The sequence below is a fragment of the Rhodococcus sp. IEGM 1307 genome, assembly GCF_030056915.1.
Taxonomy (GTDB): Bacteria; Actinomycetota; Actinomycetes; order Mycobacteriales; family Mycobacteriaceae; genus Rhodococcus_F; species Rhodococcus_F opacus_D.
This window is the reverse complement of the sequence record NZ_JASHKW010000015.1, coordinates 1-222,566: the sequence shown is the minus strand read 5'-3', so window position 1 is coordinate 222,566 and position 222,566 is coordinate 1. Positions and strand designations below refer to the sequence as shown.

Here is a 222,566-nt window from a genome sequence, read left to right as displayed (position 1 = left end):
TTCTCGATGAGTCAACGAATCAGACTTCGCGGGCATCTTGACATGAGGCAACAGGGGCCCCCGCCAGTCGAAAGAAGGAAGCCGAATCCACCCTGACAGGACAGTCGCGGGAACACTGGGATAACAGCTTCTTCATCCTCACGTAGAGGATCAGACCCTCGGCGGTGTCTCCTAATCGATTGGCGCAGAGACAAACCAGTGACAGAATCATCGTTTTCCAGTTGCCGGATCGGCCCATCCAATGAAGTCGCAAAGTCTGATTTCGCTGTACTAGGCCAAAACGGGCATATTGGTTTTGAAAATAAAAGTAGTACAACAATATACGACTCGTCGTCGCAGTTGAGGCACGCGCACTTCAATCGTCGGTGTCGATCTTCTATGGGTATGTGACGCGGGTCGGGAGTCGCCGACCACGGAGGAAACAGGGGTATGTTGATCGGGTGGGCCCACTCGCAGTAGGTGCATGTAGGAGACCGATGTCGTACGGGACCGGTCGCTGATGCGCGTGCCGTCGACCGTACGTTCCTCGATCTGGGTGCCGCTGGTCGCGATCGCGGTCCTCCTCCTCGCGGGATGCGGCGCCTCGGCTCCCACCACCTCGACGCCCTCAGCGGGACCTGCCGTAGACCTGCCGGCACTGGTCCGGCAGGTGGAGGCCTCGGTCGTCACCGTGCTCACCGAGTCTGGTGTGGGCAGCGGCATCGTCTACAAGACCGACGGCACCGTCGTCACCAACGCCCACGTGGTCGAGGGTGCCCGGCAGGTGAGTGTGGCCTTCGCGGACGGGCAACAGGTGTCCGCGAACGTGCGGGCCGTCGATCGTGTGACCGACGTCGCGGTCCTTCAAGCGGACCGCAAGGATCTGACTGCGGCGACGTTCGAGACAGCGTTGCCAGAGGTCGGCGCGCTCGCCGTAGTCGTGGGCAGTCCGCTGGGGTTCGAGGCCACGGTCACCTCGGGCATCATCTCAGGATTGCACCGTCAGATCCCCGGGTCGGCTTCCACCGGGGCGCCGCTGGTCGACTTGATCCAGACCGACGCCGCGATCTCGCCGGGTAACTCCGGGGGTGCCCTGATCGACGGACAAGGGCGGGTCGTGGGGATGAGCCAGGCCTACATTCCCCCGTCGGCGGGTGCGGTGGCTCTGGGCTTCGCCATCCCCGCGGCGAATGTCGTCGATGTCGCGGACCAGCTGCTTGCCTCCGGAACCGCCCAGCATGCGTACATCGGCATTCAACCCGGCACGCTGACCCCGCAGATCGCCGAACAACTGGCAGTCGACCGCACCAGCGGTGTCGTCGTCCTCGAGGTCGTCCCGCTCGGTCCGGCAGCGACCGCGGGTATCCAGCCCGGCGATGTCATCACCGCGGTCAACGGCCACGACACCGAGTCGGCGGAGGACTTCATCGCGGCGATCCGTGCCGTCGACCCCGGCGATCGAGTCGAACTGACCGTGCTCCGCGGCGGCGAGACCCAGCAGATTTCGGTTACCGTGACAGACCGCCCCGCCAGCTGACGACGATTCCAAGAGCGACCGACACGGGCGTGGACAGGATCTGTGTTGCGGCTCGGCACGTTGCGTTGGCTAGCCGGTTGTAGTCGTGTCGACGGTGCGTCCTCGGACGCTCGTGGTGTCTGCCGGACAGAGGCAGCGGCAATCCGCGGCGGCGATGTGGTGGACTCGCACGCACTGGCTGGAGTTTGGGGGCAGACCGAGCGGGTACGCGAAGGCGTGAACGAGCATCTGCGGGGAGGGCAATCCAGTTCGGCCGGTGAGCAGGTCTCGGTGCTGTTCATCGCGGATCCGGGCACGCCTGCGGCTCTCGCGGAACGTATCGCGGAGTACCTGCCGCAACGCCTGCAGAGCAGTGATCGCCCCGAGCGTCGGTGGACGACGTGCGTGCGCCGAAAACCGTACCTGCCCGACGAGCAAGCAGACTTCGCTGATGTCATCGACACAGTCGATCCGTCCTCCGAAGAGGAGGACATCGTCGTGTACCTCACCGATCTGCCGCGACGCGAGGACACCCTGCCCGTGGTGGCCGACGTCAGCGCCGACCACAAATTCGCGCTCATCTCCGTCGCCGGGGTGGGCGGCGTCAACATCGAGCGCCGCGTCCGCACTGTCACCGAACTCGCGATCGCCCGCATCCTCGGGGAACCGGAACTTACGCCGCCGGGCGCGGCGCGACGGTTTCCGTGTGTGCAGATGGAGGACAGTATCCGGTACTTCGCGCCCTCGGGGCTGCGGCGGCTGCGGCTGCTGTCGGGGATGGTGCGAGCGAACCGGCCGTGGCGGCTGGTCACCGGACTGTCGAAGGTGCTCGTCGGCGCGTTCGCCACGGGTGCGATCGCACTGGCCACCGACACGATCTGGTTGTTCGCCGACACGATGGGTCCATGGCGTATGAGTGCGGCGACGGTCCTGTCGATCGTGGCGATGGTTCTGTGGCTGATCCTCGATCACGAACTGTGGGAGCGGCCGAAGTCGCCGACGGAACGCGATCGTTCGGTGCTGTACAACACCGCGACCGTGGCCACCCTGGTCATCGGCGTCGTCATCCTCCACGTGGCCCTGTTCTGCCTGCTGCTGTTCACCACGTGCCTCGCTCTTCCCCCGGAACTGCTGTCCCCCGTTCTCGGGCGCGCGGTGAACTTCTCCGACTACCTCACGCTCACCTGGCTGCTGGCGTCCATCGCCACCATCGGTGGGGCGCTCGGGTCGGGTCTCGAGGACGACGCCGCCGTCAAGGAGGCGGCGTACGGGTTCCGGCAGCGGCAGCGCATCGAGGAGACCCAGAGTCAGTCGAACGAGGCGTGATGATCGCGGCCTACGAACCCGCGACCCAACTCGCGAACGCTGACGAAGTTTGCGATATACCGTCGACCGATCCATCACCGGAATCGATCGCCTTTTAAACTCAATCGGCGAGGGCGCCCGACGGCCGGCCTTGGCGCGTCCGGTGACCGATCGCCTTACGGGATAGCGACCGGGATGCGGATTCCGGCAAGTTCGTGAGAATCATGCACTTACACGACGTTGAGAACACCGAGCGTTCTTTGACCCAGGTGAGCATGGTGGTCGCGGAGGATGTCCCGAGTTCCGTGGAGTTTGGTGGGGCCCGGTGACGGATCAGGCTGCGCTCGCCTCGTCGTTGTGCACCAAGATTCGACAGGTTGGGCGGACTCGCGTGTCTCGGTTCGGGTCCGCGTGGGTGATGTCGGTTCTGTCGAGCTTGCGGGCGGGCTGTTTCCAGTCGGTGGTTCAGAGCTTGTCGGCGAGCACGTCGAGGTTGCTGATTTCGGGCGGCGCAGCGAAGAGTTCGTCGGCGCGTTCACCGAGGGCCTTGCCGACCGGCCCATTGAGATGTGTTTCACGGGCGGCCTCGTCGGGGAATGCGTCGATGATGCCGAACGTCGAGGGACCGAACCGTACCGCCAACCAAGGCTTCGTGCCGGGCTCCTGCTCGACGAGCGGCAGCGCCGATCGGAGGAATTCCTCGACCGCGTTTTCCTTGCCGGGTTTGGCTTCGAGTCGGACCAGCAGCGCCTTGGTGGCCATGTCGGGTCTCCTGTTCGAGGTGGTGGACATGGTCCAGCATCACACCATCGACCGGTAAAGGGAAGAAGCCCGCGAGCCCACAAATCAAGGAAACCGATCTCACCCCTAGTAATCGTGGAGCCGGAAGAGGAGACTCCATGGTGGACGGAATGCGACGCCTGGAATGCACCCGCTGTTGTCGGCTGTGACGCGAAACATGGTGGCGCGCAAAAGTTTTGGTTTTGCTTTCAGTTCCGTTCGCTGTCGCGTCTGCCCCAGCAGCACGATTCATTCGGTCGCTCACACGTAACCGCCTGTGGCCGCCGGGCCGGGATCCACCGGAAAACGCAGCATCAGGGAGTCGAGATGAAAGCGCTTGTGTACGACGGGCCACGTGAGGTTCATGTGAAGGATGTGCCCGATGCGAGGATTGAGCAGCCGACCGATGTGCTGGTAAAGATCACCAGCACCAACATTTGCGGGTCGGATCTCCACATGTATGAGGGCCGCACCGATCTGGAGCCCGGGATGGTCCTCGGTCACGAAAACTTGGGGATCGTCGCCGAGGTGGGCAATGCGGTGGTCAAGGTCTCACCCGGGGATCGGGTGTGCCTGCCGTTCAACATCGGCTGCGGTTTCTGCCGAAACTGCGAGGAAGGATTGACCGCGTTCTGCCTGACGGTGCACCCGGATCCGAAGATGGCCGGCGCCGCATACGGGTTCGCCGGGATGGGCCCGTTCTGGGGCGGGCAGGCGGAGTATCTGCGGGTGCCGTTCGGCGACTTCAACTGTCTGCGGCTGCCCGAGGATGCCCAGGACAAGGAAACCGACTACGTGATGCTCTCCGACATCTTTCCCACCGGCTGGCACTGCACCCGCCTCGCGGACATGCAGCCCGGCGATTCGATGGTGGTGTACGGGGCCGGGCCGGTCGGGTTGATGGCGGCGTATTCGGCGATGATCCAGGGCGCGAGCAAGGTGATGATCGTCGACCGGCATCCGGACCGGCTCAAGCTCGCCGAGGAGATCGGCGTCATTCCGATCGACGATTCGAAGGGCGACCCGGTCGAGCAGGTCCTGGAACAGACCCGCGGGCAGGGTGCCGACAAGGGTTGTGAGTGCGTCGGGTATCAGGCGCACGACCCGCAGGGTCACGAGGACGCCGCGATGACGATGAACCGGCTCGTCGACTCGGTGCGCTTCACCGGCCACATCGGGGTGGTCGGCATCTTCCTGCCCCAGGACCGAAACGGCCCCGACGAACTCGAACGCCACGGCAAGATCGCCTTCGACATGGGCAAATTCTGGTTCAAGGGGCAGAAGGTCGGAACCGGGCAGGCCAACGTCAAGCACTACAACCGGCAGCTGCGCGACCTGATCCACCAGGGCCGTGCCAAGCCGTCCTGGATCGTCTCCCACGAACTGCCACTGGCCGAGGCCGAGTCCGGCTACCAGCATTTCGATGCCCGCGACGACGGATGGACCAAGGTCGTAATGCATCCGTGAGGCGGCCCGGACCGAGAGGAGCACAACGATGGCAATGACACTGCAGGGCAAGCGGATCGCGATACTTGCTGCCGACGGGGTCGAAAGAGTCGAACTCGAGCGACCCCGCGACGCGGTGCACCAAGCCGGTGGGCACACGGAGCTGCTGTCGCCGAAGACCGGCGAAATCCAGGCACGCAACAACGACCTCGACGCGGCCGGCACGTTCACCGTAGATCGGGCCGTGTCCGATGTTTCGGTCGACGACTATGATGCCTTGCTGCTGCCGGGCGGCACGGTGAACCCGGACAAGCTGCGAATCGAGGAGGCGGCGGTGTCGTTCGTGCGCGACTTCGTCGGCTCGGGAAAGCCGGTCGGGGTAATCTGCCACGGTCCCTGGACCCTCGTCGAGGCCGGTGTGGCCAAAGGCAGAACGCTCACCTCATACCCGAGTTTGCGGACCGACCTGCGCAACGCCGGGGCCGACGTCGTCGACGAAGAGGTCGCGATCGACGGGAACCTGATCTCGAGCCGCTCGCCCGACGACCTCCCCGCCTTCTGTCAGGCCATCGTCGCGCAGTTCGCGAAGCCCCGGGCGGGTGCGTCATGACAGTGAACCAGACTTCGGTGTCCCTCGACGATGCGCAGCGGGTGATCGCCGCCGGGCAGGCCAAAGCTGACGAGATCGAGTCGCCGTCGAACATTGCGGTGGTCGATGCCGGCGGCAACTTCGTGGCCCACGTGCGGATGGACGGTGCCTGGATCGCCAGCATCGACATCTCGATCAGCAAGGCGTTCACCGCGCGGGCGCTGGACATCTCGACCGAGGACCTCGCGGCCGACGCGGGTCCGGGCGGGCAGTTCTACGGGATACACGTGTCCAACGGTGGGCGCATCATGATCTTCACTGGCGGTGTGCCGCTGCGGCACAACGGCCAGGTCGTCGGGGCGGTCGGCGTCAGCGGCGGCACCGGGGAGCAGGACAAGACCGTCGCCGAGGCGGCCGTGGCGGCGCTGTGAGCAGTGACCTGCGTCGTCAGGGAACTGCGTCGACAGGGCAACGTCGACAGGGCGACGTCGCGGATGTGAGCGTCGAAGCGGTCGGAAAGGTGGCGCACTGCTGGTGCGGATCACCCCCGAGAAGGTGTACGGAGAACATCACCGGTGAAGAGCAACGGGCGATGATCATGACCACTGGTCGACGATGACGGTCGACGACGGCAACGCCGCCGGGGGATCCGCCGGCCGCGAGCCCGACACCGACGGATCGCAGGAGTCTGATAGGCGGTCGGTGGGCAACCTGGAGTTGTTCTTCGACCTCACCTTCGTGTACGCGATGTCGCAGGTCACACACCTGATGCTCAGTGACATCTCCTGGCAGGGTTTCGGCCGGGGTGTGCTCGCGTTGCTCGCCCTGTGGTGGGCGTGGGTGTGCTACGCCTGGCTGACCAACACATTCGAAACGGCGCGGGTGACGCACACGACTTTGATCATCGTCGCGATGGCGGCGATGCTCATCGCTGCGATCGCACTGCCGACCGCATTCACCACCGGGGCCCTCGTTTTCGGGCTCGCATTGCTCGCCGTCCGCCTCATCAACGTCGGTATTTTCCTCGCCGCGTCATCCCGAGACGAGGATGGATTGGCGTCGGCGATCCGCCGACTGGCGCCGGGCCTGCTCGTCGGGCCGGCCGTGATCGTTGCCGCTGCTTTTGTGGCCTCCCCCTACCGTGAGTTGCTGTGGGTCGCGGCGGCGGCGGTCGACTTCGGCAGTCCCCTGATAGCGGGAATCAGCGGACTTCGGGTCGTACCTTCGTATTTCATCGAGCGCCACGGTTCGGTCATCATCATCGCGCTGGGCGAGACGATCATCGCGCTGGGGGCGGGGGCAACCGAAAACCTGCGCCGTCCCGCTGTTCTCGGCGCTGTGGTTCTCGGGGTGCTGATCTCGGCCACCCTGTGGTGGACCTACTTCGGCCTCACTGCCGGCGCCGAAGAACGGATGCGGCGAACACCCAGTGTCGATCGGGTACGGTTGGCGCGCGACGCCTACAGCTACCTGCACCTTCCGCTCGTCGCGGGGATCGTCTTCTTCGCCCTCGGGGCACGGGTTTCGGTGGAACACATCGACGAGCCGCTGGCGCCGCTGGCCGCCCTCGCCCTCACCGGTGGGGTGGCACTGTTCTACGCCGCCGAGGTGGCCTACCGATGGCGTGACCATCATCAGCTCACCGTCGATCGGCTCCTCACCGCCGTCGCGGCCCTCCTAGTTTTTCCGGTGGCGATTTCCGTCCCCGCCGTCTTGACGCTGACCGTTCTTACCGCGATCGGAGTCCTGCGACTCGCATGGGAGCTGTGGCGGCGCCCGCAGATAGGCACCGGCATAGCGGGAGCCGTACGGTGAGAACGACTCCGCTGACGTAGTACGGGCATTCCGCGTATCCCGGATGATCCCGAGCTCGCGCCGGCCGACCCTCTCGTCTGGCATTCGACGCGCACGAGGTGCTCGAGGCCGCTGGGAAGAACTGTCCGGACGACGAGCGGATGCTGTGGCAAGGCCTGGACCAGCTCATGGTCGGCATCACCCACGTCCGGCGCGGCAATGTGGAGGGCGCGATCGCCCTGCTTCGCCGGGCATCGGCCGTCCTGCCCACTACGAACTGGCCGCGCCGTACGCCATCGACGTCGCAGGTTTGGTCGATAGCCGCCGCGCTGACGGCCCTGAAATGTCGCCACCCGTCGCTGCTCTCGGCTGGTGGGTCGACGCGGCCGCGGTAGACGAGTATCAGCGATGCGCCGGGGGAACCGTAGACGGAATACAAGAACTCGATCACCACGGGAGCGCCGATCTCGTCGCTGGCCGCACCCGACAAGGTCACGTCACATAGGCCTTCGGCTGGATGCTCGGACCGCGCGAGCAGCCTGCTCCATCTCCTCGGACTCGGTCCTCGCTCACCTCTCTATTGTGTCCGCGGCTCAGTCCGATGTGTGGTAGATCCGCTACTTCGAGTCCGACAGATTTCCTCGGCGATCGGGCCCACCAGGTCCCAGATCGCCTCGCCTCGCCTCGCCTTCGCGGACGAGCCCCGGAAGATCCACCGTCCTAGAGTCGCATCGAGCCGGACTCCAGGTACCGCTGGTGGAACGAGAACGCCTCCCCGAGCAGGTGCGGCGTCTGGCCGGCTCCCACAGTTGCCGTCGCCCGCTCGACGTAGTCGGTGAGCAGCGGCCGGAATTCCGGATGCGCGCAGCGCTCGATGATCACTCGTGCCCGACGACGCGGCGACAACCCCCGCAAGTCGGCAAGGCCCTGCTCGGTGACCAGTACCTGGGTGTCGTGCTCGGTGTGGTCGACGTGCGGGGTCATCGGGACGATCGACGAGATCGCCCCGTTCTTCGCTGTGGACGGGCTGAGGAACATCGACAGGTACCCGTTGCGCGCGAAGTCCCCGGATCCGCCGATGCCGTTCATGATCTTGGTGCCCATCACGTGCGTCGAATTGACGTTCCCGTAGACGTCGGCCTCCAGCATCCCGTTCATCGCGATGATTCCCAATCGGCGGACCACCTCGGGGTGGTTGCTGATTTCTTGCGGACGGAGCCGGATGTGCTGCCGGTAGAAGTCGATGTTGGAGGTCAACTCCTCGATCCCCGCCTCCGAGAGTGCCAGCGCGGTAGCCGACGCGAACCGGACGGTGCCGTGCTTGATCAAGTGCAGCATCCCGTCCTGGATGACCTCGGAATAGCAGGTCAAACCCCGATACGGGCCGCGATCGAGGCCGCCGAGTACGGCATTGGCCACGTTTCCGACGCCAGCCTGCAGTGGCAGCAGGGTGTTCTCCGGGAGCCGGCCACGCCTCACCTCGTGGTCGAAGAAGTCCAGCACGTGGGCAGCGATCGCCTCGCTGACCGCATCGGGAGCGGTCAGCGCGCTCGCACTGTCGGGGGCATTTGTTTCCACCACCGCAACAACCTTGGCCGGGTCTACCCGGTAATGCGGTTGCCCGATGCGGTCCTCGACGTCTGTGAGTTCGATCGGCCGGCGGTGCGGGGGCAGAGCTGTGCCGTAGTAGATGTCGTGGATACCGTCCATCGCGTCCGGGACCCACGAGTTGACCTCGAGAATGACTTTCTCCGCGACGTCGAGCCACGTCTTGTTGTTTCCGACCGACGCGGAGGGGATCAGCTCGCCGGTCTCGGTGATGCCGGAAACCTCGACGACCGCGACGTTTACCACGCCGTAATAGCCCTCCCACACCTGCTGGGCCACGTGTGAGAGGTGGATGTCGACGTAATCCATCCGCCCCTGGTTGATCTTCTGACGCGCCGTGGATTCCGCCTGGTAGGGCATCCGCAGGGCGATTCCGTCGATCTCAGTGAGCATCCTCTCGGTCTCCGTCGACACGGACGCCCCGGTCAGCAGGTCGATGGTGAAATTCGCGCCGGCCGCGCGGGCGGCGTGAATCCGGTCGGCCAAGGCCGGGATGACCGCCTTGGGTGTCCCGGCACTGGCGAAACCGCTGACAGCAACGGTGTCACCCGGACCGATGGCCTTCACCGCTTCCTCCGCCGACGTCACCTTCTGCTGGAACGCCGAGTGTCGAATCCGGCTCGACTGCACCGGGGATGCGGGATCACTGATCTGGAGGCTCACGGCGGCCAGTGTAGGAGTGGACGACGTGACGCGACCACCCCGAAAGATCTTGATGTTCACCGGATCACATCCGGTGTTCACCACTGTCCCCCGTCCTCGACCGTTCGTCGCGGCGGACCCGCCGCTCGTCGGCTCCGCGAGGTCGCCCGCCGAATCGCGCCCGAATGCGCGTCGAATCGTGATCCTGGTCACTGCCCGGGCGCTTCCGTGAGCGGGCCGGGCGATCATGACGCCGACAGGTCTCGATTCCTGCTGCCGACGGCGGTGGTCCTCGTTACGACCTGGCCGGCGATTGGGCTGGAACATGCCACGACGTACTGGGAACTCCCTCCCTACTCGTTGGACCGCGGCGGCCGTTCAAGTAGTCTTCGATCAGCATCTGATTGACATATTCGGGACAGCGGCCCGGCCCATGGTGCTTCTGAATTGCCCTCCAGAGCTGGCGACCGCCACATATCTCCAAGGTGTTCTCGGAACGTCTTCCCCTGGCCGGTAAGGTATTTGATTCGGACATTTATAAATCCCTGTTTCGTATGACGTTGCGCAGCCTCGGTGATTTTGATTCTCGATCCATGCCGCGGGCAATGGGAACAGGGCGATATGTTGGTGCGTGGGCAATGTTTTTTTGCTGTGGCTCATGAGCTTGTCCACGCTATCCTGCATCGAGCCGAATTTCTCGAGCTGTTTGGACGGCTCCACGGCCTCGATATGACGGCCGGTTGTCGATCGGAGAAACCCTCCGGGAGATGGCCGTTCAAAGGCTTTCAGATCCACTAATACGTCGGGAGCTGATTTGTGGCCTGAAAGGCGACTGCGGAACAGATGCACAGGTGGGCCCCATACATCGTTGCACTGGCACACGGACAGCGGGGCGCGCCGTGATCGACTCGCACCCACTGACTGGGGTTTGGGGGCAGACCGAGCGGGTACGCGAAGGCGGTGAAGGCGAACGAGCATTTGCAGGAAGGGCGCTCCGGTGCCGCGGGTGAGCAGGCCTCGGTGCTGTTCATCGCGGATCCGGGCAAACCTGCGGCTGTTGCCGAACGCATTGCGGAGTGCCTGCCGGAACGCCTGCGCAGCTCTGACCGGGTCGGGCGCCGGTGGACGACGTGCGTACGCCGCAAACCGTACCTGCCCGACGAGCAAGCAGACTTCGCTGATGTCATCGACACAGTCGATCCGTCCTCCGAAGCGGAAGACATCGTCGTGTACCTCACCGATCTGCCGCGACGCGTGGACACCCTGCCCGTGGTGGCCGAAGTCAGCGCCGACCACAAATTCGCGCTCATCTCCGTCGCCGGAGTGGGCGGCGTCAACATCGAGCGCCGCGTCCGCACCGTCACCGAACTCGCGATCGCCCGCATCCTCGGGGAACCGGAACTCAAGCCCCCCGGCGGGGCGCGACGGTTCCCGTCTGCGCAGATTGAGGACGGCATCCGGTACTTCGCGCCCGCGGGACTGCGGCGACTGCGACTGCTGTCGGGGATGGTGCGAGCGAACCGGCCGTGGCGACTGGTCACCGGACTGTCGAAGGTGCTCGTCGGCGCGTTCGCCACGGGTGCGATCGCGCTGGCCACCAGCACGATCTGGTTGTTCGCCGACACGATGGGCCCATGGCGTATGAGTGCGGCGACGGTCCTGTCGATCGTGGCGATGATTCTGTGGCTGATCCTCGATCACGAACTGTGGGAGCGGCCGAAGTCGCCGACCGAGCGCGGTCGTTCGGTGCTGTACAACACCGCGACCGTGGTCACCCTGGTCATCGGCGTCGTGGTGCTGCACGTGGCGCTGTTCTGCCTGCTGCTGTTCACCGCGTGTCTCACTCTTCCCCCGGAACTGTTGTCCCGTGTTCTCGGGCACGGGGTGAACTTCTTCGATTACCTGACGCTCACCTGGTTGCTGGCGTCCATCGCGACCATCGGTGGGGCGCTCGGGTCGGGTCTCGAGGACGACGCCGCCGTCAAGGAGGCGGCGTACGGGGTCCGGCAGCGGCAGCGCTTCGAGGAGACGCGGAGGCGGTCGAACGAGGCGCGATGATCGCGGGCCTGCGAAGGGTGCAACCCAACTCGACAGCGCCGACGAGGTATCGATCGCTCTTGGCTGGGAGGGGTGGGCACCGGGGGCCGTCGGGGCTCGGTACCTGGTGGCCGCGGTGGTCTGACCCCGCAGTGGATCCGGCGGTGTCAGTCCACGTATCCGATGTCGGCGCTGAGAGCGGCCGCGGCGGCGAGTATGCAGGGAACGGCCTGTTCCCGGAACCGCGCGGGAGTGTTGCGTGCGGACGACGTGGAGCACGCGATCACGCCGACCACTGTGCCGCCGGCGTCGCGGACGGGGGCGGCCAATGAGATCAGCCCCTTTTCGAGCTCCTCGGACGTCAGGGCGTACCCCTGCTCGCGGACCTTGGCGAGTTCCCGTTCGAGTTCGGCTGCTGTGCTGATGGTTTCGGGTTCAATTGTCTGGAATGTGGACTCGGCTACCACCCGCTCGACGATTTCGGCAGGAGCCCAGGCGAGGAGCGCGTGGCCGATGGACGTGGCGTATGCGGGGACGCGGGTGCCGACGGAGACGTTGATGCTCAGAACCGGCGGACGGGGACTCGTGCGGCGTACACGACGTCGGCGCCGTCGAGGACGCCGAGTGAGGCGGACTCCTGGGTCTTCTCGGTGACCTCGAGCAGCCGGGGCACCGCGGCCTCGATCAGCGGGTGCGACTGCGAGTAGTGCTGTCCGATGCTGAGCACCCGAGGAGCGAGCAACCACCGGCCTCCCGATCTGGCGACGTACCCCAGCTTCTGCAGGGTGTGCAGGATCCGTTGGACCGTCGAACGGGGCAGTCCCGTTTCGGTGGCGAGTTCGGTGAGCGTCGGGTTCGGGCGCTGGGCGTCGAAGGCCAGCAGCACTGCGAAACCGCGCTCGATACTCTGGATGTAGTCGCGATCGCGCTCAGGCATGTTTCGTTCCGATTCGGTGTCGAGAGTGGACGACACCGGTGCACCGACTGGGCGAACGCCTCCTCCCGGTTGGGCTGCGACCGCAGCCACCAGCGCCAGATCGCCGACGGTGAGCTCTCCGATTCGGGGGATCGCAGCCGCTGGGAGTCGCGATTCGTTGGACACGTCCGCGCAGCACTACCGCGGGAATCGTTGGGCGCCAGGGCGTGCCTGGTGCTCGAGTTCCGAGAGTGATTGTCCGCCATGGTGGTTGCGGACTACGCCGGTGAACACCACGACTGCTCCGAACTCGGGTCAGGCCACCGCTGCGCCTACGAGACTCGGGGCGAGCGGTTCGGAGGAGAGCCGTGCCAGGATTTCGGTTGCCATGTGGTCCTCCAGGGTTATCGGTGGGTGCACCCGAATGGTTGTGCATTACAGTGTGGTCGACCAGGTCCACGACATCAGGGCTGAGCGGCCCGTGCGTGGTCACGACGATACCTCAGTGCCGCATGGCCTCCGCGATCGCGGGGAATTGTCCGGTCGAGCACAACGTCGATCTACTCGCGGCGCTGCGCCGGGACGGATCGTCGGGTGCGCCGACGTGCTGGGAGATGCGAGGACGGGAGAAACGATGACGACAGTGGACGTGGGAATTCCCGTGCTGCGCACCGGGCGTTCGTGGATGGAGGGCAGGCCCGACGTCTCGAACTTGGTCGATCGCTTCGGGCGGACCGCCCGTGATCTGCGGGTGTCGCTCACCGAAAAATGCTCTCTGCGCTGCAGATATTGCATGCCGGAGGAGGGCCTGCCGCCGATTGCTCCGGAGAACCTCCTCACGGCGGCCGAGATCGTGCGGTTGGTGGAGATCTCGGTGCATCACCTCGGGGTTCGTGAGGTTCGCTTCACCGGGGGAGAACCATTGATGCGACGCGACCTCGAGGAGATTATTGCCGGATGCGCCGAACGGGTGCCCGGAGTGCCCCTGTCGATGACCACCAATGCGGTGGGGCTCGAACACCGAGCCGCAGCGCTGGCGCGTGCCGGCCTGACGCGTGTCAATGTGTCCCTCGATTCCGTTCATCGCGCGCATTTCGCTGCGTTGACCAGGCGCGATCGGCTGCCGTCGGTACTGGCCGGTATTCGTGTCGCACAGCACGCAGGTTTGGCGCCGCTGAAGGTGAACGCGGTGCTGATGCGCGAAACCCTGCCAGGGGCCGTGGACCTGCTGCAGTGGTGCCTTGATCAGGGGTGTGCGCTGCGGTTCATCGAGCAGATGCCGCTCGATGCGGATCGGCAATGGGCGCGGGAGAACATGGTCGACGCGGCGGAGCTGCTCGCGGTGCTGGGGACCCGATTCGACCTGAAAGAGATTGGCAGGGAGGAGCCGTCGGCTCCGGCCGAGGAGTGGTTGGTCGATGGTGGCCCGGCGACGGTGGGGATCATCGCCTCGGTGACCCGCTCCTTCTGCGGGGATTGCGATCGTACCCGTCTCACGGCCGAGGGCACCGTACGGTCCTGCCTGTTCAGCGACCATGAGGTCGACCTGCGTGGTGCGTTGCGCTCCGGAGCCGACGACGAGGAACTGGCACAACTGTGGCGCGGGGCGATGTGGAATAAATGGGCAGGTCACGGCGTTGACGCGGCGGGTTTCGTGCCGCCGGAGCGCAGCATGGGGGCTATCGGTGGGTAGTGACGCGATGGGGGCCACCGTCGAGGTGCGTTATTTCGCGGCGGCGGGATGCAGAAAAGAGACACTGTCGTTGGCCACAACGCGACCCTGAGACTCTTACGGTCGGCGCTGTTCGGCAGGCACGCGCCGGAGCGGGGGCGAATCCTCGACGTGGCCGCCTTCCTGCTCGGGGCCGACTTTACTCGAGACCTAGAGCTGCCGGTCGGCTCACGGGTGGATGCGCTGCCCCCGTTCGTCGGCGGGTAGGCGCCGAACAGCGCACCGGGATTCGGTCCCGCTCGTTCCACAACGCACAGGGCGGCAGTTCCAAGGTGACGCCCGCCCGGCATCACAGGTCCGTCGACGCGAACTCGTACCGGCATTCGCCCGCACACCACGGTGCTGATCGGTCGAAATAGCTTATTCACCAGCCATTTCGGTTCGAACCGAAGTGCGATCGCCGTGATCGCACCGAACGACTTCCGGTACCAGTCCTCGTGGAGGATCCCGGCCACACCTCCTGCATGGATGCACCGTCGCTGACGGAGAAATCGAGTCCGGCGGGGGTTGCCGACCCCACGACGGCGCTTCCCGTGTGAGACCTGTGACCCTTGACACCATCTGGAATGGACTATACGGTTCAGCCCATCCAAATCATACGGTCTGCTTCGGATGGTGTAGCGCCTGGCCGGACACACTTGACCTCTCCGGAAGGGGCAACTGAGCATGTCGCAACACGACGACACGACATCAGGACCCACAGAATTCGAACACAAAGCTCCCAAGGCGCCGCTCGCCGCGGCGTTCGCCTCGGTGGCAGGCTGGGCCTTCGACCTGTTCGACCTGTTCCTGCTGCTCTACGTGGCAGGCCCGGTCGGGCGCCAGATCTTTCCCGCACACAGTGAAACACTCAGCCTGGCAGCGGTATTCGCCTCGTTTGCGGTCAGTGTGCTCATGCGCCCGGCGGGGGCGGCAATCTTCGGCGAACTGGCGGACCGAAAAGGCCGCAAGGCCATCATGGTCACGGTCTTCGCCGGCGTGGGTCTCTCGACCGCAGCCATGGGACTGGTCCCCACCTACGTCACGATCGGGCTGGCCGCGCCGATCATCTTCCTGGTCCTCCGCATCATCCAGGGCCTGTTCGTCGGCGGTGTCACCGCGACGACCCACACGCTCGGCACCGAGAGCGTCGCCCCACGGTGGCGTGGCTTGATGAGCGGCCTCGTCGGCGGGGGCGGCGCCGGCCTCGGCGCGGCGCTGGCGAGCATCGTCTTCATCGTGGTCAGCACGATCTTCGTCGGGGAGGCGTTCGATGATCTCGGCTGGCGCTTCATGTTCTTCAGTGGCCTCCTCGGCGCTCTACTGAGCTTGTTCGTGCTGACCAAGGTCGAGGAGTCACCGCTGTGGGTGGCCGAACAGGCTCGCGCCAAGGCCCGCGCCAAGGCCGACCCAAACGCCGTGCAGGCGAAACGGATGCGTTTTCGAGACCTCGCGACAGGTCGCTACCGGAAAATTCTCTTCATCAACATCGCGGTGACGGCGGGCGCGGGCGCACAGTACTACCTGACTTCGGGTTTCCTGCCCACCCTGCTCGATTCGGTAGTCCAGATGCCGGCCAGCGGCCGAGGAACCGTGCTACTGGTGTCGAGTCTGGTCGTGGTGGTCTCGGCCACTGCAGCAGGTGAATTGAGCGAACGGATTGGGCGCCGCAAGACCATGCTCGTGCTCGGCGCCGTGAACCTCGTTGCGCTGCCGCTGATCACCCTGGCACTGGTGAAGGTGGATCCGACGAGCACCGGCTCGGTGCTGTTGCTGGCGTGCCTGCTCGCGATGCTGGCCAATGCCGCCTACGCACCGGTGATGGTGTTTCTCAACGAGCGATACCCGACGGCGCTCCGTTCGCGGGGAACGGCGGTCTCGTGGAACACCGGGTTCATGCTCGGTGGACTGACACCCACCTTCGTCAACCTGCTCAGCCCCACCATCGGCGAGGTGCCGGGCCGGCTGGCGATCTTCCTCGTCGGCGCGGTGGTGGTGTTCCTGATCGCGGTGGCAGTGAGCCCCGAGACCCGCGGCAACCTGGACCGTCCCGAAACCACCGAGGACCCCGCTGAAGACTACGCACAGGACAGCCTGCGTGGTCAGCAGAAACCGACTGACATCCGAGCCTCTGAAGGGACCCCCTCATGACCCTGCCCACCACTGACCTCGCCGATCGCGTCATCCTCCTGACCGGTGTCACCGGTGACATCGGTCAGGCCTACCTGAAGTCGTTCACGGCCGCCGGCGCACAAGTGGTCGCTGCCGACATCCCTGCGCTCGAGGACGACGGTCAGCGCCTCGCGCAGGAGGCGAACCAGTCCGGGCCGGGTCGCGCCGTTTTCGCCGGTTGCGACATCACGGACGAGATCGCCGTCCAACGGACGGTCGAGACCGCAATCAAGGAATTCGGTGGCCTGCACAGCGTGGTCAACAATGCCGCGATCTACCGCACACTGGGCGGCAAGCAACCGCTCACCGAGCTGTCCACGGCCGAATGGGATCTCGTGTTGCGTGTCAACGTGATCGGCACCTGGCAGGTCATCAAGGCCACAGCCCCCTACCTGGCGGCAAGCGGCGACGGACGCATCGTCAACATTTCATCGGTGGTCGGCCGCAACGGTGCCCCGGGGTTCGCGCATTACGTCGCGTCCAAGGCCGCGGTTGAAGGACTGACCCGTTCGGCTGCACGGGAACTCGGGGTCGACGGCACAACCGTCAACACCGTCGCTCCTGGACTCGTCGACGACGCCGCCACTCGTGCGCTCAACTCGGACGACTACCTCGCGACCGCGGCGGGTGCGCGCGCGATTCCCCGCGCCATGACCCCCGGCGACCTAGTTGGCGCGGTGATGTGGCTGGCCGGTCCGTCCTCCGGGTTTGTCACCGGCCAGACCCTCATCGTCGACGGCGGCGGGGTCTTCGTATGACAACGACCCCCGATCTTTCTCCTGTTGATCCGAGTACGCTCGAACCGCTTCCTCCGGTCGCGGCCGCGACGACGAGTGAGATCGACAGCGCGGCCCGGGCCGCGGCGGCGGCAATGACCGGGAGTTGGCCGCGCGATCACCGTCGCCGTGCGGAGGTGCTGCACGCGTGGGCCGACCTGATCGGGGCGGAGTCCGACGACTTGGTCGCCGATCTGGTCCGCGAAACCGGCAAGACCCGCAACGAGGCACGGATCGAGATCGCCGGCGGCATCGATGCGCTGCGGTTCAATTCCGGGTTGGCGCGGCTGCCGCTGGGACGTGCGGGCTCGCTCCACGACGGCAGCGAGGCGCACCTGGTGCGCGAGCCGGTCGGTCCGACGGTGTTCATCACGCCGTGGAACTGGCCGGTGCTGTTGCTGCTGCGCGATCTGGCGCCGGCGTTTGCGGTGGGTGTGACCGCGCTGGTCAAGCCCGCACCCCAGACGGTGCACATCACCGAGCGCATTCTCGCGCTCGGCTACCGGGCCGGTGTTCCGGCCGACGTATTGCACTGCTTACCCGGCGGGGCCGAAGTGGGCACCGCGCTGGTGCGGCACCCCGCCACCACCGCCGTCGCGATCACAGGGTCGACCGCGGCCGGGCAGGCCGTGATGCGCGAGGCCGCCGAGACGATGACCCGGCCGCTGCTCGAACTCGGCGGCAAGGCGTCGATGCTCGTCCTCCCGGACGGCGACCTCGAGACCGCGCTGGAGGCGGCGAGCCGCGCTGCGATCGTGACGAGCGGACAAATGTGTATGGCCTGTACGCGGGTGCTCGTGCACCAGGACCAGCTCGCCGCCGCGGAAAAGTTGTTGCACGACGCGTTCGCCGCGATGACACCGGGCGACCCACGCGGCGCCGAAACTGCGTTGGGGCCCTTGATCTCGGCCGCGGCGATGGAGAAGGTGACTGGTTACCTCGATCTGGCCAGGCGGGACGCCCGCCTCGTCACCGGCGGCGATCCCGTACACCCGGATGGCCTGCGCGGTCACTTCCTCACTCCCGCTCTGGTCGCAGACGTCGAGGTCGACTCGCCGCTGGTGCAGGAGGACATCTTCGGGCCCGTGTTGACGCTCGAGTCCTACGACACCGAGGAGGGGGCGGTGGAGCTGTCCAACGCCACCCCGTTCGGGTTGGCGGCGTCGGTGTGGACGCGTGATGTGTCGCGCGCGATGTCGTGTGCCCGACAGCTCAGGGCGGGCACGGTGTGGGTCAACGGCTACAACCGGTCCTACGGCGAGATGCCCTCGGGCGGTGTTCGGATGTCTGGCCTCGGGCGCACGCGCGGCGTCGAGGGGCTCGAACAATTCACCGAGCTCAAGCACATTCACCTGTCGATCTCATAGAACCCGGCGACACCGTTAAGGAGTTTTACCATGAGCTGCGACCAGACCGAAAAACCCACCACCGGCGAGGCGCTGGTGTTTGATCCGCACTCGCCAGAGCTCACCCCCGATCGCGCTTACGAGCTCTACTCGGATCTGCGCGCCACCTGCCCGGTGGCACGCGGAGAGAAGTACGGCGGCTACTGGGCGCTCTCGCGGTACGACGACGTGAAGGCCGCGGCGATGGACCACAAGCGGTTCTCCTCGACCGGGGGAGTGTATGTCCCTGCGGTGTCGGAGCACCGATTTCCGCCGATCGACTTCGACCCGCCCGAGCACGCGAAGTTCCGCAAGTTGATCGCGCCCCTGACGAGCTCGGCCGCGGCCAAGCAGATGGAGCCGGCGATCCAGGCCACCGTGAACCGTCTTATCGACTCGTTCATCGACACCGGTCGCGCCGAGTTGGTCGAGCAGATGTCGATCCCGTTGCCGCTCGACGTGATCACCCAGCTGTACGGCCTTCATCCCGGGCAGGCCAACGACATCCGTGAATACTCCCTCGAGTTCCTCGAGCACGCCTCGGACTCTCGGGGGCAGGCCGTGGTCAGCCGGGTCTGCGACTACTGGATGAAGGTGTTCGACGAGCGCCGCCAGAACCCCGGTGACGACTTCATCTCGGAGCTGCTGAAGATCAACTTCGACCTCGACGTGCCGGACGAGATGCTCGCCAACATGATGTTCATCCTCACCTACGCGGGTCACGACTCGACGGCACTCGGTCTGGGCAACACGCTGCTCTACCTGGCTGAGCACCCGGAAGTACACGCGCACCTACTCGAGGATGAGAGTCGCATCCCGGTCGCGATCGATGAGATCCTGCGATTTCACGCACCGCTGCACTGGTTCCCGCGGGTAGCGACCGAGGATGTGCCGATCGCCGACGGGGTGGTCAGGGCCGGAGAACGGATCATGCTGCTGTTCGGTTCCGCCAACCGCGACACCGAGGTCTTCCCCGACGCCGCCGAGATCGTGCTCGACCGCACACCCAACCGGCACTTGTCGTTCGGGGCCGGTATCCACAGCTGCCCGGGCATGCCGTTGGCCAAGGCCGAGATCAGGATCGCGGTGACCACGATGCTTCGGCGTCTGCCCGGCTTCCACATCGACGGCGAGGTCGAGCGCACCTCACCACTCGAGGGCGGTGGCCGTCATCTCGGCGTGCGACAGCTACCCGTGACCTGGTAACCGGAAAGGAACGACACCATGCGAATCACCATCGACCCCGACAAGTGCTGCGGCTACGGCGACTGCGTCCTCGCGGCGCCAGACATCTTCGAGCTCGGCACGGACAACGTCGCCCATGTGCTCGACGCGGAACCCGGCCCGGGGCTCCGGGACGCTGCTGTGGAGGCGGCGGCGGCCTGCCCGGTCGCCGCGATCGAAATCGGATGATTGTGAGGCCGCTGCGCAAGGTCGCGGTCGTCGGCAGCTCGCTCGCAGGCATCCATGCGGCGGAGTCCCTGCGTAAGCAGGGCTTCGAGGGCACGATCACGATGATCGGTGACGAACAGCACCTGCCCTACGATCGTCCACCGCTCTCCAAACAACTTCTCAGCGGGAGCTGGCATCCGACCCGCACCCAGCTGCGAAACGACGACACCATCGCCGGCCTCGATCTGGACTGGCGCCGCGGTCATGCGGCCGTCGGACTCGATCCCCGGCGGCGGCAGGTGCACCTGGCCGATGGAAGTGCCGTCGAATACGACGCGGCGATCGTTGCGACGGGGACGACGCCACGGCGCGTGGCCAATCCGCGTGAATTGTCCGGCATCCGCACGCTGCGCACGCTCGACGACGCGCTCGCCATCCGAGCCGTGCTCGACGACGAGCCGCGGCTCGTCGTCGTGGGTGGTGGATTCATCGGCGCCGAGGTTGCTGCCGAGGCACGTCGGCGCGGGCTTACCGTAACCATGATCGAGGCGTTGCCGGTGCCCCTGTCCCGCGGTCTCGGAATCCGGATGGGTGGGCTCTGCGCCGACCTGCACACCCGACACGGTGTGGAGCTGCGGTGCGGCGTGAGCGTGCGCGGATTCGAGGGCCGCGGCACGCTCGAGCGCGTATTGCTCAGCGACGGGACCGCGGTGGACGCGGATCTGGCCGTCGTCGGGATAGGTGCGGTACCGGCAACGGGCTGGTTGAAAACGTCCGGACTCGAGATCGACAACGGTGTAGTTTGCGACTCCTTCTGTCGGGCAAGCGCACCCGGCGTATACGCCGCGGGAGACGTCGCCCGCTGGCACCACCCGTTGTTCGGCGAATCGATCCGCCTCGAGCACTGGACCAACGCGCGGGAGCAGGCGATCGCCGCCGCTGCGACCGTGATGGCCGATCACAATGGCGGTCGCGAGCCGAACCCCTACGCGCCGGTGCCGTACGTGTGGTCCGACCAGTACGGCAAGCGAATACAGGTGGCCGGTCGCGCGAGCGCCCAACCCGACGAGGTGGCGGTGGTGCACCACGATCCGGCGGCGGGGTCGACCGTTGCGCTTTACCGATCCGGTGATCGGCTCGGTGGCGTGCTGGCGATCGACGCGCCGCGGCGACTGCTCCCGTACCGCCGGATGATCGCCGACGGGGTCAGTTGGCAGGACGCTCTCGCGGCAGCTTGAAACACCGATCGGCTCGACGAGAATGCCGGCCGGACGACAGGCAAATACACGGCCACCAGTCCGATTCATGAATAGCTGGTGCGGTTCACCACTGTGGACCACGATCTGGAGGAGACCCGGATGGAATCAACGTGGTTGGTCATCGTCATCGTCCTTGGATACATGGCGATCCTGGCGGCCGTCAGCTACCTGGCGCGGCGATCGTCTCGGACCTCCGCAAGTTTTGCGAACGGCGGCAAGGCATTCCCTGCAATCCTCATCGGATTCCTGCTCGCGTCCGAGTTCATCGGTACCTCGGCGAGCATCGGCACCGCACAGGAGGCCTACTCGGTCGGCATTTCGGCGGCGTGGAACATCGTCGCCCTCGGCCTCGGTTTCATCCTGTTCTCGTTCCTTCTCGCCCACCGATTCAACGCACTCGGTGAGGTGACCATCTCCGGTGCCCTGGCCCGGGTCTACGGCGAACGGGTCCGCACCGCAACCTCGGTGATCATGGTGTGCGCTCTGATGATCGTCGCGGTGGCCGTGTACGCCAGCGGCGGCGCGATTCTGTCCAATCTGTTGGACATCGACAAGGCCCTCGCCATCGCCCTTGTCGGGGTGCTGGCCACGATCTACGTGAGCATCGGCGGCATGAGGTCGGTCGTGTACACCAACTTCATCCATGCGATCGTCAAGCTGGCCGGAATCATCCTGCTCGCCGTCATCGGCACTCATCGGGTCGGTGGCGTCGGCGAACTGCGAGCCGCTCTGCCCTCGGATATGTTCGCCATCGCCGGAGTCGGCTGGGCGCAGATCTTCGCCTGGTTGATCGCGGGTATCGGCGCCATCTTCGCCACCCAGTATGTTGTGCAGGCCATCACCACCGTCGACGAGCCCATCAAGGCGCGGCGGGCCGGCCTCTACTCCACACTGATCTTGATCCCGTACGGCTTTTTCGCCGCCGTAGTCGGCATGTGCAGCGCCGTCCTCTACCCGCAGATCGCCTCGATCGGCGCCCTCCCCGCCCTGGCCGTCGACATTCATCCCGTCCTCGCCGGCTTCGTCGTCTCCGGGATGGCCGGAGCCATGTTCGGCACGATCGCCGCGTTGACAATCGGGTGTTCGACCCTGCTCCTCAAGGACTTCTACCAGCCGTACTTCAACCGTGACCGAGTCGAGCGCAAGAACCTCCGCTTCATCCAGGCCGCGACCATCGTCACCGGCATCATCCCGATCGCACTGGCTCTCATCGCCTCCGACGTCCTCACCATCACGTTCCTCGCGAAGTCTCTGCGCGCCTCGCTGGCGGTTCTCGTCCTGCTGATGTTCTTCACACCCACCTACGGCACCCGGACCGGCGCACTCTTGTCGATCATCGCATCGCTCGTCACGACCATCGGCTGGTTCCTGGCCGGCAACCCGTTCGGCATCGACAACGCCTACGTGGCCATCGCCACCCCGATCGTCATCATGACCATCTGCCATGTGCTCAAACGCGCTGACAGCGATCCCAAGTCCCAGGCTTCGCGGAGTCCCGGCAACGAGGTGACCGTAGCCGGCGCAGGGGCGAATCGAGAGACCGTGTAAACGCCTTCGCCACTCCGCGACCGTGTGAAACATGAAGTGAGGAAACAGATGACATCGACCCCACTGCCCGTCGGCGCTTCGTTGCGCGGCTGGCTCGACCACCTCCAGAGAAGCGGACGGCTGACCCTGACCAACCCGGACGTCGACCTGCGGTTTGGTGTCGCGGGTGTCGCCAACCGCCTCGACGGCATCAGTGCATCGGTGTTCCCCGCTCCGGGCGGCCACCCCGTGCCGATCGTGTCCGGACTTCTGTCACAGCGCAGTTGGATGGCCGAGGCCGCCGGCGTCGAGCAGTCCGAATTGATCACTCGCTTCGAAGACGCCTGCCTCAACCCGGTGCCGTCGGAAGAGACGAGCCACGCCCCGTGCCAGCAACTCGTCCACCACGACGTCGACCTCGAAAAGCAATTGCCCATCCCGACACACAACGAGCACGATCACGGCGCCTACATCACGGCGGGGCTGCTGATCGCACGCCGTCCCGACACCGGCGTCCAGAACGTTTCGATCCACCGGCTGCAAGTGAGCGGACCCAATCGGCTCGGTGCACTTCTGCTGCCGCGGCATACACTCGCGTTCTTCGCGGAGCAGGAGCGGGAGGGCGCCGACCTCGACATCGCGATCGTTGTCGGCGTGGACCCCTTGACCCTGATGGCGTCGCAGGCGATCGTTCCCATCGACCACGACGAACTGGAGATCTCCGGGGCCTTGCGGGGCGCTCCGCTTACGGTGACGAAATGCGTGACGAACAGTGTGCGCGTTCCCGCGGAGGCGGAATTCGTCCTCGAAGGCCGCCTTCTGTCGAATGTCCGGGAATTCGAGGGTCCGTTCGGAGAGTTTCCGCAGTACTACGGAGAGCGGGCCGAGCGGCACGTGATCGAGATCGATGCGCTGACACAGCGAGAGTCTCCTCTGTACCACACCATCGTGGGTGGTGGCCTCGAACATCTTCTGCTCGGCGGGATTCCCCGCGAGGCGTCGTTTCTTTCGCACCTGAAGCGCAGTTTTCCGTGCGTACGGGACGTTCACCTGTCGCGTGGCGGAACCTGCCGGTATCACCTCTACGTCCAGCTGGAGACCCCCAAACCCGGTGAGGCGAAGAACGTCATCCTCGGTGCATTTGCCACCCACTACGACATCAAGCACGTCACGGTCGTGGACATCGATGTCGACGTACACGACCCGACCGAGGTGGAATGGGCGGTGGCGACCCGGTTCCAGGCCGATCGCGACCTCGTCGTCGTCGCGGGTTCCCAGGGCTCGAAACTCGACCCTTCCACCGCAGACGGTTTCGGCACCAAGATGGGGCTGGACGCCACCGTCCCGACCGACGCACCCGAGATGCGCTTCACTCGGATCCGGGTGCCCGGTCAGCAGGAGATCCACCTCGACGAGGTCGCCGCTCCCGCACCGGGCGACTGGCACGAACGTGCCACGAGACCCCGTTGACCAGCCACGGCGGCCCTGACCCCGACATCGACGGAAGGATTCACATGACCCTGCCTGATCTCACGCCGCGTCTGATTGTCGGCATGTCCGGAGCGTCCGGCGCGGTGTACGGCGTGCGGATCCTCGAGCAGCTGCGGGAGACGCCGATCGAGACGCATCTGGTTGTCAGCAAGGCTGCCCGGCGAACGCTGGCGGAGGAGACCAACCTCGAGGTCGGTGACCTCGAAGCGCTCGCCGACGTCGTGCACCCCAACCAGAACATCGGGGCAACTATCGCGAGCGGCTCGTTCCGGACGATGGGCATGATCGTGGCCCCGTGCTCCATCAAATCCATGTCGGAGATTGCCTCGGGCATGACCTCGACACTGCTGGCGCGGGCGGCTGATGTGGTACTCAAGGAACGCCGCAAGCTGGTCTTGATGGTTCGCGAGACACCCCTGCACCGCAACCACCTGAGGACCATGGCCGACCTCAGCGAACTCGGTGCGATCATCGCCCCGCCGGTGCCGGCCTTCTACACGAAACCGGCCTCGCTCGACGATCTGGTGGACCACACCGTCGGCCGGGCCCTCGACCTGTTCGAAATCGAGACCGGGTTGATCACACGCTGGAGCGGAACCTCGAAGCGGCCGGTGCAGCCCCACCGGTAACGCGGGCGCCTCGATCGACGCGCGACCTGCTGTCCAGGTCGCCTGCCCGAGGTGCGCGTCACGAGGGGGAATCGCTTGACGCACAACACATTACAGACGCGCTAACTGCGCTCCTTCTCCAGCTGTTCCCAGAAGTGCAGTGCGGCCTCTTCCATTGCGAGTCCGAGCCGGAGGGGGACCATCCGGTCGGCGACGTCCTCTCGGTCGCCGAACCTGGTTTGCATGTCTTCGTAGACCGCGACCCGATCCCGGTGCTGGGCAATCTGCTCTCGGGCGAGGTTCACGATGTCGTCTTGTGTGGCGAACTCCCCGAAGAAGAGTTTCAGCTCCGCCACATCGCGTACCTGTAGGGGCTCCTCGGTGGGTTCGGCGAGCCAGTGACGTATCGCGGCCATTCCGGCCTCGGTGACCGTGTAGGTCTGCCGTCGGCGCCCCGCTTCCTCGCTCTGTACGTCGAGCAGGCCCAGGTCGACGAGCCGCTTCGGTTCGGAGTAGAGCTGGGCGTGGGGGAAGGGCCAGAAGTAGCCCACCGAATTGCTGCACGCGCGCTTGAGTTCGTAGGAGGTGGTCGGGCCGCGCATCGCGACCAGGCCCAGCACGACGTATGACGTCGGCGTCAGTTTCACCGTTGACATAGTCCTAAGCATATCGTAACGTTCCCACCGTATTAAGCAGATGATCCAAATGAGACGGTCGGGAGCGAAGAGATGGACCTTGCGACAGCGTTCCGCTGGACGACGGAGCGGTACCCGCATCGTCGTGCGGTCGGTGGCCCCGCCCCGATGACGTACGCCGAGTGGGATGCCCGCACCGACCGGGTCGCCCGGGCGTTGCACGAGCTGGGTGCGACGGAGGGCAGCCGGGCGATTTTCCTGCTGGGGGGCGGCGAACCGTTGGCGACGCTGCACCTGGCCGCGCAGAAGGCGCGGGTCACCTCGTTGCCCCTGTCCACCAGGTTCGGCGCAGAGGAGCTGGCGTACTGCATCGGCGATTGCAGTCCCGCGCTGATCGCGGTCGACGAGGCCACCCACGACTTGGTCACCCGGGCCTTGGAGCAGGTAGACGAGCCGCCGGTGGTGGTCTGGGCCGGCAACTCACAGAACGCGCCCGCAGGAATCGCCTCGGTGCAGCGCACGGCTGGGCGAGCACCGGGCATCGCGCCGCCGGTGACTCCGACCGACGATGACATCAGCGTCATGCTCTACACGTCGGGTACCACCGGGCGACCCAAGGGGGTGCCCCGCACCCATCGCGCCGAGCACCATGCCGCGCTCGCCCATTTGATCCAGACCGGCCACGGGCCGGGTGACGTGACCCTCGGCGTGATGCCGCTGTTCCACACGATGGGCCTGCGCAGCCTCCTCGCGAGCGTGCTTGCCGCGGGAACCTGGGTGCCGCAGACAAACTTCGTAGCCGAGGAATCGCTTGACCTGATAACCCGTGAGAAGGTCGGTGCGCTCTATCTGGTGCCGACCATCTATTGGTCGTTGCTGCAGACCGGGCGCCTGGGCGAGGCGTCCTCGATCCGCAAGCTCGCCTACGCCGGCGCGTCGATGACACCGACCCTGGCACAGGGCCTTTCCGGCCTGCTCCATCCGGAGCGGTTCGTGAACCACTTCGGAAGCACCGAGATCTACACGTTCACGATCGGGCCCGACGGGGCGGCCAAGCCGGGTTGCGCGGGCAGGGCAGGAGTCTTCTCGCGGGTCCGTCTCGTCGACCCACGCGCCGACGCCTCCCCGGACCAGATCGTCGCCGATGGGGAGCAGGGACAGGTTGCCGTCTCCATGAAGAGTCCTGAGGCGTTCGCCGGGTACTGGCACCGTCCCGATGCCGACCACAAGTCGATCCGGGAGGGATGGTACTTCACCGGAGACCTGGCCACGACTGACGAGGACGGCGACCTGTGGGTCGCGGGACGCGTGGACGACATGATCAACTCCGGCGGCGAGAACATCTATCCCGACGAGATCGCCGACGCCCTGGCTGCGAGCCCCGATCTCGACGAGGTGGTCGTCGCCGGTACCCCCCACGACAAATGGGGACAGGCCGTCACCGCATACGTGGTCGGCTCCTCCGGTGCCACCCCCGCCGAGACACTCGCCGAGGTCGCCCGATTTGCGCGGGAGGAGTCCGGTCTCCCGTCGCTCAAGCGACCCAAGCGCTTCGTGGTGGTCGACCAGATCCCCAAGTCAGCCGTCGGCAAGATCCTCCGCCGCCAGCTCACCGCCGGCAATTTCACCGTGCTCGCCGACTCAGACGAAGGAACCTCGAAATGACCACCTTGGCACGTATCGAGGACGCGGCCCTTCTCACCGGTCAGGGCCGGTTCCTCGACGACCTCGACCCCCTCCCCGGCACCCTGGTGGCGACGGTGGTCCGCAGCCCGCACGCTCATGCCCGGATCCGCTCGGTCAACTTCGATCGGGCCCGCCGCTGCCCCGGTGTTGCCGCCGTGATCGGTCCCGAGGAGGTCCTGGCAACGCTGAAGCCGTTCCCGCTCTCGGTCACGGCGCCCACGCCCTATTACGCCACGGCCACCGACAAGGCCCGCTTCGTCGGGGAACCCGTCGCCGTCGTGGTGGCCACCGACCGGTACCTCGCCGAGGACGCCGCGGAGCTCGTCGACATCGAGTACGAACCACTGCCGGCCGTGGTGCGCACCGACAAGGCACTCGAGCCCGATGCGCCGTTGCTGCACGACCAAGCGGACAGCAACGTGGCCACCGACCGCACCTTCACCTTCGGCGATGTAGAGGGGACGTTCGCGGCTGCCGCACACATCGTCACTCGCAGCTACTCCTTCCCCCGATACTCCTCCACCCCGATGGAGTGCTATTCGGTCGTCGCCGACTGGCGCGACGGCGCCGACGGACCCGAGGTGACCGCGCACGCGAACTTCCACGGGCCGTTCTCCATGGCACCCGTGGTGGCAGGGTCACTCGGTATTCCCACCTCGTCGCTGCGGTTGATCGTCCCCGCCGACATCGGCGGCAGCTTCGGGATCAAGTCGGCGATCTACCCGTACATCGCGTTGATGGCGCTGGCCAGCAAGCACGCCGGCCGTCCGGTGCGGTGGACCGAGGACCGCCTCGAGCACCAGATCGCCAGCTCCTCCGGATCCGACCGGCTGATGACATTCGAGGCCGCAGTCGACGACGACGGCGTGATCGGCGCGCTGCGAGTCGACCTGATCGACAATGTCGGCGCGTACCTGCGGCCGCCGGAGCCGAGCACGTTGTACCGCTGCTTCGGCAACATCACCGGCGCGTACAGGATCGAGACCGTCGCTATCCGTGCTCGTGCGGTGGTCACCAACAAGGCGCCCACCGGGCTGAACCGCGGCTTCGGCGGCCAGCAACTGTACTTCGGGCTCGAGCGGCTGATGGACGACATCGCAGTGTCGCGGGGCATCGACCCGGCCGACATACGTCGCCGCAACATGGTCACCGCCGACGCGTTCCCGTACGCGACACCGAGCGGCGGTATCTATGACTCCGGCGACTACCACCGGGCGCTCGAGCTGGCGCTCGACAACGCCGGCTACGAACGCCTCCGCAAGGAGCAGCGCGTCGCCCGGGAGAACGGGGAGTGGATGGGAATCGGGATCGCCACGATCGTCGACCCGTCCGCCACGAACATCGGCTACGTCGGCCTCGCCACCCCGGTGAAGGACCGGACCGCCAAACGAGGCAAGTCCGGGTCGACCGAACATGTCCGGATCAGCGTCGACCCCCAGGGCATCGTGACCGTGCTGCTCGGCACCGTCCCCCAGGGGCAGGGACATGCGACCGTGGCCCGTGACATCGTCGCCCAGCACCTCGGACTTCCGGTCGAGCAGGTCCGCCCGCGCGTGGAGATGGACACCGCCAGCACACCGTGGACGATCAGCTCCGGCAGTTACTCCTCTCGGTTCGCGCCCCTGTTGACCAGCGCCCTCCTCGAGGCGGCCGATCGGATCGCCGACATCATCCGGGTGGCCGGTTCGGTGCTCCTGCAGGTGGATCCGGCGTCGGTCGAGCTCGCCGACGGTACGGTCCGCGTCGTCGACGACCACGAGCAGTCCGTGGCGTTCCGGCACGCGGCGGGCCTGGTGCACTGGGATCCGGGCTCGTTGCCGGACGGCTTCTCGGCCCGGCTCTACGAGGAGGCGGCGTTTACTCCCCCACAGTCGAAGGCCGCATCGCGTACCGACCAGATCAACTCCAGTCTCTGCTACGGATTCGTCGCCGAGGTCGTTGTCATCCGGATCGACAAGGAGACGCTGAAAATCACCATCGAAGACGTCTCGAGCGTGCACGACGCGGGCACGATCCTCAATCAGACGCTGCTCGACGGCCAGGTGCACGGCGCGCTCGCACAAGCACTCGGCGGAGCGATGTTCGAGGAGATGACGTACTCGGACTCGGGACAGCCGACCGCGGGCACCTTCATGGATTACCTGTGCCCGACCTCGGCGGAGGCGTGCTTCCCGCTCACCAGCGACCACCTCGAGACACCGTCACCACTGACCAGGCTCGGCGCCAAGGGTTGCGGCGAGGGCAGCTCGATGAGCCTTCCCGTCGCGATCGCCAACGCGGTGGCCGACGCACTCGCACCGGACGGCGTGGACATCACGTCACTACCGCTGCACGGAAATGTCCTACACCAACTGCTCCACACCACGAAGGGAAACTGACATGCCACTCACCGGAGGCGAAATCCGGCTCGAACGCAGCCACGAGGGCCGCGTCGCCAACCTCACCCTCGACCACGGTCGCTACAACATCATCACGATGGAAACACGTCGAGTGATGGCCGAACGCTTTGCCGAGATCGACGCCGACAAGAACGTCCAGGTCGTCGTGATCCGCGCCGAGGGGGAGCACTTCACCTCAGGCGGCGACATCGCCGGCTTCCTCGAGGTCGACCCGGTCGACCTCACCGACCTCGGCCAGGACATCACGGCACCGTCCCGCAGCCCCAAGCCGGTCATCGTCGCCATCGACGGGTACTGCTTCGGCGTCGGACTCGAGCTCGCACTGTCCGCGGACATCCGGATCGCCACCGACCGATCCCGCTTCGCCCTGCCCGAGATGAAGCTCGGCATGATCCCGGGCAGCGGCGGCACCCAGCGGTTGGCGCGACTGATCGGCCTGTCCCGTGCAAAGTTCCACATCCTCACGGGCAAGCGGATTACCGGTCAGCAGGCGCTCGACTGGGGCCTGACCTCCCACAACTGCGCGGACGCCGAAGAGCTCGAAAAGACGGTCGACAAGGTCGTCACCGTGTTGCTCGGTTACTCGCCGATCGCCCTGCGCACGGCCAAGGAGGTCCTCGACCGGGGAGTCGACGCACCGCTCTACACCGGTATCGAACTCGAGCGGAAGGCGTACTCGATGCTGCGCGCCAGCGAGGACTTCGCCGAGGGCGTCGCGGCTTTCGGTGAGAAGCGTGTGCCGAAGTTCGTGGGTCGGTGATCAGGTAATGAAGGCCGCCCCATTCGCCTACGTGCGTCCCGGAACAATCGACGATACCTTCGCCGAACTCGGTCGCGAGGGCGCCAAGGTGCTGGCCGGTGGCCAGTCACTCGTGCCGGTTCTCGCGATGCGCATGGGGCGTCCATCCACCCTTGTCGACATCAACGCCGTCCCCGAGCTGAATACACTCTCGCGCAGCAACGGGTCGATCCGCGTCGGTGCCACTGTGCGCCAACGCCGGTTGCAGAACGACGACCTCTCCGCTCTGGTCCCGCTGCTCCGCCTGGCGCTGCCCTGGATCGGGCACCGGGAGATCCGTAGCCGCGGCACCGTATGTGGCAGTATCGCCCACGCCGACCCGTCAGCCGAGCTTCCCGCCGCCGCCTCCTGCCTCGATGCCACGATGGTGCTGACCTGTGCCCGGGGGCGCCGAGAGGTGCGAGCCTCCGACTTCTTCACCGGCGCGATGTCGACGGTGATCGAGCCCGACGAACTGCTGACCGAGGTACTCTTCCCGGTGGCAGTTTCGGGGGAGGGGTTCGGCTTCGGTGAGTTCGCCCGCCGGCACGGCGATTTCGCTCTCGCGGGTGTCGCAGCCCGCGTCCGAACGGTCGGCAGCGCCACCGATGCCCGGATCACCTGCTTCGGCATCGCCGACCACCCCGTCACCGCCGACATCTCCGCCCCACTCCGGATTGCGCTCGAGCAGGTCGGCTCGTCACCCACCGAGTCAGACCTGCGTCGGGCGCTGGCCGTACAGGCGGACGACATCGCCGCCGACGTCGTGGACACCGGCGGGGATGCCCACGCCAGCGCGGCGTACCGGCGCCAGCTCATCGCCGGACTCCTCTCCCGAGAGGTCAGCCGGGCTTACCTGAAATCCATCCGCTCCGCATCGGAGGTGGCATCGTCATGAATCTGCCCAACGCCTACGCCCGTACCGAGGCCGATCAAACGGTCGAAGTGAGCATGACCATTAACGGCAGCGCGGTGACCATGTCGCTGCCGGCTCGGGTCACCCTCTCCGATGCACTGCGCGACCACCTCGGCTTGACCGGCACCCACGTCGGCTGTGAGCACGGCATTTGCGGCATGTGCACGGTCCTCGTCGACGGCGAGGCGGCCCGGGCCTGTCTGCTCTTCGCCGTACAGCTCGACGGCGCGGAGATCACCACCGTCGAAGGCCTCGGCCGACCCGACGACCTGCACCCCCTGCAGGAGTCGTTCGGACGCCATCACGGTCTCCAATGTGGTTTCTGCACGCCGGGCTTCCTGATGAGTTCCTACGACCTGCTCGAGCACCAGCCGGACGTGAAACGGGAGGACTTGCCCGTCGAGCTGTCCGGAGTCCTGTGCCGTTGCACCGGCTACCGCAACATCATCGACGCCGTCGACGACGTCGCCGAGGCACACCGCGGCAACGGCATCCCCGCACCAGGCAACTGCGGCCACCGCACCCTGGTTGGGCGATCACCGGCCGGCTACTCGGGTGCGGCCGGCACCCCGGACGACTCCGCAGCCGCACCGGACCACGAGCCACGACCCGAGGAGATTGCATTGCCCTCCGGTGAGCCCACCATCGAGGTCGATGTCACCAAGGAGCTCACCTCGAGTCCGGAAGATGTCGCCAGGGTGTTCGCCGATGTGCGCCTCCTCGCCCGCTGCCTGCCCGGCGCCGAGCTCACCGACGAGCTCGGCGACAACTGGTACCGCGGTCGCGCCCGAATCGCGCTCGGTCCCGTGCGGCTGTCCTTCAACGGGATCGCGCACATCCTCGACCAATCCGCCGACCGGATCGCCATGAACGCCCAGGGAAAGGACACCGGTGGCGGCGGCGCCCAGGCCGCCATCGTGATGACCGCACAGCCGTCCGCCACCGGCACCACACTGCAGGCCGAGGCGAGCGTCTTCCTCACCGGCCGCATCGCCGGATTCGGCCGCTCGCTCGCCGGCGATGTGAGCCGCCGCATGTTCGAAGACTTCGCGCGCGCCGTCGACCAGGTAGCGGCAGGGGCCGAACCCGACGTCGCCTCGCAGCCACCGAGCGCCGTCGCCATCCTCGTCACCGCACTGGCCGACCGGGCCCGAGCATTCATGAAGCGGATCAGACACCGCACCAGGCCCAATCGAAAGGCACGGCGCCGCGGCGACGGCTAGAACAGCTCGCGGCGAAAGCCGATACCGGCAACGACATCCGACTCGAGAGAGGGGATCGCCATGCAGGACCTGCTGGCACAGGTGGCACGACATTGGGAGGCAGGCGAATCCACCGCGATGGCGACGGTCGTGCAGACCTGGCATTCGGCGCCTCAACAGCCTGGAGCGGCATTGCTCGTCGGTCCGGAGGGGATCACTGGAAGCGTCTCCGGTGGTTGCGTCGAGGGCGCCGTCTACGAGCTGGCGCAGGACGTCCTCGCCGACGGAATACCGCAGTTGGTCCGCTACGGCGTCGCCGACGAGGAGGCCTTCGAAGTCGGCCTCACCTGCGGCGGCGTTCTCGATGTCTTCGTGGAACGGATCGACGCGCAGACCTTCCCTGCGCTGAGCACTGTCACGTCCTCGGTGCGCTCGCTCCAGCCGGTGGCCGTCGCCACCGTCATTCGTCATCCCGATCCGAGCAGGGTGGGATCACGGATAGTGCTGGACCCGTCCTCGGTGCACGGCACACTGAATTCGGCCCGCGCCGATCGGGCCATCGCCGAGGACGGTCGCGGGCTACTGGCCCACGGCACGAGTTCCGTTCTGCACTATGGACCGGACGGTGAACGGCTCGGTAGCGGTATGGATGTGTTCGTCCGGTCCTTTGCCCCTCCACCACGGATGGTCGTCTTCGGAGCGATCGACTTCGCCGCGGCGGCCGCTCGGATGGGGTCATTCCTCGGATATCGCGTCACCGTGTGCGATGCCCGTCCCCTGTTCGCGACGCCCGCCCGCTTCCCGGATGCGGACGAGGTCGTCGTCGACTGGCCGCATCGATATATCGCTGCGGAACGCCGGGCCGGTCGAATCGACAACCGAACCGTCCTGATCGTCCTCACCCATGACGAGAAGTTCGATACACCGCTGCTGCGCCTCGTGCTCGATGACGGCTGGGGCGATCGACAACCGGCCTATATCGGGGCGATGGGCTCTCGGCGGACACACGACCAGCGAGTGAAGAATCTTCGGGAGGCAGGACTGGCACCGCAACAAATTGGGCGCCTCCGTTCACCGATCGGATTGAACCTGGGATCGCGCACACCCGAGGAAACAGCTGTCTCCATCGCCGCCGAAATCATCGCCGCACAGTGCGGCGGTGACGGTCAGCCGCTGTCCACGACTACCGGCAGAATTCATTCGACCACCTCGCGAACCCGTCGGGCGATCACTGTCTCGGCCTGAACTCGCCGCGGGAACCGGACCCTTTTCGAACGGCCCGGCTGGAAGTCTTCTCAGTTACCCAAGGTCGGCGTCCGGTGAATGCGCTTGCACCTGAGCTCATCTGCCCCTCGGTCACCGTCGTGATCGTAGATCGAACCAACCTTTTGAAAGGACCGTACATTGAGGCTCGTAATCCTCGGCCCGCCCGGTGCCGGGAAGGGAACACAGGCAAGCCTACTATCGAAGAAACGCGGGTTTCCCCACATCTCCACCGGCGATCTCTTCCGCGCCAACATCGGCAGAGGCACCAGTCTGGGAACAGAAGTCAAGAAGTATCTTGACGCCGGCGACCTTGTGCCGCCGGCGCTCACCATCGACATGGTTCGGAGCCGACTGTCCGAGCCGGACGCTGCGACCGGCTTCTTCCTCGACGGGTTCCCGCGGTCGACGATGCAGGCAGATGCACTCCGGGACATTCTCGCCGAGCGTGGTGAGAAGCTCGACGCCGTCCTGCAGTTCAGGATCGACACGGAGGTCGCGGTCGAGCGCATGCTCGGGCGCGGCCGAGCTGACGATACGGAGGACATCATCCGCAACCGCCTTCACGTGTACCGCGAGGACACGCTCCCTCTCTTGGAGTACTACGCCGATCTACTGCTGACCGTGGACGCTGTCGGTGAGGTCGATGACGTCAACGAACGAGCACTGAAGACGTTGCTCGCCTGAGGAAATCTCCGGAGTTGCGTCCAGGGGTGGTGCCTCTCCGAGTCACAAGAAGTAGTCGTTTCGATCCTGGAGGGTCCGGGACGTGACTGTTCCGAAGTGCCGGTGTGGCGGGCGTGTCAGCCGACAGCGCAGGAGGTGAGAGCAGCACCCTGATGTCCTCCGCCGCGAGCTCGCGCAGCCGGAGCGATACTTCTACCTCGGCCCGAGCCCCACGTTGGTGCGCCCACGGTGGCGGCCCTCCCGAGGTGATCAGGGCCGATTTCGGGATGGGCACCAGCGTTCTGTCGGGCACTGGTCGCGCATCTCGACGTCGCCGCGCCGGCACCGCTGCGGCCGCTGCTGGTCGAGCGAATGACCACCGTCGCTCGTCGAAGGTTCTGGCTGGGCACCTGACCGTGAAGAGACCGTCCGGATTGATTGTGAAGGATGTTGTTCGCGAAAGGGGTTACCGCGGTGACAGGTCCGCCGCACACATACCCGTGAGTGAGATGAGTGACACCGATCCGATGACTTGTACATCCGCTCGTGCGCCGAGCCTTGGATCCGCACACGTAGCTCCCGCAGACGACGGAGAGTGCGGGGTTGGTGGCGGTCGTTGGCTTCCTCGACGCGCACGAGCGGCGTAGCGGTGACCGGGTCGAGCCGCGGTTTCTCCTCGTGGGTGCGGACGAGCACGACCAGGAGGAGTTGCCGGCGGAGGTGCAAGCGGCCCTAAGGCAGGTCGCCGCATTGCAGGCGGGGTGACGGTGGCACCGAGGGCGAAGATGCTGACGACGCAGCAGGCCGCGGATCTTCTCGGGGTGAGCCGACTGACGTGCGCCGGTTGATCGATGTGGTGGAGTTGTCGGCGGAGAGGGGCGGCACCCGGCACGGCACCGGTTGCTGTTGCGGGATGTGCTCGAGTATCAGCAGCAGCGCCGGGCCCGTCAGGACGAGGCGTTCGCGCAGACCACGGTGCCGATCGACGACGAGGACGAGCCGGCGGTGGTCGCGGAGCAGTTGAAGATCGCGCGGAAGGCGGTCGCGGAGCGGCGACGAGCTTGCAGCGGCGGCATGGCTCGGACCGGGCCGAGCCACCTCGCTGGCCCGCCGATCCGGCACAGCGTGTGAGTGTGTCCTGGTTCAGGGGAAGCCTGTTCTTGTCAATCAACTATAATTGACTCGTGGCGAATCCAAATGAGCCGAACGGCCATCAAGTCCGATCCGAGCGCTCGACGCGCCTGCTCATCCGTGCGGCCGGCGATCTCGTGGTCGAGTGCGGATATCAGATGATGACATTGGCCGCTGTTGGTGAACGGGCCGGTTATAGCCGGAGTCTCGCGACGGCCAGATTTGGATCGAAGCCCAAACTCCTCGAAGTGCTCGTCGACGAGATTGAAGAGCACTGGAGTCTCGATACGGAGTTGTCGGACACGGACGGGCTGCACGGGCTCGAGACTCTACGGGTCCTACTCACAAAGATCCGGGATGCCTATGAACGCGACCCATGGTCACTGGCGGTTATGTACGCCCTGATGTTCGAGGCGCTCAGGCCGGTCCCGGACCTACGCGCGAGGTTCGAAAATTTCCACCGCGATTTCCGGTCTCAACTTGCATCGATTATCAGGACCGGAATCGAGGACGGTTCGATCGAGCCGGGAGTAGACCCTGAGCAGCAAGCAACGGCGATCATCGCGCACCTGCGCGGAGTCGGTTACTTGTGGCAGCTCGATCCTGAGGGCACCGACCCGATCGCCTTACTCACGCTTTTCATTGAGCAGTGCATGCAGCATCTCGGCCGCGGTCGTCGACGGAAGACACCGTCGAGCACAGGGCAGCGGAAGACACCGTCGAGCGCAGGACAGCGGAAGACACCGTCGAGCACGGGGCAGCGGAAGACACCGTCGAGCACGGGGCAGCGGAAGACACCGTCGAGCGCAGGACAGCGGAAGACACCGTCGAGCGCAGGACAGCGGAAAAACCGTCCAGCGTAGGAGGTCGGGGATGGCGGACTGATCAAACTGGTCACGACGGAGTGGCCTTCCCTCGGCGCGGCTGCGTCGCCTCCTGGATATTGGGCTCGGCTTTCCCGGGTGCCTGTCAATAGCCGCCCAGCCAGCCAGCGAGACGGCCAATACTCGGTCCACGTTGCTTGTCAACGGGGGTATTGGCCCTGAAGAATTTGGTCAGCGTGCCGACGTACCGGGCGCATGCATCGGTTCCTCCGTAGACGATCGACCGAGGCCGCCCAAGCCCGAGCCTGGTCCAGGTCCGTAAATGCACCACATCTGGTAGCGGTGGTATAGGCTACTGCGCCTTTTCAAAGGACAAGCTCCTCGGAACGCAACGACCTCGGAACCGCGCACCGGACACCCGTGACCGAGGTCGCCTGACGACCCTCGATCCACAGCATTTGGTTATCTCTCGTCGCCAGGGTGACCCGCCTCGTCGTGATGTCGGGCTCGTTCGGTGTCGAGGCGGCTGGTGCAGATCGCATTGAGTTCTGAGATCACACTCATATCGAGATCTGTGGGGCTTCGGAGAATCCTGAGCAGTCGCATGAAGTACTGCATGGGGGAGAGGCCGAAGTTTACGTAGATTTCCTCGTTGGAACCACCGCCGTATTGTTGCCATTGGAGCGCGAAACTGAGCATTCGCGTCTTTTCGGTGGGTCGAACGTTGTTCGTGCCGGGCATATTGTGTGTTCTCCCTACGTGGCCGGCGGGGTTCGTCCGATACGAGAACTAGACGGACGGTGCTGCTTTCGGCCCCGGTTGTTCGGCGACGAACCGGCGGCCACATGCTGTCGGCCCCAGTGTTAGGTGTGGATAACGGATTAGTGCGCTCAGGAGCGCTTGCGATAGACGATCCTCCAGGGTTCTCGATCGTGATGGTGCGGCGATAGCGCAGCGCCTCGTGTCGCGATCGAGAGGCCACCCACTGCGAGTCCGAGGACGAAGAGCGCACTGATCAAGTCTTCGCTGGACAGAAATTATGGCAGACCAGCGCTCCACTCAGGGATGAGATCCTAGCGCGGCTGGACCACATGTCCGTTCGCATGGTCAAGGTGCTCCCTCGATGAGAGTGCGTATCGCGCGTCTACTGAGCGAAGTGGATGACGCCGCGGATGTTGCGCCCGCGACGCATGTCGTCGAAGCCTTGATTGATCTGGTCGAGGGTGTAGGTGGCGGTGACCAGATCGTCGAGGATGAGCTTGCCGGCGCGGTACATGTCCAGCAGCATCGGCATCGCCTGCCGGGGCGACTTCATGCCGTACAGGGCGCCCTGGATGCGCTTCTGCGGCAGTGCCAGAGCGTTAGCGTTGAGACCTGGGATGACCGCCTCCTCGGATTCGCGGCCGATGCCCGTCACTACCAGGGTGCCGGCTTTGCGGACGGCCTCGTAACTCTCGCCGAGAAGGGCGTTGGTCACCACGCCCGGACAGAGAATCACGACATCCGCGCCCTGGCCGTTGGTCAGGTGCAAGATGCGCTCCATCGAGGCGGTGATGGAGTCATGTGACTCGGTCGCACCAAACTCGAGGGCCCATCGCTTCTTCTGCGCGACGGGATCCGCGGCGATAATGTGTGCTGCGCCGGCCGCGCGTGCGCCCTGAACCGCGTTCATTCCGATGCCACCGACTCCGACGACGAGAACCGTGTCCCCCGGCCTCACGGCACCCGCCTCCGAAGCGGACCCGAAACCGGTTTGGACACCACATGCCACAAGGCAGGCGATCTCGCGTGCAATATCCTTCTCGATCTTGATCACGGACTGCTGGTCGAAGACCTGGAACTCGGCAAAGGTGCCGAGTAACCCTGCCGTTCCGATGTCCCGGCCGTCGGAGGTGTGCATGCGGAAGGTTCCATCGAGCTGATGTCCCTGCATGATGAGCGCCCCACGGTCGCACAGATTCTGCATTCCGCTGGCGCACCAACGGCATTGGCCGCACGCCGGGATGAAGGATGTCAGCACGTGGTCGCCGATCTCGAGCCCCTTCACTTCCGGTCCCACTTCCCTGACGATGCCGGCACCCTCGTGTCCTGCCACGATCGGCAGATGGGTGGCCGGCATATCGCCCGTAGCGATGTGGTCGTCGCTGTGACACAAGCCGGTCGCCACCATTTCGACGAGGATCTCGCCTTCGTGCGGAGCATCGAGCAGTACCTCCTCGACACTCCATGAGCCGGGTGATTCGTGCAGCACGGCTGCGCGTGTCCTCATAAGCTTGGGCCTCCCGTGGGCGTAGATGGACGGCGGCTGGGACTCCCATTCGCGCGTCGATATTGCTCGGAGCCAGCGGCACTGGCGAGATGCTGCCTACCCCAACCTCCTTGGGGGGTGATTCCAGCCGTGGGTATCAGTGTGTCGGAAGTTTATAGATTGTCAAGCAACTATGATTTACGCGGCATGTTCGTCGAGCTGAGGGCGTAGCTGGGGCACGCCTAGATGCCTGAAGTGGGCAGTTGACATTAATTGCTAGTTGAATAACAATAAAACTGCCTTCCGCCGCCCTAGTAGGTAGGTCGCACCCGCTCATCTCGGGCGAGCGCCTTCGAGGATGCTGGGTGCCGAGGTCACGCAACCCGAACTGCCGGTCGAGAGGAAACAAATCTGATGATCCCCGAGATTCGCCCCCGTCGTACTGCTCTTTATGTACCAGGCAACAATGTTCGCGCGCTGGATAAAGCTGCCGGTCTGGCTGCCGACGTACTGATTCTCGATCTCGAAGACGCGGTGAACGATGACGTCAAGGTCGCTTCACGCGAGCGGGTGTGCGCAGCGGTCGACTCGGGCGTGTATCAACCGAGAGAAATCGTGGTGCGAATCAATGGTATAGGGTCCGAATGGCACCGGAGCGATGTCGCCGCAGTGGCGCAGACCGAGGCCGACGGGATCCTCGTGCCGAAGGTCGAGTCGGCCGAGGAGGTTCGAATGCTGGTCGCCGATCTCGAAGCGGCAGGCGCATCACCCAGGTTGAAGCTGTGGGTCATGATCGAGACGCCGGTGGCCTTCCTACGAGCCGAAGAGATCGCTGCGGCCAGCGACCGCCTTGCCGTTCTCGTCGTCGGTACGAATGACTTGATCAACGACTTGCATGCGATCAGCCGCCCCGGTCGCGCACCGGTGTCGACTGCGTTGTCTCTTGCTGTATTGGGTGCGCGGGCGGCAGGTAAAGTGATCTTGGACGGTGTTTTCAACGACATCGGCGACAAGGTGGGCTTTGCGGCCGAATCTCAACAGGGCCGCGATATGGGGTTCGATGGTAAGACCGTCGTTCATCCCTCCCAGATCGAGCCGTCGAACGACGTATTCGGACCCTCCGCGGCGGAAGTCGAGCATGCACACGTGGTGGTGTCGGCATACGAACAGGCACTGGCCGCAGGCGAAAGTGTCATTGTCGTGGATGGGAAGATGATCGAGAGCTTGCACGTACGCGATGCTCAGCGAATTCTTGTGCTCGATGTGGCAATCCGCGATCTGAGCGATCCGAGTCTCGCTCGAACGTGAACCACGGCTACCGGTCCAGGTTGGGGAGGCGGCGGTAATTGCGCAGTAGACGGAGTGTCGACTGCGGCCGAGGACCGGGGGGTGCGGGTGCTCGGGCAAAGGATCCAACGCCGACCGCATGATCGGAACACGGGTCACCGGAATGTTCGCGGCGGGGACAATCGCCGACCTCGCCCGGACGTGACGCGGGCGAATGGGGACACTGTTCACCACCACCGCCGTCACCATTCGCGGCACAGTCGTCTCGGTGGCGGGGGAGTTGCATCCTGTTCGGAATCGGTCGCAAGGGCCAGTCCCGTCTTCGTATCTGGGCGATGCGGGTTTCGTCAGGCGCGCGGACCCTGGTCGATCGCTCGATCGCTCGACCGCCGGGCGCCGGTGGCCTCGACCTTCAATTCAGCGCCCCGCGCCGGGACGATCGAACGGTCCTCGGCAGTCGTCCGGTCGAGCACCCACGGAAGTCCTCGGCGGCGTCGTGGGAGCTGATTGATTCGGCTGCTCTGATTCCGTGACTGATAGATCGGATTCTCTGTGCTGCAGTACGCCGTATCGGCGATGATCTAAGGTCATGGGCTTCTCGGTGGTGACGGCGCTCGTGGGTGACAGGGCTTCGAAACGGTGAATCATCATCCAAGACACGCCGTGCAGGACCATGGCAAGGGTCACCCTCGTGTCCGCCTATTGGCGGAAGTTGATTCGAAGGGTGACCCTTGTGCCTCTTGCCACCGCTGAAATTAACGGATGCAGTTGACAACTTCATGGCGCCGCGTCCGTCAAACTGCGCTGACGGTGTCTCGATCTGTTGAGGACTGTGTCCGGTCGGATGAATTTGTCGAACCGCGGGGTCCGGTCAGGCCGAAAATGAGGATGGCTAGTGCCCCGAGGGCCAAGGCCCCCGCGCCGGCGATCGTCGCCCAGAAGTAGCTGCCCGTCGAATCCCGGATAAAGCTGAATACGTAGGGATATGACACGCCTGCTATCCCGCTGAACGCCAGTGCGGTTGCGTACAACGACCCGAAATTGGTGCGGCCATATTCTTTCAAGAGGAAATACGCACCGAAGTCTGCCTCTGCCCCGGAACTTGCTGCAACCAACATGACTCCGATCGCAGTTATGGCAATTGGGACGGAGCCGGCGACAGTCATCGAAAGGGCGCCTAGAGCGGCGACGAGCAGAATCGTGACAGCTACTGCTACCTTGTGCTTGGGGAAGATGTCGAGCAACGCACCGCCGCCTAGACGGCCGATGACCATACCGACGCTGAACAGGGTTGTCACGGTTGTTGCTACCGCCAGGCTTACGCCCCCATCGAGGAGCATCGGCTGTAGGTTTGCGATGAACGCCGTTGTTGCCGCTGTCACCGCGACAATGCTGGACGAGAATACCCAGTATCGAGGCGTGCGGAGTACCGCCTTCACGCTGAGGGGTGTGGACAGGTCCGCCGCGGACTCCGATCCGCGACTGACGGGGACGTCTTCTCCATCATGAGGCCGCTCTTTTATTCCAAAGAGCACAGCCGGCATCGAAATCAGCAGCGCGAAACCCGCAAGAATCAAATACCCTGCCTGCCAGCCGATGTTATAAATCGCGAGCGTCACGAGCGGTATTGCGAGCAGTGGTGTAACAGCCGAACCCACGCCGACCAGGCCGAAGGCTTTTCCTGCGCCCTTATCGAACCAGGAGGCCACCGCGCGATTGAACGGGACCATATATGCAAATGACCCGACGATGCCGATTGCTACGGCCAACCCATAGAAGGTGAATTTATTGATGGGCAACGTCGCGAAAAGCACCAGCATGACGATGTACGGGACGAGGCCGGTCACGATGGTGCGACGGGCGCCCCACTGGTCTGCTATACGTCCCGCAAGCGGCCCGCAGGCCGTCAACAGCAAGATGGCTATCGGCGAGACCAGGACTTCACTTGTGCTCCACCCTGTTGCTTGCATGGTGGGTTTGACGAATACGCTCGCGGTGAGGACGAAAAGTACTGCTGCGGATCCGTATCCGATAGCACTGAATAGGACTGTTCGTCCTCCTCTTCTCCATTCCGTACTCTCGCGGTCATCATCGGCAACGGTTTTCTTGACTGGGGACATGATCAACGACCAATCGTTAGTGGAAGCGCAATGGTTCAGGTCTGCTATCTACGTTTCAGGGCACCACTCCATTTGCCTGGCGCTTCGGCCGGATCGGCTGCGCGTGTCTTCGTGTGGGGGTCTTTTGTTCGCACGCGGGCGTCATGGTGCTTCCCGTCGCGGGATTCCTGTGCGTGACGGCGTGGACGTGACGCTCTCCTCGACGTTATGTGCGTCACAACATTGTTTGCCGATCAGTTAGGATTGTCAAGGTGTTCCGTCACGCCAACGGGAGCGGTGTGGGGGGCTCGAATATCAAGTTGCCAAACAGTTCTCGCTGATTCGGAGGTAGTTTCTCTTCGTTGTGGTGACGATGGGGATCATGCTGTGGTGCGTGCTGCGCAGCGATCGATCGGCTGTGTATCGGCCAAGCGGGTTTGGTGCACAACGCTTTACATGAGAGCGTGCGACAACCTGCCCACCGAATTACCGAGGGGTTCGAGTGTGCGGCGACAACGCGACCGCCAAGGGTCCGACAGTCTCCGCGTCGGCCAGATTTGAAACTTCGGTCACGATGCGATGGGCAGCGTCAGCGCCGAGAGCCGGATCGACGAGCGAGTGGAATTTTGCGACCAACGAGTCCCAGCGTCCGCCCAGCCGATCCGCGGGAACAGGCCGATTGACGTCGACCTCGACGGCCTGTTCGCGACCCTCAACGTCGGTGAGCCGGACGACGGTGGATCGGCTCTCGTCGCTGCGGGCCTTGACGGTGACGCGGTTACGAAGGGTGACGACACGAGGGTCGGTCAACGTGGCGGGCGAGAAGGCTTGCTCGCTCAGGTCGCCGGTCGCAAGCGCCATGGCGGTAGTGAATCGCAAGCTGAACTTGCCCTCGAGTGGCGTTGTCGGCTCGTCGATATTGCACACACTCAGGTGGCCGCTCGGGACCAGGAGTTCGATGGTCTCGACCTGCTCCGGCCGCACCCCGGCGTCTCGGAGCGCCAGTGCGCCCTCAATCGCCGAGTGCGTGAGGTAACACGCCGCGTGGTACTTGAACAGAACCTCCGAAATGGCGAATCCCGTCCAGTCCCATGCCGCCGGCGTACCAGTCGCGTCCGATTGGGTGTCGAGGAAGCCCTGGCTTGTCCCGAGGACGTCCGGGTGCGCGGTCAGCCCGCGGGCGGCGAGCGTTGCGGCCCGCATACCGTTCTCCGCCGCCGCGCCGACCTGCAGCGGCTTCGTCATGGAGCCGAACATGGACTTGAGGCCGGCGGCTCGCGCACCCGCGATGCCGAACGCATGGGACCACTCGCCGGTATCGAGCCCGAGGGCGTGCGCGACCGCCGCCGCCGCACCGAAGGTGCCGACGGTGGCGGTCGCGTGGAAACCGCGAGCGTAGTGGGAGGGTTTCATCAGTTGGCCGACGAGGGCCTCGGTTTCGAAACCGGCGACGAAGGCCTCGATGAAGGCACGACCGCTGAGGGCGCTGTTCTCGGCTGTCGCCAACAGCGCGGGCAGCAGCGGCGCAGAGGGATGGCCGTCCATCCGAGAAACGACATCGTCGAAATCGATGGCATGTGCTGCGGTGCCGTTGACCAGAGCAGCCTGGCTGCGAGAGACCCGCTCGCCGGTACCCCACAGCGTTGCCAGCGGCCGACCGCCCTCCTCGAGCGCCTCGGCCCTAACGTGTATGGTCGCAGGCTCGTGGATACCGCCGATCGCGACCCCGAGTGTGTCGAGAATGCAATGGCGAGCGCCGGCGACGATGTCGTCGGAGAGATGTCCGATGGTCCGGACCCTCGAGATGACCTCGTCAGTCAGGGTCGTCATAGGGCAGTGGACTGGGAAGCTCGACGCCGCATCAATGTCGACCGCTCGCCCTGGAAGACGACGTCGCCATTCTGGTTGCGCCCCCAGTGGCGGAACACGACTGTGCCCGGCGCGTCGGGTGCATCGCCCGGAGTGACTGACTGGACTTCGGTGAAGGCGCTGATCGTGTCGCCGTGGTGGACGGGTGCGCGAAACCGTAGTTGAGACCAGCCGAGCTCGGCGACGGCGTGCTCGGCCGTGTCCTGGGAGGCCAGTCCGTACACCAGGGACGCCGTTGCGAGGCCGAACACGAGGCGCTCGTCACCCATCGGCGACCCCTTCAAAAAATGATCGTTGAAATGCGCTTGCGCCGTGTTCATCACCTGTTTCGCCGGCCCGCTGCCCTCGAGCTCGCCGACGGTCGCCGCGCGTGAGTGCCGCATTTTCTGGCCGGGCCGGAAGTCCTCGAACCAGCCGTGGGCGCCGAGTATCGCGCTGTCCGCGTCGTGGTGCTCAGTCATGGCTTTCGTCTCCCTTTGTCGCCGACACCGACCGGTCCTGATGAGTCGCGGTCCATTCGGCGAGGACGGCGTCGGGTTTCTGCTCGCCCAACTTGGGGCCGCGGCCCCGGACCGATGCCGGTGTCGAGCTGAACTTGAGTGGGCTGCCGGCGATCGTCACCGGCGTGGTGGACCCGGGCTGCTCGACCTCGACCAGCATCTTCCGGGTCCGAACGTGTTCGTCGGCGAAGATGTCGGCTGCGGTGTTGACTGGTCCGATCGGAACGCGACCGCCGAGTGCGGCGACCACGTCCGCGGTCGGCCGTTCGGCGAGCCACTCGCCGAGGATCTTTCGTACCGCGACGACGTTGACCACGCGGGCGGTGTTGTCGGCGAACTGGGGGTCGTCGGCGAGTTCCGGGCATCCCATGGTTTTGGTGAGGATTCGCCAGTGCTTGTCGCTGGGTGCGGCGACGGCGATCCATCCGTCCTGCGTCGGCATGATGTCGAACGGTGCCAACAAGGGATGTCCGTTGCCCATGGGCTTCGGGTTTTCTCCGAGGTAGGAGTGCTGGTAGACGATGCGCTCGCAGAGGGCGAGGACGGCGTCATACATCGCGATATCCAGGAATTGCCCCTCGCCGGTATGTTCTGCATGCCGGACGGCCGCCACGACGCCCAGGGCGAGCAGCGTGCCGGGAAAGATGTCCCCGATTCCCGGTCCGGCCTTGAGCGGCGCACCGTCCACGAGGCCGGTGATTCCGGCGAAGCCGCCCATGGCCTGTGCGACGACATCGAACGCCGGCCACGAGTCGTAAATGCTCTCACCGGAGCGGGCGTCGCCGAATCCGCGCAGCGCCCCGTAGACGATCCGGGGATTCACCTCGGCGAGGGCCTCGTATCCCAGACCCATCCGCTCCATGACGCCGGAGGAGAAGTTTTCGACGACCACATCGGCGACCCGAACCAGGTCGCGGAACCGCTCCGCTCCCTCGCTGCTCTTCAAATCGAGAACGATGCTGCGCTTCCCGCGGTTGACGGACTGGAAGTATCCGCCTAGTGCTTGTGCGGGATCGTCCTCTTCACGGAACGGTCCTACGCCTCGTGTCCGGTCACCGGTCAGCGGCTCGACTTTGACGACGTCGGCACCGAGGTCGGCGAGCAGCATCGTCGTGAACGGGCCGGCGAGCATCGAGGTGAGGTCGAGTACCTTGATCCCGCGCAGTGGACCGGTCGCGGGGGCAGTCATGCGACACCGCATTGCCGGGCCCGCTCCAGGACCGCAACGAAGATCCGAGTGGTCGCGGCGTCGATCATCATGCCCTCGAACGCTGCAGCGCCGAGTCCGGCTTGTTCGGCTTCTTCGACGGCGCGTACGGCCGCTGTGGCACGTTTGATTTCGGTGGGGGTGGGTGCGAACACCTGGTTCGCGATGGCGATCTGGCTGGGGTGAATGGCCCATTTGCCGACGCTGCCGAGGGTTGCGGCCCATGTGGCTTCGCGCTCGTAGCCGTCGGGGTTGGAGATCGCGCCGTAGGGGCCGTCGACGGCGTCGAGCCCATGGGCACGTGCGGCGCCGATCATGCGGTTGCGGGCGTAGTGCCACACGTCGCCGGGGTAGCCGTAGACGCCCTCGGCGGCGGCTCCGATGTGACCGAGCCGGATGCCTTGACTGGCGGACAGGTCGCCGACGCCGAGGATGAGGGCCTCGAGACGAGGGGAGCAGGCAGCGATCTCCTCGACGCGTGAGAGGGCCTCGGTCTCCTCGATGAGGACCTCGAGTTTGATCCGACCGACCTCGAGGCCGAGATGGGTCTCGAGTTGCGTCAGAAGGTCTTCGACGAACCAGACATCTCGGGGACCGAAGACCTTCGGGATGATGATGACGTCGAGATTGTTGCCGGCTGCGGTGACGATGTCGACGATGTCGCCGTGGCACCAGGGGGTGCTGACGGGATTGATGCGGACGGCGCGGGTTTTGGAACCCCAGTCGAGGGTGGTGAGACCTTCGATGATGTTCTGCCGCGACTCGATCTTCTTGGCGGCAACGACAGAATCCTCCAGGTCGAGGAAAACGAGGTCGGCGTCGCTCGCAGCGGCTTTGGCGATCATCTTGGGGCTGTGTCCGGGAGTGGACAGTTCGCTGCGGCGGAGTCGGCTAGTGGGCATGGTTTTCTCCTGCTTTCGAAGTCGGTGTTGTTGTCGGTGGCTTGGCGCGGGAGGCAACGAGGTTGGTGCGGACGAACTCCACGACGGGCTGGCCGTGCTGGTTCGTCGCGGTCGTGTGCCAGGTAACGATGCCGACGCCAGGCTTGCTGGCGGACGTGCGCATTCTCAACACCCGCGAACTCGCCGTGATGGTGTCACCCGGATACACGGGACTGCCGAAGACGCAGTCGTCGATACCGAGAAACGGGCCTCCACTCTCGCTGAGATCTTCCACGGACAGCCCGACCGCAGTGCACAGCACAAGCATCGGGTTCAGGACCGTGTCGGGATGACCCTGCGCCCGAGCATATTCGACGTTCAGATGAACCGGCAGCCACGCGCAGGTCGCGGTCGAAAATGACACGTTGTCGGCCTGGGTCAGTGTCCTTCCCCAGTGGTGGGTCATCGACCGACCCACCTCGAAATCCTCGTACTTGTTTCCCTTGGGTACGAGCGGGAAGGAATCGAAGTCGGGGTCGCCCACGTCGTGCGATGTGCGCGAGTCTGCCGACTCACCGGCGACGGTGGAAGACGGACCGGAAGTCCCGTTGAATGTCGAGTACATGGGTCAATCATGACGTGAAATTGAAGTTTGTCAACGAACAAGTTTTCTGCGGATCGAGTCCGGTCAGATAGTGGCGGCCTGGTGGGCGCGTGGCGAATGATGCAGCAGGGGCGAGTGGGACGGCCCAGGAAAAAGAATAGTTTGCTGATCAGTTATTTCTGTTATCGTCGTCGGAGTGGCGCCGATCACGCGGCCCATCGGGCACGGCAACCCGTGCACAGGAGAGGAGCTTGGTTTCGTGAAGTTGGATGCGTGTGTGGTCGGCGTGGGAACGAGCGAGTCCATCGGCAGACCGAGGCGAAGTGCCTTGCACCTGGAGTTCGAGTCGTTCCGAGCCGCGTTGGCGGATGCGAATCTGAAGAAGTCGGATATCACGGGCATGGTCACCAATTGGGGCACCCCGCGTGGCGTGGACTACGACGAGTTCGCCGTGGCCGCCGGCCTGGACCTGACGTGGGTTTCGCAGCTGTGGACCCATGGCCGGTGGGCGGCCACGGCGGTCCAGCAGGCAGCCATGGCAGTGACGATGGGGCTGGCGGACGTGGTTGCCGTGATCAACAGTGCCGTCACGGCGACGGGGTATGCCCTCGAACTGCCTCCGATGAGTTCACCGCTCGGCGGCGTCGATGAGTCGTTCCGAGACGGAGGCGGGCCCTACGGCAACTGGACACTCCACGGCTCGCCCGGAGCCGGGGCCGGCGCCGCGCTGGTCATCGAGCAGTACATGGATCGGTACGGTGCGACATCTGCGGACATGGCGGCAATTCCCGTCACCATGCGCGCTTTCGGCCACCTCAACCCCATGGCCGTACGGCGCGAGGAACCACTCACGGTCGAGCAGTATCTGGAGGAGCCCGAGCTCATGGGCCATATGCGGTCCTCCGATATGTGTCTCGCGGTCGACGGCGCTACATGTCTGCTGGTGACCTCGACGCAGCGGGCGCGGGAGTTGGGTCGACCCATCGTGCATATCGCAGGGATGCAGGGGGTTCCGGCCACTCGGAACAGCTACGACTTCTTTTCCCGGCCGGGCATGGGATCAGGAGTGAGCCCGCGCTACGACTACGTGGCCCCGAAAACCTTCCCCGTGCTGGAGATGGCGGGTGTGGGACGCGACGACCTTGACGGCTTCTTCACCTACGACCCTTTCTCCCCCCTGGTGTTGATGGCGTTGGAGCGGTGGGGCTTCTGCGCAGCGGGCGAGGCCGCCGCGTATTGCCGCGACCAGGGCATCGGACTGGACTCGCCGCTCCCCATGAACACGCACGGCGGGAGCCTGGCGGAGGGGCACCTGTACGGCTACGGGCACATGATCGAAATGGTCCGCCAGCTTCGCGGTGAGGCCGGGAAGCGTCAGATCGACGATGCGAAGTCACTGCTGTGGGGCACTCCGTGGGGCGACGCCCTGGTCCTGACGAACGAGAAGGTGGCCTGACATGGCGGCAAGCCAGAGAAAAGGTGAAGTGGTTGAATTGGAGCGCGTGGACGCTGCACCGGGCCCTGCCCAGCACCAGCACCCCGACAACGCGGGTTTCTGGGAGTCTCTTCACGATGGGCACCTGTCCCTCCAGCGATGTGGCGAGTGCGAAACGTTGCGTTTCCCGATCGCAACGCACTGCTACGAGTGCCTGAGCGGTGAATATGTCTGGGAGTCAATCGATCCGCACGGAACTGTGGATGTGGCGATCCGTATTCACGAAGCCGCCGCAGAGCTTCCCGCGAGCGGCGCCAGCCTCCCCGAGCCGTGGCGAAGCATAGCGCCGTACCTGACGGGAGCGGTCGACATGAAAGCCGGAGTGCGCCTGCCCGGTCGGATCATCTGCACCTGCGGCGAAGCGCTGACGCGCGGTACGCCCGTGCGCGCGGTACTGCTGCCGGCATCCGGCGGAGCGACCGTCTACGGGTTTGCTCACACCTGCGTCGGAACGGAGAAGTAAGTGGACAAGAAGGTAATAGTCGTCGGCGGCGCGAGCGGCGTAGGAGCGGCCTGTGTGCGTTCCCTCGCGAAGGAGGGCGCCTCCGTGGTCTCGCTTGACCGTTCGGAGGAACAAGGCCTCGGCGTCGCCGAACAGGCGGGACAACGTTTCCTCACGTGCGACGTCACCGATCGGGATCAGGTCTTCTCGGTGATCGACGAGGCGGCCGATCTTTTGGGTGGGGTGGACTCCCTGGTTCACGCCGCGGGGATCCTGCTGCAGGGTCCGGCCGAAGATGTCAACGACGAGGACTGGGCCCGCGTCATGGACATCAATGCGCGGGGGCCGATGCTGACGAACCAGGCAGCGCTGCCGCACCTGAAGAAGGGCGACAGAAGCAGCATCGCCAATTTCGCGTCCTCCTCAGCGCTGACCGCATATCCGAACGGCGCGGCCTACGCGGCGTCCAAGGGCGCCGTGACGGCGTGGACTCGGACGATCGCCGTCGAATGGGCTCGATACGGCATCCGGGCCAACGTCATTCACCCGTCGGCGAGGACTGCGATGCTCGAGGATCATCTCGCAAAGATGAACGACGAGGAACTTGCTGCGTACAAGGAGCTGCTTCTGCAGAAGGTGCCGCTCGGTGGTGAGTTCGGGGATCCGGATCGAGACATCGCGCCGGTCATCACGTTCCTGGTCAGCGACGGCGCTCGGTTCATGACGGGGCAGAACATCGCCGTGAACGGCGGCTACTACATCTAGAGCGGAATCCATTTCCTCGGAACGCAGGTGCAATCCCTGCGGCTGACAAAATACTAGTTGGTTGAACACTTATTAAATGTTATGATTCAGGTCACGCCGGCGCCGACTTACTCCGCCATCTGGGCGGACGCCGCCCGGATGGCGGACCCTCTGCGGATTGCGCCCATGACTGCATCGAACTGACAAGGAGAACTGATGGACGTCAAAGAGGTGCCGAATCAGGCACCAGGAGGTTTCTCGATCGGAATTGACGTCGGGGGAACCTTCACCGACCTCGCCTGTGGCAACGGGCAGTCGCTGTGGCGCGCCAAATCGCCGACCGACCGAAACAACTTCGGACGGGGAGTGCTCGGAGCTTGTCAGCTCGTCGCTGATCAAGTCGGCCTCGATCTCGAAACATTTCTCGGGAGGGTCGAACGCTTCGGACTGGGTACGACCGCAGTGACAAACGCGCTCGTCGAGAAGCACGGCGTCAGAGCCGGACTGCTCACCACGGCCGGTTTCGAGGACACCATTTCCATGGCCCGCTCGCGGCGTGTCTCGGAGGAGGGATTCCTCGTTCCGCCATGGAGCCCCATCGATCGATCGGCTGTCGTCGGTGTCGACGAACGCGTCGACCGCGACGGAAAGGTGCTGCAGGCCGTCGATATCGCGGCGGTTCGTTCGGCAGTGGCAAACCTGATCGAGACGCACCAGATCGAGGCGCTCGCCGTCTCGTTCCTCTGGTCTTTCAAGAACGACGAGAACGAACTGGCCGTGGTCGAGTTCGTGCGGCAAGAGTTTCCCGACCTGCCCGTCTTCAGCGGCGTCGAGTTGCACCCCAGTATCCGCGAGTACGAGCGCACCCTGGTTGCGGCCGTGAATGCGGTCCTGTCTACCGCTCTCGACGGTATCGAGGCCCTCGCGCAGGAGCTCGCCGACACCGGCCTTCGAGTTCCGCTGCTGCTGCTCCAGACCAGCGGTGGAACCGTCACCCTCGCCGAGGCACGCCGCTCGCCGGTGATCCTGGTGGCGTCGGGCCCGGCTGCCGGCGTCATGGCTGCGGCCGAGGTGTGCTCGGACGAGGGGATTTCCGACGCGATCTGCGGCGACATGGGCGGTACGAGCTTCGACTTGGCGGTCATCGCCGATTCGCTCCCGCAGCGGTCCGAGCGAGGCGAGCTGCACGGGATGATCCTTGCTCAGCCGCGAATCGACACGCTCTCGATCGGCTCCGGCGGCGGCTCCATTGCCTGGGTCGACGCGCGCGGACTGCTGCGCGTGGGGCCGCGCTCCGCCCGGGCGTGGCCCGGACCGGCCTGCTACGGCAACGGCGGGACGGATGCAACGATCACCGACGCCCTGGTGGTCCTCGGCTACATCGACCCGGCCAGCTTCGTAGGCGGCACGCTTGACCGAGAAGCCTCCGTGCGGGTGTGTGCCACGCTGGGCGAGTCTCTCGGCCTCTCGGCCGAGGAGGCCGCGTGGGGAATTCGCGAGATTGCGCTCGCCGAGATGACCAAAGCGACTCGCCTGCACGCGGGCGCGAGTGGGCTCGACCCGCGCACCCTCACCCTGATCTCCTACGGCGGCAGCGGCGGACTGTTCACGGCGAGCATCGCGGCCGAGGCGAACATCCCCCGCGTTGTCGTGCCCCCCGCTGCGTCGGTGCTGTCCGCCTTCGGGGCGGCATCGGCCGACGTGCGGCGGCAACGGATCAAGTCGGCTGACGTGCTGCTCGATCGGGCCGACGCGGGCGCGATCGGAGCCGATCTCGAGCGGCTCGGCTCCGAGGTGGCACGGGCGGTCGGTAACGATGGGGTCCCTGAGCAGGACCTGACTGTGAACTACGACGTCGGGGTTCGTTTCTTCAGGCAGACGTCCGAGGTGTCGATTGCGCTGCAGACACCGGTCTTCGATGCCGAAGCAATCCGTGCGGCCTTCCTCGAACAGTACGCAGCCCGCTACGGGGTGGGTGCCGTCGGTCAGAAGGCGCAGCTGGAGGTGACGTTCCTCCGCGCAGTCGCCATCGGCCGGCTTCCCCGGGCGACGTTCGCGATCGACACGTCCACGCGCACAGGGGGTGTGGTCGAACCGTCTTCCCACCGGGCCGTGTATCTGACCCGGGCCGGCAGTGAGCAGGTTCCGTGCTACCGGACCCCCGACCTGGTCCCCGGAGACCGCATCGACGGGCCGGCTCTGGCCGACGACGTCGACACCACCGTCTTCGTCCCCCGCGGCGCCACGCTGGTGGTCGGCGAGCGCCGCTCTCTCCGATTGGATGTGAATTCCGATGCAGCTTGACAATATTGCGGTCGAGGTTCTGCGACACCAGTTCGAAGCGTTCTGTGGCGAGGGCGCCGCGACGATCAAACGCACTGCGGTGAGCCCGCTCGTGGTCGAGGGGGGTGACTACTCGTGCACCCTTCTCGACGCCAAGGGGAACTTGGTGACAGGTGGCGGTCATATCGCCTACCACTTCTACGCGGCGACCAATGCGATCGCGGGTGTGTTCATTGAGCACGGTGACGACATCCAGGACGGCGATGTCTTCCTGGCGAACGACCCGCACCGGGGCGGTGGCCTGCACGCGCAGGACATCTTCGTCATGAAGCCGGTGTTCGCCAGGAAGGTCTTGGTGGGGTGGTTCGCAAATTCGTCGCATCTGGTGGACGTGGGCGGTATGCAGCCGGGGTCGTTCGCTCCCGAAGCGACCGACTGCTTCCAAGAGGCGATCCGACTGCCCGCAGTGAAGATCATGAGGGCCGGCGTCGACCAGCGGGACCTCTGGAACATCTTGCTCAACAACGTCCGCATGGCCCACCTGGTCGAGATGGACATCCGTGGCCTGATGGCGGGCGTCGATGTCGGTGCTGCCAAGCTCCGGGAACTCGCTGAGCGGATCGGCCCGGACGCCTTGCAGAACGGGTTCGACGAGCTCAACCGACGGACCGAGGAAGCTGTCCGCGCCGAGATCGCATTGCTCGAGGACGGCGTCTACCGGTCCACGAGTTGGACCGAGTGGAACGAAGAGAAGTTTCGGGTCCCCTGCACGACCACCGTCGACGGCGATTCGATTCGCTTCGACTTCTCCGGGGCGGCACCACAGACGCAGCACTTCTTCAACACGAAGGAGTACATCGTCAAGGGCAAGATCGGCGTCGAGTTGCAGCGTCTGATCGGGCAGGACCTGCCCCTCAACCAGGGGTACTACGACGCGATTGCGGTGTACTGCCCGGTGGGCAGCATGCTCAACTGCACTCATCCAGCACCCGTCGGGGCTGCGCATCTCGCGGCGTCGCACGACGCCAGCGAGGCCGCGTTGCGCACTTTCCATCAGGCGGTGGCGGCTTCGCCCGACAGCGTCAGCCGTCCCTTCCTGTCCAGTTCGCAGACGATGTCCGGGAACTGCGTGGTCACTTTCTCGGGTAGGGGTCTGTCCGGCGCGACGGACTCGTGGATCATGATCGACGGCACCGCCCTCGGTTCGCCGGCCGGCAACGATCGCGACGGCACGGACTTCAACTTCTACCTGGTGGGGCGTCAGGCGGCCATTCAGACGAACGATGTGGAAGTCACCGAGTCCTGGTACCCGCTTCGCTTCAACTACCGGCGTCGGTCGTGTGACGCGTCGGGTGCGGGTCAGTTCCGCGGGGGACGCGGCGTCGACTTCGAATTCACCGTTGACGGCTCTCCGCTGTTGACCGGCAACAGCATCGGAGGGCACGGGCAGATTCCGATGCCCGGGTCGGCCGGCGCCGACCCGGGTCGGCCGAATGCGATCGAACTGCGTGACCCCGATGGCGGGTCGACGCCGATCGGGGTTCTGGCCCAGGGATTCACTCTCCCCGAAGGACACAGCTACGCCATTCGGGCTGCGGGCGGCGGGGGCTGGGGCGATCCTCTCGATCGTGATGTGGCAGCCGTGCTCGCCGATTTCGAGGACGGCCTCATTACCGCTGAGGACGCGAGTGATGTATACGGCGTTGATGTCTCCGACGGCACCACGACGAGCCGGAGCGAGTTGCTGCAGCAGCGTCTCGAGCGCGCCGACCCGGCTTTGATCGAACCGGTTCAGGTCGAGGTGAGCGAGACCGACTCGAGTCGAGCGTTGCCGATTGCGTCCGGTGTCGAGCAGCGCGGCGGGTTCGCGGTGAGCGTTCGCTCGGGTGCGGTCCTCGCGCAGGCCCCCGGACATTGGACCGATGGGTGCCCGGTTCTGGTCGAGCAGTTGGCCGGCGGGGTGGAGACGCGCAGATACCTCGATCCCGGCACCGGGCACGTCCTGCACACCGAGGTGGCGGTGACCGGTGAGCCCAGGACCTTCGAGTCCAGCCCCGCGCGTTGGTCCGCGTGGACGGGTGAACGGATCGGCTGAGCGGCGACGAGCAGCACCGATGAGGTGGTGCCGGGAATCTTTCCCGGCACCGCCTTTTTCGTTCCCAGTGACCTGAAGACCGAACTCGCGCAGATGACCAGGCCACCGTTCGGTGGCCTGGTCTTCGAGCAGGGGTCCTACATCGGGAGGGTGTCGCTACTTTCCGCGTGCGCCGCGATGCTTCGTAGAGCCACCTCGGCGAGGTGTTCGCTCTCCTCGCCCAGCAGTAATCGATCGACCTTGGCGCGTCGCCAATACAGGTGCGCGTCGTGTTCCCAGGTGAAACCGAGCCCTCCGAGCACATGAACGAGCGTCTCGCACGCCGTCTCGAAGCTCGGGGCGCAGTATGCCTTCGCAGCAGACGAGGCAATCGGAAGCTGCTCCGGGGCGTTGTCGGCTGCCCACGCCGCCCACCACACGAGGGAGCGCAGTTGATTGACGGCGACCCAGTCGTCCACCAGGCGATGCTTGATCGCTTGGAACGAACCGATCTGCCGACCGAATGCCGTGCGGTCTCTGGCGTGCTCGATGCCGAGCTCGACCACACGCTCCGCGGCGCCCAGACCTTCGGCAGCAAGAACGACACAGGCGACCTGCCGGGCGCGGTCCCACAGGGCACGTGCGTCCCGGCGAATCACCTCAGACGACGTCAACGTGACGTAACCGAGACCGCGGGTGGCGTCGATCGGGTCGCCGGGCCTGACCTCACCGCTACCCAGGACGAGGTCATCGCCGTTCAGTGCGAGGAAGTGCGAGGCGCCGATAACATCCATCGACGGGCTGTCCCCGGTGAGCGAGCCGTCGAGCACCGCGAGGGCCAGAGTTCCGTCGCTCAGCGCCTGGAGCCGGTCCGTGTCCCCTTCCAGGAGTACAGCACATCGGGCCGCGGTGGCGAGGGAAGGCCCGGCAAGTTGGCGGCCGGCCTGTTCGGCGACGATGGCCATGTCGAGCAGGCTGGCGCCTACACCGCCCGCCTCTTCGGGGATGGTGAGCGAGGAGAATCCCAGCTCGGCGAGAACCTCACGGCCGGGCACGATCCCGCCCGCGGTATCGAGGCTCTTGCGCGCGTATTCGGGTCCGGCCTGATCGGCAAAGAAAGAGCGCGCGTGGTCGGCGAAGTTCCGCTGGTCGTCATTGATGTCGAACTCCATGAGTTCCCTACCTGCTCTCGGATGCTGTGGGCTTGGGCGCGCGGTCCGACGGGAGCCCGAGGACTCGCTCGCCGAGAATGTTGCGGAGGATCTCGTCGGCTCCGCCGGCCAGGGCGACGCCAGGGGTGGATGCCGCCGAATTCGCCCAGCGCCAGTCTCCGTCCCGCGAGCGCGCCAGGACGGCGTCGTCGCCGAGCAGGCGTTGGCCGAGGTCCGCGGTGGCGTGCGCGACGCGAACCGCCGTGAGCTTTCCCGCGCTGGCCTCGGGTCCCGGGCGCTTACCGCGTTCCATGCTCGTCTGCATCCGGTATCCCGTGTAGCGGGCCGCGAGCGAATCGACCAGCACCTTCCCGAGCTCGTGTGTGGCCAGCACACGCTGGTTCGCAGCGAGCCGCGGAAGCCGTTCCGCGGCATGTGCGATCAAGGCATCACTCCGGACACCGAGTTCGCCGCCGCCCCCGCCGACTGCCATTCGCTCGTTCATCAGTGTGGTCAGGGCGACCTGCCATCCATCGTTGACGTCGCCGAGACGCTCGGAGTCGTCGATGACGACGTCGTCGAGGAAGACCTCATTGAAGCTCTGGTGCCCGTTCATCTGCCGCAGGGGTCGGACCGTGACGCCGGGTGCGTGCATATCGATCACGAACATCGTCAGTCCGCGATGCTTGGAGGCGTCAGGATCGGTGCGACACAGCACAATCCCGTACCGGCAGTGCTGTGCAAGTGTGGTCCACACCTTCTGTCCCTGCACGTGCCAGCCGTCGTCGTGGCGCACGGCCCGGGTGCGCAGTGCGGCGAGATCGCTGCCGCTGCTGGGCTCGCTGAAGAGCTGGCACCACAAATCGTCTCCGCGAAGCAGCCTCCGGATGTAGCGTTGCTTCTGGTCCTCGCTTCCGTGGCCCAATACCGTGGGTCCGCACATTCCGAGGCCGACGTGTCCGATCGGTCCCGCGATCCGTGCGCGGTGCAGCTCCTCGTTGACGACGGCCTGTTGGGCGTTCGTTCCGGCGCCGCCACCGTATTCCGTCGGCCAGGTCAAGCCGATCATCCCGGCGTCGAACAAGGTGGCCTGGGTCCGGCGGAGGGCTTGAACCCGGTCCGTGCCGGGCTCTTCCAGATAGGGGCCGTCTGCGTGCTCGAGTTCGTCCGCATGCTCGTCGAGGAACTGGCGCGTCTTACCCCGCAGGTGTGCTTGGTCGGGAGTGTCGTCGAAGTCCATGGGTGGCCTCTCGTTGGTTGGGCGTGGGCGAATGGCCGACCGCGGCGTCTGTGGCGACACCTCAGCCACGCCGGGCCGGGCGTCAACAAAAAATAGTCGGTGAACAAATCTTAGCGGAAGGAGTGTCTGGGGAGAAGACAATCCTTGTTGGTTGACAAATTAAGGTTATGAGGCATGCTGTTGTTATGAGCATCACTCGTTCGGAGTCAATCCCACCACCTCAGGGTCTCGTGAAGGCATACGGTCAGTGGATCGACGGCGCGGAGCGGTACACGCCCGGGGGCAAGCGCCTCACCACCAACTCCCGATGGACAGGTGGCGCAGTTGCCGAGATCGCCGCTGGGGGTCGCGCCGACGTCGAGGCGGCTGTCTCTGCCGCATCCGCTGCAGCAACCGGTTGGCGTGAACTCAAGTCGGGGGAGCGCGGCCGGTTGATGGCCGACATCGCTCACGGGATCCGCGCCGAACGGGAGCTCCTTGCCGAACTCGAGGGCGCCGAGGCCGGTAAGCCCGGTCCACAGGCATCGCGCGAAGTCGATTCCGCCGCAGATTATTTCGACTTCTACGCGGGGCTCGCCAACATCCCTTCGGGTGAGGTGATCGACCTCGGACCGGGTCGGCACGGCTACACGACCAACGAGCCGTACGGCGTCATCGGCGTGATCACCCCCTGGAACGCGCCGCTCAATCAAGCGGCCAGAGCGATTGCTCCAGCGATCCTCGCAGGGAACACAGCGGTGGTGAAGCCGTCCGAATTTACTTCCGCGACCACCCTCGAGCTTGCCCGCATCGCCACCGAAGCCGGCCTCCCCAACGGTGTTCTGAACGTCGTGACGGGCACCGGCGCGGCGGTGGGCCAACCACTGATCGAGCACGCAGACGTGCGGAAGGTGGCCTTCACCGGCTCGGTGCAGACCGGCCGTGCCATCGGACGGACAGCGGCGGACCGAGTGCTGCCGCTCACCCTCGAACTGGGTGGAAAGTCCGCGAATATTGTTTTCTCGGACGCGAACCTGCGGGCAGCCGCGGAAGGCGCGGTACGTGCCTTCACCGGCAATGCGGGTCAGATCTGCAGTGCCGGCACTCGCCTTCTCGTGGCCGACGAAATCTACGACGAATTCGTCTCTCTCCTTCTCGATCAGGTGCGCACGGTGAAGCCGGGTGAGTCCTATGGACACATCGTCACGGAGGAACAATTCACCAAGGTGCAGAAGTACTTCGACGTGGCCAAAGCGGACGGCGCGACCCTCGCGGCCGGCGGTGCCGCGACCGGAGACGGCTGGTTGATCGAGCCGACCGTCTACACCGACGTCACCAACCAGATGACGATCGCGCGTGAGGAAGTGTTCGGGCCTGTCCTGACCGTTCTCAGGTTCGGCACCGAGGACGAGGCTGTCGCGATCGCCAACGATTCCGAATTCGGACTCGCGGCGGGCGTGTGGACCGGAGACGTCGCGCGGGCCCACCGTGTCTCTGCCCGTCTCGAGGCCGGGCAGGTCTATGTGAACGACTGGGTCGCCGGCCTCGTCGAGGGACCGTTCGGCGGAGTCAAGAACAGTGGATACGGCAGGGAGAAGGGCATGGAAGCACTACGTCATTACACTCAGACCAAGTTCGTGGTGGTGAAGCTGTGAGCGACCGCTTCCCCATCCTCGAGCCCGAATACCTTGTGCTCCAGGCCCGTGCCCGCGACTTGGCCGATCGTTGCCTTCCACACGCCGATCGCGCGGACGAATCCGACTCCGTCGACGCCGAAGTGCTCGCCCTACTCAAGGACAGCGGCCTCGCGGCCGTGCAGGTCCCAGCCAAGTACGGCGGCGAGTTCGAGTCTCCCGACTCCCTAGCTGTGACGGTCGTCCGGGAACAACTCGCAGCGGCCTCGAGCCACGTCGACTCTCTCTTCGCCATGCAGGGCATCGGCAGCTATGCGATCGCCGTCGGCGGGACCGACGAGATCCGCGAGCAGTGGCTTCCGCGGGTGGCGCGTATGGAGGCGATCGCCGCGCTGGCTCTGACCGAACCCGAAGTCGGATCGGACCTCAAATCGCTGTCCACCACAATCGCCGAAGACGGCCACGACGTGATCATCCGTGGAACAAAGAGTTTCATCACCAACGGGGGCGACGCCGACTACTACTGCGTTCTGGGCAAGGAAGATGTCAACGGCAGGTCCGGGTATTCCCTGGTGCTCGTGCCCGCGAACACTTCCGGTGTCAGAACCAGTCGTCCTTACCAGATCATGGCCCCCCACGTCCTGGGTGACATCGAGTTCGACAATGTCCGTGTTCCCAACACCCATCGCCTCGGTGAGCCCGGTAGGGGATTCGCGCTCGTACTGGCCACCCTGGCCACCTTCCGAGTTTCGGTCGCCGGCGCCGCCCTCGGCACCGCGCAGGCAGCGCTCGACGACGCCCTCGCGCACACCACGACCCGGAAACAATTCGACAGCCCGTTGGCGCGTCTCGGCCCGATTCCTCAGATGCTGGCGATGTCCTGGACCGAGATCGAGATGGCGCGGGCGTTCACGTACCAGGTCGCCCGCGCCGCCGCCTCCGATCCACGCGGCAGCCTGGACCTGTCGTCGATGGCGAAGATCGGCGCGACGGAGGTTACCGGTCGTGTCGTCGACCGCAGCGTGCAGATGATGGGCCGATTCGGTCTGGTCCGCGGATCCCGCATCGAACGCCTCTATCGAGCGGCCCGGCCGATGCGGGTGTACGAGGGCGCGACCGAAGTACTGCTCGACTCGTTGTCCAAGCAGCTTATCAAGGAGCACTCCCGATGATCATTGACGCACACTGTCACGTCTGGCCGGACGAGATCGCCCGCAAAGTGCTCGCCGACCGGCCCGTCGGCCTGGACCCGGTCCACGACGGCACCCTCGACGGGCTACGACGCACGATGGACAACGCCGGCATCGACATGGCAATGACTCTCGCGGTGGCAAATGCCGGTCGAACCGTCTGGCGCACAAACGAGTTCGTGGGGCGAGTCGACCGCTCCCGTTTCTTGCCGTTCGGTACGGTTCACCCCGATCTCTCGGTCGAGGACAACCTCGCCGCTCTCCGTGAGAACGGCATCATGGGCGTCAAGCTCCACCCGCTCTTCCAATCGGTCGCCTTTAGTGACACAAGGACGCGTGAGATCCTCACTGCCCTGGCCGAGAACGACGTCCCGGTGATCGCGCACGTCGGCTCCGGAGGTACCGAAGAGCAGAACGACCGGGGAGCGCCGCGCGATCTCAACGCGATGATGAAGCACATCCCCGGACTCCGGCTGATCGCCGCGCACTATGGCGGTTACCAAGTGCTGGATGAGGCCGAGCAGTGGTCGGTGGGGACCGGGGTGTACCTCGAGACCTCGTGGCCACCGAGCATGGGCACCCTCCCCGTCGAACGGATCAGGCGGATCATTCGAGAGCACGGCGCCGATCGCGTCGTGTACGGCTCGGACTGGCCGATGACCGACCCCGCGACGGAAATCGCGGCCATTCGTGCACTCGGTCTGAGCGCCGACGAGGAACGCGGCGTCCTGGGCGGCAACCTTGCCCGCCTGCTGCGACTGGAATTGCCGGCGAACACCTGACTCCTCGAACGCTGTTTCAGGAGAGGGCTACCCGGCCTGCACACCATTTACGACGCGATGTCGAACGGCGAAACCCGGCTCGACGCCGCCCCACGACTACCAGGAAGCTGACCATGACCTCCATCGACACCGCCGCAGAGGAGCCGGTGCTCGTCTCCGACGACCGCGGCGTGCGCATCATTACGTTGAATCGGCCCGCTGCGCGCAATGCGGTCAACCTCGAGATGGCCACCGCGATCGACGCGGCGCTCACCGAGTTCGACGAGCGCCGCGACCTCACGGTTGCCGTCCTGGCGGCGAACGGGCCGACTTTCTGCGCGGGCATGGACCTGAAAGGGTTTCTGCGCGGGGAGCGGCCGATCACACCGAGGCGAGGATTTGCGGGACTAGTACAGGAGCCCCCACGCAAGCCCCTCATCGCCGCGGTCGACGGTCCCGCGGTCGCGGGTGGCTTCGAAATCGTTCTGGCCTGCGACATGATCATCGCCGCGGAAAGTGCGTTCTTCGCTTTGCCCGAGGTGAAGCGGGGCCTCGTCGCCGCCGGAGGCGGCCTGCTGCGGCTGCCCGGGCGGCTGCCCTATCCATTGGCGATGGAGTTGGCACTCACCGGCAAAAATATGTCGGCACGCGAGGCCGCCGAGCGCGGCCTGGTCAACAGGATCGTCGAGCCCGGCACGGCGGTGGCCGCCGCGCTCGAACTCGCAACGGAGATTGCCGCCTGCGGTCCGCTGGCGGTCGCGGCGACCAAGCAGATCATCCAAGACAGCCCGAGCTGGCCAGCAGCCGAAGCGTTCGCACGGCAATCCGAGCTGACCGCGCCCGTGCGGTCGTCGGCAGACGCCATCGAGGGTGCGCGTGCCTTCACTGAGAAGCGTGTACCGGTGTGGACAGGCGCATGACACGCGGCGGTACGTGCGAATCAGAGAGGACGAAGATATGGATTTGGACCTGACAGGCCGTGGGGTCATTGTGACCGGGGCGAGCAAGGGGCTGGGCCGGGCTGCGGCCCGGACATTGGCGGCCGAGGGCGCGTATGTGCTCGCCGTGGCGAGGACAGAGGCGAGCTTGAACGAGTTGGCGGCGGAGCAATTCGCCGGCAAGATCGAGCCGCAGGTGTGCGATATGCGCGACCGGGAACAAGTGGCCGGTCTCGCGAAGATCGCGGTCGAGCGGCTGGGGCGTCTCGACGCGGTCGTCAACAACGCAGGCATCGCGCCCGCAGCTGACTTTCTCGAGATGGATATGTCGGTCTTCGATGAGGTCATGGAGGTCAACGTGACATCGTTGGCCGTCCTCTCGCAGGCCGCCGCGCGCCATTTCGTCGACTCGGGTTCTGGTGGCCGGATCATCAACGTGGTCTCGACATCGGGAATTCTCGGCAAGGCCACACTCGCCGCGTATTCGGCGTCGAAGGGTGCCGCTATCCAGATGACGAAGGCCCTCGCCGCCGAATGGGCTCGGCACGACATCCAGGTCAACGCCATTGCTCCCGGCGCCTTCGCCACCGAAGCGCAGTCGTATGTCACCGGCAACCCGGACGTTCTGGCGAAGAGAGTGCGTAAGATCCCGGCGCGTCGTATGGCCGAGCCCGACGAGATCGGACCCCTGGTCTGCTATCTCGCGTCGGAGAGTTCGAAGTTCGTGTCCGGCGCCGTCTACGTAATCGACGGCGGCGAGACTGCAAAGCAGTGACGTTCGGCCTCGACGTCTTGCGTCGAGGTAATGGCCGAGTTCCATTAGGGCAAAATAGTTGTTGGCTAACAGACAATAATTCTTGGGAGTGACCATGCGAGATGCGGTAATCGTTGATGCCGTCCGTACACCTATCGGCAAGCGGAAGGGAGCGTTGGCGGACATCCACCCCGCGGTCATCTCCGCAACGGTCCTGCAAGCACTGACCGAGCGCAACAACATCGACCCGAAAATCGTCGACGACGTTGTGTGGGGCTGTGTGAGCCAGGTGTCCGAGCAGGCGAGCAACGTCGGCCGAAACGCGGTGCTCACCGCGGGCTGGCCCGAGACCGTCCCGGCGACATCCGTCAACCGTGCGTGCGGATCAAGCCAGCAGGCCGTCAGCTTCGCGGCTGCTGGAATCATCGCCGGCTTCTACGACTTCGCCGTGGCCGGCGGGGTCGAATCGATGACCCGAGTGCCGATGGGAAGTGCCGCCCAGGACGGTCAGCCGGCGCCCACCACTCTGCTGGAGCGCTACGGTGTCCAGGGCTTCAACCAGGGCATCGGTGCCGAGATGATCGCGGAGCGCTGGGGAATGTCCCGCGCAGCGCTCGACGAGTACTCGCTGCGGTCACACCGGCTGGCGGCCGAGGCAACCGACGCGGGGGCATTCGCCTCACAGCTGGTACCGCTCGGCGGCCTCGACGCGGACGAGGGCATTCGCCGGGGCGGGACACTCGAGAAGCTCGCCACCCTGCCGACCCCCTTCAAGGAGGACGGAGTGATCTCGGCGGGAAACGCCTCACAGATTTCGGACGGCGCCGGCGCCCTGCTCCTGACGTCGTCGGAGGTTGCCGGCAGCAACGGCCTCACACCGATCGCGCGTATTCACACCGCGGTCGTGGCAGGTGACGATCCCGTGATCATGCTGACAGCCCCGATCCGGGCGACGGAACTGGCACTGAAGAAGTCCGGACTGTCGATCGACGAGATCGGTGTGTTCGAAGTCAACGAGGCGTTCGCGTCGGTCCCGCTGGCGTGGCTGGCCGAGACCGGAGCGAAGGAAGATCGGCTCAATCCTCTCGGCGGAGCCATCGCCGTCGGGCACCCGCTCGGAGGATCCGGTGCCATCCTGATGACCCGCCTCATGAATCACATGCGAGACAACGGTATTCGATATGGTCTCCAGACCATGTGTGAGGCCGGCGGCCTGGCCAACGCGACGATCCTCGAGCTGCTCTAGTCAACGAACCCACCCACGTTCGTTGAGCCCCAAAGATTTCGAAGAACAAGGAGAAGAACAATGCAGGTAAACGGATCCGTTTTCGCTATAACGGGCGGAGCGTCCGGCCTCGGGCTCGCCACTGCGAAGCGACTGCTCGACGGCGGCGCAAAGGTGGCACTCATCGACCTCCCCAATTCGGACGGCGAAACGCTGGCAAAGGAACTCGGTGACAACGCTCTTTTCGCAGCTGGAGACGTAACCGACGAGGTCTCGTTCGGCGATGCACTGGATGCAGCCGAGACTCTGGGGCCGCTCCGCGGACTGGTGCACTGCGCCGGCAGTGGTCGCCGGGTCCGAATCCTGGACAAGGAGGGCAACCCTGGGTCCCTCGCCGACTACGAGTTCGTCATCAAGCTCAACCTGATCGGCAGCTTCAACGCGCTCCGTCTGGCGGCCGCACGGATGGCCAAGCACGAGGCGATCGACGGCGAGCGCGGCGCGATCATCATGACGGCGTCCGTCGCGGCCTTCGAAGGCCAGATCGGTCAGATCAACTACTCCGCAGCGAAGGCAGGAGTCGTCGGCATGACGATCACCGGTGCACGCGATCTCGCCAGCAAGAACATTCGCGTGTGCACCATCGCCCCCGGCATCGTGGACACGCCGCTGCTGGGTCGGCTGCGCGAGGACATCCGTGACGGACTGGCGGCCAGCGTTCCCAATCCGTCCCGGCTCGGGTTGCCCGAAGAGTACGCTCACCTGGCTCTGAGCATTCTGGAGAACGGTTACCTCAACGGCGAGACGATCCGCCTCGACGGTGCTCTCCGCATGGCACCGCGCTAGGCATCGCACATGGCTGACTTGGAGTACACCGTCGAAGGCGGCGTGGGGACGATTCTGCTCAATCGCCCCCACGCGAAGAACGCCTTCACACTCGAGATGATCGACGCCTGGGCGGCTGCGCTCCGGTCGGCGCGCACGGATCCGGATGTACGGGTCGTCGTGGTCACCGGCGCCGGGGGAGCATTCTGCTCAGGTATCGACCTGTCGGTGCTCGACGCCGTCGGTGCCGAACCGATGGCCTTAAAGACCATGCTGACCGAAGGAGTCCACCTGGTCGCCCGCGCCGCGGACGATCTGACCAAGCCTCTCATCGCTGCCGTGAACGGTGCCGCGGTGGGAGCCGGGCTGGATATGGCACTCATGTGCGATATTCGTATCCTCGCGGAGTCGGCCCGGCTGTCGGAGGCATACATCCGCGTCGGACTCGTACCAGGCGACGGCGGGTGCTACTACCTGCCGCGCCTGGTCGGCATGTCCAAAGCGCTCGAACTGTTGTGGACCGGCGACTTCGTGGACGCGGCCGAGGCCTTGCGAATCGGTCTGGCAAACGCCGTTCATCCCGACGACGAGTTCACCGACGGTTATCGGCGCTTCGCGGACAGACTCGCCGCACAACCACCGATCAACATCGCGATGATCAAACGAGCCGCCCAGCAATCCGTCCATTCCGATCTGCGGACCGCGCTCGATCTGATTTCCTCCCACCTGGCCGTCGTGCACGGGACGAGGGACTCTGCCGAGGCGCGCGCCGCGTTCGCCGAGCGGCGCACCCCCACGTTCGAAGGCAGATGATTCCGATGAACACAACGGAACCGGTAACACTCGACGCATCCGACGGCGTCACAACCATCACGCTGAACCGGCCCGAACGCAAGAACGCGATCGATACCGAGATGTGGCACACGCTCAGCGAGATGCTGCGGGAAATTCGCAACGACCCGGACACGCGTGTCGTGGTCCTGCAAGGCTCGGGCGACGCCTTCTGTGCGGGCGCAGATGTCGCCAAGAGCAAACATCAGGAGCATCCGATCCCGCGGCTGCGCCGTATCGGCGACGTAGCATCGTCGCTGTTCGAATTGCCAATGCCCGTTATCGCCAAGGTGGACGGGGTGGCAGCCGGTGCCGGGGCCAACATGGCGTTGGCCTGCGATCTCGTCGTCGCATCCAGCAGGGCGCGGTTCAGTCAGATCTTCGTGAAGCGGGGGCTCTCCCTCGACTTCGGTGGATCCTGGCTGCTCCCGCGAATCGTCGGGTTGCAGCAGGCGAAGCGCCTTGCGATGCTCGCCGAGGTGATCGACGTCGACGAGGCATACCGCCTGGGAATGGTGACCTGGGTTCGCCCGCCCGAAGAATTGGACGGCTTCGTCGCCGACCTCGCTGGACAGCTGGCAGCACTGCCTCCGATCGCCATGGCGCAGACCAAGAGCCTGCTCAACGAGGGCGTCGGGATCGACCTACCCGCCGCGATTCGGAACGAGGCCGCTGCACAGGCGGTCAATTTTGCCACCGACGACGCACCTGCCGCGTTTCGGTCGTTCCTCGACAGATCCGACCCACCGAGCTATACGGGCCGATGGTCCGTGCGGTGAGCGACACCCGCCACGCCCTGGAAGGGTACCGATGGAGTTCCTGAACCTTGCCGCCGTAAGAGAGCCCGAGCGGCTCGTCGAGTTGCGGCACCGAGTACGCGCATTTCTAGCCGACGAAACCTCGTCGGGTCGAATCACCCCACACAGCGACCAGTGGCTCGCCGGCTGGGACCCGGGTTTCAGCCGCCGGCTCGCCGAGCAGGGTTGGATCGGGATGGCCTTTCCGGCCAAGTACGGCGGGTCTGCCCAGGGCGCGCTGGCTCGTTTCGTCGTCACCGAGGAACTGCTGGCGGCAGGTGCACCGGTCGCTGCGCACTGGATCGCGGACCGTCAGTCGGGGCAGGCTCTCCTGTCATTCGGGTCCGAGGAGCAACGACAGGCGTTCCTGCCCGTCATCGCGCGGGGCGAGTGCTATTTCGCGATCGGCATGAGCGAGCCGGACACCGGGTCGGATCTTGCCTCGGTGCGGACCCGCGGAGCCCGAGTGGATGGTGGCTGGAAGGTCTCAGGCACGAAGATCTGGACCAGTGGAGCGCATCATGCGCACGCGATGATCGCGTTGATCCGCACCGAGCCGCTCGGCGAGAAGCGCCACGCGGGGCTGACACAGGTCATCGTTGAGCTCCCTGATCCGAGCGTCGAAGTGCGACCGATCAAGCTGCTGACCGGAGAGCATCACTTCAACGAGGTCGTCTTCCACGACACCTTCGTGCCGGATTCGCGCGTCCTGGGCGAGCCGGGGGCGGGGTGGAAGCAAGTAACCAGTGAGCTCGCCTTCGAGCGAAGCGGTCCCGAGCGCATCCTGTCGACGTTCCCACTCCTCGTCGAGGCTCTCCGCGAGTCGAATCGGCAAGGGGAGACGGTGGATCGCGTTCGCTTGGGGGAGCTGATCTCGCGTCTGTGGGCCCTCCGACAGATGTCACTCGCGGTCGCCGGGCGACTCGAGCAAGGGGACGATCCGGCGGTCGCCGCGGCCATGGTCAAAGACCTCGGGACCACCCTCGAGGGGGACCTCATCGACAGTGTGCGGATGATGGTTGGCATCGAGCCGGACCCGGCCGCGTTGAGCCGATTGCCGCGGATGCTCGCGGAGGCGTTGCTGCACAGTCCCGGATTCACTCTGCGCGGCGGTACGAACGAAATTCTGCGCGGGGTCGTAGCGAAAGCGGTGAATGTGTCATGAGTGAGATCATCGAGGCACTGACGGAGGCGGTCGAGGACGCGTGTGTCCGGCATCCGTCGTCGGCGGATACGAACTGGAACGCCGCACTGTGGTCGGCACTCGATCAGATCGGCATCACCCTGTTGTCGATCGACGAGGAGGAGGGCGGCTCGGGGGGTGACGTCTCCGCTGCCGCCGCTGTCCTGGAGGTCCTCGGAGAGTATTGCGCCGAGGTCCCCTTCGTGGAGACCGCGCTGCAGGGGGCATGGCTTCTCGCCTCCTGTCGTGCCGAGATCCCGGCCGGCCCGATGACTGCTGCGGTCGCAGGATCCGGCGTAACTCTGGCGGAGGAATCCGGCGCGTGGACGATCGACGGCGAGCTGACCCGAGTTCCGTGGGCTCGGATCGCAGAACACCTGGTGGTCTTGGCGGGGCGACACGTAGTGCTCCTCGGCCGCAACGACTTCGAGATCGAGGCCGGCACCAACGTGGCGGGGGAGCCGCGCGACCGGGTGACGATGCGCCGTGTGTCACTCCCGGCGAGCAGCGTCCATTCCGTTCCTGAAGACTCCGATGTGACCGAGGAGCTCTTCGTCGCACGTGGCGCCGTGGGTCGTATGGCGATGTCCTCAGGAGCGTCCCGCAGGGCACTTCGGATGTCGCTGGCGTACGCCTCGGAGCGAACACAGTTCGGGCGGCCCCTGGGTGCCTTCCAATCCGTGCAACACCAGATTGCGAGGATGGCCGGCGAGGTCATGCTCTGCAAGACGGTCTCCAAATTCTCGGCGATGGCGCTGGACGAGAAGGAGCCATCGTGGCAGTTCGAGGTCGCCGCGGCGCAGGTTTCCACGGGAGAAGCCGCGGGCACCGTTGCGAAAATCGCACACCAGGTTCATGGAGCGATCGGGTTCACCGAGGAGCACGATCTCCGGTTGTGCACCACCCGGATCTGGAGTTGGCGAGACGAATTCGGGGGCGCACGCCGGCGAGCCGAAGAAGTGGGAGCCCGCGCGCTGGACGCCGGCGCAGCCGGTCTCTGGCCATTGCTCGCTGGAAAATAATGATCGCTGTGCGCGTCGGGTGAACCCGTCGTGACGAAACAGAACCTCCGCTCCGATCCCGGAGCGGAGGTTCTGTATTCGGGCAGGGAACGCTCAGGTGGCGTTCGCCTGGCTCCAATCCTCGAGCACGGTCGCCGCATCGATGGCGTGGGTCGGCATGGGCCGGGGAGCACCCGGTTCGGTTCGTGAGAATCGGGGGGCGGCGACGGGCTGAACGATGCCGTTCAATTCCTGCACGATGCCGCGCTGAACCATGTGATCGTGACGAGCGGCCTCGTCGAAGGAAAGCACGGGTGTCACACATGCATCGATCGAAGCGAAGGCGTCGATCCAGTGCTGGCGTGGCCGGGCGCCGAAGGCCGTGGTGAGTCGCTCGCGTATCGCAGGCCACCCGGATCGGTCGTGCTGGTCCGGAAGGTCCTCTCCCTCCAAGCCAACGGTTTCCAGCAGCCGCTGGTAGAACTGAGGTTCCACCGCCCCCACCGCCATGTAGCCGCCGTCGGCGCATTCGTAGGTGTCGTAGAAGGGTGCCCCGCCGTCCAAGAAGTTGGTGCCGCGTTCGGCGTTCCATGCGCCACCGCCGTACATCGACCACAGCATGTGCGCGAGGCTGCTGGCCCCGTCGATCATGGCGGCGTCGATGACTTGGCCCGACCCGGATCTCTCGCGCTCCCACAACGCCGCCAGAACACCGACCAAAAGAAACATGGAGCCGCCACCGTAGTCGCCGATGAGGTTGAGCGGCGGCACCGGTCGTTCGCCGGTGCGGCCGACGCTGTTGAGGATGCCGGCGATCGAGAGATAATTGATGTCGTGCCCGGCCGCCTGCGCCAGCGGCCCGCTCTGCCCCCACCCGGTCATCCGGCCGTATACGAGGCGGGGGTTCACCTCGAGGCAGGCGTCGGGTCCGAGACCGAGACGTTCGGCTACACCGGGGCGATATCCCTCGATCAGTATGTCCGAGTGCTGCACCAACTCGAGGACGGTCGCGCGATCGGTAGCCGATTTGAGGTCGGCGGTAACGATCCGCCGACCGCGCAACTGCTCGTTGCGACCGTTTGTGCCCAGCCCGAACGGCGCGTCGGGACGCTCCACCCGGACCACGTCGGCACCCAGATCGGCAAGGATCATTCCAGCGTGCGGGCCTGGGCCGATGCTGGCCAGCTCGACCACTCGGATTCCTACCAGCGGTCCTGTCATGGGATGCCTCATTCCGCCCGCAGACGAAAACACGTCGCAGGTCGTTCGTATGCGTATTGAGTCCGATGTGTGCAAATGCGATGCGATCAGATAGTCAGGCCGGGCGGCGCTCCGGTCCGCCGCCGGCCGGCTCTGCGGCGAGATTGCTCATCACCTGATCGATGAAGGTGGTGAGCACGGCACCGGAATCGATTCCAGCTGTCTCCAGCTTCCACAGGTAGCCCACCCCGCGCAGTTGCGCGACGATCATCGCGGCCTGTTCATCGGGGTCGATGCCTTTGCGGATGGAACCGTCGTGCAACCCGTTCTTGATGTAGGCGGCGATCCGAGACCGCTGGTTTCGATGAAAGTCGATGAATCGCTCGCGCAATTCGGGGACCGGCCCCACCGCCTCGAAGATCAGGGCATAAAGAGTGGCCAGCGACCGCGGACTCTTCTGGTAGGCGTTCTTGATCTCGGTCAGCATGACCCGCAACGTGTCCAGACCCGTGAGGTCGTGCACCTCCGGCTCGACAGTCTCTACATCCCAGCGCACTACGATCTCTTCGACCAACGCCTCGAGGAGCTTGGCCTTCGATCCGAAGCGAGCGGTCGCGAGGCTACGGCTGTAACCCGCCCGCTCGCCGACGGTAGCCAATGTCATCGACTGGTAGCCGCCGTCGGCGACAAGCTCTCCCGCGGCGCGGAGGAGGAGGCGGGTGGAGCGTTCCGAGCGGACCTGGTGGCCGTTGAGCGTCTGCTGGGCTCTCATAGCTAAAGATACTAGTTCAGCAACCAATTTTGTTCTACCCCCGTGAAACGCGGTGACGTCTTCTGCTCGGTAGCCGTGCAATAGCGCTCTGCGCTATCGAAAAGGTGTGGGCGGCAACAACCGATCGGAAACAAGACGCTGCATGATTTCGGAGGTACCTTCGAAGATCTTGGTGAGGCGAGCGTCCCGCCAGTAGCGTTCGATCGGGAAGTCCGTCGTGTAGCCGGCACCGCCGTGAATCTGCAGGGCCTCGGAGGTCACGCGTTCGGACATCTCGGCGGCGGCGTACTTCAGCATCGCGGCCCGCGCATCGGACGCCTCGCCGGCGTCGACATCGGCTGCCACCTCATACATCAGTGCGCGACAGAGCTCAATCTCTGTGGCCATGGTGGCGATCTTGAAACGGGTCGCCTGGAAATCGCCGATGGCGTGACCGAACTGTTCGCGTTCCTGCACGTACTTGATCGAGTCCTCGAGGGCACCGCGCGCGAGGCCGATGGAGCGTGCGGCGGTATGGATCCGCGGTGTCAACATTCCCGCAGCTACCCTCGCAAAGCCTTGGTCGGGCTTGCTCGGGTCCTGCTCGTACCCGAGCAGGGCATCCTCCGGAACGAAACAGTCGTCGAACGAGAGCTCGAACGTCTGCCACCCGTGATAGCCGATCTTCCGCACCGGTGTTCCCGTGCATCCGGCAGGGAATTCGCCGCGATTCTTGTACGTGATGAAACGGCGAATTCCCTTGTGCCGATGAGCAGCGTCGTACGGTTCCGTCCGTGCCACGACGACAATACCGTCGGACTGGTCGGCGAACGTGCACCACATCTTCTGTCCGTTGATCAACCACCCGCCGTCGACCTTGTCCGCACGGGTACGGATGGAGGCGATATCGGATCCCGCGCCGGGCTCACTCATCGCGAACGCGCCGAGCCACTCACCGCGGGCGGCTCGGGGCAGAACTTCGGCGCGCTGGGAAGGGTCGAGTATCGCGGCGATACCGGAGCGGGTGATGATGCTTGCAACGCTCATCCACGCACGGGCCAGCTCCTCGGTGATCAGCGCGTATTCGAATACACCGAGACCGAGGCCACCGTTCTCTTCCGGAATCAAGATTCCGAAAAAACCGAGATCGCCCATCTTTGCGCGTAGAGAGTCGGGGATCAGGCCGTGCACGGGATCCAGCTCGTTTGCGATCGGGAGGACCTCCTGCATGGCGAAATCGCGAGCCATTTTCTGGATGGCCTGGCGCTCGTCGGTGTGATACGCACGCGGAATGCTGGGTCGTGGATCGACAAGTGAACGGCTCATGAGATGCCCCGTTTCTTAGTTAGTTGACAAGCAATTTAGTGTACGTTAGTAGCTACCGATGCCGGCAGCAAGAGCCGCCGCCGCAACGGGCGACCGGAATGGTGCCGCGCGATGACGCGCGAGACAAGGACCAACACATGACGAAACGCACGGAGTTCTGGACCAATTTCACCTCGAGGGATCCACGCGAGGCCGCGACCGAAGCCGCACGACTCGAGGCCGATGGCTGGGACGGCGCGGTCATGGTCGATTCGCAGGCAATGTACCCCGAGGTGTGGACCTACCTTGCCACCTGCGCGCAGGCAACCAGTCGAATCACGTTGGCGACGGGTGTCACCAACCCGATCACGCGTCACCCTTCGGTGACTGCTGCGGCCGCGGCGTCTCTGCAGGTCATCTCGAACGGGCGTGCCGTACTGGGTATCGGTAGGGGAGACTCCGCGCTGGCCTACGTCGGTGCTTCACCCATGCCGATCGCACGCTTCGAGCATTATTTGGAGGTGTTGCAAACCTATCTGCGCGGCGAGATGGTGTCGATGGAGGACGCCGGTTCGATGCTCGTCGACGCCAGAATCGGCTTTCGTGATCTGGCCATCGAATCGGGTCCGGCGGGAAGCAGCCTGAAGTGGTTGGCCGACTACGACGTCCCCAAGGTTCCGATCGAATCGTTCTCGACCGGCCCCAAAGCGATCGCTTCATCCGCCCGAGTCGCGGAGACCGTCGTCCTCGGGCTGGCAGCGGACATCAACCGCGTCACCTGGGGTGTCGATCTCGCGAGAACTGCGGCTGCCGACACCGGAAAGGAAGTCGGAGTGGGATGCGTCGTGATTGCGATGCCACAGGAGGACATCCGAATTGCGCGTGAAATCGTCAAGCCCACGGTGGCGACCATGGCCCGGTTCTCGGTGATGAACAACAAGGTAATCGGTCCGGCAACTGACGCTCAGGCGCAGATCATGCTGAAGATCGCCGAGGTGTACGACATGAACCGGCACGGCGAGCAGGCACCCCAGGCCCGGGTGGTTACCGACGAATTCGTCGACCAATTCGCCATCGTCGGTAGCGTCGACACCTGCGTCGACCGGCTCGGCGAATTCATGGACCTGGGCCTGGCCCGCATGACTCTGGTGATGCCCTACACGCGGACTCCCGAAGTGGCGCATTCGTACAAGCTGTTGGTGAACGAGGTTCTGCCGCGCCTGCGCGCCTCCTGACGAGGAGAGACTCCCCGATCCCGATGGCTTGCAAACTCGCAGACCATCAGGAACGGGGAGTCCCGCTGCCTACGCGCGTCCGTCTTCAGAGCGGAATTACCACTGTGCTTCGTAAATCGGATCGTCCGGATACAGACCACCGAACCGCGAGGTAGCCGGGATGCCACCGAACACATCCCCGAAGTCGGCGATCTCGTCGAAAACCTGCGCATAGTCGAAGACTACGGTGCGGCGCAGGACTTTCCACTCACCGTCCCGCTGTTCGCAGAAATCCCGATACCGGCCACCCATCATCTCGATACGATTCGCGGCCGGAAGCACCATCACGTACACCACCGCAGTCTCCCGCCGGGCAGTGCTGCCGTTCACGTCGATCAGCGTGTTGGTGATGTAGTGATGGGAGCGGTGTTCGCTGCTCTTTTGACCACGGTAGGCCCATTCGCAGAACTCGTGAGCCGATCCGTCGAAGGCACCGTGGTTGTCCGTCGCTTCCGGCCAGAAGGTCGACTTCATCGTCTCGACGTCCTTTCGGTCCATGGCGCGGCAGTAGAGAGCCATGTTCTCGTACAGCTTCTGTTTATCGAGAAGATCGATGATTTCCTCGCTGGAGACCTGCCGAGCCGGGCTGGGCTCCGTGCTGATTGTGTTGTCCATCGTGCGGCCTTTCGTCGGATTCACTTCTTCGATCGGGTTGAAGGGGAGCCAGATTGGCGCCGAGAATGCCGGTCGCTGCCAGGGCGGCGATGACCACTCCACAGATGCGCCGCTCGATGCAGCGACAGGTTGGTGAGAAGGCTCTCGGCGAAGATGAGCAGACCACCTCGGTCTTTGTATGTCAACCAACTAACTTTGCTGGCCTCGCCGCGGCTAGCGGAAGCAAGAAGCGCGACGGGAAATTCTCTAGCCGCACGGATTTGCGCGTAGGGCCCCATTCGCCGACGAACCGTCCGGCGCGGGATCTGATCCCGTCGGGGACGGTGACGGCATGGTCGACGACCGTCTCTGCAGAAAAAAATTGTGAGTTGACAAGCAAGTTAAAAAGGCAGATCGTATGTGTGACGGACAACACCATGGACACGCCGATGACGGGCGCAGCGGATCACCGCCGCCCATTCGGTGTCGATCCCCGTGTCTTCGCCTTCCGCCCACCGCCATCCACGGAGGACCACACGTGTCTCAGCGCCCCGAGCTCGACGTTCAACGAATAATCGACGACGCACCGTTCTCAACTCTCCAACGCACGTCGATAGCCATGGTGATGCTCATCTCCATGTTCATCGGGTTCGACGCACTAGTCATGGCGATCACAGCACCGTCGATCGCCGCAGACTGGGGAACCAGCACGGCCGGTCTCACGCCGGCGATCGTCGCGTCCCTGGTCGGCATGATCATCGGTAGTGCGCTGCTCGCTCCGCGAGCCGACCGGTATGGCAGGCGTCCCGTGTTGATCTGGGGAGTCGTCCTGTTCGGCATCATGACGCTTGCCGTGGTCGCCGTGAACGACCTCGAGCAGATGTTCGTATTGCGTTTCATTGCTGGTATCGGACTCGGTGCCGTGCTGCCCAGCACCTTCGCGTATGGCGCGGAGTTCGCGCCGAAACGTCGGCGCGCCACCGTCGTCACCATCGTCGGTGCCACGAGTGCCGGCGGTGGCTTCCTCGGCAGCCTCCTGGCCACCGCGATCGAACCGGCGTTCGGCTGGCGATCGGTGTTCGTTCTCGGCGGAGCGCTCCCGCTCGTCCTCGTGCCGGCGTTCCTACGCTGGCTTCCGGAGACGATTCAATTCCTGACGCTCGCCGGCAAGGCAGACCGGGCGCGGACGATGTTGCGGTCCATCGATCCTCGGGCGGTCAGCTCCGTAGACGGGGGACTCTTCATGAGTGATCACCGCGACGGCGGCAAGCCGTCGGTGAAACTCCTCTTCGCCAAGCAGCTCGCCCCGGTGACCGTTCTGCTCAGTATCGTCTTCTTCAGTGCAGTGTTGCTGATCCTATTCTTGATGTCCTGGATTCCGTCGGTGCTCACCGATGCCGGCATGTCGACCGGCCACGCCGTGGCAGCCTCGGCAGTCTGCAACCTGGGTGCGATGTTCGGCGGTATCACCATCGGCATGGCCGCAGATCGCAGCGAGCGCCCGTGGCGCATGTTGAGCGTCTGCTTCGCCACCGCCGCTGTCGCGATCGTGGTTACCGCGTTATCGCTCGGATCCGTTGTCGCTTTGATGATTTCCGTGTTCGTGGTGGGGGCGTTCGCCATCGGGACCCAGATCTGCGTCAACGCCGTAGCCGCGGCCTTCTACCCGAGCTGGCTGCGGGCGACCGGTATGGGTGTCCTGTCGGGATTCGACCGGGTCGGCTCCGTCGCAGGTCCCGCAATCGGCGGGGCGCTTCTCGCGGCTCACGTTCCGGCGAAGTCTATCTTCCTGTTGGCCGTCATTCCGGCGATCATCGCCTCCGTTGCCATCGGTTCGGTTGGCCTATACACCTCGCGGCGCCGCAGGCGAGAGGTCGCCGAGGTGCAGGCACCGCAACTCTCGGGCATCACCAACGGACCCACAGGGTAGCCGCTCCGCTCTCCGGCGTTCCGTCGATCTTCATTGAGCACAGAGTTGCAGACGCGCTGTTCCACTACCACCCCACCGGAGGAACCCGTGCAATCCTCACCATTGAACGTCCAACGCGTCATCGACGACGCACCGCTATCAGCACTTCAACGCAAGGCTGTCGGGGCAATCATGCTTGTGTCGCTGTTCGATGGGTTCGACGCCCTGCTCATGGCGATCACCTCCCCGTCGATCGCGCGGGAGTGGGGGGTCTCGACCGCGAGCCTCACTCCCGCAATTGTCGCGTCGCTGCTCGGCATGATCGTCGGTGGCGTCCTGCTGGCACCGCGCGCTGACCGTTACGGTCGGCGCCCCGTGCTGATCGGGGGAGTCGCACTCTTCGGCGCAATGACACTGTGTGTCGTCGTCGCGAAGAACCTCGAGCAGATGATTGCTCTGCGTTTCCTTGCCGGAATCGGACTCGGCGCAGTCCTCCCGAACACCTATGCGTACGCAGCGGAATTCGCCCCCACCCGGAAGCGCGCCACCTTCATCACAATCGCCGGTGCGAGCAGCGCCGGCGGCGGATTCCTGGGTGGGCTGTTGGCCAGCGCCATCATCCCCAACTCAGGGTGGCGATCGGTGTTCGTCATCGGTGGTCTGTTGCCGATCCTCCTGGTGCCCGCGCTGCTGCGATGGCTGCCTGAGACCGCACAGTTCCTGACGCTCTCCGGTCAGATGGACCGGGCGCGGAAAATGCTGCGGGAGATCGACCCCCGGGCCGTCAGCTCTTCGGACGTCCAACTGATCATGCTGGATGACCGTCAAGGGAGAAAGCCGTCGGTGAAGCGCCTCTTCTCCCGGCAATTGACGCCGGTAACATTGCTGTTGGGCGTGGTCTTCTTCAACGCAATCCTACTGATTCTGTTTCTGATGTCGTGGATACCGTCGGTGCTGACCGAGGCCGGTCTCCCGGAGGGCCGTGCGGTCGCCGCCTCCGCGGTATGTAATCTCGGCGCCATGCTGGGCGGTATCGGCATTGGTATGACTGCCGACCGCAGTGGGAATCCTCGCCGCTTGCTGAGTATCTGCTTTACGATCGCTGCCGTCGCAACAGTCGTGACCGCGCTCTCGATCAGTTCTACGGCCCTGTTAATGGGTTCCGTCTTCGTGGTCGGCGCATTCGCCATCGGAACGCAAATGGCCGTGAACTCCGTCGTGGCGACAATCTACCCGAGCTGGTTGCGGGCCACAGCCATGGGCGTGCTGTCGGGTGTTGGTAGAGTGGGCTCGGTTATCGGACCCGCCATCGGAGGGGTACTTCTGGCCGCGCATGTGCCGGCAAGGACGATTTTCCTGCTGGCCGTCGTCCCGGCAATCATTGCCTCGGTCGCCCTGGCCGCGGTCGGCCTGTTCGCAGCCGCCCGGCGGAACCCGTCGTCGGACGGCGAGCGCCCGACCCCGGAGCTGTCGGGCGCAGAGGGAGTATGAATGCCGTGTTCAGAGGCAGCCCACTGAGGGCACGTTTACCGAACGGCATCACGTTGCGCCGTCGTCATCGACGAAATCGATGAATATCCGTCGTGCTTCTCCGTCGATCCTCGCGAGACCTGCCGCTTCAATCGCGAGGCTCGATGCGTCGGACACGATATACCCGCAGAGTTCGACAAGAAAGGATTCGCTGTGAGAGCTGCAGTAATCAGGAAGACCGGCCAAGCGTTCACGGTTTCGGACGTGAGCGTTGCCGAGCCGATAGGACATGAAGTACTGGTCGAAGTGCGTGCGTCCGGGCTCTGCCACAGCGACATCTCCGTTGCGCAAACGGGGATGGGCGGTGACTGGCCGATGGTTCTGGGGCACGAGATCGCCGGTGTCGTCGTGGCAGTCGGGCCGTCCGCCTCGCGAATCAAAGTCGGCGATCACGTCGTCGCAGCCGCCCTTCGTCCGTGCGGTCAGTGCCGCGCGTGCCTTAAGGGCGCCGTGTGGGCGTGCTCGCAGCCCGACGCGCTGGACAGGGGCCCAGACGAGAAGCCCCGTCTCGAGGACGAGCACGGCGCCATCGGCCAGATGACAGGTTTGGGCGGCTTCGCCGAAAAGGTTCTTGTGCACGAAAATCAGTTGGTGAGTATCGATCCGGCGATGCCTTTCGAGCAGGCCTCGATAATCGGATGCGCCGTGGCAACCGGTGGCGGCGTCGTTCTGAACGTCGCCAAAGTGCAGCCCGGTGAGTCGATCGCGGTCTTTGGTTGTGGCGGCGTTGGTCTCAACGCCATTCAGGTGGCAGCGCTGGCGGGAGCTACACGGATCATCGGTGTCGACATTCAGACCGACAAACTCGAGCTTGCGCAGAAGTTCGGTGCCACGGATGTCATCGATTCGACGAAGGTCGACGCAGTCGAGGCCATTCAGAAGCTGACCGAATCCGAAGGCGTCGATCATGCCTTCGTCATGGTGGGTGTCCCGCAGGTTACCCAAACTGCCCTCCAGATCCTCGGCCAGTCCGGCACGGTCTACCTCGTCGGCGGAATGTCTCCGGGTGCCGAGGTGCATCTGCACCCGTCTCCTGGAGACAGCTTGTTGCTTCCTTTCCAGCAAGGCATCAGAGGCACTTGGCTCGGTTCGTCGAACTTCTATCACGACATTCCGATGTACGTGGATCTTTACCTGCAGGGGCGGCTCAACCTCGATGACCTTGTCTCACAGACAATCTCCATCGACGACATCGACAAGGCCTACGAGGAACTGGAGCGCGGCGGAATCGCGCGCAGTGTGATCACATTCCCGGCTCAGTCTTGATCTGAGTCCGCATGTAGCGAGGAAAATGCCGTCGCGGACGGCATGCCCAGCGCGTTGCCGAGCGGGCGAGGACTCCGTCCGGTACCCGTCGCCAGCTGCGCTGGGCACAATCGCTCAAAAGAAACCTGGCCGTCGGAGATGGCGACTCCGACGGCCAGGAATTCTCGGTGGGTTTCCTACTTCTTGAAATGAACGATCTGGTCGGTCTTGCCGGTGCGGGTCTTGTTCACCCATTCAGGATCAGCAAGTAATGGGCGTCCGAGTGCAAGTAGGTCGAACTCGTCGCGTTCGAACTTTTCCACCACCAAGCGCAGCTTCTCGTCTCGGTCCTGGTCGTCGGCGGGGTCGTCCCCGACGAATGGGTGGTCTACTGCTACCGACCCGACCATGATCGCAGGTAGGCCCGTGATCTTCTTGGCCCATCCGGACAGTCCCATGTGCTGGTCGGCGGAGTTTTCCGAGGGGAAAGCAGGTAACCAGTGTCGACGTGTCGACAGGTGGAACATGTCGACACCCGCATCAGCAAGCGGGCACAGTATCTGCTCGAGTTCCGTGGGAGTCGACGCGACAGCCGCGTCGTACTGTCCCACTTTCCACTGCGAGAATCGATAAATGATCGGAAAGCCAGGTCCAAGCGCTTCCCGTACGGCGGAAATAGTCTCTATGGGGAACCTGACGCGGTTCCGGAGCGTGCCGCCGTATTCGTCTTCACGTCGATTCGTTTGTTCCCATATGAACGTATCGAGCACCATTCCGTGTCCTCCGTGGATTTCGACTCCGTCGAAGCCGAGATCGGAAGCCAGCTTCGCTGATTCGACGTACGCATCTTTGATTGCGTCCATGTCAGCAAGAGTGAGGGCTCGTCCAAGGGGCTCACCGTCTACTCCGATGCCGGATGGTCCGACGGTCGGAACGTCCGGTTCGAATTCTGGTTCGCCGCCGCGCATCACGCCCATATGCATCAGTTGACTGACGATCGCCGCATCTTCACCGTGAACAGCTTCCACGACCGAACGCCATCCCGCGGCGCTGTCCTTGCCGTACATGTGCGGCATACTCGCGCTGCTTCCGGCTGCGGGAGCTCGAACCAATGTTCCCTCGGTGATGATCATTCCGACCCCACCGGCCGCCCGCTTACGGTAATACTCCACATTGTCGTGGGTCGGAATGCCCCTCGGTGAGTTTTCCCTCGTCATGGGAGCCATCACGAAGCGATTGCGCAGCTTCAGCGATGACACCGAGAATTCGCTGTACAAAGGCTCCAACACTGCGCTGTGTACTGGGGGGTTGTTCTGCTCGCCCATGGCGTTCTCGAATCCTTCTTGTCGTTGAACTTCGACACTTGTGGGAGCGCCTGAACACCAGGAGAACCCACCTACTAGTTTGGCAATAATCAAATCCGTAGACGCGACGTCAGAACCGGAATTGCCCTCGCTGAAGTCGTGCGATTACCCGCGGAGTTCGTCGTCCTCGGACGTCAAGTTGTACATGCGACGCCCCAGCGTCAGAATATCCTCGTCGGTGTACTGGTCTCGCGCAGCGAATACCTTGTCAGCAACCAGGTCGCGCTTCGTGGTTGCTGTTGCTCGGTCCGCTCGCTGTAATGCGAGCTCGAGGTCTGCGGCGGAGAGATCGGTGCAGTAGGCAGGATTGCCAGGCTCCTGCCGCCACGACTCGTCCAGCGAGCCGGCGTCGATTGCATCGAAACCGGTATCGTCCACCAGTTTCATGGTCGTTGCCCTACCCGCGCTGTCGTCACCCGACACCGGCAGGGTGATGCGGTCGTCTGCACCGTTCGGCAGCCCCTTGTCGGTGAGACTGCCGGCGAGGATGCTGTTCCACGCTTTGACCACAGAGCGTCCGAGTTGGGCACTAACCCAATGGCTTTCAGTCTGGCTGTCAGCTAGGCACTCGGGTGTGCCATCACGGAAGGGAAAATAGTTGGAGGTATCGATCACAAACACTGAATCGTCGATTTCGGCGAAAAGGTTCTTCAGCCGCGGTAGCGCATTGAAGGGAACGGAAACAATGACAACTTGCGACCGGCGAACGGCGTCAGCCGCGTCCACCGCGGATGCCCCGGACGCGGCCGATATCTCTCTAATTGTCTCCGGACCACGCGAATTCGCCACCAGAACCGTATGTCCCGCAGCGCTCAATTTGCGCGCCAGCGTTAACCCGATTTTTCCGGCTCCCACAATGCCGATCTGCATGTGCGCAATCCTTCCTGTTGTCGACGCGCGTCTCGGAACGTGTCGCGCTCTGAGTGGTTGAAGGGCTCGATCTGATGTCCGACGAAGACGAGTCGTAGGCACGGCGAGGAAGGCGACCGAAACGTCATCCGATGGCGGGTGTTGCCTCCCGGGCACGGGACCAGAGTGGCCGCAGCTGGTCCGGGGGTGGTCTAGCCGCGCACACGCTGATCGAGTGCGCCGGGTGCACGTGGGCAAGAAGGCCTGAATCTCGCCTTGATCCACGCACCCCGCGACGCGCGCCTACGATGCCCGGTGGATCAGCGCATACTCAGGCAGGTAATTGATCGATGCGTGTCGTGTACGACGACGGCGCTGGCGATACGCATCTTCGCGTCCTCGTGCTCACTTGGCTTGCGGCAAGTTCACCTGCTTCGTCTCGAGGAACTCCTGGATGCCTTCGATGCCACCCTCGCGGCCGACTCCGGACATTTTATATCCACCGAAGGGCGCCGTGATGTTGGGACCGAACGAGTTGATCGCTACGGCACCGCTCTCCAGGCAGGGGGCAAGCTCGAGCGCCTTGTCGACGTCGGGCGTGAATATGCCATTGCTGAGCCCGTATTCGGTGTCGTTGACGGCTGCGACACCCGCCTCCAGATCGTCATACACTTCGACCGTGATGACCGGCCCGAATACCTCTTCACGGTTGATCTGCATTTCGGGGGTCGTCCCGGTCAGCAGGGTCGGCTCGAACCAGTAGCCTCGCTCAAACATGGATCCGCTTGGCCTCTTGCCGCCGGTCAGGACAATCGCCCCGACATTCTGCGCGGTTTCGACGAATTCCTCGACTCGATCCCGTTGTGCGCGAGAGACAAGGGGGCCGACCCCGGTGCTTTTGTCAGCTGGATCGCCGACGGTCAAGTTGCGGAACGCTGTCGTCAAGGCAGTTATCCACTCGTCGCCTCTCGACGCTGGCACCAGAATACGACTTTGGGTCGTACAGACCTGCCCAGCCTGCATAGTGCATCCATACGCCAACATCGGCGCAAAATGCGCAGGATCGGCATCGTCGAGCACGAGCGCGGCCGACTTCCCTCCGAGCTCGAGAGTCACGCGAGTCATGTGCTCGATGGCCGTAGCCATCACTTTCTTGCCCGCCGCGGTGCTTCCAGTGAACGAAATGTTCTTGATGCCGGGCCGAGAGATCAGGAATTGGCCCAGGTCACGACCCCCGGGAAGGAAGGAGATCAATCCGGCGGGCAGGTCGACCTCGGCGAGCGCTTCGGCGAAAATGAAGGATACCAGGGGAGTTTCAGGCGACACTTTCACCACCACGGGGCATCCCGCCATCAGCGCCGGCGCGATTTTCACCGCTGCCAAGACCAATGGGGCGTTCCAGGGCACGATGGCTGCAACCGGCCCCATAGCCTCCCGGCTGACGTAAACCGGCCCGGTGAGCGTGTCTCGACGGGTCGGACCGAGATCGAGCTGTTCGGCGAGTAGAGCCGTATCGCGGAAAATCGCCGCTGCGGTTGCCGCCGTGAAACCGGCGAAAGAGGACAGGCCACCCTGATCGAGCGTATAGATTGCTTCGAACTCCGATGCGCGACGTTCGATCGCGTCGGCGATGGTGTTGAGAACCTTCGCCCGTTCGTTGAGATCGGTGGCGCGCCAGTGTCCTGCGCGGTGCAACTCGGCGGCGGCGGCAACCGCTCTCTCCGCATCGGCCTCGCATGCGAGCGGCACGCGACCGATTGCTTCTTGAGTAGCTGGATTTTCTACGTCCAACCACTCGCGGTCGGTGCTCACGTTCCATTCGCCCGCAATGTAGAGCGCGTCACGGAAAGTAAGGGCGTTGGTAGGGTTCACTCCGCCTCCTGCGGACTAGAGCTGACGTTGCCTGCAGCAGCGAAGGCGCAACATTGTCGCATTCTGCGACGCGGTGCCTCGTCGCTCACCGGCGGCATGGTGTCCCGTCGACGCTTGTAACAGGATTCGTTGCATGGACTATCAAGTGTGACTGCGGTCGGCGCTGTTGCCCCGATCACAGCGATTACATTGTTAGCCGACTAGCAATAAAAGTCAAGCGCCCTGAGATGAGGGCTCCGGTTCCGACGCCCACCGGTGGCGTAGAACGCGCTCGATGCGCGACGTCGGCGCGCTCTCGCGGGTCCGCCGCACAGCACCGCCCGAGACGGCGATCTACTCCCGCGTTGGGCTGTGGGAGTCCGTGCCGGCGGTCCAGTTCGATGCGGATACGGTGAAGTCGAGCGGTTTGAACAACCCGGATTCGTGTGTCTGTCCGTGCACCGACGGTGTTGCGGAGAAGAGACGACCATCGCGTACGCATCGAAATAGTGCCTTTGACCACGGAGAACGTGTGAAGCCGCCCAGAGCGTCCTTCACCGTGCACTCGCTCGGTAACCATCTACCGTGACACCGCACGACCGTCGCGCGTCATCCTGCCGTTGTCCCGCGTACGCCGAACCTCGGTGGCCGGCCGGTGCGGGTGCAGCGGATTCCACCGAATGTCGACCTACTTCGTCACCTGACGGAGTAGGTCGACATTCGGGCCGTGGTGCGGGCACCAGAGTTACATGAACAGCGCACGGCTTACGCGGACACCGAATTCCGAGTCCGGGTTCGTCTTCCCGTCGCCGACCCTTTCGGTGAAGGCGGCAACTGCCAGGTCGCGCCGCTTCGGCAATCTTGCGGACTCTGCCGCGGCCAGCGCGGCCGGCATCTCCTCGCTGGTGAGGTCAGTGCAGTAGGCGGGTGCGCCGGGTTGCTGGCGCCATGATTCCGCGAGTCTCCCCGCGTCGAACCCGTCGAACCCGGTGTCCTCGACCAATGCCATGCCTACTGCGCGTTCTCTGTCATCGTCGGCGGCGACCGGGATGGCGATACGGCCCGCGGTTCTCACCGGCGTTCCTTTCCCGGCGAGTGAGCCGGAACCGATGGCGTTCCATGCCTTGACGATCGGTCGCCGGAGTTGTTCAGCAGCCCAAAGGCTTTCGACTTGTCCGGCTTCGATGGACTCGATCGTGGAATCGCGGGCCGGATAGTAGTTCGACGTGTCGATGACGACTGTGTCGGCGGGCACGGTGGTGATTAGCGCTGCGACCTCCGGAAGACGGCTCAGTGGGATGGACAGGATCACGACGTCCACATCCTTCACCGCCTCGGCCGCGGATGCTGCACGCGCTCCCGTGGCAAGAACTTCGGCGTCGATCGTTTCCGGCCCGCGGGAGTTGGCCACCTTCACGTCGTGTCCGGCGGCGCCCAACTTCTGACTCAGGGTCTTGCCGATGTATCCGACGCCGAGAATGCCTATTTTCATGTGGAACTCCTTCTGTTATGCATCATTTCATTGGTCAACAGGCTTCAGCGAACGTTTCGAACATGCGTCGACGGGATGCGTTGACCCGTCGGCTCGGCCTTGTCGAACGCGCAGATCGTTGCGAGAGCGTCTATCCGTATGGGAGCTGCGATCTCGCGCGGTATCGTCTGTTCGAACGGGATTCGCCGCTCGTTCGGTTGCGCGCGTGATTCGTGACGGTGCCCTCGACCGGCCCATGCGAAAGCGTCGGCTTCCGAGCGGTGTGGGCGCTGGGGTGGTTCAGTGGGCACTTGGCGCTTTGGGAACGAAAAGGACGCCGAGGACGGCGACGATGGCGAAGACTCCGGCGGTCGTGAAGGTTGCCTGGGCTGCGGACACGGACTCGGCCATGCCGAGTGCACCCGCATCCTTGGCCCCGATCGTGTAGGCCGAGATGAGCACTGCACCACCGGCGGCCCCGGCCAGCTGTTGGATGGTGGTGAAGGCTGCAGTGCCGTGCGGGTAGAGGTCGGCACGCAGGGAGGCCAATGCGGTCGTCGTCATCGGCGCCCACATGAGAGCTTGGGAAGCGGAGAGGACGAGGTAGGCCATCAGGATCGTGACCACACTGGTGTCCCCGTTCATCTGGCTGAGGAACCACAGGGACGCCGTCCAAACGACCGCGCCGGGGATCGCCAGTGGTCGTGGCCCGAAGCGGTCGTAGACCCGTCCGCCCAGCCCGGAGACGATCGCGATGAGGGCCCCGCCAGGAACCAGGAAGAGGCCGATTGCGAAGGTGCTCAGTCCGACGACGTGGGTCAACACCAGGGGCAGGACGATCAGCGTGCCGAACCCGTTGAGCGCGACGATGACCATCACCAGGAGTGGCACGGTGAACGACCTTGTGCCGAAGATTCTCATGTCGAGGAATGCGTCGCGGTGGCGCTGCAGGACGACCTGTCGGTAGACGAACGCCGCGATGCCGGCCAGCCCGACGGTGATCGGGAGGTAGGGCGGGATGGGCGCGTGGCCCGACACGGACTCGCCGATCGAGGCCAGGCCGTAGACGAGCGAGCCGAACCCGACGGCGGACAGCACCAGCGACAGGATGTCGAGCGTCGCCTGCTCGGGTGTGATGATGTTGCGGAGTTTCATCGCCCCCAGTGCCAGTGCTGCCAGGGTGATCGGCAGTACGAGAATGAAGAGCCACCGCCAGTTCAGCTGGGACAGCACGACACCGGACACTGCCGGGCCGACCGCCGGTGCCACGGCGGTCAATCCTGTGACCAGCGCCATCGTGTGGCCGCGGCGACCGGCGGGGACAAGGCGCATCGTCGTGGTCATCAGCAGCGGCATGAAGACGGCGGTCCCGGCGGCCTGGACGATTCGTCCGGCGAGCAGGACCTCGATTGCCGGCGCGAGGGCGGCGATTGCCGTCCCGACGGTGAATAGCGATAGCGCACCAAGGAAGATGGTGCGCAGATGGAACCGTCGCATTACGTATCCGGTGGCCGGGATGAGCACCGCGAGCGTCAGCAGGTAGCCCGTCGTGACCCACTGCCCGGTGCTCGGGGTGATGCCGAAATCGACGATTAGGGTGGGGAGCGCGACCCCGAGCAGCATTTCATTGAGTAGGACGATGAATGTCGAGACCATCAGCAACCCGATGACCAGGGCGCTTCCCGGGGCGAGCCGAGCCTCAGGATCGGTCTGGGATGCGGTGGGTGTGACGTTCGCGACCGGTGTGTCCGGGATTGACATGTGCGTGCTCTCTGTCTGGAGTGGTGGGTCGGTTGTGAGGGGTCAGCTCGACGCGAGTGCTGCGCCGGCGAGGCGTGGGTCGAGTCCGTACTGAGCGGGTGCGCCGAGGTGATCGCGCAGGGTGGACCCTTCATAGTCCCGGTGGAACAGGCCGCGCTCTTGCAGCAGCGGGACGACCTGGTCGACGAAGGCGTCGATGCCGTCGTGGTAGACGTCGATGGCCAGGGAAAAACCGTCGCAGGCGCCGGCCTCGAACCACTGCTGCATGTGGTCGGCCACGTCGGCGGCCGTGCCGGGCACGACCGGGTGGTAGTCGATGACCCCGTGGGCCAGGACGTCCCGGAGGGACCAGCCCTCACGTGCCACCTCCAGTGCGCGGGTCGAACGCGGGTCTCCCGGGTTGGGATTGGCGTCGGCGAGCTGACGTGCGGTGAGCGGCTCATCGAGCTGACCGGGGCGCAGGTGCAGACCGATCATTGCGCCGAGGTAGGTCACGCGCTGGTCCAGGTCGACCGACTGGTCCAGCAGACGCCGCCGGTCCAGGGCAGCCCGGTGGGTGGGCGCGATGCTCGGCATGAAGCCGGCGAACAGTTTCACCTCGTCGGGGTTCCGGCCGGCGCGTTCGGCGGCGAGGCGCAGTGCCGCACGGTGCGCGCGGCCTTCCTCGATGGTGAAGGGATTGGCGTACACGCCGCTGGCGTAGCGCGCCGCCAGGTCCAGCCTGTTCCCACCGCCACCGGCCTGGAAGAGGACCGGCTGGCCCTGCTCGGACGGTGGGATCGGCAGCGGTCCACGCGCGGCGACGTGGCGGCCGTGCATGTTGATCGGCTGGATCTTGCTCATGTCGGCGAACCGCTTGCCTGCGACGTCGCGTACCCAGGCGTCCCGCTCCCAGCTGCCCCACAGCGCCTGGACCGCTTGGACGACCTCGTGGGCTCGCTCGTATTTCTCCGCACGCGGAGGAACCGAGCGGCCGAAGTTTGCCGCGGCGGCTGCGTTCGAGGTGGTGACCGCGTTCCATCCGGCCCGCCCGTGGCTGATCACGTCGAGTGCCTTGAACTGGCGGGCCAGGTTGTAGGGCTCGTTGAAGGTAGTGGAGGAGGTGGTGACCAGGCCGATCCGTTCGGTCTCGCGGGCGATCGAGGTCAGGATCAGCAGCGGGTCGATCGCGAAGTGAGGAGGCTCGTGCTCGAGATCCACGTCCAGCGCCGGCGTGTCGGCGAAGAACAGCAGTTGGATCTTGCCGCGCTCGGCAGCCTGGGCATACCGCACGAACTGGTCCATGTCGGTGTAGCTGAACAGGTTCGCCCCCGGCACCCGCCACGAGCCCGGTTGAGCTCCGTAACCGCTGGTGAGCTGCAGGCATAGGAGCATAGTGCTCGAATCATCGCCGCGTGAGTCGGGGAAAATCACTTGGGGTTCGCTCTCTGTTGACGCTTCGAGGGGTGCCACGTGCGGTGCTCGCTTTCGTGGTCGTTGTCGGTCGACGGTGCCGGTGCCGGTGCCGGTGCCGGGGTGGGATAGCCGTCGAGTAGAAATTGCACGCGGGATGGCTTTGCTCGACGGCGGGGATGCCGGGGTACGCTGATGAAGTGGGGGCTGCCCCCAGATAATAAACGGGGTGCCCCCCCGTTTAGCAAATCGGCGTCGTAACGTCGGCGTTTCTAGAGACTTTGAGGTGCGACATGGCGGGTAGCGAGACGCGACTGCGTCGATCACGGGCGGACTTCGAACGGAACCGGTCGGAAATACTGGAATCTGCCGAGAAGCGTTTCTCCAAGGAGGGAGTAGGCACCTCCTTGGAGGCGGTAGCACGCGACGCAGGGGTCGGGTCGGCCACCCTCTATCGCCACTTCCCGACCCGCGACGCACTACTCGCTGAGCTGCTGAGTCGCCGCGAGAGCCAACTCTTGTCCGAGAAGCATCGAATCGAGCAGATCGTCGACAGTGGCTCGGCACTGGAACAGTGGATGGCCGCGCTCGAAGACTTCTTCGGGGCGTTCGAGGGCCTGCCCGGGCCGCTGCGCAGCGCGTTCCTCGAGGAACACAATCCCCTTGCGGTCAGCTGCACCGGCTTTATCGAGCTGACCGGCCAGTTCCTGGGTGCGGCACAGCGAGACGGGAAGGCGCACAGCTGGCTTCGCGCGCGTGACCTCTTCCTCGCCGCGCTCGCCCTGAGCTGGGTCAGAGGCTCGTCGCTGGCAGACGAGTCGTCCCAACAACACCTCAGGGCGTTGAGCAGAGACGGCTACGCATCCACCAATGAGGCTCCCTAACCCGAAGGTCGCCCGAGGTCACGTTCGACTCAGGAGGACGCAGGAGCGGCGATATCCTGAACGTGCATGATCGAGAGGTGAGCGGTATGGGTCCGACGATGGGAGATGATCCTCTCGACACCCAGCGCGACGTGACGCCTACGGTCACGACGGAGCTGGATGCGGCCGGGTTCGCGGATGCAGAGGAGATCGGGCGTGGCGGTTTCGGTGTGGTGTACCGCTGTCGCCAGACGGAACTGGACCGCACCGTGGCGGTCAAGGTGCTCACCGCGGACCTCGATGAGGAGAACCGGGCCCGGTTCTTCCGGGAGCAGCGGGCGATGGGCAGGCTCACAGGGCATCCCAATATCGTGAACGTGCTGCAGGTCGGCGCGACCGACAGAGGGCACCCGTACATCGTGATGCCATACCACCCGCTCGATTCGCTAGATGCCCGCATCCGGGGCAGCGGGCCGCTCGGGGTGGACGAGGTACTGCGACTGGGGGTGAAACTGGCCGGGGCGCTCGAGACCGCGCACCGAGCCGGCATCGTGCATCGCGACGTCAAGCCGGCCAACGTTCTGGTCACGGACTACGGCGAACCGGAGTTGACCGACTTCGGCATCGCGCACATCGCCGGCGGGTTCGAAACGGGTACGGGCACGGTGACCGGGTCACCGGCGTTCACCGCCCCGGAGGTGCTCAGCGGCGACCCTCCCAGTGCGGTCTCGGACATTTACGGGCTCGGTGCGACGCTGTTTTGCGCGCTCACCGGTCATGCGGCGTTCGAGCGGCACAGCGGTGAACAGGTGATCGCTCAGTTTCTGCGCATCACCACACAGCCTGTTCCCGATCTGCGGGAGCAGGGAATCCCGGACGACGTGTGCGCCGTCGTCGAGCGCGCGATGGCGACGGCACCCGGGGATCGGCCAGGGTCGGCCGCGGCGCTAGGCGAGGCGCTCCAGCAGATCCAAGCAGCGCGTGGTCGCGCGGTGGACGAGATGGCGCTGCACGGAACGGGTAGGGCGGCTGCGGCGGCTACCGCCGGCGTCGCGCAGGCCGGCTCCAATGTGTCGCCGCAGCCGCGGCACCGGCCCCGGCATGCTGCGGCGGGAAACCTGCCGATGGAGCTGACCAGTTTCGTGGGACGACGCCGAGAGTTGACCGAGGCCAGGGCCGCCTTGTCGGATGCTCGCCTGGTCACCCTCACGGGAATCGGCGGGGTCGGCAAGACGCGGCTGGCCCTACGGGTCGCGGCCGACGCCCGCCGCGGGTTCCCCGACGGGGTCTACTGGGTCGAGTTGGGTGAACTGACCGACGAATCCCTTCTCATCGACATCGTCGCTGCGACCCTGGGACTGCGTGACCACTCTGCACGTCCGCTAAGGGAACTCGTTGTCGAATTCCTCGCGGACCGGCGCCTGCTGCTTGTGCTGGACAACTGCGAGCAGGTGGTGGACGCGGTCGCGCAGCTGTCTGAGACGCTGTTGCGAAGCTGCAGCGAACTACGTGTCCTCGCCACCAGTCGTGAATCGCTCAGTATCGGTGGGGAGGTGGTGCTGCGGGTGCCGCCGTTGACCGCGCCCGAACCGGACCGCGAGCCGACTCTGCGTGGGCTGCCCCAATTCGACGCGGTCACTCTGTTCGCCGAACGCGCCGCGGCGGCGGTGCCGGGATTCATGCTCTCCGAACAGAACAAGGACGCCATCGCTCTAATTTGTCACCGGTTGGATGGTCTGCCACTGCCGATCGAGTTGGCGGCGGCGCGACTGCGGGCGATGTCGGTCGAGCAGATCCTGCGCCGGCTGACCGACCGCTATGGGCTGCTCACCTTGGGTGACCGGGGCGCGCCCACTCGGCAACAGACCCTGCGGTTGTCCATCGCCTGGAGCTACGACCTCTGCACGACGCAGGAGCAGCAACTATGGTCGCGGCTGTCGGTGTTCGCGGGCAGTGTCGAACTCGATGGCATCGAAGGGGTCTGCGCCGAAAACCCGGATACCGGAGACGCCCTCGACACGGTGACCTCTCTGGTGGACAAGTCGATTCTCATTCGAGAGGAGTCGAGTGGCGTCGTGCGGTTCCGGATGCTCGAAACCCTGCGTGACTATGGCAGAGAGAAGTTGGAGGAGGCCGGCGAATCCGAGCGAATGCGTCGACGACACCGGGACTGGTATTTGCAGCTGGCGTTGCAGGCGGACACCGAGTGGATCAGCAGTCGACAGATCGCCTGGATCGACCGCCTACGCCGAGAGCTGTCGAATCTGCGTGAGTCCCTGGAATCCTCTCTAAAGGAACCGAATTCGTTGGAGTGTCTGCGGATGGCGACGGCGCTGTTCCCGTTCTGGATGGGGCGGAGCATGTTCAGCGAGGGCCGATACTGGTTTGACCGCATCCTCGACAGCTCACCGGGAGAGCCAAGCAGCCTGCGCATCCGAGCGCTCTGCGACAATAGCGAATTGGCCGAAGCGCAGGGGGACGTGGTAGCCGGAACGGCTCTGGTTGCGGAAGGCCGGGCGCTGGCGGAGCACACGGACGACCCCACCATAGAGGCCTACATTGCCTACGCGGAAGGCGTGCTGGCACTGTTCGCCGGTGATCTTCCGCGGGCCCGTGCGCGCCTTGAGGCTGCCGCCCTGAATTCTGGATCGCGTGGCCATTCGGCGCAGCTGCTCAAGGCTCTCATGTTGCTCGGGACGGTGAATGATCTGCTCGGCGACTCGGCGCGGTCGATCGACTACTACCAGCAGGTTCTCGATATCACCGGGTCGGTCGGCGAGTCGATGTACCGCGCCTACACACTGTGGGCCCTGGGCGTTGCCACGTATCGGCAGGGCGACGACACGAGCGCCCTGCGCTATCTCACCGACGGACTCACGCTGGCTCGCCGGGTGGACGCCCCGTTGACTGTGGCCACCTGCCTCGAAGCGTTCGCGTGGATCGCCGACCGGAACGGTGGCGCGGCGCGCGCCGCGGTCCTGATGGGTGCGGCGGAAGCCACGGTCGAGATGACCCGTCACTCAACGGTGTTGTACCCCAACCTTAACGGGTTGCACGAGCAGTGTGAGCGACGCATCCAGCGCATTCTCGGCGAGCGAGCATTCGAGAAGAACCGGAGCCACGGAGCGTCCCTCAACGTCGACAAAGCAGTCGCTTTCGCGCTCGGTGAGCCAGAGCCTGAGGCCGCTGTAACAACGCCTTCTACGCCGACGACACCGACCAAGCGGGAGCGGCAGGTGGCCGACCTCGTGGCCGAAGGACTCACCAACAAGGAGATCGCCGCCCGATTACATATTTCACCGCGCACAGCGCAGGGACATGTCGAGCATCTGCTGTCCAAACTGGGCTTCAACTCCCGAGCCCAGATCGCTGCATGGGTTGTGGAGCAGGAACGCCGGTAGGCGCGCTCCAGTGAGGCCCCTGTCGGAGACCCTTACAACTGGCTGACCCTTCAATCTGGCTCCGGTGAGCTCCGGCGAGTTGCAATCGGACTCTTCCTGGTGTCGGGTGGTGTCGTCATCTCCGTAGTGTCCGCGCTCGGTGATTGGGTGTACGACCGCTTCGAGCCACGCCCGCTGGCTATTCCGGGCGCAGTCATCTGGATTTCGTGCATTTGGATCCTCAGCACGTTGGACGAAAGCAGCGGAGTGTGGGCGTATTTGGCAGCCTACCTCGCCCTGTCCGCGGCACAAGCGATGATGTGGGCTCCGATCGCTGCGCCAAGGTGGCGCGATTGCCCCTGCTCCGATGATGCCTATCTCATAACCGCCTCTCCGGGTTTACAGGATGTTCTGGTGTGCCGGTGGGCGACGGCCGGCCATCACGATCGCGATCGTGATGGCCGAAGCACGACTGGAATCACCATCGCGGCGCCGGAAGTCTCGTCGAGCGGCGAGTCCGTCCTGAAGTCGGTGACCGAGCGGCCAGCACCAGACTCTGACCATTCTCAGACTGCATCAGCGATCCACACGTTCCGGTTCCTGGTTGGCGGACGGGATCTGTGCCGGTAACGGACGCCTCACGCACATTCGCCGTCTGCCCCGAATCCGAAACGCCTGCGCGATAACGAGAGCGGTCAGTGCAAGCAGGGCCATGCCAAGGGAGAACACCCCGGTTGCGGTGATAGTGCCGTATTGATACAGAACGGCGCCGATCTCGGCGCCGATTGCAGCACCGATGAAGGTGAAGAAGATGAAGATGGCGTTGGCGCGTGGACCGGCGTCACCGGTGGCATCGTAGATACTGACTTGGTTGGGGACCTGGACGACGAAGTTCATCACGGCGAGTCCAGCCAGGGCTGCGCCGAGAACGATCGGATGACTCGGACTGACGATCAGGGTCACGCTCGATACGGCGCCGATCGCGAAACCCATCGACCGGACGGTGTCGTGCCCGGTCGCGCGCATCAGTGTTCCGGTGAAAGGGACCAGGACGGCCGAGAACAGACCCACCAGGGCGAACAGTCCCGTCTCGATCGGCGTGAAACCCAGTCTTTCGGTGAGGTGTAAAGCCGCCACGGTCCAAACTGCGTTGAATGAGCTGAACGCGAGAAACTGGTAACCCGAGGCGGCACGGAGGGTACCGGTACGCGCGAAAAGGCCGGGCAAGGAGCCCAGCAGAGTCTTGTACAAGATCGCTGTGGTCGGTCGCAGATCCGCGCCGACCACCACGCCGAGAACCAGGACCATGGCCAGCAATGCGACCGCCGCCGCGACGAACACCCACCGCCAACCGGTCATGTCGGCGATGATCGCAGCCCCGACGCGACCACCGAAGATCCCGAGTGCGAGCCCGGCGATGATGAGCGCCGTCGCGTTCTCACGTTGGTGAGTCGGAGCGAGTCGAGCGGCGAGTGGACCGAGCAATTGAGCCACGCTCGCCGCGCCACCAGCGATCAACAGAATCAGGCACAGCAACCACAATTGCGGGGCTGCCGCGCAGATCAGCACGATCACCGCGGTGACCGCGAACTGGATCCGAACGAGCCGACGGGGAGATCTGATCTCTCCAACTGGTACGAGCAGGAGTACACCGATCCCGTAACCGAACTGGGCCGCGGTTGCCGCCCATGCAGCGACGGCGTGTGATGCGCCGAATTCCGCACCGACGTAGGCGAGGAGCGGCTGGGGCAGGTAGATCACGCTCACCGCGACGCCTGAGGCGAGCGCAAGACCGAGAACGATGATCAACCAGTGCCGGCCGACAGCTTCGCTCCGGACTGGAACCGGGCGTTCTGGCTCTGAGGACAGCATGGGACGCAACCTCATTTTCCGTTCTCGTGTGTCGATTGCCGGCGACTGACTCACCGCACGATGGGCACTGCGCCGTGCGGGCTCGACCGGTCCTCGGGTCGGCCGGCGGATACCGTGACGATGATCGAACCAGGGGTGGTTGCTGTGGCCGGTGAGCGCCATCGCGGTCACAGCAGCCACACCGTCAAGTGTTGCTGGGTGCTACATCGATCAGCAACTTGCCCGCGAGAGAACGAGAGGCGATGTCCTGCTGAGCCTTCGCGGTGTCTTCGAGCAGGTAACGAGCGGCGATGGTGGTCGAGATCACCCCCTCACGTAGCCAGCCGAACACCTCTTCGGCACGCCAGGACAGTTCACCGGGACGGATGGTGAAGTGCGCGATCGACGGGCGAATGACGGACAGCGACTTCGCGGCGAGCGTGCTGAACTCTATCGCCGGCGGCGGACCGCTGGCGGCACCGATCACCACGAGGGTTCCGCGGATACCCAGACTGTTGAGCCCATCCTCGACGGTGTCGCGTCCGATGCCGTCGTAGACGACGTCGACGCCGCGGCCCTCGGTGATCTCCTGGACGACCTCACCGAAGTTCTCGTAGCCGATGGCGTGGTTTGCGCCGCTGTCGACGGCGATGCGCCGCTTTTCGGCGGTCGAGGCGGTTGCGATCACTGTCGCGCCCAGATGGCTGGCGATTTGGGTCAGCAGGCGCCCGACACCGCCGGCGGCGGCGTGGACCAGCACGGTGGAGTCTTTGCCGATGGCGAATGCGCTGGTCGCCAGGTAGTGGGCCGTCAGGCCCTGCATCAGGAGCGCAACCGCGTCGTCGTTGCTGATGTCCTCGGGCACAGCTACGGCCTTGGCCTCGTCGAGGACGACAGTCTCGGCGAAGCTGCCCTGAGCTGCGAGCCATCCCACACGCCGGCCGACCCAGCTCGGGTCGAGATTCGAGCCTACCTCGGTTACCCGGCCCACACCCTCGACTCCGCCGACGAAGGGGGCCGGCAGGGCTCCCTGTCGGTGGTAGATGTCGAGGTAGTTCACCCCCGCGGTCTCGACCGCAACCTGGAGCTGGATGGCGCCCGGCACGGGGGCATCCATCTCGGTGAACGTGACCTTCTCAGGTCCGCCATTCTCATTGACAGCGATAGCCTTCATAATGACCTTTCTGCGACGGGCTCGAGCAGCGAATATCGCTGCGAGACAATATGAAAGTGATCTTCCAGCTGCGGAATGCCGTAGTCGCGGAACCCGCCCTCGTGTCCAGTATCGAGACCGGACAGTGCCGCGGGCAACAACCAACAGCACGCAACGGTGGTGTGAAAATGCACCACTATTGGCGGGTGCGCAGGTCAGTGACCAGTCCAGGTGGGGGCGGCGCGGCCGAGAAAGGCGGCGGTGCCGATGGAAAAGTCCTCGCTGCCGTAGACGGTCTCGACGATATCGTCACAACCGGCGAGCGGATCGAGCTGCAATCGAGTCAGGGTTTCCTTCCTTCGTCGCCCAGAGGGTCAGCGGAGCGGCAGAGCGGATGTCGTCGAGGACATCGTCGACATCATGATCGAGGGTTTCTGCGCTGCTCAGGACGTTGATGAACCCGCTCTGACCGAGCTGGTCAGCGGTGTACGCGCGGGACCGGATCAGCATGTCGCTGACGATGGAGGACCCGAGCCGCTCCCGCAGTAGGCACATCGAGTTCACGGACAGGCAGTTGCCCATTGTCTTGGCCACGGGCACACCGAAACGTGATGACGGTGTCGCGATGCGAATATCACTTGCCGCGGCGAGAAGCAGCCCGGCACCGTAGCAGTGTCCGGTGATCACAGCCACGACAGGGACGCGGAGCCGCTGAAGCCGTGTTACGGGCCGGGTGATGCCCTCCTCGTAGCGAAGCCCCAACGGTCCGCTCCGCATCCCCTGCGATGTAGCGGGCATCGGTACCGGACGTGAACGCCCGGGCACCGGCGCCCCTCAAGACGAGGGCCTTGAGCCCGCTGTCCGTCTCCGCCTCCTGCAGAGCGGCATCGAATTCGGCATACATCGTCTCGGTCAACGCGTTGTGCGCCTGCGGGCGACTGAAGACGATCGTCGTGACAGAGTCGTCGCGATACAGACGGACATTGCCGTGCGCATCGACGACCCCGGGGGTGTCGTTTCCGGGCGTAGGCATCGGTGGTCTGCGTTCCCTCAGCGAGTTGCCGCGTCCGCCGCAGGCACCGATGCCGCGGCCGAGCCGAGGCGGCCGTCGAGAGCAGGCAGGAGAGCGGTGCAGTCGTACCCGCCGGCGCCGCTGTCGACCAGCTGCTCGAATAGGGCGTGCACGGTGCGTGCGGTGTCGAGCGCGGTGCCCGTGCTCTGCCCGGCCTGTAGCGCGAGCGAAAGGTCCTTATGCAGAAGCGCACTGGTGAATCCGGGAGCGTACTCATGCGAACTGGGGGCCGAGGAAACCACACCGGGGGCGGGGTACCACTCACGCAACGCGAAGTTCTCGGCGCTCGAACTCACCGCGATGTCGTAGAAGACATCGGCGTCGAGGCCGAGACGTTCCCCGAGCAGCAATCCCTCGCACGTTCCTGCCAGACAGATCCCGAGGATCAGGTTGTTGACAATCTTCGCTGCCTGGCCGGTGCTAGGGCCACCGGCGTACACGATCTTCGCCGCCATCGGCGCGACGATCGATGAGGCGGCCGCAAAACTCTCCTCCGAACCGCCGATCATGAACGTCAACGTCCCGGCCGCGGCCTTGACCACCCCACCGGATACCGGCGCGTCGACGAACTTCAGCTCGCGGGCTTCGGCCAAAACGTGCAGTTCCTTGGCGCTATCAATGTCGATCGTGGACGAATCCACAAACAGCGTCGTCCTCGATGCGACCGAGAACAACCCGGTCGGTCCCGCCAGCAACTCGCGTACATGAGCGCCCGTCGGGAGCATGGTGACCACCGCATCCGCCCCCTCGATGGCCTCGACAGCGGAAGAGTAGATAGAAATGCCGGCCATCTCGGCCTCGCGAGCCGCCACCGGGTTGATCTCCACGCCGCGGACTTCGTGCCCAGCCCCCGCGATCTGCAGAGCCATCGGCAGGCCCATCCTCCCGAGCCCGACCCACGTGATCACCGACATCGTGTCTCCTTGCCAGTTTGATTGAAACCGAAGAGTTCCGAGCGCTTGTCGTCTCGTCCACACTTGAGACTGCGAGAGAGTAGGTCGTGGGTCAATGACCAACTGAGCGCAACCCTGGTGCAAAACTGCCATGGCCGAGGTGCGGCCCGCCGTGCGGAAGGGCGACCGAAGGCGTCAGGGAGAGCGAGCGCCGGAACAGGGTCGTTCCCGCCGCAGATTCGTCGTGTGTCCGGACCCGCGACGGCCACGATCGCCGCTGCGCGACTACACACCGGTCGATGACGTTCGCATTCCATCCTGCTCTGACCTGCTTCTACCGCCGAAGCGCGGCACTGTCGGCACTCGGAGATCAACGGTAACGAAGATCCCCGCCGAGGCGGCACCGCGACCGCCGGAAAGCCGCGAGTACACGCTCACGACCGCCACCGAATCCAACAACGGTGGCATATCCACTCTCACATCAGGGAAAAGAACATCGGACGGCTCGCTGGCCGCACCGTCGTAATCAAGGACAACCTTTCGGTGGCGGGGCTGTCGATGATTAACGGATCCAACATCTTCGACGGTCACTTGCGGGGATCATGTGCGAGCGCTGTAAGTGCTGCCAGCCCATAAATGTGCTTCGGAGAGGCGGTGCCTTGCTCGAGTCGGGCCAACTGAAACCTTGCGGCACCCCGAAGCCTGTGGTTGTACTCGCTCATATCGATTGAGAAGGCGGTCGCAATGCTTTCCGGGGCCGGCCCTCCAAGCGGATCCCAGAGAAGCGCAAAATCGAGGATGTCATTGTCGTTAAGGCTGTTCCACATTTCGTCCTACTTGGGGTGCTTGCACTGATTTCGTCCGCAAGTTCTCTAGACCGTCAGCTGAATGGCCAGTTCACGTAACGAATCGCTGCGGGTTTACGGGATGGGTGAGGAACCGCGCCGGCGGTGCGGGTATGCGTTCACCAAACTGTGTATCTCGGCTTCGGATGACCTGCCACAATCGCTCGAGGAACCGGTGCCGCGTCATCCCGAACTGCATAGAGATCTCCTCCTCGGAAGCGCCTTTGTACGGCGCCCACATGGTGGCGAACTTAATAAGGCGCTCCGCCTCGATGTCAGGATGGGTGCGCTTGCGGTTGGCTTCGATCCAGCTGGCGCGGCGCCGTTGGCGCCATTGGGGAGAGTTCACGGGATTTTCACCTCTGGTCGTACTGAAAAAGCCCTCGGAAGTATTGGGGCAGGGAACGCCAGGCGTCCTCACTCTGACTGTCAAGTTACTTATTGCACGCCGCACGAGGGTTTGCGCAGTTCGCTCTCGAAGGCGCTCAGGCCCGCGAGAAGGCCGAGGGCGGTGTGGTCGTCCGGGGAACAGAGGTCAGCGGTCTCCGCCAGCGCCTCACTCACACGGACCCAGGCCTCATACCCGGAATCGGTCAACTCCACCAGTTTTTCGCGCCAATAGTCAGGATTCTGGTATCGGGTCACGTGCCCCGCTCGTTCGAGGCCGTTGAGTGTGTGAGCGATGCTGGTCCAGTGGCGCTTGAGATGCCGGGCGAGGGCGAGGATGGAGATCGGGTCGCGGCCGGAATGGACAAGCAGCTGCATGATCTCGTATCCCGCCCAGCTGACTCCGTACGGCGTGAACGCCTTACTGAGCTGCGAGGACAACATGCGCTGCGTCCGCATCATGGAGTAGATGAGGTCTACTTTTGTCGCAGGGGCCGGTTCCGGGAGGATGCGGTCTCGGGCTCGTAGTTCGCCGAATTCTGCGATGGTCGCGCGGGAACGATGGAATTCGCCGCTCACGTCGTCTCCTCTCACGGCTCGAAATGGTTGCGCCATCGAGCATCGCATGGAACGGGGATTTACGGCAGCCGCGAGTTCTGCGCAATGCTATTTGCAGCATTGCTCGATGACGGCAGCGCCCTGCCGAATCCGGCTGTGCAACGGTATTGCGTCCGGTGCAGGTGAGGCTACGTTCGGGAGAGGCCGCCCACCCCCCGGGTGGCCACTCTCGGTGACGACGGTCTGAGCGATCAGATCTGTCTACGCGGAGGGATCGGCCGCGAATCGTCGTCGCTGGACCGCGTCACGGCCCGCTTCCTCGCCGTGGACGAGCGCACCGCTTCCGTCCGCGAACGGCCCGGATGTAACGCTTCGGCACCCAAATCGGAAACCCCGCAACGGTGACGCGAGAGGCACATTCGCGGACGCCGTCTGAGCCGCCGAGTGGGTGTACTGCACTGAGGTGCAACGTATCCCGCCTATCCGGTAGGGCAAGACGTGGTCCGCGTCGGAGGGCACGGTGAGCGTGGCCATCCGACGCGGACGTCTAGTGGCTACGCCGGTCCTACTTCACCCCGGCAGAAGCCGTGCTGGTGACCTGGTGTTCGCGTTCGCGTTCGGCGTCGGCGAGGTCGATGCTCTCGAGAGCGAGACCCTTCGATTCCCGGGTGTACAGGACCGCGATCGCGGTGACGGCGCACGCCGCAGCGAGATACAGCGCGATCGGCACCGACGAGTCGAACTTTTCGAGCAGCCCGACGGCGATGATCGGAGCGAGCGACCCGGCGACGATCGAAGTGACCTGGTAGCCCAGAGAGACACCGGAGTACCGCATGCGGGTGGGGAACATTTCCGCCATCGTGGCGGGCTGCGCGGCGTACATGAACGCGTGGTAGATCAGTCCGACGATGATGGCGAACATGATGACGGTGTTGTGGCCGCTGTTCATCATCGGGTAGGCGTAGAAGCCCCATCCGCCGGCCATGACGGCGCCGAAGAGGTAGACGGGCCGACGGCCGATCCGGTCGGAGAGTCGACCGGCAAGGGGGATTGCGGCGAAGTGGATTGCGTGTGCGATGAACATCCACCAGAGAATGGTGCTGGTGTCGGTGTGCACCACGATCTTCAGATACGTGATGGTGAAGGTGACCACCAGGTAGTACATGATGTTCTCGCCGAAGCGCAGTCCCATCGCGGTAAATACTCCCCGTGGGTAGCGCTTGACGACCACGAACACACCGTATGAAGTTGCGGCGACCTTCTCGGTCTGCTCCTTGGCGGCGACGAAGATGGGGGCGTCGGAGACCTTGGTCCTCACGTAGTAGCCGATGAACACGATCGCGGCCGACAGCCAGAACGCGACCCGCCAGCCCCAGCTGAGGAATGCTTCGTCGGACAGCGTCGCTGTGAGCACGAGGAGCACGATGGTGGCGAGCAGGTTGCCGCCGGGTACCCCGGCCTGGGGCCAGCTGGCCCAGAACCCGCGGCGGTCGTTGGGGCTGTGCTCGGCGACGAGGAGTACTGCGCCACCCCATTCGCCGCCGACCGCGAAGCCCTGGATGAACCGCAAGGTCACCAGCAAAGTCGGTGCCCAGAAACCGATCTGGTCGTGGGTGGGCAGGCAGCCCATGAGGAATGTGGCGCTGCCGACGAGTACCAGGCTGAATTGCAGCAGTGACTTGCGCCCGTACTTGTCGCCGAAGTGGCCGAAGACGATGCCGCCGAGCGGTCTGGCGACGAATCCGACTGCGTAGGTGACGAATGCGGACATGATTGCGGTCAGCTCGCTCATGCCGGCGTCGAAGAACACCTTGCTGAACACCAAGGTGGCGGCGGTGCCGTAGAGGAAGAACTCGTACCATTCGACGATCGTTCCGGCCATCGAGGCCGCGACGACCTTCTTCAGGCCCGACGGGGTGGGCGCAGCCGCGCTGCCGCCACCTGCGGGGGTTGTGTGATCCACTGCGTACTCCTACGTGGTTCGGGTTACAGCCAGTGCCGGGATGTGACACCGTGCACTCTCTGCTGAGAAGTATTCGCGGCAGTGATCGAGTCGGGCAACAGCCAATCGCACGCGGGGCTGTTGCAGAACTGCACCAAGATGGGGGAGGGCCGCAGCCGGCTCACTTCACCGGAGGCAGCAGATCCGACTTTCGTCGCAGTGCTTCGGCGTGGATGGCGTGACGGACCGCCTGCACGGTCGGGTTGGTCAGGCTTTCGCGTCGGGCGGCCAGGGAGAACGTCAGGTGGACGTCGACTTCCCGGGGGAGCAGGCGAATCAGTTCGGGATAGGGCTTGGCCATGAAGGCGGGGAGCAAACCGATGCCACCGCCGGCCAGGGTAGCCTCGACGTGCGAGAAGATGTTCGTGGACATGAATTTGGCGCGGGCGCCGGGCAGATGCCGCTCCAGATCGAGGTCGCCGACCTGTAGCAGGGAGTCGACGAAGAAGATGATCGGATGGTTCTTCACATCCTCGATCGAGTCCGGGGTCCCGTGCTGGCGGAGGTAGTCGTCGGTCGCGTATATGCCCATCGAATAGGTGCTGATCAGCTCGGACACCAGGCGGCTGTTCACCGGTGTTCCCACGGCGATCGCGACGTCGAAGCCGGATTGGTGCAGGTTGAGCTGGCGGGTGGCGGTAAGGAGCTCGACCGAGAGGTCGGGGTGCTGCATCCGTAACCGGGCCAACGCTGGGGTGACGATCAGTGTGCCGAATCCGTCCGGTGCCGTGACACGCACCGTCCCGCGCAGCGCGCTGCCGGCGCCGCCGACTGCGGCGTCGACCGCCAGTTGAAGTGATTCCTCGATCGCGCGTGCGCGTTCGGCGACCGCCTGTCCGATGTCGGTCAACTCCCAGCCGTCCGCACCACGTTCGATCAGGCGCACCTCGAGAGTCTTCTCCAGAGCGTGGATTCGCCGCGACACCGTCGTGTGGTCGACCCCGAGATCGATCGCGGCGGAACGGCGGGTCCCGGTGCGGGCGATAGCGCTGAGATAACGGAAGTCGTCGGCGCGGACCTGTCGTATGTCGATCGCCCGCGGCGTGGCCGTCGTGGGAGGCGCTGCTGCGGGCTCGTCGGTAGATGATGTACTGCGGCCGGTCATGCACCCGAACTCTACTCGTCCGGTATCCCTTCCTTGGTGCATTTTTGCATCCCTGCGGCGTGATGTTGGTGGTTGACCGCGCACGAGCTGTGGCGCACCGTAGAAGTCAGCCGACGTCAGGCGTTCCGTCGCCGGGGCTGAGTCTTCGCCCCGCCGCATGACCATTTGTGATTCGAAACTATCTGCACCTCAAGGTTTTATGTCTAAGGAGTACCACGATGACCTCAACCCAGGTCGCACCCGCAAGCCTCGGAATTCCGGCGGCTCGCGACTTCCCGATGCTGATCGACGGCCGCTGGGTCGAGGCGATCAGCGGGGAATGGACCGAGGTCACCACACCGATTCTGCGCGACCACGTGATCGGACGGGTACCGACCAGCGAGGCTGCCGACGTCGACCGGGCCGTCGCCGCCGCGCGAGCCGCTTTCCCGGCATGGCGCGCCCAGCACTTCACCAGCAGGGCACGAGTGCTCGGCCAGATCGCGGACGCGATCGAGGCCCGCATCGAGGACCTCGCCTCGTTGACCGCACTCGACACCGGCAACGCCATCCGCACCCAGGCGCGGCCCGAAGCCCAGACCCTGGCCAATCTGTTCCGCTACTTCGCCGGCATCGCCGGGGAGAGCAAGGGCGTCGTGCTCCCCGCAGGCGATGATCAGCTCCAATACACCCGGCTCGAACCCCTCGGTGTCGTCGGCGCCATCCTGCCGTGGAACTCGCCCCTGATGATCGCCGGATTCAAGATCCCCGCCGCACTGGCCACCGGCAACACCGTGGTCGTCAAGGCCGCCGAGGCGGCACCGCTGAGCGTGCTGCTGCTCGCCGAGATCTGCGCCGAATTCCTGCCCGCCGGAGTCCTCAACGTCATCACCGGCCTCGGATCGGTCGCCGGCGAGCGCCTGGTGCAACACCCCGGCGTCGACAAGGTCTCCTTCACCGGATCCACCGAGGTCGGCAGACACGTCGCCCAGGCAGCCGGTGAACGGCTCGCCCACGTCTCGCTGGAGCTGGGCGGCAAGAACCCGTCCATCGTCTTCCCGGACGCCGCAGACGACGACGATCTGATCGGCGACCTGCTGCTGTCCTCCCGAGTGCACCGGCAGGGCCAGAGCTGCACCGCCGGGTCCCGCCTGTTCCTGCACGAGGACATCTACGACGACGTACTCGGCCGGCTGACCGCCACCCTGGGCAGCCAGGTCGTCGGAAACCCCCTCGACGAGAGCACCGACATGGGCGCCATCATCAACGACAAGCAGTTCCGATCGGTGACCTCCTACGTCGAGGACGGCCTCGCCGCCCCGGGCATCACCGTCGCACTCGACGGATCGGTGGACCGCAACGACGGCTTCTACCTGGCGCCCACGATCTTCGCCGGCGCGAACAACGACTGGCGTCTGTCTCGCGAAGAGATCTTCGGCCCGGTCGTGGTGGTGATCCCCTGGAAAGACGAGGCCGAGGTCATCAAGATGGCCAACGACTCGCATTACGGGCTGGCGGCGTACGTGTGGACGCACGACCTCGACCGGGCCATCGGCACGGCCAACGCGCTCGAAACCGGATGGGTTCAGGTCAACCAGGGCGGCGGTCAGATGGTCGGGCAGTCCTACGGCGGCTACAAGCAGAGCGGCATCGGCCGGGAGGCCTCCCTCGAGGGCATGCTCGCAGGCTTCACCCAGACCAAGCAGATCAACGTGCGTCTGCGCACCGCCCGGTAACGGGCCCCGACGACCGCACCCCAGACCACGCCGGTGAAGCATGCCCACTCTGCTTCACCGGCGTTCTCCATTTAAGGACGGAAACCACATGACTACAGGACCGCTCAAGGACCTGCTCGTTCTCGACCTGTCGCGAGCATTGGCAGGACCGATCGCCGCCATGATGCTCGGCGACCTCGGCGCCCGGGTGATCAAGGTTGAAACCCCCGGCCACGGCGACGACTCCCGCAGTTGGGGACCCCCATTCGTCGGTCCGGAGCACGACCAGTCCTCGTACTTCATGTCCGCGAACCGCAACAAGGAATCCATCGAACTCGACCTCAAGAGCGAGCACGGGCACCGCGCCTTGTGCCGCCTGATCGCCCGCGCCGATGTGCTCATCGAGAACTTCCGGCCCGGCGCGTTCGACCGGCTCGGATTCACCGCCGCGGTCCTCGAGGAGCTCAATCCGCGCCTGATCACGTTGTCGATCACCGGATTCGGTCACGACGGCCCAGAGGGGACGCGTGCCGGCTACGACCAGATCGCCCAGGGCGAAGCAGGATTGATGGCGCTGACCGGCACCGCCGAGTCGGGGCCGACCCGCATCGGTGTCCCAATCGCGGACGTGCTGGCCGGGGTCCACGGCGCCGCCGGCGTGTCCGCCGCCCTCGCCGGGCGGGCGAGCACCGGGCGCGGGTCGATCGTGCGGACCTCGCTGCTGGCGGCGGCGATCAGCGCCCACACCTTCCACGGCACGAAATGGACCGTCGCCGAGCAGGTCGCACAGCCGAGCGGCAACCACCACCCGCAGATCGCCCCGTACGGCAGCTTCCGATGCTCGGACGGGTTCATCCAGGTCGCCGTCGGCAGTGAAGCGATCTGGGCGAAGTTCGCGCCGATCGCGGGTCTTTCAGCCTCCGAGCCACGGTTCGCGGTCAACGTCGACCGTGTGGCGCACCGTGACGAACTCATCGCCGAGATCGAGGCGTCGTTCGCCGATCGCACCCGCGAGCAGGTGCTGGCCGACCTCACCGGTGCCGGGGTACCGGCCGGGGCCATTCGCACGATCGACGAGGTGTACGAGTGGGAGCAGACCCGCAGCCAGGGTCTGCTCATCGATGTGGAGCACGCCGCCGCGGGCAGGGTCCAGCTGCCGGGGCCGTCGCTTCGGATGGAATCTGCCACCGGCGAGTCGCTGCTGCGGGAAACCCACGATGCCCCGCCGATGCTCGGTCAGCACACCCAGTCCGTTCTCGACTGGCTCGACGACGAGGAGAACAGCACCGCTCCCACGGAATACGCGTACTCGCACAGTGGTAGCTGACATTCGACCGACTCTGTGATCCGACATGGCCAACGTCATGTTCGGCGAGGACGGGTCGGGGTGGTATCGGGGAGCCGCCATTGGAGGTTCCCGAACTGAACATGCCAGGTCCGGCTGACGATCCCCGCCTTGGAAAACGAAGCCCGACGGGGGTTGCATACGCCGCCGGCCGCCACACGTCGACGTGCAGGCCTGACATCACCACACCGTTTCTGGAGCGCACCGCGCCCCGTCCGCCCAGACCGCACGACCGTACCGCCGCTTCTTCAGCCTGCACGAACCCCATTCCCTTTCTACAGCGTGTGTCATCTACAAGGAGCCGTAATGCCTGATCATGCAGTGACCGCCACCCGCCCTGTCGATGCGCTCGCCGCCCGGTCATGGGTGCTGCTCAACGGGATGAGGACGGAGTCCTTCGAAACGGCACTGACGTCCGCTGCCGATCAGGTCGTCCTCGACCTTGAAGATGCCGTCGATGCGCGGGACAAAGCCGGCGCCCGACTAGATGTCGCCGCGTGGCTCGAGACACGGTCGGCATGGGTGCGAATCAACGACCGGACCACATCGTTCTGGGCTGACGACGTCGACCACCTCGCCAACCTACCCGGATTGCACGGTGTGATGCTCGCCAAGACCAAACCGCAGAACAGGTCTCCGAAACGTTCGACCGTCTCGGTGGCAGGACTCCGGTGCTGGGTCTGGTGGAGTCAGCAGTCGGCATCGAAGCATCACCGGCGATCGCCCAAGCGCGCGGCACGTTCGGTCTCGCGTTCGGCAGCGGAGACTATCGCCGCGACGCCGGTGCGGGGCCGGACGATCTCGCCATGGCCTATCCCCGGTCCCGCCTTGTCGTCGCCAGCAGGATAGGTCATCTTCCCGGCCCGATCGATGGGCCGACAGTGGAGGACGATCGCGCGGTCCTGCGGGAACGCACCACAGCGGCGGCCTCGATGGGAATGACCGGAAAGCTCTGCCTCGACACCGCCCAGCCCGCGGTCATCAACGAACTGCTCAGCCCCACGGCGTCGGAAATCGTCTGGGCGGGCAACTTTCTCACCGAGTTTGAGACCCGCGGCCGCACCATTCGTGACGGCAGCGACCGTCCCCGGCTGGCACACGCGCAGAAGATCACCGAACTCGCGGCGGCCCTCGGACTCGGCGTGTAACCAGTGCTACAGGGGCACCCCGGGTCGGTGAGAGGGACCCCGAGGGTACACAGGCGGCCCCTCAGAACGGCACAGCACAGCACAGCACAGCACCTGCTGGGCATATGACCCTCGTCCTCGACGGACAAGCGAAGTAACCATCCCAGTGCCTCGCACACGGCGACCCGACGACAAACGACTAATGGTGCGCTGCCACGCACATGGTGCCACTATGTCCGTCGAACGCAACCGCCGTTCCACTGAGGCAAGACTGAGAACGCAGATTACCTGCCGGGAGGTTCTCGCCACGCCTGTGGCGGCATCCCCGACGATGCCATTCTGCTTGCCACGATGGGCCTTCGGACGAGATACTCCAGAATCCCTTGCGCAACAAACGAATCACGAACCAGTTCGCTAGTTCCTCCTCCGGAAGCCGCGGGTCCACGCCACTGACGTGCGACGGTTGCATGCACATCCGCGGACCCGTCCCGCCGGGGGCGGGAGGTCGTGCAGTTCTGCAACAGGGCGACGCGAATATGGTCGTTGACCTCGCCTTCATTCGCACCCAGACTGAGTATCGTCCGTAACAACGAAGAGACCGAATGCGCTAGCGCACCGGGCTTTCGAAGGAGTACTTGATGAGCAAGATTGCCTGGATCGGCCTCGGCCACATGGGTGTCCCGATGTCACGCAACATGGTCGAGGCCGGACACACCGTCCGCGGCTACGACGTCTCCGAGACTGCACGCGAGGCCGCGCGGTCCAACGGTGTCGAGATCGCCGAGTCCATCGCAGATGCTGTCCGCGATGTCGACGCGGTGTTCACGATGTTGCAGTCCGCCAAGGTTGTCGAGCAGGTGGTCACCGGTCCGGACGGCGCTTTCGTCCACATGCCCAGGGGCACCGTCGTAGTCGACTGTTCGACGATCGGGATCGATACCGCGCGCTCGCTTGCACAAACGGCGAAGGAACACGGAGTCGGCTTCGTCGACGCCCCTGTCTCCGGCGGTGTGCAGGGTGCCGAGGACGCCAGTCTGACCCTGATGCTCGGCGGCGACATCGACCACGTCGCGGTCGCGGAGCCTCTGCTCAAGTCGGTCGGCTCCTACATCGTGCACGTCGGGCCGAGTGGCGACGGGCAGGCGATGAAAGTCGTCAACAACGCGCTGATGGCGGTCGGAATGGCCACCGCCTGTGAGGTCTCGGTACTCGCCCAGCGCCTCGGTCTCGACCCGCAGGTGTACTTCAACATCGTCACCCGATCCTCGGGCGACAGCTGGGTCTTCCGTAACTGGTTCCCGCTGCCCGATGTGGTCGAAACCTCACCAGCCTCCCACGGATACGAGCCCGGATTCATGATCGATCTGATCCACAAGGACCTGCGCTTGGCCACCGCCACTGCGGCAGAGTTCGACGTACGACTCGACACTGCTGCTGCTGCGCAGAAGCTGTTCGCTGACGCGTCGGCCGCGGGCGCCGGCGAGCGCGACTGCACCGGACTCGCAGTCACCCTCGGTGCCAACGTCGAGAAAGCCACAGTCTCCGCGTGATTCACGGTGCCCGTCCTCTCCTCGGGGAGGACGGGCACCGCGACCCCTAGTGCCAAAGGAGCATCGAACATGCCACTTTTCGCTCTCACCTACCACTACATCGACGACTCCACCCTCGTCTCGGAGCACCGCCCAGAGCACCGTGCATATCTTCGCCAACTCGCCGACGCGGGCGAGCTCGTCCTGGCTGGCCCACTGGGTGAGCCAGGCCCGCCCAGCGGACTACTCATTCTCGACGTCGAATCCGTCGCACGGGTGGAGGAACTCGCAGACAACGACCCGTTCCACGCGCACGGCATCGTCAAGGAACTGTCGATACAGCGTTGGACCTTATCGATTGGCGAGGAGCGTCTTGACCATCGCCCCGCAACACTGCCCTGAAAGGCGACCGTTGGACCGGTCATAGCCGAACGTTGGGGCAAGATGGCTGCCGTAAATCTCAGAATGTTGATGGCCGAAAGATATTGGAAATCCAAACTGCCGACGAGGATCACTTTCGTCACCTCGGGTCGGTCCCCTGGTGCAAACCCGGGCGTTCTAGCCGTTGTATCGACGCGACGTAAACCTCATCGAAATGGAGATGACGATGGATGAGATCAAGATCGAGTTAAATGTTGAAGTGCCGATGCGCGACGGAACGATCCTCCGGGCGGACGTCTACCGCCCGGCAGATTCCGATGTTCATCCTGTGTTGTTACATCGTACTCCGTACGACAAGACGAACCCGATGACGAACTACCTGCAAATCGACGTCATCGCATCGGTGAAACGCGGCTTCATCGTCGTATTGCAGGACACTCGCGCCAGATACGCCTCGGAGGGCGAATGGCTCCCTTGGGCACACGAGCGCAACGACGGCTACGATACTGTGCAGTGGGCCAGCGTTATCGCTGGTAGCAACGGGAAAGTCGGAATGTTCGGGAAAAGCTACGGCGGACAGACGCAATGGGCTGCTGCCGTTGCCGGGGCTCCGTCGTTGGCCGCCATGGCCCCGCAGGTGACGTGGAGCGATCCGGAGGACGGTCTCCTGTTCCGCGGTGGTGCAATCGAACTGGGTATGAACACGATGTGGGGACTCGGCCAGGCACTAGGGCAGATTCCGAAAGTGAGCAAGCCTGAGGACATTGCATCGGCGATGTCGGTGACCGCGGCGGATGTGGACAACCTTGTTACGAAAACGTACTGGGAGTTGCCGGCCGCCAAGCTCCCCGCGATCACCAGGTCTGGGCTGCCTGACCTCGGAGTGTCTCGCGCACTGGACGATCCCGCCACGATCGACGAGAGCCGCAACGAAGGTCACTTCGATCAGGTGACTGTGCCCAGCTTGAACATCGGAGGGTGGTACGACCTCTTCACACAGGGAACGCTGAACAACTACGTTGCAATGCGAGAGCGAGGAATCGCTACGCAACTCGTGATGGGGCCGTGGGCCCACATGCACATCCCGGCTCTCGAAGTCGGCCAGGTCGGTGAGGTCAACTTCGGGATGAGCTCGATTGTGCCACCGACGCCGGGTGTGGCGAGTCTGTCCGATCTTCAATTAGATTGGTTCGACCGCTATCTCGGTCTCGACTCGCTGCAGCAAACCGACAGTGCCCCTGTTCGCATCTTCGTGATGGGCATCAACGAGTGGCGTGACGAGCCGGACTGGCCGCTGGAGCGAGCAGTCGAGACGCCGCTGTATCTCCGTGCGGAAGGAGTGCTGTCGTTCGACGCTCCCGAGGAGGAGGATGCGCACTCCGAATTCACCTACGACCCGGCCGATCCGGTCCCGACGTGCGGCGGGGCGCTCTTCATGGCGAACGAGTTTCCCCCAGGGCCCAAAGAGCAGAGGAATGTGGAGAATCGAACCGATGTCATGGTCTTCTCGTCTGCAGTATTCGACGCGGACCTCGAGATCACCGGCCAGGTACGAGCGCAGATCTGCGCCGCCACCGACGGACCGAGTACTGACTGGGTTGTCCGACTGTGCGATGTCGACGAGCTCGGACGTTCCTACAATATCGTGGACGGCATCACCCGCGCCGCGACGGAAGCTGGTCGGATTGATACGTACGAGATCGACCTGTGGTCCACCAGCATCGTCATCAAGGCCGGTCACCGACTCCGCGTGCACGTGACCTCGAGCAGCTTCCCCCGTTGGGACCGGAACCTCAATTCCGGGGACACGACGACACTTCGCACTGCGCACCAGACTGTTCATCACGACGCAACTCGCCCCTCGCGCTTGCTTCTGCCCGTCATCCCTCGTCGGTGACGTAACACTGTATCGACCGTGTCACTGCAGGTCGTACTCGTGCACCGCAGCACACACCGGAACGGGAAAGGAGCCAGGCACTACCGACGCCGGGCATCGTAGGCGGTGAGTCGTGGTTGTGCCCACCTCTCTCCGTGGCAATTCGGGGAGGGTGGATTCTGACCGCCACCGAGCCACAACACGGCATCACCCTGCAGGCGGAGACCCTGGCCGACATGATCATCTGGCTCGAGTTTGTTCTCGACGCCAACATACCCGTTCCCGCCCGACGTCAGCACCACACATGGCGGTCCAGGACGGCTTGCTGCAGCACCTGCTGGCCAAAGAGTTTCGGGCGAATTGTCCAGACGTCCCATGGCATTCTCCTTCTTGACACGCACCGTTTTCGTGGTGCGCATCTTGTCTCCTTCTTCCGCCGACACGGCGTCAGTTGGCTTGATTCGCGCGGATGCGCCGGCAGCGGGTTGACCCGCTGAGGTGTGTGGCCTGCGACGGCACGTGCTACTCGTGTGCTGATCGGTTGATCGCAACGGTTTCGTCGAGTGTAGGCGCGGTCTCGAGAGAACCGAAGTACTCCATGAGGCGGTCACGGGTGATGGGCGCCTTGTCCTTATCGGCTGCGGCGAGAGCCTTACCGAGGTCTTCGAGGCCGAGTTCGGTGCAGTACGCCGGGGTGCCGGGCTGCTGACGCCACGAATCGGCGATCACGCCGGCGTCGAAGGGGTCAAAGCCGGTGTCGTCGACGAGCTTCATGACGGTTGCACGAGCCTCGGCGGAGTCCGCTGCGACCGGGATCGCGATGCGGCCGGGGGAGCCTGCCGGGAGTCCCTTGGTCTGCTGGGTTCCGGCGAGGGCCGCGTTCCATGCCTTCACGACGGGGCGACCGAGGTTCTCCTGGCTCCAGAGGCTCTCGACCTGTCCGTTGTCGACGTCCTCGACCGGTCCCATCATGAACGGGTAGTAGTTCGATGTGTCGACGATGATCGTCTCGGCCGACGCGGTGGCGACGAGGTCGGCTAGGTCGGGCTGAACCGAGAACGGAATCGACAGCATGATGACGTCGCGACCCTGCGCCGCCGCGTCCATCTCGACAGTACGCACGCCTGCGTCGAGCACGATCGAGGCGACGGCCTCTGGCCCGCGGGCATCGGCGATGAGGACGTTGGGTCCTGCGTCGCTGAGGCGGCGAGCGAGGTTGCCGCCGATGGCTCCGGCTCCGATGACGGTGATCATCATGGGTTGTCTCCTTTGTTCATAAGTTCTCGCGCGCCGTGTGCCGGCGACGGTGTGTTGACGTGACATCGCTCGATGGGTTCGCGCGGCGTCCTCCCGGGTGGGGAGTGGGAATGGCCGTGGGGCCTTCGGCCGGGCGTGATGTACACGGCAGTGCGTACATCACTTGTAAGCACATGTACGCGTTTATGTGTACATGGCGCCCGGATGAACGGAAACTGAGGAGGAGACTGTGGCTAGTCGTTTGGCCAACCCGCTCGCGATCCCGGACGAGGGGCAGATCGACCTCTTCGACGTCATGTTCGCGTTAGTCGACCCTGTCCGTCGCGCGATCGTGCACTACATCGCGAGCGATCCCGGGACGGCTTGCAGCACCTCGAACTTCGGTGTGTCCAAATCTGCGCTGACCAGGCACTGGAGGGTGCTTCGGGAGTCCGGGCTCATCAAGCAGGAAGTCGATGGAACCCGGCACCGCAACTGGCTCCGCCGCGAGGAACTCGACCGCCGCTTCCCTGGCTTGATGGATCTCGTCCTGCGCGAGTACGAGGCATCCTTGCGCGACTCCGGGGGGAGTGCCGGGTCAGCGGAGTGACAGATCGCTGGCCTCGACTGCACTGGCGTGCCCTCAAGGATGCAATCAACTCAGGGACGCGGCTGTGCCCGCCGACGACCTGCTGAATCGCATCCGCTCGGGTCGCTCCTTTCGGTCGATCCTGTGCCGCTACCGCAGCCGCTGAGGAGTGCGGAGATGACCAGCGCTGCCATCCCCAGGGTTGTCTTTCATTCCGGCGAGAAACTTGGCAAACAGGACGTTTGGTATCAGTCGAGTGGCAGACAGGTGGCGATATCGAGCCGCTTCAATCGAGCGCCGTTGCGGTTGTTTCGTTTGTTGCGTAAATTTCGTTTAGGGGGTGGCGTGATGTCCGCAGCGCATGATCAGCCGACCGTTGTCGAGCAGGAGCAGGCCCGGCAGGCCCTGCAGTTGCTTCGTGACGTCGATCCGGCGGGGGAGACCCTCGATGTGACCGTGGCCGGCACCGCGGAGTCGGTGCATCTTCCTCGCGCGGCGCTCGAGCTGATGCGTGAGGTGTTGGCGAATATGGCCGCCGGGCAGGGGGTCACCGTCGTCCCGGCGCACGAGGAGCTGACGACCCAGCAGGCTGCGCAGATGCTCAATGTCTCGCGCCCGCATGTGATCAAGCTCCTCGACGGGGGGTATATCGAGTACCGAATGGTCGGCCGGCATCGCCGGATCCTCGCATCGTCTTTGCTCGCCTACCAGCGGACGCAGCTGGGGGCCTCGCGTGCCGCCGCGGACGAGCTGGCGGCCCTGACGGAAGACCTCGGACTGTACTGACGTGACCTTCACCGTGCTCTATGACGCGAATGTCCTGTACCCGAATGTTTTACGAGACGTGCTGATCCGGCTCGCGCAGACCGGCCTGGTGCATGCCCGGTGGACGGATCGCATCCTGGCGAGACATTCGAGAACTTGGCTGAAAATCGCCCGGACATCCCGACTGGGACGTTGACGAAGCTGCGGGAGCTGATGAATAGGGCGGTACCGGACTGCCTGGTCACCGGCTACGAGACACTCATCCCCGCACTCACGCTGCCGGATGAGGACGACCGGCATGTGCTGGCCGCGGCGATCCGCGCCGGCGCCCAGGTCATCGTCACCGTGAATCTGCGGGACTTCCCCGACGCGGAGCTGGCGCAGTTTGGCATCGAGGCAAAGCATCCGGACGAGTTCGTGATGGATCTGTTCCACCTCGACGGGGTACGGGTCCACCAGGCGGTCAGCGCGACGGCCACAGCCTGGCGTAATCCACCCGGGACCCCGGCTGATGTGTGTGATCGCCTTGCGGCGGCGGGGCTACCTATTTCCGCGGCTGCGCTCCGCCGCTGAGCGAAACGACCGACTGGTGTGGCCGTCGCGCGCCGGTTCGAACTGCCCGCGAGGTCACCGATTCAGTGCCTCTGTGGCGAGTGCAATTGTCACTCGGTGGATGATCCGCTGGTTGATCAGATCGGCCACCCGCCGCAACGGTGAGGTGACATGGCCGTAGACGCTGAGCCGTAATCCGTAGTGGCCGTGTACCGTCGGATCGCAGGTCGCGGCCCGCAGCGTCGACAGCAGACGGCCCCGTAGTTTCGCGAACAGGTCCGGGTCCCCGGCCGCGGCGGCGATCTCATGCATCAGTTCGTCGGTGCTGCCGGCGACCGGGTTGGGCCGGTAGGTTGCGGAACAGGATCGGCAACCCTCGCTCCACACACCACAACGCCGCTGCCTCGTTGGTCGCGATCATCAGCTCCTGCACGATGACGTAGGCGACGGTCCGCAGTTCGGCGGCGATCGCCACGATGGCCCCGTCCTCGCTGGCCGCCCAACCTCGGGTGTGAACGCGGCGAGCCTGTCGGCCGGAGAGTGAGGTCGTAGAACGCGAGGGCGCCGCCGTCTCGGCGGGCGGTCAGTAGGGTCTGCGCGGCAGCATCCGCCGCGACCAACTGGGGTGCAGCCGATGTGCCGAGTCGGTGAGAATGCCGGGCACCTCGGCGTGATCGACCGTCACGCACCGACCCGACGGAATCTCCCCGCGGCCGACGACGGTGTGGACCAACCGACCATCGGTGGTGATCGTGCCGGTAACCCGCAGACTGGTCCGCACAGATTCGGCGGTCAGGGTCGCAGCCTGTTCCGCCGTCTCGCCGAGCATTGGAATGGTGCGGTTGCGCAGGTAACGCGTCTCGGCCCGCAGGAACGCCTGCTCGTCGGCGACCGACCCCAGGCCGACGACATCGGCGACGCCCGCGATATGAACCTCCACTGCCCACCCGATTAGGTCAAATTAAACCTGTGCCAACAGTTTTCCATGGTTCTTCCCGTTGAGTAGGAGAGCTAACGCGTCGGGAATATTCTCGAAGCCGTCGACGACATGAGTGCGCGCAACCAACTGTCCGCGCTCTGTGAGGTCGTCGAGTAGTTTGTCGACGACTTGGTTGCGTGGACCGAAATCCGCAACAAAACCTTGTAGACGGGCTCTGCGGAAGATGAGCAACGGTAGATTTCTGACTCCATAGAGATTGGATGTTTCGCTAATATTGTACTGAGACATTGCGCCACACACGATGATCCGGCATCCGATTGCCATATTTGCCAGGACCGCATCAACTCCTTCCCCGCCCACGTTGTCGAAGAATAGGTCGACACCCTGAGGGAAGTGCCGGTGCACAGCCTCGTGAAGATTTTCTTCCTTGTAGTCGATTGCACCATCGAGTTTCAACTCTTCCAGCAGGAACTTGCATTTGTCCGGTCCACCGGCAATGCCTACCACTCGGCAGCCCTGCGCCTTCGCGATTTGGGCGGCCAGCGAGCCAGTGGCCCCGGCAGCCCCGGCCACCAACACCGCATCGGTCGGTTTCACTTCACCGATGAGAGTCATGCCACCGGCTGCCGCGCGCCCCACGTGCGAGAAGATCGCCAGTTGCTGCTCGAACGACATTTCCGTTGCAGGTTTCGCGGGACGCACGAACAGGGGATCGACGACGTCAAATCGTCGCCAACCCCACATTCCCGTCACGACGTCACCGACGGCGTGGGTGGGCGCGCAGGATTCGGTGACGACACCGATTGAGACACCGATCATCGGATCACCGACGCCGAACGGTATCGCCTGCAATTGAGGATCGAGTTTGAGCCAGTTCAGGTTTGTCGGGTCGAGTGACATCAACAGCGTTTGGACCACGATCTTGCCGTCTGGAGCGGCGGGGATCGGGCCTTCGATCAGGCGGAAACAGCTGGGATCGTATGTGCCGGTCGAAGCCCGGTCCACGATCCAACTTTGATTCTTCAGGGCAAGTCCTCCGGCAATTCGTCGTGTGGTGTTAGCTCCAGCGCGCGCAGATTCTCGGCGGGGGCGTTACAGATCGAGGACGATCCGCTTCGAGCAGGACCGTGAGACGCAGATGAACATCGTCTCGTTGGCGTCCTTTTCCTCCTGGGTGAGCAACGAGTCCCGATGGTCGGCCTCGCCCTCGAGGATCGGGGTCTCGCAGGTACCGCAGGTGCCTTCGCGGCATGAGGACAGAACGGTCACACCGGCGTCTTCGACGACGTCGAGGATTGATCGGTCGGCGGGCACGGTCACTGTCACACCGGTCTGTGCCAACTCGACGGTGAACTCCGTATCCACTGTGCCGGCCGGCAGCTCCTCGGCGCGGAATCGCTCCATGTTCAGTGTTCCGGGAGGCCATGCACTGCAGTGTTTGTCGATCGCATCGAGCAGCGGTCCCGGTCCGCAGGTGAACACCGCGACGCCGTCGCGGTGTTCACCGATTACGGTGGCGAGATCGAGATGCCCGAATTCGTCCTGGGGGATCACCTCGACTCGGTCCGAATAGAGTTGCCGCAGCTCGTCGACGAACGCCATCGAGGACCGGGTCCGACCGCCGTAGACCAGGCGGAACGGGACTTTGCGGGCAGCCGCCGCGGACAGCATCGGTATCAATGGGGTGACGCCGATGCCACCTGCTACGAACAGGTACTCCTTCGCGTCGGTGAGCGTGAAATGGTTGCGAGGGCCGTGCACAACCACGGCATCGCCGACGGTGAGGGTGTCGTGAACGTAACGGGATCCACCTCGACTGTCTGGTTCGCGGAGCACTCCCACTCGGTAGCGGGTGCGGTCGGCGGGGTCACCGCACAACGAGTATTGGCGGACGAGTCCGTCACCGAGGACAAGGTCGAGATGAGCGCCTGGGGTCCACGCAGGCAGGGAAGAGCCTTCCGGTGAGGTGAGGGTCAGGCGGACTACACCTTCCGCCACCACCTCCTTTCCGGCCACGGTCAGTTCCAGGCGGCGTTCGGCGTCATGAGCGTCGGGGTCGGAAGCGGTCATTATTAAGTGCATAGGAGGGTCCTCTGAGTTGCTATGCGGTCGCGTCGGCCGAATCCCGCTGTTACGGCTCTCGATTAGGACGACAGATTTGTTCGACGGTCGGGAAAGGCTCGGCTCCGAGGGACAGCGATCTGGTCAGCGCCGGGGCCCGGTTCGGTACGAATCGGGCTGAGGGGCGAACACGAAGATGGGGTCGAGGGATTCACCGGGCGGGTAGTGGCCACCGAAGAGGTCGCATCCTGCTGTGGTGAGTGAGGCACTGATCAAAGGCAGTACCAGGCCTTGGCGGGTGCTATAGGAGTCGTTGATCTCGAGATCGGCGAGAGGGATTCGCTCGGAACCGTCCGGCGCATCGATGCGGTTCGCGATCGTGAGGAGTGCTCCGGTCTCACGCAGGACCAAGCGTGGGTCGGCAATGAGGACCTGCAGTAGGCCCGCGTGACCGCTGAGGTGGACTGCCCCACGGAACCGGAGTTCACCCGCAATTGTCTGCTCGCTATCGGGGTGTGGGGGGAAGGTGAAGAAACTGTTCTCGCTGAGGTAGGCACCGCCGGAAGCGGCGTGCCCACCGTCGGGCAAGCCAGCAAGGTAGCGGAGGAAACTCTGTTTGACACCCCAAGTGAGCCCGGCCGGGGGGTGGCCGGGGCCGGCCGCTGTCCGAATGGAGGCAGCGGCCGACGCCAGTGTTCGAGTCACGATCTACACCTCGATGTGCTCGAGCTGTTCAAAGATCTCCCCGCGACGGTTCTCGAACTGGCTGGGCAGCATGAACTTGCTGCCGAGTTCCTGCGGCGATTCGTCGCAGGTCCAGCCGCCGTCCTCATGAGTGACAGCGAGCTCGAACAGGGCACCGCCGGGCGTCCGCACGTACACGCTCTTGAAGTACTTGCGGTCCTTCAGCTCGGAGATATCGGTGTAACCGGCGCCTTCCACCCCGAACTTGACCTCGTCCTGATTTTCCAACGTGTCGAGGTTCCATGCGAAGTGGTGGTAGGTGCCTGAGCCGTAGTGCCAGGTGCCCTGGTCCTCACTGATGTTCGCCGTGAGTTCGATGTAGTTGCCGTACTTGGCGTTACCGACCTGGAAGGCAGCGCGGTCACCTTCTTCGTCGATCTTGCCCTGGGAGAAGAAGGTGTCGGCGGCGAAGTCGACCATACGCTCCGGGGTGGTGACGTGGATGCCGACGCCGTGGATGCCGTGGATTGCATACTGCTGCGGCACACCGTTGCCGGCGTATCCCTCGCGCTCGTCGTTGTCGTTCTCGACGAACTGGTACTCGATGCCGCTGGGGTGACGGAAGGCGAGTCGGCGCCGGTCGAAGACATCGAGGTTGTCGACCTCGACTTTGTGCTCGGTGAGCCGGCCGTGCCAGTAGTCGAGCGAGCCGGCAGGTACCGACAGCAGTACTTCGCGGGCCTGGTTGGTTCCACGCTTTCCATAGAGCCCGGCCTGCGCCCAGGGGAAGGTGGTGACTACCGAGGACGGATCGCCGGTGGCGTTCGAGTAGTACAGGTGGTAGATCGGCTTGCTGCCGTCGAAGAGGACGGTCCGCTTGATGAAACGCATGCCAAGGGTCTTGACGTGGAAATCGACGTCGTCCTGGGCCTTGCCGACGGACAGGGTGACATGGTGCGAGCCTTCTACGTAGGCCATGGGTTATCTCCTTGTGGTGATGGTGTCGAACAGTTTCTGGATGTGACCGATGAAGTCGTCGTTGATGCGGTGTTCGGGGTCGTCGTCGACATGCAGGCGTACCGAGGCGCCGAGTTCGACGAACGATTCGGTGGTGGCGTGCACCCTCGTCAGTGGCACCCATTCGTCGCGCGCCGACGTCGCCAGCAGTACCGGCATGCCGTCGAAGGACTTCCCGTCCGCGGACCAGGACTTTTCCTCGGGGCCGAGGTAGCCGCCGGTGAGCAGGGCCGCACCGGCGAAGCGGCGACCAGTGCGGAGCAGGTATTCCGCGAGCAGGCACGCCCCTTGCGAGAAGCCCATGAGCACGGTGCGTTCTGCCGGCACTCCCTGCTCGGAGATTCGGGCCAGGTGGGTGTCGACGGCGGCGAGGGCGTGGCCGAGGAGCGGTTCGTTGTGCGCGAGCGGCTTGAGGAAGCTTTCGGGATACCAGCTGCTGTTGTCCGCGCTGGGCAGCAGGTACGCCGTTTCCGGCCTGGCGATCCGGTGCGCGACCTCCGCCATGAACTCTGGCTGTTGGCCTCGGCCGTGCACGGCATACACCACCAGCGGTGCCTGCCCCAGATCGTGGGCTCCGTGCTGCATCGGTTCATTGCGCAGATGAGGGTTCGGTGTCATGGGGCCACTCCGCGTCGTGTGGGTGCGGAGTGGCTGTGGCCGCGGACCCGGCCCGAAGCCGGGGGTCCGGACCGTTCGTATTCGGCGCGCTGCCGCTGTTGCTCGCGCGCGAGCGTGTCAGTGTCGCCGCGATGACGGGCGATGAGGGTTCGTTTGGCGGCCGGGCCGACGTGGCAGAGTCCGGGGACATCGGGGTTGTCGACGCATGCGGTGCTGCCGGCGGCCGGTGCGGTGGCGCGTCCGGTGAGTGCGGCCGCGCCGTAGCGGCGGTGCGCGTCGCCCCCGCAGCGAGGGCACAGTTGGCGTGGCGGGACCGGAGCGCGGGTGAGTGTTTCGGTGGTGACGGCGCAGGCGCCGCAGCGGTAATCGACGAGGATCATAGGGTTACTCCTGGGCGACGAGTGGCCCACCGAAGGCGGACCAGTCCTGGGGGTCGTGCGCGATCCAGATGCGGGCACCTTCGTCGTCGCGCAGTCGTTTGAGGGCGCGGATGCTCTCACGCCCGGCCACCGGGTCCCAATCATGAGGGTCGGGAGCCTCCCGGTCGAGAGCTTCCCGCAGGTGGACCGTGTCACCGGTCAGAACGATCGACTGCGAGGGCAGGTTCACCACACAGGACAGTTCTCCCGGGGTGTGGCCGGGCGTGTGCAGGATCTGGATGGACCTATCGCCGAGCAGATCGTGCTGTGCCGTTTGGATCGTCGTCCAGTCGAACTCGCGGGTCGGCGCCAGGTCGTCGGGCCTCATGAGATGCGCTTGCATGGCGCTCGGGTTGGCCGCCCAGTCGAACTCTCCAGGGCCGACGAAGAATTTCGCTTGCGGGAACAGGTACAGGCCGCCGGCGTGGTCGGAGTGGGTGTGCGACAAAACGACGTGGGTGACGTCCTCCGTACGGAAGCCCAGTTTTCCGAGTTGACGGTCGATGCGTTGTTCCGGGCTGGTGACGATATTGAGGGTCTCGGCCAGGTCACCGAAGTAGGCGCGCGGGTCGTCGTTGAGCAACGGCGCGAAACTGGTGTCGAAGAGGATCAGTCCACGCTGATGTTCGATCAGGAACGCCGGGAGCGGGAAGGTGATCGTGCCTTCGGCACCGACGACCAGATCTCCGGCATCGAGATCCATTGTCGGTGCGTCGAGCGCCCACATGCGCAGTGCGGTGGATACGGTCATGACAGTCCTTCGGCAGGAGGGTTGCTACGAGTGACGCTGGTGGACAACCAGTCTCGGACGATCGCCAGTGTGTGATCGTGGCCGCGTTCGAAGATGAGGCCGTGCCCGTGGCCAGGCAACCCGAGGTCGGCGAGTACGAGGTGCTCGACGCGGGCGCCGGCAGACTGCAGGAACATCACCGTGGCGAGATCATCGTCGTGACGGCCCGAGGCATCGGCGGTGACCACGGCGATCGGTGTCGAGGCGAGTCCGAGCAGTCGTTGCGGGCGCGTCGGATCGACCGAGTGGGTGCGGGGTCTGTCGTCGAGCGGGACCGCGGTCAATCCATGCGCGAGTCGGCCCCGGTCACCGAGGTCGCGGAAGGGGGGACCGAGGGGTTCGACGGCCACCAGGGCTGCGACGAGGTCCGGCCGGCGCTGCGTGGCGATCCAGCCGGCGGGTGCGCCGGCGGAATGGGTGATCACCACGGATGGTCCGATGCGTTCGAGTAGCGCGACGAGCATGTCGCCGTCGAGCCGGTGCCCAGTTGCCAGGCTGCGGGGAAGGGGCTGCGCGGCGGATGCGAGAGCGTCGAACTGGGGAGACCCCGATTCCCGCGTCCACGGCCACTCGGTGTGCGCCCGGTGACGGCTGTCGTGCGGTCCGGGGGCGAACAGTCGTTGTACGTCGGCGGCTGTTGCCGCCGCCATCAGGTCACCGTGAATATCGGGACGGTAGGGGGAGCGGCCATGTGCAGGGCGATCCGGCAGATACACAGGGTGGCCGGCCTCGACGAGCAACGGGGCCCATCCGGGATCACCATTTGGTGTGGTGGTCCAGTCGAGCGATTGTCCACCTCCGCCGTGCACGAGTACGACCGGAAGCTCACCGGTGTCGGTTCCGGGCGCTTCCCAGCGGACGTACGAGGCGCACCGTGGGGCGCCGGCGCCGGTATGCACCCAGAGCTCACCGCGCCGCAACCATGCCGCAGGTGCGCTGCGATGCGGGGCGGAGTGCGCCGGTTGTGTGGTGACGGTCATCGGCTCAACCTGCCGGAACGAGGCGGATCGGAATCGATTCGTGCCCGAACGCCTGGAAGTTGATCGCCCGGCGGGGCTCACCGGTGAGTTCGATCCGCTCGACACGGTCGACCAACGCACTGAGCAGGCTCTTTGCTTCCAACCGTGCGACGGCCTGCCCGGCGCAGGTGTGGATGCCGAATCCGAAGGACAGGTGGCTTCCGGCGTCGTGGCGGTCGATCCGGAACTGGTCCGGGTCGGTCCACTTGCGGGGATCTCTTCCGGCGCCGAGCCACATCAGCAGCAGCTTGGTGCCGGCGGGGATGGTGATTCCGCCGAGTTCGGTGTCCCGGAGCGCGACCCGGCCACCGAATCGGGACGGCGGGTACAGGCGCAGGGCCTCCTCGAACGCGGACTCGACCAGATCAGGCCGGGCGCGCAGCAACTGCCACTGATCCGGATTGTCGGCGAACGCCCGCAACGCGCCGGAGATGCCGAAGATCGTGGTGTCGAAGCCGGCACCGAAAACGGCTTTGAGGAGCTGTTCGGCCTCGGTCTCGCTGATCACACCCTCGTCCGCGGCAGTGTAGAGCTGCCAGCCGATTCCGCCGTCGCTCTGCAGTTCCCGCTTCAAGTTTTCTTCAACCCACGCGAGTGCCGGTGCCCCGCTGCGCATCTTTGCGTGATGGTGCTTGTTCTGTGGGCCGAACGCGTTGAACACCGCATCACCGAACTTGAGCAGCAGCTCGCGTCCCTCTGTGGGTAGTCCGAGCACGTCGGGAAAGACCTGCAGCACGTACCGGGCGGCGACGTCACGGTACGCGTCGAGGTCCACCGCACCACCGGTGAGAAGGTCATCCACCAGCTGTGCGGCCGTTTCGGCGAAGTACGCCTGCATCTTCGCCATGTTCTCCTTGGAGAAGATCCGCATCATCACCGACTTGGTCTGCGTGTGATCGGGAGGGTCCTGCATCAGTGGTGCATTGGGCCGGAAGGGGTTCGGCTGATAGAACGGTCGATCCGTCGAGGAGAATGTGCGCCAGTCACGCAACGCCTTTTGAATTTCCGCGTGCCGGGTCACCGCGTAGAAGTCGTACTTGTCGATGTGCACGATAGGCGCGACCTCACGCAGGAGACCGTCATGCACATGGACATCCTGCAATACTTCGGAATCGAACGGGTCGTAATCCGAACTCGGAGCATGGGTTACGGCAGTAGTCATGGGTCCTCGGTTCTCAGATGTCGGTGGGGACGCGGGCCGGGTCTCGGGCTCAGGTACCAGCCTTGCGGGGTGCCGGCAGCTCGCCGGTCTCCATCCACTGCAGACGCCGACGCACACCGGCAAGCGCCATCTCGCGATGCGGCAGCACGAAGAACTGGTTGTCCCGGATCGCTTGCACAGTCACGTCGGCGACTTCGGCCGGCTCGAGTCCCGCGTGCTGGGCCTTGGTCCGCAGTTCCTCCATGAGCGCGACTCGATGTGGTTCCCGGGCGGGTTCGAGGCCATCGGGCAGGTTCCGCTCGGCATCGGGCATCCGGGTCTTCACCGGACCGGGTGCGAGCAGCGAGATCCCGACAGGGCTGCCCGAGGTGTGCAGTTCGACGGCCAAGGACTCCGACAGGCTCAGAATGGCCGATTTGGAGACACAGTACGGGGTCATCGTCGCGGTGCCGCTGGTGAATGCGGCGACCGAGGCGGTGTTGACGATATGCGCCTGGGGATGTTCGGCCAGGAGCGGAAGGAACACCCGGCAGCCGTGGAGAACACCGTAGAAGTTGACGTCCATCACCCATTGCCACGCACCGTCGGGAATTTCCAGGAAGGATCCACCGGTTTCGACGCCGGCGTTGTTGCACACCAGATGCACCGCACCGAACTCTTCGATAGTGCGCGCGGCCAACTCCTGCACGGCACCGAGGTCGCGAACATCTGTGCGCACTCCGATGGCTTCCGCGCCGTCGGCCCGTACCAGGGCCGTGGCCTGTTCGAGGGCATCTGGTTCCACATCGGCAAGCACGATGTGCATTCCCTCGGCGGCCAGGCGGCGCGCCAAGGCGAGTCCGATCCCGCTCGCCGCGCCCGTCACGACCGCCACCCGCTGATTCAGAACCTTCATGCGTGCACCTCTGCAACCAGTGACGGAGTCTCTAGGGACTTGGGGAACATCAACCGCTCGAACAAGGCGTCCGGGGCGGACGACAGTTGCCGCAGTCCGGCCATCGCCTCGTCGAGCGCCGCACCGTTCGAGGAGTGGTACACGAGCTTCTTGTTCGCCGACGCCGCGGGACTGACCTTGTCGACGAACACCTCCCGGCGCCGACGGGCGTACTCGTCGAGCACCGCGTCGGACACTCGACCGTTGATCACCGCGGCCAAGGCCTCGTAGAGGACGTACGTGTCGAACAACCCCGATGTCAGCCCCAGGCCACCGGTCGGGTTTGTTGCGTGGGCGGCGTCCCCCGCGAGCAGCACCCTGCCGGCTCGGAATGTCGCGGCGGCGCGCTGGTGCATCCGATAGGGGGAGAAGGCGACCAGCTCGATGTCGTCGATGCCGGGAAAGACTGCCTCGAAGTACTCGGGCATGCGGTCGAGCACTGTCTCGACCGGCAAGGCCTCGTCTTCACAGTAGGTGAACCGCCAGAGGTTGGTGGTGTCGATCTTGGAGATGATCGCTCCGTACCGATCGTCGATCAGCATGGTGGTCAGGGGCCAGCCGTGAGCTTCGAGATCGATGCGGATGTTGGTGGCCACGAACCGTTCGGGCCACGTGTGCCCGTCGAATGCGATCCCCACCGACTCGCGGACCGTGCTGCGTGCCCCGTCGGCGCCGATCAGCCACTGTGCGGTCAGGACCACGGGCTCGCCGTGCGACGTCGTCTCCACCCGCACAACATTGTCGTCTTGGTCAACTGAATGAATCTCGTTGTTCCACAACACCTTCGCGTGCGGAAACGCCGAAAGCTCTTCGAGTGCGAGTTCGACGAGAGCGTTCTGCCCGAGATGCAGGTTGTAGGGGTGGGCAACCTTGCCCTCGAGCGCGTCGAGTCCGAAGGACACCTGCTCGCCGGTGGCATGGACACGGTAGGTGTATCCCTGTTTGAGGAACCCCCGGGCGGCGGCCGCGTCGAACAGCCCGAGTCGCTCGAGTCCGTCGAGCACGGACCAGTGATAGACCATTGCGCGCGGTGACTGCACGACCTCGCTGCCTCGCTCGAGCACGGTGACGGAGATTCCCGCCCGCGCGAGTCCCAGGGCATTGAGAATCCCGACCGGGCCGGCGCCTGCGATGAGCACCGTCTGTTCAGTCATGTCTTCTTCCGTTTCTTCAGCAGTGGGCTGCCTGGTGTTTTGTTCGTAGCCGAGGCGACGCAACACAAAGTGATGAGCCCGTGAACGCGAAAAAAATATGTACGACAATCCGTCGTGATGAAGCTACCGTACCGAGTGACGTGAGTCACCGCAATACTTGACACGGATCTAGTTTTGCAGGGACACTGGATGGGTGGCAGCGAAAGGTGGTGTCACGTTGGCGTATGCCAGCCAACCCCGCTACGACGACAGCCTTAGTCGGACCATTTGGGCCGCGTTTCCGGCTTGCTTCGTGCTTGATCGCCGGTTGGCAAGCTGATTCCATGATCACGCCAAATTTTTCGTCATACAATCCTGACAGAGAGCGAGTAATCGATGACCACCAGTCGGACGCACAAGGAGACCTACGAGGACGGCATTGCCATGCGCAAGGCAGTCCTCGGAGCCGCCCATGTCGAGCGCTCTTTGAGCAACGTCACCGAGTTCTCCCGTCCCATTCAGGAACTCGTCACCGAATACTGCTGGGGCACCGTCTGGACCCGCGACGGCCTGCCTCTCCAGACCCGCAGCCTGCTCAACCTGGCAATGCTCACCGCTCTCAACCGCTCTCACGAACTCGCAGTCCACGTGCGTGGGGCAGTGACCAACGGCTGCACCGACGAACAGATTCAGGAAGTTCTCCTCCAGGCAGCGGTGTACGTGGGTGTTCCCGCCGCACTCGAATCCTTCCGCATCGCCGAGGCGACCCTGAAGGAGCTGCGCGCCGATGTCTGACATTGCTGCCGGGGTTGATCTGCCGACCCACGACCTATCGTCGACCGCCACGGTCGCTTTCGTCGGGCTCGGAAACATGGGCGCCCCCATGGCGCGCCGCCTGCTCGATGCGGGCCATCGGGTGATCGGCTTCGATCTGTCCGAGAACGCGGTGCAGCGCTTCACGGAGCAGGGCGGCCTGGCGGCGACCTCGGCGGCCGCGGCCGCATCGGACGCCGACGTGACAATCCTGATGCTGCCCAGTTCTGCAGTGGTGGAGTCGGTCCTCGACGACGGACTCGCCGCGGTGCTACGGCCGGGAGCGGTGGTGGTCGACATGAGCTCGTCCGAACCGATGCGCACCCGGGCGCTCGCCCGGCGCATCGCCGACGAACGAGGCGTGGACCTGATCGACGCCCCGGTTTCCGGCGGAGTGCGAGGTGCCGTCAACGGCACCCTGACCATCATGGTCGGCGGCCCGCCATCCGCTGTCTCCGCCGCTCTGCCGATCCTCGAGCTTCTGGGCCGGCCCACCCGGGTCGGCGATATCGGCGCCGGGCACGCACTGAAGGCGCTCAACAACTTGCTCTCGGCCACGCATCTGCTGGTGACCAGCGAGGCGATACTCGCGGGGGAGCGGTTCGGTCTCGATCCGGAAGTGATGCTCACCGTCATCAACGGATCGAGCGGGCGCAGTGGATCGACGGAGAACAAGTGGCCGAACTTCATCTTGCCGAAGACCTACGATTCCGGCTTCGCGTTGAATCTGATGCTCAAGGACATGCGCATCGCCACCGATTTGGCGCGGCAGCTCGGCCTGCCCAGCGTCCTGGGCGAGAACGCCGTCGCTCTCTGGGGTCAGGCGTCGGAATCGCTCGAGCCCACCGCGGACCACACCGAGATCGCCCGGTGGGTCACAGATTCAGCAAACCCAGAGATTGTATGATCAACATACAAAAAGTAGACTAATCCGATGGCAACGAAGACGGCCAGTGTCTGGGTGACGAGCCCGGTGGGGAAGGCGGCCGCCCCTCTTCGGGAGCAGGTCATCGCGGCGCTGCGCGAAGCAATCCTCGATTTCCGGCTCCGTCCAGGGCAACGGTTGATCGAGCGTGAACTCATCGAGCAACTCGGTGTCTCACGCACCACCGTCCGAGAGGCGCTGCGTGAATTGACATCCGAGGGTCTGGTCACCGTGGTGCCCCAGCGTGGGGCCATGGTGAGCGCGCCCACGATCAGTGAAGCCGCCGACCTCTACGAGGTTCGTGCCGCACTCGAATCAATCATCGTGACGCGGTTCGTCGAGCGAGCCACGCAGTCCCAAGTCATGCGGCTCGACGCGGCGGTGGAGCACTTCGCCGAGGTGGCCGCCGCCGGTGGTGAGATCCGGAATATCCTCGCGGCCAAGGACGAGTTCTACACCGTTCTCGTCGAGGGTGCTGCCAGCAGCTCTCTCAAGCAGCTCATCGAGGGCATCCAGGCACGAGTCCGCATCCTGCGGGCGACCTCCCTGTCCACATCCGGCCGCTCCGAGCAGGCGGTCGCCGAGTTGCGCGGCGTCGTCCGGGCGATCAAGGAACGCGATGCCTCCCTCGCCGCCGCACTGTGCGCGTCCCACGTGCGTACCGCCGCCACCACAGCCCTCGCCGCCCTCGAATCCGACCAGTGAACCCACCGCCGGCTCACCCGGCCCGCGACGAGTCCGCGAGGAAACCTCATGAACGAGATACCGATTTTCGACCACCACACCCTCGGCCAGCGCGTGCTGTTCGGGTCGGGCCAGGCGGCGAACCATTTGCGTTCGGCTGCCAACGATCTGAGAGCATCCACGCCCATGGTCGTGGCCGCCCGCCACGACCACGCGCTCGCTGACGCAGTTCTCGGCGGCCTCGACATCGCGGTGCGATTCGACGATGTGCGCCCCCACGTGCCCGTCGAGCAGGCCGAACAGGCTCGTAGTATCGCCCGGGACCACCATGCCGATCTGCTCATCAGCATCGGCGGCGGGTCGACGACCGGACTGGCCAAAGCCGTCGCGTTGACCACCGGACTGCCGATCATTGCCGTCCCGACCACGTACGCCGGATCTGAAGCGACGAATGTCTGGGGAATCACCGAGGCGGCTCGCAAAACCACCGGCCAGGACGACCGCGTCCTTCCCCACACCGTCGTCTACGACGCCGAACTCACCCGCACCCTGCCACGTGAGCTCAGCGTCGCCAGCGCCTGCAATGCCCTCGCACACTGCGTCGACTCACTGTGGGCGCCGCGCGCGAATCCGATCAACACCGCGCTCGCCACCGAGGCGATACGCGCCCTCGCCGACGCCCTCCCCGAGGTTGCCGACCGACCCGAATCGCTTGCCGGACGCGAGCACGCACTCTACGGCGCATACCTTGCCGCGGTCGCTTTCGCTAGCGCGGGATCGGGTCTGCACCACAAGATCTGCCACGTGCTCGGCGGTCGGTTCGACCTACCCCACGCCCAAACACACACCATCGTCCTGCCCCACGTCCTGGCCTTCAACGCACCTTATGCACAGGCTGCGGCGACACGTACGGCCGCCGCGCTCGGCGCGGCCGACGCGGTGCACGGCCTGCGCACTCTGCTGAAATCTGTCGAGGCCCCGACCGCGCTACGCGACGTCGGGCTGTCCGAGGGCGACCTCGACGAGGCCGTCGATCTGGTCCTGCCCGTGGTTCCCGCGTCGAACCCGCATCCCGTGTCCCGCGCGGAATTGGGCCAGCTCCTGCGAAATGCCTGGTCGGGAGAGGGCTGGAGCTGACCAACCACCGCCCCCAGGGAGCGCTTCCCCGGTCGTAGCTTCCCCGGTTCGTATCCGGGACTGCCGATCCGGCGTATGCGCCCAGCCCACCGGGTCCGCAGCACCGCCCGCGTCCAGCGTGAGGCGGCGTCATCACGTCGATAAAATGCCACGGCCCTGCCGCCGTGCGTCCTACCGCGGCACCCCCCGTGACCGATTGCGCCGGAGGGCCGGCGCGCGTGCTCACACAGCGCTCGCGCAGGCGCCCCCGGCTCCGGGCCCCGGTCACGCCGGACAGGTCAGTCGACCGACCCCACCGTGAATCACTGGACGCCGAGCGAAGGCGGATCAACCGAAACAGCCCCTGAGCCTGTGTATCTCCGCTACATTCTGCCCGCAGGTCGAGAATCCGGCCGCGCCTCGGTGCCCTGACGGAGCGGGCAATCGAGCACCGCCTGCAAGCGTGCGGCGCCACCATCCTCCCTGAACGCAGGGAATCTCGGCCCCGAGGACCCGGTTGCTCACTGGCTCGCATTGGCTCTTCATCGATAGGCACCAAGATTCCGACGACGAAGACGCGTGCCCTACGCGTAGTCGCAAGGGCCCCAAGCGAAGTGATTCAGATCGGGTCTTGCTGTTTTGTATGACAAAGATTACATTCGACGGTAGCCGACCGATCGGACCGTCACTCCGATCGATGTTGCGGGGACCAATTCTATCCCCGCGAGATGCCCGCCAAAATCCTCGACTCAGTGGGATCGATTTGCCGAGAGGTGCACCATGACGACTACGAATACCGGCGCGCGCCACGATGTGGATTCAGCCGCGTCCTATCAACCGAGCACCGCCTCCGACCTGTACGGAGAGTACGACCGACTGCGCGCGTGCTCGCCGGTCGTGCACAGTGACGACTTCGACGGATTCTGGAGTGTGCTGACTTTCGCCGACGCCTCGAAGGCCAGCCGGGACTGGAAGAATTTTGCGAGTGGGCGCCCCTTCGTCGAGTATCCGTCGCCGAATCGGCCGATACCCATCGCAACGAATCCGCCGGAGCACACCTTCTATCGAACCTTCCTCAACAAGTACTTCCGTCCCGACCGGGTCGCGGGGCTGTCACCGGATATCGACCGAATCGTTGCCGAGCAACTGACTCCGCTCATCGAGGCCGGCGAGGGTGACATCTACCGGTCCGTCGCGCGAACTGTCCCGCCGCAGGTGCTTTCGGTGTTGCTCGGACTGAGCGACGAGGGTTGGGTCGAACTCGCTGCCACCCTCGACCGCGCCGACGCTCTGCGCCACGACATCAACGCCTTCGGCGCCCTGCAGGCGACGTTGTGGGACGACGCAGTGGGCACCCTGATCGCCGAGCGCACCGAGCACCCGCGGGACCCGGAGCAGGATGTGATGAGCGGGATCCTCGAACTGCGGCCCGACGGCGAGCCGATCTCACGCGAACAGGTGCTCTCGCTCGGGACCCAGATCTTCGCCGCGGGCGCAGATACAACCAGTTCGGCGATGGGATCGTTAGCGCACTATCTGGCCACGAACCCCGACGACCAGGCCCGCCTGCGGGCCGACCCGAACCTGTTACCCGCTGCGATCGAGGAAGTGCTGCGCCTCGGACCGCCGCTGCACCAGACCGTTCGTCGAACCACCGCCGATGTCACGATCGCCGGCACCCCGGTCCCGGCGAACGAGCTCGTCGCGATTAACGTCGCCTCAGCCAACCGTGACGCCGAACGATTCGCAGATCCGCACCGGATCCGGTTGGACCGCGAACGCAACCAGCACCTCACATTCGGTTTCGGTCCGCACATGTGCGTCGGTGCGCCCGTCGCGCGGCAGGAACTTCTCGCGTTCGGAACACAATTGCTCTCCGGCACCCGTTCCATCACGCTCGCCGCACCCGCCGAGACGTCGGGGCGAGCGCTGCGTACCGGTTGGTCCAGCATCCCTGTTCGCCTCGAAAAGTAGACACTGCCACGTCATATCGGCGTCGTCCCGGCGAAGCAGCCGGGGTGATGCCGCCCCCACAGCTAAGGAGACAGAATGACCGAGTCGGTGGTGTCCCCTCCGGCCGGCGACGCGACCAAGGTGCGTAAGATCGCCGCGGCAAGCATGGCCGGTACCGCGCTCGAGTACTACGACTTCTCGATCTACGGGCTCGCTGCCGCTCTGGTGTTCCCGACGTTGTTCTTCCCGCAAAGCAATGCCTTCGTCGGCGCCCTGGCTTCTTTCGGCACTCTCGCGGTCGGCTACTTCTCCCGTCCACTCGGGGCTGTCATCTTCGGCCACTTCGGCGACAAAATCGGCCGCAAACCGGTTCTGGTGATCACCCTGGTGATCATGGGTGTCGCCTCGACGGCGATCGGCCTACTGCCCACCTACGACAACATCGGGGCCTGGGCTGCGGTGGTGCTTGTCACGCTTCGTTTCCTGCAAGGCGTCGCCTTCGGCGGAGAATGGGGCGGGGCGATCCTGATGGCCTTCGAATATGCGCGCCCGGAACGCCGAGGGTTCTTCGCCTCGGTGCCCCAGGTCGGGCCGGCGGTGGGCACCCTACTCGGCAACGCCGTTTTCCTCCTCACGACCCTGCTGCCGGAAGACGCCATGCTCTCATGGGGTTGGCGAATTCCTTTCCTGCTCAGCGCCCTACTGGTCGCCCTCGGTCTGATCGTGCGTTTGAAGATCGCTGAATCGCCCGAGTTCGCTGCCCTCAAGGCCGAAGGTACGTCCGCGAAGGTGCCGCTTGCAGAAGTGCTGCGCAGCCACCGCAAACCTGTCTTGCTCGTCTGTGGGGCATTCCTCGGATACGGTGCCTTCAGCATCGTGGCACTGACCTTCCTCGTCGGGTACGCCCGCAACACGCAGGGTGTCAGCAATTCGATCACACTCGCCGCGATCCTTGCCACCTGCATGGTGCAGATTCCGGTCATCATGCTCGGTGGATACGCCTCGGACCGATTCGGTCGGCGCCGGATCATGACCGTCGGGCCTCTGGCCGCGATCGCCGGTACCGTCCTGCTCTTCTGGACGATCAACACGGCGCAGCCTGCGTGGATCATCATCGGTTACGTCGTCGGTATGGGCGTGCTTTTCACCAGCGCATACGGGGCTAAACCAGCCCTCTTTGCGGACAGCTTCGAGCCGAGCGTGCGCTACACCGGCATGTCACTGGGGTACCAGCTGTCGAATGTCATCGGATCCGGTTTGATGCCGCTTGTCGCCACGTTGCTCCTCAATGCCACCGGTACCCCGTACGCGATCGCCGCGGCGATCGTGGTCGCGCTGGCAGTATCCATGGCGTGTTTGCTTGCACTGGTCAGAACCTCCACAGATGTTGCAGCAGAATCGAAGTCACCAATCAGTACGTCACCTGCACCGATCACGGCGGCCTAGACCCGGACCTGGGCGCGTGTGCCAAGGTGGCGCGCCGACGACGCACATGCCCCAGGCACGTGTGGGCCGTGGTCGAGGACGGCCATACCGGTGCGGTAAATGGCCGCAAGAATGGCCAGGTCCCCGAGATCGTCGTCGACTGCGTTCATGTCGGAGTACTTACGCAGATACCGGGTGGAGTGGTCGTTGCGGCCGCGCGCCGCACCGTCCATACCGCCAACATCGAACACTGAGCGGCGATGACGATTGACGGCCAAGGCACGCGCCGCGAGACGACCGCCCGGCCAGCGCAACCAACAACGCAAGGACATCCTGTATGCCCCGAATCTCGGTCAACGGTTACGACACATGGTACGAAGACGACTGCTTCTGCGACCCGTGGAGGACAGATATCGAAACCATCCTCATTCAACCTGGATTTGGTCGCAACTCGCAATTTTGGTACCACTGGATTCCACGGCTTGCCGGCCGATACCGGGTGATTCGACGAGATCTTCGTGGCCATGGGAAGTCCGCCGATGGAGGCACCGCCCCATGGACGTTCGACCAGTTGGTCGACGACTTGAGCAGATTCATCGATGTGCTGTCCCTCGGTCGGGTACACGTGCTGGGGGAGTCGACGGGTGGGATGCTTGCCGTCGGACTTGCCCACGGACATCCCGACCAGGTGCAGTCCCTGACATTGTGCAGTTCCCCGACCACCATCGACGGGGCGGGACAGCAATTTTTTGCGGGGTCCCACAACACTTGGCAGGATGCTCTCGAATCGCTTGGTGCAGAGGGGTTCGCGAAATGGCTGGTCAGCCAGACCGGCACTGCGGTGTGTGAGGACGCGCTGCAGTCGCAATGGTGGATCGACCAGTTTTCGTCCGCATCGACCACGGCATTGATCGGCTACAGCACAGTGATATCCGGGGTGGATGTCGCCCCGCTGCTGCCCCAACTAACCGTGCCCTCCCTCGTGTTGGCACCGACGCGAAGTTCCGCCACCTCTCTCTTGGAGCAGCTGTCGATCGCCGCTGCTATCCCGGGAGCGCGCGTCGTCACCGTCGACGGCGCGGGTCACGAAATCTATGCCGACGAAGCCGATGTGACTTCCGCGGCATACCTCAACTTTCTCGAAAATCAGGCCGGTAACGATTCGGCGGAATCCTGACCTGCACTTGACCTGGACTGCCACGCAGCAGCAAGCCCCACCCCGCCGAGCCGTCTCGAGCTGAACGAACGACCGAACCCGTCTCGCCCTGCGGCTCGCCGCACCTTGGTCACCAAGAGGAGCAATGATCATGAACCAGACAATCGGCAGGCGAAGTGATAGCGCGAAAGTTCGCAAAATCGCTGCAGCCAGCATGGCCGGCACCGCACTTGAATACTATGACTTCTCAATCTACGGCCTCGCTGCCGTCCTGATTTTTCCACAACTCTTCTTCCCAGAAGGCGATTCGCTGATCGGTGTTCTGGCCTCCCTCGGGACGCTCGCAGTCGGCTATCTTTCACGACCGATCGGAGCAATTGCTTTCGGCCACTTCGGCGACAAGTTCGGCCGAAAGCCGGTTCTGGTACTCACGCTGGTCATCATGGGTGTCGCCTCAACGACGATCGGGCTTCTGCCGACATACGCCAGTATCGGTATCTGGGCTCCAGCACTACTGGTGACGCTGCGACTACTCCAAGGCATCGCGTTCGGTGGCGAGTGGGGTGGCGCAATACTCATGGCATTCGAATACGCGAAACCGACTCAACGCGGCTTCTTCGCGTCAGTTCCTCAGGTGGGGCCCTCGATCGGTACCCTCGCCGGAAACGCAGCCTTCCTCTCCGTCACATTGTTGCCTGCGGATCAGTTCATGACGTGGGGATGGCGAGTCCCGTTCCTTCTCAGTGCCCTGTTGGTCGTACTCGGCCTCATCGTGCGACTGAAGATCGCGGAATCGCCAGAGTTCGAAGCGGTCAAGAACGAAGGCGCTGAGCAGAAGCTGCCCATCCGTACGGTACTGGGCAGCCACCTCAAGCCGGTACTGCTGGTCTGTGGTGGCTTCCTCGGCTACGGCGCATTCAGTGTCGTCGCATTGACTTTCCTGGTCGGATATGCGCGAAACCAGCAGGGCGTCTCGAGCACGATCACCCTGATCGCGATCCTCGCAACATGTGTAATCCAGATCCCGGTCATTCTTTTGTCAGGGCACCTTTCGGACCGCTACGGCCGACGGGCCCTGATGACGTTCGGCCCTCTGGGCGGTGTCGCGGGAGTCTTCCTGCTTTTCTGGACCGTCAACACCGGGAACACGCTGTGGGTCCTGTTCGGGTACGTGGTCGGAATGGGAATTCTGTTCACCAGCGCATACGGCGCCCAGCCCGCCCTCTTCGCTGACAGTTTCGATCCCAGTATCCGCTACACCGGAATGTCTCTCGGCGTACAGCTGTCGAACGTCATCGGATCCGGGCTGATGCCCCTCGCTGCCACACTTCTGCTGAACGGCACCGGAAACGCGTACTCCGTTGCAGGAGCGATAGCAGCGGCCCTGCTCGTCTCCATGTGCTGCCTCCTCGCACTTGTCCGTATCGCTGGTCGACTGCAGCTCGTGGATCGGAGGGCATCGTCGCCGACGTCAGCTGGTCCGAGTCCGCTGACGACAAGCGCTGGATAACCGGTAGGCGGCGAAATAGCGGTCCCATCTCGGCATGGCGTGCGCTCCGAACACCCAGGGCCCTTCCCGCAGTGCAGCTCTTCATCGAAAAAAGCGACGCAAGAAGGTCATTGGGATATCGGGATCCGAGGTCATCTCGAGAAGGATGTGGGCGCGACCTCGATGATCCGACTCAACGCGGTGCGACCCTCCACGCCATCACAGCAAGCCCATGTGGCGACGTCCCCGCTAGCTCGCTGTCACGGGGGTTGCGGCGTGTCCAGGTGCGGGGTTCCGGGCCTCTGGGTGGGGCAACCACGGTTCGGAAGGCACCGTGGTTGCCCCACCTCATCAGGGGAAGCTCAGCCCCGGTCCAACCGCACAATTCGGTCACCGCTGAGCGTCCCCAACCAGATCTCGTCCCCGACCGGCAGGGCCGTGGTCGCCAGACTCACCGAGGACTCGGTGCCGTCGATGAGCACCGTGCTGGTCATCGATGATGGATCGACCTCCACGACCGCGTACCCGGTGGGACAGTTAGTTCCTTCACCCCCGTTGCACACCAGAACATCGTCGACGGTGACGTTCTGCCCGGTCACAAGAATCGTGCCCTGCGGCGTCCAGCGGAGGTTGTCCGGCAGAAACGGTAGCGTCACCTCACTCCGGTCGCTCGGATTCGTCAGAGACATCCGCACGAGCTTCTTTTGCGTCCACGCAGCAACGACGACGGACTGCCCGTCCGGCGAGACCAGAACACCGTTGGCGCCCCCGACTGCGCTGTCCGGCAACGCTGTCCATCCCTGCGCCGGAGTCCATTTCATCACCCGTCCCGTAGCAACGCCCGAAAACATGCGAGCGAACGGGTCTCCGGACACAGTGGGATCGAACATGCTGGAGACGATGATGCCGCTGCCGTCCGGCAAGGGTGCGACTGCGTTGGCGTACACGTCACCGGGGATGGGTACGCATCCCACCCACGTCAGCGCCACGGGATCTGCCTGTGGGTCGAGGTGGAAGACTTCGATCGATTCCCGCTTGTGATTGACCGCGTACAGGGTGACTGGCTGTCCGTCGGTTGTCGGGGCGATGGCGATTCCGTGTGGTTCGGCGGACGAGGCGTCGGGGACCCCGGCGCAATCGGGGTAGATGCTGCGGTTCCATTCGGCATGCTGATCCGGGCTTGGCCAGAGCGGCACAGTGGCATTGGTCGTCGAGTCGACGGCGACGAGCCTTCCCGGGGTTCCTCGCTTGGGCGAGGCCATGCTGCTGGCCAGAACCCATGCGGTGTCCGGGACCGCGACGAGATCCTCCGGTCGGACGACGCCGCTGACTTGGTTTTCGGTAACCGACGTCCATGGCGTCCCAAGCGGGGAGAGGGTGGGTTCCGGATTTGTGGCGGACTCTGCATCGTCGGCGTTCGTGGAACAGGCACCGGCGAACATCAGCGCGCACACGCCGATGGCTATAACAGTTTTCGACATAGGACCTGCTTTTCGTGGGAGCGGCTGATGGAGAACACCGCGGAACTGTGACTGGCGCCGGGCGGCGCAGATCCGCTCAGCGCCGGTGGCTGTCCGGGGCCGTGGTGCACGGGTCGCTCATCGCCCGGTCTCCCGGCACCATCGGCGACGCCTCCGGTGCTATTTGTGGCCGCCGAGCAGTCCCGACGACGGGGCGCCATGGCACGGGGTCAGACGGCGATCATCCCGTGTGGATCGATGACGAACTTCTCGGCCACGCCACGGTCGAATGCGCTGTAGCCGTTGGGTGCGTCGTCGAGTGAAATCACAGTGGCATTCACCGCTTTCGCGATCTGTACCCGGTCGGCGAGAATCGCATTCATCAACTCCCGGTGGTAACTCATCACCGGGCACTGCCCGGTCGCGAAGGACAGCGACTTGGCCCAGCCGGTACCCAAACTCAACGAGAGCGCTCCCGCCTTGGCAGCATCGTCGGCGGCGCCCGGGTCCCCGGTGATGTACAGACCCGGAATGCCGATGCCACCGCCGGCGGCGGTCAATTCCATCAACGAGTTGAGGACGGCGGCAGGTTGCTCGTGGCCTGCGTCGCCACCGTGACCGCGGGCCTCGAATCCCACGGCGTCGATCGCGGCATCTACCTCCCGGGCACCGAGGATCTGCTCGATCTGATCCTGAGGTGCGCCCCGGGAGACATCGATGGTTTCACATCCGAACGAGCGGGCCTGAGCAAGTCGATCAGAGTTCAGGTCGCCGACGATCACGACTGCGGCACCGAGCAGTTGCGCACCGGCCGCGGCGGCGAGTCCGACCGGTCCCGCACCAGCGACGTACACAGTCGAGCCGGCGTGCACCCCGGCGGTGACGACGCCGTGGTATCCGGTGGGGAAGATGTCCGAGAGCATGGTCAGGTCCCGGATCTTTTCCATCGCCTGATCCCGATCGGGAAACCTGAGCAGGTTGAAGTCGGCGTACGGGGCCATCACGTATTCTGCCTGACCACCGACCCAGCCGCCCATATCGACGTACCCGAACGCGGATCCGGGCCGATCCGGGTTGACGTTGAGGCAGATCCCGGTCTTGCGTTCCTTGCAGTTGCGGCATCGACCACATGCGATGTTGAACGGCACCGAGCACAGGTCGCCGACCTTGATGAACTCGACGTCGCGACCGACCTCGACCACCTCACCGGTGATCTCATGGCCGAGGACCAACCCCTCGGGGGCAGTGGTGCGGCCGCGAACCATGTGCTGATCGCTGCCGCAGATGTTGGTGGAAACAACCTTCAGGATGACGCCGTGCTCACACTTGCGGCCGATATTGGCGGGGTTGACGCCGGGGCCGTCCCGCAGCTCGAGCTTCGGGAACTCGATGTCGCGGACCTCGACCTTGCCCGGTCCGACATACGTCACCGCGCGGTTTGCGCTCATCGTCATCATGGTCTTTCTGTGAAGTGATTCGAAGCCAATTGCGATGCAATCGGCCGAGGTCAGCGGCGGAAGCTGATCCCGCCGTTCAGCTTTCCTGGGCGGAGAGGGCACTGCCGGTATCGGTCAGGACCTCGTTGCGAGGTGTGTGTGCTGCGATCGTGCACTCGGAACCACTCATGGCTGACCGATGGTTGTCAGGTACGCATGGTTCCGGGGCGATCACAGGTCGAGAACCAGTCGTCGCGAGCAGGCCCGGGACACGCAGATGAACATGGTCTCCTGAGCGTCCTTCTCGTCCTGGGTGAGCAGCGAATCGCGGTGATCGGCCTCACCCTCGAGTATCGGTGTCTCACAGCTGCCGCAGGTGCCCTCCCGGCACGATGAGACCACGATCGCGCCGGCCTCCTCGACGACGTCGAGGATCGAACGGTCGGCCGGCACCGACACCGTGACTCCCGTCAGCGCCAGCTCGACCTCGAATTCGGTGTCGACGGTTGCCGGGTCGGAGGTCTTGGCGCGAAACCGCTCCATGTTGACTGATCCTGCCGGCCACGAGAGGCAATGGCCGTCGATGGCATCGAGCAAAGGGCCCGGACCACAAGTGAAGACCCGGCGGCCCGGCCGGTGTTTCCCAAGAATCGCGGGCAGATCCAGATGCCCGACCTCGTCCTGGGGGTGGATTGTGACCCGTCCGGGATAACGGTTTTCGAGGTCCTCGACGTACGCCATCGAGGACCGCGCGCGCCCACCGTAGACAAGCCGGAACGGAATGCCCTGGGCCTCGGCGGTGGCGATCATCGGAATCAGCGGCGTGATGCCGATTCCCCCCGCGATGAACAAGTACTCCTGCGCGTCGACCAATGCGAAGTTGTTGCGCGGACCCTGGACCTCGATCGTGGCCCCGACGGTGAGATTGTCGTGGACCGCGAGGGAGCCGCCGCGGCTGTCGGGTTCACGCAGGACCGCGACCCGGTATGCCGTGCGGTCACCGGGGTCGCCGCACAACGAGTACTGGCGCACCAGGTTCGGACCGAGGACCAGGTCCAGGTGTGCACCGGGCGCCCACCGGGGTAGCGGCCACCCTGCGGGGTGGGTCAGGGTCAGTTCCACGACAGCATCGGCGACCACGGTCCGTGCCGCGACCGTCAACGTCATACGGTTCTCCGCGGACGTCGGCAGGGACGTGTCGGTGTCGATCACAGGTGTCGTTTGCATGGGGAGGTCCTTGTCGGCGAGTTATTCGGTGGTGCTGTCGGTCGGGTCCCAGGTCGCGACGAGGCTACGTCGGATCGGCAGCATGACCAGCGGGAGGAAATCCTGTTCGAAGTCGGGAGCGATGCGCAGGCTGGGTAGTCGTTCGAACAGGACACGGACCCCGGCGGTGCCTTGGGTGCGGCCGAGTGGCTGTCCCAGACAGGTGTGTCGGCCCTTGGTGAACGCGTAGTGGTCGGTGGGCTCGTCGCGGTGGATGTTCCACTTCTTCGGTTCGAGGTAGTGGTCGGGGTCGTTGTTGGCGCTGGCCAGTGCCACCCACACCATGTCCCCGGCGGGGATGGTGACCCCCGACAGTTCGACGTCACGGGTGGCCTGCCGTGAGGCGAACGGGGCGGACGGGCGCCGCCGGAGGGTTTCCTCGAACACCCGCGGCCACAGGCTCGGATCGGCTTGGGCCTGGTCGAGTTGGTCTTCGTTGCGGGAGAGGAAGATGACGGCGTTGGCCATGCCCTGGGCGGTGGTGTCGGTCCCGGCGGCCGAGAATTCGCACAGATGAAGCGCGACACGCTCGTCCGACAGGGTTGGTTCGCCGTCGCGGTTGCGTGCCGAGGCCATCACCGAGATGAGATCGGAGGCGGTACTGTCGCGGCGTTCGCGCACCAGTTCGCGGAGCGCGAGTTGCGCGTTGGTGTACCGCGTCCACACCTCGGTGCGGCGCGGCTCCTCCATCGGCTCTCGTCCGCTGGCGAGGACCGCGAAGTGGTCGTCGCGCAGTTGGCGCATCATCGGCTCGTATGAGTCCGGCAGATCCATCAGCGCCATCAGCGTCTGGGTGGTGAGCTCGAGGCAGTACTCCTCCATCAGCTCGGCAGTGCCGCGGGCGGCCAATCGATCGATGATGCGGTGGGCGCGGGCTTCGATCTGCGGCTCGAGGGCGTCGATGACCGGCTTGAGGAAGCCGCGCTGGGCGACCCGACGCATTTCGGTGTGGATCGGCGGGTCCATGCTGATGGAGATGTGTGCCATCAGCTCGGAGGTGACGATGGAGGTGAATTGCTCGGGCACGGGAAGGTTTCCGCCGTTACCTGTGCAGGAGAAGGACTTCCAGTCCATCAGGACCGTGTCGACGTCGTCGCGGCGAGTGACGACCCAGGTGCCGAGCTGCTCGTGCCAGAACACGGGCCGCTCGGTGCGGATCTGGTCGTACATCGAGGCCGGGTCGAGCAGGGCGCTCTCGCTCAGCGGATTGAATTCCGTTGGGGCAGAAGGTCGCTGCCCGAAGGTGCTGGTCATGTCGAGGTCCGTTCAGAGGGCGGAGGCCGCAGCCATGGTCGACAGACGCTGGAAGCGGGCGAGATTGTCGCCTTCCTCCATCACCCCGGCGGTCAGGCACACGAAGGTCAGGTCCTTGTCGGGGTCGACCCAGAACAGGGTGGAGCCGGCGCCGTAGTTGCCGTGCGTGCGCGGGCTGGTCGACGCCCCGAAGAAGGTCGGGTACACACCCTCGCCCCGCAATGCGAAGCCCAGACCGAAGTTGCCGGGGGGCACGTCCCACCCGCGGGCGTGGCACAGCATGGCGTACAGATCGTTCGGCGCCGTACCGGTCTGCAGGGTCGTGGCGAGATCGAGGATGCTCGGCGAGAGGATACGTACCCCGTCGAGTTCGCCGCCGCGGCGGATCATTTCCGCGAAGCGCAGAATGTCGCTGGTGGTCGATACCGCGCCGACCCACGGCATCTCCGCGCCCTCGACGACGATGTCCTGCATGACCTCGATGTCCGAGGACTTGAGCCACCCACCGGGAGGGAAGTGAGCCTTGATGGGCACCATCCGATCGGCCCACGCCTTGGGGGCGCCGAGTGCGGTGTCGTTCATCTTCAACGGGGCGAAGAGCTCGTTGGTGAGCAGTTCTCCGTAACTGCCGTATCCAGTGGCACGGCGCACCATCTCCCCGAGCAGCGCGTGGTTGAGGGTGGGCGAGTAGTTGAAGGTTCCGCCCGGTTCGCCGACGACGTCGAGCTGGCTGATCGCGTCGATGACGGCGTCGAGGTTGCCGAGTTCGGAGTACGGCAGGGGGGTGGGGGTGACCACCAGACCGGCGCGGTGGGTCAGCAGATGACCGACGTTGACGCGATCCTTCTTCGCAGCGCGGAACGGGTCGCGGCCGACGAACTCGGGGATCACGTCGACGACCCGGGTGGTCAGATCCAGCTGACCGCGGTCAATGGCCTGCAAAACCAGAATGTTGGTGAACGCCTTGGTCATCGAGAAGATCCAGAAGATGTCGTCGACGGTCGCGGTGCGTCCAGTGGCGCGGTCGGCGTATCCGATGGCCTCGTGCATGCCGATTTCGCCGTGGCGGGCGACAGCGATGACCGCGCCGTCGTAGCGTCCGGCGTCGATGTCCTCGCCGATCGTGGCGCGGATTCGGCGCAGAGCGTCCTGATCGAAGCTGGTGGGTGTGCTCATGGTTGTGCTCTCTTGTCTGTGTGTCCGGACGGGTTTACATGTAGAGGCCGCCGGACGGCGACAGGGTCTGTCCGGTGTAATACTTGCTGTCATCGGAGGCGAGGAACAGCATGGTTGCGGCGAGGTCTTCGGGCCGAGCCAAGCTCGAGATCGGCTGCACGCTGGCGATGGAATCGACGATCTCGTCGGGCTGTGCACGCAGCAGCGGTGTGTCCACCGCGCCCGGTGCAACGGCGTTGACGCGGATGTCGTGTGGCGCGAGCTCCCCGGCTGCGGCTCGGGTCATGCCGAGGACACCGGCCTTGGAGGCCGGGTAGTACAGCGGCATAGGCGTTCCCACGAGCGCGGACACGCTGGAGATGTTGACGATCGATCCACCGCCGGACCGCTTCATCAGCGGGGCAGCTTCACGGATGGTGTAGAAGGGGCCCTTGAGGTTGACGGCGAGGACGCGATCGAAGTGTTCGTCGGTGACACCGGACAGGAAGTCCGGGTGCAGGATCTCGCCGCGTTTGCGGGCTTCGAACACAGCCACGTTGACATCGACCAGACGCTGGTTCTCTTCGCGGGTCGGTGCGTTGATGCCGGCGGCGTTGATCAGCACATGGAGTGCGCCGTAGCGGTTTTCGACGTGCGCGAATGCGTCCTTGACGGCCGTGCTGTCGGCGACGTCGAGGGCGATTCCTTCACCCTTGTCGATTCCGGACAGTACCTCTTTGACGTTGGCTTCGGAGATGTCGGCGCCGATGACGGTCGCACCGTGCTCGGCCAACAACCGGGCGGTGGCGGCGCCGATTCCGGACCCGGCACCGGTGACGAATGCGACTTTTCCAGCAAGCTTCATGGAGAGACTCCTCGAGAGGGGGCGAGCGCAATGGCGGCTCGTAAGTGGTGCAAGACACACCATACCAAAAACTAGATCCATGTCTAGTTTTTTTCTGGATTCTTGTCTAGTTCCGTTGTGTGTGCTGATCGCGGCACCGATACGCTGGACTCATGAGCACGACGGAAACCGCATCCCCGACCGACTCGTCCGCACCGCGCGTGGGCAGGAAGAAGCGGGCCACCCGCGCCCGCATCGTCGAGTGCGCGATTCCGCTGTTCTCCGAATACGGCTACGACAAGATCACCATGGAGTCGATCGCCAAGGCCGCCGGCATCAGCCGCGCCAACCTCTATCTGCATTTCAAGGCCAAAGCGGAGCTGGTCGACGCCATGCTCGAACAACTCAGTCCGGAGGTCATCGACAGCTACCGAACGCTCGATTCCCTCGACCCGGCCGATACCGACGGCCTGCGGCGGTGGGTCGAAGACAGCTCACAGTTGTGGGTGGACAGGCGCCGGCAACTCGAAACCCTCGAGCATGCCTTGTCCGTCGAACCGGTCGTCTCTCAGCGGTGGTACCAGACGCTGTCGGAAGCGGCGGACGCGATGACGACCTTCCTCGGCCGCTACCCGGACGGACCGGAACGGCAACGGGCACGATTGACGCTGGTGACGACGATGCTCGGCTTCGAGCGCACCCTGTACTTCGTGCTCGTCCGCTCCGCTCCGGCCGACCACTCGGATGTGATCGACGTCTTGACGGCGCAATGGCACGCCGCTCTCGCCGGCGCGACCACCCCGGCGGCGACGCACCCGGGGTGACGCGCACGGCGGCTAACGCGGGCCTACTCGATGACGAGCGTGTCGAGTTCGGTGCCCGGTGGGTAGTGATCGTCGAAGATCACCGCACCGGCGCCGGTCAGGGTCGCGGCGTACCGGCGTGCGGTGAGCCCGTGCTCTGCTTCCCGAAGATGCAGCTCGGCCAGGGGGATGCGTCGAGTTCGATCCGGCCATCCGGTCGGATCTACCACCGACAGGATCGGCCCGGACTCGGTCATCTCGACCCACGGCTCCACAATCAGGATGTCGAGCATCCCACCGTGCCCACCGAGCCGAACGACTCCGCCGAACCGCACCACCTGCGGCGCGTCCGGCGATGGAATCGGCGGGAAGGTGAAGTAGCTCGTCTCGCCCAGATGCGCGCCCTCGGACATCGCATGTCGACCGTCGGGCAGAGTGGCGATATAGCGGATGAAGCTGCGCTTGATTCCCCAGGTCAATCCGACCCGGGCAAGCGCGCACGGTCCGACGCCGGCGGTCATGGCACCTCGAGGGTCAAGGTCGCGCCGCGCCCGCCTTTGCCGCACACTACGCGGGACACACAGGCGCACAGCTTCTTCGAGTTGGCCTTCTGCTCCTCGCTGAAGAACACGTCCCGGTGGTCGACGGTGCCCTCGACGTCGACGATATCGACCTGGCACAGACCGCACTCGCCCTTACGGCAGTCGAACATCATGTCCGCGCCGGCTCGCTCGAGAGCGTCGAGCAGCGAGTCACCGGACCGAACGGTGGTCTCGATGCCCAGTCGCGGGATGTTCACGACGAACTCCTCGGCCTGGAACCACCCGCTGTTCCCGAAGGTTTCGTACCGCAGATTCGGCAGCGGCAGATCCCGCTCGATCCAGTTGCGGCGCACGGCATCCATCAGCCGGATCGGCCCGCACATGTACAACTCCGTCACCTCGTCGACGCCGGCCACGAGATCCCGGACATCGAGTCCGGTGCCCTCGTCGTCGATGTGCGCCTCCAGGCGATCACCGTGCACGGCGAGCAGTTCCGGCAGAAACGCCATCGCGGTCCGACTGCGCGCGACGTAGACGAAACGGTAGTCGGCCCCGACCCGCCGCAGCACCGCCGCCATCGCCGCCATCGCGGTGATCCCAATGCCCCCGGCGAGCAGGACATACCGCGGTGCACCGACCCGCAGCGGGAAGTTCTGCAGTGGGGCGGTCAGCTCGATCGGGTCACCGGCCTGCAGGGTGTGCATGTACCGGGACCCACCACGGGAGGTGGGGGACAGGTGGACCCCGAGGGTCACGCTGTGGCCGTCGGCGGCGCCGGAGACGATCGAGTACGAGCGGACGGCGCCGCTGCCGATGCGGACATCGACGTGCGCTCCGGGGGCTGCACGATGGGATTGTTCGGTGGCGATCACGATCTTGGCGATGCCGTCGGCGGCGGGCTCGACAGAGGTGACCTGTCCCTGCTGCCAGGTGATCTTGTTGTCGGTCATGTCAGTTCACCGTTTCGGTCAGCGCGTCGATGTTCGCGGTGTGCAGGCGCTCACTCTCGATCATGCGCTGAATGATTCGGCGGACCCACATCCCGCCCGCGTCGATGTTGAGGTTGTAGAACTCGTGATCCGGGTTGGCCTCGATGGCGGCCTGCTGGGCGGTGAGCATGGCCTCGTCCTCGCCGAAGACTCCGTGCACGCCGTCGCGCAGCTGCGTGGTGATCAGCTGGCTTTCGAGGCGGTAGTTGCGTTGGAAGGCCCAGAAGTACAGCGCCGTCTTCTCGTCGACGGGGGTAATGGTGTTCATGACGAACCCGTTCACGCCCTGGCTGCGATCACCCTCGGGGGCACCGGTACCCGCCTCGGCCACGCCGACGTCGATGCGGATCGTGCCCGGTGCCTGGAATTCGATGATCTGCCAGCGATCGACCTTGCCCTCGAACCCGGGGAACTTGTCGCGCATATTCTTCAGCCAGAACGGCGGTGCGTCGATGTTGTGCATCCACCGGGTGACGGTGACCGTGCGCTCGTCGTGGGTGACCACGAAGTCGGACTCGCTGAGTTCCTCCTGCCCGATGGAGGAGGAGTGGACGAACTCTTCGTGGGTGAGGTCCATCAGGTTGTCGAGCACCAACTGGTAGTTGGCCTGAACGTCGATGGTGCGGCCGTCGCCGGCCCACTCGGGCGAGTCCATCTGGAACATGTCCGGGATGGTGGCGGGGTCGGCGAGCGTCGGATCTCCCAGCCACACCCACAGGAACCGATGACGCTGTTCGACGGGGTAGGACGCCACCATCGCCGACGGGTTGATCGTCTCCTGCGCCGGCATCTTGGTGCACCGGCCCGCAGAGTTGAACCGCAGGCCGTGGTAGGGGCACTGCACCTCGTCCGCGCCGATACGGGTACCGAGTGAGAGCGGGGCGAGTCGATGCCAGCAGGCGTCGGCGAGGGCGACCGGGCGGCCGTCGGTGGTGCGGTACAGCGTCATCGGCTTGTCGGCAATCCTGCGGGCAAGCAGCTTCGCGGAGGTCACTTCGTAGTCCCACGCCGCGACGTACCACGCGTTGAGGGGGAAGGCCATGCTCTTGGCGGTCGCGCCGCCCGGGCCGAGATCGGTCATGCGATGTCCTTGGGGATCGTCACCAGTAGAAACCGCAATAACTATGCAGATAGCTATTGGGTGATGTGACGCACACACTATCTATCGATATAGTTATTGGCAAGACAGTCCGGCCGATGAGGAGACATGAGCCTTCGCTACGCACTGCTGGCCCTGCTCACGGCGGGCCCGCTCACCGGATACGACGCCGCCAAACGGTTCGGCGGCTCCGTCGGGCACGTCTGGCACGCCCCCGATTCGCAGATCTATCCCGAACTGCGCCGCATGCAGAAGGACGGACTGATCGAGGGCGAGCAGGTCAGGTGGGGGCCGAGGAGCACCAAAACGCAATACAGCATCACCGACGACGGCATCGCCGCCTTCCGAACGTGGATGAACACCCCGCTCGACCACGCCCCCGAACGCGATGCCCACCACATGCAAGCCGCCTACTTCGAATGGGCGGACCCCGATCATGCACGGGAGATCCTGCACAAGCACATCGAGTACTACACCACTCAAGTCGAGTTGCTCACCGCCGTCCGGGACGGAATCAAGGCCGGCACGGATCCAGCCATCGTTCGGCGACTCGATCACTACCCGCAGCACGAACACGCCCGGATCATCGCGTACAAGGCCTACACCTACGACGGCATGATCAGCCGCAGCAAGGCCGAGATCGATTGGGCAGTAAAGGGACTTGCCCTCCTAGACGAAATGTCGCATCCGGTCGAGCCCAGCACGCACCCGTGACTATGTGGCGGTGGCACCGCCCTCTCGATCCTCATCGTCCGCGTACCGGCAGGCGCGACTTGTTCTTGAACAGCTCACCGCAGACCGTGCATTCTACCGCTGAGAGTCTGACCTTTCGCGAATACTTCCAGATGCTCGTCGACGCCGCGGGCGGTACACGCAGCATCGACGAACTGGACGAGGAGCACCCCTGCTGCCCGACGCGATGATCGTCCAGGGTCGGGGCAACACCATGCACTACGAGCCTGACGCAACCGAGACCGCGCTGCTCGGTTACACCCAAACAGATTGCACACGTGCGATCGCGCAGATCGTGCACACCGCCAGTCGCGCTTCCGTATGAGACCGCACACAGCATGCGTGTAAATCTCATACCCTCCCGCGTGGCGGGAGATGCCAGTTCGAAGGGTCGCCGAGGCTTCGTACGGTGACCCCCGTCACGCTACGAATCGTTCACATGCGAAGGAAGTAATCTACGTGCGCACACGATCGCTTGCTGTCGTAGTTTCGGTCACAGCTGTGGTCGGCGCGCTGCTGCTCGCCACTTCGGCGGCTGCACAGCCACTCGATTCTCCTGGCCCCGGAAGTACGTCATCAGCGCCGGGATCTGGGAGTTCGTCATCGCCGGTGAACTGTCCGCGTTCCCCGCTCGCGCCGCCGATGCGTTTTCTCGAGAACGCAGCGCTCAATACTCGGGCAGTCGAGTTGGCACAGGATCCGCTGGTTGTCGCGGCCAAGGCCACGCTCCGCGCCACGCTGGCACAGTCGGGCCTCGCCACAGACGATGCCACCACAGCAGAATTGGCGTCCTACATCGATGGTCTGGCACTCGCGGTGGCCAGCGATGTCGCCAACCTCGGTCGAACTTCCATCGCTGGGACGATCAGCCGGACCGTCGATGGGGGCTCGACAACCCCGACGTGATCTACCGATCCGCCACGATCGACGAGAACGGCTCCTACGTGATCAAGGGCATCCGACACTCGTCGCAGAACATCTACATCCAAGTCCTCGACGCCTACCCGGGTGACGGAACCCTCGGGAACACAAACTTCTCCGATTACCTGACGCTCACCTGGTTGCTGGCGTCCATTGCGACCATCGGTGGGGCGCTCGGGTCGGGTCTCGAGGACGACGCCGCCGTCAAGGAGGCGGCGTACGGGGTCCGGCAGCGGCAGCGCTTCGAGGAGACGCGGAGGCGGTCGAACGAGGCGGGATGATCCCAGCCCGCGAAGCGTACAACCCGGCGTCCAGTGAGCCTTGTGGTCAGCGTCCGTCATGGGTGTGCAAGGCGGGAAGGCGTTGTGGCGTCCAGAAACAAAGATGGCACCGGTGACCATGACCGATGAGCGGAATCGACAGCGGTGCCGGCGGCGCGCGACATTGCGATCTGCAGCAGGCTGGCAGCTCCGCCGAAGGACAGGCCCCAAGCGGCACTGAGGTAAGCGTGCGCAGGCGCTGGTCCGATCGATGCTCCGGTGCCGACGAGGCTCGCCAGCGACGCGACACCGAAGGACAGCACGCACCACCAGCGCCGCTCTCTACCTATCTCGATGCGCGCGCGCCGTGGCGTATGCCGACGACTTCCTGCACACCGAAAGCCCCAGCGGGTGCCGGCGCACGATCACCCTGTCCGACTTGGACTACCCGCCCGGATACCGTTCCAGCACGGCACCCTCGCTGGGTGAGAACGCCGCGTCCGAGTCGGACGGCGGGCCCACAGGTGAGCGCAACGGGCCCAATGGGTGAACACCCCATCGGTCGGCGGGCCGTGAGGAAAGGTGCGTGATGTCATTCCCGCCTCTCTCCGGCGCGGACGTGCACCGACGGATTCGGACGTCCACCTCTGCGGCACGCGGGTGTCCGGACCGCTACCGATTCGTACCGAAACCGTTGACGGAGCGCCACACGCGTGCAACACTGAACTCGATGGTTCAGTATCCGGTTCTCGACGCCACGTTCGCCGCACTGGCAGACCCCACGCGACGTGGGATCCTCCGTCGGCTCGGCGAGGGCGCCTGCTCGATCAGTGACCTGGCCGAACTCTTCGAGATGACGCTCACCGGCATCAAGAAACACGTGCGACTGCTCGAAGAGGCGGGGATGGTCGTGACCGAGAAACGTGGCCGGGTGCGGTACTGCATGTTGGGGACCAATTCCCTCGAGCGTGAGGTGGCCTGGATCCGCGACTACCAGCTGTCGCTCGAAGGGCGCCTGGACCGTCTGGACGAATTCCTCAATCGAACGGAAGGCACGTCATGAGCACCTCGCAGACCCCCACGACCGCGACCGTCTCGACGCCGACGGACCGGGAGATCCACGTCGAACGCATCTTCAACGCTCCCCGCGACCGCGTGTGGGCCGCATTCACGAGACCGGAACTGCTCGCCCAGTGGTGGGGCCGCGGAAACGAACTCGACCTCGAGCGCTGGGAATTCGAGCGCGGCGGGCACTGGCGCTTCGTCGAACATTCGGACGGCGAAACCCACGGCTTCGAGGGCAGATTCCGGGAGATCACCCCGGAAGAGCGCCTGGTGTACACGTTCGAGTGGGACGGCATGCCCGGCCACGTCATCGTCGAGAACAACACCTACACCGACCTCGGCGACGGACGCACCAAGCTGTCCGTGGTCAGTCAGTTCCACACTCCCGAAGAGCGCGACGGCATGCTGCAGTCCGGTATGGAAAGTGGCATGAACGAGAGCTACGCGGCGCTGGATGCGGTTCTGGCGCAGACGAGCTGGTGATCACTCGACGAGCACGCAGCGCGCTCCGCTGAAGATCGTGGGCATGCACTTGTTGCAGTGGATGCACAACGACTGGGTGTGGGACTCGGACCGGATGCGGTTCACCAGGTCGGGTTCGCGCAGCAGCGCCCGGGCCATGGCGACGAATTCGAAGCCCTCGGCCATGGCGGTGTCCATTCCCGCCCGGTCGGTGACTCCGCCGAGCAAGACGAGCGGCAAGGTCACCGCCGCACGGATCTGGCGTGCGTGCTCGAGCATGAACAGGTCGCGGTACGGGTAGGCGTGGATCATCGACTTCCCGAGCAGTTGCACGCCGAGGCGGACCGGCTGCGGCATGGCGGCCGCGAACTCCCGCACCGGCGCGTCACCCTTGAACAGGTACATCGGGTTGAGAAGTGAACTGCCCATGGTGAGTTCGAGGGCGTCGACGCTGCCGTCGTGCTCCAGCAGTCTGGCCACCTGGATGGCCTCGTCCAGCCAGAACCCGCCGGGGACGCCGTCGTCCATGTTCAGCTTGGCGAGGATCGCGACCCGGCCGCCGACGGCGTCGCGCACGGTCCGGGCGACGTCCCGCACCACCCGGGCCCGGTTCTCGAGTGATCCGCCGTAGGAATCGGTGCGACGGTTCAGCTTCGGGCTGAGAAACGCACTGGCGAAGTAGTTGTGGCCGAAGTGGATCTCGACGGCGTCGAATCCGGACTCGACGGCGAGCCGCGCCGCGGTTCCGTGGGCGGCGGTGATCCGGGTGATGTCTGCGGTGGTGGCGCTGCGGATCATCCGCATGCTGAGCGGGTTGAACGACCTAGAGGGTGCGAGCGCCGGCAGTCCGGTGGACTTCTCGTTCGCGACGGGTCCGGCGTGCCCGAGTTGGGCGGATGCGGCCGCACCCTCGGCGTGGATGGCGTCGGTGAGCCTGCGCAGCCCGGGCACGGCGTCCGAGCGCATCCACAACTGCCCGCGTTCGGTGCGACCCTCCGGTGCCACGGCGCAGTAGGCCACCGTCGACATCCCGACCCCACCCGCCGCGGGCCGGCGGTGGAACTCGATCAGTTCGTCGGTGACCAGCGCGTCGGGAGTGCGGCCCTCGAACGTGGCCGACTTGATGACCCGATTGCGTAACGTGATGGGGCCCAGCGTGGCCGGGGTGAAAACGTCTGGATGTGTGGTCATTCCCGGCCCTTCGTCGTGTGCGTTCGACGGTAGGCGGCGGGAGGGTTCGGCGACCGGAACGTGTCCGCTGAGCGGGAGACCACCGCGGCCCCACGGATGACCCCTCGACATCCGTGAGACCGCGGGTGTCGTCTCAGCCGACGGTCTCGGGCGTCTTCTCCGGCGTGGAGTCGGCGGCCGCACCGCGTTGCCTGCGTCCGAGCACCCAGCAGGCCAGTGTGATCGCACACGTGAACGTGAGCGTCGCGAACAGCTGGTTGCGTGCCGCGTCGTCGAACAACGCCAGCACCGCGACCGCGGCCAGCAGCGCGAGGGCGACGTACGACAGATACGGGAAGCCCCACATCTTCAGCGGCAGATCCGTCCGGCCCGACCTCTCGGCGCGCCGCCGCAACACGATCTGCGAGACGGTGACGAACGTCCAGAGCACCAGGATCGTCGAGCCGACCGCGTTGAGCAGCAGCGGCAGAACACGATCCGGGGCCAGGTAGTTGAGGACGACGGTGACGAACCCGAACGTCACCGACGCCAGCACCGCCACGCGGGGAACGCCGTTGCCCGACACCCGGCCGAACACCTTCGCCGCCGCCCCACGCTCGGACAGCGAGTAGATCATCCGGGAGCCACTGAACAGCATGGCGTTCAGCGACGACAGCAATGCGATGACCACGACGACGGTCATGACGGCGCCGGCTCCGGGCACGTGCGCGGCGTTCAGGACCGCGACGAACGGTCCCGTCGCGAGTTCGTCGGCGGTCCACGGCAGCACTGCCACCATGATGAGGACGGAACCGACGTAGAACACCAGGATCCGCCACACGATGGACCGCACCGCGCGGCTCACGTTGCGCCGCGGTTCCGACGTCTCGGCGGCCGCGATGGCCATCACCTCGGTGCCGCCGAACGCGAAGACCACGATCAGCAGGCCGGCCGCGATGCCGGTGACACCGTTGGGGGCGAACCCGCCGTGACCGGTGAGGTTCGACAGGCCGGGCGCGTCGAAGCTGGGAATCCAGCCGAGGATCATCGCGGAACCGACCGCCAGGAACGCGACGATCGCGACGATCTTCAGTGCGGCGAACCAGAATTCGAACTCGCCGAAACGGGAGACGCCCGCCAGGTTCACGGCGGTCAGCACACTCATGTACGCCAGGGCCGCCAGCCATTGCGGCACTGCGGGTATGGAGGCGGCGGTGATCGCCGCCGCCGCGGTCGCTTCCGCGGCCACCACGATGACGACCTGCACCCAGTAGAGCCAGCCGATCGTCCGGCCGGCGACCGGGCCCATCGCGTTCTCGGCGTGGACGGAAAACGCGCCGCTGTCGGGGTCGGCGGCCACCATCTCGCCCATCATCCGCATCACGAGGACGACGAGGAATCCGGCGATGAGGAAGGAGACGAGCACGGCAGGTCCGGCGACGGCGATGCCCGCACCGGAGCCGACGAACAGTCCGGCGCCGATCGCGCCGCCCAGACTCATCATCACCAGCTGTCTCGGTTTCATCGCCTGCTGCAGGCCAGAGGATTTCGGTGGGTCGTGCACGGTGTTCATGGGGGCTCCCGGCCGTCAGACGAGCTGATCGAGTGCGATCTCGAACGCGGTACCGGCGATTCCGGTCGGCTGCGACGAACGCGCGAAGCACCGCTCGAGCGCCGTCGCGACGGTGGCGGAGACGTCACCGAAGATCGCCTCGTCCGACACCTCGATGTCGCCCTCCATCAGCAGCGCGAACGCCCGGGCCATACCGCAGTTGGCGATGAAGTCGGGGACGACGGCCACACTCTTGTCGGCGTACTCGTAGATGGGGCCGTAGAAGATCTCGTCGTCCGCGAACGGCACGTTGGCGCCGCTCGCCACCACCTCCAGGCCACCGGCGATCAGCCGGTCCACCTGGTCGCGGGTCACGAGACGTGATGCGGCGCAGGGGAGGAAGATCTCGGCGCCGGAACTCCAGATCGTCTCGTTGATCTCCTCGAACGGCACCGTGCCTGCCGCGCGCAGTTCGTTGCCCTCCTTGGCCAGGAACAGGGCGCGGATCTGCTCGAAGTCGTAGCCGTCGGTGTTCGACAGCCCACCGTTGCGGTCGAGGATGCCGACGATCCGGGCCCCGGACTGCGCCAGGTAGTACGCGGCGGTGGCGCCGACGTTGCCCCAGCCCTGCATGATCACGCGCTTACCGGCCAGTTCGCCGCCGTAGACCCGGTAGTAGTGCCGCACCGATTCGGCGACACCCCAGCCCGTGATCAGGTCGGACACCGTGTACTTCGCGTGCGGATCGGGAGTGAACCGCGCATCCTCGACGACCTTCGCGACACCCAGGCGCAGCTGTCCGACCCGCTGGACCCGCTCACGATCGCTGGCAGCGAAGTGGCCGTTGACGACACCCTCCTGCGGATGCCACAGGCCGTAGCTCTCGGTGATCGGCACGACCTCGGCCATCTCGTCGACGTTCAGGTCGCCGCCGGTGCCGTAGTACGCCTTGAGGAGCGGGGTCACGGCCTTGAACCAGCGTCGCAGCACCTCGTCCTTGCGCGGGTCGGTCGGGTCGAAGTCGATGCCCGACTTCGCGCCGCCGATCGCCGGACCCGAGACGGTGAACTTGACCTCCATGGTCTTCGCGAGCGACTCCACCTCGCGCCGGTCGAGACCGCGACGCATCCGGGTGCCGCCGCCGGCAGCGCCGCCACGCAGCGAGTTGATCACCGTCCATCCGCGTGCGGAGGTCTCCGTGTCGTGCCACTCGAAGACGATCTCGGGGGCCTTCTCTTCGAATCGGGTGAGCAGATTCTTCATGGCTTCTCTCGGTTTCTCGACTGCCGGGGGCTCGGGGCGACCCGGTCGGTGTTCCCGACCGCTGCCCGCGCTGTTACGGCGATCACTGTGTCGGGCACCACTCGTGCGCCGCAACCGGCCGGGCGGCACATAGCCACGATGAACATCACCGAGAAAGAAGTTCCAGGATTTTCTATTCAGTTTGTGCAGCAGAGCCGATGATCGTGTTGCTAATCCGGTTCCGAGGAAGCTGTGCGGTAGGCCGGGGCCTTCGCTGAGCGCGGCCGGTCGAGGGTCCGCAGGAGAGGCATCGACCGGTACGGGACGATCACCGACAGCACCATCACGCTGGTGGACCGGGCGACGACGCTCGACTTGTTCAGATCGATCAGCGTCTGCTGCAGCCCGAGGTGGGAACCCGCCGCGATGCGGCACAGGATGTCGCCCGAACCGGTGGTCGCGAAGGCCTCGAGCACGCCGGGAATCGACTCCAGTTCCGACGTCACGGAGTCGAGCGCGCCCTGCGCCGTCTCCAGCGTGACGAACGCCTGCACGTCGAACCCCGCGGCCGCGATGTCGAGACGCGGCTCGTACCCGGCGATCACGCCCGACTCCTCGAGTTTGCGCACCCGCGCCTGAACGGTGGCCCGAGCGACCTTGATCCGGCGCGACAGCTCCAGCACGCCGGCCTTCGGGTCGTCGTGCATGGCGTCGAGAAGGGCGAAGTCGAGCTCGTCCAACTGCACTGCGTCCTTCATGGCCAGACCTCTCCGGGCGGATTCAACTAGTCCGACTGTATAAGAAGAGTGGTTCCGGGGTCGCCGAAGATGGCACTGTGGCTAGCTTCTGCTGGCCCGGTTGCCTATGTGGGCGGGGTGGGTTTTCGTAGTGACCCAGGCAACAAGCCACACTCCGTCCCTCGAACCAGGAAGACAGCGATGACGATCGAGCAGACTCTCACCGACAAGGAACGCCTGGCAGGTCTCGACCTCGGCCAGCTCGAGCAACTGGTCGGGCTCGTCGAGTACGACGGCACCCGCGACCCGTTCCCGGTCAGCGGCTGGGACGCCGTCGTCTGGGTGGTCGGCAACGCCACCCAGACCGCCCACTACTTCCAGTCCGCGTTCGGGATGACCCTGGTCGCCTACTCCGGACCCACCACCGGCAACCGCGACCACCACAGTTTCGTCCTCGAATCCGGCGCCGTCCGCTTCGTCATCAAAGGCGCCGTGAACCCGGACAGCCCCCTGATCGAGCACCACCGCACCCACGGCGACGGCGTCGTCGACATCGCCCTCGCCGTCCCCGACGTCGACAAGTGCATCGCCCACGCCCGCGCCCAGGGCGCCACCGTCCTCGACGAACCCCACGACGTGACCGACGAGCACGGCACCGTCCGCCTCGCCGCGATCGCCACCTACGGCGACACCCGCCACACCCTCGTCGACCGCAGCAACTACACCGGCCCCTACCTGCCCGGCTACGTCGAGCGGGCGTCGTCGCACACCAAACGGGACGGGGCCCCCAAGCGGCTGTTCCAGGCCCTCGACCACGTCGTCGGCAACGTCGAACTCGGCAAGATGGACCACTGGGTCGACTTCTACAACCGGGTCATGGGCTTTACGAACATGGCCGAGTTCGTCGGCGAGGACATCGCCACCGACTACTCCGCCCTGATGAGCAAGGTCGTCTCCAACGGCAACCACCGGGTCAAGTTCCCCCTCAACGAACCCGCCCTCGCCAAGAAACGCTCGCAGATCGACGAATACCTCGACTTCTACCGCGGTCCCGGCGCCCAGCACCTGGCGCTGGCCACCAACGACATCCTCACCGCCGTCGACCAGCTGACCGCCGAGGGCGTCGAATTCCTGGCCACCCCCGACTCCTACTACGAGGACCCCGAACTGCGGGCCCGGATCGGCAACGTCCGCGCCCCGATCGCCGAACTGCAGAAACGCGGCATCCTCGTCGACCGCGACGAGGACGGCTACCTGCTGCAGATCTTCACCAAACCCCTCGTCGACCGGCCCACCGTGTTCTTCGAACTCATCGAACGCCACGGCTCCCTCGGCTTCGGCATCGGCAACTTCAAAGCCCTCTTCGAAGCCATCGAACGCGAACAAGCCGCCCGCGGAAACTTCTGAGCGAGAGGATCACTCCGCGAGACCGGTAAGGGCGAACCTTCGTCGACGATTGTGCAGCGACTTTCCCGCGCGATCGGTGCCGTCCCGAATACGATGACGCCATGAGCCCTACCGAGGCAGTGGTGGCCGGTGCCGGTCCGACCGGGCTCACGCTCGCGCTGGAACTGGCGCGTCGGGGCGTGGAGGTGCGGATCCTCGACAAGTCGCCCGAGCCGTTCGCGGGTTCGCGGGGAAAGGGATTGACCGCGCGCAGCCAGGAAGTCATGGACGATCTCGGCATCGTCGACGAGATCGTCGAGGCGGGGTTCCGGCACCTGCCCAGCCGGGTCGCGGTGCGCGGCCAGGTGGTGCGCGACAGCGACCCGCACGCGGACCTGAGCCCCACCCCCGATCGGCCCTACGACGGCGGTCTGATGATCCCGCAGTGGCGGACCGAGCAGATCCTGCGAGAAAGGCTGTCGGAGTTCGGGATCGACGTGGAGCGCGGCGTCGAGGTGGTCGGCTTCGAGCAGACCACCGACAAGGTGACCGTCCGGCTCGCCGGCGGCGGGACCGTCATGGCGCGCTACCTTATCGGCTGCGACGGCGGGCGCAGCGCGGTGCGCAAGGCGCTCGGGGTGACGTTCGCGGGGACGGGCGGCATCGAGGGCATGCTCCTCGGCGACGTGTCCGTCGACGGCCTGGTCCCCGATCGCTGGTACCAGTGGACGCACCCCGAGCGGGGGTTCGTCGCGTTGTGCCCGTTCCGTGGAATCAACTCCTGGCAGTTCCAGGGCGTGCCGTTCGCGGACTTCGACGAGGAAGGCAACCTGCCCGAACCGTCGCTCGAGTACTTCCAGCGGGTTCTCGACGACATCGCCTGCGGCCCCGGCGTGCGATTGTCCGAACCGACGTGGCTGTCCACCTGGCATGTGAACGTGCGGATGGTGGACCGCTTCCGCGACGGTCGGGTGTTCCTGGCCGGGGATGCGGCCCACGTTCATCCGCCGTCCGGTGGGCTCGGGATGAACACGGGAATCCAGGACGCCTACAACCTCGGGTGGAAGCTGGCTCTCGCCCTGGCCGGCTCCGCGGACCCGTCGCTCCTCGACACGTACCAGGAGGAACGCTTGCCGCTCGCGCGCTGGACGCTCGGGGTGAGCAGCGCGGGACTGCAGAAGGTGGCCTCGAACCTCGGGCGCGAGGACTCCGAGGGGTTTGCGGGCGCGGTGACCGAGGACGGTCAGCAACTCGGTCTGGGCTACCCGTGGAGTTCGCTGTCGCGGGACGGGGACGCGACGACGGGTCTGCGCGCCGGAGATCGCGCACCCGACGCGCCCTGCCTGAGCCCCGACGGCACGCCGCTGCGGCTGTTCGACGTGTTCCGGGGGACGCACTTCACGGTCCTCGGGTTCGGCGGCGGCTCCCGGCACATCCTGCAGACCCTGGCGGAAGACGCGCCCGACGACGTGACGTACGTGGTGGTGGGCGATTCCCGAGGTCCCGGCGTGGACGTCGTCGACGACCGCGGTTTGGCGCGCAGCGCATACGGGGCACACGGTGGCACGCTGGTGGTGGTGCGCCCCGACGGGTACGTCGCGCTCACCGCCGCGGCCACCGCGGCCGACGACGTCATCGACTATCTCGGTCGACTGGTGGGGAGGTCGTCCTGAGGAAAGGCTGAACGATGCGACACAAGGACGAGGAACGGGACTACGACGAGGCCGATCTCGAGGTCGGGCCCCCGAAGGACCACGCGGCAGGCCCGACCGCTGTCGCGGTGTCGATGAAGCGCGCGCTCGAGCACATGGGCGTGGTCCGTACGGCCGAGACGTTGCTGCAACTGAACCAGGCCGAGGGGTTCGATTGCATGAGCTGTGCGTGGCCCGATCCGGAGCCGGGCCACCGGCACGCCGCGGAGTTCTGTGAGAACGGCGCCAAGGCGGTGGCAGAAGAGGCCACCCGCGACCGCGCGACACCCGAATTCTTCGCCCGCCACAGTATCGCCGAGCTCGACTGTCACAGCGAGCACTGGCTGGGTCAGCAGGGCCGGATCACGCATCCGATGGTGAAGCGGCCCGGCGGAACGCACTACGAGCCCATCGAATGGGACGAGGCCTTCACCCTGATCGGGGATCAGCTGAACGCCCTGGACAGTCCGGACGAGGCGATCTTCTACACGTCCGGCCGGGCGTCCAACGAGGCGGCGTTCGCGTACCAGCTGTTCGTCCGCGCGTTCGGGACGAACAATCTGCCCGACTGTTCCAACATGTGTCACGAATCGACCAGCATCGCGCTGCAGGAGTCGATCGGCATCGGCAAGGCCAGCGTCACGATGGACGACGTCTATCAGGCGAAACTCATTGTGCTGCAGGGCCAGAATCCGGGTACCAATCATCCGCGGATGTTGTCGGCGCTGGAGAAGGCCAAGCAGAACGGTGCGAAGATCCTCTCGATCAACCCGCTCCGTGAGGCGGGCCTGGTCAACTTCAAGAATCCGCAGACGCCCCGCGGCATGGTGGGCCCGGGCACCGACCTGTCCGACATGCACCTGCCCATCGCGCTGAACGGCGACCTCGCGCTGCTCCAGGCGTTCGGCTCACTGCTCGTCGAATGGGATGCCCTCGATCAGGAGTTCATCGACCAGCACACGATCGGATTCGAGCTGTGGAAGCAGCACGTCACCGACATCGACTGGGACGTCGTCACCCGCACGACCGGGCTGTCGCGGGAACAGATCACCGACGCGGCCCGGCTCCTGCGGGATTCCGACGCCACCGTGTTCTGCTGGGCGATGGGACTCACCCAGCACCACAACTCGGTGGCGATCATCAAGGAAGTCACCAATATCGCTCTCGCTCAGGGAAACATCGGCAAACCCGGTGCCGGGCTGCTGCCGGTGCGCGGGCACTCGAACGTACAGGGCGACCGCACGATGGGGATCTGGGAGCGTCCGCCGCGGCACTTCCTGGACGCGCTCGCGAAGGAATTCGACTTCGATCCGCCCCGCGAGAACGGGTACGACACCGTCGATTCCATCCGGGCGATGCGTGACGGCAAGGCGCACTTCTTCCTCGGGCTGGGCGGCAACTTCGTCCAGGCCGCCCCGGACACCGACGTCACCGCCGCCGCACTGCGCAAGACCCGGATGACGGTCCACATCTCGACGAAGATCAACCGCTCGCATCTCGTGTGCGGTGACACCGCCCTGATCCTGCCGACGAAAGGCCGCACCGAGCAGGACGTCCAGGCCGGCGGGCCGCAATTCATCTCGGTCGAGGACTCGACGTGCTCGGTCCACGCCTCCCGTGGTCCATTGAAACCGGCCAGCCCGCAACTCGATTCGGAGGTGGGGATCGTCACCCGCATCGCGGAGGCCACGATCGGCGACCGCTACGGTCTCGAGTGGAAGAAGATGCGGGACGACTACGCGAACATCCGCCTGCACATCTCGCGGGTGGTGCCCGGCTGTGAGGGGTACGAGGTCAACGTCCGCCGGCCGGGCGGGTTCGTCCTGCCGCACCCGCCGCGCGATTCCCGCACGTTCCCCACCCACTCGGGGCGCGCCGAATTCGCGGTGTCCCCGATCGAGGTGCTGCAGGTGCCCCCGCGGCACGTGATCCTGCAGACGATCCGCAGCCACGACCAGTTCAACACCACGATCTACGGGCTCAGCGACCGCTACCGCGGAATCGAAGGGGGACGCCGCGTGATCTTCCTGCACCGCGACGACATCGCCGCCCTCGGATTCGACGACGGGGACATGGTCGACCTCTTCACTCACTGGGCAGAAGACGACCGCGTCCGCTGCGCCCACGATTTCCGGATCGTCGAGTACGACACGCCCCGGGGTTCGGCCGCCGCCTACTACCCGGAGACCAACCCGCTCGTCCCGCTCGATTCCACGGCGGCCGGCAGCAACTGTCCCACGTCGAAGTCCGTCATCGTCTCCCTGGAACATGCCGGCAAATACAGCGCCGAATTCCCACCGGAGGCGAGCCAGGACGAGGTCGGATCGGACCGATTCCACAAGTCGACCCCCCAACCGAAGCACCTCTCCTGACGTGAGTGGCATCGTGTGCCCCGGCACGCTTTCCCACTCACCTGCGCAGGTGAGTGGCGATGTGTGCGGGGCTACGCGTCGGCACTCACGTCGCCGGGCGAACCGGACATTCTGCACTTACCACGAAGGGTGTGGTGCACCTCGCCGGTGAGGGGCCGAGGCCGCTGTTCAGCTCGCTCGAGTTGTACGCGCTCGTCGTGGTGGGAGCCGCCGCGGTCGCGCTGCAGCAGTCGGCCTTTCAGGTCGGAGCGCTGCAGGCGTCGCTGCCCGCGACCACTGTGATGGAACCACTCGTGGCGTCGCTGCTCGGCGAATACCTCGACGCCGACCGGAAGGTGACCGCCGTCCTCGTCGCCCTGATCGCGGTCATCATGGCCGCGGTGGCGCTGGCGCGCGGCGCCGCCGTCGTGGAGGACGCGGGCACGGATCCGGCTCAGCCCCTGTCCCGATCGCGCAGGTAGGCCGCAAACGGTTCGTGGCGTTGTATGCGCGACACGGCGATTCGACGCGCCACCACCCACATCAGCGCGGAGATGACGACGGCGAGGACGACGCACAGCGCGAAGTCCGCGGTGCCGATCCGTGTGTGCACATCGGCGGGTCGCATGAGGCGCCACAGCACGACCGGGACGACGGCGATCGCGACGGAGAATGCCGGGAACACCCCGTACGGCACCACCAGCAGGATCAGCCATCGGACGACGACGGTGTGCCAGCGGTCGCGTTGCTCCCACCGCCACCGCAGCGACCGCTGGTGGTAGGGGAAGAACACACCGACGAGACTCGACCCGGCGAGTGCACCGAACGGACACAGCGCCACCGCGACGACCACCACCGCCGTGAACAGCCAGTCCTGCTCGACGAAACCCACGGCGACCGCGATGGTCGCGCAGATCGGCGCGATCAGCATCCACAGCGCCACCGCCTTCGCGGCGAGCAACGCACCCAGCGCGGCCCCGTCGTCGAGTGCGGCGAGAACCCGCTCACGGTCCGGTGCCAGCACGTTGGTGGCGGTGACGTCGGCGTACATCCAGCCGGCGAGGGCCAGAGCGAAACCCGACGGTCCGGTCCACTCGAACAACCAGTTCCGGGGCAGCAGGAACCAGGCCCCGATCATCAGGACGGCATTGAACGCAACGGTCGCCAGGGTGTCTGCCGGGTTGCGCCAGATTCTGATCCACTCCGCGCGAAGAGCGGCCATGCCGTTCAGCGTAAAGCGTCGGGCGGGCCGTCGGAGCCGTGTCGGCAGGATCCCGGACGATCGGGACTCCGGTCCCTTCCACCTGGGACATCGGGTCGGCGACAGTGGTGCGATCCGAGAGAAAGGCCTGTCGTGACCATCGACGACGAGGAGGCAGCCGGGGCCGCGACCCTGATGGACACCCTCCCCGACCGCCACCGGACGGTGCTGCGACTCCGGCTCGCGCACCGCCTCCCGGCCGTCGAGGTGGCGCGCATTCTCGGGACGAACGTCGAGGGCGTGCTCCTCCTCCAGCACGCGGCGCTCAACCTCCTCCGGCGGCAACTCGCCGCGGGGGCGGTGGTCGACGGCGACAATCCGGCGAACGGGCAGTACTGATCGACGCCGCGGGATCCCGCGGTGCTGCCTCTTTCACGTCGTCTCGGCGGTGTGCCGGCGCGTTCGTGGAGTTTGCCGACCCACAGGTTCATTCTGAGGAGGGTCCGAAAGGAGAGCCACAATGATGACAATCATCACCAGAGTTGTGCTTCGCGAGGAGGGAGCCGAGCGATGGGACGGCGCAATGCATGAGCGGGTTGCTGCGGCGCGTGAAAAGCCGGGGTGGATATCAGCGCAGCTTCTCAAGGGGGTCGACGAGCCACTCGAGCGCGCCATCGTCGGTGTGTGGGAAACGAGAGAAGACTGGTCGGCCTGGCATCATGACGAAGCCTTCCGCGCGACTCGCGACGAGCTCGTGGGACTTGAAGCCGGCCAGATGGATTCCACCTGGTTCGAGGTGGTCCAGAACACTGCGACTGAAGAAGACTGATCGAGGTGTCGGTAGCTACCGGCTGGAACAGGGCACGTGTGGTCCGGGCGTGCTGATCGAGCCGCGCCCGGACCACCAGGGATCCGGTTGTGCCGGACTTTCGGTTCGGCGGTGCATATCCGGATTCGCCGAAGCATGCTCCGTTGAATGTTCGACGAAGTGAAAAGGAGTTCCGTCCCTCACGAACTCGTGTCCGGAATGTGATGCTGCTACACGTCGAGGACGGATCAATCTTCGAAGCCGGGCGTCCGTGGTCGGGCGGGACGACCGGCGACCATCTCGCGGACGCCGGGACGGTACCGAGCGATTGGGTTGGGCACAAGTCCCCCCGATCCGCGTCCTTCACGCTGGCAGGGTGCTGATCTTGACCAGGTTGTGCGCCAGGACACCGTGGCCGACCCAGATCTTGGCGCCCTCGGTGCTGTCGATGCGGGTGCGGTCCCAGCCGTATCCACGTTGGCACTCCTGCGCGAAGGACTGAGCCGAGACCGGATTGCCGTCCCCGATCGCGGTCTCACAGGCTGCGAGGATTTTGCCGCCATCGATCAGCGGCTGCAGGTACTCGTTCTGCCCTGCTTGAACTCCCGCGCCGTACACGCCCAAAATTATTTCGCCCGAGCAATCTTCAGGCCCTCGCAGGGCATTGCCGCGAGCAATATTCGCGGCCGGCTAGCAAGCAGGTAATAAGTTCCGTCGTCTCACGTTCCATCGTCAATAGTGCCGAGGGTCACCGCTCGCCGTGTGACTGGTGACCGACCGCAAATATAATTGGATCGAACGATTGTGTCAACTGATCCACTACCCTGATTGCTGGTTGAGGGTGGGGGACCTGAGAATTGGGCGTTCTAGAACGCAGGTTGTCACCCGACCCTGTCGCGTTCCTCCTAATCGTGGCGTGAGATCTGGTGTCACGCGATAGGGGTGTCCCGACAGCACTCGAAAGATCCCATGATTTCTGAATAGACAATGAGGCTATTGCCAAGACCCGCTGTCTCGTTTACGGTCTGTGACCGGTAGCACAGCTGAGTGATGCGATGCGAAGGGCGTTCGAGGCGACGGCGATTGGGTCTTCGTTGTCCCAACCAATCGTGTTCGGAGAGCGAGGGCAACGACAGGCATAGATGAGCAGTGAATGAGGTGATTTCCGGTATGACGGCGTGTAAGCAACGCGGTCACGCGGGAGCGGCGGTTGTGCTGGGCAGTACAGGACCAGTGTGTGGCGAATCCAGGCTTGGATGAATCGTCCTGAGTTCGTCGTGCAGAACGATTCCAGGCGGCCCTCACGTCAGAGCGAGCACCGAACGCCGCGATTCGCAGTTCCACAACTCAGCGTGGAGCGCTGTGCCCGCGGATCCGAAAACTGACCTGGGCCACATTCTCGAGATGGGAAGGTCCACAAAGCCACAGCGCCCGCACGTCATAACTTCCGCACGTGGTCATCGGTCGATCTTCGTCGATGCGGAGAGAGTAAGAAGGCTCCTCTCGATGCCTCTCCCGTAGATGGGATCGACCTCATATCTCAACTTGGCCTATGGGCCGCGTTAACAGCTTCCAACCCGAATAAGGAGAATCAAGTGATCACGAACGAACACAAGCCGGGTTTCCCCCGCATTGTGCGTATTGCAGGCCTCGGTGCCGCTGCTCTTGCGTTCAGCGTGATGTCCAACGCCGTAGCGAGCGCTGACACTCTTATTCCGCTGCCTGATGGGTCGAAAACGGGGCCGAACGCGACGGTGACGCGGACGGCGGAGAGTGCATTGGTATCGCCGTCGTTGGCGGCCAATGGTGCCGGCCGCACGGCGTGGGTGTCAGGCACGGTGACCGCAGATGTCAAGGGCATAAAGGAGGTCACCGAGGCGCCCACCGCAAATGGAACGCCCAATACCGCGGGTACGTATAACGGCACGAACGGATCTACCACACACGGGGTTTCGCGAGTATCGACCGGGTACATCGTGGGTTGTCAGGTGGACGTGACCGGTCTGTCGGCCAACCCGTCGCTCAGCTTGGGAATGGACTCCCTCGCGACGTCTGTCGGTTTGACGGTTCCCCTGAACTCCGGTGAAGTCAAGTACGTTCCTGTTACCGCTAAGGACATCCTGAAGGACGGGGTGTACACACTGCAGTACCACGACGCCGAACTGCAGGTACAGAACTGCGGCGGCTTTGCTCAGGCTCGCGCATACACCGTAATGGAGATCGTGGGCAACGACTATTCGAAGACTGTTCTATACGGAGCCCCGTTCAGCATCGGCTGACTTCTGCGCTTGCTCCAATTCATCTTTCTCGCGTGCGCGAGGCTTCTACCCTGAGAGGGAACAATGACTATTAACCGAAAGAACGGTGCGCGGTTGGCTGCGGTTGGAGCCGCTGCTGTCGCGACCATGGGTTTTTTCTCTGTCGGTGCCGCGAACGCTGACACCTTCGTGCCCCTGCCGGGTGGCACGGCCACAGAGACCCTGGCGGACGGCACTGTAGTCACACTTCACTTGACGAACGAGAGCGCAAACGTGTCAGCGTCGCTGGGCTCGACGCCACTGCACCGCAACGTCTGGGTGTCGGGTAAGGCTTCTGTCAACCTTCAAGGCAATCCCGCGAAGACTGCTTACATCTACCCGGGTTATATCTTGGCTTGTCAGGTCGACTTCGGGGCCGGGGTGGCAGGCAATGCAGGAGCCTCAGTGACTCCCAGCCAACTGGCCTCCGGAACTGCTTCGATTCCGGCTTCCGGCGGCGCAAACGGCGGTATTACGCTTGGGCCAGGTCAGGCGGTTGACACCGCCATCCTCGACATCGAAATGCCGGATGCATATGGATCGGAAATCCATTGGGGCGCTCACTACTTCCAGGGTGGTGCAGGTTCCGTTGGTTGGTCCGACGTCTCTCTCGGCGTCAACGGCTGCGCCGGCTACGCCCAGGCTCGCTCGTACGTCAAAGTCGAGGTCGAGACCGAGAATGTCAAGAGCACTGTCACACTGTGGGGACAGCCGTTCAGTATCGGATGATCGACCGGCTGTCGGATGCCTCCAACTCCAGAACAGGAACCGCGTAGGCAGGCCTGTGCTGGAGTTTCATAGGGTGGTCGCAGCGCCGTGACCATCGCTGACAGCCATGCTCGTTGCGGTAGAAGGTCTCACCATCTTTGGCCGCAACGAGCGGACGAACCGCAAGCGCGGCCATCGCCCACCGCGTGGCCGTCTGAGTGCTGAAGGTCGGGCTGGTTGTGGCCTCCGTACTATCCCGCGAGATCGTCCGCCGGCAGGGCTGGCTCATTGTGAACGGGCGCGGGACGCTCGAGTTCAAACACAGCGTTGTCGAATGTCTTTTCTGCGACCATTGTGCGCTGCGTAGGGATTCGAGGGAGCTCCGGCGGTGTAACCCACTCCTCGGGCGATGCGGAACCGATGGGAAACCAGGGCACGCTCGCGTCTCCTCGTCTTCACAACCCCAAAGGGGCGTCATGGATGACACCGTCACAGAATTGAGCGATCGCTTGGTTTCGTGAGCGTTGCCGAAGATTTGTTTCACTCGCTCGCTCCGGTGGGCCGGTGGCGTGCCGCCATGGGAGTGTGTCAAATACCCTCCAGTGCAACGTGGATGGGTCTTGATTCCTGCGTCCAACGTAGTGGATCAGTTGACGGAATCGCTCGCTCTATCTTAATGTGTGACGGGTCACATGGTCCGTGGGACTCCCGGACAACGCACATCACTCACGTCCGCGCGGCCTAGCCGCTAAAGAAATGCAGGTAGCGCATGTCTGCTAACCCCGAAAACTGGGCCCGCCAGGGAGCCGCTCCGATTCCCCCTGCCGGCGAGGACTATTCGCGCGATGCGGACGGTGTCGCACACAAATCGACTGCGGGTTGGATCGGCGTCCTGATAGTTCTGGTGCTTCTCTCCGAAGAAGTAGCGTATGCCTTCAATCTGGTGACTCCCGCACTGCCGGAGATGGCGATGGCCTTCTCGACGCCGAATATTGCGTGGGTGTCCACTCTGTTCACCCTCGCCGGTGCTGTCACTGCACCGCTGGTCGGAAAGCTCGCGGACAGGGACGGCAAGAAGAAATGGCTGCTCATTGTGACTGCCTGTATGGCGGTCGGGTCTTTGATCGTTGCCGTTGCTCCGAACTTCGCCGTTGTTCTCGCCGGACGTGCGATCGAGGGTATCGGCCTTGCAATCCTACCCATCACATACTCGCTGATGAGGGATATTTTCCCGAAGCGGATGCTCGCACTTGCGGTCAGTCTCGCCACCGCGGGTATTGGTGTCACTGGCATTATTGGGCCGGTAGTCGCAGGTGCCCTGCTCGACCAATTCGGCTACCGTGGTGTGTTCTTCGCGCTGGCAATCTTCCCCATCGTGATAGGTGGGATTCTAGTTATCATCGTGCCCGAGTCGCCAGTGCGCGTCACAACCAGCATCGACTGGGTTGGTGGCTTACTGCTCGGAGGTGGCGTGGCGGTCCTCCTGTTCGGACTCGGTGAAGGTGGAACGTGGGGTTGGACTTCATGGAAGACTCTGGCATGCGGCGTAATCACACTGGGCGTCTTTGTCGGGTGGGCGCGTTACGAGTCGAAGATCGTCGAGCCGCTCATTGACCTCGCAGTTCTTCGCGGTCGGGCCGTTGTCACCACGTTGATCACCCAGTTCACCGGCCAAGCCGTCATCGTTCTTCAGTTCATCCTCTTGTCGTTCATCGTGCAGACCCCGGCGGCACTGGGGATCACATATGGACTCGGTGAGTCAGCGGGGTATATGGCCCGCATCACGACGCCGGGTGGCATTGCGTCGGTGCTGATGGGCTTCACGGTTGGGTATCTCGCGGAGAAGCGTGGAGCACGACTGCCAAACGTCGTCGGGTTCGGGTTGATGGCGGTCGGATCTGTGATGCTGGCTCTCGCTCACACGAGTTTCAGCACAATTTTAGCCGGGTACCTCGTGTACGCATTCGGTGGCGGATTGATCAGCGCTGCAATTCCCAATCTCGTTATTGCGGCCGCGCCGGTGCGGCTGCAAGCCGTAACCGCCAGCACAGTAAACGTTGTCGGATCACTCGGCAGCGCGGTCGCCGTACAGACCGGGTTTGCGATTCTTTCGCTCAATGTCGTCACCGTTGTGGAGGGCTCACCGATCTACGCGGGAATGGGGTTCACCACCGTGTATGCCTTGACGACTGCTCTCGCTCTCGGTGGCCTGGTGGCGAGTTTGATGATGAGACATGGTCTCAAGCCGCAATCAGTGGAGTCCGTGGCCTGAACCCGCCTGGTGATCGCCGAAGATGTCCCCGAGTGCGGGCTTCGGATGAAAAAGTGCAACAGACCAAGACGCATCCAGCACTGCTGCAGAACATTAGCGCCACCGGCAAGGTTCCTCGTCGCAAACAATTAAGGGGAGAGAATGAATGACACATCGGCAAAGATCGTGCAGGATCACCCGATCGCGACTACCGATATAGAACTCGGCAAGCGTCAACTCGACAAGTTCGGGTACACAGTTCACGAGAGCCTGATCTCGGCCGATGAGGTGGCGCGCACGCGAAGTAGGCTCGAGGAGCAGGCCGCGCTCGAGCTCGAGCAAGGCGTTGCATCATTCAGGATGGCAAACGAGATCACGCTCGGCGACCGCGAGCTCGGGAGGCCCGCACACGGTGCGCTTCCTGCATGGCAAGCGATCCTGGCACTGCCGAACAAAGGTCGCGAATTTATCGACCTGGCCATGAATCCTGTTGTGGCTGAATATGGTCGACACATACTCGGAGGCGTTCCTTTCTTTATGGCGCAGTCGACGGGTCTCGTAGTGCGCCGCGGGTCGGGGGGCCAAGTTCTCCACAGCGACCAACAACCAATCCCCTTTGCGACGCCTTCCCCGGTCTACTTCCATGCGATGGTGGCGCTGAGCGACTTCGAAGTCGGTATGGGTGTGACCGAGATGGTGCCCGGTAGCCATCACTGGCCTTCGCCACGCATAGGGAGAAACCCCCAGACCGGGAAGGCTGAGTCGCTAGAGTCCTTCACCTCGGAACCGATGGTTTGTAAGGCAGGCTCGGCGGTCATCTTCGAGAGTAGAACGTGGCATTTCCAGGGACGATCAAGTTCAGATAAGACACGACTCTCCATCCTCAATGGCTATTGCATGCACTTCATGCGACCTCAGGATGACTACGTCGCCTCTCTGCACGACGACGTGTACGACAACCTGTCGGAAGCCGAAAGAAAGATGTTCGGGTTCGAGGTGGTTGCTGAATACACGGGACGGGTCTTTCCGCGCTCTGAAACCGACAGTCGCGGTAGTGTGAATGCCCGGTACCCCTACATCCCGGAACTCCGGAGCGGAGTCGATCGCCGGGCGATACGGTTCGAGGATATGCATTCCGACGAGAGCTGACAGCAGCGGGGTGCGTGTCTATGGCTGTCTGGCACGCACCCCAGGCTGGCAGCTGCAACCTGTCGTCAGGCGCGGAGGGCGCTGAGTGCGTCGATGCGTTTGATGGCGTCGGCGATTATGCCGTCGATGAGGTCCTTGCAGGTGGGTAGGTCGTTGAGTAGTCCGACGACCTGTCCGGAGGCGAGGACGCCGGCGTGGGTGTTGCCGTCGACGAGCCCGGCTTTGAGCAGCATCGGGGTGTTGGCGGCCATGATGATCTGCTGCCAGGTGCGGTCGCTGGATTTTTTCATGGCGAGGCCGTCTTTGACGAGCGTCGACCATTTCATGCCGGTCATGGTCTTGAATTTGGATGCGTTGCGGGCGGCGGCGGCGAGGCCGCGGATGTTGCCGGAGTGTTCGAGGCTGTTGACGAGGTCGGTGTTGAGGACCCGGTGGGGCATGCCGTCGACCTTGCGGGAGACGGTGGTGTCCTGCAGTCCCCGGGTGAGGTATTGCTGTTTGACGGAGTCGGGGACGGTGGATTCCTGGGTGAGTAGGAAGCGGGTGCCCATCGCGATGCCGGCGGCGCCGTAGGCGAGGGCGGCGGCGAGTCCGCGTCCGTCGTAGAAGCCGCCGGCGGCGATGACGGGGATGTCGACGGCGTCGAGCACCGAGGGCAGCAGCAGGGTGGTGGCCACGGGGCCGGTGTGCCCGCCGCCCTCGCCGCCTTGCACGATCACGGCGTCGGCGCCCCACGAGGCGACCTTCTTGGCGTGTTTGGCGGCGCCGATCGATGGGATGACGACCACGCCGGCGGTTTTGAGCTTCGCGATCAGTTCCTGCTTCGGTGCCAGCGCGAACGACGCGACGTGCACGTTCTCGCGGATGAGCAGGTCGATGCGTTGCGGGGCGTCGGTGGCGTCGGCGCGGATGTTGACCCCGAACGGTTGGTCGGTGAGGGTCTTGGTCTTCGCGATCGCCGATTCGAGTTCGGTGTAGGTCATCGTCGCCGATGCCAGGATGCCGAGGCCGCCGGCGTTGGCGGTGCCGGCGACGAGTCGTGGTCCGGCCACCCAGCCCATCCCGGTCTGGACCACCGGGTGTTGCACGCCGACCAGCTCGGTCAGTGCGGTGCGGAGGGTGCTCATGCCGATACCTCCCGGTCGCGCAGGTTGCGGGGGTCGAGGACCTCGCGGATCAGCTGTAGTTCTTCGTCGGTGGGTGCGCGGGTGGTGCCGGCGTCGGCGAGCCCTGCCACCTCGAACGAGGTGTTCTCGGCGACCTGGGCGGCGGTGACGCCGGGGTGCAGCGACAGCGCCCGGAAGGTGTGGTCGGGTCCGCCGAAGTCGAACACCCCGAGGTTGCTCACCACCCGGTGCAGGTGGTGGAACCGGTAGGCGGGGTTTTCCGGGTCGATCTGGTCGTAGCCGACGCCCGAGACGATGTCGACCTTGTCGCAGAACACCCGCGAGGTGTGCTTGCCCACCCAGTAGCTGGTGGGGTGGTTGATCGTGTTGCCGGGGGCGCCGCGGACGCCGAACATCTGCCGTGTCGGCTGCTGCAGCGGACCGAACGCCGACAGGTTCTGGTTGCCGTGCCGGTCGATCTGGTTGGCGCCCATCACCACGTGCCGGCGGCCGGAGGCGACGACGTCGAAGACCTTCCGGAACGGCATCCAGCCCTCGATGGGGGCCTTCGCGCCGACGGCGGGGGTGTCCGCGAAGATCAGGGCCTCGCCGTCGGTGATCAGCAGGTCGGGTTCGGTGGTCAGTCGCGCGAGGCGGGCGCCGATCAGGGGCAGGGTCGCCATCGGGCTGGCCATGATCTCGCCTGCCCCGGAGAAGATGTCGGCGCACGCGATCGCGCAGTACTCCGCGCGGGTGACGTCGGTGATCGTCTCGCTCATGCCTGCTCCTCTGCAAATTTCTTCACGGCGGCCTGGTAGTGGTCCTCGCTGCCGGACAGGTAGGTGTCGACGAACTGCTGCCACGCCTTCGGGGTCTTCGCCGATTCGGCGTAGTGGCGCTGGAATTTCTCGTCGCGGCCGTAGCTGTCGCCGGCGAGGGTGAAGTGGGCGCCGTGCGGGGCCTCGATTACGCCGTCGACCATCATGCGGTTGAGGATGAGGTTTTGCAGTGGAACGGTTTTCACCAGTTCCTCGGTTTCCACCACCCGTTCGACGGAGACGAACCGCTTCTCGGCGGCCGCGCAGTACAGGTCGTCGAAGTAGGGGTCGACTCCGGTGTAGGCGGCGTTGCCGTGCTTGTCGCCGAGGTTCAGATGAACCAGGGCCGCATCGAGATTCAGGGCCGGCATCGCGATCAGCGTCTCCGACTTGCCGGACGCGTCCGGGTAGGGGGAGGTGACGGTGCGCAGTTCGTCGCCCCAGAAACCTCGGACGTCGGAGCCGAGCCCGGCGCGGATCGGCAGGAACGGCAGCCGGGCGGCGGCGGCCTCGAGGCCGCACTTGACCATGCCCTCGTCCATTTCGCGGACCTCGATCTCACCCGCGGTCCGCGCCTTCGCGAACCACGGGTCGTAGAACGGGGCCGAATCGAGGGACACGAAACCGTAGTACGCCTTCCTGACCTTGCCCGCCGAGCACAGCAACCCCAGGTCGGGGCCGCCGTAGGTGACGACGGTGAGGTCGGTGACATCCGAGCGCAGCAGCGCCCGGATCAGCGCCATCGGTTTGCGGCGCGAACCCCAGCCGCCGATGCCGATGGTCATTCCGCTGCGCAGTTGCCCGACCGCGTCGTCGAGCGAGATCCTCTTGTCGCGTTTGCTCGCCATCGATGTCAGCCTTTCCTGGTGTTCGAGTTCGAGCGGGGCTTGCCGGTTTCGACGAACTCGTCGCGGTGCTCGTCGGAGACGCCGGCCAGGTTGAGTTCGAAGGTGTAGCCCTGCTCGAGGCGGTAACTGGTCTTCACGTCGACGGGGTCGATGCCGTTGATGGCTTCCTTGGCGCAGCGGATGACCCGGGTGTCCTTGGCCGCGATCGTGGCGGCGATGCCGCGGGCGGTGTCGTCGAGTTTCTCGCGCGGCACCACCTCGTACACCGATCCGAAGTGCTGGAGTTGCTGGGCGGTGACGTTCAGCGCCGTGTAGTACAGCGTGCGCATCATGTGCTGGGGGACGAGCCGGGCGAGGTGGGTGGCGGCGCCGAGTGCGCCGCGGTCGACCTCGGGCAGTCCGAAGACGGCGTCGTCGGACGCGACGATCACGTCGGCGTTCCCGACCAGGCCGACGCCGCCGCCGACGCAGAATCCGTTGACCGCGACCACGACGGGCACGGCGCAGTCGTAGACCGCGGCGAACGCGGCCGCGCAGCCGCGGTTGGCGTCGACCAGCGCGCCGTAACCGTCGGTGGCCTGCATTTCCTTGATGTCGACGCCGGCGTTGAACCCGCGTCCCTCCGCTCGCAGGATCACCACGTGGGTGTCCGGATTCCGGCCCGCGTCGAGTACGGCGTCGGCCAACTCGAACCAGCCCCGGGACGGGATGGCGTTCACGGGCGGGTAGTCGACGGTGACCGTGGTGATGCCCCCGGTCTCATTTTCAGTCCGGATCCCCATTTTCTTTTCTCCTCCACGCCGCGACTTCACTCACCAAGCAATTGCTTGGTAGGGTAGCACGATGGAAACAGGTTCTAACATGACCGGAAGTGTCGTGCTGGTGACCGGCGGTGTTCGCGGGGTGGGCGCGGGCATCAGCCGCACGTTCCTGCGGGCGGGTGCGACGGTGGTGGCCTGCGCCCGCCGGCCGGGGGAGGCGCCGGTGGAGGTGGACGGCCGGGCGGTCGAATTCCTGCCGTGCGATATTCGTGATCCGGGGCAGGTGCAGGGTCTCGTCGACCGGATCGTCGAGCGGCACGGCCGGCTCGATGTCCTGGTCAACAATGCCGGCGGCGCACCGTTCGCGCTCGCCGCGGAGGCGAGTCCGAAGTTCCACTCCAAGATCGTCGAGCTGAATCTGCTCGCCCCGCTGCTGGTGTCGCAGGTCGCGAATGCGGTGATGCAGAAGCAGGATTCCGGTGGTGCGATCGTGAACATCTCCAGCGTCAGCGGCTCGCGACCGTCGCCCGGGACCGCGGCGTACGGTGCGGCGAAGGCGGGGGTCGACAGTCTCACCGGCAGTCTCGCGGTCGAGTGGGCGCCCAAGGTGCGGGTCAACTCGGTGGTCGTCGGCCTGGTCCGCACCGAACTCGCGCATCTGCACTACGGCGACGAGGCGGGGATCGCGGCGGTCGGGGACACGGTCCCGCTGGGCCGGATGGCCTGCCCGGAGGACATCGGCAACTGCGCGGTGTTCCTGGCTTCACCGCTGGCGGCGTACGTCAGCGGTTCGACACTGACCGTCCACGGCGGCGGAGAACGTCCCGCCTTCCTGGCGGCAGCGACAGCATCTACAGCGACAGCATCTACAGAGGAGAAGGCATGAGTGGAGTGGTCGACGGTCGCGTCGTCATCGTGACGGGCGCCGGACGCGGAATCGGACGCGCCCATGCGCTGGCGTTCGCCGCCGAGGGCGCCAAGGTGGTGGTCAACGACATCGGAGCCGGTGTCGACGGTTCCGCCACCGGGGAGAGTCCCGCCGAACAGGTGGTCGCGGAGATCGTCGCCGCGGGCGGCGAGGCCGTCGTCAACGGTGACGACGTCGCGGACTGGGCCGGCGCCGAGAACCTGATCAACACCGCCATCGGCACGTACGGGCGCCTGGACGTGCTGGTGAACAATGCCGGGTTCCTGCGCGACCGCATGCTCGTCGGGATGAGCGAGCAGGAGTGGGACGCCGTCGTGCGTGTGCATCTGAAGGGGCATTTCGCGACGCTGCGCCACGCCGCCGCGTACTGGCGGGCCGAGGCGAAGGCGGGCAACCCGGTCGACGCCCGGATCGTCAACACCAGTTCCGGTGCCGGACTGCAGGGTTCGATCGGGCAGGGCAATTACGCCGCCGCGAAGGCGGGGATCGCGGAGATGACCATTCAGGCGGCCGCGGAATTGAAGAACTACGGTGTCACCGTCAACGCGATCGCCCCGGCCGCACGCACCCGGATGACCGTCGGCGCGGGCGGCGCCATGGCGGAGGCGATGGCCGCGCCCGAGGAGGGGTTCGACGCGATGGCGCCGGAGAACATCTCCCCGCTCGTCGTGTGGCTGGGCAGCACGGAGTCGAAGGACGTCACCGGACGCGTGTTCGAGGTGGAGGGAGGCAAGATCACCGTCGCCGAGGGCTGGCGGCACGGCCCCACCCAGGACAAGGGTGCGCGCTGGGAACCGAAGGAGATCGGGCCCGTCGTCGCCGACCTCCTCGCCAAGGCCGAAACCCCGCTCCCGGTCTACGGCGCCTGAGCAGGGGGGTGCGCAGCGCATGTCGATTCCGCTGCGCGCCCCTGAGTCTTCGGCGCACGGCTGCTTTCGGCAATTCGGATAGCGAGCACGTGGACTAGGTGAGCCGCACTCGGATCCTTTCGAGTCCCTGAGTGGCCGCTGACGACCCGGAGAAGGCCGACGAGTCGACGAGGTGCATGTCAGGAAACCGAGTCGCCAGCACTTGCAGCGCTTCGGTCATTTCGGCTCGCGCCAGTGCGTGGCCGAGACACAATCGGTGACCGCGCCCAAAGGTGAGATGCTTTGTCGCGTTCGCCCGGGCTAGATCAAATACATCGGGGTTAGGGAACATCGCAGGATCGCGGTTTGCAGCAAAGATATTGAGCGCGATCGGAGTGCCCGGGGAGAAGTGAATGTCGTCGACAACCAGGTCCTGGGTTACCGTCCGCAAGATGGTGTGCAGGGAAGGTTGCAGGCGCATCGATTCGTCGATCGCAGCTGTTGCCAGGTCGGGGTTCTCGACGAGCGCATCCCATTGCCCCCGGTTCTGCATGAGAAGCGCCACGGCGGAACCGAACTGCAGCCTGGTGGTGTCATGTCCCGCGAAGAGAAGGTTGACTAGAGCGCCAAACATCTCTCCCTCGGAGAGACGGTCCTCGTTACCAGCGTCGGATTCCGCTTCGATAATCGCTGTCACGAAGTCGTCAGCAGGTTTCACACGGCGAAGGGTGACTAGATCACGGAAGTACTCGTACAGACCGCGCAATGCGCGATCGATTTCGCCCATGAATGGGTCGATGGGGTAATGGGAGAGTCGTGCAAGACTGACAGTCCACTCCTTGAAGAGGGGAATATCCGCAACGGGCACGCCGAGTAGTCGGCAGACGACTTCGATGGGATATACATCGTTGAAGTCAGCGACGAGGTCCAGCTCACCACTGGACGTGTGAGCGTCCAGCAGCCCCTCGGCGCAGGCACGCATGACCGAACGGAGTCGCCTCACTCGTGACGCCGAGAACGCCAGTTGTAGTACGCGCCGGATCGGATCGTGGCGAATCCACGGCATCAGCGGGAGCATGCCTTCCGACGCGTACTGGAGGATAAGGTCCGAAGCGTTCTGCTGTCTGTAGTACTCGCTGCCGGGTCCGTCGAGGTGTTCTTTGTCCAGGGTCAGTTGGGAACAGGCTTCGTACGACAGAACCTCATAGCCGCGAACGGACCTAGCCAGCCATATTCGCTCACGCGCGGCGCGCACTACCGATGCTGGATCTGCCCGATACTCATGACTTTCGTAGTCGAGATAAGGAAGCGCCAGGTCCTCCAGGGTGCGTATCTGCGTCGCCATCACGCGTTTCCTTCAGAATGGGAGATGGACTTCACGCCAGCGCCCGCAGGCGCGGCGCAAGGTCACGCTCGAAAAGCTGAAGGAAGCGCTTCTGGTCGTGCCCAGGCGCATGGAAAACGAGGTGATTGAGTCCGGCATCGACGTACTGCCGGATCTGCTCGACCGCGTGGTCGGGGTCCGATGCAACGATCCACCGCTTGGTGACCTGTTCGATGGGCAACGCATCGGCTGCCGCTTCCATCTCGATCGGATCATCGATGCTGTGTTTCTGCTCCGCAGTCAGCGATAGGGGTGCCCAGAACCGAGTATTCTCGCGTGCACTCGCCGGATCGGTGTCGTAAGAAAGCTTGATCTCGATCATCCGATCGATCGAATCGGACTCACGGTCCGCTTTCTGTGCCCCTTCCTCCACCGCCGGCAGCAGCCTCTCGGTATACAGGTCCATCCCTTTGCCTGATGTGCAGATAAACCCTTCCCCGGCTCGTCCTGCATACCGCGCTACCAAGGGTCCGCCCGCCGCGATGTACACGGGGATGCCGCCCTTGGGAACGTCGTAGATCGATGCCCCCTTCGTCCTGTAATAGACGCCGTCGAAGTCGACGCGCTCCCCGGTCCACAGGGCTCGCATCAGGTCAACCGACTCGCGGAGGCGGGCGAACCGCTCCTTGAATTCCGGCCAGTCACCTTCGAATCCGGTGGCGATCTCATTGAGCGCTTCACCTGTGCCCACGCCGAGCATGATCCGGTCGGGGTAGAGGCAGCCCATGGTCGCGAAGGCTTGCGCAATCACCGCGGGGTTGTATCGAAAGGTTGGGGTCAGAACCGAAGTGCCGAGCTGGACTCGCTTCGTACGCTCGCCAACCGCGGTCATCCAGGCGATGGAGAAGGGCGCATGTCCACCGGTGTGCCGCCACGGCTGGAAATGGTCGGAGACGGTGACACTGTCCAGGCCGTGATCTTCAGCCGCCACGCCCAACTCGACCAATTCTCTGGGCCCGAACTGTTCTGCAGATGCTTTGAGGCCAAGCTTGAGGTCCATGATTCTCCTGAGGTCAACGCTCGTCGGGACATCGCATCATCAGGTTCTCTGCACGTCGTATCGTGCTTACGGGTCGGGCACGCCGCCGCAGCGCACCCAGGATCGGCGTCACTCGACCCAGAGGCTGTGATGTGCGACATACGCTATCACGAAAACGAGCAAGCGCATGCTTGGTATTGCTCCCTTTTCGTGTGCGGCGGGAGTGGCGGGTGGCGGCGGGCATGGTCGGCACCCGGCATGGTGGCGTGGGCATCCGTGTTCAGCCCCACAGTAGGAGGGTGCGTAAACAGTGCATCTCCGTGCGAACTTCGCCCACTTCGCCCAGGTATGAGAGTGGGTCGATATCTGCGTCGTCGTGCCGGGTTTTTGAGCCGTTGGCGCGAGCGGGCTGCGGGGTGCCGCTACGCGGATGATTCGGCAATGAAACCCCCTATTGTGTAATTGATTTCGCTTCTACTTGCGATCAGGCATAAGTGCCGGTCATGGAGCGATTCGACCATGGTCCCGAGGATGGGTGAAAAAGGGGGATCGCGAGTGCGCGTCCAATCTTGAAGCCGGGAACGCTGGCCCCGGGGTGTCGACGTCGGACACTAGCAGGCTGGAGGACGGGATGGGGCGAAAGGGATGGCTCCGAGGTTCCGCTTGACAGTTGTGACCTGCCTCATAAAGATGGGTAGCAAGCGCATGCTTGGGTAGTCGCGCTTGCACGCGTAGTAGGAGTACTTGTTGTTGACTCATGCGTCGCCAGGATTCGAGAAGGTCCCAGCCTCCCTGAGTGGTCGTCGCGTACGAGTGGCGACCAGGATCTGCGCGAACCCGACGCGTGCTCGCAACCTGTGTTCGCATACATCCATGCGCGCACGTCGGCGAAGTAGGAAAGGGCATCGACCGATCCGGTCGACACCGACATCACCACGAGAAAGGAAACACTCACAATGGGACGGGTAGCCGGCAAGGTCGCGTTCATCACCGGAGCCGCACGGGGTCAGGGCAGGTCCCACGCGTTGCGGCTGGCGGAGGAAGGCGCGGACATCATTGCACTGGACATTCTCGAAGACGTGGAGACCGTGCCCTACGAAAGTGCCTCCGCTGAAGATCTCGACGAGACAGTCGCCCTGGTGGAGAAGACCGGCCGGCGGATAGTTGCACAGAAGGTCGACGTCCGCGATCAGGCAGCCGTGTCGGAGGCTGTACGCCAAGGCGTCGCCGAACTCGGCCGTTTGGATGTGGTTGTGGCCAACGCAGGGATCTTCGGAACTCCGGCGAAGATCTGGGAAATGACCGACGAGTTATGGCAGACCACCATCGACGTCAATCTGACGGGAGTCTTCCACACCGTGAAGGCCACGGTCCCATACCTCCTCGAGCAAGCCGAGGGCGGCTCGATCATCATCACCAGCTCCGCAGCCGGCCTCAAAGGCGTACCGAACTACGGAAGCTACTCGGCGTCCAAACACGGTGTACTCGGCCTCGCGCGTTCACTCGCCATGGAACTCGCCGAACACAACATCCGGGTCAATACCGTACATCCCGGGAATGTCGACACCAAGATGATCATCAACGACACCACCTTCAAGGTGTTTGTGCCGGACAAAGAGCATCCCACGAAGGACGATGTCCGGGAGAGCTTTATGTCGACGCTGATGATGCCGATCCCCTGGCTGGATGCGACCGACATCTCGAATGCCGTGCTATGGCTCGCGTCGGACGAGTCGCGATACGTGACCGGTGTGGCCCTGCCCGTCGACGCAGGAATGACGGCGAAGTAGCAACACCGAATTCAGGAGTCGGGATGCCGGGGCGCAGCTACATTTGCCCAGCCCCCGCGCGGGAAGCCGTGTGAAGTCGACCGCTGGTTCCGCACGAGTGAACCCGCAATCGACGCCGGGCCCGATTCGGCCCAGCGCGCGAAAATCACTATCGTTCAACAACAACTGCTCCCGGACGGTCGAAGACCTGATGAAGCAGAAGCTCGTCAGCCTCGACGCCGTCGACATCACCGTGCTCGATGGGGCCGACCACATGGCCGACTGAGTTTCACCGGCCAAATAGCACGAAAGTCCGTCGCGAATTCAGCACGTCATCCACGCAGCTTGAACCCGCTGTCGACGGCTTACATGACGCGAGCCAATCGTTTCCAACCAGTTTTGGCGCACGAGCGCACCCTGAGGAGGACCTGCATGAGACTGCGAAAACCCGTCGTCACGGCATCAGCACTTGTGATGTTGTTAAGCGCGGCAGCATGTGGTGGTTCCGGTGGTGACGAGGCCACGGCGGCAACAGGCACCTGCACCACCGAGCGAATCGGTGGATCGGTTACCCAGGGAACGCTGCTCTCGCCGCGTGGACTTGACCCGGTAGGTCAACCCGGTGCCGCCGGTAGCGGAGGCACAGAAGTCCAGGCGCTATTCGACACCCTGATCACCTACAACGCCGAGACACAAGCGTACGAACCGCAGGTTGCGCAATCCTTGGACTCCAACGCGGACCACTCCGTGTGGACGATGAAGCTCCGTGACGGAGTGACATTCGGCAACGGTGACGCTCTCACCGCCGACGATGTCAAGCGAAGTATCGAGCGCCACCAATCGCCGAGCAATACCCAAGTATCTCGTGGCGAAGCGTTGACCATCGCCTCCATGGACGTTGTCGACCCGCTGACGATTCGCTTCACACTCGACGGTCCATATCCCAGCTTCCCTCACGTTCTGGCCACTGACGTCGGCATGGTGACCAATCCACGAATCGTCGACGCGATGGGGCCTGATCAGTTCGCACTCAACCCCCGAGGTGCCGGAGTCGGTCCCTACGAGCTCGTGCGGTACACGCCAGGCGAGGAAATCGTCATGGCCGCGAAGAACGACTATTGGGGCGGTCCTGTGTGCATTGGGACGCTGAGGTTCATCAGCATCTCGGGCGCCGACGCCACCTTGGACGCGCTCCGAACGGGTGAACTTGACATTGCACTTCTCCGTGAACCCCCCGCAATCGATGAAGCACGAGCGGAGGGATTCGAAAGCTTGCCCTCCCTCTACAACTATGGCGAGGGCATCGTGATGAACTCAGCCTCGAACAGGCCAACCGCCGATGTTCGGCTTCGCAAAGCGATCACTGCGGCAATAGATCCCGAGGCCATCAACAACCGCGTATTCAACGGAACGGCACTTGCGACCTCGGCGCTAATTCAGGAGGCAACTCCCGGCCTGTATTCCGGCGAGAAGGGGCCCGCGTACGACCCCGACTCCGCCAGACGCCTCGTCGACGAGGTCAAGAGTTCAGGGTGGAACGGGTCCATTCGGCTGCTGGCGGATAACAGCCCCATTCGGGTCAACGAGGCGATTGCAGTCAAGGCGCTGCTCGAGAACGTGGGCATTACGGTCGAATTGACCAACGACATGTCCTTGGCGGAGGTTCTGGGAAGGGTTGCCTCCGACCGTGACTACGACCTTGTCATTTGGGGACCCAACTACACCAATGAAGGCCTGTGGGCTCTGATGAATCGACAGCTGAACAGTCAGAGCAAATCCAACTACTACGGATACGCCGACAACCGGATGGATGCAGCGTTGGCAGACCTGCGGGCCGCGGACACGGTCGACAAGCAACAGAAGATCGTCGGCCGCATGCAGGCAATCCTCAACGACTCTCCGGTAATTGCCAATTTCGCCGCCTACGAGGAAGACAACATTCATTCCAACCGCGTCGGTGGCTTGCTCCTCACACGGGGGAGCGTGCTCCGTTACGACAAGGCATTCGTCACAGGTTCATAGGAGTCACGCGACTGGAGGAGGTCTGTCATGTTCCACAGAGTTGCCACTGTGCTCCTGAGAATCATTCCCGTCCTGATCGTTGTGAGCGTGAGCACGGCGGTTCTGATTGAACTTGTTCCCGGAGACCCGGCAGTTGCCGTCGTCGGCGCCGAAGGGACCCCCGAACAGTACGCCGCAGTTCGTGAGAATCTCGGTCTCGATCGCCCGTGGTTCGCGCGCTACCTGGACTGGCTCAATGGACTTCTACACGGAGACCTGGGTAAGACACTGGTGCCACCCATCCAGGATGTCTCAACCCTGATCGCTACGCGTCTTCCCGTGACGTTGGAGATTGCCGTGCTGTCGGTTCTTCTTGCGCTGGCGATTTCGATACCGGTAGGAACATGGTCGGCCTACCGGTACGGCCGTGCATTCGATCGTGTTGCGTCGGGCTTGTCCTTTGCGTTGATCTCGGTACCGAGCTTCCTGCTGGCGCTGATCCTGATCTACTTCGCGGTCTTTCGCCCCGAGGCGGTGAAAGGGCTCATACTTGCGGCCTGTGTGATCGCTACCGTCGTTCTGGCGGCGGCGACGGTCGGGAGGCGGGGTGCACAATTGACCGCACAGGGACGCCGCGGCGTCCGGTTGTTCGCACTGGGCGTGTTCGCGGTCGGTTTCGTCCTCGCCGCCTTCCTGCCGGACTTTCCACGACAAGGGTTCGCTCGGATCGGTGAAGATGGTCTGGCCGAGAATCTGCGCACGATTTTCCTCCCGGTTCTCGTTCTGGGGCTCGCCGAAAGCGCTCAGCTCACGCGCCTGCTCCGCAGCGATATGGCGACCACTCTCAATGACGACTTCGTACTGGCGTCGCGCGCGCAAGGGATGCCAGTACGGCACATTCTGGTCAAGGAGGCGCTCCGACCGTCGACCTTCTCGTTGGTCACTGTCGCGGGCATCAGTTTCGGCAGGTTGCTCGGCGGCACAGTCATCGTCGAGACGATCTTCCGCCTCCCGGGCATGGGCACATTGATCGTCGAAAGCGTGGCGAAAAAGGAGTTCATGGTGTTGCAGGCCGCAGTGCTCGTCGTTGCCGCCCTCTACGTGCTTGTGAATGCCCTGGTCGATATTTCGTACCTGTACCTGGATCCGAGGACCCGCCATGTCCGTGTCTGAACGCATAGAAGAGCCGACCCGAGACGACGAACGATCCTCGGCCGTAGGGACACATCCTCCGGTGCATCCGGAACGCCGCAGTCCACCTATCAAAGTCTGGTTTCGACATCTTGGACTGTGGCTGAGCGTCGGATGGCTCGCCGTGGAAATCATCGCCGCTATCTTCGCTGACTTCCTCCCACTCGCCGAGGGCCGAAACCCTTCGTTGACCTTGGATGCTCCGATCCTTCAACCCCCTCAGATCCTCTCCGGGCATCCGCTCGGCACCGACCGTCAAGGACTGGACATCTTGAGTGGGGTGATCTATGGAGCGCGCACCTCCCTGGTCGTTGGCTTCGGGGCTGTCTTCCTGGGAGTAGTGGTCGGCGGCGTCCTCGGTCTGACGGCGGGGTACTACCGGGGCAAGGTGGACGCTGGGCTCAATTTCCTCAACGATGCGCTGCTCGCCTTTCCACCGTTGATTTTCCTTCTCGCGCTCTCGTCGGTTGTTCGACCGAACCTCGAGAACGTCACACTAGTCCTCGGAGTGCTCGCTATCCCGGCGTTCTTCCGCCTGACGCGTGCCAACACGATGGCCTACTCCCAGAGGAATTTCGTACTTGCGGCGCGGGCGCTCGGTGCGCGGAGTTCGCGGATTCTTGCACGCGAATTGACCCCGAACGTCTTGGCTTCGACCCTTGCGTACGCGTTCGTCGTCGTTGCCGTTCTCATTGTTGCCGAGTCCTCTTTGAGCTTCCTCGGGTTGAGTATCCAGCGGCCCGAACCGACGTGGGGCAACATGATCGCCTCCGGCCAGAACGACCTCGAGAAACACCCTCATTTGGTGTTCGTGCCTGGCGGTGTCCTTTTCCTGACAGTGCTTTCGCTCAATCGAATCGGCGACTGGGCGCAGCGACGTTGGGACCCACGGTCACGGAAACTATAGATAACCTGCGACGAGTTCGGAGAGCGGCTATGAGTGGAAATGCGCTACTGGAAGTGCGAGATCTGACGACCCGGTTCGACACTCCGAAGGGCTCCGTGTGCGCTGTGAACGGGGTGTCGTTCGCTCTGGAGAGGGGTGCGGCTCTCGGCATCGTGGGTGAATCCGGTTCAGGAAAATCAGTGCTCGTGCGGACCATCATGAATCTGCTTCCCGAGAATGCCTCTGTGTCAACCGAGTCGCGGGTGTTCTATGACGGTTGTGATGTCGCAACCATGGCACCGGAGGAGAAGCAACACCTGTGGGGTCCACGAATCAGCATGATCTTCCAGGACCCGATGACTGCGCTCAACCCCGTTCGAAAGATCGGCGCTCAAATCGCAGACCCTCAGCGTTATCACCTACATCGAACGAAGCGGCAGGCTTGGGATAACGCGGCCGACCTACTCGCCCAGGTCGGGATTTCGGATCCGCGGCGACGACTGGATCAATATCCGCACGAGCTTTCAGGCGGCATGCGGCAACGTGTCATGATCGCAATTGCAATTGGCTGTGAGCCGGATCTGCTCATCGCAGACGAGCCGACCACGGCACTGGACGTGACCGTTCAACGGCAGATCCTGGACTTGCTGACCGAGATCCAACGTGATCGAGACATGGGATTGCTACTCATTACTCATGATCTGGGCGTGGTCGCTCAGCACACAGACCATGTCGCTGTCATGTATGCCGGCAGTTTCGTCGAATCGGCGCCAACCGGCACACTCTTCCGGAACATGGGGCATCGCTATACTTCCGCGTTGCTCCGATCCACCCCCCATGCCGGGGCAGTGCCTCACACCAGACTGCATTCGATCGCGGGACGTCCACCGGACCTGGTGAATCCACCGTCAGGTTGCCGATTCGCTCCTCGATGCGAGCACACCGTCAGGGACTGCCGAGTTCCGCCGGCCTACCTCTCGGTAGGTGACGCTCATCGTCTGGCATGCCACAACCCAAACACAACACAGGTTCCCCGCGACGAAGGAATTGTGCGATGACGACTACAGAAACGTCTGCAACGCCGACCGCGGACGTTCTACTGGAGGTCAGCGAGCTCGAAGTTGAATTCCGGTCCGGACGATCCGACGTCACGCGCGCTGTCGCAGGGATCAGCTTCGACGTCCGCCGCGGCGAAACACTCGGAATCGTCGGAGAGTCGGGGTGCGGAAAGTCGACGACAGCGCGAGCGATTCTCCAACTGCCGAGGCCGACCGGAGGGACAGTCCGCTTCGACGGCCGTGACCTTACCAAGTTGTCCGACGCGGAGATGCGTTCAGTACGACGACGGCTCCAGGTGATCCTGCAGGATCCGATCGCATCACTCAACCCGCGCCGGAAGGTACGCGACATAGTCGCCGAGGGTCTCGCCATCTGGGGCCTAGCAGACAGGGACGAGCGCGTACACCGCGCGATGGAAGCTGTCGGCCTTGATCCGGATGCGACCGGTGACCGGCTGCCGAGTGAGTTCTCAGGTGGACAGTGCCAGCGGATCAGTATCGCGCGGGCGCTCGCACTCGAACCTGAGATGATCATCTGTGATGAACCGGTATCGGCGCTCGATGTGTCGGTCCAGGCCCAGATCGTGAACCTGCTAGAGGACCTCAAGGATCAGTACGGTCTTACACTCGTTTTCGTCTCTCACGACTTGAGTGTCGTCAGGATTGTCAGCGATCGAGTCATGGTCATGTATCTCGGCAAGGTGTGCGAGATCGGTCCGGTCACCGACTTATTCGATGACCCCAAGCATCCGTACACAAAGATGTTGCTGGACGCGTTACCCGTTCCCGACCCCGACGTGAAACGGGCGTCGGTTCAGTCGCACGGTGAGATTCCGTCTGTGATATCACCGCCGACGGGCTGCCGATTTCGCACAAGGTGCGTGCGCGCCACCGCGTACTGCGCGGAAGTGGAGCCGCTACCCACCGAGCTCGGTGGAGACCGTTACGTGTCTTGTCATTTTCCGTTGAGCTGACACTTGGCCCCTAACCCGTGAGCACCGCCATCAGCGCTGCGGGCTCGGCGATCCGTCATTGCTGGCCGACCAACTACAAGCGGCTCAAACAGGCGGCTCGCGCAACCAATGAGGAGTAGCTCGTGACTTCAGCAATCCGTGCAGTGACAGCCGGTGAGATCGACTTCTTCGCGGCGCACGGGTGGGCATATCTTCCTGCCCTCGTCGATCCCGCATGGATCGACCGTCTGCGTGAGATTGCGGTGAATCGACTGCGAGACGTACGTCGCACGCCGAGCGCAGGGGTGGTGGACCGGGCCTTCGGCCAGGATCGCGACGTCGCACAATTTGAGCCAGACTTCCATCGCCTTACCCACCATCCAGCCATGGGAGCAAATGCGGTGCACCTGCTCGGTACCGCAGAACGCGTGCGAGTGCAGATCAGCAATCTTCTCGTCAAGGAACCTGCCGGGGCCGGGCGCCACAGTGAACCCACGGTGTATCACCAAGACTTCCCCTGGCTACCTATGGATCGATCCGCGATGCTCACCTTCTGGGTTGCACTCGCACCGGTCACCGCCGAAATGGGATCGCTGCGGTTCTTTGACAAGTCGAACGTCCTGGGACTCCTAGGGAGGAGCTTCGTAACCGACGGCGACGACATCCCCACCCAACACGCCTGGCTCACTGATCAACCCGTCGTGGGCGGATATGATCTCAGCCCTGGCGATGCCACCGTGCACCACGCGCTCACCGTGCACGGAGCTCCTAAAAACAGCTCCAGCACAGCGCGGCTGTCCTTCACTGCGACGTACTTCGATGCAAATGCTTTGTATACCGGAGCACCGTACTCGCAAACGGACCAGCTCAGTCAGAAGCTCGAGGTCAACAGACCTTTTGAGCATCCTGCGTACCCAATCGTTGGATCCGAGGAGACCCGGTGAGTACCAACACCATAGCGTCAGTACGCGGGCCGCTCGATCTCGCGAATGTCGGCGCAACCCTCATTCACGAGCACATCTTCGGTCTCAGCCCCGAAATCCACTGGAACTGGCCCGACCTTCCCGAGAAGTGGGACCTCGAGCGCCGCGCATTAGAAGCAGCCGAGAGACTCAACGAGATCAAGAGACTCGGCATCGACACGATCGTCGACCTCACAGTGATCGGTCTCGGACGTTGCATCCCGGCAATAGAACGGGTAGCGGCGCACACGGATATCAACATCGTTGTTTCGACCGGGATTTACACCTACGACAGATTGCCACCCTACTTCGGGAACAAGGGCCCAGGATCGATCTTCGGTGGTCCCGACAGGATGGTCGAATTCTTCGTCCGCGACATCACCGAGGGAATCGGCGAAACCGGTGTGCGGGCAGGGATGCTCAAGTGCGCCGTCGACGCTGCCGGAATCACGACAGATATCGACCGTCTGCTTACGGCAGTCTCCGAGACACAACATCGGACAGGAGTCCCGATCACAGTCCACACCGACTCTGAGGCGAAGTCAGGTACAGAGGCGTGGCGCGCACTATCTCGGCTCGGGGTAGCGCCAGACCGGGTAGTTATCGGCCATGCCGGCGACTCCACCGATCTCGATTATCTCTCACGTCTCGCTGATCGCGGACTGTGGCTAGGAATGGATCGATTTGGCATCGAAACGACGTCCTTCGAAGACCGTGTAGCGACGGTCGCAGCGCTGTGTCGGCGCGGCTACACCGAGCGGATGGTGCTGTCACACGACGCCTACAGCTTCAATGACCGAGTCGACCCAGTCGTGGTGAGCAAGGCGCATCCGAACTACCACTACGCGCACATCTCGCGTGACGTCCTACCCGAACTCCGTCGACGAGGCGTCTCAGGCTCGGAAATCGCAACGATGATGGTGGAAAACCCCCGCCGCATACTCGAAGTCCAGTGATTCCTGACTGCCTTCAGCTACCGAAGCAATGCCCTGAGTTGGTGCAAGGTCTCTAGAGTGGGGTCCGTGGCTGCAGTCGGGAGCCAGAACACGACTCGATCGACCCCCATGCTGCGGTATCTGTCGAGTGCCGCCGGGTGGGGGCAGGCGTTGAACAACGTCACCGAGGGGCGAGGCCGGCCAGCTGCGTCGGCGAGCCGCCGCAGCTCGCCGATGCGCCAACCAAGTTCAGCTTCAAACTCCTCAACCTGCCCCGAGAGGGGATCGCCCACCTGATCGGTCCCTTCCCTGAATGGCATCCAACCATCGCCGTAGGAGATGACCCGCTTCAGGACGGTCGGGCCTCCACCCCCGACCAGTACGGGCGGGCGGGGGCGCTGTACGGGCTTCGGCCACGACCACATGGGCGCGAAGTTCACATGCTCTCCCTGGTACGACGCTTCCTTCTGCTGCCAGATCGCACTCATGGCTTCTACCCGCTCACGAATGAGGCTGAACCTAGTTGACGGCTCCGTACCGTGGTTTCGCATCTCCTCGTCATTCCAGCCGGCACCCACGCCCAGGGTTACCCGACCGGCTGACAGTTGATCGATGGACGCGATCTGTTTGGCCAAGATGATCGGGTCACGCTGGGCTACCAGACACACCGCGGTGCCGATCGTGATGTTGGTTGTTGCGGTCGCGGCTGCTGTCATGGCCACGATGGGATCCATCGTTGTGCGGTAATACTCGGGGACGTCGTGGCCGGAGTAACCCGGTGAACCGTCGCCGAGCGGGACGTGAGTGTGGTCGGGGAAGAACACCGACTCGAACTCGCACCGCTCGGCACTCACCGCGAGATCGTTCGGGGTGATCGATTCTGCCGAGGGGAACATCTGGACACCTGCGTGCATCACACGTCCTCCCATCGTTGGGGCGGAATATCGTCGCGAATGTTCATCGGCTCGCGCAGATGGTGCGCCATGTCGCCGAACAGGTCGTTTCCCACTCGACGTTCACTAAAACGCCAGACGTCTCCCACCTTGACGAACCGATCCAGATAGTCGCCTGCAGTAATGGGATTGAGCGGTACACCTGGCGGATTCTGTACGACGAGCACGTAGGAGTGCGCACGGATCACATCGGGGCCGTCATCCTCGATGATCAGGTTCGTAGCGATGTGATGTGTCCTGGGGGTGCCGTTCGGGTAGATCTGGACGTAGCGTGCCCACAGGTCCGCCACAGCTCCCGCGTCGCTGCGAATGGCGAGACTTCCATCGATGTAGATGTCGGCGTGTGCGAATAGTTCTCCCATCTCAGGTAGCCGCCCGGCATCGAGCAGATAGGGGTAGCGGTAGATCAGGTTCTGAATCTGCCGGTGGTCATCGAACTTCACGTGGTCTCCTCGTCGCGGCCGTATGTCGATGCGGGGGAGTGGCCGTCAGCTCAGGCCGAGGTTCTCAGCTGATCGGCACGCTCCCGCAGTGACGCCTTGGCGATCTTGCCGTTCGCCGTGACTGGGAGTGCGTCGAGAACGAGGACGCGGCGTGGGGCCTTGTAGTTCGACATGTTCGCTCGGGCCCAGGCGACGATCTCCTCCTCAGTCGGATCCTCGCCTTCATGTGGGACTACAAACGCCCAGACAACTTCACCGAGGACATCGTCCGGTGCGCCGATCACTGCAGCTTGAGCGAGCTGTGGGTTGTGTAGGAGGAGGCTCTCGATCTCTGCCGGGTAGGCGTTGAAGCCACCGACGATCAACATTTCCTTTGTCCGCCCGACGATCCGGAGATTGCCTTCACCGTCGAGTGAACCGACATCGCCGGTGCTCAGCCACCCATCCGAGGTGAATGCGTCGGAGGTGAGTTGCGGGGCGTCCCAGTACCCTTGCATCACTCCGTAGCCGCGAATCTGGATCTCGCCCTGCTCACCGGTGCGGGCCGGTGCGCCGTCGCTGTCCACCAGGCGGAGCTCCATTCCGGGAACTACTCGACCGGCCGAGCCCGCAACCACAGCCGTCGGGTCGCCCGGCCGGGTCATCGTTACCACCGAGCCCTCGATCAGGCCGTACGCGTTGGTGATTCGCTCGAACCCGAGTCGGTCTTGCAGTGCGATCACGAGTTCGTCCGGAACGCTCGCAGCGCCGACGATTGCCCAGCGGAGCGACGAGGTATCCCGTTGATCGAGTTCGGGATCCGAGAGGATCCGGCTGAAGAGGTTCGGCGGGCCTGCAAGAGTCGTCAGGCCGAGGTCCTCGACCATATCGAGCGCGCGATCGGGATCGAAGACGGCGACAGGCACCATCGTCGCCAGGCGTTCGACGCATGCGATCATGCCGGCATTGATTCCGAAGCCATGTGCGAACGGGCTGACCACTGGGAGTCGGTCACCCTTGCCGAGCCCACAGACTTCGGCCCAATCCCAGTAGGCTCGAAGTATCTGGCCGCCGGTGAGCATGACGCCCTTCGGTTGGCCCGTCGTACCGGACGTCATGAGGATTTCGAAGATGTCGGTGGGTTCGACCGCCAGTGCACGCTTCTCCGCGGCCTCGAGCGGAACCGTGTCGTGCAGATCGAGGAATGCCTCCCACGGGAACGTGCCGGGAATGTTCCTGTCACCCTGGAGCAACACGAGCGTGTGCACGTCGGGGAGATCGGCAAAGGGGGCGTCGGAGCTAGGGCCGCCCACGGCCGTAGCGAGTTGATCGATATACGAGGTACCGAGGAAGTCGTCGATTGCGACGAGCACCCGACATCCGGTTCGACGGAGAACTTCTGCGGTCTCGATCCCTTTTCCCCGCGTGCTGAGGGGAACGACCACGGCACCGCAGTCCCAAATTCCGAAAGCGGTGACCACCCACTGCCAGCAGTTCGGCGCCCACACCGCGATCCGATCGCCCGCGACGACGCCTCGGGAGATGAGAGCTCGCGCGACCTGCGACGCCTGAGTTCGAATATCGGAGAGGCTGAGTGTGGTGTCCCCATCGATGAGGGCAACACTCCGAGGATGGGCGGTCGCGCGCTGGCGGAGCATTCGCGGGAGGGTCCCCCACTCGGGGATTTCGTTCATGAGACGGTCTTCCCTTCGACTGAAACAAGCAATCGCTTGGTTAAGGATCAACCTTCTCACACCAGCAGGCTCGAGGGAAGTTCCTGCGACGCGTTGGCGCAAATGCCGAAGGCCGCCACTCTGCAGTGACGGCCTTCGGTGCAACAGCCGGGTTGGACACGCGGCTACGTTCAGGGTGTTCGTTGTCAGCCCGAGAACAGGGGCCGATCCGGATTCGCCCAAGCGCTCGGCTTCTCGAGGCCGCTCATTACCAATTTCAGGTACTGGTCGGCCAATTCGTCCGCCGACAGGCGTCCGGAAGGTGTGAACCACCGCACCGCGACCCATAAGGAGTCGCGCAGGAATCGGTATGTGATTGCGGTATCGAGGTCCTCCCGGAAGGCCCCGGACGCCACTCCGTCGTCGAGAACCTTGGTCCAGATCCGCCTGACTTCGGCCTCGGACTCGGCGACATACTCGAAGCGCGGAAACTGATTGAGATACCCGCGTTCGTTCTGGATGACCGTGATGGCGGCGCGATGCTCGTCGAGCGAATTGAAAGCCGCCCTCACGAGGTGGCGGAGTGCGACCGCAGGTTCCGAATCCTTGTTGACGATCTCCTCGTACGTCGCCATGAGGCTGGTGAAATACGCGGACAAGATCTCGTCGACGATCGCCTCTTTCGACTCGAAGTGGTGGTAGAGGCTTCCCGAGAGAACCCCCGCTGCGTCACCGATTTGACGTACGGTAGTCGAGCGGAAACCCTGCTCGGCGAAGAGGTCGGCCGCGATGTCAAGCAAAGCCTGGCGCCGTTGGGAGCTGCCTTCTCCCTGTTCCGACCGTTGCCGAGTGCCGCGTCGCGGGCGTGTCGCGGGTGCAGACAGGGTGGTTCGGGATTTCGGTGCCATGGGTACAGTATGCATTGTTTTCACCCAAGCGCTAGTTTGCTTGGTTTCGTCGTGTCCAGCGAATCAGTGTGGACGGGTTCCCGTCCCGTAGGTCGGGCGACGTGAACTCGGCGACTACCTGCAGGCCGACTGTCAGGTCGGATCCGTGCTCGTCTCCGGTCCAGCCGCCGGGTATGAGCAGGTTCTCGCCCGCGTCGAGGCGGACGAGGACGACCACAAACGGCACGACGGTACCGGGGGTGAATGCCCGATGCGTGGCCGTCCAGGTCACCACGGTCCCTGCGCCGTCCGTCGTGAACCACTCCCAGTCGAAGGAGCCGCACTCGTTGCACAGAGCTCGGGGCGCCCACCGGAGTGCGCCGCACGTGCACTGTTGGACCTGCAGTTGCTGTCGCTCCAAGGCCTGCCACCAGCTGGCCGAGTCGCGATCGCCGTACGAACCGGTCATCGGACACCTCGCAGGATCAGGGCCGAGGTGACACCCGAGACATAGCCGGGCTGGCCGGTGCACAGGGCGGTTCGAGCGTGTTCGACCTGACGCGGTCCAGCCTCTCCGCGCAGTTGCAGTACCGCTTCGGCGACATGATTGAGACCGTGTGCGTAGCCCTCGGACAAGTGTCCTCCGTGTGTGTTGACGGGCAGGCTTCCACCGAAGGTCGTCTCGCCGGCGGCTACAAATGCTGCTGCCTCGTCGCGCGGCGCGAGTTGGTAGTCCTCGAGCTGCATCAGTACTAATGGAGTGAATGCGTCGTACAGTTCGGCGATGTCTATGTCTTCCGGGCTGATACCAGCGCGTGCGTAGAGTCGTGGCGCCATCTCGCGGGCGGCGCTGGTTGAGAAGTCGGTCCTGCTGCCGGAGTAGAGGCTGTGGCCGCCGCCAGTGGAGGCAGCGCTGATCAGTACGGGTGATCGACGCAGGTCGTGGGCCCTGGCCGCGGATGTCACGACGACGGCGACCGCGGTGTCCGTCTCGAGGCAGCAGTCGAACAAGCGCAGCGGGTCACTGACGAGGGGTGAATTGAGGTACTTGTCCATGGTCAACGGTGTCGTCATCATCGCCAGGGGATTCAGCATCGCGTGCGACCTTTGGTTGACTGCGATGCGGCCGAGGTCTTCGGAGGTAGCGCCCGACCTCGCCATGTACGAGCGTGCCACGAGCGCGAACTGTTGTGGTGGGGCGAGAAGGCCGTACGGAACCTGGTACTGAAACTCGACCAATGTCGGTGCGGAGCGGCCGGTGCCGCCCATCCGGAACTCGGAGCGGGCGTTCAATGCTCGCCAGACCACTACGACCTCGGCCTGGCCGCTGGTGACTGCCATGGCGGCGGCACCAACGGCGGCGGCCGACATGCTGCCTCCACCGACGAGATCGAGGAGGACGTGGGGGTCGTCGACTCCGAGGCTATGGGCTACCGCAGACGCTGGGACGGCGTCGCCCACACTGTGGGTAATCAAGCCGTCCACATCGCCGAGTTCGAGGCCGGCGTCGTCGAGCGCCGCTGTGATGGCCCGAAGTCCCAGTTCGAGCGTGCTCACGCCCGAGTTCTTGTAGAACGGCGTCCGGCCGACGCCGGCAATCGCACTCTGATCACGCACTGTGGTTGCCTCGGGTATTTGAGCGGCTGCTTCCCGTTTCACTCTTCGTCACGTTAGACTCCGGTTGAACTAGCGCTTGGTTTTGATGCAAGGCTAGGGTCGCAGGCGGGAGCTGTCAAAGGTTGCTCTCGGCATTGACCTCGGACTGGGCGGACTCGTAACATCAATATTTGAGCAAGCAGTTGCTTGTTTTCGATGAAGGGACGAAGAGTGGCACGCGGCATCTATCTCCTCGAAGAGGTTTACTTCCACCCGATGAACTCCACGAACCCGCGGGAGTATCTTCAGTGGCTGGTCAACTACAAGAAGGAAGACGAACAGCGGACGGACTCCGATGCGGAGCTGACGAAGGGTTTGTCGGTCCGATCACGGGCGATCGACCTGGTCGGCGCGTTCTACGCGATCGGAATCACCGGGCACGAACAGTTCAAGGCCGTCACATTGTGGGATTGCCACGGCGGGTGGGACGGTGGCTGGCGCCAGCAGCTGGACATCTACAACGGTGTGAAGCCGGAACTGTTCCTGTCTAGTATCGACGACCTTCGCCACAAGGCTTTCTCCCGCCCCATGGGTGCGGTGCGCGGCACGCCTGATCTTCAGGAACTGCGTGCGGAGCAGTACACGGCGCCATTCTTCCTCCACGAGATCGCTCAGGTTCGCCCCGGGGCAGCGCAGGACTATCTCGCTGCCGTGCGCGAGGAGCGGGCTCCGATTCTCGCCGACCACGGCCATCGACTCGTCGGGCTGTACGAGGTCATGCTCTCCGACACGGAGGTGGTTACCTTCTGGGGCACGGACATCGACAGTCATCTCGAGACGCAGCGCGCATACGACGCCGCGGTCGGACTCGATGCCGAAGCGACCGCAGACCCCAGGCTCGTCGAGTGGCGCAAGAGTGCACGACAGTATCTCGATGGGCCCTGGCGTGAGACGTTGCTGGCGCCGTTCCCCGGATCCGTTCTCGCCCCGAAGTAGGCCATTCCCTGTGCAGTGGTGATGAAAGAAGGATTTGATGCGGTACGTACTCGGTCTCCCGACTGATCAGGTCGACCGGCCCACGGAGTTTCTCACCGCCGACGCCGTGGCCGATGTCGCTCGCGCTGCGGAGGACGCGGGGTTCGATGCGGTGTCCGTCACCGACCATCCTTTCCCGCAGGACAAGTGGCTGTCCCGGGGAGGCCACCAAGCCCTGGACCCGATGGTCGCTCTGTCCTTTGCAGCCGCAAGTACGACCCGTGTCAGACTCCTTACCAATGTGTTCGTGCTTCCCTATCACAACCCGTTCCTGACTGCGCGGGCGGTCGCGAGCCTCGATGTCCTGTCCGGCGGACGTGTCATCTTTGGAACAGCGGTGGGATACCTCCGGTCCGAGTTCGCCGCATTGGGCCTGGGCTACGAGGATCGCGGGGCGCGCACCGATCAAGCGCTGCGATTGATGAAAGCTGCCTGGTCGGGTGAATCCGTCACCATCGAGGATCCTCCCTACTCAGTGGTGGAGCACACGATGCGCCCGGCACCCCTGCAGTCTCCACATCCTCCGATCTGGTTCGGCGGGAACAGTAAACGCGCGATTCGTCGGGTCGTCGAGTTCGGACAAGGGTGGATGCCCATGCCGCAACCGGCCGCAGCGGCGAAGCTTACGAGAACACCGGGACTGGAGACGATCGACGAACTGGCCGACCGCATCCAGTACCTCCGGTCCAGCGCTCTCGACGCGGGAAGGGACCGTCCGGACGTGTGCTTTGTCCCGTTCGGAATGCGTATGACCGACAGCCCGGACCTTGACACGTTCGATCAGTTGGGCCAAGACGTCGGAACATACGCCGAGGCCGGCGTCGACTGGCTTTCGGTTCCCTTCTCCGGGACGGACCGGGACTCGTTGCTGAAGTCGATCGAAGAGTTCGGCGCACGTGTGATCGATCGATAGTCGTCGCGTTGTTCTTGCCCACATGATTCGTTGAGCGCCATCCTGGCGGCACTACGCCACGGCCGCGCAAGAAAGGTTGTCTACCATGAATGCTCCTGTCGAGCACCGACCGATGAAGTTTTCTGCCTTCCTGCTGTTCCACCGCCCCGATCAGAGGAATAGCATCAAGGAGGTATACGACTACAACCTCCGCGTAGCCGACCTGCTCGAAGAACTCGGGTTCGACGGAGTCTGGGTGTCCGAGCACCACTTCCGGGACTATGGAACCGTCCCCAGCATCTTCACCATGCTCGGCTACCTGGCGGCTCGAACCGAGAGACTCCGTCTCGGCACCGGCGTGGTCGTGCTGCCCCTGCACAACCCGATCCATGTGGCCGAGCAGGCCGCCCAGCTGGACCTGCTGTCGAACGGACGACTCGATCTAGGCCTCGGCCGTGGATATCAGAGTATCGAATTCGATGGCTTCGGAATGAGTCTGGCGGAAGCCCGTGATCGCTTCGACGAGGGGCTCGAAGCGATCACAGGGCTGTGGACGAAGGACCCGTTCAAGCACGAAGGCCAGTTCTACCGCAGTGGTGAGGTTTCCCTCACACCCAAGCCGCTTCAGAATCCGCACCCACCGATCTACGTCGCGGCGGTCAGCCCCGAAACGGTAGAGCGGTATGCCCGACGTGGGCTGCCGATCCTCGCGGATCCGGCGGCGCCGTTCAAGAAGATCCATAACGCAGCCGAAACCTGGCATCGGATCGCCGCGGAGTCCGGATTCGACACGTCGGACACCGATCTCGTCGTGTCGCGGTCCGTCTGGCTCGCGCCGACCGTCGAACAGGCGAGGAAGGATCAAGCTGCGTTCGAGGCGTCCTTCGATCGGTCGCGTATCTTCAACGAGAAGAGTGCCCCGATCGATTCGAAGACCGGTGAGGTCGCGAAGGGCTTCGAGTTCTGGGAAGGCCGCTACCTGAAGGGCGGCGAGGTCGGCAACGACTTCCGCTGGGAGCAGCTCGAAGTCATCGGGGACCCCAAGCGGGTCATCGGCCAGGTCGCGATGCTGCAGGAATTTGGTTTCAACCACCTGATGTGCGATTTCGGCAGCACCCGGCACATGCCGTTTGACGAGATGTCGAAGGCAATCACGTTCTTCGCGAAGGAAGTCATTCCCGCGTTCCGCTGACACCGCCGTGCACCATCCACCCTTGTGAAAGGCGCCTCGTGTATTCAGAGCTGTCCCTCGCCGACATCGTTCGGGAGAACCGCCGCGGCCGCGGTGAAATGGTGGCCCTCGTCGACGGTGACGAGCGGATTACCTACGCCGAGTTCGATGAGCGGACGGACCGACTGGCGAACGCACTGACAAGCGAAGGAGTGCTTCCCGGTGACCGCGTGTTGTGGATCGGAGCAAACTCTCACCGCGTCTTCGAGTTGCTCGTCGCCGCAGGAAAAGTGGGTGCCATCCTGTGCCCGGCGAACTGGCGGCAGAGTGCGGACGAGCTCCGTTTCGTCATCGACGATCTTCAGCCGAAGCTGATCGTCTCGGAACCGAAAATAGTTGGAGACCTCCACGACAGTCTGGGTGACGACCGTATCCCGTGGGTGCGTTGCAGCGACGACTCCGATGACGAGTTCCAGCGGTGGTCGGCGTCCTTTCCATCGACTCCGGCACCCTCATCGGAGTCGATCCACGCCGAGGATCCGGTCCTGCTTTTGTACACCGCCGCGTTCGACGGACGCCCGAACGGTGCACTCATCTCCCACCGCGCGCTGATCAGCCACTCCCTGGTCGTCGCTGTCCAACGCCAGATCACGGAGGGGTTCGTCTTCCTCGACAGCGGTCCGCTCTTTCACATCGGAACCTGGATGTTCGCGGTAGCTACATTCGTGTGCGGCGGGACGAATGTCGTTCTTCCCCAGTTCGAACCGCGACGGGCATGCGAACTGATCGAGCGAGAGCGGTGCCAGGGCGCCATGCTGTTTCCCGCGATGATCGATCAGCTGGTTGCCGCCAACGGGGACGATCGATACGATCTGTCGAGTCTGCGCTTCGGTCCAGCAGGCTCGACCTGGAATCACATGATCACCCTCGATCGGAGCCCATGGGGCCGATCCAATGCCGGATACGGACAGACGGAAGTCGGCGGAATGCTGACCTACCACGCTCTCGGCATCAATGGTCTGGGTACTCACGGACGCTCGAGCCCACTCATGCAAGTGCGGATCGTCGATACCAACGGACGAGATGTGTCGACCGGCGACGTCGGTGAGATCGCAACCCGCGGAATGCACCTCTTCAACGGATATTTCAACCGCCCTGATCTCAACGCCGCTCGATTCCGAGACGGCTGGTACCACACAGGTGACCTCGGAAGAAGGGAATCCGACGGAACAGTGTCATTTGTCGGCCCCAAACTGCGCATGATCAAATCCGGTGGCGAGAACATCTATCCGGCCGAGGTGGAACGCGCCCTACTCGGACATCCCGACGTCGACTCAGCTGCAGTCATCGGCCGGCCAGACAGCACCTGGGGCCAATCAGTGGTCGCGCTCGTGGTGAGGAACGCGTCGTCGTCGGTGACCGAGCAGGAGCTGATCGCGCACGTGCGCAACCAGGTCGCGTCGTACAAAAAGCCGAAATCGGTGGTCTTCGTCGAGGCGATCCCGAGGCGCGGATTCGTACCCGACTACGACCTCCTGGACATACAGCACGGAGGCGGCGGATACCCCGGCAGTGACCCGACTCCGATCACCACAGCAGCAACGAGCGAGATGACGAGGTGAGATCGATGCAAGGGACCCCCTACTCGAATTTCGGCTACGCGATCCTGTCCGCACAGCGCAATCGAGCACCTCATTTGCCGGCGTTGGCGTACTGCGGCCGAGAGCGGCTCACCTACGCCGAGCTGGACGGCCGGGTCAACCGAACCGCCAACGCACTCCTCGCGGCCGGCGTACGTCCCGGAGAACGGGTGGCGACACTGCTCGACTCCACACTCTCGGTTGCTGAGATCTACCTGGCGCAGACGAAAATCGGCTCCGTTCTCTGTGCCCTCAACCCGTACTGGCCTCTCGACACGTTCGAGCAGATCGTCACCAGGATCGAGGCCACCACCTTCGTCTACGATGCGAAGTTCGACCGGGTCATCGACCAGCTGCGACCCACGCTTCAGCACATCCGGACCTGGATCCGAACCGGCGGCGCACCGGACAGCCACGACGCGGTCGACCTCGACCAACTGACGACGGAGTCTTCGGAAACGGAACCACCCCTCGGCGCAGGGGGAGACGATCTGCTCGCCTTGTTCTTCACCTCGGGCACGACAGGATTGCCGAAGGCCGTGCAGTACACGCACGCCTCGGGAATCGCGATCTCCCAAGGCCTGTGGGCAGATGTCCCTGTACTGAGGCAGGCGGCACTGGGAACCGGCCCGATCATCTGGGGGGTTGGCTTCATTGCCGTCGCCGCGCCGGCCTTGGCGGCCGGAATCACACTCGTACTCGAGGACAACTTCGGACCAGAACAGTTCCTGAAAACGGTTCCGCGGGAGAGAATCACCCATATCAGCGTGACACCGAGCTTCTTCGTGGAGCTGTTGTCCGCTGCGGATCACGAAGTGGTCGACCTCAGCTCCCTGCGTGTAGCCATGCTCGGTGGCGAACCGCTGTTGGCGTCATTGCAGGACCGGATCTCCCGGCGTCTCCCGAGCCTGGAGCTGTACGGGTACTACGGTCAGACCGAGGCTCCGTACAGCGTGATCGGCCGCCGCGACGACGGGAGCGTCCCGGACGGGGTAGTCGGGTGGGCCCGATTCGGGGGTGCCGTCAGGGTGGTCGATTCGACCGGTGCGCCCGTAATCGACACGGTGGGGGAGATCCAGATCAGCGGACCCCACGTGTCGGCCGGTTACTACGGGCAACCCGACGCCACGAGTGACGCGCTCAGGGGCGGATGGTTCGTCGGAGGCGACATTGGTTCGCTCGATGAGCACGGTCGGTTGACAGTGCTCGGGCGGCGAACCGACGCTATCGAGCGCGACGGCGTTCTCACTCTCCCCGCGCAGATCGAAGACGTCGCATCCCGGGTGGACGGGGTAGCTGAAGCCGGTGCTGTCGGGCTGCCTGTTCATGATTCGGATCCGCAGATACTGCTGGTGCTGGCACCGAAGCAGGGTTGTGAGCTTGACCGGGAGGAAATCGCCGATCGCCTCGCCGTCGCACTAGCGCCCGCTTCCAGACCCGATCACATCGTAGTGGTGGACAGCTTGCCGCACGCCAACGACGGCTCCGGTGGCAAGGGCAAGCTTCTGCGACGAGTGCTTGTCGAACAGTTCGGGCATCTAACCGATTCCTCGGTAGTGAAAGGCTGACAATGGGTTTCCTCGAAGGTCAGGTCGTTGTCGTCACGGGTGGCGCGCGAGGCCAAGGGCGCTCACACGCCGTCGCGGCCGCGCGTCAGGGGGCTGACGTCGTCCTACTCGATCGTTGTACAGACGTACCGTGCATCGGTTACCCGCAGGCCGAGGAGTCTGACCTCCGGGACACCGAGGCGCTTGTCCGTGAGTGTGGAACTCGTGCGTTCGGCCTAGTGTGTGACGTCGCCGACCGCGAGCAGACGCTCTCCGCGATGGACAAGGTTCTCGACATGTTCGGGCGCATCGACGTCTTGATAGCAAACGCCGGGGTGTACGGAGGCGGGTCGATCCAGGACGCCGATTTCGACGTGTGGAACGAAGTGCTCGGAAGCAACCTCACCGGGGTTTTCCACAGCATGCGGGCGGTGAGTCCCCAGATGATCGCCCAGGGGTACGGGCGAATCGTGGTGACGGCCTCCAACCAGGGGCGGACCGCGGTGCCGGGGTCGATTCCATACGTTGCGTCAAAATGGGGCGCGATCGGTCTGGTGAAAGCTGCCGCGCAGGATTTGGCGGCGTTTGGAATCACCGTCAACGGAGTGGCCCCCGGTAACACGTCCACCAAGATGGTGCATAACGAGGCTCTCTACCGGGCGATGCGCCCGGACCTCGCGAACCCCTCCTGGGACGATGTCGAGCCCGCGCTGCGCGTGCACCATGTCCAGCCGATCGCACTGCTCGAGCCGCGTGAGATCACGGCAGCAGTGATGTTTCTGATCGGCCCGGACACCCCACACATCACCGGCAGCATCATCGACGTCAACGCCGGTACCGCGTCGCGGACAACCGCGTAGCGACTCCGCCCGCTGATGACTGCGCTCTCCGCTCGAAGGGACACGACATGGCGATCTATGACGAACCGATGGACTATCTGCAGCTGATTGACGGCGAGCTCCGGCCGTCGCGGAACGGGCAGTGGATCGACAGCGTGAATCCGGCGACCGGCCAGGTCTGGGCTCGAATCCCCGCCGGTGGTGCGGAAGACATCGATGACGCGATACGCGCAGCGAAGTCGGCGCTCGACTCCTGGCGTGCATTCCCGGCTGCATCCCGTGCTGCCCTGCTGCGGTCCTGGGCGGCAACCGTCCGCGAGAATCTCGACACGTTGTGGCGCCTGGACGCCACCGACAACGGACGAGCGCGCCGGGAAGCGGAACCGGCCATCGCGGGCGCCGCGTCGCAGATCGAATTCCACGCCGGGCTGGCCGAGACGATCACCGGCGATACGGTCCTCGTGTCGGACTCCGCGACGACCTATTCAGTACGTGAGCCATTCGGTGTGGTGGGTCTGATTATCCCGTGGAATGCACCGTTGGCGATGTTCCTGGCGAAGGTCTCCGCGGCGATCGCCGCCGGTAACACGATCGTCGTCAAACCTCCCGAGCGGGCGTCGGTGTCGGTGCTCGTTGCTGCGCAGCTTCTCGAGAAGGCGGGGATTCCCCGTGGCGTGGTGAATGTGGTGACCGGGGAAGGTTCCAGTGCCGGTGAGGCACTGGTGAGGCATCCAGATGTCCGCAAGATCAGTTTCACCGGTTCGACCGCGACTGGGCGGCGGATTACCGAGAACTCGGTGGCCAACATCAAATCTCTCGCACTCGAACTCGGCGGGAAGTCGCCGAACATCGTTTTCGCGGACGCAGACCTCGATCAGGCTGCCGATGTGGTTGCGGCAGGAATCTACACCGCCAGCGCGGGGCAGGCCTGCATCGCAGGATCGCGCATCCTCGTCGAGGAAGCGATCTTCGTCGACTTCGTGGAGCGACTGCGGTCGAGAGCCTCCGCGATGGTACTGGGGAACCCCCTGGACTCCCGGACCGACATGGGTCCCCTTGCGTTCGACGGTCAGTACGACAAGGTCCGCGAATACTTGGAGAGCGGACGGCAAGAGGGAGCGACGCTTGCGTTCGGTGGTCGCTGCGGCAGCGAATTGTTCACGCCCGAAAGTCCACTGCGCGAAGGATACTTCGTTGAACCCACGCTCTTTCTCACTGAAGATCCGCAACTTCGGGTGTGCCAGGAGGAGATCTTCGGGCCGGTCGCGGTGGCCATGCCGTTCGCGGACGAAGCCGACGCCGTCCGGTTGGCCAACGACAGCGGATACGGTCTCGCTGCCGGCGTCTGGACCCAGAACCTCTCGCGCGCGCTCCGTCTTACTCGCCGACTCGAGGCGGGCACCGTGTGGGTCAATACGTATCGCCGACTGCATTGGGCGCTCCCGTTCGGCGGGCAGAAGGAAAGCGGGACGGGCACCTCGAACGGGCCCACTACGTTGGACGAATGGCTCGAGCACAAGAGTGTGTGGATCGAGCACGGGTAGTACCGATCTGGGCGAACGGGCCCACAAGCCACCTTCATCCGCGTGTGACGGGATATCGCAATGACCGGAAAGATTCGGTTCGGAGCCACGCTGGCGCCGAGCGTGTCGGCGAAGAAATGGCGCGAACGCGTCACAGCGCTCGAAGACAGCCCGTTTGACGTCCTTCTCGTCAACGACCACTTGAGCGGGCTGCGGTACGCGCCGATGGTGGCCCTAGCCGCGGCCGCGCAGCTGACCGATCGCATTCGGCTGGGTGTACTCGTCCTTGCGAACGACTACCGACACCCCGCAGTGCTGGCGAAAGAAGCTGCGACGCTCGACCTGCTGTCCGGTGGGCGCCTCGAGTTGGGGATGGGCGCCGGGTGGATGCGTTCCGATTATGACAGCGCCGGAATCGCTTTTGATTCGCCTCGAGTACGCCTGGCAAGGCTCCGGGAAGGCGTTCAGATTGTGCGGGAGGCGTGGAAGGCCGGCCCGTCCGACTTCACGGGTGAATTTTACACGGCCACAGGGCTTGACCACGCGCCGTTGCCCCTACAAGATGGCGGACCGCCTCTACTTCTCGGCGGGGGAGGTCCCCAGATGCTTCGGTTTGCGGCTCGCGAAGGTGACATCGTCAACGTCACTACTCGAACGGCGAGCAATGGACGGGGAGTCGCTCCCGATGACGTCGGTCTCGAACCGCTCCTGCGCAAGTTGGAACTAGTGCACGATGCAGCCAAGGAGGCAGATCGGGAGGTGGAGATCTCGGTGGGTATCCGTGCCGTGGCGATTGACGACAGGCTGAGCGAAGTGCATCCCACGCTGGGAAATCACGTCGATGCCATGCGTCCGACTCCCTTTATCATGGAGGGCAGCGTCGAATCCGTCGCGGAAAAGATTCTTTTGTGGCACGAGTTGCACAACGTCTCGTATTTCGTCCTTGCGAATGACAGCGACGTGGAGAAGATGATTCCTGTCGTGCAGCGGGTGAAGGAGCAGAATCGTTGAATGCGCTGACAGACATGATCTCAGGAGGAGGGGACCGTGTGTGAGGTCGTAGTTCTCGATGCGGCCCGGACGGCAATCGGAAAGTCGTTCCGCGGCGGACTCGCCGATGTGAGAGCCGACGACCTCGGCTCCACCGTGATTGCAGCACTTCTCGCGCAACGACTATTTGCAACCGGACGATGTCTCCGAACTCTATTGGGGTTGTAGTCTTCCCGATCATTCCCAGGGCTACAACACCGCGCGGCAGGTTGGGCTCCTCGGGGGGCTTCCGGTGACCGTTCCCGCAATTACGTTGAGTCGATCGTGTGGTTCGGCGCTGTCTGCAGTCAGGATGGCTGCTCATGCGATTGCTGTTGGTGACGGTGAGGTCTACGTCGCCGGTGGTGGCGACAGTTTCTCATTGTGTCTCGGCAAAGGGTTCTCCCCAGCCGACCATCACCCGCGGTTCACCGATACGCGTCGCCCGGATTTCATCAACTTTGCGTATATGGAGGTGTTCGACACCGCGGAGATCGTGGCAGCGCGATACGGGGTCACGCGGACGGAGATGGATGAATTCGCGCTCCTGTCCCATTCGCGGGCGAGCCGCGCCGCCGCAGCGGGGTACTTCGACTCCGAAATCGTGCCGTTCGAACTTCCGGATGGCACGATCTTTGCCCACGACGACTCGCCGCGGACGGACTCGAGTTTCGACTCACTTGCCGCCCTCCGATCCATCGCGCCCGCGCTGGACCCCAGCCATTCCCCATAGCCTTGGCTGCGTGATCCTGGACGGGCAGCACGGCATCGTCATGGGCGGGCGGTAGGAGCAACCCGTGAACTAGAGTTGCAGGTCGAACGGAATCTGGAAGGCGGGACGACGCGATGACCAAGGCTGCGCGCGGGAACATGCGCGACCTCCAGAAGGAGCTGACAAAGACTCGGCTGAAGGAGGCCGCGATCGCCTGCTTCGTCGAGAGCGGTTACCTCGCTACTGCGGTCACGGACATCACCAGCACGGCCGGCGCCACACGTGCCACCTTCTACCTGCACTACAAGACGAAGGCCGAGGTAGTGGATGCGCTCCTCGACGAGCTCGACATGGTGTACGCGGAGCCATTCTCGCGATTCGCCGCTGTTCTGGTGGAACCCAGCTTGGACGCGTTTCGGGTCTGGCTTCGCGAGATCGTGAAGATCTGGGAGACGACCCGCGAAATTTCGATCGTCGTGAGTGAGGCTGCCGGCGTGGAGAAGGAAATCGGCGACCGGAGGGGCCGCAGTTTCGACTTCGAAACGGACAGGATTGCGAAGGCCTTGTCGGCGACGGGGCGGTGGACGCCGAAGCAGGCCAAAATCCGGGCCTTGCTGATCTTCTCCCAGCTCGGCAGCCTCTTCATGCAGTGGTCAATGCCCGATTCCGACCTGGACGCGGTGGAGGCCGTGGACGTGCTGGCATCGATGTGGATGGCTGCACTCGACGAGCGAGAATTTCACTAGACTCACTGCCTCTTGACTAGACGCTGTGATCAGGGTTACATGGGCGACACCCCACTTCTCGGAGGATTCGCCTGATGTTGGTTACTTCAGATCTCGCTCCCCGTCGCTCCAGTGATTGTCTCGGCGGCCCTGTGGACGCACTCGCATCCGCGCGGGAGTTGCCGCGGTTGGCTCATCACGGCGATGTGCGAGCGGTCCGCGGCAACACCCGTCTGCATGCGTATGCGTTCCGGGATGCAAGCACCCCGGACGTCGACGAGAGCCGCCCGATGCTGGACGCGGCTCTGCACTCCATCTTCGACGCACTGACCGTTCGCCCCATCGACGGCGATTCGCGACTTTCATCCCATGGCATCGTCTTCCTGATCGAAGCGGGAGATCGTCCCGCCGGCATCGAGGAAATGAAGCGGCTTCTCGCCGAGGTCGGCGCGCACGAAATCCTACGGTGCGCGGCTGTGGGGCTCGCCGTGATCGGCGGTTCCGCTGCTGCCGCTGCAATCGACATCGACTTCCTCGCCCGCACCGTCCGCGCCTCCGGTGGATATGTCGTGGGCACGGGCATGGTCATCACGAAACGCGACGCAGCCACTGTGGCCGGCTCTGATGGCGCCGTCGAGTTCAAGGACATCACACTCGCGTCCAGTGTCAGCCTCCTTGGTCGCAGAGTGGCTACCCTCGCCGCCTCCGGACGCGCCCTGCGCGCCGCCTGACAGGCAGTCCGGATCCCCCTTCAAGTCAGCGCCAATCTGTGTCGCCATCCGGCGAGCAAGCGCTTGGCTAACTACCACGAAAGGACCCGCATGCAGTTCTCCATGATTTTCGAGGCGCAGATCGCTGATCCCACGCCCGCGAAAGAGCGTCAGACCTACCTCGATTCGATCGAACAGGCCGTGTACGCCGAGGAGATGGGCTTCGACGGAGTCTGGGCGGTCGAGCACCACGGCCTCGAGCACTACTCGCACATGTCGGCGCCCGAACTGTTCCTTGCAACGGTGGCTGCGAAGACGTCTCGCATCCGGATCGGGCACGGTGCAGTCTGCATGCCATTCAACTTCAACTATCCCACCCGGGTGGCCGAACGGGCGGCCATGCTCGACGTCCTCTCGAACGGCCGCCTCAATTTGGGCGCTGCCAGGGGCGGCACCCTGCAGGAAGCTGCGATGTGCAACGTGGACCCCGCGGAAACCGCTGCCCAGGTGGAGGAGGCGCTCCGGATCGTCTCAGCGGCATGGCGCTCACCTGACTTCGAGTACCACGGTGAGCTCCTCGACATCAAAGCGCCGGAAGGGAATTCGCCTCTCCGAGTGCTTCCGCGGCCTGTGCAAACCCCGCATCCACCGTTGTTCCTCGCCAGTACGAAGCCGGACACCGTAGTGCATTCTGCGGAACTCGGCGTGGGTGCGCTCGTGTTCGGCTTCGGCGGGCTCGACAGCATCAAGATGCAGCACCAACTCTATTGGGACCGGGTGAAGAGCCGCACGGGTGAAAAGTTCGTCTCGGATCTCACCAACGACCACTTCGTCGCACTGTGCCCGACGATCGTCCTCGACGACGAACAGCAAGCGAAGGAAATCGGGGCCCGCGGCCAGCGATTCTTCGGCGAATCCATCGGCTACTGGCATCTGGGCGGGGCAAACCCGCCCACCGGAGCGACCGTCGACGAGGACAACATCAAGTACATGCGTGCCAAGGCGGCTTCAGAGGAGGCGGCATTCGACCGCGGCGACCGCCCGCAGTACTCCGAACGATCGCTCGCCGCAGCAAATTTCAACATCGACCATGCCTACGGCACGGTGGAGACCGCGATCAAGTATGTCGAGGAACTCGAGAAGGTGGGCGTCGACGAAGTTCTCTGCCTCATTCAGATGGGTACCGTTCCACAGGAGGTATGTATGGCTACCATCAAGGCCTGGGGTGAACATGTCATTCCACATTTCCGACTGCCGATTGCCGATCGTCAGCGCGCCGCAGCCGCGGTATGAGCCGGCTCGCCGGAAAGACCGCTCTCGTCACCGGCGGCGCCCAGGGACAGGGCGCGGCCGAGGCGCGGGCGTTCGCCCGTGAAGGAGCCCGGGTCGTCATCGCCGATGTAAATAGCGAACTCGGACTCGCGACAGCAGCCGAGATCGGTGAAGACGTCCGGTACACGTATCTCGACGTCTCTGACACCGACTCCTGGAAGCAGGTCGTCGCCGAAATCGACGACGACTACGGTAGCTTGGATGTGCTCGTCAACAATGCGGCACGATACTGGACGCGTCCGATCCTCGAGGAAAGCGACGATGCACTGGACGCCATCATCGGGGTAAACCTCAAGGGTGCCTTCCTCGGTATTCGCGCCGTCGCTCCCCTCATGATCGCGTCCGGCGGAGGTTCGATCATCAACGTCTCGTCCACCGCCGGATTCGCTGGTCACGTCGGCCACGCGGCGTACGGCATGACCAAATGGGGAATCCGCGGCCTGACACGCGTCGCGGCCGCGGAGTTGTCGCCGTCCCGGATCCGCGTAAACTGCTTGGTACCTGGAGCTGTCACCGGTCCCATGCTGGGAGTGAACATTCCGGACTCCGAACAACGTGATCCGGACCGGTGGACCGGACTTCCGTTGCGCCGTCCCGGGGAGCCCGAAGAGATCGCCGAAGGCGCCGTCTTCCTCGCTTCCGATGAATCCTCGTATATCACCGGCACGGACCTCGTACTCGATGGCGGCGCGACGGGAACGGGATAACAGGCAAAACTGTCGAGCTCATGATGAATACAGGAGGTCACGTGGACGCAGAGTTCGAGAACGTGGTGGCACACTTCCCGCCGCTGCAGTTCGAAGATCCTGCCGCGCAACGCGCAACTTTCGCCGCAATGCGGGCAACCGCGCCACCGCCGCGGCTGCCCGAGGACGTGGAGACACACTACGACTGCAGCATTCCCCTCGGCGATGGACATCATGTTCCGGTCCGAATCCATGTGCCCCGAGATCTCGCCCACGACGCACCGACCTTGGTGTGGATTCACGGCGGTGGGTATGTTGTCGGGACGGCCGACGAAGATGACGCCCTATGCGCGCGAATAGCATCCGACATCGGCATTGGTGTGGTGTCGGTCGAGTACCGGCTGGCCCCCGAGCATCCGTTCCCGCAGGGACTTGACGACTGTCATGCCGTTGTCTCGGCACTCGTCGACGCACACCGTGCCGGGACTCTCGCGCTCCTTGGCACCGGGAAGGTCGTGATCGGGGGCGGTAGTGCCGGAGCCGGATTGGCGGCCGCGGTCGCGCTACGGCTTCGTGACGAGCGCCGATTTGCGCTCGCGGGACAGATATTGCTGTACCCGTTCATCGACTCGACGCTGAGGTCACCGTCGATGACGTCCTTCGCGGACAGCGCGATTTTCAACGCCCACGATGCGGAGGTGTGCTGGGAACATTATTTGGGCGATCAACGGTTCGCTCCTCCGGTGTATGGTTCTCCCACTGCGGCTACCGATCTGAGCGGTCTTCCCCCGGCGTATGTTGCTGCGGCGGGCGCCGATTGTCTGCACGACGAGGCGGTCGACTATGCGTTGCGGATGAGAGCGGCGGGAGTGTCGGTCGAGTTGCACTCGTTTGCCGATGTGCCACATGGCTTTACCGGGGTTGCTCCATGGACGACCGCGAGTCGACGAGCCATTGCTGGTGTCGTCGATGCGATCCGGCGGTTCAGCGGGTTGCAGGAGATTTCACCATCAACGCCTGCCCTGGCGGCAGCACGCGAGGAATGAAGGTCAATGTCACAAGATAAGTCGACGAAAAAATTCATGTTCGGTGTCGTTGTACGGAAGGCGGACACCGGAAAGGCGTGGGCCGAGCGCGCACGCCTGGTCGAACAGTCCGGTTTCACGACGCTGTTGATGCCGGATCATTTCGTGGGTCCTCGTTTCGCCCCGATCGCGGCGCTGGCGGCGGCAGCCGCGGCCACGTCGACTCTGAGGATCGGCACCCTGGTGTTCTCGAATGACTACCGGCACCCCGTCGTGTTGGGCAAGGAATTGGCCACTCTCGACGTGCTGTCGGACGGCCGGCTCGACGTCGGGCTCGGCACTGGATGGATGCGTGAAGACTACGACCGAGCGGGATTGAGTTTCGACCCACCGAAGGTGCGCTTCGACAGATTCGTCGAGTCCATAGATGTCCTGCGTGGTGTGTGGGGGGAGGGGGCGTTCTCGTACCGAGGGCAGTACTACCAGATCGACGAGCTGGTGCAGGAACCGAAGCCGGTGCAGAAGCCGTACCCGAAGTTCCTCTTCCCCGGAGGCGGCCCGAAGATGCTGAAGCTGGCAGGTCGGTACGCGAACTACGTCAATCTGACGCTGCGAGTGCGTGCCGACGGTACTGCGCCGGACGCGAAAGATGGTGGGCTGGACTCCTTCCTCGGGAAGATCGAGACGATCCGGGAGTCCGCTGGTACGCGGTTCGACGACATCGCGATCGGCACGAGCATCCAGGAAGTCGGCATTCCCCAAAGCAAGGAGAGCTGGAGTGCTGTCAATCTTTCACAGCAGGAAGAGACTCCACAGATCCTGCGTGGAGATGTCAGTGAGATGGTCGACAAGCTTCGGTACTGGCGTGACACGCACGGCCTCAACTTTTTCGTGCTTCACAACGACAAGGACCTGGAAACGTTCATCCCGGTCGTCGAGAAGCTGGCCGGCGAGTAGATGACGAACGAGGGGCGGGCCCGTCGAACGACCCGCCCCTCGTTTCTGCTCGAGTACCTCAGACTCCGTACCCGCCGTCGACGTCGAGGGTCTGACCGGAGATGAAGTCGGCGCGATCGGACGCGAGGAAGGCGACTGCCTCGGCGATATCGTCCGCGTCGCCGAAGCGGCGCAACGGAATGTTGCGACGGGTGATGTCGAGCGCGCGTTCGTCGAGATCGCCTGACCCGATCAACCGCGCGGCCATCCCGTCGGTGAGCATTCCCGGCCCGACGCAGTTCGCGCGCAGGCCGAATCGTCCTTCCTCCGCGGCCAGAGCTCGGACGACGGCTTCCACGGCTCCCTTGGGACCCGAGGACAGTCCGTCGCGAACCGGGAATCGTCGGGTGGCAGCCGTCGTGACCGCCACGATGCTGCCACGCGACTCGCGGAGGAGCGGCAGCGTCGGGTGCACCAGATTGAAGAACGCGGCCGCGTCACCCTCGAGTTGTGCTCGGAACTGATGGGGTGTGACCTGACTCAGGTGGGTCATCGGTACGTGGGGTCCGGCGGCATAGATGACCGTGTGGATCCCGCCGAACGAGTCGCGCACACTAGTTGCGAGCTCGGATGCCTCCTCGATGCTGGCGAGGTCGACCCGCGCGAACTCGACCTTGGCGCCCAGTGCGCTGAGTTCGGACGCCAAACTCGCCGCACCCTCTTGGTTGCCGCGGTAGGTGAAGAAGATCTGGCTTCCTCGCTCGGCGAGTACGCGGCTGACGGCGCGCCCGATGCCACCGGTCCCGCCCGCAATAAGTGCTGCGCCGGGTCGTTTCTCGAAGTCGAGCATGCGCTCGCCCCTTTCCTGCTGGATTGTCCGCCAACTATACCAAGCAATCGCTTGCTCTAGTACCGTGAAGGGGTCAGTTTTCTAAGAAAGGGATCGCACGATGGTCAATTGGGATGGCAAGGTGGCGATCGTCACGGGCGCTGCGCAAGGTGTCGGCCGAACTGTTTCACTGCGGCTCGCCGAAATGGGTGCGTCTGTGGTGATCAACGACATCCAGGAGGACAAGCTGGATTCGGTCGCGGAGGAAATCAGCGCACGTGGGGGAGTGGCGCTCGCGGTTCGGGCCGACGTGGGAATCCAGTCGGATGTCGAAAAACTTGTTGCACAGGCAGAGACGACCTTCGGGCGGATCGACACCCTCGTGAACAACGCCGTTGCCTACGGGGGCGTGGAGAAGAGTGACCTGAATGTCGAGGTCACTCCCGACAACGCCTGGGAGCGAACATTCGCCGTCAATTTCTATGGTGCTGTGTGGGCCACCCGCTTTGCCATCCCGATCATGCAACGCGGGGGTGGAGGCGTGATCGTCAACGTGGGATCCACCTCCGGATTCAGCGGGGACACAGTCCACGTCGCGTACGCAGCGTCGATGGCGGCCAAGTACTCGCTGACCCGGTCAGTGGCAACATCGCACGGGAAGAGGGGTATCCGCGTCAATGCCGTCGCGAGCGGGCTGATCCTGAGCCCGACCGCACAGCAGAACCTGTCCCCGGAAAAGCTCGAGGCCTACAACGCCAACCTGCTGGTTGACGAGTTCGGCGAAACCGAGGATCTGGCATCGGTAATCACATTCCTGGCGGGGCCGGAATCGAAGTACATCACCGGGCAGACAATCATTGTCGACGGCGGATTCCAGGCGCATCAACCATGGCATGCACAGAACCGCATCGTTCATCCGCAGGCACCGATCTGATGCCCGCAGGAACACTCGCCGTCGTATCTGTCACCGCTCCGGTGACCCAGCACAGGAGATTCGCATGATGTCGCAACCTACAGTGTCGACCGCCACCGGCGACGTTCCGGTGTCCGCGCTCGGCAGAACGCTGATGCACGAGCACATCTTCGTCACCAGCCCGGAAGTCCAGCAGAACTGGCCCGACTACCCCGAACAGTGGGACGAAGATACTCAGATAGCCGAAGCCGTACAGCGTCTCGCGGCGCTCGAGGCCGAAGGATTCGACACGCTGGTCGACCTGACCGTGATTGGTCTCGGGCGATACGTTCCCAGGGTCGTGCGGGTGGCCGAGCAGTCGAACATCAACATCGTGGTCGCGACGGGCGCGTACGTCTTGAGTGAACTCCCCGTGTACTTCCACTACCGCGGTCCGGGGACCGCCGCCGGTGGGCCCGATCGCCTTGCCGAGTTCTTCATACGTGACATCACCGAAGGAATCACCGGGACCGGTGTTCGGGCGGCGGTGCTGAAATGCGTCACCGATGAGGCTGGTCTGACGAAGGACGTGGACCGAGTTTTGCGCTCGGTTGCACACGCGCACCGTGAAACTGGTGCACCGATTACTACGCACACCCATTCAGGGTTGCGCCGAGGCCTGGACCAGCAGAAGGTTTTCAAGGAGGAAGGCGTCGATCTGTCTCGGGTGGTGATCGGACACTCGGGTGACACCGACGACTTCGACTACCTCGAAGAACTTGCGGACGCGGGGTCGTATCTGGGAATGGACCGATTCGGCCTCAACACGGTGCCATTCGACAAGCGCGTGGAGATCGTCGCGGAAATGTGCCGGCGCGGGTACGCCGGCCGGATGGTCTTGTCGCACGACACATCCTGCTTCTCCGATATGTCCGATCCGGTGCGTCGTCGAGAGATGAACCCACAGTGGCGCTGGACCCACATTCCTCAGGATGTCGTCCCGGCGCTGCTGGACAGAGGGGTCAGCCAGGGCCAGATCGATGTGATGCTCATCGAGAACCCCGCCCGGATCTTCGCGAACCAGGGCGGCTACTGAGGAAATGTCCGCGTAAGTAGTCCGATTCGGAAGTCGACTATTGCCAAGCATGCGCTTGGTCAATTACTGTGACGGCAGCCCAGCAGTGGCGTGCATCACATCATCTCTACATCATCCTTCCGGATCGGACAGGGAGCACGTGCATGACAACAAACCCACCCTCTGCCAACCCACTCGAGGAATCCGAGTACACACCGCCCGTCGGCGAAAAGGGCAAGATCTGGACGCCTCGGTGGATCGGCGCGCTTGTCGTCGTCGTCATGCTCGGGGAGTTGGCAACGTTTTCGTACAGCTTGGTCGGGACCGCGCTCCCGGGTATCGGCTTGCACTTCCAGACAACTGATCTGGGCTGGACGATCACCATCGCGAACCTTGTCACCGCCGTTGCCGTCGCAATGATCGGAAAGCTCGCCGACCTACGCGGCAAGCGAAACCTGCTTGTCATTGTCACCGCCCTGTCGGCGGCTGGCGGCGTCATCTCAGCGGTTGCCCCGACCTATGAGGTCTTTCTCGTCGGGCGGGGGCTGCAGGGACTTCTCTACGTGACACCCGCGCTGGGGTACTCCCTCATCCGCGACGTGTTCCCGAAGCAACTGATCGCCTTCGCGATCACAGTGACCTTCACCGGTGCCGGTGCGTTACTCGTCATTTCGCCCTTCATCGCGGGGTGGCTCATCGACGGGTACGGCCCACTGTCGATCTTCTGGTGCATTGCCGCATTCCAGGTGATCTGCATCATCGGGGTATTGCTGCTACTTCCGGAGTCGCCGCTGCGGGTGAAGTCTCGACTCGACTGGGTTGGTGCGATCCTGCTCGGAGCCGGTGGTGCGCTGCTCGTATACGGGCTTGGCAATGCCGGCACCTGGGGGTGGACATCGACGAGCTTCGTCGGATTCATGGTCGCGGGACTGGCGTGCTTTGCCGCGTGGATCTGGTGGGACAGTTCGTTTCCCGAGCCGATCATCGAGATCTCGTTGCTCCGCACCCGACCCATGTGGACGACGCTCATACTCAACGCTGCTGTGTACGGGCCAGCGGCGATCGTCGTGTCGCTCGTACCCATCATCGTCCAGATGCCACGCGATCCGGGAGGCGAGATCGGCTTCGCCTCGGATGCATTCGGAGTGGCCGCCTACATGGCGCCACACGGGGCGGCGATGGTCATCTGTGGGTTCATCTGTGGTGCCAAAGCTGCGCGATGGGGAATTCGCGTCCCGATGATGGCAGGCTGCAGTGCCCTCGCTGTTGGTAGTATCGGACTCGCCTTCCTGCACTCCGAAACGTGGCAAGTGCTGTTGTGGCTACTCTTCTGTGGAATCGGTATGGGCGCGACGTACGGTGGACTGCCCAATCTCGTTGTCCAGTCTGCACCGCCCGAGAAGCAGGGCATCACATCGTCGATCATGCTGTCGGCGCAGAACTTGTCGAGTGCCATTGCGGTTCAGCTCGCCTTCGCGATGCTGGCGATGCATACCTTTACGACCGAACTGGGAACCTTCTTCGACTCCGACGGATATCGCCTGGCATTCCTCGTCTCGGCCGGGTTCGCCCTGGCCGGACTTGCGGTGCTCAAGATTATGCCGCACGGTCGCGCGAGCGACGTTCGGGACGTCAAAACCGCGTCCGATGTGATCGCCCACTGACACGACACTAGATACACAGAAGCGCCGGGCCATGAGGCCCGGCGCTTCTGTGCGTGTTCGGGGCGATCAGGCGCCGTTGCCTCGCCGGGCATCGAAGTCCTGTGCCGAGGCGATCGCACTCGCGGCTTCACTGAAGCTCCGGTACATCGGGAGACCGCTGTCAGATGCAAAGATGTCGAGAAGTTCGACATCCACAGCCGGGCACACCTCGGTGTTCCGAACCACGATAGCGACGCGGACAGGCAGTTCGGCGTCGACGAGTGACTGCAGTGTGTCGATCAGTGGGCGAATGCCCGCGGTGCCGTAGTTGTAATAGGCCGCAGCGTTGAAATGAACGAGCACGTCTTGGTAGTGCTGACCGTCCAGGGCGAAGACTGGAGTCAGGGCATCGACCAGAATCGACGTGGGCGACGCTGGTCCCACGGGCACCTCGAGGGGGTTGGCCACACTAGTTCCGGCGCCATATCCCAGGTCGCGAAGACGCGTGCGGAGACCGTCGCGCAGTGGAGTCAATTTGAGGCCGGCGCGGTCGCAGGTGTCGGTTGCGAGGACGGATGCGCCGCCTCCCAACCCGATCACCAGGACACCGTCGGCGTCGGTGCTCGGACTGTGATCGATATAGTGCTGAAGATAGGTCAGGCAGGACAGGAAGTCCTCGAGCGAACGCACCTGAACAGCTCCCGTCGCTCGGGAAACGGCTGCCCACACCTTTTCGTTGCTGGCCATCGATCCGGTGTGTGAACTCACGGCTACAGAGCCCTGTGCACTCGAGCCGCCGCGCAATATCACGACCGGCTTCTTTCCGGCGGCCCGCCGGAGCGCGCCGAGCAGTGCTGCGCCGTCACGCGTGCCTTCCAAGTAGATTCCGATAATCCGGGTCTCGGGGTCGTCGACGAGCCAGTCGACGAGCTCGCCCTGGGTCACGTCGATCGCATTCCCGATGCTGACGAGTTTCGAGAACCGGATACCCCGTCGTGAACCCACGGTGATCATGTCACCGGACAGCCCGCCACTCTGCGACACCACGGAGACCACCCCGGGTTCGGAAGGTGCACCGAGGGTGAAGGTCTGACGCCCGCGGGGGGCGAACACACCCAGACAGTTGGGTCCGAGAATGCGAGTCGATGTACCGGAAGCGGCTTGCCCGAGCTCAGCTTGCAATATGGCGCCGTCTGAACCCATTTCCGCGAACCCGCCGGTCACGACGTGCACGAAGCCGACGCCGGAAGCGGCCGCGTCGGCGACCACTTTCGGAGCCGCCGCTGCCGGTACCGCCACGACCAGGTAGTCGACTGGGTACGGAACATCGCTTATGGAGGAGTATGCGGGGACCCCGTCGATACTGGAGGCGTCCGGGTGGAGAGCGCAGAGGCTGTCGGTCCAGCCGGCCTGCCGATAGGCGGCGAGGAAACGGTTCCCGAAGGTCGATCGACTGCCCGAGGCACCGGCTATCGCGATTCCGCGCGGGGCGAACAGGCGGGTGAAGTCAGTGGGGTGCGTCTGCGTGGCAGCCGGTATGTCGGTGGTTGAGTCCACGATCAGGCGAGCATCCAACGCCTGAACGCCGCTGGCGGTCACGACGATCGGATTGCATTCGAACTCCGCAAGCGTGTCGCCGAGGCGTTCGACCAGGCTTCCCTCGCCGGCGATCGACAGCAAGAACTCGATGAGAGCGTCTCGGTTGCCGGCTTCACGTCCTCGTGCGCCGTGTAGTAGCGGTGCCCCGGGGAAGCTATCTACCAATTCTGCAGCGTCCGCCCGCGATAAGGGGGCGACGCGCAGCGCCGAGAGGTCGAGCATCTCGGTGGCGACACCACCGAGTCCGAGCAACACCACGTGCCCGAAGGTTGCGTCGCGCACGACCCCGACGATCAATTCGATTCCGCCGGGATGTTGTTGTTCGACGAGATATCCGGTTGGTGTAAAACCCTGACGGTCGAGAGATGCCGCCATGTCGGCGACCGCTGCTGGAATGTCGCACGCGGTCAGCCCGAGGACAACGGCGCCGACGTCGCTCTTGTGTACGAGTCCGGGACCCCAGGCTTTGAGCACGAGCGGACCGGACAGTCCGGACACGGCGTCCGCGGCTTGTGTGGCGTTCGTGAATGTTCTGCTCACCGGAACATCGACACCGTATTCACCGAGGAGGTCTTTGACCTCGTGCTCGGGTACCACGCGCCGACGGGCGACGGTGTCGTCAGCATCCGCTGGCGGTGCTTCACCCGCTTCTGGCTCGGAGGACAGGGCTGAACTCGTGTTCGGAGGCATGGACGATCCCTCTTTCGTGGAAACAATTTGCATTTAAGCAAGCGATTGCTTGGTATCATACGCTGGTGCCGACGGTTCGGTAGAGCAACTGAGAGGTCGAAAAGAATGCCAGAGCAAGACGATGTCGACGCCGTGTCGGAATTCGGAAATTGGGGGCGGTGGGGAACTGGCGACGAGCGGGGCGCCGCGAACCTCCTGACTCCGACCGTGGTGCTCGAGGCGTTCAAGGCGGTGCGCGAGGGCACGACCTTGTCGCTCGCACTCCCTATCCAGGGTGCCACGTCGGGGCCCGGTGCATCCCGCGTCCCGCATCTCGCCGGACGGCCGCTGCCACAGCATTTCATGTCGATGGACGGCGGAGACTATGCTGCCGGCACCGGACGGATCAAGGGGGAGATGTCGGTGGCGGACGACGCCTTGATCGTATCGCCGCACGGCACTACAACCCACATCGACGCATTGGCCCACATGTGGCGCAACGACGTGTTGTTCAACGGGCACTCGGCAAATCGCGTGCGTAGCTACGGTGCGACACGGTGCGGAATCGACAAACTTGGACCGCTCATCACTCGTGGAGTGATGCTGGACGTTGCCAGGCACCTCGAGGTGCCCCATTTGGCGGCTTCGACGCGAATCGACGATCAGTTGCTCGCGGACACGGCAGAGTCGGCCGGTGTAGAAGTCCGGGCCGGGGATGTGGTCCTCGTCCGGACTGGATGGGCTGCGGTTTTCGCGCAGGACCCCGAGAAGTACAACGACGAGCAGCCGGGCCTGTGTCACAGCGGCGGCAAGTGGCTGGTGGAACGTGACGTCGTGGCAATAGGCTCCGACAACATCGCGGTCGGCGCACTCGATCCCGGTGGTGTATTCCATGGATCCGTCGACGAGGATATTCACATGCTGACGCTGTGGGAGCACGGCGTATCACTCATCGAAATGTTGTGGCTGGAGGAGCTTTCGCACACGGAGAGGGTGGAGTTCCTCTTCGTTGCCGCGCCGCTGGCGATCGTGGGAGGCACTGCGAGTCCGATCAATCCGGTTGTGGTTCTCTAAGCTGCGGTCAGCCGAAATGCCGCAGAAGGCCGCCTTCGGCGCGTAAGGCCGCGCCGTTGGTTGCCGAGGCCTCGCGGGAACAGGCGTAGACGACCATGCTCGCCACTTCGTCGACCGTTGCGAGGCGGGCCAACAAAGTGCTCGGCCTGATCGACGTCGCGCAGTGGCGATCCGCGTTTTCTCGCGGGATCCCGTGCTCGGCGGCATAGTCGTCGAGAAAGGTGTCGGCTCCGCTAGACGCAGTCGGCCCCGGCAGTACGCTGTTCACCGTGACACCCGTGCCTACCGTCAATTCCGCCAGACCGCGGGCGAGGGCGATCTCCGCGGCCTTGGTCACGCCGTAGTGAATCATCTCCGACGGAATGTTCATGCCGGCCTCGGATGCCACGAGAACAATTCGCCCCCAATTCTGCTCGAGCATGCCGGGCAGATAGGTACGGGCTAGGCGCACCGCCGCCAGCACGTTCATCTCGTAGTGGCGGATCCAGTCGTCGTCAGTCGTCTCGAGGAAGTGCTTCCAGTCGAACACGGCGGCATTGCCGACAATGATGTCGAAGGATTGGTACTCGCGGGCGATCGCGTCGCATCCCTGTGCGGTCGTCACGTCCGCAGCAACGGCAGAGAAATTGCCGGCGGGAGCCAACTGGTCGAGGGCCTGCTCGACGGCGGTCGCAGTGCGGCCGTTGACTACCACATGCGCGCCACAGTCGGCCAGACCCCGTGCTATTGCCAACCCGATTCCTCTCGTCGAGCCCGTGACGAGTGCGGTCTTGCCGGAGAGGTCGATCTTCATCCTGGAATCCCTTCTGGCCGGATCGTTGTGGAGAGTGAGGGTGCCGGCGGTGTCACATCATCGTGATCCCACCGTTGACGCTGAAGGTCTGGCCGGTGACGTACCCGGAGTCGACGGTGCAGAGAAACTCGATCGCCGCCGCGACCTCGTCGGAGGATCCCATGCGGCGCATCGGTATGGCCCCGATCAGTTTGTTCATCAGCGTTGGGTTGTTCTCCGCAACAGATTGCAGCATGGCCGTATCGATCAGCCCCGGGCATATGACATTGCTGGTGATACCGTCCCGGGCCGTTTCCCGTGCCAAGGTTTTCGAGAAACCGAGCAGACCAGCTTTCGTCGCCGAGTAGATGCCCTCGCCGCCGCCTCCCGCTCGCGCGCTGTCGGTGGCGACGAACACGACGCGGCCCCACCCACGTTTGGTCATCTCCGGGACGATCGCGTGGCAGAGTTGCATGGGGGCGCGCAGATTCACTTGCCACAGCATGTCCCATGCCGAGGGGTCGCTGTCTACGAACCGCTCGACTCTGGTGAGGCCTGCATTGTTTACGAGGATGTCGACCTCGCGTAGTACCGCGTCGCGGCGGAGGGCGAGCGCGATCGAGGTGGTGTCGGCGAGGTCCATTTCGACGGCGGTTCCCCGATCGATCGAGCCCGCAACGGATTCTGCTGCGTCAAGGTTGCGATCGAGTACGAGAACTGCTGCTCCGCGGTGGGAGAGGCGCCGGGAGATTTCGGCACCGATGCCGGCACCACCACCGGTTACCAGCGCTACCTTGCCTGTGAGGTCGGTCTGCATGAATCTCGAAGATACACTACTGAGCAAGCGCTTGGGTAAGTGTATAGTGATTCAGGACACCGAAAGGGGTGGAGATGGCTTCGTTGAGCCGACGCCTCGAGCGTTCCGGTCGCAGTGCCGTCGCCATGCTTCTGCAGAACGACGGCGAGCTGTGTCTGTTGCAGAGAAGTTCGCTCGTTGCGAGCGATCGGGGTAGGTGGCACTGTGTCACGGGCTACCTCGACTCGCGAGACGATCCGGCCGCACATGTGTTGATCGAGTTGGGCGAGGAGACGGGCCTGTCTCGCCTCGACCTGGCCGATCTGGTCGAGGGGCCGGTGCTGAGCCTCTCAGGCGAGGATGGAGTTTGGACAGTGCACGTCTTCGTGGCGACCACGCTCCATCGGCGGATCCGGCTCAACTGGGAGCACGAGGACGTGTGCTGGACACCGTGGAGTCGAGCGCAGGAAGGCGGCAGGGAACTCGTGCCGTGGCTGCCTGTTCTGGTCGCCGAATCTCTGCTCAACTGCACGTGACAAACTCATAGACAAGCGCTTGCTCAAGTAGTTAGGGTGACTCCATGTCAGCAGATCCGAACCACTCGTCGAACGGGTATGCCCTCGGCATCGACGTCGGCGGCACCTTCACCGACGTCGTCCTCGCCGGACCGACGGGCCAGGAGTCAGTTGCCAAGACGCTCAGTACGCATGGCGACCCCACCGAAGGAATCGTCAGGGGGGTACAGGCCGCCCTCGCTACGGCGGGAGTGGCCCCGGCCGCGGTAGATCGGGTGGTACATGCGACCACCCTTGCCACCAACGCAATTCTGGAGCAGAAAGGTGTCCGGGTCGCGCATATCGGTACGCGCGGGTTTCGTAACCTTCTGCCGCTGGGTCGCTACGCGCGGGTCGAGGAGGATCGTTTCGACACGTTCTTCGATCCGCCGTTGTCGCCCATCCCGGCTTCCGACTGTTTCGACGTGCTCGAGCGCCTCGACAGCGCCGGCGAGGCCATCATTCCCTTGGACGAGTCGTCCGTGCGAGCAGTCGCAGAGGAGATCCGGGATCGCGGTATCCGGTCCGTGTCGATCGCATTGCTGCACTCGTACGTCAATCCCGCCCACGAGTTGCGCACCGCCGAGATAGTGCGTGAGTATCTCCCGGCGGACGCAACGGTTGTGACATCAGCCGAGATCTGGCCCGAGCTTCGGGAGTACGAACGCACCACGACGACGCTGATGTCTGCATACGTGGGCCCGGTGATGGTCTCGTATCTGCGAAAGCTCGAGCAACGGCTGCGTGATGCCGGAATCGAGGCACGCGTGCAAGTTATGGAATCCGGCGGGGGAGTCATGTCTGCGGATCTCGCGGGTCGGCGCGCTGTCGCGACCATCGAATCAGGCCCGGCTGCCGGAGTGCTCGCCGCCCGCGCGGCCGGTCTGTCGGCAGGTCACCCTGATGTGATCTCGTTCGATATGGGTGGCACCACGGCGAAGGCGTCGGTGGTCCGCAACGGCGCCCCGGCCATCACCACCGAGTTCCACGTCGGTGGCAAGGGGAGCTTCGGCGGACGTCGGGCGGGTACCGGGGTGCCTATCAAGACGCCGGCGATCGACCTTGCCGAAGTGGGCGCCGGTGGTGGCAGCATCGCCTGGGTCGACCACGGGCAGGCGTTGCGGGTCGGACCCCATTCGGCCGGCTCCGAACCGGGCCCGGCATGTTACGGCCGCGGTGGTCAGGACCCGACGGTCACCGACGCGAACCTCGTCCTGGGTTACCTGGATCCGATCGGGTTTGCGGGTGGAACCATGGGACTCGAACCCGAGAACTCGGCCAATGCCATCCGCGAGCGTGTCGCGGAACCGCTCGGCGTGGGGCTCGAAGCCGCCGCAAATGCCATTCATGAGATCGCCAATGCAACGATGGCAGCAGCGGTCCGGGTGGTCACCGTCCAGCGTGGTCTGGACCCTCGGAACTTTGCGGTTGTCGCGTTCGGCGGTGCAGGTCCGATGCATGCAGCGCGCGTGGCCGAGGAATTCGACATCAGCACCGTGATCATTCCCCCGTCGTGCGGCGTCGGTTCTGCAGTCGGACTCCTGGGCACGGACTTGAGCACCGACCGGGTACTTACCCGACTGTGCCATGAGAACGACATCGACGGGGGGTCGGTCGACGAGACCTTCGCCCAGCTCGCGGAGGTCGCGGCCGGTGATCTCGGCGTGGAGCTCGCCGCACCGTCTACCCGAGTCGAGCGATCCGTCGACGTGCGGTTGGCCGGTCAGGCACATGAACTGACCGTCCGCATCAGTGACGGTGGAGAAGGTAGGCACTGGGACGCCACATCGCTCCCGGCCCTGCGCGAGAGCTTCTCCGAAAAGTACAAGGAGGCCTATGGAATCGACGGTTCGGGCCCCATCGAATTGGTGAGCTACCGGGTCCGGGTCACTCATGTAGTCCCGAAAGTACCTCTCGGTCGTCGCGCGACATCTGATGCTCGAGGCCAGGGGCCGGCACGGAAACGGCGCGTCTGGTTCCGTGAGTTCGGTGAGTACCGGGAAACCCCGGTGTACGAACGCGAGGGAATCGTCGGCGCCGACCCGGTACCGGGACCTCTCGTCATCGCAGACGGTGAATCGACCATCGTGGTCCCACCGGCATGGAACGCCCTGGTCGACGGCGAGTTCAACGTAATTCTGTCGCGCGCTTCGGAGGAGAAGTAATGACGCACGTTCTGGCCGACGGTTCGGCTCCGACTCTCGACGACAGCGGTTCGAGCACAGCCCAACTGACTTCCGAGGTGCTCCGCAATGCACTGGTCGTCGCGGCGGAAGAGGCGAGCATCGTCGTCGTGCGGTCGGCCTTCTCGACATTCGTCGTAGAGGGCTCCGACGCATCAGCTGCGATCCTGGACAAGGACGGTCGGCTTATCGCGCATTCGATGGCCACGACCCTGATGAACAGTATGGCGCTATCGGTGGCGGTGCCGTTCCTACTCGCTGACATCCCACTCGACACGATGCGGCCCGGAGATGTGTTCGCCACCAATGACGCCTACAAAGGCGGGGTGCACACGAACGATATCCTCATCTTCAAGCCGATCTTCATCGAAGGAATGGTGGAGTACTTCACCGCGACCTTGATCCACGTGTCGGATATCGGAGGCGCGTCCGCCGGCGGAATGGCATCCTTGGCGACCGAGATCTTCGCGGAGGGACTCCAACTGCCTCCGGTCCGCATCGCCAACGCGGATGGGTTGGAAGAGCCGATCATGCGGATCCTCGCCCTGAACAGCCGCACGCCTGACAAGGTGCAGGGCGATGTCCGCGCACTCATAGCGGGCGCGTCGACTGCGGCCAAACGCGTCGAGGAACTTATCGGCGAGTACGGAGTTCAGGGGTTCGCGAATGGGGTGAACGACTACCTCGAGTACACCGAGGTTCTTACCCGGGCCGCGATCGAGGACTTGCCCGCCGGAACCTACCGCTCCGACTACACCATCGATGACGACGGCGTCACCAGCCTGCGCGGTCATCGTGTGCAGGTTGCGGTGACTATCGGTGACCGTGACATTTCGCTGGACTTCGAGGGAACCGACCGCCAGGTCGCCGCCGCAGTGAACTCGAGCATCTCCCAATCGCTTGCCGCGGCTGTGTTTGCGTTCAGGTGCTTCGTCGACCCGACGATCCCGATGAACGACGGATGCCTGCGGGTCCTGAATGTGAATCTGCCCGAGGGGTCGCTGCTCAATGCCCAGTCGCCCTATCCATGCGGTGGGCGTTTCCTTCCGGCCTACGCAGCAATGGAAGCGGTACTTCAGGCACTATCCGACGCAGTCCCCGAACGTGCCATCGCAGCATCGGGGATCCTGCAGCCCTTCTCGATCGCCGCGAAAACGGCGCCGTATTGGGTCCATCTCGCCTACGAGTTCGGGGGAGTGGGAGCCCGGTTCGGTAAAGACGGCCCGGACGCCACCGGCATCCACTTCGGTCTCGGGCGTAACTCGGTCCCGCAGGTCGAGCCCGTAGAAGTGCGCTGCCCCCTGATCGTCGAGGAGGTGGAGTACATCGCGGACTCCGGAGGTCCGGGACGTTGGCGCGGCGGTCTCGGAACACGCACCGTGTTCCGGCTGCTCGCCGACGCCTACGTCACCACTCGCGGTGACCGGCTCGAAACCGGCCCCCGAGGCCGGGACGGCGGAAAACCCGGAGTAACCGGTTCTTTCAAGAAGCGAGCACCCCACGGAGATACCGTCGTCCTCAATTCGAAGGTCAATAACGAACTCTTCCTCGCGGGCGATGCATTCATCGTCGAGACGAGCGGCGGTGGTGGAATCGGAAATCCATTCGAACGCCCCGTGGAGTCCGTGTCTGAGGACGTCAAAGCGGCACGGATCACTGTCGAGGGCGCATGGCGTGATTACGGCGTGGTCGTCACCGCGAAGGGCGATGTCGACCACGCGGCGACCGACGCACGAAGGGCAAAACGGTCATGACTAGATCACATGCCCCCGATTGGACAACCCGCGTAACCAAAGGAAGTGATCGATCATGACCAGCCATGACCGCACGAGGATGAAGTTCGGCGTCTTCCTCGGACCCGAGCACAAGCCGTCGAACAATCCCACCTGGGACCTCGAGCGTGACTTGCAATTCGTCGAACACCTCGACAAGCTCGGATTCGACGAAGCCTTCGTCGGCGAACATCATTCGAGTGGCTGGGAGATCATCTCCAGCCCCGAACTCTTCATCGCGGCTGCCGCGCAACGAACCCGGCACATCAAGCTGGGTACCGGAGTGATCTCGCTTCCCTATCACCATCCGCTGATGGTCGCCGAGCGCATGACACTGCTGGACCATCTCACCCGGGGCCGGCTCATCATGGGAGTCGGCCCGGGCGCACTTCCATCCGATGCTGCCATGATGGGACTGGAATACTCCTCGCTCCGGGAGCGAATGGAAGAGTCGCTCGAAGCGATCCTCGCTCTGTTCACTTCCGACGGCTGCATCGATCGTAAGACCGAATGGTTCGAACTCCGGCAGGCACAGCTGCAGATGCTGCCCTACACCCGCCCGCACCCGGAGTTGGCTGTCACAGCGGTGATTTCGCCAGCGGGGGCTATGTTGGCCGGACGATTTGGGCTGCCGATGCTCGCCCTCGCCGCCGCAACCGACGCCGGCAGTCGCGTACTCGCCGAACACTGGGACATCTACTCCGAACAGCGGGCGCTACACGGGCACGGACCGGGAGACCGCCGGGACTGGCGGCTCGTGAGCGTCATACACGTTGCCCCCACACGAGAGGAAGCCGAGCGGCAGGTTTCCTACGCCATGGAAGACGCCGGCCGCTACCTGTTCCGCGACGCGAGTTTCCTGAAGGCAATCTATGACTCGTCGGGTCTGGACGAGGGAGCACCGATCCTCGACGTGTTCCGCGCGTCCAATCTCGGTGTGGTCGGGACTCCACAAGACGCCATCGAGCACATCGAGCGTATGCAGGAGATGTCCGGCGGTTACGGCACTCACCTCATCCGGGTACTCGACTGGGCCTCGCCCCAGGACACCCTGAACTCGTACGAGTTGTTCGCTCGCGAGGTCGTGCCCCACTTCCAGGATTCGAATCGGCGTCGAATCGAGAACTGGAACACCTTTCACAACTCTGAAGGTGACTTCCAGGTCGCGCTCGGTGCCGCGAACGCGCGCGCCCGCAAGCGCTATGAAGACACCAAATCGAATCGGCTGTGAGCGCGGGCCTCCCCCGACTTACTCACAAAAATTGGAGAACCACATCATGTCGCAACAGGTATCCGTCGGAAATGTGCTATATCCCGTAGACGACGTCGACTCCGCGGTGAAATTCTACGAATCGGTGTTGACACTGCCGACGAAGTTCCAGGACGGCTCACGATTCGCTGCACTGGACGGCGGCAAGGTCACGGTCGCCATCGCCGGTCCTGAAGAGGACGTCACCGGTGGCCGCGTCGCCGCGTCCTTCAAGGTGTCCGATGTTGCGTCCGCAGTGAATGCCGCAGTCGCCGCTGGAGCCACGATCGTTCGCGATCCGGAGGACGGACCACACGAGACACGAGCGGTCGTGCTGGACCCTTGGGGCAACGCCGTCGTACTGTACGCACCATTGAAGGCATGACGGGCAGCGTATCCGGTCGATTCAGCGGCAAGATCGTTCGGGTCACGGGGCTGCCAGTGGTATCGGACGTGAGGTGTCGCGGTACGGATCGCTCGATGTAGTGATCAACAATGCGGGTATCGCTCATCCGGAGCTGGTCGAGGACACCTCAAACGAGCTATAAACAGGGTGATTGCGGTGACGCAGACTAGTGTCTTCCTGGCCACAAGCAGCTGGCGCCGCCCTCCAGGCTGGGCAGGGCGGATCCGTGGTGGACTATGTCAGTTCGATTTTCGGAATCGACGTGGGATACGGCTCTGCGCCCGCATACGCGTCCGCGAAGGGTGCGGTTCGAAGACTGACATGCGGCGTTCGCGTCAGTTCGTGCATCCCGGCTTCACCGACACCCCACCCTGGGAAATTCGGGGGCGCGACGAGATGACCGCAGAGGTGGCTGCACTGGTCGAATTCCTCGCCAGCGACGAGGCTCGTTCATCACCGGCGCCGAATTCGTCGTCGACGGCGGTTACACCGCGCGGTAGCAAGGCAATCACTACGGAAGGAAGACGCTAAATGCTCAGTGCCACCTTCAGAGTAGACGGTCGCACTGCACTCGTCACCGGTGCCGGAAGTGGTATCGGACGAGCCACGGCGATTGAACTCGCCGCCGCGGGCTCCGCGGTGGGCTGCGCGGATATCGACGAGCAATCCTGTCGAAGCTGCGCCGAGGAGATCACGGCACAGGGAGGCACGGCTTTTTCCTACTCATTGGATGTGCGCTCAGCGGCCGACTTCACCTCCGTAGCGTCGAATCTGCTGGAGCGGACGGGCAGGATCGATATCCTGGCGAATGTCGCCGGTGCGATCATGGCCCGAGGACCAGTCTTGTCCATGCGCGACGACGAGTTCGAGGAAGGTCTCACCCTCAACCTGAAGAGCTTCGTGCACGGTTGTCGTGCAGTCGGCGCCGCAATGATCATTGGCGGCGGTGGAAGCATCATCAATGTCTCGTCCGGAACAGTTGATGGCCGCGCACCCAATCTCGGTGCATACAGCATCCCGAAAGCGGGTGTCCTGCAGCTGACACGGACCCTCGCAATGGAGTTGGGTAGGGACGGCGTTCGCGTGAACACCGTTTCGCCCGGATACATTTCGACATCGATGACCGCCGCTCACTATCGGAACGCGGATGGCACAGTGAATGTAGAGCAACGGAACACAGTTGACAGCGAGCACAGTGCCGAGATCCCGCTCGGCCGACCGGGTCAGGCCAGGGAGGTCGCCACCGCCGTTACCTTTCTGGCCTCGGATGCCTCGTCGTACATCACTGGACAGATCATCCGGGTCAACGGCGGACTGGCGATGCCGCTGTGACGGTGAAGTTCGAACTTCCGCCGGTTCCTGAATTCGCATTTCCAGGTTTCGCGGACAGTTGCGCGGTCGTCATCGGTGGAGCGAGCGGCGGGGTCGGTTCGGCGATGGTCCATCTCCTCCTACATGCCGGCTCGTCTGTCATCATGGTCGACCACGACGAAGAGCGTTCGGGCCACCTCGCAGCAGCCTTGGGTCACGATGTGCGTCTGCTCCCGGTACTGACGGACATCACCACAGAGAACGGGATTCGCGACCTCGTATCAGCTCTCGATGGAGCTGATCGACCGATCAGGCACCTCGTCAATGTCGTCGGCGGCGTGTCCGGCGACGATATCGGACACTTCCTTCATCTCGGAGCGGACCAGTGGACTCGCGCTCTCGCGACCAACGTGACCTACGCACTGCGAACCAGCCAGACCGTCGCCCGGCGCATGGTAGAACAGCAGCGCGGTTCGATCGTCAACCTGTCCGTCACCGACGCCGATCGATCAATGCCGTGGTTTGCGTTCTACGGGGCCACACGATCGGCCCTGGACTCGCTTACGCGCACGATGGCCGTCGAGCTCGGACCCTTCGGAGTCCGAGCCAACACCGTGTCGTGGGGACTGATCAAATCGCCGAGGATGCACCCGGCCCGCACGTCCGAGGGGAATCGGGAACGCGACCTCATTCCGTTGGGCCGGCGGGGACTGGTTGCCGACGTCGCCTCTGCCGCGATGTTCATGTTGTCGGACCTGTCCCTGTACGTCACCGGTCAAAATCTGGCAGTGGACGGAGGATTGTCACTGTGTGGGCCGCACTACGAGCACACCGAGAACATCCCGGTGTTCCTGGAATCTGAAATCGCGCGCGACGCGCTGGCGGGACAGTGGGACAGCATCGTGTGCCCCGACTAGCAACGGTGGAGGATCCAGATAGTTGGCAGCATTGTTGACCGCGGCGGCGACCTCTCGAAATCGCGGGATGGATCGGTCACACGTGTCCACAGGTGGCGGATTGCTCACGATCGGGGCATCTATAGGTAAGGCGTGAGCCAACGGACCGTACGCGTGCTCTTGTGGACGGGTGCCTTGGCGGTAGGGGTATTTGCATGCGTGACTAAACAAGCAAACGCGGGGGTGGAACACCCTCCATAGCTGCAGCTAGAAGGAAGGGGCTCGCCGTGACCGGACGGGTACTGCACAAGGTTGTGATCATCACTGGTGGATCGTCGGGATTGGGCCGAGCAACGGCCGAATTGATGATCGCAGAGGGAGCGCGGGTCGTAATCGCAGACATCAATGGCGACCGCGGTGAGGCGGTAGCCGCCGAGATCGGCGCAGATTTCGTACAGGTCGACGTGAGCCGTCCGGAGTCGGTGGATGCACTCGTGAACTCCACCCGCGACAGATTCGGACGAGTCGACGTGATGTGCAACAACGCAGGAGTTTCTGCCAACCACTCCCTGGTCGAGACGGGCGACGACGAGTTCCATCGGACTGTTTCGGTCAACTTCGGTGGTGTCTTCTACGGAACGCGCGCGGCAGGCCGGTTGATGGCGAAGCAAGGACACGGGGCCATTGTGAACGTTGCGTCGAACGGTGGGATGTCGCCCACAGCGGGGATGGCGGTATACAGCGGAACGAAGGCGGCGGTGGTGTCGATGTCGAAAGCGTGTGCACTGGAGCTTGCGCCCGCTGGTGTCCGGGTGAATACAATCTCACCCGGGACAATGCTGACCGCGATGGTTCCCGACATCGACGGAATCACGCAGATCCTCGACAAGCTCCAGCCCATCGGATACGCCGCCCGACCCGCTGAGATCGCGGCGGGGATCCTGTTTCTCGCGTCGGACGAGGCCGGTTACGTCACCGGTCACGATCTGGTTGTCGATGGTGGCGCGACAGCAGGGCGTCCTGCGGTGGCAATATAGACGGGGACGGCGACCCGTCGGGTGTTTCGTCGCTAGCGGAAATCAGAGCCGTGAACGTTGCAGTTCTGCACTGCACACCGCGGCTCTGAGCGTCCTTCCCTCGGTGGACCTGTCGCGATGCGCAAGCATGGCAACGCTCGACTGGCCACCGGCTCAACCGGAGTTCGGTCTCGAGCAAGGAGATTCCCCTCCACTCAGCGCCTGGAACCCGTTCGGAAAATGCCTCTTTCGAGGCCATGCGCGAACTCTACCACTGCGAGGGTCCCGAATAATTTAGCGCCAACAGTGGCGTTCCCTGCTCCCACCGCGAGTTTGCCGATTTTCCGCACATCACCTACTGGTGCGCAGGCGTGCGCGGCAGTCCCCACTGTCCGCGCACGGGTTTAGCGGCGGTGGCTGTCACCCTGCGAACTCCGCAACCTCGGCGACCGGCATGATGGAGTGCCCCAGTCTAGTGTCCTGAGTCTTTAATTCTGGCGCAGTAGTGTGCGATGGAGTCGAGGATC

201 protein-coding genes and 4 pseudogenes are annotated in these 222,566 nt (G+C 64.3%); 125 read left to right on the top strand and 80 right to left on the bottom strand.

Translation table 11 applies throughout. The features are described from left to right. Window positions 1-499 precede the first annotated feature (499 nt). Together QM841_RS27395 and QM841_RS27390 are read left to right on the top strand one after the other, a co-directional pair. Entirely contained in the window at window positions 500-1,516 is a 1,017-nt protein-coding gene (locus QM841_RS27395) for a S1C family serine protease (protein ID WP_283334508.1), read from the top strand. Between the two features lie 216 nt (window positions 1,517-1,732). After that, on the top strand, window positions 1,733-2,821 hold the full coding sequence (locus tag QM841_RS27390; RefSeq protein ID WP_283334517.1) for a hypothetical protein: 1,089 nt from the start codon (window positions 1,733-1,735) through the stop codon (window positions 2,819-2,821). Window positions 2,822-3,265: 444 nt separating this feature from the next. Here QM841_RS27390 and QM841_RS27385 read toward each other — a convergent pair whose 3' ends face one another. Further along, a complete protein-coding gene (locus QM841_RS27385; protein WP_054247999.1) occupies window positions 3,266-3,562 on the bottom strand; it encodes a putative quinol monooxygenase in 297 nt (98 codons plus the stop codon). A gap of 345 nt (window positions 3,563-3,907) precedes the next feature. On the opposite strand from QM841_RS27385, the gene QM841_RS27380 reads away from it, so the two are divergent. From QM841_RS27380 to QM841_RS43485, 5 genes are all read left to right on the top strand, one after another. Next, window positions 3,908-5,047 carry a glutathione-independent formaldehyde dehydrogenase gene (locus tag QM841_RS27380; RefSeq protein WP_283334507.1) on the top strand — a complete coding sequence of 380 codons (1,140 nt, stop codon included), beginning with the start codon at window positions 3,908-3,910 and terminating at the stop codon, window positions 5,045-5,047. A 28-nt stretch (window positions 5,048-5,075) separates the two neighbouring features. Further along, window positions 5,076-5,636: a type 1 glutamine amidotransferase domain-containing protein gene (locus tag QM841_RS27375; protein WP_283334506.1), complete on the top strand. Its 561-nt coding sequence runs from the start codon at window positions 5,076-5,078 to the stop codon at window positions 5,634-5,636. Continuing rightward, complete coding sequence (locus QM841_RS27370; RefSeq protein ID WP_283334505.1) at window positions 5,633-6,046, top strand: GlcG/HbpS family heme-binding protein; 414 nt, start codon at window positions 5,633-5,635, stop codon at window positions 6,044-6,046. Before QM841_RS27375 ends, QM841_RS27370 begins: the two co-directional genes overlap by 4 nt. A gap of 184 nt (window positions 6,047-6,230) precedes the next feature. Beyond that, the gene (locus tag QM841_RS27365; protein WP_283334504.1) at window positions 6,231-7,430 is read left to right on the top strand and encodes a low temperature requirement protein A; all 1,200 of its coding nucleotides are present in this window, start codon (window positions 6,231-6,233) and stop codon (window positions 7,428-7,430) included. A gap of 140 nt (window positions 7,431-7,570) precedes the next feature. Then, on the top strand, window positions 7,571-7,804 hold the full coding sequence (locus QM841_RS43485; protein WP_502942582.1) for a DUF309 domain-containing protein: 234 nt from the start codon (window positions 7,571-7,573) through the stop codon (window positions 7,802-7,804). Between the two features lie 325 nt (window positions 7,805-8,129). Here the strand turns inward: QM841_RS43485 and scpC are convergent, their stop codons facing one another. Then, complete coding sequence (scpC, locus tag QM841_RS27355; protein ID WP_283334516.1) at window positions 8,130-9,647, bottom strand: succinyl-CoA:acetate CoA-transferase ScpC; 1,518 nt, start codon at window positions 9,645-9,647, stop codon at window positions 8,130-8,132. Window positions 9,648-10,619: 972 nt separating this feature from the next. Here scpC and QM841_RS27350 point away from each other — a divergent pair. Continuing rightward, complete coding sequence (locus tag QM841_RS27350; protein ID WP_283334503.1) at window positions 10,620-11,717, top strand: hypothetical protein; 1,098 nt, start codon at window positions 10,620-10,622, stop codon at window positions 11,715-11,717. A 146-nt stretch (window positions 11,718-11,863) separates the two neighbouring features. On the opposite strand, the pseudogene QM841_RS27345 reads toward QM841_RS27350, so the two are convergent. Both QM841_RS27345 and QM841_RS43480 read right to left on the bottom strand, forming a co-directional pair. Next, window positions 11,864-12,633: pseudogene (locus QM841_RS27345) on the bottom strand (IclR family transcriptional regulator domain-containing protein). 50 nt (window positions 12,634-12,683) lie between these two features. Next, window positions 12,684-13,002: pseudogene (locus tag QM841_RS43480) on the bottom strand (molybdenum cofactor biosynthesis protein MoaE); the annotation flags it as partial. Window positions 13,003-13,246: 244 nt separating this feature from the next. On the opposite strand from QM841_RS43480, the gene moaA reads away from it, so the two are divergent. From moaA to QM841_RS27285, 10 genes are all read left to right on the top strand, one after another. Beyond that, window positions 13,247-14,305 carry a GTP 3',8-cyclase MoaA gene (moaA, locus tag QM841_RS27335; protein ID WP_283334515.1) on the top strand — a complete coding sequence of 353 codons (1,059 nt, stop codon included), beginning with the start codon at window positions 13,247-13,249 and terminating at the stop codon, window positions 14,303-14,305. Between the two features lie 705 nt (window positions 14,306-15,010). Further along, entirely contained in the window at window positions 15,011-16,474 is a 1,464-nt protein-coding gene (locus tag QM841_RS27325; protein ID WP_005259169.1) for an MFS transporter, read from the top strand. Continuing rightward, window positions 16,471-17,253 (top strand): SDR family NAD(P)-dependent oxidoreductase, encoded by a 783-nt coding sequence (locus tag QM841_RS27320; RefSeq protein ID WP_283334502.1) that lies wholly within the window; start codon window positions 16,471-16,473, stop codon window positions 17,251-17,253. Before QM841_RS27325 ends, QM841_RS27320 begins: the two co-directional genes overlap by 4 nt. After that, window positions 17,250-18,638 (top strand): aldehyde dehydrogenase family protein, encoded by a 1,389-nt coding sequence (locus tag QM841_RS27315; protein WP_283334501.1) that lies wholly within the window; start codon window positions 17,250-17,252, stop codon window positions 18,636-18,638. The genes QM841_RS27320 and QM841_RS27315 overlap by 4 nt, the downstream gene beginning before the upstream one ends. A gap of 30 nt (window positions 18,639-18,668) precedes the next feature. Continuing rightward, window positions 18,669-19,862, top strand: a complete 1,194-nt coding sequence (locus QM841_RS27310) for a cytochrome P450 (protein ID WP_283334500.1) — start codon at window positions 18,669-18,671, stop codon at window positions 19,860-19,862. Between the two features lie 18 nt (window positions 19,863-19,880). After that, the gene (locus QM841_RS27305) at window positions 19,881-20,069 is read left to right on the top strand and encodes a ferredoxin (RefSeq protein WP_265146582.1); all 189 of its coding nucleotides are present in this window, start codon (window positions 19,881-19,883) and stop codon (window positions 20,067-20,069) included. Further along, window positions 20,066-21,286 (top strand): NAD(P)/FAD-dependent oxidoreductase, encoded by a 1,221-nt coding sequence (locus QM841_RS27300; RefSeq protein ID WP_283334499.1) that lies wholly within the window; start codon window positions 20,066-20,068, stop codon window positions 21,284-21,286. The genes QM841_RS27305 and QM841_RS27300 overlap by 4 nt, the downstream gene beginning before the upstream one ends. A gap of 120 nt (window positions 21,287-21,406) precedes the next feature. Beyond that, window positions 21,407-22,855 (top strand): sodium:solute symporter family protein, encoded by a 1,449-nt coding sequence (locus QM841_RS27295; RefSeq protein WP_283334498.1) that lies wholly within the window; start codon window positions 21,407-21,409, stop codon window positions 22,853-22,855. Between the two features lie 48 nt (window positions 22,856-22,903). Continuing rightward, entirely contained in the window at window positions 22,904-24,304 is a 1,401-nt protein-coding gene (locus QM841_RS27290) for a UbiD family decarboxylase (protein WP_283334497.1), read from the top strand. 44 nt (window positions 24,305-24,348) lie between these two features. Next, window positions 24,349-24,954, top strand: coding sequence for a UbiX family flavin prenyltransferase (locus QM841_RS27285; protein WP_283334496.1), 606 nt, complete (start codon window positions 24,349-24,351; stop codon window positions 24,952-24,954). A 101-nt stretch (window positions 24,955-25,055) separates the two neighbouring features. Here QM841_RS27285 and QM841_RS27280 read toward each other — a convergent pair whose 3' ends face one another. Then, on the bottom strand, window positions 25,056-25,589 hold the full coding sequence (locus QM841_RS27280) for a PadR family transcriptional regulator (RefSeq protein ID WP_037204538.1): 534 nt from the start codon (window positions 25,587-25,589) through the stop codon (window positions 25,056-25,058). Between the two features lie 72 nt (window positions 25,590-25,661). Between QM841_RS27280 and QM841_RS27275 the strand changes: the two genes are divergently transcribed. From QM841_RS27275 to QM841_RS27230, 10 genes are all read left to right on the top strand, one after another. Next, the gene (locus tag QM841_RS27275) at window positions 25,662-27,233 is read left to right on the top strand and encodes a class I adenylate-forming enzyme family protein (protein WP_283334495.1); all 1,572 of its coding nucleotides are present in this window, start codon (window positions 25,662-25,664) and stop codon (window positions 27,231-27,233) included. Continuing rightward, a complete protein-coding gene (locus QM841_RS27270) occupies window positions 27,230-29,632 on the top strand; it encodes a xanthine dehydrogenase family protein molybdopterin-binding subunit (RefSeq protein ID WP_283334494.1) in 2,403 nt (800 codons plus the stop codon). The genes QM841_RS27275 and QM841_RS27270 overlap by 4 nt, the downstream gene beginning before the upstream one ends. Window position 29,633: 1 nt before the next feature. Next, window positions 29,634-30,413 carry an enoyl-CoA hydratase/isomerase family protein gene (locus tag QM841_RS27265; RefSeq protein ID WP_283334493.1) on the top strand — a complete coding sequence of 260 codons (780 nt, stop codon included), beginning with the start codon at window positions 29,634-29,636 and terminating at the stop codon, window positions 30,411-30,413. A gap of 7 nt (window positions 30,414-30,420) precedes the next feature. Beyond that, on the top strand, window positions 30,421-31,329 hold the full coding sequence (locus QM841_RS27260) for an FAD binding domain-containing protein (protein ID WP_283334492.1): 909 nt from the start codon (window positions 30,421-30,423) through the stop codon (window positions 31,327-31,329). Continuing rightward, the gene (locus QM841_RS27255) at window positions 31,326-32,570 is read left to right on the top strand and encodes a 2Fe-2S iron-sulfur cluster-binding protein (protein WP_283334491.1); all 1,245 of its coding nucleotides are present in this window, start codon (window positions 31,326-31,328) and stop codon (window positions 32,568-32,570) included. Before QM841_RS27260 ends, QM841_RS27255 begins: the two co-directional genes overlap by 4 nt. A 60-nt stretch (window positions 32,571-32,630) precedes the next feature. After that, the gene (locus QM841_RS27250; RefSeq protein ID WP_283334490.1) at window positions 32,631-33,794 is read left to right on the top strand and encodes an XdhC family protein; all 1,164 of its coding nucleotides are present in this window, start codon (window positions 32,631-32,633) and stop codon (window positions 33,792-33,794) included. Between the two features lie 159 nt (window positions 33,795-33,953). After that, window positions 33,954-34,499, top strand: a complete 546-nt coding sequence (locus QM841_RS27245) for an adenylate kinase (protein ID WP_283334489.1) — start codon at window positions 33,954-33,956, stop codon at window positions 34,497-34,499. 582 nt (window positions 34,500-35,081) lie between these two features. Further along, window positions 35,082-35,243, top strand: a complete 162-nt coding sequence (locus QM841_RS27240) for a hypothetical protein (RefSeq protein ID WP_283334488.1) — start codon at window positions 35,082-35,084, stop codon at window positions 35,241-35,243. Window positions 35,244-35,393: 150 nt separating this feature from the next. After that, window positions 35,394-35,609, top strand: coding sequence for a hypothetical protein (locus tag QM841_RS27235; RefSeq protein ID WP_283334487.1), 216 nt, complete (start codon window positions 35,394-35,396; stop codon window positions 35,607-35,609). 53 nt (window positions 35,610-35,662) lie between these two features. Continuing rightward, window positions 35,663-36,472, top strand: a complete 810-nt coding sequence (locus QM841_RS27230; protein ID WP_283334486.1) for a TetR/AcrR family transcriptional regulator — start codon at window positions 35,663-35,665, stop codon at window positions 36,470-36,472. A 423-nt stretch (window positions 36,473-36,895) separates the two neighbouring features. On the opposite strand, the gene QM841_RS43475 is transcribed toward QM841_RS27230, so the two are convergent. Further along, window positions 36,896-37,132 (bottom strand): DUF3263 domain-containing protein, encoded by a 237-nt coding sequence (locus QM841_RS43475; RefSeq protein WP_502943291.1) that lies wholly within the window; start codon window positions 37,130-37,132, stop codon window positions 36,896-36,898. 445 nt (window positions 37,133-37,577) lie between these two features. Beyond that, window positions 37,578-38,702, bottom strand: a complete 1,125-nt coding sequence (locus tag QM841_RS27225) for an NDMA-dependent alcohol dehydrogenase (protein WP_283334485.1) — start codon at window positions 38,700-38,702, stop codon at window positions 37,578-37,580. Between the two features lie 393 nt (window positions 38,703-39,095). Between QM841_RS27225 and QM841_RS27220 the strand changes: the two genes are divergently transcribed. After that, window positions 39,096-39,989: an HpcH/HpaI aldolase/citrate lyase family protein gene (locus QM841_RS27220; protein ID WP_283334484.1), complete on the top strand. Its 894-nt coding sequence runs from the start codon at window positions 39,096-39,098 to the stop codon at window positions 39,987-39,989. Window positions 39,990-40,762: 773 nt separating this feature from the next. Here QM841_RS27220 and QM841_RS27215 read toward each other — a convergent pair. From QM841_RS27215 to QM841_RS27190, 6 genes are all read right to left on the bottom strand, one after another. Then, entirely contained in the window at window positions 40,763-42,088 is a 1,326-nt protein-coding gene (locus QM841_RS27215) for an MFS transporter (protein WP_283334483.1), read from the bottom strand. Window positions 42,089-42,553: 465 nt separating this feature from the next. Then, entirely contained in the window at window positions 42,554-43,897 is a 1,344-nt protein-coding gene (locus QM841_RS27210; RefSeq protein ID WP_283334482.1) for an MmgE/PrpD family protein, read from the bottom strand. Continuing rightward, window positions 43,894-44,397: a MaoC family dehydratase gene (locus tag QM841_RS27205; protein WP_283334481.1), complete on the bottom strand. Its 504-nt coding sequence runs from the start codon at window positions 44,395-44,397 to the stop codon at window positions 43,894-43,896. Before QM841_RS27205 ends, QM841_RS27210 begins: the two co-directional genes overlap by 4 nt. Next, window positions 44,390-45,625, bottom strand: a complete 1,236-nt coding sequence (locus QM841_RS27200; protein ID WP_283334480.1) for a CaiB/BaiF CoA transferase family protein — start codon at window positions 45,623-45,625, stop codon at window positions 44,390-44,392. The genes QM841_RS27205 and QM841_RS27200 overlap by 8 nt, the downstream gene beginning before the upstream one ends. Next, entirely contained in the window at window positions 45,622-46,545 is a 924-nt protein-coding gene (locus QM841_RS27195; protein ID WP_283334479.1) for an HpcH/HpaI aldolase/citrate lyase family protein, read from the bottom strand. Before QM841_RS27195 ends, QM841_RS27200 begins: the two co-directional genes overlap by 4 nt. Next, window positions 46,535-47,149, bottom strand: a complete 615-nt coding sequence (locus QM841_RS27190) for a MaoC family dehydratase (RefSeq protein WP_283334478.1) — start codon at window positions 47,147-47,149, stop codon at window positions 46,535-46,537. The genes QM841_RS27195 and QM841_RS27190 overlap by 11 nt, the downstream gene beginning before the upstream one ends. Window positions 47,150-47,387: 238 nt before the next feature. On the opposite strand from QM841_RS27190, the gene QM841_RS27185 reads away from it, so the two are divergent. The 5 genes from QM841_RS27185 (at window position 47,388) to QM841_RS27165 (ending at window position 54,187) form a co-directional block, all read left to right on the top strand. Further along, window positions 47,388-48,584 (top strand): thiolase C-terminal domain-containing protein, encoded by a 1,197-nt coding sequence (locus QM841_RS27185; RefSeq protein ID WP_283334477.1) that lies wholly within the window; start codon window positions 47,388-47,390, stop codon window positions 48,582-48,584. Between the two features lies 1 nt (window position 48,585). After that, on the top strand, window positions 48,586-49,086 hold the full coding sequence (locus tag QM841_RS27180) for a Zn-ribbon domain-containing OB-fold protein (protein ID WP_283334476.1): 501 nt from the start codon (window positions 48,586-48,588) through the stop codon (window positions 49,084-49,086). After that, window positions 49,087-49,830, top strand: a complete 744-nt coding sequence (locus tag QM841_RS27175; RefSeq protein WP_283334475.1) for an SDR family NAD(P)-dependent oxidoreductase — start codon at window positions 49,087-49,089, stop codon at window positions 49,828-49,830. Between the two features lie 195 nt (window positions 49,831-50,025). Beyond that, window positions 50,026-52,113: a hydantoinase/oxoprolinase family protein gene (locus tag QM841_RS27170; protein ID WP_206016488.1), complete on the top strand. Its 2,088-nt coding sequence runs from the start codon at window positions 50,026-50,028 to the stop codon at window positions 52,111-52,113. Then, window positions 52,103-54,187 (top strand): hydantoinase B/oxoprolinase family protein, encoded by a 2,085-nt coding sequence (locus tag QM841_RS27165; RefSeq protein ID WP_283334474.1) that lies wholly within the window; start codon window positions 52,103-52,105, stop codon window positions 54,185-54,187. Before QM841_RS27170 ends, QM841_RS27165 begins: the two co-directional genes overlap by 11 nt. A gap of 137 nt (window positions 54,188-54,324) precedes the next feature. Here the strand turns inward: QM841_RS27165 and QM841_RS27160 are convergent, their stop codons facing one another. Then, window positions 54,325-55,338: an acyl-CoA dehydrogenase family protein gene (locus tag QM841_RS27160; protein ID WP_283334473.1), complete on the bottom strand. Its 1,014-nt coding sequence runs from the start codon at window positions 55,336-55,338 to the stop codon at window positions 54,325-54,327. Between the two features lie 7 nt (window positions 55,339-55,345). After that, a complete protein-coding gene (locus QM841_RS27155; protein WP_283334472.1) occupies window positions 55,346-56,557 on the bottom strand; it encodes an acyl-CoA dehydrogenase family protein in 1,212 nt (403 codons plus the stop codon). A 185-nt stretch (window positions 56,558-56,742) separates the two neighbouring features. Here QM841_RS27155 and QM841_RS27150 point away from each other — a divergent pair, with 185 nt between their 5' ends. The 11 genes from QM841_RS27150 to QM841_RS27100 all read left to right on the top strand — a co-directional run bounded on the left by QM841_RS27150 (window position 56,743) and on the right by QM841_RS27100 (window position 67,696). Further along, entirely contained in the window at window positions 56,743-58,191 is a 1,449-nt protein-coding gene (locus QM841_RS27150; protein WP_283334471.1) for an aldehyde dehydrogenase family protein, read from the top strand. Further along, the gene (locus QM841_RS27145; protein ID WP_283334470.1) at window positions 58,188-59,342 is read left to right on the top strand and encodes an acyl-CoA dehydrogenase family protein; all 1,155 of its coding nucleotides are present in this window, start codon (window positions 58,188-58,190) and stop codon (window positions 59,340-59,342) included. The genes QM841_RS27150 and QM841_RS27145 overlap by 4 nt, the downstream gene beginning before the upstream one ends. Next, window positions 59,339-60,142 carry an amidohydrolase family protein gene (locus QM841_RS27140; RefSeq protein WP_283334469.1) on the top strand — a complete coding sequence of 268 codons (804 nt, stop codon included), beginning with the start codon at window positions 59,339-59,341 and terminating at the stop codon, window positions 60,140-60,142. The genes QM841_RS27145 and QM841_RS27140 overlap by 4 nt, the downstream gene beginning before the upstream one ends. A gap of 113 nt (window positions 60,143-60,255) precedes the next feature. Then, on the top strand, window positions 60,256-61,041 hold the full coding sequence (locus QM841_RS27135; protein ID WP_283334468.1) for a crotonase/enoyl-CoA hydratase family protein: 786 nt from the start codon (window positions 60,256-60,258) through the stop codon (window positions 61,039-61,041). A gap of 37 nt (window positions 61,042-61,078) precedes the next feature. After that, on the top strand, window positions 61,079-61,834 hold the full coding sequence (locus QM841_RS27130; RefSeq protein WP_283334467.1) for an SDR family NAD(P)-dependent oxidoreductase: 756 nt from the start codon (window positions 61,079-61,081) through the stop codon (window positions 61,832-61,834). Window positions 61,835-61,928: 94 nt separating this feature from the next. After that, complete coding sequence (locus QM841_RS27125; protein WP_283334466.1) at window positions 61,929-63,059, top strand: thiolase family protein; 1,131 nt, start codon at window positions 61,929-61,931, stop codon at window positions 63,057-63,059. Window positions 63,060-63,119: 60 nt separating this feature from the next. Then, window positions 63,120-63,884, top strand: coding sequence for an SDR family NAD(P)-dependent oxidoreductase (locus tag QM841_RS27120; RefSeq protein ID WP_283334465.1), 765 nt, complete (start codon window positions 63,120-63,122; stop codon window positions 63,882-63,884). Window positions 63,885-63,893: 9 nt separating this feature from the next. After that, a complete protein-coding gene (locus tag QM841_RS27115) occupies window positions 63,894-64,676 on the top strand; it encodes an enoyl-CoA hydratase/isomerase family protein (protein ID WP_283334464.1) in 783 nt (260 codons plus the stop codon). Between the two features lie 5 nt (window positions 64,677-64,681). Then, window positions 64,682-65,473 (top strand): enoyl-CoA hydratase/isomerase family protein, encoded by a 792-nt coding sequence (locus QM841_RS27110; RefSeq protein ID WP_283334463.1) that lies wholly within the window; start codon window positions 64,682-64,684, stop codon window positions 65,471-65,473. Between the two features lie 31 nt (window positions 65,474-65,504). Next, the gene (locus QM841_RS27105) at window positions 65,505-66,656 is read left to right on the top strand and encodes an acyl-CoA dehydrogenase family protein (RefSeq protein WP_283334462.1); all 1,152 of its coding nucleotides are present in this window, start codon (window positions 65,505-65,507) and stop codon (window positions 66,654-66,656) included. Beyond that, on the top strand, window positions 66,653-67,696 hold the full coding sequence (locus QM841_RS27100) for an acyl-CoA dehydrogenase family protein (RefSeq protein ID WP_283334461.1): 1,044 nt from the start codon (window positions 66,653-66,655) through the stop codon (window positions 67,694-67,696). Before QM841_RS27105 ends, QM841_RS27100 begins: the two co-directional genes overlap by 4 nt. Before the next feature lie 93 nt (window positions 67,697-67,789). Here the strand turns inward: QM841_RS27100 and QM841_RS27095 are convergent, their stop codons facing one another. From QM841_RS27095 to QM841_RS27085, 3 genes are all read right to left on the bottom strand, one after another. Beyond that, complete coding sequence (locus QM841_RS27095) at window positions 67,790-68,896, bottom strand: CaiB/BaiF CoA transferase family protein (protein ID WP_283334460.1); 1,107 nt, start codon at window positions 68,894-68,896, stop codon at window positions 67,790-67,792. A gap of 94 nt (window positions 68,897-68,990) precedes the next feature. Continuing rightward, entirely contained in the window at window positions 68,991-69,647 is a 657-nt protein-coding gene (locus tag QM841_RS27090; protein ID WP_283334459.1) for a TetR/AcrR family transcriptional regulator, read from the bottom strand. A 93-nt stretch (window positions 69,648-69,740) separates the two neighbouring features. After that, window positions 69,741-70,952, bottom strand: a complete 1,212-nt coding sequence (locus QM841_RS27085) for an acyl-CoA dehydrogenase family protein (protein WP_283334458.1) — start codon at window positions 70,950-70,952, stop codon at window positions 69,741-69,743. 137 nt (window positions 70,953-71,089) lie between these two features. Here QM841_RS27085 and QM841_RS27080 point away from each other — a divergent pair, with 137 nt between their 5' ends. After that, window positions 71,090-72,166, top strand: a complete 1,077-nt coding sequence (locus QM841_RS27080; protein WP_283334457.1) for an LLM class flavin-dependent oxidoreductase — start codon at window positions 71,090-71,092, stop codon at window positions 72,164-72,166. A gap of 96 nt (window positions 72,167-72,262) precedes the next feature. On the opposite strand, the gene QM841_RS27075 is transcribed toward QM841_RS27080, so the two are convergent. Further along, window positions 72,263-72,922, bottom strand: a complete 660-nt coding sequence (locus tag QM841_RS27075) for a nuclear transport factor 2 family protein (RefSeq protein WP_283334456.1) — start codon at window positions 72,920-72,922, stop codon at window positions 72,263-72,265. 415 nt (window positions 72,923-73,337) lie between these two features. Between QM841_RS27075 and QM841_RS27070 the strand changes: the two genes are divergently transcribed. From QM841_RS27070 to QM841_RS27060, 3 genes are all read left to right on the top strand, one after another. Then, window positions 73,338-74,729: an MFS transporter gene (locus QM841_RS27070; protein ID WP_283334455.1), complete on the top strand. Its 1,392-nt coding sequence runs from the start codon at window positions 73,338-73,340 to the stop codon at window positions 74,727-74,729. A gap of 87 nt (window positions 74,730-74,816) precedes the next feature. Next, window positions 74,817-76,199 (top strand): MFS transporter, encoded by a 1,383-nt coding sequence (locus QM841_RS27065; protein WP_283334454.1) that lies wholly within the window; start codon window positions 74,817-74,819, stop codon window positions 76,197-76,199. A gap of 243 nt (window positions 76,200-76,442) precedes the next feature. Further along, window positions 76,443-77,504, top strand: a complete 1,062-nt coding sequence (locus tag QM841_RS27060; RefSeq protein ID WP_283334453.1) for a zinc-binding dehydrogenase — start codon at window positions 76,443-76,445, stop codon at window positions 77,502-77,504. Between the two features lie 176 nt (window positions 77,505-77,680). On the opposite strand, the gene QM841_RS27055 is transcribed toward QM841_RS27060, so the two are convergent. From QM841_RS27055 to QM841_RS27030, 6 genes are all read right to left on the bottom strand, one after another. After that, a complete protein-coding gene (locus tag QM841_RS27055; protein WP_283334452.1) occupies window positions 77,681-78,808 on the bottom strand; it encodes an oxidoreductase in 1,128 nt (375 codons plus the stop codon). Window positions 78,809-78,952: 144 nt separating this feature from the next. Beyond that, the gene (locus QM841_RS27050) at window positions 78,953-79,819 is read right to left on the bottom strand and encodes an NAD(P)-binding domain-containing protein (RefSeq protein WP_283334514.1); all 867 of its coding nucleotides are present in this window, start codon (window positions 79,817-79,819) and stop codon (window positions 78,953-78,955) included. 282 nt (window positions 79,820-80,101) lie between these two features. After that, window positions 80,102-81,568, bottom strand: coding sequence for an aldehyde dehydrogenase family protein (locus QM841_RS27045; protein ID WP_283334451.1), 1,467 nt, complete (start codon window positions 81,566-81,568; stop codon window positions 80,102-80,104). 724 nt (window positions 81,569-82,292) lie between these two features. Continuing rightward, window positions 82,293-83,039 carry an NADPH-dependent F420 reductase gene (locus QM841_RS27040; RefSeq protein WP_283334450.1) on the bottom strand — a complete coding sequence of 249 codons (747 nt, stop codon included), beginning with the start codon at window positions 83,037-83,039 and terminating at the stop codon, window positions 82,293-82,295. A gap of 279 nt (window positions 83,040-83,318) precedes the next feature. Continuing rightward, the gene (locus QM841_RS27035) at window positions 83,319-84,779 is read right to left on the bottom strand and encodes a DHA2 family efflux MFS transporter permease subunit (protein ID WP_283334449.1); all 1,461 of its coding nucleotides are present in this window, start codon (window positions 84,777-84,779) and stop codon (window positions 83,319-83,321) included. A 42-nt stretch (window positions 84,780-84,821) separates the two neighbouring features. Beyond that, the gene (locus QM841_RS27030; protein WP_283334448.1) at window positions 84,822-86,153 is read right to left on the bottom strand and encodes an NtaA/DmoA family FMN-dependent monooxygenase; all 1,332 of its coding nucleotides are present in this window, start codon (window positions 86,151-86,153) and stop codon (window positions 84,822-84,824) included. A gap of 311 nt (window positions 86,154-86,464) precedes the next feature. On the opposite strand from QM841_RS27030, the gene QM841_RS27025 reads away from it, so the two are divergent. Next, window positions 86,465-87,055, top strand: coding sequence for a TetR/AcrR family transcriptional regulator (locus tag QM841_RS27025; RefSeq protein WP_283334447.1), 591 nt, complete (start codon window positions 86,465-86,467; stop codon window positions 87,053-87,055). A gap of 98 nt (window positions 87,056-87,153) precedes the next feature. Beyond that, window positions 87,154-90,435: a protein kinase domain-containing protein gene (locus QM841_RS27020; RefSeq protein ID WP_283334446.1), complete on the top strand. Its 3,282-nt coding sequence runs from the start codon at window positions 87,154-87,156 to the stop codon at window positions 90,433-90,435. Window positions 90,436-90,990: 555 nt separating this feature from the next. Here the strand turns inward: QM841_RS27020 and QM841_RS27015 are convergent. From QM841_RS27015 to QM841_RS26975, 10 genes are all read right to left on the bottom strand, one after another. Continuing rightward, the gene (locus tag QM841_RS27015) at window positions 90,991-92,286 is read right to left on the bottom strand and encodes an MFS transporter (RefSeq protein WP_283334445.1); all 1,296 of its coding nucleotides are present in this window, start codon (window positions 92,284-92,286) and stop codon (window positions 90,991-90,993) included. Between the two features lie 184 nt (window positions 92,287-92,470). Further along, window positions 92,471-93,439 (bottom strand): quinone oxidoreductase family protein, encoded by a 969-nt coding sequence (locus QM841_RS27010; protein WP_283334444.1) that lies wholly within the window; start codon window positions 93,437-93,439, stop codon window positions 92,471-92,473. A gap of 194 nt (window positions 93,440-93,633) precedes the next feature. After that, window positions 93,634-93,756, bottom strand: a complete 123-nt coding sequence (locus QM841_RS27005; RefSeq protein WP_283334443.1) for a hypothetical protein — start codon at window positions 93,754-93,756, stop codon at window positions 93,634-93,636. Continuing rightward, entirely contained in the window at window positions 93,728-94,156 is a 429-nt protein-coding gene (locus tag QM841_RS27000; RefSeq protein ID WP_502943290.1) for an enoyl-CoA hydratase-related protein, read from the bottom strand. The genes QM841_RS27005 and QM841_RS27000 overlap by 29 nt, the downstream gene beginning before the upstream one ends. Further along, complete coding sequence (locus tag QM841_RS43470; RefSeq protein WP_502943289.1) at window positions 94,053-94,451, bottom strand: enoyl-CoA hydratase/isomerase family protein; 399 nt, start codon at window positions 94,449-94,451, stop codon at window positions 94,053-94,055. Before QM841_RS43470 ends, QM841_RS27000 begins: the two co-directional genes overlap by 104 nt. Window positions 94,452-94,468: 17 nt before the next feature. Then, on the bottom strand, window positions 94,469-95,404 hold the full coding sequence (gene mmsB, locus QM841_RS26995) for a 3-hydroxyisobutyrate dehydrogenase (protein ID WP_283334442.1): 936 nt from the start codon (window positions 95,402-95,404) through the stop codon (window positions 94,469-94,471). A gap of 876 nt (window positions 95,405-96,280) precedes the next feature. Next, on the bottom strand, window positions 96,281-96,577 hold the full coding sequence (locus QM841_RS26990; protein WP_283334441.1) for a hypothetical protein: 297 nt from the start codon (window positions 96,575-96,577) through the stop codon (window positions 96,281-96,283). An 89-nt stretch (window positions 96,578-96,666) separates the two neighbouring features. After that, window positions 96,667-97,194, bottom strand: coding sequence for a MarR family winged helix-turn-helix transcriptional regulator (locus QM841_RS26985; RefSeq protein WP_283334440.1), 528 nt, complete (start codon window positions 97,192-97,194; stop codon window positions 96,667-96,669). Window positions 97,195-97,738: 544 nt separating this feature from the next. Further along, window positions 97,739-99,136 carry an MFS transporter gene (locus QM841_RS26980; RefSeq protein WP_283334439.1) on the bottom strand — a complete coding sequence of 466 codons (1,398 nt, stop codon included), beginning with the start codon at window positions 99,134-99,136 and terminating at the stop codon, window positions 97,739-97,741. A gap of 160 nt (window positions 99,137-99,296) precedes the next feature. After that, window positions 99,297-100,280, bottom strand: coding sequence for a LysR family transcriptional regulator (locus QM841_RS26975; RefSeq protein WP_283334438.1), 984 nt, complete (start codon window positions 100,278-100,280; stop codon window positions 99,297-99,299). Window positions 100,281-100,498: 218 nt separating this feature from the next. Here QM841_RS26975 and QM841_RS26970 point away from each other — a divergent pair, with 218 nt between their 5' ends. The 6 genes and pseudogenes from QM841_RS26970 to QM841_RS26945 all read left to right on the top strand — a co-directional run bounded on the left by QM841_RS26970 (window position 100,499) and on the right by QM841_RS26945 (window position 108,253). Beyond that, window positions 100,499-101,995: an aldehyde dehydrogenase family protein gene (locus QM841_RS26970; protein ID WP_283334437.1), complete on the top strand. Its 1,497-nt coding sequence runs from the start codon at window positions 100,499-100,501 to the stop codon at window positions 101,993-101,995. An 88-nt stretch (window positions 101,996-102,083) separates the two neighbouring features. Continuing rightward, on the top strand, window positions 102,084-103,301 hold the full coding sequence (locus QM841_RS26965) for a CaiB/BaiF CoA transferase family protein (protein ID WP_283334436.1): 1,218 nt from the start codon (window positions 102,084-102,086) through the stop codon (window positions 103,299-103,301). A 324-nt stretch (window positions 103,302-103,625) separates the two neighbouring features. After that, window positions 103,626-104,467: pseudogene (locus QM841_RS26960) on the top strand (HpcH/HpaI aldolase/citrate lyase family protein). A 617-nt stretch (window positions 104,468-105,084) separates the two neighbouring features. Next, entirely contained in the window at window positions 105,085-105,996 is a 912-nt protein-coding gene (locus QM841_RS26955) for an NAD(P)-dependent oxidoreductase (protein ID WP_283334435.1), read from the top strand. 69 nt (window positions 105,997-106,065) lie between these two features. Then, a complete protein-coding gene (locus QM841_RS26950; RefSeq protein WP_283334434.1) occupies window positions 106,066-106,377 on the top strand; it encodes a YciI family protein in 312 nt (103 codons plus the stop codon). 205 nt (window positions 106,378-106,582) lie between these two features. Beyond that, complete coding sequence (locus QM841_RS26945) at window positions 106,583-108,253, top strand: CocE/NonD family hydrolase (RefSeq protein WP_283334433.1); 1,671 nt, start codon at window positions 106,583-106,585, stop codon at window positions 108,251-108,253. Between the two features lie 501 nt (window positions 108,254-108,754). Here the strand turns inward: QM841_RS26945 and QM841_RS26940 are convergent. Continuing rightward, window positions 108,755-109,555: an NADPH-dependent F420 reductase gene (locus tag QM841_RS26940; RefSeq protein ID WP_283334432.1), complete on the bottom strand. Its 801-nt coding sequence runs from the start codon at window positions 109,553-109,555 to the stop codon at window positions 108,755-108,757. A 163-nt stretch (window positions 109,556-109,718) separates the two neighbouring features. Here QM841_RS26940 and QM841_RS26935 point away from each other — a divergent pair, with 163 nt between their 5' ends. From QM841_RS26935 to QM841_RS26920, 4 genes are all read left to right on the top strand, one after another. Then, window positions 109,719-110,078 carry an ArsR/SmtB family transcription factor gene (locus tag QM841_RS26935; protein ID WP_283334431.1) on the top strand — a complete coding sequence of 120 codons (360 nt, stop codon included), beginning with the start codon at window positions 109,719-109,721 and terminating at the stop codon, window positions 110,076-110,078. Window positions 110,079-110,234: 156 nt separating this feature from the next. Beyond that, complete coding sequence (locus tag QM841_RS26930) at window positions 110,235-110,843, top strand: helix-turn-helix domain-containing protein (protein ID WP_283334430.1); 609 nt, start codon at window positions 110,235-110,237, stop codon at window positions 110,841-110,843. A 1-nt stretch (window position 110,844) separates the two neighbouring features. Then, entirely contained in the window at window positions 110,845-111,018 is a 174-nt protein-coding gene (locus QM841_RS26925) for a hypothetical protein (protein WP_283334429.1), read from the top strand. Further along, window positions 111,015-111,395, top strand: coding sequence for a VapC50 family PIN domain-containing toxin (locus tag QM841_RS26920; RefSeq protein ID WP_283334428.1), 381 nt, complete (start codon window positions 111,015-111,017; stop codon window positions 111,393-111,395). Before QM841_RS26925 ends, QM841_RS26920 begins: the two co-directional genes overlap by 4 nt. Window positions 111,396-111,494: 99 nt before the next feature. Here QM841_RS26920 and QM841_RS26915 read toward each other — a convergent pair. The 12 genes and pseudogenes from QM841_RS26915 to QM841_RS26860 all read right to left on the bottom strand — a co-directional run. Beyond that, a pseudogene (locus QM841_RS26915) lies at window positions 111,495-112,323 on the bottom strand (RNB domain-containing ribonuclease); the annotation flags it as partial. A 12-nt stretch (window positions 112,324-112,335) separates the two neighbouring features. Beyond that, window positions 112,336-113,319: an MDR family NADP-dependent oxidoreductase gene (locus tag QM841_RS26910; RefSeq protein WP_283334427.1), complete on the bottom strand. Its 984-nt coding sequence runs from the start codon at window positions 113,317-113,319 to the stop codon at window positions 112,336-112,338. A gap of 87 nt (window positions 113,320-113,406) precedes the next feature. Continuing rightward, window positions 113,407-114,384, bottom strand: coding sequence for a PDR/VanB family oxidoreductase (locus tag QM841_RS26905; protein WP_283334426.1), 978 nt, complete (start codon window positions 114,382-114,384; stop codon window positions 113,407-113,409). A 135-nt stretch (window positions 114,385-114,519) separates the two neighbouring features. Continuing rightward, complete coding sequence (locus tag QM841_RS26900) at window positions 114,520-115,080, bottom strand: HtaA domain-containing protein (protein ID WP_283334425.1); 561 nt, start codon at window positions 115,078-115,080, stop codon at window positions 114,520-114,522. A gap of 3 nt (window positions 115,081-115,083) precedes the next feature. Next, entirely contained in the window at window positions 115,084-116,037 is a 954-nt protein-coding gene (locus QM841_RS26895) for a VOC family protein (RefSeq protein WP_283334424.1), read from the bottom strand. A 3-nt stretch (window positions 116,038-116,040) separates the two neighbouring features. Then, window positions 116,041-116,694 carry an alpha/beta hydrolase gene (locus tag QM841_RS26890; RefSeq protein WP_283334423.1) on the bottom strand — a complete coding sequence of 218 codons (654 nt, stop codon included), beginning with the start codon at window positions 116,692-116,694 and terminating at the stop codon, window positions 116,041-116,043. Next, the gene (locus tag QM841_RS26885; RefSeq protein WP_283334422.1) at window positions 116,691-117,074 is read right to left on the bottom strand and encodes an FmdB family zinc ribbon protein; all 384 of its coding nucleotides are present in this window, start codon (window positions 117,072-117,074) and stop codon (window positions 116,691-116,693) included. Before QM841_RS26885 ends, QM841_RS26890 begins: the two co-directional genes overlap by 4 nt. Window positions 117,075-117,078: 4 nt before the next feature. Then, a complete protein-coding gene (locus tag QM841_RS26880; protein WP_283334421.1) occupies window positions 117,079-117,864 on the bottom strand; it encodes an N-acyl homoserine lactonase family protein in 786 nt (261 codons plus the stop codon). Beyond that, window positions 117,861-118,883: an alpha/beta fold hydrolase gene (locus QM841_RS26875; protein ID WP_283334420.1), complete on the bottom strand. Its 1,023-nt coding sequence runs from the start codon at window positions 118,881-118,883 to the stop codon at window positions 117,861-117,863. Before QM841_RS26875 ends, QM841_RS26880 begins: the two co-directional genes overlap by 4 nt. Before the next feature lie 4 nt (window positions 118,884-118,887). Then, the gene (locus QM841_RS26870) at window positions 118,888-120,084 is read right to left on the bottom strand and encodes a cytochrome P450 (RefSeq protein ID WP_283334419.1); all 1,197 of its coding nucleotides are present in this window, start codon (window positions 120,082-120,084) and stop codon (window positions 118,888-118,890) included. 49 nt (window positions 120,085-120,133) lie between these two features. Continuing rightward, complete coding sequence (locus tag QM841_RS26865; protein WP_283334418.1) at window positions 120,134-120,979, bottom strand: SDR family NAD(P)-dependent oxidoreductase; 846 nt, start codon at window positions 120,977-120,979, stop codon at window positions 120,134-120,136. After that, window positions 120,976-122,172: an FAD-dependent oxidoreductase gene (locus QM841_RS26860; RefSeq protein ID WP_283334417.1), complete on the bottom strand. Its 1,197-nt coding sequence runs from the start codon at window positions 122,170-122,172 to the stop codon at window positions 120,976-120,978. Before QM841_RS26860 ends, QM841_RS26865 begins: the two co-directional genes overlap by 4 nt. Window positions 122,173-122,547: 375 nt before the next feature. Here QM841_RS26860 and QM841_RS26855 point away from each other — a divergent pair, with 375 nt between their 5' ends. The 6 genes from QM841_RS26855 to QM841_RS26830 all read left to right on the top strand — a co-directional run bounded on the left by QM841_RS26855 (window position 122,548) and on the right by QM841_RS26830 (window position 129,088). Continuing rightward, window positions 122,548-122,946 carry a carboxymuconolactone decarboxylase family protein gene (locus tag QM841_RS26855; RefSeq protein ID WP_283334416.1) on the top strand — a complete coding sequence of 133 codons (399 nt, stop codon included), beginning with the start codon at window positions 122,548-122,550 and terminating at the stop codon, window positions 122,944-122,946. Further along, window positions 122,939-123,871, top strand: a complete 933-nt coding sequence (locus QM841_RS26850) for an NAD(P)-dependent oxidoreductase (RefSeq protein ID WP_283334415.1) — start codon at window positions 122,939-122,941, stop codon at window positions 123,869-123,871. Before QM841_RS26855 ends, QM841_RS26850 begins: the two co-directional genes overlap by 8 nt. 27 nt (window positions 123,872-123,898) lie before the next feature. Beyond that, window positions 123,899-124,594 carry a GntR family transcriptional regulator gene (locus QM841_RS26845; RefSeq protein ID WP_283334414.1) on the top strand — a complete coding sequence of 232 codons (696 nt, stop codon included), beginning with the start codon at window positions 123,899-123,901 and terminating at the stop codon, window positions 124,592-124,594. 48 nt (window positions 124,595-124,642) lie between these two features. Next, the gene (locus QM841_RS26840) at window positions 124,643-125,710 is read left to right on the top strand and encodes a maleylacetate reductase (RefSeq protein WP_491931509.1); all 1,068 of its coding nucleotides are present in this window, start codon (window positions 124,643-124,645) and stop codon (window positions 125,708-125,710) included. Between the two features lie 759 nt (window positions 125,711-126,469). Next, window positions 126,470-127,663, top strand: coding sequence for a cytochrome P450 (locus tag QM841_RS26835; protein WP_283334413.1), 1,194 nt, complete (start codon window positions 126,470-126,472; stop codon window positions 127,661-127,663). A 75-nt stretch (window positions 127,664-127,738) separates the two neighbouring features. Then, complete coding sequence (locus QM841_RS26830) at window positions 127,739-129,088, top strand: MFS transporter (protein WP_283334412.1); 1,350 nt, start codon at window positions 127,739-127,741, stop codon at window positions 129,086-129,088. Here the strand turns inward: QM841_RS26830 and QM841_RS26825 are convergent. After that, entirely contained in the window at window positions 129,085-129,300 is a 216-nt protein-coding gene (locus QM841_RS26825; RefSeq protein ID WP_283334411.1) for a hypothetical protein, read from the bottom strand. The genes QM841_RS26830 and QM841_RS26825 overlap by 4 nt on opposite strands. Before the next feature lie 104 nt (window positions 129,301-129,404). On the opposite strand from QM841_RS26825, the gene QM841_RS26820 reads away from it, so the two are divergent. Both QM841_RS26820 and QM841_RS26815 read left to right on the top strand, forming a co-directional pair. After that, window positions 129,405-130,244 carry an alpha/beta fold hydrolase gene (locus tag QM841_RS26820; protein ID WP_283334410.1) on the top strand — a complete coding sequence of 280 codons (840 nt, stop codon included), beginning with the start codon at window positions 129,405-129,407 and terminating at the stop codon, window positions 130,242-130,244. A 130-nt stretch (window positions 130,245-130,374) separates the two neighbouring features. Next, a complete protein-coding gene (locus tag QM841_RS26815; protein WP_283334409.1) occupies window positions 130,375-131,733 on the top strand; it encodes an MFS transporter in 1,359 nt (452 codons plus the stop codon). Between the two features lie 341 nt (window positions 131,734-132,074). On the opposite strand, the gene QM841_RS26810 is transcribed toward QM841_RS26815, so the two are convergent. The 6 genes from QM841_RS26810 to QM841_RS26785 all read right to left on the bottom strand — a co-directional run bounded on the left by QM841_RS26810 (window position 132,075) and on the right by QM841_RS26785 (window position 139,148). Beyond that, window positions 132,075-133,193 carry a hypothetical protein gene (locus tag QM841_RS26810; RefSeq protein WP_283334408.1) on the bottom strand — a complete coding sequence of 373 codons (1,119 nt, stop codon included), beginning with the start codon at window positions 133,191-133,193 and terminating at the stop codon, window positions 132,075-132,077. A gap of 209 nt (window positions 133,194-133,402) precedes the next feature. Next, window positions 133,403-134,620: a formaldehyde dehydrogenase, glutathione-independent gene (gene fdhA, locus QM841_RS26805; protein ID WP_283334407.1), complete on the bottom strand. Its 1,218-nt coding sequence runs from the start codon at window positions 134,618-134,620 to the stop codon at window positions 133,403-133,405. A gap of 219 nt (window positions 134,621-134,839) precedes the next feature. Continuing rightward, window positions 134,840-135,835 carry a PDR/VanB family oxidoreductase gene (locus QM841_RS26800; RefSeq protein WP_283334406.1) on the bottom strand — a complete coding sequence of 332 codons (996 nt, stop codon included), beginning with the start codon at window positions 135,833-135,835 and terminating at the stop codon, window positions 134,840-134,842. 21 nt (window positions 135,836-135,856) lie between these two features. Continuing rightward, complete coding sequence (locus tag QM841_RS26795; protein WP_283334405.1) at window positions 135,857-137,128, bottom strand: cytochrome P450; 1,272 nt, start codon at window positions 137,126-137,128, stop codon at window positions 135,857-135,859. Between the two features lie 12 nt (window positions 137,129-137,140). Continuing rightward, on the bottom strand, window positions 137,141-138,304 hold the full coding sequence (locus QM841_RS26790) for a serine hydrolase domain-containing protein (protein ID WP_283334404.1): 1,164 nt from the start codon (window positions 138,302-138,304) through the stop codon (window positions 137,141-137,143). Between the two features lie 34 nt (window positions 138,305-138,338). After that, on the bottom strand, window positions 138,339-139,148 hold the full coding sequence (locus QM841_RS26785) for an SDR family NAD(P)-dependent oxidoreductase (RefSeq protein ID WP_283334403.1): 810 nt from the start codon (window positions 139,146-139,148) through the stop codon (window positions 138,339-138,341). A 152-nt stretch (window positions 139,149-139,300) separates the two neighbouring features. Here QM841_RS26785 and QM841_RS26780 point away from each other — a divergent pair, with 152 nt between their 5' ends. Beyond that, window positions 139,301-139,951, top strand: coding sequence for a TetR/AcrR family transcriptional regulator (locus QM841_RS26780; protein WP_283334402.1), 651 nt, complete (start codon window positions 139,301-139,303; stop codon window positions 139,949-139,951). 23 nt (window positions 139,952-139,974) lie between these two features. Here QM841_RS26780 and QM841_RS26775 read toward each other — a convergent pair whose 3' ends face one another. Genes QM841_RS26775 through QM841_RS26765 form a run of 3 tightly spaced genes read right to left on the bottom strand, consistent with a single transcriptional unit; the run spans window position 139,975 to window position 142,542 of the window. Beyond that, a complete protein-coding gene (locus tag QM841_RS26775; protein ID WP_283334401.1) occupies window positions 139,975-140,451 on the bottom strand; it encodes an HtaA domain-containing protein in 477 nt (158 codons plus the stop codon). After that, window positions 140,448-141,422: a PDR/VanB family oxidoreductase gene (locus tag QM841_RS26770; protein ID WP_283334400.1), complete on the bottom strand. Its 975-nt coding sequence runs from the start codon at window positions 141,420-141,422 to the stop codon at window positions 140,448-140,450. Before QM841_RS26770 ends, QM841_RS26775 begins: the two co-directional genes overlap by 4 nt. 1 nt (window position 141,423) lies before the next feature. Beyond that, complete coding sequence (locus tag QM841_RS26765) at window positions 141,424-142,542, bottom strand: aromatic ring-hydroxylating dioxygenase subunit alpha (protein WP_283334399.1); 1,119 nt, start codon at window positions 142,540-142,542, stop codon at window positions 141,424-141,426. A 126-nt stretch (window positions 142,543-142,668) separates the two neighbouring features. On the opposite strand from QM841_RS26765, the gene QM841_RS26760 reads away from it, so the two are divergent. The 6 genes from QM841_RS26760 to QM841_RS26735 all read left to right on the top strand — a co-directional run bounded on the left by QM841_RS26760 (window position 142,669) and on the right by QM841_RS26735 (window position 146,021). Continuing rightward, window positions 142,669-143,274 carry a PadR family transcriptional regulator gene (locus QM841_RS26760; RefSeq protein WP_283334398.1) on the top strand — a complete coding sequence of 202 codons (606 nt, stop codon included), beginning with the start codon at window positions 142,669-142,671 and terminating at the stop codon, window positions 143,272-143,274. Window positions 143,275-143,901: 627 nt separating this feature from the next. Next, window positions 143,902-144,198, top strand: a complete 297-nt coding sequence (locus tag QM841_RS26755) for a hypothetical protein (RefSeq protein ID WP_283334397.1) — start codon at window positions 143,902-143,904, stop codon at window positions 144,196-144,198. Next, a complete protein-coding gene (locus QM841_RS26750) occupies window positions 144,195-144,494 on the top strand; it encodes a hypothetical protein (protein ID WP_283334520.1) in 300 nt (99 codons plus the stop codon). The genes QM841_RS26755 and QM841_RS26750 overlap by 4 nt, the downstream gene beginning before the upstream one ends. 346 nt (window positions 144,495-144,840) lie before the next feature. After that, window positions 144,841-145,023, top strand: coding sequence for a hypothetical protein (locus QM841_RS26745; RefSeq protein WP_283334396.1), 183 nt, complete (start codon window positions 144,841-144,843; stop codon window positions 145,021-145,023). Window positions 145,024-145,203: 180 nt separating this feature from the next. Beyond that, window positions 145,204-145,536: an ArsR/SmtB family transcription factor gene (locus tag QM841_RS26740; RefSeq protein WP_283334395.1), complete on the top strand. Its 333-nt coding sequence runs from the start codon at window positions 145,204-145,206 to the stop codon at window positions 145,534-145,536. Then, the gene (locus QM841_RS26735) at window positions 145,533-146,021 is read left to right on the top strand and encodes an SRPBCC family protein (protein ID WP_061044740.1); all 489 of its coding nucleotides are present in this window, start codon (window positions 145,533-145,535) and stop codon (window positions 146,019-146,021) included. Before QM841_RS26740 ends, QM841_RS26735 begins: the two co-directional genes overlap by 4 nt. On the opposite strand, the gene QM841_RS26730 is transcribed toward QM841_RS26735, so the two are convergent. The 4 genes from QM841_RS26730 to QM841_RS26715 form a co-directional block, all read right to left on the bottom strand. Beyond that, complete coding sequence (locus tag QM841_RS26730) at window positions 146,022-147,191, bottom strand: NADH:flavin oxidoreductase (RefSeq protein WP_283334394.1); 1,170 nt, start codon at window positions 147,189-147,191, stop codon at window positions 146,022-146,024. Between the two features lie 133 nt (window positions 147,192-147,324). Beyond that, entirely contained in the window at window positions 147,325-148,743 is a 1,419-nt protein-coding gene (locus QM841_RS26725; protein WP_283334393.1) for an amino acid permease, read from the bottom strand. Between the two features lie 15 nt (window positions 148,744-148,758). Next, window positions 148,759-149,985, bottom strand: a complete 1,227-nt coding sequence (locus QM841_RS26720; RefSeq protein WP_133985475.1) for a Glu/Leu/Phe/Val dehydrogenase dimerization domain-containing protein — start codon at window positions 149,983-149,985, stop codon at window positions 148,759-148,761. A 209-nt stretch (window positions 149,986-150,194) separates the two neighbouring features. After that, window positions 150,195-150,722 (bottom strand): Lrp/AsnC family transcriptional regulator, encoded by a 528-nt coding sequence (locus tag QM841_RS26715; protein WP_005261973.1) that lies wholly within the window; start codon window positions 150,720-150,722, stop codon window positions 150,195-150,197. Window positions 150,723-150,902: 180 nt separating this feature from the next. Between QM841_RS26715 and hppD the strand changes: the two genes are divergently transcribed. The 4 genes from hppD (at window position 150,903) to QM841_RS26695 (ending at window position 156,611) form a co-directional block, all read left to right on the top strand. Then, the gene (gene hppD / locus QM841_RS26710; protein WP_105418187.1) at window positions 150,903-152,108 is read left to right on the top strand and encodes a 4-hydroxyphenylpyruvate dioxygenase; all 1,206 of its coding nucleotides are present in this window, start codon (window positions 150,903-150,905) and stop codon (window positions 152,106-152,108) included. Between the two features lie 101 nt (window positions 152,109-152,209). After that, complete coding sequence (locus QM841_RS26705) at window positions 152,210-153,760, top strand: FAD-dependent oxidoreductase (RefSeq protein ID WP_283334392.1); 1,551 nt, start codon at window positions 152,210-152,212, stop codon at window positions 153,758-153,760. Window positions 153,761-153,774: 14 nt separating this feature from the next. Next, window positions 153,775-156,150, top strand: a complete 2,376-nt coding sequence (locus QM841_RS26700; RefSeq protein ID WP_283334391.1) for an FdhF/YdeP family oxidoreductase — start codon at window positions 153,775-153,777, stop codon at window positions 156,148-156,150. Window positions 156,151-156,209: 59 nt separating this feature from the next. Further along, a complete protein-coding gene (locus QM841_RS26695; RefSeq protein ID WP_283334390.1) occupies window positions 156,210-156,611 on the top strand; it encodes a DMT family transporter in 402 nt (133 codons plus the stop codon). On the opposite strand, the gene QM841_RS26690 is transcribed toward QM841_RS26695, so the two are convergent. After that, entirely contained in the window at window positions 156,584-157,351 is a 768-nt protein-coding gene (locus QM841_RS26690) for a hypothetical protein (RefSeq protein ID WP_283334389.1), read from the bottom strand. The genes QM841_RS26695 and QM841_RS26690 overlap by 28 nt on opposite strands. 132 nt (window positions 157,352-157,483) lie before the next feature. On the opposite strand from QM841_RS26690, the gene QM841_RS26685 reads away from it, so the two are divergent. Both QM841_RS26685 and QM841_RS26680 read left to right on the top strand, forming a co-directional pair. Beyond that, window positions 157,484-157,729 (top strand): sigma factor-like helix-turn-helix DNA-binding protein, encoded by a 246-nt coding sequence (locus QM841_RS26685; RefSeq protein WP_283334388.1) that lies wholly within the window; start codon window positions 157,484-157,486, stop codon window positions 157,727-157,729. 121 nt (window positions 157,730-157,850) lie between these two features. Then, window positions 157,851-158,159, top strand: coding sequence for an antibiotic biosynthesis monooxygenase family protein (locus tag QM841_RS26680; RefSeq protein WP_005250101.1), 309 nt, complete (start codon window positions 157,851-157,853; stop codon window positions 158,157-158,159). A gap of 342 nt (window positions 158,160-158,501) precedes the next feature. Here the strand turns inward: QM841_RS26680 and QM841_RS26675 are convergent, their stop codons facing one another. Further along, window positions 158,502-158,756, bottom strand: a complete 255-nt coding sequence (locus QM841_RS26675; protein ID WP_283334519.1) for a hypothetical protein — start codon at window positions 158,754-158,756, stop codon at window positions 158,502-158,504. A gap of 980 nt (window positions 158,757-159,736) precedes the next feature. Here QM841_RS26675 and QM841_RS26670 point away from each other — a divergent pair. The 4 genes from QM841_RS26670 to QM841_RS26655 all read left to right on the top strand — a co-directional run bounded on the left by QM841_RS26670 (window position 159,737) and on the right by QM841_RS26655 (window position 164,543). Beyond that, window positions 159,737-160,417: an MspA family porin gene (locus QM841_RS26670; protein ID WP_283334511.1), complete on the top strand. Its 681-nt coding sequence runs from the start codon at window positions 159,737-159,739 to the stop codon at window positions 160,415-160,417. Between the two features lie 63 nt (window positions 160,418-160,480). Continuing rightward, window positions 160,481-161,164, top strand: a complete 684-nt coding sequence (locus QM841_RS26665; RefSeq protein WP_283334387.1) for an MspA family porin — start codon at window positions 160,481-160,483, stop codon at window positions 161,162-161,164. A 748-nt stretch (window positions 161,165-161,912) separates the two neighbouring features. Next, entirely contained in the window at window positions 161,913-163,415 is a 1,503-nt protein-coding gene (locus tag QM841_RS26660) for an MFS transporter (protein ID WP_283334386.1), read from the top strand. A 141-nt stretch (window positions 163,416-163,556) separates the two neighbouring features. Further along, window positions 163,557-164,543 carry a phytanoyl-CoA dioxygenase family protein gene (locus QM841_RS26655; RefSeq protein ID WP_283334385.1) on the top strand — a complete coding sequence of 329 codons (987 nt, stop codon included), beginning with the start codon at window positions 163,557-163,559 and terminating at the stop codon, window positions 164,541-164,543. A gap of 65 nt (window positions 164,544-164,608) precedes the next feature. On the opposite strand, the gene ipdC is transcribed toward QM841_RS26655, so the two are convergent. Genes ipdC through echA20 form a run of 4 tightly spaced genes read right to left on the bottom strand, consistent with a single transcriptional unit; the run spans window position 164,609 to window position 168,097 of the window. Beyond that, on the bottom strand, window positions 164,609-165,670 hold the full coding sequence (gene ipdC, locus QM841_RS26650) for a (3aS,4S,5R,7aS)-5-hydroxy-7a-methyl-1-oxo-octahydro-1H-indene-4-carboxyl-CoA dehydrogenase (protein ID WP_283334384.1): 1,062 nt from the start codon (window positions 165,668-165,670) through the stop codon (window positions 164,609-164,611). After that, window positions 165,667-166,428, bottom strand: a complete 762-nt coding sequence (gene ipdB / locus QM841_RS26645) for a cholesterol ring-cleaving hydrolase subunit IpdB (RefSeq protein ID WP_283334383.1) — start codon at window positions 166,426-166,428, stop codon at window positions 165,667-165,669. The genes ipdC and ipdB overlap by 4 nt, the downstream gene beginning before the upstream one ends. Beyond that, window positions 166,425-167,315 carry a cholesterol ring-cleaving hydrolase subunit IpdA gene (gene ipdA, locus QM841_RS26640; RefSeq protein WP_283334382.1) on the bottom strand — a complete coding sequence of 297 codons (891 nt, stop codon included), beginning with the start codon at window positions 167,313-167,315 and terminating at the stop codon, window positions 166,425-166,427. The genes ipdB and ipdA overlap by 4 nt, the downstream gene beginning before the upstream one ends. A gap of 5 nt (window positions 167,316-167,320) precedes the next feature. Next, window positions 167,321-168,097, bottom strand: a complete 777-nt coding sequence (gene echA20, locus QM841_RS26635) for a (7aS)-7a-methyl-1,5-dioxo-2,3,5,6,7,7a-hexahydro-1H-indene-carboxyl-CoA hydrolase (RefSeq protein ID WP_283334381.1) — start codon at window positions 168,095-168,097, stop codon at window positions 167,321-167,323. 79 nt (window positions 168,098-168,176) lie between these two features. Here echA20 and QM841_RS26630 point away from each other — a divergent pair, with 79 nt between their 5' ends. Further along, window positions 168,177-168,962 (top strand): SDR family oxidoreductase, encoded by a 786-nt coding sequence (locus QM841_RS26630; protein ID WP_502943288.1) that lies wholly within the window; start codon window positions 168,177-168,179, stop codon window positions 168,960-168,962. Next, on the top strand, window positions 168,959-169,873 hold the full coding sequence (locus QM841_RS26625; RefSeq protein WP_283334379.1) for an SDR family oxidoreductase: 915 nt from the start codon (window positions 168,959-168,961) through the stop codon (window positions 169,871-169,873). The genes QM841_RS26630 and QM841_RS26625 overlap by 4 nt, the downstream gene beginning before the upstream one ends. 94 nt (window positions 169,874-169,967) lie before the next feature. Here the strand turns inward: QM841_RS26625 and QM841_RS26620 are convergent, their stop codons facing one another. Both QM841_RS26620 and fgd read right to left on the bottom strand, forming a co-directional pair. Continuing rightward, window positions 169,968-171,197: a cytochrome P450 gene (locus QM841_RS26620; protein ID WP_283334378.1), complete on the bottom strand. Its 1,230-nt coding sequence runs from the start codon at window positions 171,195-171,197 to the stop codon at window positions 169,968-169,970. A 31-nt stretch (window positions 171,198-171,228) separates the two neighbouring features. Next, window positions 171,229-172,236 (bottom strand): glucose-6-phosphate dehydrogenase (coenzyme-F420), encoded by a 1,008-nt coding sequence (fgd, locus tag QM841_RS26615; protein WP_283334377.1) that lies wholly within the window; start codon window positions 172,234-172,236, stop codon window positions 171,229-171,231. A 935-nt stretch (window positions 172,237-173,171) separates the two neighbouring features. On the opposite strand from fgd, the gene QM841_RS26610 reads away from it, so the two are divergent. The 9 genes from QM841_RS26610 (at window position 173,172) to QM841_RS26570 (ending at window position 181,991) form a co-directional block, all read left to right on the top strand. Then, a complete protein-coding gene (locus QM841_RS26610) occupies window positions 173,172-174,005 on the top strand; it encodes a mycofactocin-coupled SDR family oxidoreductase (RefSeq protein WP_283334376.1) in 834 nt (277 codons plus the stop codon). A gap of 70 nt (window positions 174,006-174,075) precedes the next feature. Beyond that, window positions 174,076-174,270 (top strand): hypothetical protein, encoded by a 195-nt coding sequence (locus QM841_RS26605; RefSeq protein WP_283334518.1) that lies wholly within the window; start codon window positions 174,076-174,078, stop codon window positions 174,268-174,270. Window positions 174,271-174,416: 146 nt separating this feature from the next. Next, complete coding sequence (locus QM841_RS26600; RefSeq protein ID WP_283334375.1) at window positions 174,417-176,006, top strand: ABC transporter substrate-binding protein; 1,590 nt, start codon at window positions 174,417-174,419, stop codon at window positions 176,004-176,006. A 27-nt stretch (window positions 176,007-176,033) separates the two neighbouring features. Then, the gene (locus tag QM841_RS26595) at window positions 176,034-177,158 is read left to right on the top strand and encodes an ABC transporter permease (RefSeq protein WP_283334374.1); all 1,125 of its coding nucleotides are present in this window, start codon (window positions 176,034-176,036) and stop codon (window positions 177,156-177,158) included. A 142-nt stretch (window positions 177,159-177,300) separates the two neighbouring features. After that, window positions 177,301-178,083: an ABC transporter permease gene (locus QM841_RS26590; protein WP_283334373.1), complete on the top strand. Its 783-nt coding sequence runs from the start codon at window positions 177,301-177,303 to the stop codon at window positions 178,081-178,083. Window positions 178,084-178,112: 29 nt separating this feature from the next. Beyond that, window positions 178,113-179,120 carry an ABC transporter ATP-binding protein gene (locus tag QM841_RS26585; protein WP_283334372.1) on the top strand — a complete coding sequence of 336 codons (1,008 nt, stop codon included), beginning with the start codon at window positions 178,113-178,115 and terminating at the stop codon, window positions 179,118-179,120. Further along, window positions 179,117-180,094, top strand: a complete 978-nt coding sequence (locus tag QM841_RS26580; RefSeq protein ID WP_283334371.1) for an ABC transporter ATP-binding protein — start codon at window positions 179,117-179,119, stop codon at window positions 180,092-180,094. The genes QM841_RS26585 and QM841_RS26580 overlap by 4 nt, the downstream gene beginning before the upstream one ends. A gap of 122 nt (window positions 180,095-180,216) precedes the next feature. Beyond that, window positions 180,217-181,017: a phytanoyl-CoA dioxygenase family protein gene (locus QM841_RS26575; RefSeq protein ID WP_283334370.1), complete on the top strand. Its 801-nt coding sequence runs from the start codon at window positions 180,217-180,219 to the stop codon at window positions 181,015-181,017. After that, window positions 181,014-181,991 (top strand): phosphotriesterase family protein, encoded by a 978-nt coding sequence (locus QM841_RS26570; RefSeq protein WP_005260875.1) that lies wholly within the window; start codon window positions 181,014-181,016, stop codon window positions 181,989-181,991. The genes QM841_RS26575 and QM841_RS26570 overlap by 4 nt, the downstream gene beginning before the upstream one ends. A gap of 17 nt (window positions 181,992-182,008) precedes the next feature. Here QM841_RS26570 and QM841_RS26565 read toward each other — a convergent pair whose 3' ends face one another. The 6 genes from QM841_RS26565 to QM841_RS26540 form a co-directional block, all read right to left on the bottom strand. Next, complete coding sequence (locus QM841_RS26565) at window positions 182,009-182,884, bottom strand: LLM class F420-dependent oxidoreductase (protein WP_283334369.1); 876 nt, start codon at window positions 182,882-182,884, stop codon at window positions 182,009-182,011. Beyond that, the gene (locus tag QM841_RS26560; RefSeq protein ID WP_283334368.1) at window positions 182,884-183,366 is read right to left on the bottom strand and encodes a nuclear transport factor 2 family protein; all 483 of its coding nucleotides are present in this window, start codon (window positions 183,364-183,366) and stop codon (window positions 182,884-182,886) included. The genes QM841_RS26565 and QM841_RS26560 overlap by 1 nt, the downstream gene beginning before the upstream one ends. A 50-nt stretch (window positions 183,367-183,416) precedes the next feature. Then, window positions 183,417-185,039, bottom strand: a complete 1,623-nt coding sequence (locus tag QM841_RS26555) for an AMP-binding protein (protein WP_283334367.1) — start codon at window positions 185,037-185,039, stop codon at window positions 183,417-183,419. 185 nt (window positions 185,040-185,224) lie between these two features. After that, window positions 185,225-185,818: a TetR/AcrR family transcriptional regulator gene (locus tag QM841_RS26550; RefSeq protein WP_105422270.1), complete on the bottom strand. Its 594-nt coding sequence runs from the start codon at window positions 185,816-185,818 to the stop codon at window positions 185,225-185,227. 139 nt (window positions 185,819-185,957) lie between these two features. Continuing rightward, window positions 185,958-186,374 (bottom strand): Zn-ribbon domain-containing OB-fold protein, encoded by a 417-nt coding sequence (locus QM841_RS26545; protein ID WP_283334366.1) that lies wholly within the window; start codon window positions 186,372-186,374, stop codon window positions 185,958-185,960. Continuing rightward, window positions 186,371-187,522 carry a thiolase C-terminal domain-containing protein gene (locus QM841_RS26540; RefSeq protein WP_283334365.1) on the bottom strand — a complete coding sequence of 384 codons (1,152 nt, stop codon included), beginning with the start codon at window positions 187,520-187,522 and terminating at the stop codon, window positions 186,371-186,373. The genes QM841_RS26545 and QM841_RS26540 overlap by 4 nt, the downstream gene beginning before the upstream one ends. Before the next feature lie 210 nt (window positions 187,523-187,732). Between QM841_RS26540 and QM841_RS26535 the strand changes: the two genes are divergently transcribed. From QM841_RS26535 to QM841_RS26465, 16 genes are all read left to right on the top strand, one after another. Next, complete coding sequence (locus QM841_RS26535) at window positions 187,733-188,497, top strand: hypothetical protein (protein ID WP_283334364.1); 765 nt, start codon at window positions 187,733-187,735, stop codon at window positions 188,495-188,497. A gap of 37 nt (window positions 188,498-188,534) precedes the next feature. After that, window positions 188,535-189,449 carry an LLM class F420-dependent oxidoreductase gene (locus QM841_RS26530; RefSeq protein ID WP_283334363.1) on the top strand — a complete coding sequence of 305 codons (915 nt, stop codon included), beginning with the start codon at window positions 188,535-188,537 and terminating at the stop codon, window positions 189,447-189,449. Between the two features lie 85 nt (window positions 189,450-189,534). Beyond that, window positions 189,535-190,620 (top strand): LLM class flavin-dependent oxidoreductase, encoded by a 1,086-nt coding sequence (locus QM841_RS26525; RefSeq protein ID WP_283334362.1) that lies wholly within the window; start codon window positions 189,535-189,537, stop codon window positions 190,618-190,620. Between the two features lie 38 nt (window positions 190,621-190,658). After that, a complete protein-coding gene (locus QM841_RS26520; protein WP_283334361.1) occupies window positions 190,659-192,221 on the top strand; it encodes an AMP-binding protein in 1,563 nt (520 codons plus the stop codon). A gap of 5 nt (window positions 192,222-192,226) precedes the next feature. Further along, the gene (locus QM841_RS26515; RefSeq protein ID WP_283334360.1) at window positions 192,227-193,807 is read left to right on the top strand and encodes a class I adenylate-forming enzyme family protein; all 1,581 of its coding nucleotides are present in this window, start codon (window positions 192,227-192,229) and stop codon (window positions 193,805-193,807) included. Between the two features lie 2 nt (window positions 193,808-193,809). Beyond that, window positions 193,810-194,646 (top strand): SDR family NAD(P)-dependent oxidoreductase, encoded by an 837-nt coding sequence (locus QM841_RS26510; RefSeq protein WP_283334359.1) that lies wholly within the window; start codon window positions 193,810-193,812, stop codon window positions 194,644-194,646. A gap of 47 nt (window positions 194,647-194,693) precedes the next feature. Further along, entirely contained in the window at window positions 194,694-196,169 is a 1,476-nt protein-coding gene (locus QM841_RS26505) for an aldehyde dehydrogenase family protein (protein WP_283334358.1), read from the top strand. 60 nt (window positions 196,170-196,229) lie between these two features. Beyond that, window positions 196,230-197,159, top strand: a complete 930-nt coding sequence (locus QM841_RS26500) for a TIGR03621 family F420-dependent LLM class oxidoreductase (RefSeq protein ID WP_283334357.1) — start codon at window positions 196,230-196,232, stop codon at window positions 197,157-197,159. A 36-nt stretch (window positions 197,160-197,195) separates the two neighbouring features. Further along, window positions 197,196-197,366, top strand: coding sequence for a thiolase family protein (locus QM841_RS43465; protein WP_502943287.1), 171 nt, complete (start codon window positions 197,196-197,198; stop codon window positions 197,364-197,366). Continuing rightward, on the top strand, window positions 197,299-197,910 hold the full coding sequence (locus QM841_RS26495; RefSeq protein WP_283334356.1) for a thiolase family protein: 612 nt from the start codon (window positions 197,299-197,301) through the stop codon (window positions 197,908-197,910). Before QM841_RS43465 ends, QM841_RS26495 begins: the two co-directional genes overlap by 68 nt. Window positions 197,911-198,023: 113 nt before the next feature. Continuing rightward, window positions 198,024-198,635 (top strand): TetR/AcrR family transcriptional regulator, encoded by a 612-nt coding sequence (locus tag QM841_RS26490; protein WP_283334355.1) that lies wholly within the window; start codon window positions 198,024-198,026, stop codon window positions 198,633-198,635. A 131-nt stretch (window positions 198,636-198,766) separates the two neighbouring features. Then, window positions 198,767-199,345, top strand: coding sequence for a hypothetical protein (locus QM841_RS26485; RefSeq protein ID WP_283334354.1), 579 nt, complete (start codon window positions 198,767-198,769; stop codon window positions 199,343-199,345). Between the two features lie 90 nt (window positions 199,346-199,435). Further along, window positions 199,436-200,617 (top strand): LLM class flavin-dependent oxidoreductase, encoded by a 1,182-nt coding sequence (locus tag QM841_RS26480; RefSeq protein ID WP_283334353.1) that lies wholly within the window; start codon window positions 199,436-199,438, stop codon window positions 200,615-200,617. Beyond that, a complete protein-coding gene (locus QM841_RS26475; RefSeq protein ID WP_283334352.1) occupies window positions 200,614-201,363 on the top strand; it encodes an SDR family NAD(P)-dependent oxidoreductase in 750 nt (249 codons plus the stop codon). Before QM841_RS26480 ends, QM841_RS26475 begins: the two co-directional genes overlap by 4 nt. A 41-nt stretch (window positions 201,364-201,404) precedes the next feature. Continuing rightward, complete coding sequence (locus QM841_RS26470; protein WP_283334351.1) at window positions 201,405-202,388, top strand: alpha/beta hydrolase; 984 nt, start codon at window positions 201,405-201,407, stop codon at window positions 202,386-202,388. Window positions 202,389-202,394: 6 nt separating this feature from the next. Further along, complete coding sequence (locus QM841_RS26465; RefSeq protein ID WP_283334350.1) at window positions 202,395-203,324, top strand: TIGR03621 family F420-dependent LLM class oxidoreductase; 930 nt, start codon at window positions 202,395-202,397, stop codon at window positions 203,322-203,324. Between the two features lie 58 nt (window positions 203,325-203,382). Here the strand turns inward: QM841_RS26465 and QM841_RS26460 are convergent, their stop codons facing one another. After that, the gene (locus QM841_RS26460) at window positions 203,383-204,153 is read right to left on the bottom strand and encodes an SDR family NAD(P)-dependent oxidoreductase (protein WP_105422303.1); all 771 of its coding nucleotides are present in this window, start codon (window positions 204,151-204,153) and stop codon (window positions 203,383-203,385) included. 100 nt (window positions 204,154-204,253) lie between these two features. Between QM841_RS26460 and QM841_RS26455 the strand changes: the two genes are divergently transcribed. From QM841_RS26455 to QM841_RS26445, 3 genes are all read left to right on the top strand, one after another. Further along, a complete protein-coding gene (locus QM841_RS26455; protein WP_283334349.1) occupies window positions 204,254-205,066 on the top strand; it encodes an SDR family NAD(P)-dependent oxidoreductase in 813 nt (270 codons plus the stop codon). 64 nt (window positions 205,067-205,130) lie between these two features. Further along, on the top strand, window positions 205,131-206,120 hold the full coding sequence (locus tag QM841_RS26450; protein ID WP_477953209.1) for a phosphotriesterase family protein: 990 nt from the start codon (window positions 205,131-205,133) through the stop codon (window positions 206,118-206,120). Between the two features lie 143 nt (window positions 206,121-206,263). After that, window positions 206,264-207,763 carry an MFS transporter gene (locus QM841_RS26445; protein WP_283334348.1) on the top strand — a complete coding sequence of 500 codons (1,500 nt, stop codon included), beginning with the start codon at window positions 206,264-206,266 and terminating at the stop codon, window positions 207,761-207,763. A 66-nt stretch (window positions 207,764-207,829) separates the two neighbouring features. Here QM841_RS26445 and QM841_RS26440 read toward each other — a convergent pair whose 3' ends face one another. Beyond that, on the bottom strand, window positions 207,830-210,031 hold the full coding sequence (locus QM841_RS26440) for an acetate--CoA ligase family protein (protein ID WP_283334347.1): 2,202 nt from the start codon (window positions 210,029-210,031) through the stop codon (window positions 207,830-207,832). A gap of 207 nt (window positions 210,032-210,238) precedes the next feature. Here QM841_RS26440 and QM841_RS26435 point away from each other — a divergent pair, with 207 nt between their 5' ends. Continuing rightward, window positions 210,239-211,084, top strand: a complete 846-nt coding sequence (locus QM841_RS26435) for a cyclase family protein (protein WP_283334346.1) — start codon at window positions 210,239-210,241, stop codon at window positions 211,082-211,084. A gap of 7 nt (window positions 211,085-211,091) precedes the next feature. On the opposite strand, the gene QM841_RS26430 is transcribed toward QM841_RS26435, so the two are convergent. Further along, complete coding sequence (locus QM841_RS26430) at window positions 211,092-211,877, bottom strand: SDR family NAD(P)-dependent oxidoreductase (protein ID WP_283334345.1); 786 nt, start codon at window positions 211,875-211,877, stop codon at window positions 211,092-211,094. Window positions 211,878-211,929: 52 nt separating this feature from the next. Further along, window positions 211,930-212,673 (bottom strand): SDR family NAD(P)-dependent oxidoreductase, encoded by a 744-nt coding sequence (locus QM841_RS26425; RefSeq protein WP_283334344.1) that lies wholly within the window; start codon window positions 212,671-212,673, stop codon window positions 211,930-211,932. A gap of 74 nt (window positions 212,674-212,747) precedes the next feature. On the opposite strand from QM841_RS26425, the gene QM841_RS26420 reads away from it, so the two are divergent. The 8 genes from QM841_RS26420 (at window position 212,748) to QM841_RS26385 (ending at window position 222,060) form a co-directional block, all read left to right on the top strand. Beyond that, on the top strand, window positions 212,748-213,188 hold the full coding sequence (locus tag QM841_RS26420; protein WP_283334343.1) for an NUDIX domain-containing protein: 441 nt from the start codon (window positions 212,748-212,750) through the stop codon (window positions 213,186-213,188). Window positions 213,189-213,232: 44 nt separating this feature from the next. Beyond that, window positions 213,233-215,371 (top strand): hydantoinase/oxoprolinase family protein, encoded by a 2,139-nt coding sequence (locus QM841_RS26415; RefSeq protein ID WP_283334342.1) that lies wholly within the window; start codon window positions 213,233-213,235, stop codon window positions 215,369-215,371. Then, a complete protein-coding gene (locus tag QM841_RS26410) occupies window positions 215,371-217,143 on the top strand; it encodes a hydantoinase B/oxoprolinase family protein (protein ID WP_283334341.1) in 1,773 nt (590 codons plus the stop codon). The genes QM841_RS26415 and QM841_RS26410 overlap by 1 nt, the downstream gene beginning before the upstream one ends. A 55-nt stretch (window positions 217,144-217,198) precedes the next feature. After that, window positions 217,199-218,392, top strand: a complete 1,194-nt coding sequence (locus tag QM841_RS26405) for an LLM class flavin-dependent oxidoreductase (RefSeq protein ID WP_283334340.1) — start codon at window positions 217,199-217,201, stop codon at window positions 218,390-218,392. Window positions 218,393-218,438: 46 nt separating this feature from the next. Next, window positions 218,439-218,795: a VOC family protein gene (locus tag QM841_RS26400; protein ID WP_283334339.1), complete on the top strand. Its 357-nt coding sequence runs from the start codon at window positions 218,439-218,441 to the stop codon at window positions 218,793-218,795. Between the two features lie 552 nt (window positions 218,796-219,347). Continuing rightward, window positions 219,348-220,148 carry an SDR family NAD(P)-dependent oxidoreductase gene (locus tag QM841_RS26395; RefSeq protein WP_283334338.1) on the top strand — a complete coding sequence of 267 codons (801 nt, stop codon included), beginning with the start codon at window positions 219,348-219,350 and terminating at the stop codon, window positions 220,146-220,148. Then, on the top strand, window positions 220,145-221,044 hold the full coding sequence (locus tag QM841_RS26390; RefSeq protein ID WP_349307419.1) for an SDR family NAD(P)-dependent oxidoreductase: 900 nt from the start codon (window positions 220,145-220,147) through the stop codon (window positions 221,042-221,044). The genes QM841_RS26395 and QM841_RS26390 overlap by 4 nt, the downstream gene beginning before the upstream one ends. A gap of 266 nt (window positions 221,045-221,310) precedes the next feature. Further along, window positions 221,311-222,060 (top strand): SDR family NAD(P)-dependent oxidoreductase, encoded by a 750-nt coding sequence (locus QM841_RS26385; protein WP_283334337.1) that lies wholly within the window; start codon window positions 221,311-221,313, stop codon window positions 222,058-222,060. Window positions 222,061-222,566: the final 506 nt, after the last annotated feature.

Excerpts from the sequence above, each read along its gene's own strand:
- QM841_RS26785 (WP_283334403.1), bottom strand. The coding sequence starts at position 139,148 with ATGAAGCTTGCTGGAAAAGTCGCATTCGTCACCGGTGCCGGGTCCGGA.
- QM841_RS26595 (WP_283334374.1), top strand. The coding sequence starts at position 176,034 with ATGTTCCACAGAGTTGCCACTGTGCTCCTGAGAATCATTCCCGTCCTG.
- QM841_RS27255 (WP_283334491.1), top strand. The coding sequence starts at position 31,326 with ATGAATCTGCCCAACGCCTACGCCCGTACCGAGGCCGATCAAACGGTC.
- QM841_RS27310 (WP_283334500.1), top strand. The coding sequence starts at position 18,669 with ATGAGCTGCGACCAGACCGAAAAACCCACCACCGGCGAGGCGCTGGTG.
- QM841_RS26395 (WP_283334338.1), top strand. The coding sequence starts at position 219,348 with ATGCTCAGTGCCACCTTCAGAGTAGACGGTCGCACTGCACTCGTCACC.
- QM841_RS43475 (WP_502943291.1), bottom strand. The coding sequence starts at position 37,132 with ATGCTCAGTTTCGCGCTCCAATGGCAACAATACGGCGGTGGTTCCAAC.
- QM841_RS26420 (WP_283334343.1), top strand. The coding sequence starts at position 212,748 with ATGGCTTCGTTGAGCCGACGCCTCGAGCGTTCCGGTCGCAGTGCCGTC.
- QM841_RS27025 (WP_283334447.1), top strand. The coding sequence starts at position 86,465 with ATGGCGGGTAGCGAGACGCGACTGCGTCGATCACGGGCGGACTTCGAA.
- QM841_RS26795 (WP_283334405.1), bottom strand. The coding sequence starts at position 137,128 with ATGACCAGCACCTTCGGGCAGCGACCTTCTGCCCCAACGGAATTCAAT.
- QM841_RS27280 (WP_037204538.1), bottom strand. The coding sequence starts at position 25,589 with ATGTCAACGGTGAAACTGACGCCGACGTCATACGTCGTGCTGGGCCTG.
- QM841_RS26555 (WP_283334367.1), bottom strand. The coding sequence starts at position 185,039 with ATGAACGAAATCCCCGAGTGGGGGACCCTCCCGCGAATGCTCCGCCAG.
- QM841_RS27200 (WP_283334480.1), bottom strand. The coding sequence starts at position 45,625 with ATGACTGCCCCCGCGACCGGTCCACTGCGCGGGATCAAGGTACTCGAC.
- QM841_RS26965 (WP_283334436.1), top strand. The coding sequence starts at position 102,084 with ATGACTACAGGACCGCTCAAGGACCTGCTCGTTCTCGACCTGTCGCGA.
- QM841_RS26735 (WP_061044740.1), top strand. The coding sequence starts at position 145,533 with ATGAGCACCTCGCAGACCCCCACGACCGCGACCGTCTCGACGCCGACG.
- QM841_RS27165 (WP_283334474.1), top strand. The coding sequence starts at position 52,103 with ATGCAGCTTGACAATATTGCGGTCGAGGTTCTGCGACACCAGTTCGAA.
- QM841_RS26425 (WP_283334344.1), bottom strand. The coding sequence starts at position 212,673 with ATGCAGACCGACCTCACAGGCAAGGTAGCGCTGGTAACCGGTGGTGGT.
- QM841_RS27275 (WP_283334495.1), top strand. The coding sequence starts at position 25,662 with ATGGACCTTGCGACAGCGTTCCGCTGGACGACGGAGCGGTACCCGCAT.
- ipdC (WP_283334384.1), bottom strand. The coding sequence starts at position 165,670 with ATGAGCACCCTCCGCACCGCACTGACCGAGCTGGTCGGCGTGCAACAC.
- QM841_RS27320 (WP_283334502.1), top strand. The coding sequence starts at position 16,471 with ATGACCCTGCCCACCACTGACCTCGCCGATCGCGTCATCCTCCTGACC.
- QM841_RS26440 (WP_283334347.1), bottom strand. The coding sequence starts at position 210,031 with ATGCCTCCGAACACGAGTTCAGCCCTGTCCTCCGAGCCAGAAGCGGGT.
- QM841_RS27100 (WP_283334461.1), top strand. The coding sequence starts at position 66,653 with ATGAGTGAGATCATCGAGGCACTGACGGAGGCGGTCGAGGACGCGTGT.
- ipdA (WP_283334382.1), bottom strand. The coding sequence starts at position 167,315 with ATGGCGAGCAAACGCGACAAGAGGATCTCGCTCGACGACGCGGTCGGG.
- QM841_RS27270 (WP_283334494.1), top strand. The coding sequence starts at position 27,230 with ATGACCACCTTGGCACGTATCGAGGACGCGGCCCTTCTCACCGGTCAG.
- QM841_RS26700 (WP_283334391.1), top strand. The coding sequence starts at position 153,775 with ATGCGACACAAGGACGAGGAACGGGACTACGACGAGGCCGATCTCGAG.
- QM841_RS27315 (WP_283334501.1), top strand. The coding sequence starts at position 17,250 with ATGACAACGACCCCCGATCTTTCTCCTGTTGATCCGAGTACGCTCGAA.
- QM841_RS26970 (WP_283334437.1), top strand. The coding sequence starts at position 100,499 with ATGACCTCAACCCAGGTCGCACCCGCAAGCCTCGGAATTCCGGCGGCT.
- QM841_RS26930 (WP_283334430.1), top strand. The coding sequence starts at position 110,235 with ATGACCAGCGCTGCCATCCCCAGGGTTGTCTTTCATTCCGGCGAGAAA.
- QM841_RS26790 (WP_283334404.1), bottom strand. The coding sequence starts at position 138,304 with ATGAGCACACCCACCAGCTTCGATCAGGACGCTCTGCGCCGAATCCGC.
- QM841_RS26830 (WP_283334412.1), top strand. The coding sequence starts at position 127,739 with ATGACCGAGTCGGTGGTGTCCCCTCCGGCCGGCGACGCGACCAAGGTG.
- QM841_RS27155 (WP_283334472.1), bottom strand. The coding sequence starts at position 56,557 with ATGGACTTCGACGACACTCCCGACCAAGCACACCTGCGGGGTAAGACG.
- QM841_RS26765 (WP_283334399.1), bottom strand. The coding sequence starts at position 142,542 with ATGACCGATCTCGGCCCGGGCGGCGCGACCGCCAAGAGCATGGCCTTC.
- QM841_RS27080 (WP_283334457.1), top strand. The coding sequence starts at position 71,090 with ATGACGAAACGCACGGAGTTCTGGACCAATTTCACCTCGAGGGATCCA.
- QM841_RS26730 (WP_283334394.1), bottom strand. The coding sequence starts at position 147,191 with ATGACCACACATCCAGACGTTTTCACCCCGGCCACGCTGGGCCCCATC.
- QM841_RS27215 (WP_283334483.1), bottom strand. The coding sequence starts at position 42,088 with ATGTCCCCAGTCAAGAAAACCGTTGCCGATGATGACCGCGAGAGTACG.
- QM841_RS26815 (WP_283334409.1), top strand. The coding sequence starts at position 130,375 with ATGAACCAGACAATCGGCAGGCGAAGTGATAGCGCGAAAGTTCGCAAA.
- QM841_RS27035 (WP_283334449.1), bottom strand. The coding sequence starts at position 84,779 with ATGTCAATCCCGGACACACCGGTCGCGAACGTCACACCCACCGCATCC.
- moaA (WP_283334515.1), top strand. The coding sequence starts at position 13,247 with ATGACGACAGTGGACGTGGGAATTCCCGTGCTGCGCACCGGGCGTTCG.
- QM841_RS26820 (WP_283334410.1), top strand. The coding sequence starts at position 129,405 with ATGCCCCGAATCTCGGTCAACGGTTACGACACATGGTACGAAGACGAC.
- QM841_RS26580 (WP_283334371.1), top strand. The coding sequence starts at position 179,117 with ATGACGACTACAGAAACGTCTGCAACGCCGACCGCGGACGTTCTACTG.
- QM841_RS27120 (WP_283334465.1), top strand. The coding sequence starts at position 63,120 with ATGCAGGTAAACGGATCCGTTTTCGCTATAACGGGCGGAGCGTCCGGC.
- QM841_RS26625 (WP_283334379.1), top strand. The coding sequence starts at position 168,959 with ATGAGTGGAGTGGTCGACGGTCGCGTCGTCATCGTGACGGGCGCCGGA.
- QM841_RS26695 (WP_283334390.1), top strand. The coding sequence starts at position 156,210 with ATGTGTGCGGGGCTACGCGTCGGCACTCACGTCGCCGGGCGAACCGGA.
- QM841_RS27205 (WP_283334481.1), bottom strand. The coding sequence starts at position 44,397 with ATGACTGAGCACCACGACGCGGACAGCGCGATACTCGGCGCCCACGGC.
- QM841_RS27285 (WP_283334496.1), top strand. The coding sequence starts at position 24,349 with ATGACCCTGCCTGATCTCACGCCGCGTCTGATTGTCGGCATGTCCGGA.
- QM841_RS26565 (WP_283334369.1), bottom strand. The coding sequence starts at position 182,884 with ATGCACGCAGGTGTCCAGATGTTCCCCTCGGCAGAATCGATCACCCCG.
- QM841_RS26655 (WP_283334385.1), top strand. The coding sequence starts at position 163,557 with ATGAATGACACATCGGCAAAGATCGTGCAGGATCACCCGATCGCGACT.
- QM841_RS26450 (WP_477953209.1), top strand. The coding sequence starts at position 205,131 with ATGATGTCGCAACCTACAGTGTCGACCGCCACCGGCGACGTTCCGGTG.
- QM841_RS27040 (WP_283334450.1), bottom strand. The coding sequence starts at position 83,039 with ATGAAAATAGGCATTCTCGGCGTCGGATACATCGGCAAGACCCTGAGT.
- QM841_RS26870 (WP_283334419.1), bottom strand. The coding sequence starts at position 120,084 with ATGACTACTGCCGTAACCCATGCTCCGAGTTCGGATTACGACCCGTTC.
- QM841_RS27130 (WP_283334467.1), top strand. The coding sequence starts at position 61,079 with ATGGATTTGGACCTGACAGGCCGTGGGGTCATTGTGACCGGGGCGAGC.
- QM841_RS27010 (WP_283334444.1), bottom strand. The coding sequence starts at position 93,439 with ATGAAGGCTATCGCTGTCAATGAGAATGGCGGACCTGAGAAGGTCACG.
- echA20 (WP_283334381.1), bottom strand. The coding sequence starts at position 168,097 with ATGGGGATCCGGACTGAAAATGAGACCGGGGGCATCACCACGGTCACC.
- QM841_RS26905 (WP_283334426.1), bottom strand. The coding sequence starts at position 114,384 with ATGACCGCTTCCGACCCCGACGCTCATGACGCCGAACGCCGCCTGGAA.
- QM841_RS27305 (WP_265146582.1), top strand. The coding sequence starts at position 19,881 with ATGCGAATCACCATCGACCCCGACAAGTGCTGCGGCTACGGCGACTGC.
- QM841_RS27125 (WP_283334466.1), top strand. The coding sequence starts at position 61,929 with ATGCGAGATGCGGTAATCGTTGATGCCGTCCGTACACCTATCGGCAAG.
- QM841_RS26510 (WP_283334359.1), top strand. The coding sequence starts at position 193,810 with ATGGGTTTCCTCGAAGGTCAGGTCGTTGTCGTCACGGGTGGCGCGCGA.
- QM841_RS26890 (WP_283334423.1), bottom strand. The coding sequence starts at position 116,694 with ATGACACCGAACCCTCATCTGCGCAATGAACCGATGCAGCACGGAGCC.
- QM841_RS26445 (WP_283334348.1), top strand. The coding sequence starts at position 206,264 with ATGACAACAAACCCACCCTCTGCCAACCCACTCGAGGAATCCGAGTAC.
- QM841_RS27265 (WP_283334493.1), top strand. The coding sequence starts at position 29,634 with ATGCCACTCACCGGAGGCGAAATCCGGCTCGAACGCAGCCACGAGGGC.
- QM841_RS27020 (WP_283334446.1), top strand. The coding sequence starts at position 87,154 with ATGGGAGATGATCCTCTCGACACCCAGCGCGACGTGACGCCTACGGTC.
- QM841_RS26415 (WP_283334342.1), top strand. The coding sequence starts at position 213,233 with ATGTCAGCAGATCCGAACCACTCGTCGAACGGGTATGCCCTCGGCATC.
- QM841_RS27110 (WP_283334463.1), top strand. The coding sequence starts at position 64,682 with ATGAACACAACGGAACCGGTAACACTCGACGCATCCGACGGCGTCACA.
- QM841_RS27370 (WP_283334505.1), top strand. The coding sequence starts at position 5,633 with ATGACAGTGAACCAGACTTCGGTGTCCCTCGACGATGCGCAGCGGGTG.
- QM841_RS27085 (WP_283334458.1), bottom strand. The coding sequence starts at position 70,952 with ATGAGCCGTTCACTTGTCGATCCACGACCCAGCATTCCGCGTGCGTAT.
- QM841_RS26855 (WP_283334416.1), top strand. The coding sequence starts at position 122,548 with ATGACCACCAGTCGGACGCACAAGGAGACCTACGAGGACGGCATTGCC.
- QM841_RS26515 (WP_283334360.1), top strand. The coding sequence starts at position 192,227 with ATGCAAGGGACCCCCTACTCGAATTTCGGCTACGCGATCCTGTCCGCA.
- QM841_RS26740 (WP_283334395.1), top strand. The coding sequence starts at position 145,204 with ATGGTTCAGTATCCGGTTCTCGACGCCACGTTCGCCGCACTGGCAGAC.
- QM841_RS27325 (WP_005259169.1), top strand. The coding sequence starts at position 15,011 with ATGTCGCAACACGACGACACGACATCAGGACCCACAGAATTCGAACAC.
- QM841_RS26800 (WP_283334406.1), bottom strand. The coding sequence starts at position 135,835 with ATGCAAACGACACCTGTGATCGACACCGACACGTCCCTGCCGACGTCC.
- QM841_RS27015 (WP_283334445.1), bottom strand. The coding sequence starts at position 92,286 with ATGCTGTCCTCAGAGCCAGAACGCCCGGTTCCAGTCCGGAGCGAAGCT.
- QM841_RS26545 (WP_283334366.1), bottom strand. The coding sequence starts at position 186,374 with ATGACCGGTTCGTACGGCGATCGCGACTCGGCCAGCTGGTGGCAGGCC.
- QM841_RS27150 (WP_283334471.1), top strand. The coding sequence starts at position 56,743 with ATGAGCATCACTCGTTCGGAGTCAATCCCACCACCTCAGGGTCTCGTG.
- QM841_RS26845 (WP_283334414.1), top strand. The coding sequence starts at position 123,899 with ATGGCAACGAAGACGGCCAGTGTCTGGGTGACGAGCCCGGTGGGGAAG.
- QM841_RS26400 (WP_283334339.1), top strand. The coding sequence starts at position 218,439 with ATGTCGCAACAGGTATCCGTCGGAAATGTGCTATATCCCGTAGACGAC.
- QM841_RS26475 (WP_283334352.1), top strand. The coding sequence starts at position 200,614 with ATGAGCCGGCTCGCCGGAAAGACCGCTCTCGTCACCGGCGGCGCCCAG.
- QM841_RS27095 (WP_283334460.1), bottom strand. The coding sequence starts at position 68,896 with ATGACAGGACCGCTGGTAGGAATCCGAGTGGTCGAGCTGGCCAGCATC.
- QM841_RS26850 (WP_283334415.1), top strand. The coding sequence starts at position 122,939 with ATGTCTGACATTGCTGCCGGGGTTGATCTGCCGACCCACGACCTATCG.
- QM841_RS26975 (WP_283334438.1), bottom strand. The coding sequence starts at position 100,280 with ATGACCGGCCGCAGTACATCATCTACCGACGAGCCCGCAGCAGCGCCT.
- QM841_RS26875 (WP_283334420.1), bottom strand. The coding sequence starts at position 118,883 with ATGACCGTCACCACACAACCGGCGCACTCCGCCCCGCATCGCAGCGCA.
- QM841_RS26410 (WP_283334341.1), top strand. The coding sequence starts at position 215,371 with ATGACGCACGTTCTGGCCGACGGTTCGGCTCCGACTCTCGACGACAGC.
- QM841_RS26945 (WP_283334433.1), top strand. The coding sequence starts at position 106,583 with ATGGATGAGATCAAGATCGAGTTAAATGTTGAAGTGCCGATGCGCGAC.
- QM841_RS26630 (WP_502943288.1), top strand. The coding sequence starts at position 168,177 with ATGACCGGAAGTGTCGTGCTGGTGACCGGCGGTGTTCGCGGGGTGGGC.
- QM841_RS26955 (WP_283334435.1), top strand. The coding sequence starts at position 105,085 with ATGAGCAAGATTGCCTGGATCGGCCTCGGCCACATGGGTGTCCCGATG.
- QM841_RS27055 (WP_283334452.1), bottom strand. The coding sequence starts at position 78,808 with ATGGGCGAGCAGAACAACCCCCCAGTACACAGCGCAGTGTTGGAGCCT.
- QM841_RS26460 (WP_105422303.1), bottom strand. The coding sequence starts at position 204,153 with ATGCTCGACTTCGAGAAACGACCCGGCGCAGCACTTATTGCGGGCGGG.
- fgd (WP_283334377.1), bottom strand. The coding sequence starts at position 172,236 with ATGGACCTCAAGCTTGGCCTCAAAGCATCTGCAGAACAGTTCGGGCCC.
- QM841_RS26810 (WP_283334408.1), bottom strand. The coding sequence starts at position 133,193 with ATGTCGAAAACTGTTATAGCCATCGGCGTGTGCGCGCTGATGTTCGCC.
- ipdB (WP_283334383.1), bottom strand. The coding sequence starts at position 166,428 with ATGAGCGAGACGATCACCGACGTCACCCGCGCGGAGTACTGCGCGATC.
- QM841_RS27170 (WP_206016488.1), top strand. The coding sequence starts at position 50,026 with ATGGACGTCAAAGAGGTGCCGAATCAGGCACCAGGAGGTTTCTCGATC.
- QM841_RS26585 (WP_283334372.1), top strand. The coding sequence starts at position 178,113 with ATGAGTGGAAATGCGCTACTGGAAGTGCGAGATCTGACGACCCGGTTC.
- QM841_RS26665 (WP_283334387.1), top strand. The coding sequence starts at position 160,481 with ATGACTATTAACCGAAAGAACGGTGCGCGGTTGGCTGCGGTTGGAGCC.
- QM841_RS26725 (WP_283334393.1), bottom strand. The coding sequence starts at position 148,743 with ATGAACACCGTGCACGACCCACCGAAATCCTCTGGCCTGCAGCAGGCG.
- QM841_RS27250 (WP_283334490.1), top strand. The coding sequence starts at position 32,631 with ATGCAGGACCTGCTGGCACAGGTGGCACGACATTGGGAGGCAGGCGAA.
- QM841_RS27220 (WP_283334484.1), top strand. The coding sequence starts at position 39,096 with ATGATCCCCGAGATTCGCCCCCGTCGTACTGCTCTTTATGTACCAGGC.
- QM841_RS26885 (WP_283334422.1), bottom strand. The coding sequence starts at position 117,074 with ATGATCCTCGTCGATTACCGCTGCGGCGCCTGCGCCGTCACCACCGAA.
- QM841_RS27225 (WP_283334485.1), bottom strand. The coding sequence starts at position 38,702 with ATGAGGACACGCGCAGCCGTGCTGCACGAATCACCCGGCTCATGGAGT.
- QM841_RS43485 (WP_502942582.1), top strand. The coding sequence starts at position 7,571 with ATGCTGTGGCAAGGCCTGGACCAGCTCATGGTCGGCATCACCCACGTC.
- QM841_RS27210 (WP_283334482.1), bottom strand. The coding sequence starts at position 43,897 with ATGACGACCCTGACTGACGAGGTCATCTCGAGGGTCCGGACCATCGGA.
- QM841_RS27135 (WP_283334468.1), top strand. The coding sequence starts at position 60,256 with ATGACCTCCATCGACACCGCCGCAGAGGAGCCGGTGCTCGTCTCCGAC.
- QM841_RS27385 (WP_054247999.1), bottom strand. The coding sequence starts at position 3,562 with ATGGCCACCAAGGCGCTGCTGGTCCGACTCGAAGCCAAACCCGGCAAG.
- QM841_RS26610 (WP_283334376.1), top strand. The coding sequence starts at position 173,172 with ATGGGACGGGTAGCCGGCAAGGTCGCGTTCATCACCGGAGCCGCACGG.
- QM841_RS26775 (WP_283334401.1), bottom strand. The coding sequence starts at position 140,451 with ATGACCGCCGGCGTCGGACCGTGCGCGCTTGCCCGGGTCGGATTGACC.
- QM841_RS26690 (WP_283334389.1), bottom strand. The coding sequence starts at position 157,351 with ATGGCCGCTCTTCGCGCGGAGTGGATCAGAATCTGGCGCAACCCGGCA.
- QM841_RS26760 (WP_283334398.1), top strand. The coding sequence starts at position 142,669 with ATGAGCCTTCGCTACGCACTGCTGGCCCTGCTCACGGCGGGCCCGCTC.
- QM841_RS27260 (WP_283334492.1), top strand. The coding sequence starts at position 30,421 with ATGAAGGCCGCCCCATTCGCCTACGTGCGTCCCGGAACAATCGACGAT.
- QM841_RS27380 (WP_283334507.1), top strand. The coding sequence starts at position 3,908 with ATGAAAGCGCTTGTGTACGACGGGCCACGTGAGGTTCATGTGAAGGAT.
- QM841_RS26480 (WP_283334353.1), top strand. The coding sequence starts at position 199,436 with ATGCAGTTCTCCATGATTTTCGAGGCGCAGATCGCTGATCCCACGCCC.
- QM841_RS27105 (WP_283334462.1), top strand. The coding sequence starts at position 65,505 with ATGGAGTTCCTGAACCTTGCCGCCGTAAGAGAGCCCGAGCGGCTCGTC.
- QM841_RS27140 (WP_283334469.1), top strand. The coding sequence starts at position 59,339 with ATGATCATTGACGCACACTGTCACGTCTGGCCGGACGAGATCGCCCGC.
- QM841_RS26465 (WP_283334350.1), top strand. The coding sequence starts at position 202,395 with ATGTCACAAGATAAGTCGACGAAAAAATTCATGTTCGGTGTCGTTGTA.
- QM841_RS26780 (WP_283334402.1), top strand. The coding sequence starts at position 139,301 with ATGAGCACGACGGAAACCGCATCCCCGACCGACTCGTCCGCACCGCGC.
- QM841_RS26620 (WP_283334378.1), bottom strand. The coding sequence starts at position 171,197 with ATGGCGACGCAGATACGCACCCTGGAGGACCTGGCGCTTCCTTATCTC.
- QM841_RS27115 (WP_283334464.1), top strand. The coding sequence starts at position 63,894 with ATGGCTGACTTGGAGTACACCGTCGAAGGCGGCGTGGGGACGATTCTG.
- QM841_RS26455 (WP_283334349.1), top strand. The coding sequence starts at position 204,254 with ATGGTCAATTGGGATGGCAAGGTGGCGATCGTCACGGGCGCTGCGCAA.
- QM841_RS26500 (WP_283334357.1), top strand. The coding sequence starts at position 196,230 with ATGACCGGAAAGATTCGGTTCGGAGCCACGCTGGCGCCGAGCGTGTCG.
- QM841_RS27160 (WP_283334473.1), bottom strand. The coding sequence starts at position 55,338 with ATGGAGTTCGACATCAATGACGACCAGCGGAACTTCGCCGACCACGCG.
- QM841_RS27190 (WP_283334478.1), bottom strand. The coding sequence starts at position 47,149 with ATGTACTCGACATTCAACGGGACTTCCGGTCCGTCTTCCACCGTCGCC.
- QM841_RS26865 (WP_283334418.1), bottom strand. The coding sequence starts at position 120,979 with ATGAAGGTTCTGAATCAGCGGGTGGCGGTCGTGACGGGCGCGGCGAGC.
- QM841_RS26600 (WP_283334375.1), top strand. The coding sequence starts at position 174,417 with ATGAGACTGCGAAAACCCGTCGTCACGGCATCAGCACTTGTGATGTTG.
- QM841_RS26860 (WP_283334417.1), bottom strand. The coding sequence starts at position 122,172 with ATGACTGAACAGACGGTGCTCATCGCAGGCGCCGGCCCGGTCGGGATT.
- QM841_RS26770 (WP_283334400.1), bottom strand. The coding sequence starts at position 141,422 with ATGACCGACAACAAGATCACCTGGCAGCAGGGACAGGTCACCTCTGTC.
- QM841_RS27375 (WP_283334506.1), top strand. The coding sequence starts at position 5,076 with ATGGCAATGACACTGCAGGGCAAGCGGATCGCGATACTTGCTGCCGAC.
- QM841_RS27300 (WP_283334499.1), top strand. The coding sequence starts at position 20,066 with ATGATTGTGAGGCCGCTGCGCAAGGTCGCGGTCGTCGGCAGCTCGCTC.
- QM841_RS26505 (WP_283334358.1), top strand. The coding sequence starts at position 194,694 with ATGGCGATCTATGACGAACCGATGGACTATCTGCAGCTGATTGACGGC.
- QM841_RS26525 (WP_283334362.1), top strand. The coding sequence starts at position 189,535 with ATGAATGCTCCTGTCGAGCACCGACCGATGAAGTTTTCTGCCTTCCTG.
- QM841_RS26680 (WP_005250101.1), top strand. The coding sequence starts at position 157,851 with ATGATGACAATCATCACCAGAGTTGTGCTTCGCGAGGAGGGAGCCGAG.
- QM841_RS26840 (WP_491931509.1), top strand. The coding sequence starts at position 124,643 with ATGAACGAGATACCGATTTTCGACCACCACACCCTCGGCCAGCGCGTG.
- QM841_RS26715 (WP_005261973.1), bottom strand. The coding sequence starts at position 150,722 with ATGAAGGACGCAGTGCAGTTGGACGAGCTCGACTTCGCCCTTCTCGAC.
- QM841_RS27395 (WP_283334508.1), top strand. The coding sequence starts at position 500 with ATGCGCGTGCCGTCGACCGTACGTTCCTCGATCTGGGTGCCGCTGGTC.
- QM841_RS43470 (WP_502943289.1), bottom strand. The coding sequence starts at position 94,451 with ATGCCTACGCCCGGAAACGACACCCCCGGGGTCGTCGATGCGCACGGC.
- QM841_RS26895 (WP_283334424.1), bottom strand. The coding sequence starts at position 116,037 with ATGGCCTACGTAGAAGGCTCGCACCATGTCACCCTGTCCGTCGGCAAG.
- QM841_RS27180 (WP_283334476.1), top strand. The coding sequence starts at position 48,586 with ATGGCGGCAAGCCAGAGAAAAGGTGAAGTGGTTGAATTGGAGCGCGTG.
- fdhA (WP_283334407.1), bottom strand. The coding sequence starts at position 134,620 with ATGAGCGCAAACCGCGCGGTGACGTATGTCGGACCGGGCAAGGTCGAG.
- QM841_RS26490 (WP_283334355.1), top strand. The coding sequence starts at position 198,024 with ATGACCAAGGCTGCGCGCGGGAACATGCGCGACCTCCAGAAGGAGCTG.
- QM841_RS26530 (WP_283334363.1), top strand. The coding sequence starts at position 188,535 with ATGCGGTACGTACTCGGTCTCCCGACTGATCAGGTCGACCGGCCCACG.
- QM841_RS27090 (WP_283334459.1), bottom strand. The coding sequence starts at position 69,647 with ATGAGAGCCCAGCAGACGCTCAACGGCCACCAGGTCCGCTCGGAACGC.
- mmsB (WP_283334442.1), bottom strand. The coding sequence starts at position 95,404 with ATGTCGGTGATCACGTGGGTCGGGCTCGGGAGGATGGGCCTGCCGATG.
- QM841_RS26950 (WP_283334434.1), top strand. The coding sequence starts at position 106,066 with ATGCCACTTTTCGCTCTCACCTACCACTACATCGACGACTCCACCCTC.
- QM841_RS26705 (WP_283334392.1), top strand. The coding sequence starts at position 152,210 with ATGAGCCCTACCGAGGCAGTGGTGGCCGGTGCCGGTCCGACCGGGCTC.
- QM841_RS27290 (WP_283334497.1), top strand. The coding sequence starts at position 22,904 with ATGACATCGACCCCACTGCCCGTCGGCGCTTCGTTGCGCGGCTGGCTC.
- QM841_RS27195 (WP_283334479.1), bottom strand. The coding sequence starts at position 46,545 with ATGCCCACTAGCCGACTCCGCCGCAGCGAACTGTCCACTCCCGGACAC.
- QM841_RS26720 (WP_133985475.1), bottom strand. The coding sequence starts at position 149,985 with ATGAAGAATCTGCTCACCCGATTCGAAGAGAAGGCCCCCGAGATCGTC.
- QM841_RS26660 (WP_283334386.1), top strand. The coding sequence starts at position 161,913 with ATGTCTGCTAACCCCGAAAACTGGGCCCGCCAGGGAGCCGCTCCGATT.
- QM841_RS26835 (WP_283334413.1), top strand. The coding sequence starts at position 126,470 with ATGACGACTACGAATACCGGCGCGCGCCACGATGTGGATTCAGCCGCG.
- QM841_RS26880 (WP_283334421.1), bottom strand. The coding sequence starts at position 117,864 with ATGACCGTATCCACCGCACTGCGCATGTGGGCGCTCGACGCACCGACA.
- QM841_RS26405 (WP_283334340.1), top strand. The coding sequence starts at position 217,199 with ATGACCAGCCATGACCGCACGAGGATGAAGTTCGGCGTCTTCCTCGGA.
- QM841_RS26825 (WP_283334411.1), bottom strand. The coding sequence starts at position 129,300 with ATGGACGGTGCGGCGCGCGGCCGCAACGACCACTCCACCCGGTATCTG.
- QM841_RS27030 (WP_283334448.1), bottom strand. The coding sequence starts at position 86,153 with ATGCTCCTATGCCTGCAGCTCACCAGCGGTTACGGAGCTCAACCGGGC.
- QM841_RS27295 (WP_283334498.1), top strand. The coding sequence starts at position 21,407 with ATGGAATCAACGTGGTTGGTCATCGTCATCGTCCTTGGATACATGGCG.
- QM841_RS27365 (WP_283334504.1), top strand. The coding sequence starts at position 6,231 with ATGACGGTCGACGACGGCAACGCCGCCGGGGGATCCGCCGGCCGCGAG.
- hppD (WP_105418187.1), top strand. The coding sequence starts at position 150,903 with ATGACGATCGAGCAGACTCTCACCGACAAGGAACGCCTGGCAGGTCTC.
- QM841_RS26430 (WP_283334345.1), bottom strand. The coding sequence starts at position 211,877 with ATGAAGATCGACCTCTCCGGCAAGACCGCACTCGTCACGGGCTCGACG.
- QM841_RS26940 (WP_283334432.1), bottom strand. The coding sequence starts at position 109,555 with ATGTCACGTCAACACACCGTCGCCGGCACACGGCGCGCGAGAACTTAT.